Below are 230686 nucleotides of genomic sequence, written 5' to 3'. Positions count from 1 at the left end.
GCACTCCATCGCGGTGAGAGCAACCCCGGAAATGGAATATCTTCATTACTGTATATTCCAGCTCGCTCAGGAAAGCCGGTCCCAGCGGTTATGGATTGAACAGTTGATGGCCGATTTGTTTTTGCTTATACTTTCCTCCGGGCGGGACAGCAATCCGGAGCCAGTGCTCACTGAGAAGCAGAAACGTGTTTACCTCCCTGCTATTGAGTCGGTTAAGTCGTTTATTGCGGAATCCTTTACCGAGAATGTTTCTTTGTCGCAACTGGCGGATGTAGCTAATATCAGCCCGTTTCATTTCAACAGGCTATTCAGGCAGATCACCAGCTTTACTCCTCATAATTATCTGCTGCGGGTGAGGCTTTTGCAGGCAGACCTGCATCTTTGCAATACCGATCTTTCTGTGACGGCCATAGCTTTTTCCTGTGGTTTCAATAGCCTTGAACATTTTTCTGCGGCCTATAAATGTCTTTTTGGCATTGCGCCGTCAATGAGGCGCCTTTGAAAACAGCAATTTTCCTTAAATAACGGAAATTCCGGCCGCCTAATTTTGTTCAATAAAAATTTAAAACGTTGAAAGAAATGGCGTCTATTCCGGAAATCCCACCCTGAAAGAGAGCAGCGCAAATAGGCATTTAGTTTTAAATCAGTTTACTAATCTTTAAAGTCAAGATTCCAATGGCAGTTTATTATATCAATAGCTACGACATTACCGACATGGAGGTGTACAAAAATTACGGCCCGCCGGTTGTTACATTAATGCAAAAATACGGGGCCGAGGTGTTGGTGGCTGATGTGGCGGGAATAGCGATCGAGGGTAATCCCAAAAAAATGAATGCAATCATCAGATTTCCATCAGAGGAAGCTGCACTGAACTGCTACAACGACCCGGAGTATCAACCGCTGAAACAGATCCGGTTAAATTCTACCGCCAACTGCACGATTGTTCTCACAAAGGAAATAGGCTAGCGAAAAGGAGAGGTTTTATTTACAATGGCAATCATAATCCCGGTATTTCGGTTAACAGGAGTGTCGGGATTAAAAGGACTTGCCGAAGGGCTGTGGAAAGCCGACAAAGAGAAGGAATCGTTGAAACGAACAGGTCTGTTTTTGGAATAGGCGAATGTGCCAAATAGGAAGTAATAGAAAATGTTATATATTTGATTTAACTGAAAGTTTAAAATGATGAAGCATTTTTTATTAATCTGTACTTTACTATTTAGCCTGCAAAGTTCAGGGCAGGGATCCCTGGAAGGAGATCGGCTGGCGTTAGTTGCGTTATACAATGCAATGGACGGCCCGAATTGGTTTAATAATTCCGGCTGGACGGTTGCTGGCCCAGTCGGGAGTAGTCCCTGTAGCTGGTATGGAGTTACCTGTGAAAATGGAAGAGTGACGGGGCTGGATCTTTCTCAAGGTGGTTTGGATGGAAATATACCACCGGAGATCGGAAACCTGGATCAGCTGAAATCACTGACGCTCGGATGGACTCGTATTGCGGGTGAAAAACCAGGATATGGACCCATACCAACAGAGATAGGGAATCTTATTAACCTGGAACATTTGGATCTGAGCGGAATAACGGGCAAGGTAGATGAGAGAGGTGGTGCAATGCCTATTAGAGGGCCGTTACCTCCGAGTCTTGGAAATTTGACAAAATTGACATATTTGGATCTGAGCTACGTGCCTGAAGACGCGGGATTTGATCCTTTTGGCTTTATTAGTGGCAGTATTCCGCCCGAATTGGGAAATCTGGTAAACTTAACTTATTTGAACATATCGAACCAAAGTTTGACTGGTAATTTGCCCACAGAACTTGGTAACTTAAAGAAACTTAAAACACTCTTGTTGGGGGCGAATGATTTTGATGGTGAAATTCCCTCTTCATTGAATAATCTGTCAGAACTTCAGCTTCTGCATCTTCATTATCAAAGCCATCAACGGAGCCACGAATTTGGGCTGCTACATGGTGAAATACCTAATTTGTCTGGTTTGCCCTTGTCGGCTAAGCTGCTTCTGTCGGGTAATTCCTTCACGTTTGCAGGCATGGAACAAAATGTAGACCGTCTATCATTCTATGGTCATCAGGCCCAGATCCCGATACAAATCCAAAATGGAAAGTTGAGCGTCGAGGCTGGCGGGACGGTGGCAAATAACACCTACAAATGGTTTAAAAAGACTTCTACCCAAGATGGTGTCCCACCCGTTTTATTAGCAACCATTGTTGGTGATAAATATTATGAACCAACGGAACCAGGGATTTATCTGGTGGAAGTTACCAACAGCGTTGCTACGCAATTGACGTTACGGAGCTCTGTTTATTCACTTACCACAATGCCTGTTACCCTCGCAGCATTTAGGGTTGTTAACAATGATGAAGCAAATTTGCTGATCTGGGAAACCGTCTCAGAAACCAACAATTTAGGATTTGAGATAGAAAGGAGCGCAGATACGAAGAATTTCGAAAAAATAGGTTTTGTAGATGGAATTGGAGATAGCAAAAAGAATAAAGTTTACCGATTTACTGACCATACTCCTTTGCAAACCAGCTACTACCGCCTTAGGCAAATCGATTATGATGGCAAATTTGAATATTCGCGGATTGTATCGGTTAAATTTGATAAGGTTGTGTTTAGTGTTTATCCTAACCCGGGATACGGACAGATTTTCCTAAACGGACTTGATAAAAAAGAAGAAATGACCATTCGAAATTCAGAAGGATTGGTAATGTTGCGGGAAAATGTGCTTTCCAAACAACCGATTAATGTAAATAGTTTGTCAAACGGAGTATATACCGTTACGGTGGGAAATGGTACGAAGAAGATTGTGATCCGAGATTAAATTCTAAGGCCGACTTTCTGATCGTTGTATTCGGTAAACAGGCAAACGACTCACATCATAAAACTCAGGTAGACAATCTTTGACAATATGTCCATTCGTTAAACATTCAGCGTATCGAAATTAGCGGTCTCAATTTGAAGCAGTTAATCTCTTTCCGAAAAAGTGATCGAAAACCGGGTGCCTGCCATCGCATCTGCCTTGATTTCGACTTTCAGTATTTCGGCAAGTTCTTTGACGATGATTAATCCAATGCCATGAATTCCCGGTTCACCGTCCGGTGATTCAGGATGGACCGCATCGCTCTCGTTAAACCAGTTCAGGATTTCCCCGGACAGCCCTGGCCCCGTGTCTGACACGACCAGTGTGATTGCCTCACGCCTCATACCCGCACTTACGGCTACCTTCCCTGCTGAGGTAAATTTGTTGGCATTGTCGATCAGATTATGCAGGATGATTTTCAGTAATTGCCGGTTAGATCTGAGTTGAAGCGTTTCCGGGACATGGTTTTCAAACTGATTCTGCTGACCGGCGAAGGCTTGTTTAAAGATGAAGGCAACTTCGTCGACCAGGCTCCGCGCCGCAAATGTCTCGTAAACTACCGAGCTGTCCGAAAACTGCGATCTTACATAGGAAAGCATATTTTCCAGGAGTGTAAGAATTCTCTTCGAAGACTCGTTCACGCTTGTCCCCACCGTTTCTGCAAGGGTATATTCGCCATTTTGAATGAGATTTGATAGTTTTCCGGAGGTGAATTCGATCGATCTCAGCGGGCTGCGGATGTCGTGGCTGATGGACGCGATCAGGTGCATTTGCAGGCGGGTCTGCCTCAGGAGTTCCTGTTCGGAGGTTTTCAGCACGCCCAATGTATCCTGCAAATTAAGCGTCCTTTCCTGGACGCGCGATTCCAGGATCTTGTTCAGGTTGTCGGCTTTCTTCAGACGGTTTTTGAAATAGAGGTAAGTCGCAGCCAGTACCAGGATGACCACGAATGCTTTGAATGGCCAGGTTTCGTACCAAGGGTTAGGAATGACTATCGTGAGCGTTGCCAATCGTTCGGAGTTGGGGCCAAATCCTGCATTCTTACGGACCTTCAGGGTATAGGTGCCCGATTCAAGGTTATTGAGATGAATGGACTGCTGATCGTTTTCGATGGGATGCCAAATTTGCGTGGTTTCGTCCCGTCTGTCACTAGAGACGTTGTAGTAGAGCTGCTGATTCTCCCGCGGGCCCAGGTAGGGGGATGAAACAAACACCTGTATGTCGCTAATGTCGGCAAGCTCGATTTTTGAACCGCTTACAGGAATTTCTTTCGAATTAGCTTCGATGCGGTCGATGAAGATTTTTGAATCCGGTACATCCACCGGGATCTGTTCAGGTTTGAAAAACACCAACCCGTCGAGCGAAGGCAGCGATATGTAACCGCTTTGCAAGCGCAGGGCGCATGGCTGACAGCCCCCATTGAATTCGTTGATGCGAAAACCGTGTTGTTTCGAATACCGATGATAATAAAGCCGGGTACTATCGCCGTGCACGGTGAAATCGAGCAAATCCTTGTGATAGATGCGGAACAATCCGTGATTCGTCGGCAGCCAGAAAAAGCCGTTCGCGTCTTCCACAAGACAATGCCCATTGGCCAGGTAACGGCTTCCGTCAACAGGAAATCGGGTTAGTTTGTCATTTTGAAGCAGAAAAAAGCCGTTTTCAAAAGTCGTGAACCAAAGTTCTCCATGTTTGGATAAGAAAATATTTTTGACATAAAACTTTTCGGTATGCGGCACAAGGGATATTGTTTTTCGGGTGAGATTTACCTTGACCAACCCTGCCGCGGTAGCTACCCAAAACAGATCTTTCCCCTGCTGAAGCATGTAGGAAATGTCGGTTATTTCCCGCGTAAAGGTGCGCAGTTGAGCCGTGTTTTCACGAGGATCGAAGTATTTCAATCCTTCTGATTTCATTCCCAGCCAGATACGCCCCAGGGGATCTTCATATAACTGTGAGATTTCACCACCTGCGTCCCATTGTCCCTTCAAATTTCGGGCATTCCCGTCAAGGCGGTATAGCCAACCGTTCTCAAAGAACCACAGGTCGCCAGAGCGCGCTTTGAGCATACTATACCGGTTCATGGCCATTTTTGTCGGCAAAGGCAGCTGTTGCGCGATGATCTGACCGTTCCTGTCTTTACCGAGTACCTTGAAGGATGGCGTGATGACGGTAGTGTCCGAGAATGCGGCCTGGGAATAATAGACGTTCGCCTGGCTTTCGTTGCTATTGATGGTAAGCGTTTCGAATACCTGAAAATCAAGGATAAAAAGTCCATTGCTCAAGGTTCCAAGAAAAAGCCGTTGTTGGGACTGATCGAAAAATACTGTGGAAACATTGTTCCGTTCGAAGTCAAAATCGTCGAGTAATAGCATCGTCCGGATGTCTCCCGGAGTCCCTTCTGAAAGTAGATAGAGTTTTTTGTTTTGGTAGATAAACGCTTGTCCCGACAGGTCGTGGGAATAAACCAGGTAGTTTTCGGAAAGATCGGGTACAGGGCCTTTTCCGGGACCCAGTCTGATCTTCCCCGGTGCAGTTCCCTGCTTCGCAACCAAAAGCTCTATGTTGCCGGCCTCGTCGTCATGGTAGAGGTTTCTTCCGAGCCTGAAAAAGCCACGCGGCGAAGTGATCCGGGTCTTGTAGCTTTTCCTTTTTTTCCAGGTTGAATAAAGGTCTATTTTTCCATCTTTCTGCCACATCAAGAAGCTCCCATTTCCTTCGGGGAGCCAAAACGGCTGGTGGGTGGGTGCCCAGTCACCCTGAAAGCGGTTGGGAAGCCCCATGGAAAAAAGCAGGCCATTTTTGCTTTCCGGTGTTCTGAACATTTTTCTGAGGCGGGCTGCTCCCTGAGGTTTTTCGTTGGTAGCTCTGCCGGAAGCGATCTTTATATATTCAAATCCATCTGTTAGTGCATAAAAACGATCCTTTCGTCCCTCCATGTCGGGAAGGAAGGACATGAACATGGTGGTCTGCAACCGCAGATCGCTTTTGCCGAAAGTCAGGAAAGTTTGACCATCAAACCTCACCAGCCCGACCTCTGTGGCAAGCCAAACGAAACCATCGGCATCCTGCGTGATAGCGCGCACGGAGTTCTGCGGCAGACCGTTTTCGCTGGTGAAGTGCCGGATGCTGTATTTGGGGGCTTTCGCATTGGTTTGCGAAGCAGCTGATATTGTGAGTATTTGAAATAAAATACAGAAATACAATCTCACCGGTATTGCGAATTGCAGGCACAAATGAATATAGAGGTAAAATAAGCGAAATACTTCTATTGAGTATATATGAAAGAAGGAGTATTGTTCGATTATACCGACCGTAAATAATAGAAATGTTTCTATATACTATTTGCGATTGAACGGTTGTAACAAAAACCATTGATCTATAATTTTACCACCATCACCCGCATATTCCCTTTTTGAATTCTTCCGCCAATGGTTTCCCGGAAGGGCAGCTGGTACCCTATTGACTGGGCATTAGCCTTACTATCATGAACATTCTGATTATCGACGACCAAACGCTGCTGCGCACCGGATTCGGTGTTTTTCTGGCAGGTATTTCCGGCAGCTACCGGCTTTTCGAAGCTGCCGACCTGGTTACGGCCGCCGCCACCATCCAAGGGGAACGCGCTATCGACCTGGTTATCAGTGAAATCAAGGTGGACGGCGTGGCATCGCCCAACATTGTAAAACTGCTTAAATCCCTCAAAACGGATATCTCTATACTGTTCTATTCCAGCATGGCCGAACGGCTCTTCGCGCTGCCGGCACTAAGGGCTGGTGCCGATGGGTTCATCATGAAAAGTGCAAAGCTAAATGAGCTGGCCAGAGCCATTGCGATGGTGAGTTGCGGTGGTAAATATATGAGCGTGGAATTACAGGCTTCGCTGTTACCGATGCTCGACTCGGGACATCAGACGAAGGAGCTGGAATCACTTGAGTTGCTCTCGCGCCGTGAAAGGATTGTGATGAATCAGGTAGTGCAGGGTAAATCCACGAAAGAGATCGCTTTCCTGCTCAATGTAAAATGTAATACCGTTAGTACCTATAAAAAGCGTATTTACAGGAAAATGAATGTAGTCGACACATTTGAATTGTCGCAAAAAGCCGCTGTATTTTAAAAATAATAGAAATGTTTCTATGGTTTACTTTTAATGGTTTCGAGCTAATACGACATATTTATAATTAGTTTTGGTGCCGAGATGCGAGCAAGGCACTGCATGACAAAAATGGTCAGGCCGATAAATTGCGTATATGTATAACCGTTTTGGTAAATCAACGGTAAATTTCAGTGCCGCTGTCAATCACCTAGGCTTGCGATAAAACTGTTCACACTATACACACACGCCTACCCACGTAAATAACAAGCTTATTTATGAATAGCCACTAGAAATTACCTCTGAAATCAGTTCAAAACCTCAACTTCCATGCAAGGAAGACTATTACTTTCGCAATCAGCGGCTGGACTTGCTTTGCCATTTGCGTCCAGAAACTGGTCTAGTCGGAAACCGAACGCGCCGGTGTTGCAAGCCTTTCGGTGATGCCAAAACGCTTTCAACCTCTGTTAATGCGTACTGCGAGGGCTTTGTCGAAAACAAAGGCCGGCTCGTCGACCAGCACGACAAGCTTAACAGCCGGGTGAGATACTTGTTGCGAAGCGGCCCCCCTTCATTATTCTGGCAGTGTCGATTACAACTCCCACACGGGCCCGTTCCTTGCGGGCAACCGTCTTTTTACACCCATTTACACCATTAGCCACCATTTCAACCTATGAAAGTGCTCGTCATTGAAGACCATCCCCTAATGCGATCGGCCATTAAACGGGAAATAAAAGATCATAAACCCCAGGCCCGCGTTACGCTCGCAGCGCGTCTGGAAGAAGGGATGGAGCTGATTAGAAACCAATATTTTGACTTGATTATCGTCGAAATTGGTACCCCCGGCGGGAGCATGCAAGCGGTCAGGGAGATGCGCGCGGCTGGCAAGGGGACTAAAATCCTGGTGTATTCCTCCATGAATGAGTCCACTTACGCGCTGCCGGCGGTTTCATCCGGCGCCCATGGGTTCTTATCCAAAGACAGTTCGGGCGATGAACTGAGGATAGCCATCGACATGGTGCTGGATTCGAAAACTTATTTCAGTAAAAAAATACAGGAAACACTGCTCTCGCAGGTCATATCGAATGTGGATTCTTCGGACCATAACCCGTTACAGACGCTGACATCCCGGGAGCGGCTGGTTGTGCATTTGCTGCTGCAAGGGAATAAGATAAGGGCCATCGCCGAAATGCTGAATCTGAAGGAAAGCACGGTGAGCACATTTAAAGCGAATGTCTTCAAAAAGCTGCAAGTAGGTAATCTGGTGGCTTTGTCCGAGAAAATGGAAATGTTGCGGTAGCCTGCCGGGGGAGGCTACCCCGAATATCAACAACCTAGTAGCCGGAAGCAGCGGCGACATCAATGATTTTTGAGAGCTCGATTGCGCTTGTGACGCCGCATTTGCGGAAAATTTTCTTTTTGAAAGTACTGACAGTACTCAATTTCAACTGCAACTGGGTGGCAATCTCCTTCGTCCACATACCTTTGATCAGCAACCTGCTGATTTCCAATTCCCTGTCTGTTAGCCCAATCCATTTCCGGCGCTTGATTTTGGTGTAATTCTGCGGCAATTGCGTAACCAGCTGTTCGCGGACTACCTCGCTGAGGTATTTCTTGTCGTTCACCACAGCCGAAATTGCTTCTCCATACATTTCCGGGGCCGACCGTTTCGATAAATAGCCGTCTGCCCCAGCCTGTACATATTTCAGTGCATATTTATCTTCGGGCAATCCGCTGAAAATCAATATTTTTGCATTGCGCCGTGTGGCCCTGATCATATCGATCATCTTTACATCCTGGCCTCCGGGCAAATGAATATCAAGAATGACGAGGTCGATCGGTTTGTCGCGGAGGATCCGGAGCCCATCGTTAAAATCTTCGGACTCAAAAATCGAGGAATTCTCAAATACCTCAAGGATCACAAGGCGCATGCCCATTCTGACAACGGCATGATCCTCAATGAGTAATGCATTCATCTTGAACGATAATTTAGTTTATGGTAGGAACAGGTGAGCTTCGTAGTACCAAAGCTAAGTATAGTATCTTGTGGTTACAATCTAGATATTGATAGCGAGATGTAAACATTATACTACACTTTTTACCAGAATTTCAGGGAGTTTTTGTTAATTCATGCCGCGAGCCGCCGCAATCCTGGTAACACACCCATGACATAGAGGTCCAGTGCAGTCCTTACTTACCCGAATCTTACTTGTAGAAGACCATGACATTGTCCGCATTGCCACAAGCATGCTCGTCAAAGAGATGCTCGATAACGTGGTTGTGGATGTAGCGGTGAATTTCAAAGAGGCTGTGCGGGCGGTTTCCGAGGGTAGTTTTCAGTTGATAATCCTTGACTTGAATATTCCCGGCGCCGATCATTTGCTGGCCATCGAGAAGTTGCGTTCGCTGCAACCCGGTATTCCGGTGCTCGTTTTCTCGGGACAAAAAGAAGAGCTGTACGGTGTCCACTGCATTCGCGCTGGCGCGGCCGGGTTCGTTTCCAAGGAATCGAATGCTTCGGAGTTACAAGATGCCATCCGGGTCGTGCTGGACGGGCAGAAATACCTTAGTCCCGTTGTCCGTGCGCAGCTTTTGGGTACCATGCTGCAATACGGCGTTTCCGATCCGGCAGAACGTTTGTCGGCAAGGGAGCTCGTGGTTATGGAGATGCTGCTGGAAGGAAAATGGACGAAGGATATTGCCGGTCAGTTAAATTTAAAAAGCACTACTGTCAGCACTTTTAAGACCCGTATTTTTAAGAAGCTTGGCGTTAATAATTTGCTGGATCTTGCTAAGCGGGTCGAAATGTACCATTTGTCCGATGGGGACACATTTTCAGATGACAAATAGTAGCCTCTCCCATAAAACCAGTTCCCGAAGTAAAAATACCTCCATTCTTGCTCCATATTTTGCGAAGTAAAAGTATAGAAATGTTACTATGCTTTGTAGAAAATATTTTTTGCAACTAGTTGAAAAACAGCTTTTTGCAAATATCTGAGGTTGGCTATCCGCGCCTCGCCCATCAAATTGCATACATTTTCCCCGCTACTTTGTAGATATAGTTTGCATCGCAGGCATCTGTACAGGGACTGTCATAAAACTGTCATTTGTATTGCAAACAAAGCCATGATCCTCGCGGATCAATGAGCTGATTTAAGCCCCATTCATATATAAAGCAGATCATAGTATCCATTCGGAAACAAGGTCGAAAGGCCGTGTTTTTGAGCGGAAACGGTGCACCCTTTTTGATCTAAAAAATTAACCAACTGCCTGTTTTATACTGTTTTTCAATGATTTATTAATTAAAACCAAATTACAAACGATGAAAATGAAACAACTACTAACATGCACTGCCGGTGCACTTGGAGTCACCGCCGGATTGCTTTTTGTAGGCTTGCCTTTGATGGCACAGGTCAAGATCGGGGATAATCCTAATTCGATCAGCGGGAACTCCATCCTGGAACTGGAAAGTGCCACGAAAGGTCTTTTGATCCCTCGAGTTGCACTGGTGGCCACCAACAACCCGGCCCCGCTCAGCGCGCCCATTATTGCTGGTACGCGTGTGTACAATACCGCATCTACGTCCGGTGATAACGGTGTTTCGCCAGGCGAATATTACTACGACGGTACGGCTTGGGTAAAATTGGTTACCGAAGCCCCTGCCGGCCAGGAGGTTTTCCGGGAAGGACCGGCACCCGTGGGCGCTTCCTGCGGGGCGGATCCGGAAGGAACAATCTGGAATGATATCCTGGAAGACAGTCCTACCGAGGGCCAGCAATGGATATGCCGAAGCGGCGTGTGGGCAGTTTACAATGCTCCAAGCAGCAGAACGCCGTTTTTATTGGGACTGACAGGCGGAAAGGATGCCGGCGGCACCAAAGGCGGCCCTATTCGTCGCTATGGAAACATTTTATTGAAACGTCCTAACGACAACCAGGGTTCTACGACGCTAACTCAGGGTGGTGGTATCAGGCTATACCGTAACGTAGCGATCGCACCGAACAACGGAGCGTTCATTGATTTCGCCCGTAACCCTGCCAATCCTGACCTGTTCCGTATCGGGCTTCGGAATGATATAAATGATGGTAACGGAGCATTGACTTTCCAAACCAGCCTCATTTCCGGGACTTATGATGCCCGCATGGTTATAGGTTTGAATGGCCAGGTCGGTATCAACACAACTAATCCGCGTCGTGTTTTCCATGTCAATGGAAAGGCATTGTTTTCTAACAATAATAATGATGGGGCATTGTATTTTAATGGTACAGCGGACCAGGATGGAATTTTGCTGGACTGGGATGACAATTCCAACGAAGCCCAGATCGCCGTCCAGACAGATGGCCCAAATCTTGCCTTGACTAAAAAGACGAACGGTGCCGCTGGTGACGTCTTCGTAGTCTTCCGGGGGAACGGAAACGATCTCGGACAGATCAGATATAACGGAACGCAAATGGTGTATGCCGTCACTTCTGACCGTCGTCTCAAAGAAAACATCAGAAATACGCATTATTCGATCGAGGATTTGATGAAGATAGACGTGGTTGATTATAACTACAAAAATAATGCTGCTAAAACACGGACTACGGGTATGATTGCCCAGGATCTCTTCAAAATATTCCCGGATGCCGTTTCAGAAGGTGGCGAGAATGTTAAAGCCAATCCGTGGTTGGTGGATTACGGCAAACTGACCCCACTGTTGGTAAAAGCCGTTCAGGATCAGCAGAAAGAAATCGCCGCTTTGAAAGCGCAACTGAACGAAATGAACGCGCTCAAAGCTGAGGTAGCGAGCATCAAAGCGATGCTTGGCAATGCTGCTCAACAGAAGTCGGAGGCTATCATTTCAAAATGAGTGAACTATGCACAAAATCATTTATAAGAAGCTCGTTGGCCTGAGCGTGGCATTGTGCCTGTCGCTCACGCTGATGGTCGATCCGGCGCTTGCCCAGCAGGGCAGCCAGGGAAACACGACCATTTTTGAAGGCACGCAGATGACGGTGTTCGGAACGCATACCTTCGTTACAGGAGGGGCGGGCATACAGCCCGGCATCATCAGAACAATCCGCGCGGCATCACCCGGCATCCTGGGTTTTGGGCCTGGAACCAGTTATACCGGCCAGGACGACGCTAACCATGTTGACGGCTATGTATCCAAAGCAGGCAACAGCGCGTTTATTTTCCCTGTCGGCGATGGCACCAAATTGCGCCCGATCGGAATTTCCGCACCTGCGACATCCGGCGTTTTCAAGGCGGCATATTGGTCTGAAAACCCGGGGACGGCCACATTGCCGACCGGTGCGCCATTCCCGACAGCCAACATGGAGACCGATGTCACCGGTGTGAGCCAGGTGGAATACTGGGATCTGGACGGTTCGTCGCCGGTTAATGTCACCCTTACATGGGATGCTGCGAGTAATCTGAATACGCTAGCCAGTTCAACTATGGTTAATCTGCTGGTGGTGGGATACAACCCGCTTACCAACGAATGGGAGAACCTGGGCAGTGCGGGAGGTACGACGGGTTCGCTGACCGGTATCGGTAGCATTACAGCCATCGGCGTAACGCCCGACAAATATTCGGCATTCACTTTTGGTGCAAATAGTGCATTACCTGTAACATTGGTCGCTTTTGATGCCAGGAAGGAAAGTGCGACCACATTGCTAAGTTGGTCGACCACGGCCGAAACCAACAGTGACCGCTTTGAGATCGAACGCAGTACAACCGGAAAAGTCTGGAACAAGATCGGGACAGTGGCATCGTCCGGGGAGAGCAATGTGCTGCGCAAATACTCATTTGCTGATGCTGCTCCGCTGGCTGGCGAAAGTCTTTATCGCCTGAAAATGGTTGACAAGGATGAGACATTCGCATATAGCAGCATAAAAAGTGTAGTGTTCGACCACGGTTCGGTACAGTCTGTTTATCCTAATCCGGCGCGTGACGTGGTTTACATTCAGGATGCGCAACTGGTGGAGAGGGTATCGATCGTTGATCTGAGCGGTAAAACCGTCAGGGATTCCGGTGTTTCGGCAAGCGGGATGGTCAAACTCGACGGGCTGAATGCCGGGATGTACATTGTAAAGGTCGTTCGCAGCAATGGCCTGGTGACTTCGCAGAAGATCGTCGTGGCCAAATAACACTCCATACGGATGGATACATGTAGCCTCGGAAGTATTCCGGGGCTACTTTTTTAAGGTTTTGACTGCCAGGTACTTTCTTGGTTAATCGAGGCTTTGGATTAACCAAAAAGAAGCGTCAATTCGATGTAAGTAAATTTTTTACAAAGTTAATTTCATTGCCAATATCAACGATGTGATCAGGCTCTATTCCCTTTTGCTCCCAACTTTCCGTTGTTCCCGGCCAGGTAGGTGCTCCGGTAGATACAGAAATAAACAAGTGCTCATTTATCGGATACCATGAATTCATGTGGGCTCCACCGGCCGACTTCTGACCAACTACCTTTGCCCGATTATGCTTCTGCAGTCCGTAGGTAAAGGCCTCCGCAGCGGACGCTGTTCCTTTGTTGATGATGATGAACAAGGGGTTGTCGTACTTTTTTTCCAATAACCAGCTTACCGTTTTAGCGCTCTCGACAATTCCGGTCCGGGTTCTAAATTCAAGTAACGGGGTGTCTTTTGGCAGGAAAAAACTTTCAAAGACATTTCCGATTGCACTGCCGCCGCCGCCATTGTCACGCAGATCGATAATTAAAGCCTTTGTGCCGGATACAAAGCGCATGGCGGCAAAGAGAATGGGTAAACTCTTTTCGCTGATATTAATCTCTGAAACCTTCAGGTAACCAATATTGCCTTCCATTACCATTACTTCCCTCAAACCAAAGTTTTTGGTTGCGGCATCCTTTCCGTAGAAAAACGGGTTGTCGGATTTCCCAACCGTGTCGGCTTCACCGGCAGGTGACTTTCTTTCAATAGCTGACAGTTCCTTTACTGTCTTGGGGTCATATCGAACGTACATGTGGCCGTCGTTGCTGAGCAACTTCAAACTATGGGTGGCTAACGAGTCAACCTCCTTCCAGTTTCCAGCGCCGTCGAACTTTCCCTTTTTATAGTCTTGCAATAGCTGCAATGCTATTTGACGGCCTTTTTCGGGAAACACATACGTTGAGTCTATGAGGCTGGACATCTTTGTGAAGGCAGATTCCAGTTCTTTTCTGGACAAGGTTTGCGGGAAGCCGATTTTCGGGAAAAGGACCGAAAAAAGGACACAAAAAATTAGCGTTGGGTGTCTGAGGACTTTCATGGCTCTTTGTCATTAGTGTTATTATGCAAAGGACCGTAATCACAACTGCTTAAAATAGTATCAGATTAGCCATCTATAGTTTCCTGTATTCCTTTGGCAACAAACCAGTCAGTTGTTTAAAACTTCGGCCAAAATGGGTCTGATCCACAAACCCACATTCATATGCAATACTCGTCAGCGAAGCATTGGCGTCTTTCATTAGGATCAGCGCATGTTTCAGTTTCAGCTTGCGCATATACTCGCCAAAAGTGCAGCCAAAGTACCGGGCAAACTGTTTGGAAATAGTGACCGGATGAATACCGGTTACCGTTGAAAGTTCCTGCAGCGAAATTTGCTCGTTCCAGCGGTCCTGCATTAGTTCATTAATTTGTTTGACCCAGTCGGGGCGACCAGCATCAGCTCTGTGTTGATAATTGGCCAGGCTAAGTACTGCCATGGCAATCGAAGTGGCCGCAGCGTTGCCCGTCATCAGCTGTTCCTGATAGGCCTTAAGCAACACGAACGTTGTATTGGGGTTGTTACAGACGGCGTTATTTAGATCGGTCTCATCTAAATCAAATATTTTAAAAAATTCCGGGGTAAACTCCAGATTGAAATTTTTAGAGCCGGGAAGTGTGTTGCTGTTTTGATGTGGCTGCTCCGCGCTAAAAAAAACGGTTTGACCAGCAACCCGAACGTACTCTCCGTCCTGGCGCTTTTCCAGCGTCCCGCCTGCCAAAAAGAGTGTTAGATGCGGGTTTACATGGGCATGTAAAGAGTGATTGCATACATGCTCACCAGCGTATTGGGTGACACTGGTCCAGATACCGTTTCCGCAGAAGCTGTTCACGTTGGTACCCAGGTAAATGGCAGTATCGAGAATTTGCATGGTGTGGACGGTGGGCTGGTGGAACTGCACTCACTCACTTACTAGTTACAAAGTTTAAGCAAATAAAGGCATTTTCTGTCTATGTATTTTATCGTCGTGCTGCCACCATGTCGTCCTCTGGCGTGGGCAAGCTTGCAGGCCGTTTTGGCAACTATTTCATAACTTTTTTAGGTCGTAAAAAATTGAAAATGAGTTGATTGGTGCTAGATAGCATGAAGGCGCGGCTTGTGATGAATGATGGATTTCTATCGGAAACGCATCATTCATGCTGCAAACTCTTCACCGGATTCAGGAGCGCGGCCTTCACTGCCTGGAAACTGACAGTGATTAGGGTTATAATAAGTGCACCTGCGATAGCCACAGCGAAAATCCACCATGAAAGTGCAGTTCGATAAGTGTAATGCTGCAGCCAGTCATGCATCAGGTAGTATGCAATGGGCGTGGCTACCAGGCAGGAAATCATAACCAGGATCAAGAAATCTTTGGAAAGCATTTGCCACAGGTTAGTCACCGAAGCACCCAGTACTTTGCGAATGCCTATCTCTTTTTGACGCTGCTCGGCAAAAAACGAAGCCAAACCGAAAAGCCCCAGGCAGCTAATGAAAATCGCCAAAGATGAAAAGGTCGTGGAAAGCTGCCCGATCCGCTCTTCTGCATGAAACTTCCGGTCATAATCCTCACTGGCAAATTTGTATTCAAAAGGGCTTCCGGGGTTATATTTCTTAAAAACCGGTTCGAGCTTTAAAAGCGCTTCTTGGGTTGCAAGGGCAGGATTAAGCCTGATATGGATGAAGGAAGCCCAATCTTCCCGCAGCATGAAAACGGTTGGCTGGATGGGCATAAAAGGTGATCCGGTAACCACATCATTGATGACCCCAATAATGGTATAATGATCGCCATTCCATTGGACGCGCGTCCCGACGGCTTCTTTGAGTCCCATGAATTTTGCGGCACTTTCGTTAATGACCATTCCGAGGCTATCCGTCGAAAAATCGCGGGAGAAGTCGCGCCCTTGCTTGATTTCCCAGCTAATAGTTTTGCCATACTCGTGGGTAAGGCCCACAGTCCCAAGATCGCCCAGCTGATCAGGGTCTTTGCCAGGCCAGCTGAAACTTGCATCGCTGCTCCAGACTTCGGAAGTCGGACTGGAAGACAGGGCCATATTTACGGCAGCGCCTGTTTGTAGCAAATCCTGGCGAAGGGCCTGCGCATGTTCCCGAAGATCGGGCGTGTTCATCGCAACAGACAGCAATCCGGAACGATCAAATCCCACCGGCCTGTTTTTAGCATGCTGAATTTGGCGAAGCACAACCAGCGTACCAATGACCAGGGTAACAGATACTGTGAACTGAAGCACGACGAGCGTCTGGCGCGGTACCGCTGCGAACCGGCCGCCGGTAACACGTAGAGACGAACCAGCGCCTGTAAGGACTTTGACCGGTCGAAAGCCAGACAAGTAGATCGCCGGATAACTTCCGGCCAGAAGACCTGTCATCAGCGTAAAACCCAGACCAATAAGCCAGGTTTTCTCATTTTCCCAGGGAAAATAAATTTGCTTGTCGGCAATCTGGTTAAACCAGGGTAGTAACAATTGTACCAGTAACAAGGCAAGTACAAATGAAAAGATTGCGACCATTATGGATTCACTAAAGAACTGGGCGATCAGCTGGCTGCGCAGTGAACCGACTGCCTTACGAACGCCAACTTCTTTGGCCCGTTTCTGTGCCCGTGCCGTAGAGAGATTCATAAAGTTGATACACGCCAGAACAAGCACAAATGCGCCAATAATGCTAAACAGCCAAACAAACTGGATCCGTCCGCGCACCGGTACCCCATTTTCCCACTCGGAATATAAATGCCACCTGCTCATGGGGTGGAGAAATGCTTTGGGATTAAACCTTGCTTCTTCTTTGGCATGCCGGGCCTTGATATTCTGTATTTTTGAGCTCACCTGATCGAAGTTTGTATTCGGCGCAATTTGCACCAACAACAGAAAAGAGTTGTTGCCCCAGTTCGTTTCCGAGCGTTTTACCCAAGGTGTCTCCTGCAAAAAGAAGCTCCATGGCAGCAAAAATGATACATCGTGGAATTCGGTGTTGTACGGCAGATCTTCATATATGCCCGTTACTTTAAAGTAATTTTTGTTGTCAACCTTAATTGTTTTATTGATCGGGTCTGAATTGCCAAATAATGCCCTGGCGACCGATTCCGAGAGCAGGGTAGAAGTAGGGTTATCAAGGCCGCCAGCTGTGCCTTTGATGATTCGCAGCGACATCATTGCGGGGAAGTCCGGCTCGACGCAGTTGCCCTTCCTTGAAATTTTCTTTTCTCCGACGGCTATGATATAATCCTCTGTCCAGGACGAGGAAGCAATGTGGCTGAATTCGCCGGCATGTTCGTTTTGTAAAGCTGCCCGCATCGGAAGAGGCGTGGCAGGGGTGGTACTGGTGGTGCCGCTATAGGTTTGATGCTGCATTACCCGTGCTATGCGGTCGTAGTGCTGATGATATTTATTATAAGAGAGCTCATCCCACATCCAAAGACCGATCAGTATAGCCGTGGTCATTCCAACAGACAGGCCAATAATGTTAATAGCGGAATAAGTGCGGTTTTTAGCAAGGTTGCGAAAGGCGATCTTCACGTAGTTTTGTAGCATATCTGTATGGCTTGGGTCAGGATACTCATTCTGGTTTAGTTTTCATCAGTGAAGGCCGCATGAAACTATACGCTCCCTTCATTTGGATTCATTAGTTATATAAATGTCTGACAAATACCTTACCAAAAATGGAAAAGTGGTCAAAACAAAATGGAAGGGCCATGACGGCATGTGAGCTGTTCAATTGCGCACAGGATCACGTTCAATTTTGGACAACCTATTCAATGCATTTGGACAATATAAATCTTGCTTAAAACAATCGGCCGCTTCGGGGAGCTAACTATTTTGGGGAAAGGGTGAGGCCTTAATCTGCGCAACTGCGATTGAAAAGTCTGTGGAATTAGCAAGAAAGTTCCAACGATTTTCTTATTGGCGGGTCTATATTGAGCGTCACCAAACAACGTTTTGTATGCGTTTCTTTAGCAGGACTCCATTCTACTTCATCTTACCGTTTCTTTTTACATTATCATGCTCAAAAGGTGCTGATGAAGACTGTGGGTGTGATGGTTCAACCCGTCGTATCCTCGAAAACCTGCAAGCCAGATATACGGGCGACGGCGCTTTTGTTGTTCCAGATACGATGGCGGGTTTCATACGCGTATATGCATGCGATGTAGATACCGCTTGGGAAACAAGTAAAGATGAAAGAATCTGGAATTACACCATCTCGGGCGACCTTAAAAAGAACTGTCTGGGCGCTAATCCTGAACTTGCATTGCCATATGAAGGCGGACCGATCCGGATCACATTTATCAAAAAGAACTGACTAAGAAAGGGGAAGCAATGAGTCATTCGCCAACTAATAGACAAAAAAGGTATTTCAACCACCGTGCGCCTTTTATTTTTCAAGCCTCTCAATCTGTTTATCGCTTAAATATTTTCTTGCGGGGAGATCGTAAATGACCATGACCAGGTAGGCCACCCCAACCAGCAGGATCAGGGCGGTTATGATGATGAGAACCAGTTGTATTGTACCTGGTTTGTGATTGATATAATAATTGCCAAACATCCATAACACGGCATTATGCGTCATGTACAAGGGGTAAGAGATCTTTCCCGAAAAGACGGAGACCTTTTTCAAGGCAGGTGATAACGTAGCCCCCGCACCCAAAGCGATCAGCAGAGGAAAGTAAAGGAGTACTACCAAAGAGAGTAACCCCTGACATAAGCTCTTGAAACTTTGTATTAGCTATATACCATACGATGACATAACTATCAGAAATACAAGGATAATCCAAGCCGAAAACGATTGCCTCTGATCATCTCATTGACTCCGGAGTCGACGACGATTGGCAAGTTATATTGCATTTGCAATCCCATATATTTCCCGACTCGCAGGCTTAAACCAAGCGCCCCAAACATGACGTATTTATTGGTATTGATAGAAATTTCCGTACCGAGAAAATCATCGCTTGCTGTAAATTCACCAAAGTTATAACCCGATGACAATTGTAAAAACGGAGTAAACCGAAACGGAAGCACATAATAACGGGCGTAGACCTCTGGTGTAAAAGCGTATTCCCTTACTCCACCACGTTCCAGGTTTACCCAGCTTTTTCTTTGCTTGGAAAATCGATTGGCCACAGACAATTGGAGTCCAACCACCAGGCGGTCAGCGACCAAATAACCAGCCTGGGGAGTGAGAGACCAGCCTGCTTTTTGCTTACTATTATTTGCAGAACCGTTCAATGAAAAAGTAAAAGCTCCTTTCTTTAAGTCCTTATAAGGGGGAATGTCTAATGGTTCATCAATTTTAATGGAATCTTTGCCCTGCTGTGCAAATAAATTACTGGAAAATATCAGGAGAATGGCAAGAAAGAAAATGGATACTCTTTTCATAGACGATGTTAATTACTATTAAGGATACTTTTAAAATTTCAATGTGTAGCCTATATAAGGCAGTATTGGGAAAAATGAAACTTGCTTAACCACGATCCCGGTTGGTACGAAATCCCGGTTCCGTTCAGTCTTCATATCCAGATATAAAGGATTGTTTCTGTTATAAGCGTTGTACAGGCCCAATCGTAATTCAGCATTCCGCTTGCGAGGAGTTATCAGCGATTTGCTTGCGCCAATGTCCAGCCGGTGAAATGCAGGCATTCGTCCGTTGTTTCTTTTATCATATATAAACCTGGGGCCGCCACTGTTTTCAGTAATAAAAGCAGCTTCCGGCAAAGTAACAGCATGTCCTGTCTGGTAAATAAAGCCGGCACTTAATTTCCATTTTTTCCCAATGGCATAGTTTGTCGTTATCGCTAGATTATGCCGTCTGTCATATTTCATTGGGTACCAGGCTGCATCGTTGATTTCGGAAAACTTCCTTTCTGACTTCGACAAGGAATAAGAAATCCACCCATTAAAGCGACCTGCTTTTTTACTCAACATCAGTTCAACTCCTTTCACACGCCCTATGCCGTTTTTTATAACAATATCATCCCAGGAACCGGCTAATAATCCGGCAAAATTGGTGCCATCAGGATAATCTATCAGGTTTTTCATCCTTTTTGTATAACCTTCCAGTGATAGATCCAGACCTAGCTGAGGAAAAGTCTTATAAAGTCCGATGGATAATTGCGAGCTTCGCGAAGGTGTTACTTTGTTCGTTGAGGGAAGCCATGCATCATAACCGAAGCCAAAACCATTGTTGGTGAGTAAGTGAACGTATTGATTCATAATAGCGTACCCACCCTTGATAGTCCAGTTTGCGGGAAGCGACCAGTTCAATCCCAGGCGCGGTTCAGGATTCAGAAAAGTCCGATTACTGACATTGTACAAGCTATACCGGAGGCCGGGATTAAAGTGTATTTCAGGAGTAAGGCTTATGTAAGCATCTGCGTGAAAATCCAGCTGTGTTGCTGGGAACTTTCCTGTTCCGGTATCATTCTGTGAGCCACTATAATTGCTTTTTGTAACAAAGGGACTAAATGAATGTCTGGTGGCGTCCAAACCAAATTTCAGATTTACTTGATTAGAAAGAAAATAATCGAACTTAACTTTGCCGCCTAAATCGGCTATCCCTGCATTGGTGTCTCGATAAAGTCTGACAGGTTCGGTGTTCAGGTTAATATCTTCAAAGTTATTGGTCAATTCGCTGGTGTACCTGGAATAGAGCAAAATGAATCTGGCAAAAAGCTTTTCTGAGAAAACCTTGCTGTACCGAAGGGTTGCGGTCGTGTTTCCCCAATTATTACCCACAGAGGTTTCTGTCTCCCTTCCGTCATTAGCACTCCATTCGCTGTACGTAAAGCGGTCAAAACCATTATAAAGGCTCAAATAAATCTGATCCGTTTTATTAATCTGATAGTTGAGTTTTGCATTGAGGTCGTAAAAACGATACTTTCGGGTTTCACCATATCCGCTTGCTTTCTTGGGCTGCAACAAGGAAGAAAGTCCCAGTGTAGAGACCCTTCCCGACACAATAAATGAAGCTTTATTTTTAACGATCGGCCCTTCCAATGTCAGATTTTGATTGAGAATCCCAATACCCACTTCCCCGCCAAATTTCTGGTTGTTGCCGTCTTTCATGGTTAGGTCTATCACCGAGGCGAGTCTGCCACCATACCGGGCAGGGAATGCTCCTTTGTATAAATCAACTGATTTTAAAGAACTTGGGTTGAAAACCGAAAAGAATCCGCCCAGGTGCGTAACGTTGTAAACAGGGACTTCATCCAGCAGAATTAAGTTTTGATCGGGTGTTCCTCCCCGGACATACAAGCCGGCGCTGCCTTCCGTCCCTGTGGAAACACCTGGTGTAAAACTTAATGCTTTCAAAACATCCACCTCACCCAATAAGGCGGGCATTAATTTTAGTTTGCTCATCGGAATAGATAAACTGCCAATAAGCGCATCCGTATTTTTTATTTCTTTCACCGTCACTTCTTTTAGAAGATTGGCCTGCATTAGTTTGATTTCCAGAGGGAATTTATGTTTGTCAAAATTGTTGACATAAATAGGCGTATAGCCAACAAAGCTGATTTTAAGTGAGGAGCTACTCGTGGGGACTTCCAGACTGAAAAAGCCATAGGCATTTGTTTGTACTCCCGTTTGAGAAAGACTGTCTCGGACGGTGGCACCTACCAGGAGCTCTCCGTTCGCGGCATCCCGCACGGTTCCACTGATAGTCAACTTCTGAGAAAAGGCGATGTGTGCACTGGCGACCAGGAAAAAGACCGTTATTAAATATTTCGTCATGGTATTTCGATCACTTTTTCATTGGAAGCGAAAATTAGCCCGTAACCATTTTTGATATTGGTCAAAGCTCTTTGCGGAGGAAGCACGAGATGATCGACGCCCTCGGGTTGGTCGTATTCTATTTTGGCATAATCAAATGCCTCTTTTGTAATGACTTCAACTCTCATGGTAACCTTAGGCGCCCATTGCGGATTATTGAGAGTTCCTTTGCCCGTTTGGATGTAGAATTTGATTGGGGTCTTAGGATCAGGTAAGCATGTACTTCTCATCAAAAAAACAGAAGCGAAACGATCAAAAGTAATTCCCGCAACTTCACTGTGATAGGTTGATATCTTTTCATTGGCCCAAGTGTGGCAATCCTCTTCCTTGGCAGGTATATTGTCGGTGGCGCCATACGGATTGGCCGATACGGTATCCTTCTCATAATAAGATAGAAACGTAAGTGTGAAATATTTTTCTGGCTGAGATTGCTGCGCTGTAAAATATATACTTGCCAAATCCTGAGGCGTCTGGTGGTTGATTTCCCCGGGGACATTCCGGGTTCTTACTACTGTGATGTCGGGCAGATCCAATGGAATCGGTACTGGGGCTGATTCGGCGGTTGGTAGCATCGGAGCCGATGCTTTTACAATGTAGGTGGCTCCCGCTTCTACCACACGATCAGATACATAAAAACTCTTTTCGTTGGCTACTGGAGACAGTTCAATATATTCTTTGCCATTCATTAATAATCCCACCTTTGCATCCGCAACACCGACATCCTCCAGAATAGCACCAACGGGATTAAAGGTTTTGGTTACTTGAATTCTTATGGGGGACCCCGCCTTAAGGTTCCCCCATAAAACCAGCTTGTCGCCTGAGTAAGGAATATCAAGATGAAGGTTAGTCTCTTTGCAACCAGTAACAATTAGTAATAGTAAAAAATATATAAACTTCATACGTCGGAATAGAATTGTTCTGTCAGTAGTTGGAGATAAGCTTACGAGTTAAGGATATATGTCCATTAAAGAAGCTAGACAACCAAAATTACACAATTAGGGAATTGCCTAACTTTAATCACTTCTATTAAAAATATGGAATAGGATTGCCAGCGGAATATATTGCGGCTGGATAAACTTTTTCACCGGCCAGCTTATCAATAATCTCTGGCTGGATGTCAACGGAGGTGCAAGACTAAATTGAGTGGTGAATGCACTGCCCATAAATTGACTTAACATAAGCCAAACTTATACTTTCCGGCGGGAATTGCCCTAAAACTACTGATGTCAATTGTGGACGCGGGAAAGCTAAGAAATCGCAAAATTGGAAGTGTTTGGTATGGTCAAAAAAACAAAAACTCAACCATAACGAACAAAAATATTCGACCTAACGAAAAAGCCACTCACAACATGAAGTCGTAAGTGGCTGATTTTCAATGTCGGGATGACAAGATTCGAACTTGCGACCCCTAGCACCCCATGCTAGTGCGCTACCGGGCTGCGCTACATCCCGAACTTTTGTGAAATGCCCTAAGGCATTCTTTGGGGTTGCAAATCTATGAATGTTTTGGATTATTGTCTATTTCTGGCGTAAAAAATTTCAGATACCCCAAAACAGACAATAATCCATACATTCGGTTAGATCGTTTCGTTCTGCCAGTTCGGGTTTACCACCTCGGTTTTGCCCTTTCTGAACCACTTCTCGCGTATACGCTCGTTCACATAATACATACAAGGTACCATGACGAGGGTCAGGATGGTTGAGAATGTAAGACCGAAAATGATGGTCCACGCCAGAATGTTCCAAAACACCGAGCTTGGACCGCCCACGATCAAATGGGGTTCCAGATCGCGGAACAAGCCCACGAAGTCGACCGTAATACCCAATGCCAACGGCACCAGACCGAGCACTGCTGCCGACGCAGTCAGCAATACCGGTGTGAGACGGATAGCTCCTCCTTCAATAATGGCCTCGCGCATAGGGTAACCGCGCCCCCGCAGTTCCTCGATGAACTCGATGAGGAGAATACCGTTTTTCACCACAATACCAGCCAATGCAATGATACCTACACCGGACATGATGATTGAGAAGTCTTTCTGGAAGATCACAAAACCGAGCAATACCCCGATCAGCGAAAGTATAATGGTAAAGAAGATAATGAAAGGCTTTATCACTGAGTTGAACTGAGTCGCAAGGATCAGGTAGATCAGCAGGATCGCAGCGCCAAATGCGGTTCCGAGGAATGACATCGATTCATTTTGTTCTTCCTGCTCTCCACCCATTTTGATAATATAGCCGTTCGGCACCTCTATGTCGGCGATCAGGGTTTGGATCTGCGCCACAATCTCGTTGGCGTTATAACCCGGCAATACATCCGATCCAAGCGTTACGATGCGTCGCTGATCCTGGCGGTTGATCTGGCTGAAAGTGGTCGAGTAATGAATATTAGCCACGGATGTGATGGGAACCTGGCGTAATGCTCCGCCCATATTCATATCGCGATACACGACATTCAGGCTCAGGAGCTTTTCAATCTGTTCACGGTCGTCTTTTTCTAACCTAACCATGATCGGATATTCGTCCTTATCATCGCGGAACTTGGACACTTCCAGACCAAACAATGCGGTACGGACGGCTAGCGCTATTTGCTGTGAACTAATCCCTTCCCGTTGTGCCTTTTCACGGTCAATGTCGATTACAATCTCAGGCTTGTTGGTCACAAGGTCAGAGCGAAGCTGGTCAATACCTTCGATGCCGGATTGCTGAACACGGTTCAATACGTTTTTTTCGAGTTTTCGAAGTACGTCAAAATCGTCTCCCGAAATCTCAATGGAGATCGGTTTACCGGTTGGAGGTCCTACGGCTTCCCGTTCCACCGATATTTCGGCTCCCGGGATCCCTGAAACTGCATCACGTATTTTACGCAGGATCATTTCCGACGACCGTCCGCCACGTTCAGTGCCGTAGACAAATGCGACCGTTACTTTGGATTTGTGAGGCGTAGCGGAACGGTCTGGGTTATACGGGTCACCCGCGTTTTTACCGACGTTAGCAATCACGGAATTGACCATGTCCATGGCCTTTTCTTTTTCCAAAACATCAAAAACCCGTTTCTCGATGATCTTAGTCACAGAGTCGGTCACACGTGCGTCGGTGCCGATCGGCAGTTTATTATACACATACACATAATCCGGATCACCACTTGGGAAGAACAAGACTTTGGGTTGTACAATACCGGTCAGTACGAATGTGAAGATCAATAAACCGAATACCAGCACAATGGCCACAACCGGTCTCCATCCTCGCAAAAGCCAGTCGATAAGTTTGCGGTACCCGTTTTTCAAGCCTGGCAACAAGGTGTCCTGGAATGGTACGAGGACTCTTGGTGTCAGAATATAATGGTTGAAAACCCAGAGGATCAATATGAAAACAAAGAAGTTCCCGATTCCACGGTCGATTACATAGCCAAGCATCGATGCGACAACGAGAATGATCAACGGTCTGCGGATCGCTTTAAAGCTGGTATCGTGCGCCTCTTTTTCATCCTCATGTCGGCCCATGAATGAAACTGCGAATACCGGGTTCATGACATATGCTACGAAAAGGGACGCTCCGAGCGTGATAATCAGCGTTAGCGGCATGAACTTCATAAACTCCCCTACTATACCCGTCCAGAACAGCAACGGAAAGAATGGAGCAATGGTAGTGAGTGTTCCGGAAAGTACCGGAATGAATACTTCACCTGCGGCTGCTTTTACCGCCTGCTGGATCGTCCAGTCCTTATGCTGGTTGAAGAGCCGGTGCGTATTTTCGATTACCACAATGGCGTCATCCACCACGAGACCGATCCCGAGCAGGAATGCAAAGAGTACAATGGTGTTCAATGTAAATTCGGTTCCCACCATGGGCCCGATGATCGGCATCATCACAAATGCCACCAATGCGGATAGCGGTACCGATAAACCTACGAAGATCGCGTCACGCACGCCCATGAAGAACATCAATACCATTACTACAAAGATGAAACCGAGTACAACCGTGTTGATCAGGTCATGCAGGTCGGCTCTGGTTTGAATAGACTGGTCGGCTGTGATTTTGATATCGAGACCTGCCGGAAAGCGGTTTTCTCTGTAATCGGCAATAACGTTCTCGATTTTATCCGCGGCGTCAACCAGGTTTTCTCCGGAGCGCTTGATGACGTTCAGGGTAATAACCGATTTGTTGGCCAGGCGGGCAAAATCTTGTTGCTCCTCAAAGCTGTCGGCTACTTCGGCGATGTCTCCCAGGCGTATGGTGGCGCCCGTGGCCGTACGGATGCGGATGTTAGCCATGTCGGCTACATTGGTATATTCTCCTTTTACACGCAACGTACGGCGAACGCCCTCTACATTCAGTTCTCCACCGGAAATGTTGATGTTTTCACCCTGGATGGCCGTTTGTACGTCATAAAATGTCAAACCGGTCGATTTCATGCGGTCCAGGTTTACATTGATCTGGATTTCGCGGTTCAATGCACCGAGAATATCCACGCGGGTTATTTCGGGCAATGCTTCGATTCCATCCTGCAAGTCCTCCGCATACTGTTTCAATTGTTTCAGAGAATAATTGCCGGCAATGTTGACGTTCATGATCGGGAATTCCGAAAAGTTAACGTCCTGCGCGGTAGGGCCAGAGTCGAGGTTTTGCGGCAAGTCGGTTTTCGCCTTGTCGACCGCATCCCTTACCCGCTGCAGCGCGACTTCCACCGCAACGTCGGGCGTAAATTCAACCAGGATCACTGAAACGTCCTGCAACGCATTGGATTTGATCTTTTTCACCCCGTTCAGCGATTTGAGCTGCTTTTCAATGGGTTTGTTGATCGTGTTCTCGATATCGGCCGGGGCCGTTCCGAAGTAAACTGTATTGATGTAGATCTGTGGGATCTTAATATCCGGAAACTGCTCTTTGGGCAGGTTGTTGTATACCATGAACCCTGCCAACGTGATGATGAACGTAAAGATGTAGATCGTCGTCCGATTCTCTACGCACCAGTTGGTGAAGCCTAAGGTTTTATATTCACTAAATTTCATAGAGCTAATGTTAATGAGTGAATGAATCGTGATTTTTTATCACAACTCCTGACTATAAATGACCTGGTGGCCATCACTCTTAGATTACTAGTAGCTGATCGGCTGACCGTCGGAAACTTCCTGATAGCCTAGCGTGATCAGTTGATCACCTGCCGACAGTCCTGACAGAATCTCGACTTTGCCATTGTAGCTCAGACCCGTTTTCACTTCGCGGGCTTTGGCGATTTTTTTATTACCTTCATTCACAGCCACGTAAACAACATTGCCTTTTTCAGTGCTTTGCACATAATTCTGATCTATTGCCAGTGCACCTTTGCTGGTGGCGTCGTTAATCTGTACCTGCGCCATCATATTAGGTTTGATATCGCGGTCCGAAGGTAAATTCGCTTCAATGGTGAAGGTCCGTGACAGGGGGTCAACCGCCGTGCTTACGAAAGTAACGCGGGCTTTGTATTCCTTTTTGAGGTCAGGAAATTTCACGATTACTTCGTCGCCTCTTTTTACGCTGGCCGCATAGGTGTCTGAAACTTTGGCAGTCACTTTAAGATTGGCAAGATTCACAACACGAACCACGCCGACGCCCGGAGAAGCCATTTCACCTACTTTTACATTTACCAAATCTACCACTCCGGCCATTGGGGACACGATGTTAGTCTGGGAAAGTTGCGTATTCAACGTGCTGAGCTTTCTTTCAAGGGATTCCTTGTTGTTCTTGGCTTGCAGATACTGCAGCTCTGTTCCAATCTTCTGGTCCCAAAGGTTCTTTTGCTTTTCATAAAGCGTGTTGGCCAGGCTCATGGAGGTTTTCAGCTCTTCTATCGACTCGGTCAGGATGCTGTTGTCGATCTTGCCGATCACGCTGCCCGCCTTTACAGCATCGCCTTCTTTGACATACATTGCCACGATGACGCCGCCGGTTTTTGGCGTAACGAGCACGTTATTTTTAGCATCGACCGTGCCCTGCAGTTCCACGTAATGCTTGAAAGTTTCGGCAGTCAGTGTATCGATCGATACAGGCTTCACTTTGGCTTCCGTGGTTTTTTTGGGATCGAGTTTGCCGATCTCGATTTCGAGTGCCTTGATTTTCTTTTCGTTCTCGACCTGCTGTGCTTTCAGCTGAACGAGCTCTTCTTTTTTGCCTTCCAGGCCCTCTTTTTTTGCAGAGCAGGAAGCCAGGATGGTGGCAACGGCGGTTATAATCAGAATATGTCTTTTCATGATATTGGTAAGTAGCTGTTTCAAATTCTGTTAAGTGTTAATGGTATTATTCGGAATAGAGCTCGCCTTTGGCCTTGCTGAGATCCACTTTCGCGATCATCAGATCGTACAATGCCGTGAAGTAGTTGGTTTGCGCTTCTTTCAGGGATGATTCTGCATTGATTACTTCAATGTTTGAGCCTACACCTTCCTTATACTTGATTTTTGAAACGCGGACAATCTCTTCGGCCAGCGTCAGGTTTCTTTTTTGGGTTTCCAATGTGGCAAATGCATTCTTGATGTTAATGGCCGCCTGATTGGTTTCCAGGTCGATCGACTGTTTCAGCAGCGTCTGATTGTTTTTGACTTTGTCGAGCGCGATCTTTTTCTGGTCTATCTGATACTTTTTAGAGAAGCCATCGAAGATCGGGACATTGAGAGAAAGGGTCAGGGCAGAATTGTTGAACCATTTCGAAGTGAACAGATCACCCAAATTGCTACGACCATTGTTATGCCCGTAACCAAGGGAGGCCGAGAGGCTGGGTAAATAGCCTGCTTTGATATTTCTTAAATCAAGATAGGCCAGTTTTTCCTGGGTATTCAGTAAGGAGAATTCGATCCTGCTCTCATAAGCGGGTTGAGCATTCGCCAGGCTGGTTCTCAACGAATCGATACTGACGGCGTTGATATCATCTGTGAGTTTGATAGATTCATTGGCAGGCATACCCATCTGATATCTTAGCAAAGCATAACTCAGTTCGATCAGATTCTGAACTTTCTGACGTTCGGTTTGCAGGTTGTTAACCTGCACTTCCAATCTGTTTACGTCCAATAGTTCCACAAAACCGCTGGCATTCATCGCTTTGGTTTCCCGCATGGATGAGTCGACGCGTGCGATGTTCAAGTCCAATAGTTTAGCACGTTCTTCTGCTACCTGTGCCGAATAGTAGGCTTTTGTAACCCCTTCGGCGACAGTTACTTTAGACTGCGTAATGCCCTTTTGTGCCAGTTCACGATAAGTCGCTGCAGCTTTCAGGCCAATGAAATAAGAGCCGTTAAAAATGAGCTGATTTAAGGTTGCCGAGGCTGAACCTGAATAGCGAATACCGAACGGGACCGCAGAAGGAGGTGCATCCTTAGGAATCGAAGGATCAAAAATGTTGCCCGGGAGAAATACTTTCTGGATGATGAGATTATCAATGACACTGGCGTTCGCGCTTACCTGTGGCAACCCCGCCGAACGTATCTCACCGATGCGCGCTTCCGCAGAAACCGCGTCGAGCTGTGCATTCTTTACATTCAGGTTGTGCTTGATCGCATAGTCGACCGCCTCTTTCAGCGAATAACCGCCTGTTTGTGCGTACAACGGAATAAAACTTATCAGTACCGTCAGCGCGGTGATCGAGCTACGGATTGTTTTGGCATTTTTCATGGGTATTGAGTTCAATTGCTGTTTTATCTTTGATGGTGTTGTAGTATTCAAATCCTTTTTCCGAAAGTATCCCATTTAAAAAATGCTTAAGGAACTGCATTTGGACATGCATCATGTTATATTTTTTCGCTGGGTAGATCGTCGGATCGAATGCGAGCACGATTTGTTCCACGCGCAGGAGCGAAAGCACGTCTACATCGATGTCGGTACGGTAAACGCCCAGTTCGATGCCCTTGACCAGATTGTCGCGGATGCCTTTGATGATGTACTCCTGCTTATAGTTCTGAAAAAGCTCCCAGGCATTGGGGTAGTACTTTTTCAGGTCATATAATAAGGTCGGATTCATGTCCGAAAGCGTATCCTGCATCTGAATCGTAGCATACATCATTTCCTCGATCGGACTTTGCGCGAGTTCTTCCACTTTTTGCATTTCGCATTTCTGCGTCCGGATCTCTTCCTGGATCACCAGTGCCAGAATGGCTTCCTTGTCGGAGTAATGCTGGTAAATTGTCCGTTTCGAAATTCCCAGGTCACGGGCAATGTCATCCATCGTGACACTTCGGATGCCGTAGCGCCAGAACAGGTGCAATGCTGATTTTATAATTCGCTCTTTCACAGGGCAAATTTGAAATTTTCGAATGATAAAAACTAAGAAAACTTTGTAAATGTTTAAAGTTTTCTCGGCATTAGTATTCGTTTCTTGGTTTTTGGTGACAAATGGGGCGGTGATGCGCTCTGATATTGTGTTTATCAGATCATTAGGTGGCTTTTTGGCCGGTTGGTGGGTATTGTCGGTTCGAGAAGCTTCATAGAAATGGTTTTTAGCTGTTGAGAAATGTATAATTCTTAAATAGGATTATATTGAGAATATTTAGATTCCAAATCAGGGGCGTGGAGGTGTCTCATCAGTGATCAGGTACCGTGCCGGTTCTCACTTTGCGGCCTAAAACTAGGTACCCGCATAGAGGTTAGTCAATTAAAAAATTATTAAGCGGGTGTTTTTAGGTATGAACTTGGCAAATAGAGAGATAAATTGCTTCCGGATGGGAATGATTTGCCATTGATCCGTGTTTGGAAATGACACATATTCTGCCCAATTTTCGGGTCATTTTCGTTCCTATTTTTTAACACCCAATTCACTAATTGCCATAGCGACAAACAAATCAATGAAAAGCTACATTGACCTGATTCAGCAGACGTTCGAGTTTCCTACTATGGAGTTTAACGTCGATAATAATAAATTGCTGTTCAACAATGTACCACTGATGGATATCATCGAGGAACATGGTACACCATTAAAGATCAACTATCTGCCCAAGATCGGAGAACATATTGAGAATGCCAACATGTTTTTCCGGAATGCCTTTAAGAGACATAATTATAAAGGCACCTATACCTACTGTTACTGCACCAAATCATCGCATTTCAGTTTTGTGCTGGAAGAAGCTTTAAAGCACAATATTCATATCGAGACCTCTTCGGCCTTTGATATACCCATTATCCGGGAGCTTTATCGCCGTGGCAAGGTCAACAAAAGTACTTACATACTGGCGAATGGCTACAAACTGCCCCGCTATACGCAGTACCTGAGTGAGCTGATCAACGAGGGCTTCAATGTAGTGCCGATTCTCGATAATCTGAAGGAGATCGAATCATACGAGCAGCAGGTGACAGCCGATTCTGTGCATTTCGGGATGCGTATCGCGACGGACGAAGAGCCGAATTTTGCATTTTATACCTCACGCCTGGGTATCCGTTACAATGATGTTCAGCAGCTTTACAAAGAGAAGATCGAGCCTAATCCTCGCTTCAAACTTAAAATGCTGCACTTTTTCATTAACACAGGTATTAAGGATAGTGCATATTACTGGAGTGAGCTCACCCGCTTCATGTTCAAGTACTGCGAAATGAAGAAACTCTGCCCTGATCTCGATTCGATCGACATCGGCGGTGGGCTTCCGATCCAGACTTCTCTGCAGGCGGGCTACGACTACCAGCAGATGATCGATGAGATTATTGAGAACATCCAGTGGATCTGCAACAAGAACAACGTCCCTGTTCCCCATATTTTTACCGAGTTCGGAAGTTATACCGTCGGAGAAAGCGGTGCGGTGATTTACGAGATCATCGACAAGAAACTTCAGAACGACAAGGAGCTGTGGTATATGATCAACGGATCTTTTATCACGCAGTTGCCTGACTCGTGGGGTATGAACCAGAAATACATCATGCTGCCGATCAACAACTGGGATAATCCTTACCAAAAGGTGAACCTCGGCGGGCTGACGTGCGATTCGCAGGATTTCTATAATAGCGAAATGCACAGTGCCGATTTGTACATGCCCATTTTCGAGGATAACGAGTCACAATACATCGGTTTCTTCCACACCGGCGCATACCAAGAATCGCTCGGAGGTTACGGAGGGATTCAGCATTGTCTGATCCCCGCACCGAAACATGTACTGGTGGATCGCGACGAGGAAGGTCGCATTACCACCAGGGTATTTGCGGAAGAACAGAACAGCGATTCTATGTTACGGATACTGGGTTTTAAAGAAGAGCCGTTCGGTGCTCAGGACGTGAAGCCGGGGGAGGAAAAGGCTCAGACCGAGCCGGAGGAGGAATTGGCTGAAACAAAAATCTGATGCCGTATATAAAGTTCTTTGAATGAGTTCGTTATTAGTCTGGCTAAAACGCTCATTCAAAGAACTTATTTTTATATTTTTGTAGTGACAAAATTTTATACGAACTGGAAAATGAAAAAGATCTTACTTCTTTTGGCTGTTTGCGGAACATTGGCAGTTGCTTCCTGCACCAAACATGCCTGCCCTGCTTACGGCTCCGCGCAGAAAACGCAGCCGGCACCGGTAGTTAAGGCTTAATTTCCTTTCTCTAATATCAGTTTTGCCGCCGCAAGCAGATCGGCCGCGGCATAGTCTCCCGTCGAATGTTCATTGTGCGGGATAATGTGGATGGTTTTCAATCCCACATGTTTTCCTGCTTCCATATCCCGGTCCCTGTCACCGATCATCCAGGATTGGTCGCGGTCGATATCATATTTAGCCATCGCTTTCTCGATCAGTAACGAACCCGGCTTCCGGGACAATGAATTGCCCGAATAGGCTGGGTGGTAAGGGGAAAAATACAGATCATCCAGCGCATGATCCGAGGCGAGCTGCATGGCTTCATGAATGGCATAGACGTTTTCAGCGCTGTAAAGCCCTTTGGCAATGCCTGCCTGGTTGGTAATGACGATCAGCAAGTAACCCGCTTTTTTCAGCATTCGTAATGCTTCGGGGACGCCTTCGGGAATCACGAGTGCTTCCAGTTGGTACAGGTAATCCGGGCAATCTTCATTCAGTACCCCGTCGCGGTCGAGGAATACACATTTGTTCCGGGCCATATCAGCGTGAAGAGTATTCTTTGACTGATTCGATGAAACAGCGGACCTTGTCCGGATCTGTATCGGGGTAAACTCCATGGCCGAGATTGGCAATGTATCGCTGTGTGCCAAACTGGTCGAGCATATTCTTAACCTCCGCACGGATCTGGTCGTAGGATGCATACAGCACGCAGGGGTCCAGGTTGCCTTGCAGGGTCTTTTCAGGAATCAGTTCGCGCGACTCCGTAATGTCCATGTTCCAGTCGAGTCCCACCACCGAACAGTTCAGTTTCCCGATTTCTTTTCTTGCGAAGAATGCGCCTTTGGCAAAAACGGTTACCGGTACTTCGGTAATGGCGTCGCAAATCTGTTTGATATAGGGAAGCGAAAAAGCACGGTACTGTTCAGGAGACAAAATGCCTGCCCAGGAATCGAATAATTGCACAATATCAGCACCGGCGACGATTTGCGCTTTCAGATACGCGATCGTGCTGTCGGTGATTTGTTGCAACAAGGTATGTGAGAACTCAGGATCTGCATATAAATGCTTCTTTGCCACAGAGAAGGTTTTGGAGCCCTTTCCTTCCGTCATGTAGCAGAAGATCGTAAATGGCGCGCCGGCAAAGCCGATCAGCGGTACCCTTCCGGCGAGACCGTCTTTAGTAAGCTTAATGGCGTCCAATACATATTTCAAATCCGTTTCCGGTTCTGCGACATGCAGTTTTGAAAGATCTTCCAGGCTATGAACCGTCGAAGGGAACACAGGCCCGCGCTGCTCGGCCATTTCATAGGGCAATCCCATTGCCTCGGGGATGACGAGGATATCCGAAAATATAATGGCAGCGTCCACGCCCAGCAAATCGACAGGTTGTAGGGTCACTTCGGCTGCCATTTCAGGTGTAGTGGCAAGTTTGATAAAACTTCCGGCCTTCTCCCGGACGGCCCGGTATTCTGCCAGGATCCTTCCGGCCTGGCGCATCATCCATACGGGCGTACGTTCGGTTTTCTCCCCCCGTGCCGCCCGAAGCAAAAGGTCATTTTTCAATTTCATGCGGCAAAGGTAGGGAGAAAGTGGTTATCAAAACCTAAAATTAACCCCTACCAAAAAATTCCGGCCCGCCTGCGGGAAGTAGAAATTCTCCTGCGTGAGGGCCCCCCCGGCGAAGTAGCCGTAGGTGTAGCCGTTGGATTCGTAGTGCTCATCCAGGACATTGTTGACCAGTAGGTTGAAGGATATTTCATTCGCCCATGCCGGTTTGATCGTCCAGGAGAGACGGGCGTCGTTGGTGAAGTAAGCGTCTAGCTTACGGGTTTTGGTTGAAGTGTTATCCAGATATTGTTTGCCGACATATTTGGTAAGTAACGCAAGTTCGAGGTTCTTTCTAATGGTATACGTAAACTGGCTGCCGATAATCACATTGGGCGAAAAGGAGATGTCAGATTTGCCATGATTAACTGTATTGTACTCGCTGGTGTCATAGTTAATGATGTATTCTGTGAAATTCTTGATTTTGTTCTGACTGAATGTCGCATTGGCATTCCATTTCAGGAAGCGGTTGAATGCGACGGCGCCCTCCAATTCGATCCCGGTGCGGTAGCTTTTGGGGACATTCACACGCACCGAGCCACCGACGTCATTGATCTGCCCGGTGAGTACCAACTGATTTTTGTAGCTCATCAGATAGTAATTGGCCGAAAATGCCCACTTACCCTGTTGCGTCCTGAACCCGGCTTCCACGTTTTGCAAACGCTCACTTTTGGGGAACAGATTGGCCGTAGACGAAGTAAAATCATCGCGGTTGGGTTCGCGGTTACCAATACTGTACGACGCGTAAACCGAACTCTGGTCGGCGAGCTGGTACGTAAGCCCTGCTTTTGGATTAAAGAACGAATAGGATTGATCAAATGCAAGTTGCACCAGGTCGTTGTCTGTTCCGTGAATGGCGTGGCTTACGCGACGGTATTGAAGGTCGGCGAATGCATTCAGTTTATCGGTGAATTGATAATACAGTTTTCCATACAGGTTGAAATCCTTTTTCTTGCCCGTGCTGAAATAGTATTGATGCTCATTCTCGATGTTCCCGGCATTGCGCACCCAAATGATCTGACCATAGTGGTCACCGTCATACTGGTTCCAGCCACCGCCAAAGCTTACCGTCAGCTTTTTGAAGCTGTTATAATCGAATGAAAATGTGGTTCCGTAAAAGTAATTGTCCAGCCAGCGGCGACGGATGAGATCGGTGCTGGTAAGGGTGTCTTTGCCGACAATCACATTTGGAAGGTTGTATTTGCTGTAATCGTCACCGGCGCGGTATTGTTCGTAATAGCCAAGGCCTCGGACGAGAAACGCGTTCAGGTTGAAGGTTAGTTTGTTGCTTAGGCTATGCGAGGAAACGATCTGGTAGTGGTCCTGGCGATAGTTGTCGACCTCGTTTTTATAGGTGTAAGAGTTGTAAGTGCGATCGTCGGCATTGAGCAGGTTCTCGGAATCCTTGCCGCTCAGTCCATTCCGGTCGATGTAGGCAAGGATGCCTTCGCGATCGCCCCGCAATTTAGCTTCGGGTACCCCGTTCCACGACTGGTAAGTGCGTTCCTTACCCGAAAATACATTGACCCGCACAAAACTCTTCTTACCAAAATACCCGCCTGATAAGTAGTAGGAATGCAGTTCCGAAGAGGCGCGATCCACAAAGCCATCCGATGAAACCCGGGATAGTCGCGCATCGAATGTGAATTTGTCTTTGATTAATCCCGAGCCAACTTTCAACGTATTTTTAAATGTATTGAAAGAGCCGTATGAGTTATTCAACTCCGCATAAGCCGTTTCGCGAAACGCATTGGTATTGATATTCACCGAAGCCCCGAATGCACCAGCACCATTCGTTGAGGTACCAACTCCGCGCTGTATCTGAATGCTGCTCACCGACGATGCAAAGTCAGGCATATTTACCCAGAAAACGCCCTGACTTTCGGCGTCATTATAGGGAATCCCATTCACGGTCACATTAATCCGCGTCGCGTCGGAGCCTCGTATGCGTATGCCCGTGTAGCCCACGCCCCCGCCTGCGTCGCTCGTGCTCACGAGCGACGGGGAGAAGTTGAGGAGCACAGGCAGGTCCTGTCCCAGATTTTGTTTGTCGATGGCTGCCGCGGTCACGTTCGTATACGCCATGCCGGTTTTGTCGTTCACGCGGGTAGCGTTAATGATCACTTCGTCGGCCTGATAGGTGCTTTTATTAAGTTTGATCTCGATCTGGTGGGAGTTGCCCAATGCCACTTTGGATGTCTGGTAGCCGATATAGGAAATGTCCAGGGCCTCGATATTTTCGGAGATGTTTTTCAAAACAAAATTCCCATCCTTGTCCGTGCTCGCGCCGCGGATTTCACCGGCCCTGATGGTCGCGCCAGGCAGCGGTTTGCCGTCTTCGGCGTCGGTAACACGCCCTGAAATGGTCAGTTGGGCCTTTTGTGCCAAAGAGGAAAGTGCAAAAGCACTGAATAACAGCGCCAGCAAATAAGTAGTAATTTTTCGCATTGCGATCAATAATTACAACAGGCAGGGGCCACCTATCAGGAAGTTCGATAAAATGTATTAGAAACCAGCCGTTCGGCTTTCTCTCCCTACGCCGGCATTACCCGGATCAGGTTAAATGGGTATGATCTCAGCCCGTTCGGTAGGGCACCCCTTGAGATTATGCTGCAAAATTACTAAGCTTTTCGTTAATTTTACATAACTCAAAACGAACTTCTTAACTGATTGGATATCAAAATGACCAGCTATACAGACACGATGAACCTCAACACTTCCCGGTATGCGATGGAACTGGAGTACAGGTATGGCGCGCATAACTATAAGCCAATGCCCGTCGTTCTCGAGAAAGGTTTGGGCGTGCATGTGTGGGACGTGGAAGGGAAGCGGTATTTTGATTTTCTTTCTGCATACAGTGCGGTAAGTCAGGGGCATTGCCACCCAAGGATTGTCAATGCGATGATCGAGCAGGCACACAAACTGACACTTACTTCCAGAGCATTTTACAACGATCGTTTGGGTGAATGTGAGAAGTTTCTTTGTGAATACTTCGGTTATAACAAGGTCCTGATGATGAACTCTGGCGTGGAAGGAGGGGAAACCGCATTAAAACTGACCCGCAAATGGGCCTATAAGGTCAAGGGCGTTGCGGCCAGCAAGGCCAAGACCGTTTATGCATCCGGTAACTTCTGGGGACGGACACTGGCTGCTATATCGGCATCGACCGATCCTTCGTCTACCAATGATTACGGCCCGTTTTTGCCTGGCTACGAGATTATTCCCTATGACGACCTGAATGCTTTGGAAGACTTGTTCAAGAAAGACAAAGATATCGCCGGTTTTATGATAGAGCCCATTCAGGGCGAAGCAGGCGTGGTGGTACCGGAGGAAGGATACCTGAGAGGGGTTCGTGAGTTATGCACCCGCTACAACGTTCTGCTGATCGCAGATGAGGTTCAAACAGGTATTGGGCGAACAGGCAAACGGCTGGCTTGCGATTGGGAAGATGTAAAGCCGGATATTCTGGTTCTGGGAAAGGCGCTTTCCGGGGGAACTATGCCGGTGTCCGCCGCCCTGGCAGACGATGAAATCATGCTGACGATCGCTCCCGGGGAGCATGGATCGACCTATGGCGGTAACCCATTGGCCTGCGCTGTGACAATTGCTGCATTGCAGGTTGTAAATGATGAAAAACTCGCCGAAAATGCGGAAGCAATGGGCCGGATCTTCAGGGCCAGGATGAATGCGCTGCAAAAGCAATGTTCTCTGATCGAAATCGTTAGAGGGAAGGGATTGCTGAACGCGGTCGTGATCCAGGGTGGCGAAGATAGCGCAGTGGCCTCAGAGCTTTGCTATAATATGATGGATCGCGGATTGTTGTGCAAACCTACTCATGGCAATAAGATCCGCTTTGCCCCGCCACTCGTGATCGATGAGGCGCAAATGAACGAGGCTTGTGATATAATCGAAGAGGTATTTTTAGAAATGAATGGAAATTTATGAGACTGAGACTTTTCCTGCCCGTAATTTTGCTGGCTGCCTTTGTTCTTTCCTGTAAAGATAAGAATGTCGATCCGGCCAATGACAGTGAGACCAATCACTGGATTTATGACCAGATGAAGTACTGGTACTACTGGACAGACCACATTACCGCTACTCCGGATTACAGTAAGTCGCCCGGTGATTTTTTTCAGTCTTTACTTTATAAATATGATGCCACAGCACGGCCCGACGGGGACCGCTTTTCCTGGATGCAGGAAAGCGCTAAAGAACTCGAGGCGTCGCTGGGTGGAGAGTCCAAAACCAGTGGAATGGAATATAAGCTGGTGTACTTCCCGGCCAATACAAGTAATGTGATAGGGGTAGTGTTGTTTGTAATTCCGGATTCCCCTGCAGCGAAGGCGGGATTTGTCCGGGGCGACATTTTCAGCAGTGTGAACGGGCAGAAGCTAACCGATTCCAATTACAGTAAATTACTTAACACAGAAGACAAGACAACTTATACGTTAGCGACGATCAAAGACGGTGCACTTGAAGAAACTGCCACGAAGAGGGATGTGACGCCCATCGTGCTACAAGAGGATCCTGTCTTTTTCGATTCGTTATATACTATCGGTAGCAGTAAAATCGGATATGTGGTTTATCATCAGTTCATCCCGGAGCCTTACCAGGCGAACAATAAAGCATACGATAAAAAGCTGGATGCCCTTTTTTCCGACTTCAAGAACAGTAATGTCAATGCACTGGTGCTCGATCTGCGATATAACCCGGGAGGTTATGTCAGTTCGGCCATCAACCTGGCCAGTCTGATCACCAAAGCCACTGCGAACGACATTTTCTACTACAAGGAGTATAACAAGCAGGTGACGGAAACAAACCTGAAGAAATATGGAGAAGCCTATTTTTACGACAAATTTGTAGCCAAGAGCCAGAATATAGGTGCGGGTCTCAAACAATTGGTTGTACTGGTGTCGTCGCGTACGGCATCGGCCAGCGAACTACTGATCAATGGGCTGAAGCCATTTATGACCGTCACAATTGTGGGAGGTAAGACGGTCGGTAAGAATGTCGGGTCGGTTACATTAAGCGACGAGAATAACGGCATCAAAGTAGGTTTGCAGCCGATTGTCTCCAAATCTTTTAACAAAGATCACAAATCAGATTATCAAACCGGTTTCGACCCGGATGTGAAGGTCAGCGAGGGAAATATTCTTTATCCTTATGGAGACCCGAGAGACCCTTTGCTGGGCGAAGCGTTGTTTCAGATCACCGGTACGCACGTTATGCGCGAGGGGCGTAATGCACGTGTGTTACAGGAAGAAGCAAGCAACGAGTTTTCTTCCACAATCAGCAGAAAGGCGGGAGGCAGCAATATGTTCTTCGACAAATAACGATTTCCTGTCATGTTTCGCGAATGGTGAGAGAACACCCATGGACTGTTCTCTCACCATTTTTTATTGCTATTTTTACAAAAACGCAATGGCAGATTTCTAACTAATTGACATTCTATGAAGCTGGTAAATGATATGACTGTCTGGTTTTTGAAGCGTCGCTTCGAACGGATCGAACAGTTTATGAAGTACCCTGTCGAAACCCAGCAGCGCATATTTTCGGAGTTGATAGAAACTGCCCGTTATACCGAATGGGGCGGCAAATATAATTACGGGCAAATCAGGTCTGTGAAAGAGTTTCAGGAGCAGGTGCCGGTGTCGACCTATGAGGACTTGTATCCCTACATCGAGCGGGTTTTGAAAGGAGAACCCAATGTGCTCTGGCCGTCACAGATCGAATGGTTCTCCAAATCGTCCGGTACGACCAACGCTCGCAGCAAATTTTTACCGGTATCGCCGGAAGCATTGGAGGAATGCCATTATGAGGGCGGGAAGGATATGATGACCCTCCTCATCAACAACAGGCCCGACACCCGCGTTTTCGATGGGAAAGGCTTGTCGATCGGAGGTACTTTACACGCCAATCCGTTCGATGATTATACCCAGATCGGCGATGTGTCGGCGGTAATCATGCAAAACCTTCCGTCTTGGGCCGAATTCATGCGGACACCACCATTGGAAGTCGCATTGATGGACCATTGGGAAAGTAAGCTGGACAAGATGGCGTCGATCTGTTCGCAGGAAAATGTGACCAGCATTCTAGGGGTTCCTACCTGGACGATCGTTTTGCTCGATCAGATCCTGGAACGGACAGGCAAGAAGAATATGCTCGAAGTATGGCCTGATTTCGAGGTGTTTGTACACGGAGCAGTTTCTTTTGAGCCGTACAGGGACTTGTTTATGACAAAATATTTTCCGTCGGATCAGGTTTTGTATCTAGAAACATACAGTGCATCGGAGGGCTTTTTTGCCATTCAGGACGACATTAACCGTGTCGGAGAAATGTTGCTGATGCTGGATTATGGCATATTTTATGAATTTGTTCCCATTGAAGAGCTTGGCAAACCTCATCCGAGGGCGTTGCTGCTGGACGAGGTAGAAGTAGGGAAAAACTATGCTATGGTTATTTCCACCAATGCCGGATTGTGGCGTTACCTGATCGGGGATACGGTCAAATTCACATCGGTGTATCCTTTTAGGGTGAAAGTCAGTGGGCGTACCAAGCATTTTATCAATGCATTCGGGGAAGAAGTCATTGTCGAGAATGCCGATCACGCCATCAAAGTTGCTGCGCAGAAAACCGATGCACTTGTTGCGAACTACACTGCAGGTCCGGTTTATATGGGTGATGGCGCCCGTGGGTGTCATGAATGGGTCATAGAGTTTACCAGAGAGCCCGAAAACCGCGAAGAGTTCATCAATGCGCTGGACGAAGCTTTGCGGGAAGTCAATTCGGATTACGATGCCAAACGCTACAAAGACATGGCACTGACACGGCCATCGATCCATTTTGCTCCGGCGGGCACTTTTTATGCCTGGATGGGTAAAAAACACAAGCTGGGCGGACAAAATAAAGTCCCTCGTTTGAGCAACACCCGCGAGTACCTGGATGACCTGCTGGCAAATTTATGATATTTCGACAGCCGGTTTTCGGCTGCCGGTATTTTTAGGTAATTAACTAATAGAAATCACTTTAAGGCGAGGGCCGACTGCCAATAGCCGACTGCCGCGATGATTCCCAAGCGTTTAAAAATCAAAGGCCTGTACTCTTACCAGACCGAGCAGGAAATCGATTTCGATCCATTGACGGACGCATCACTGTTCGGAATTTTCGGAGCCGTCGGAAGCGGAAAATCCTCCGTTCTGGAAGCAATTACATTTGCATTGTATGGTGATACCGAGCGGCTTAACAAGTCGGGCGACGATCGTACGTACAATATGATGAACCTCCGGTCCGATGACCTGCTGATCGATTTCGAATGCATCGCGGGGAAAAAGGGGGATCGTTACCGGTTTACCGTCCGCGGAAAGCGAAACAGTAAGAACTTCAAGGATGTAAAAACATTTGAAAGGAAGGGCTATATCCTGAACGGTGAGGAATGGGTGCCGCTTTCGGAAAATGAATCGACCGAAAGCATAATCGGGCTGAGCTACGATAATTTCCGGCGAACGATCATTATCCCGCAGGGACGTTTTCAGGAATTCATAGAGCTGAGAGACGCGGATCGGACGCGGATGATGAAGGAACTCTTCCAGCTGGAAAAATACGACCTGAGCCGTAATGTAGGTTCGCTGAGCAAGCAGAACGACCTGGCAATGTCCAATGTGGACGGACAACTGCTTGGCCTGGGCGAGGTAACACAGGAAATGCGGGAGGAAAGTGAGCGAAAACTGGAAGAACTACGTCAGCAGATCCAGCAGACCGATGCCGCACTACTGATTCAAACCGAGATTGAAAGCGGCTTTCAGAAATTGAAATTGGCGGGCGAAAAAATTCAGGCACTCCGCAACCGCCTGGAAGTGCTGGAATCGCAGCGCACCGGTATGGGGGAGCGCGAAGCCGCCTTGAAAACATTTGAAATTTGCTCCCTGCATTTTAAGTCACTATTCGATCAGAAGAATAATCTGCTGACGGCCATCGCGCGCGATCAGCGCCTGTCCGGCGAACACCAGAACAGGCTGGCTACATTGGCCGGTTTACTGGAAAAACAGCAGGAAACATTGCTGTTGCTCAAATCACGCTATGAAAAACGGGAGGAGTTGCTCGCCACGGCTGATGAACTGGAGAAAGTGATGCGGATAATAGAGCATTCGCAGGCCGCATTGAAAAGAAAGGAGGCGTTACAGCGCGGCGAGGAACAGTTGAAAGAACGGGAAAATGCCATTGCGCTTCAAAGGCAGCAGAAGCAGGAATTGGAGGTAATCAACGAACAACGAAAGGCCGGCTTGGGTGACATCCTGGAAATGGGGCTGGTCAAATCATGGTTCAGTATGGCAGATAGTCTGACGGAAAGCAGGCAGGCCATCAAAACCGAAGCAGAAACGCTCGCCCAGGAAATCAAAGCACTGAATGAAGGACTTGCAATACGGTTAAAAGATATTGCGAAAGATTTCTCCATTGAAATTGATACAGAAACTTCTCTGGAAGCATTTCAGAAAGGCGTAAATGATTACCTGGAAACAGGGGACGCTGAGCGCAGGAAGTTGAACCACGCATTGCTGAAAATCAATACCAGGGTAGCATTACACCAGTATGCAGGCGACCTCGAGGACGGTGAGCCGTGCCCGCTATGCGGTTCTTTGCACCACCCGGCCATGCTCGTAGCCGACGGAACTCTGGCAGAGGACGTTGCGCGAATTGAAAAGCAGATTGCAATATTGGATGAAAAGGAGCGGTTGCTGAGGAAACTGCAGTCTCCGGTCGAGCGGGTATTTAGCCAGATCGAAAACCTTGAAAAGCAGAAGGAGTCGATCAGGCAGCGTTATACCGAGGCACAGGCAAAATTGAAAACGCATGATGCTGCATTTGTATGGCCGGCATTCAGCAAAGCCGACCGCGAAGGTTTCGAAAAGCGGTTTGCGGAAAGCAGCCGGATACAGTCGGAAATCAGGGAAGGAGAGGTTGCTTTAAAGACTTTGACGCAGCAAGTGGAAGCCGCATTGACAGACAAGGCCGAACGGATCGAGAAGCCGTTGCAGGTGATGAAGGACGAAATACTGAGATTCGAGAATACGGTGCTTACGCTTTCCGAGCAGTTATCGAAAGTAAAACTGGATGATTTTGCAGGTGCGGAAAAGACGGAGATCTCTGAAAAGATAGGGACATTGAAATCGGATTATCAACAGCTTTCGGTAGCCTATGCAGAAGCTGAAAAGCAGGTCGATGTGCTCGAAAAAGAACGAAATACGCTGTCGGGCAGCCATGCTACCCTGCTGGCGGCGTTGGAAAATAGCCATAAGGACCTCTCCTCGGTACAGGGAAATATTAACAACCAGTTGATCAGCTATACTTTCGATTCGGAGGCGCTGGTGGTGGAAATCCTCCAAAGGCCAATTCAGATCGAAACGGAGCGAAAGGCGATCGACGAATTCAGGCTGGCATTAGAAACCACCGGAGCCGAACTAAAAAACCTGTTGATAGAGCACACCGGAGAGCAATATGACATTGAAAAGCACAACGAAGCGATCAGGCTGAAAAACGGTCTTGCCGAGAGCCTCAATGCGCAGCGGAAAGAAGAGGGTAATATTGGCGGGAGGCTAAAACAGTTGTCGGAGGACCTGGCTAAAAAGGTATTGCTTTTGAAAGAAAAAGGGCACCTGCAACTCAGAAAGGAATACCTGGACGATCTGGCGAGGCTTTTCCGGTCCAGTGGTTTTGTGGATTATGCTTCGAGCATTTATCTGCAAAACCTGATACAGGCCGCCAATCACCGTTTTCACCGGATGACCCATCAGCAGCTGCATCTCGAACTGGGGGAAGGAAACAGCTTCTGGGTACGTGATCTGCTGAATGGCGGACATTTGCGATTGCTGAAAACCCTGTCGGGCGGACAGAAATTTCAAGCGGCACTTTCCCTCGCGCTCGCACTCGCAGACCATATTCACATCAGAAATGAATCGCAGCATAACTTCTTTTTTCTGGACGAAGGTTTTGGTTCGCTGGACAAAAACGCGTTGCAGACGGTTTTTGAAACACTAAAATCGCTTCGGAAAGAAAATAGGATCGTGGGTATCATCAGCCACGTTGAAGATCTGCAACAGGAAATTCAGACCTACCTGCGGATCACTGAAAGCGAGGAAGGAAGCAGGATTGAGGCGAGTTGGAAATAAGTATCACACATTAACCTGTATATTCGGGTCAATTTGCCCAAACCATCCTATGTTGCTGGAAAACTTTTACGGGTCGTTTCTACTTTGGATTGAAGCGCAGTTGTCAAACAAGAACTGGCTTTGGAAACTGACCTTTTTTGCCGTTGCTCTTTCACTGTTCCTTGCATTTCCACCTTATTCGCTGCTGGTCGACCACCTGAAAAACAATGGCGTTAGCCTGGATGCGTGGGTATTTATCAGAAATCAGGCTGAGGACTTGTTTCATCCGAAGGACATGGATTACGACATCCGGCGGGAAAACATGATCTTCCGGTGGACATTGCCGTTATTATCCTTCCTGACCGGGCACAATATTCTCCTGATCCTGATCATTCAGGCGATATTAGGGGTTTTGTTTCTTTATAAGATCGGTGCATATATTTTTTCTGTCTCAGGAGACAAAGTGACAACGGCCTTATTCGTGACCGGTATAGCCAATATTTTTGTCAGTGTGTGGGCGTTTGCAGACGTTCACGGTTACGGAGATGAATTTGCCTTTTTTTTCCTCTTGCTGGCGCTGTTAAGCAAGAACCCCCTGGTGATCTTCCTGTCATTACAGATTGCATTCTTCACGGATGAGCGGGCTGTCGTGGCAGGTGGATATCTGTTGTTATGGTGGATGGGAACGAAGGCTTATGAGCGGGACGATTTTAGCCTTCCTGGTTTGTTAAAGCGGTTATTTACGAACGAGAGCCTGGTGGTGTGGGTAGCCTGGGCGTTTTATTTCGGGATACGGGAGTATGTTCAGGTCACATATTTTTCTCAGCACAGCTATTCGACGATCGGAACGCCGGTGTTGTTTGCAAACGCCCATCGTAACGGACTTGGGAGTAGCCTCTGGGGCGCATGGGAAGGTACCTGGCTTATACTGATCGCCGCAGCACTGGTTTTGTCGCTGACCAAAAGATATTGGTTGTTACTGGCGTTGATGGTTGGTTTTGTCGTTCTGGTTGCGACCGGTATTTATGTTCATGACATCGACCGCGCTCTTTCCTATGGATATCCCTTCATTCTGCTGGCAGCATTCATTCTGTTGCAGACAGCCTCATTGCAGTCGACGCGGCTTATTTTCTTTTTCACTATGATTATTTGCGTAAGCCACCCGCAAGTATTCTATATGGGGTATAATAAGATTCTCTGGCTGGAACCACTTCCCGTAAAAATACTGATGCTGATGGATCACCGGCTAGGTTGGGGCATGTTCCATTAAGGGTCTGAGTCTATTATTTTTCGTCTTCTCCCAACCAAACGAGAATGGCATTGGTCACTACCCCGGGTGTTCGATCACGCCGGGGTATCCGTTAAATGATTATTAAGGTATTCCGTTCATTCAACAGTTTTTTTATCTGTTAGCTATTTTTGTATTTTCAAGAAAAAATATCTGACTTTTACTAAACGGTTACTTTTGAGGAAAATCTCCGGTACTTTGGAAGTTTGCTTTTATCCCTAACAATTAGAATTTTTATATGCCGCTGCTAGTAGAGCTGAATACATTCAATACCGGTGCAGGTAACCTCACAGTCTTCGAAAAAATTATTCCCGGGACGATTAAGCGTGTTTTTTACATTTATGGAGCAGGCGAGACGCAAAGAGGAGGCCATAGGCATCACAAAGCCTGGAATGCCCTGATCTGCATTCACGGAAGCTGTCGTATATACTCCAACGATGGCGAAAAAGAGGAATATTTCGTGCTCGACAATCCCGTTTCCTGCCTTATCCTCGAACCCAAAGACTGGCATATTATGGACTCATTTTCGGAAGATGCTATTTTGCTGGTGCTTTCGAATGAATACTATGATAAGGCCGACTATATCGACGAGGCTTACCAGATGAATCAGACTGTATCTCAATGATTCCTTTTCTGGATTTAAATCAGGTTAATGCCCCCTATATTCAAGCGATCGAAGAAGCGGCTACCCGTGTGGTCAGGTCGGGGTGGTATATTCTGGGGAACGAACTGAAATCTTTCGAAAAATCATTCGGGGATTACTGTGGAGCGGAACATTGTGTAGGTACTGCCAATGGTTTGGATGCCATTATGCTGATCCTGATGGCATTTGATTTGCCGGAAGGCAGCGAAGTGATTGTTCCGGCCAATACTTATATAGCCTCCGTGCTGCCGGTCAGCTATCTTCAGCTGACCCCTGTTTTCGTAGAGCCGGATCCCCGGACGATGCTGATCGACCCTGCGCGCATCGAAGAACGCATTACCAGCCGGACCAGGGCGATTGTAACAGTAGATCTTTACGGACGAAGCTGCGAGATGGAACCGATCCTCAACATTGCCCGGAGACACAATCTCAAGGTCGTGACGGATGCAGCTCAGGCGCATGGCGCTATTTATGGGAAACATAAAGTTGGAAGCATCGCTGACGCAACTGCATTCAGTTTTTATCCTACCAAGAATTTGGGTGCTTTGGGAGATGCCGGAGCCATTACCACGAACGACAACGGGCTCGCTGAAAAGATTCGTTGCTTGCGGAACTACGGTTCTGTGATCCGCTATCGGAATGAATACAAAGGAGTTAACAGCCGTCTCGATGAAATGCAGGCGGCCATTCTGAATGTTAAGCTTCCTTATCTCGATGGGGAAAACCAAAGGCGCAGGGACATTGCCAGGCGATATTTAAGTGAATTGAAGTGTGAAGACCTGATCCTGCCGCCTACTGATCATATCGAGGAGGACGCATGGCACCTTTTCGTGGTCCGTCATCCGAAACGGGCCGAACTGATTGCTTTCCTGGAAGCAAATGGTGTGCAAACTAACGTGCATTATCCCCAACCTATTCATAAACAGCACGCATACAAAGAATTTAAAGATTTACATTTGCCACTGACGGAGCAGATTCACGAAGAAGTAATCAGTATTCCGCTCAATCCGGTCCTGACGGACGAAGAAGTCGCATACATTATAAAGACTGTTAATCAATTCAGTTGTCAATGAAGTTATCGGTGATCATTCCTGTTTACAACAGTGAAAAAACCATCAGACCGCTCGTTGAGAAGTTGCAGGCGACATTATCTGCGATTTCTTTCGAGGTAGTCATGGTCAATGATGGGAGCCGGGATCGTTCCGAGGCCGTTTGCAGGCAATTGTGTGAGACTTACTCCAATGTCCGTTTTATTTCACTGCGCAGGAATTACGGGGAGTTCAACGCAGTCATGTGTGGTCTGAACTGGGCTTATGGCCACTATTGCGTGATGATCGACGACGACTTCCAGAACCCCCCGGAGGAAATATTAAAGTTGGTGGAAATGGCTGAATCAGGCGATTACGACGTGGTTTACACGTATTATGCCAGAAAGCAGCATTCATTGAGCAGAAACCTGGGTAGCCGGCTTGTGAACTGGCTTACAAGCTATCTGCTCAATAAGCCCAAAGATCTTTATCTTTCGAGCTTCAAGTTGATCCGCCAGGAGGTGGTCCAGGAGATCATCAAATATCACGGACCCTATCCTTATATCGACGGCCTGATATTTAGGATCACCCGCAACATCGGAACGGTGCAGGTGGCGCACCAGAAAAGGGAAGAGGGAGCGTCTAACTACACGTTTAACAAGCTGGTATCGCTGTTTCTTAATATTCTCTTTTGTTATTCTTCGCTCCCGATCCGCCTGTTTGTGCCGATCGGAGTAGGGCTATTTTCTTTGGGTTTTTTGCTTTTACTATTTCTCTCAATTCAATGGATCATAGGGCCCGACCCAAAAGGCTGGCAGGTGGTGACGGCTACCATCATTTTCATTGGTGGCATTCAGTGTATGCTTCTCAGCGTGCTTGGCGAATATATTGGTAAAAGCTTCATGGCGCAAAGCGGGCAGCCGCAATATGTGATCAAATACAACAGCGCAGAAAATGTATGATCGATAACCGCCTAGAGTATCAGCGCATGTATGAAACGGAGCGGAAGCTCTGGTGGTATCAGATATTGCATTGTAAAGTCCTGAATCAGATCCGCAAACATTTCAGGGCTCTTGATCCTGATCTCAACATCCTTGACGCGGCCTGTGGGACCGGTGGATTATTATCATTTCTGAAAGAAAAAGGCTATGGGCAGCTCTCCGGTTTCGACTATTCCCGCCATGCCATTGATTTTTCCAACGAAAGGGGAATGAATGTGAGTTTTGGCGATCTGCGTCACGTCGATGTTTTCCGGCCCGGCAAGACTTTTGATATCATTATCTGCAACGATGCGCTTTACTTCCTGACCGACGAGGAGATTGTCGGGGCACTGACGGCATTTAAAAACCGCCTGAACAGGCACGGGCTGATCATTATCAATATCCATGCCTTCGAAGCTTTTTCGGGGACACACGATTTGGCCGTAGGAAGTTCGAGGCGTTTTAAACTGGAACAGTTCGAAGATTTTTGTAAAGCGGCCGGACTCCGGATCAGTTACAGTACCTATTGGCCTTTTGCGCTGTCATTGCCGATACTTTTGGTGAGACAGTGGCAGAATTACAGGATCCGCAAAAAGAAGGTAAATGTGGATGACCTGGATTCCGACGTGGAGTATCCGGGCGACACCGTGAATGCGGTTCTGAAAACTGTTACAACGATTGAATCTGCGTTGCTCAGAAAAGCACCTTTCGGGAGTTCGCTGTTTATGACGATCCAGCCGGTCTGACCTTCATTCCTCTATTTTTTAGAGAATCCCGATGAATTGACATTATCAAAAAGTGCTTTGGTTTTGCCGACACCCTCCTCGCCATTGATCGAAAAATACCAGAACACCTCCAGATCGCCACGGTGCATGGCTTGGTTCATATCTCCGCTTTGAGATTTGTGGGCTGCCTTCACCCAATCGGCTACGATCATGTAGCTATGTTTTTTATCCTCGCCGAAACTGTAAGACCGGTCCAATTCGAATACCGGAGCACTTTTAAGAATATTGGTTTCCGGATAACCAGCCAGGCCGGAGAATTGAAATGTATATCCTTTGCTTTGCGATTGCGCACCCAGTACCAATGGTTTTTTTATTCCTTTGAAACGTTGCGCGGCCCTGATGGCACTGATCGACGCCGTTTTATGATGCGCGTGCTGACCTTCGTGCGGGACAAGGCAAAGGATGAAATCATAGTTTCCATTATGGAGAATCTGGTCGAGCTTTTTATTAATATAGGATATATCCCAGTTCTGGCCTTGCAGATAAGGCTTTTCATCGCGGTTATAGTAATCGTCGAGCTGATCCAGGAAGAAAAAGTTGCCGATTCCCAGTATTTCCCCGGAGGCCATAAGTTCTTTTTTCCGGATCAGCGGCAGATGTTTCCTGCCGGTTGCAGAATCCACCAGGTTCATCGCGTAATAGCTGGATGCAACCAACCCGTTATAGCCACCCGACGCATCCGTGATCAGCGCCAGATCGGCGGAGCCTTTCAGTTCACGGGTTATTTTGAAGACAGTCACCGGAAACATCGTTTCATCGTCAGGATGTGCCGTAACGATCAGGATACGTGGCCCTTGTGCCTGCGCGAAGGTTGAAAACAACAGCAGGAATGAAAGATAAATGTTTTTCATGTGATAATTTCTTTCGGTGTTGTGTTATAAAATTATGGATTCCCCGGACCAATCCAAGACCGGGACCTGCTCCTGTTACTTCATTATCAAATCAATATCAGGTATGGATTTACAACTTAAGGGAAAAACTGCATTTATTAGTGGCTCTACACAAGGCATTGGTTTTGCCATCGCGCAAAGTCTGCTGAAAGAGGGAGCAAATGTGATTATCAATGGTAGGTCGGAAGGGAAGGTAGCCGAAGCCGTTCAAAAATTAAGTCAGTTATCAGCCGCGGCCGAGGTCTCAGGTTTTGCCGCAGACTTTTCGAAAGTCGATGAGGTCAATGCGCTACTCGCCCGCTTGCCGGACGTCGATATATTGGTTAACAACGCCGGGATTTTCGAGCCTAAGGCATTTACGGACATTTCCGATGATGAGTGGTTCCGGTTTTTCGAGGTGAACGTATTGAGTGGTGTCAGGCTAGCCAGATATTTCTTTCCCAAGATGATCGAAAAAAACTGGGGCAGGATCATTTTCATATCCAGCGAGTCAGGGGTCAACATTCCGGAAGAAATGATCCACTATGGCACCACGAAAACCGCACAGTTGGCAGTGAGTAGAGGATTGGCCGAACTTACCAAGGGCACGAATGTGACAGTGAATACCGTGATGCCCGGCCCGACCAAATCGGAAGGTGTGGCGGATTTTGTGAAACAGCTTGGTGAGGCTAACGGCATGTCTGCAGAACAGGCAGAGAAGGATTTCTTCAAAAATGCCCGCCCGACATCGCTGCTTCAACGCTTCGCTTCGGTGGAGGAAATCGCTAATCTCGTGACCTATGTTGCAAGTCCTTTGTCGTCAGGCACAAACGGATCTGCACTGAAAGTCGATGGCGGGGTAGCGAAGTTCATCATTTAGCACTTCCAAATAGATGCTTTTTACACTCTGATATGAAAATATAGTGCGATTTTGGAACAATCATTCTGAAATAATTGTCTGATAATCATGGCGCGAAGCAAAGCATTTGAACCGGAAGAACGGCTGGAAAAGGCGAAATGCCTTTTCTGGCAAAAGGGGTACAATGCGACCTCGATGCAGGACCTGGTAGACACCATGGGGCTGAACCGGGGAAGTATTTATGACACCTACGGGGACAAACACAGTTTGTTCCTGCAATGCCTCCGGAGTTACACGGAGAGCACTTTTGAAAATTATCAGCGAACAGCCACGGAGACAAAGTCGCCGATGAAGGCCATTGAGAAAATCATCAAAAGAGCCGCACTTCGTACCGTTGCAGAAGGCATGACCTGCATGGGTGTTAAATCGACCTTTGAGTTGGCTTCGGTGGATGAGGAAGTGCATGCTATACTGCGGGAGAACACCACGAATATGATATCGGTATTGAAAGAACTGCTAAAAAAGGCGCAGAAAGCGGGTGAGATTAGTGCAAAACGCGATCCTGAAGTACTGGCAGGCTTTATAGTATCCAATTTTACCGGTTTCTGGCAGTTTTATCTGGTGTATGGCGACGGTGAGCTGGTTCAGCAGCAAGCTGAATTCTTAATAAAATCTATAAAAAAATAATTTTTTTTGTCCAATTATGGAATAGCCATTCCATACTAGTTAAAGTTCACGGACATGTCGGGTTTAGTAACAGAAATAGCAAATAAATCAGGTATAGTAAAAATCTACAAGCAAGGAGCGCCTTCGGTACTGGGTTATGAAAGAGATTCGATCACTGAGCCGGGGCCGGGACAAGTCAGAATCCGGCAGGAAGCCATCGGGCTCAACTTTGTAGACACCTATTACCGCGACGGCAAATTCCCCGTCAAATCGTTCCCTTACGTGCCGGGTGTAGAGGCGGCAGGCGTCATAGAAGCTATTGGTCCCTGGGTAACCGGCTTCCAGATCGGCGACCATGTGGGGTATCACTTCATACCCGGAGCATATGCGGAAAGTCGGGTGATTTCTACCCAGCAGCTGATCCATATCCCGGACGGCGTAACGTCGGATGAAGCCGCGGCGATGATGGTCAAGGGTTTCACTGCACGCATGCTGGTCAAATCGATTCACAGCGTGTCACCGGGAGATGTAGTGCTTGTACACGCGGCCGCGGGAGGTGTGGGTACCCTTGTGACGAAATGGGCGAAGGCTTTGGGCGCGACGGTGATCGGCACCACGGGTTCTGAAGAAAAGAAAGAAATAGTACTTGCCAATGGTGCGGATTATGTATTTCTCGCCGAATGCATGGGTTTTGAACGCTCGGTGAAGGAAATTACGGCAGGAAGTGGTGTGGATGTGGTATACGACGGCGTAGGCAGGGATACATTTGAGCAGTCAGTCAACTTGATCCGGAAAGGTGGTAAGATCGTGTTGTATGGTTCGTCATCCGGCCAACCGGAGCATATTGATCACATGTTGCTGCGGGAAAAATCCATTACCATGGTCACCCCGACGCTGAGTGCCTATATACCTGATCACGATACCCTGGAAGAATATGCAACGGATACTTTCGGGGCATTGCAAGCCGGTATTTTTGGAAAATTGTCGATCACTCGCTATCCATTGTCGGGAGCAAGGCAGGCACAGTCAGATTTAGAAGCGAGAAAAACCACCGGTTCCGTAATTTTGATCCCGTAACAGTTTCGAGTTCAATTTTACGATATGTCCAAGGTTCTTATCCAGTTCGCCCATCCTACGCTCAGCAAATCCAATGTTCAGAAAACGCTGGAAAGCTATGCACGGAAAGTGAAAGGCGTCACATTTAACGATTTATACGAACGCTACCCGGATCTGTTTATCGATATCAAAAGGGAACAGCAGCTACTGAGCCAGCATGATATCGTCATCTTCCAGCATCCTTTTTACTGGTACAGCAGCCCCCCGATTCTGAAACAATGGCAAGATCTGGTTTTGGAATACAACTGGGCTTACGGACCGGAAGGATACGCACTGGCAGGAAAGAAGATGTTCAATGCGGTATCCTGCGGTGGAGGGAGAAGTGCTTATTCCGAGTCAGGTTACAACCGGTTTTCTGTTCCGCAGTATCTGCTTCCCTTCAATCAAACGGCCTATTTGTGCAGAATGGAATATTTGCCGCCATTCGTCGTGCATGAGACATACGCGATGCAGGACGACACGCTCAAAATTTATGGAGAGCAGTACGCTGAACTTTTGAATGCACTGGCAAACGACCGCATCGCCCCCGACGCCCTTAATGGGATCGAATATCTCAACGAACTTTTCCCGAATTAAAACCGAGTACGCATCATGCAACAGACTATATTTTTTCAGGCGATGATTTACCTGGCGGCCGCAGTAGTCATGGTGCCTATCGCTAAGCGACTGGGGCTGGGTTCGGTACTGGGTTATCTGGTGGCAGGGGTTGCCATCGGCCCTGCTGCATTGGGATTCATTGGGATGGAAGGTCAGGATATCATGCATTTCGCTGAATTTGGGGTCGTCATGATGCTTTTTGTGATTGGTCTCGAATTGGAACCTTCACGTTTATGGCGCATGCGGAAAAGCATAGCCGGGTTGGGCGGATTGCAGGTCGGTGTGACGACGGTTCTCGTGGCGGGCGTCGCGATGTTGTTTCAAGTGGGCTGGAAAGAGGCATTGGCGCTGGGGATGATCACGGCGATGTCTTCGACGGCTATTGTAATGCAAACATTGAATGAAAAGGGCTGGCTGAAAACAGTTGCAGGGCAGAGCTCTTTTGCAGTCCTGCTCTTTCAGGACCTGGCGATTATTCCAATGCTTGCATTGTTTCCGCTCCTTGCGGATCATGCGGCCGCGCAGGATGGACATAGCGGCGGCTCTCTGGTGAGCGCACTTCCGGCATGGCAGCAGACCATCATCGTGCTTTTGTCCGTTTCGGGTATCGTGCTTACGGGGAAGTATTTATTGAGGCCGGTTTTTCATATGATGGCGCGTACAGGGCTTCGGGAGATGTTCACGGCTACCGCATTACTTTTGGTGGTTGGGATTGCCGTGTTGATGACCTCCGTAGGCCTCAGTCCTGCATTAGGTGCCTTTGTCGCCGGCGTGGTGCTAGCGAACAGTGAATACCGCCACGAGTTGGAAAGCTCCATTGATCCGTTCAAAGGGTTGCTCCTGGGATTGTTTTTTATCTCTGTCGGTTCATCTATTGACTTTGGATTGATCGTTTCAAAGCCGTGGGTGATCGTAGGGCTGGTCGCCGGACTGATGATCCTGAAAATGGTTATTCTGTTTGTGCTCGGAAAGATTTTTGAAGTTCGCAATGCGCAGAACTTTATTTTCAGCATTGGATTAAGCCAGATAGGCGAGTTTGCTTTTGTCCTCTTGAGCTTTTCTGTTCAGCAGGGTGTTTTGGGCAAAGACGTTACCGACACGATGATGGCCGTCGTGGCGATCAGCATGGCGATGACGCCTCTGGCCATGCTGGTCAACGAGAAATGGATCCTTACCCGGTTTTGTCTGGTGAGCGCAGGGCTGCAGGTGCAGCGGCCCAGCGATGTGGAAGAGCAGGATAATCCGGTAATTATTGCTGGTTACGGGCATTTCGGTAATACGATAGGGCGCTTTCTTCGGGCCAATAACGTAGCAGCAACCGTTCTTGATAATGATAGCGACAATGTGGATTTTCTACGGAGAATGGGCCACAAAGTGTACTATGGTGATGCTACCCGCTATGAGCTGCTGGATATTGCAGGAGCGGGGCGGGCGCAGGTGATCATCATTGCGATCAACGACGAAGAAAAGCGGCTGGAATTAATCGGAACAGTCAAAAAGCATTTTCCCAATCTGCACATGCTGGTGCGTTCGACGAACCGGAATGACGCCTATGATCTGATGAATGCGGGGATGATGCATATTTACCGGGAGACCTTTGATACCAGCCTGAGATTGGGAGTCGACGCACTCAAACTGTTGGGACATCGCGCACATGAAGCGACCCGGTCTGCCAAGACGTTTTTTCTCCATGATGAGCGCACATTGAAACATCTGTCCAGTATCAGAAATGACGAAGAGTATATTCATGCGGCCCGGCAGCACATGGAAGAGCTTGAAATAATTATGAAGGCCGACCGGGAAGCCGTGCATTTGAATGCACTGGCAGGATGGGACCGGGAATCGGAATCTGCCTGAGCGTGTTAAGAACTCGGGTACTGCCGGGTTGGTTTTTTCCAAAATAACCCGGCAGCCATACCCAGGAAGCTTGCCAGTAACCCGTAAACGAGGGCAGGATATTCGGTTTCGATGTAAACACACACCAGCCATACGAGCAAGCCGACGGTCATGGACAGCACACACCCCAAAGTGTTAGTCGCCTTCCAGTACAATCCGGCTGCAAGCGGTACGAACAGCGAAACCAGACTGAATGCGGATGACTCAGCGACAAGGTCAAATATACTTTCCCGCGTAGCTGCCATGAAAATGCACACGGCGGTAATGGCGACAATCCCGATCCTGATGATCTTCAGCAGTTGCCGGTCATCGAGATGAGGATTGAAAAACTTGAAAATATTCTCGCCTAAAACAACAGCCGGGGCCATAATGGCGCTACTGGTAGTGCTTAGAATGGCCGAAACCAGCGCTCCGAAAAACACGATCTGCAGCGGTAGATTCATATGCTTCAGGACCATATTAGGAATAATCATCTGGCCGTCCTTTTCTTCCGCGGGATATAAATGATGCCCACAGAGCCCAATGAAGAGTGGCAGTAGCGCTACCGTGAGGTACATGAACGACGATAGCAATGTGGACCGTACGGATACCGTGGCGGATTTGGCGGACATTACCCTCTGAAATACATCCTGCTGGGGTATGGATCCGAGTCCGATCGTGATCCAGGCCGCGAAGTATTCGACGTATGCTTTGAATGAGTTTTCGGGATGAAACCGGAAAAACCCTTCCGGCGCTTCATTGATTAATGGTTTGAACCCTCCAACCTTATCATACAATACCACGGCAACGATGATCAGTCCGACAATGATCATGATGGTCTGAATAAAATCAGTAATGGAGATAGACCACATTCCGCCCCATATCGTATAGAGGATCACAACGCAGGAACTCGCCAGGATACAGGTCAGTAACGACCAGCCCAGCACGACCTTCAGAACGATCCCCATGGCGAGAAGCTGAGCGGCTATCCAGCTAAAATACGACGGTATAATGAGGATGGCAGAGAGCAGCTCCGCATATCGGCCGTACCTGAGGCGGAAAAAATCACAAAACGTGATGATGTTCATTTCGTAAAACCTCCTGGCGAAAAACAAGCCGACGAGCAAAAGGCATAAGGATGCACCGAATGGGTCTTCGATGACGCCGATGACGCCATGTTCCACAAACTCTGTCGGCGCACCCATTATCGTCTCGGATCCAAACCAGGTTGCAAACGTTGCAGAGGCGGCGAGGACGAGCGGCAGACGACGGCCGGCCAATACAAAATCCTGGGTGGATGAAATTCTTCGGGATGCCCAGAGGCCTATGCCGAGATTGGCCAGCAAGTAGGCGAGGATGGAAAACGCCAGCATTTTTTCAGGCTTCCAGGTTTTCTGCTATCCATTGAGTAGTTGCAATGATGGTTCCCTTTTCCCGGAAAATGGAAGGACTGAGCTCAATTCGGAGCCATTCGTGCAATTCGGTGTCGGTATCAGCCACGAGAAAAGAATCCAGCCGATATTCTTTGGTCTGTGCATCCGGATCTACTTCGGAGGGAGCTATTTCCGCGTCGTAAGCGATTCGCTCTACTATCCAGCTGGAAGTTTCGGTAAATGTTTTATTCATCTAGTTGACGATTGGTGCTAGTGCTATGGCGAAAATAGTATTTTTACCGGATTCTCAAAAGTAGCGACATTATTTGGTAACCATTAACAGTATTAATGGATTTAAAGGCCAGACAAAGTCAGTAGAGCGACTTTACCTGGCCTTTTTTATCAAAAGACACAATCAAGTTATCGTCTGGGACCTCGGGCTCGGCCGTTGTTTCCATAGTGGTCATGGCGGCGATACTGTTTTCTATAAACCCGGTCGTGATGCCTGCTGCGTCCATGCCGTTCCGCATAGATGACCCTCCGGGGAGCAGGTTTTACCACCACAACATGCGGTGGAGGTGGCGGGCCATGATAATACCGGTATCCAGGTCGGTAGCCGTAATCATAACCCGGTGAATAGGACCGGTACGTACAGGATGAAATGGTTATCGCTGAGATCATCGCAATGACGATCGATAGCAAGATTCGGTTCATTTTCACGGTTTCAGTTCGTTTTGTACTGCCTATAGAACGAACCGGATTCCCGAATAGTGCCGTGGAGCGGGAAGGCAAACGGGTTAAGTATACCCTCCTGGGTAGTTATCCACAATTTGTGTTAGTTGTAAATAGTCTTTAATTGACTGAAATTGTGATAGTTATATATTTATTAACAAGTTATGCACATTTTAGGTGTGGATAACTTGTTAATAAATATACGCCTTACGCTTCTACGTCGTAAATCAGTACGCGTTCCCACAGATGGGCGCAGTCCTCTATAAATTTTTTATGTAAAGGGTGTACCTGATATACGTCGTGAGCTGCCTCATCTTTAAAAATCAGGATTTCGGCGAAGTCGTAAGTGGCGTCGATAACCGGTCTGCGGGTAGCAGCAGGAGGGCCAATATATGCCGATTCGACCGATTCAATTGCCTCCAGTGTTTTGATGCCGGCCAGCAGGGCTTGTTTTGCTTCTTCGTTGTCCTTCTCTTTTAGCCAGAAGAATACGTTGTGGATAAACATGGATAATGGTTTATGGTGTAAAAATGAATTATGGATTCAATTGATTGACGACATCTTCCGGCTTGTTCTCTGACGTAATATTTGGATATGCCTTTTCGAGTTTGAATGAAAAAGTAGTACCCTTGTCAGGTTTCGACATAACGGCAATTTTCGTGTCGTGAGCATTCAATATATGTTTTACAATGGCAAGTCCCAAACCGGTTCCTCCGATTTCTTTACTCCGGCTCTTGTCAATACGGTAGAAGCGCTCGAAAATGCGGTTCAAATGTTCATGGGGAATACCCGGACCGTTATCTCTCACGGCTACTTCCACATATTTTTTGCCTTCGTTGAAATGGACGATCACCTTTCCCCCTTCGTTCCCATATTTAATAGCGTTCTCGATCAGATTGAGCATTACCTGTTCCATCCGGTCTGCGTCGCCTTTGATCCAGACTTCCGGCATTTCCTCCGGCTTTACTCTTAGCGTGACGTTCCGGCTTTTCGCGATGTTTTCGAGCCTGCTGAAAATGCTGATGGTAAGTAAACGGATGTCCATCGGTACGATATTCATCTTGATGTCCCCGGTTTCCATCTGGGATAGCACGAGCAGGTCCTTGACGAGTACGTCGAGGCTGTCAAGATTATTCGCGGCTTTTCTTAGAAACCGTTCACGTACCTTTTCATCATCCATGGCACCATCCAGGAGTGTATGGATAAATCCCTGAGCGGCGAAAATGGGTGTTTTGAATTCGTGAGAGACATCAGCCAGAAACTCGCGACGGAACAATTCCAATTTTTTGAGTTCGTCGATTTCCTTTTGCTTTTTTGTGACGTACACAAAAATCTCATCGTTGATGGTTTTAAGCGGATTCGATTCCCGGATGAGTTTTTTCCGGGGCGCCATATTAAAATCCCGCATTTTCAACTTGTGAATGGTCCGGTACATTTTGTTCACCTCGCGAAACACGAGAATGTCGACAGTGTACAGAACCAGGAAGAAGGAAGAAATGAAGGAGGATATGGCGGAAACAAACAGCATCCCTTTTGAAGCACCATCCACAAACGCGAGGAAAGTGGTCGTGATCAGCGATATGAGGAATGCCAGGATTACGGCAATGAAGCGGGGACTTAATGACATGATACTTTAAAGCTTGCTGCATACGGGAGCTTGCCCTACCGCGTGCAGCGAATCTGTTGAAATTTTAGCCTTAAAGGTAATACTTTGAAACCGGTTTAGATTCGGTTTGCGCCCGGAACTGACTTGTTAAGAAATTGTTAAGTCAGGGATTGTCAGGTGTTGTTTAAACTTCATAGCAACCCTGACAATCCCTGACATTTAGAATCCCCCGCGGTACTTATAGGTGCTGGCGACCTTGTCGATGGCCACAATATAGGCAGCGATGCGGAGCGACACCTTGTATTTCAGAGATGTTTCGTACACTTTGTCGAACGCGTCTTTCATGATGCGATCCGTCCGCCGGTTGATGCGTTCCAGTGTCCATTTATAACCGATGCGATTTTGCACCCATTCGAAATAGGATACCGTCACTCCTCCTGCATTCGCGAGGATGTCGGGCACGACCATAATGCCTTTTTCATTAATGATATCGTCGGCTTTGGCAGAAGTAGGACCGTTCGCGCCTTCGACAATCATTCGTGCCTGAATGCTGGATACGTTTTTGCGGGTAATTACGTCTTCTTTCGCTGCGGGTACCAGCACGTCTACCGGCAAGGTGAAAAGGTCGTCGCCGGAAATCAGTTCAGCTTTGGCATAACCTTCCAGTGAACCTTTGTTTGAATCCCGGTAAGCGATGGCATCTGCCACATCAATGCCCTTATCATTATAATATGCCCCGGAAATGTCGCTGATCGCATGTATGGCCGTACCGCGCTCGCGCAGGAGCAAGGCCGCGTGCGAGCCTACATTTCCAAAGCCCTGGACTGCTGCCGTAGCGCGGTAAGGATTGATGCGCAACTTTTCCATGCCCGCCAATGCGGATACCATTACGCCACGTCCGGTCGCTTCCGTACGGCCTAACGAGCCGCCGAGGACCAATGGCTTACCGGTTACCACAGCGGGGATCGTCATACCTTTTGATTTGGAATACTCGTCCATCAGCCACGCCATTTCGCGTGGGCCTGTGCCCATATCCGGGGCGGGAATATCCTGGTCGGGTCCGAAGACGTCGAGCAAAGCCGTCGTGTACGCGCGCATGAGGCGTTCGATCTCGCCGGCCGACATTTCGCGCGGGTTGCAGGCAACACCACCTTTGGCACCGCCATAAGGAATATCGACCACGGCGCATTTCCAGGTCATCCATGCGGCCAATGCACGCACCTCGTCGAGGTTTACGTCGGGATCGAAACGGATGCCGCCCTTGCTGGGGCCAAGAATGGTGGAGTGGATTACCCGATAGCCTTCAAAAGTCCGGATTTGCCCGGAATCCATCATCACGGGTAGCCCGACTGTTACTTGTTTGCGGGGTACTTTGAGGATATAATACATTTCTTCTGATATTCCGAGGAGGTCGACGGCCTTATCAAATCGCTGCATCATTGACTCCAACGGATTGTCTTTATCCTTAATCGGAGCCGGTTCTATGTAAGACATCATTTGATATTTAAATTGTTGATATTGAAATGGTTAACTCAAACAGATTGAGTCGGTTATACAAACTACGTTATTTGTTGTTATAAAAACAAAAAACTAATTTTTCTTGAAATAGTAATAAAATAACAATAGCATATAATGTTCCAGGTGAGTGACAAACACTAAAATTATACCACTGTTTTTGCGCGTTATTCCAAATTTTTCAACAGGATCGCGCAGAATGTTGAAATGTACAAAAAACAAAAAAGGAGGCAAAAAATTGCCTCCTTTTCGGGTCTGGAATGTCCGGCTTGTGTATTAAGCCATTTCCATTTTGGATGCGTAGCGCTTGCGCTCGTTCTCATCCAGGTATATTTTCCGCATCCTCATGCTGTTCGGAGTTACTTCCAGGTATTCGTCTTTCTGGATGTATTCCATAGATTCTTCCAGAGAGAAATTGATTTTCGGAGCGATTCTCAGTCCGTCATCCGTACCGGAAGCACGCATGTTGGTCAATTTTTTCGCTTCCTGCAAGTTTACAACGATATCGTTCGGGCGGTTGTGCTCTCCGATAACCTGTCCACCGTAAATCTCATCACCCGGCTCTACGAAGAAGCGACCGCGATCCTGCAATTTATCAATGGTATAACCTGTGGCAGGTCCTGTATTTTTTGAAATGATAGAACCACTGATACGTCCCGGGATTGGTCCGCGGAATGTACCGAATTCTTTGAAGCGGTGCGTCATAACGGCTTCACCTTGTGTCGAAGTCAACACGTTCGAGCGAAGTCCGATCAAACCTCTTGAAGGAATGAGGAATTCAAGGTGCTGCAAATCTCCTTTCGGTTCCATTACGAGCAATTCGCCTTTACGCTGCGTAGCCAGTTCAATTACCTTACCAGCAGTTGATTCCGGTACATCTACGACCAACGTTTCGATTGGTTCAAGGCGTTCGCCGTTTTCGTCTTCTTTGAAAAGCACTTGTGGCTGACCTAATTGCAATTCGTAACCTTCACGACGCATTGTTTCGATCAATACCGACAAGTGAAGAATACCACGACCGAAAACAAGGAATTTGTCTTCTGTATCCGTAGGCTCCACGCGAAGCGCAAGGTTCTTTTCAGTTTCTTTCATCAAACGGTCACGAAGGTGGCGTGATGTAACAAACTTGCCTTCTTTACCGAAGAATGGTGAGTTGTTGATCGTGAAAAGCATGTTCATCGTAGGCTCATCCACGGCAATACGAGCGATCGGCTCGGGATTTTCGAGGTCAGCGATGGTATCACCGATTTCGAAATCTTCGATACCCGTTACTGCGCAGATATCTCCCGCAGTAACTTCTGCAACTTTCACGCGGCCAAGTCCTTCAAACGTCTGAACTTCTTTTACTTTCACTTTTTTGATTACACCGTCTGCCTTGCAAAGAGACAATGTAGATCCTTCTTTGATGGTTCCTCTTTTCACACGACCGATGGCGATACGGCCAACGAATGCATTGTAATCAAGAGAAGTGATTTGCATTTGCAGAGTACCTTCGTCGATAACCGGCGCAGGGATGGATTCGATGATCGTATCCAGCAAATAGGTAATGTTATCAGTTGGTGTCTGCCAATCCGGGCCCATCCATCCTTGTTTTGACGAACCATAAACGGTTACGAAATCCAATTGGTCTTCGGTAGCGCCGAGGTTGAACATCAAATCAAAAACGTTTTCCTGAACTTCTTCCGGGCGGCAGTTTTCTTTATCTACTTTATTTACAACAACGATAGGTTTTAAACCCAGGTCAATGGCTTTGCCCAATACGAAACGGGTTTGTGGCATCGGTCCTTCGAATGCATCGACCAGCAACAACACGCCATCAGCCATTTTAAGAACACGCTCCACCTCACCACCGAAGTCTGCGTGACCTGGTGTATCAATTACGTTGATTTTGACGTCTTTGTAACGCACCGATACGTTCTTGGAAACAATTGTAATCCCACGCTCACGTTCCAGATCGTTGTTGTCGAGGATCAGGTCGTCGAACTCCTGATTGTCGCGAAACAGCTTTGACGCGTGGATGATTTTGTCAACCAAAGTGGTTTTACCGTGGTCAACGTGCGCAATAATTGCGATGTTACGAATGGCTTGCATTGTTTTATAGATCAGTTGTTTACGACATTGCCACGAAATGGTGAAAGATACGTGGTAAGGCCGTTTGGCTTTTGTCTGGATGGAATTTGGCCAAACAGGGTGCAAATGTACGCACTTTTTCCCTGAATAACAGTATTTTACAATTAAATAATTGTTACGCAGTGAAAAACAGCTTTTAAACTGAGAGAAGTGCAAAAAGTGCAGCAAAACATCAAAAGGTTGCAATTTTGTTTTGTGACATGCTGTAAAGATTGTCTGGGTCGAAATCGACGCCATTATCCCAGGTAAGAGTTCCGTAAGAATTTAGTCCTACTGTCCTGAAATAGTCCGGGTCCGACAACTTGCTATTGGAGTGGATCGATTTTGTTGTAGCGGGCTGATCTCACGCATGATATAATGTGTTGTAAACTGAATATAAGAACTTTCTCGCTAAGCCGCTCATTTTGCATTGGCCCGCGGCTTTCGTTAATTTGTAAAGATTGAATGACCATTAAACTCGATTATGAACAAGAACATTCTGGCTGGATTATTTCTGTCTATCAACACATTGGCATTGGCACAGGATCGCCTGCCGCAGGATGATGCATCCAAATATGCAACAAGTATTACACCCTCCGACCTCAAAAAGCATCTCGTAATTATCGCTTCCGACAGTCTGGAAGGTCGCGATACCGGTTCGCCGGGCCAGAAAAAGGCTGCCGAATACGTCTCGAAATATTACAAGCAATATGGTTTGCAACCTATCGCTACCGACGCAGACGGTTCCAAAAGCTATTTGCAGAAATACAAGCTTTACAAACGCAGCTGGGGAGATGTGTATGTAAAGGCCGATGGAAAAAAATATGAATTCAATAAGGATTTTTACCTGAATGGGCTGCTGGATATTCCGGAAGAGGTCGGTACCAGTCTTGTGACGGCTGGCTATGGCATCGAAGAGGGCGGTTACAATGACTATGCCAATCTGGATGTAAGGGATAAATCCGTGATACTCTTCGAAGGCGAGCCCAAAGCTCCGGGAGGGACGTATTTGCTCAGCGGTAACAGTGAAAAAAGCAAATGGAGCGGATCGGTTTCATGGCAGGTCAAAGCGAAATTGGCGCGGGAGAAAGGAGCGAAATATGTATTCATTATCACGGATAAAACCGGGGAAGATCTTGATAAGGAAATCCGGCAGCGCGCGGTAATGGCCCGCAGGTTCAGCGCTCCGACGTTGAAGCCGGTGCAGGAAAATCCGTCGGGAATAGCCGCATTCGTGGTTTCAGTGGACGTAGCTGCTGATATGCTGGGTACTTCGGCTTCCAAATTAAATAAGCTGAAATCCGAGACCGACAAGGCGGGCAAACCTGTTTCCAAGAGCTTTACAGGTAAGGTGGCATTGAAAGTAGGCCGTGTGAGCGAAACCATCGACACCGAAAATGTGGCGGCTTTTATGGAAGGTTCGGATAAAAGGGACGAAGTGCTGATCATCAGCGCACATTTGGACCATATTGGTATCTCCGCGAATGGCGAAATCAATAATGGCGCCGACGACGATGGCTCGGGGACTGTGTCCATGCTGGAACTCGCGGAAGCATTCAGTAAAGCCAAAGCCGAGGGGAAGGGGCCAAGGAGGAGTATCCTGTTTTTGAATGTAACAGGGGAAGAAAAGGGCCTGTTCGGTTCGGAATACTACTCTGAAAACCCGTTGCTTCCGCTCAAAAATACCATTGCTGACCTGAATATCGACATGATCGGGCGGGTGGACGAGGCCCATAAGAATGATCATAAATATGTCTATCTGATAGGTTCAGATAAACTTTCTTCAAAACTGCACGAGATCAGCGAGGAAGCGAACAAGAAGCACGTCAATTTCAATCTCGACTACACTTTCAACGACCCCAAGGACCCCAATCGTTTCTACTACCGGTCGGACCATTATAACTTCGCCAAAATGGGCGTTCCGGTCATTTTCTATTTCACCGGCGTTCATGAAGACTACCACCGGCCGGGCGATGATGTAGAGAAAATCTTGTTTGATAAACAATCTGAGATCGTGAAGCTGGTTTTTTACACGGCCTGGGAGCTCGTAAACCGCGATGAGCGCATTGTGGTGGATAGTCATAAGGAGTAGTGTTTGGGGAGAATGGAGGAAGGGAGAAAAGGTCATTAAAACTAATGTTTGGAATATGAAAAGGATTTTGTTGTTGCTGATGTTCTTTGTTTCAAGCATGGTTTTGCGGGCGCAGGTGCCGGTTGAGAATTCGCTGCTTTGGGAAATCAGTGGTCGTGGACTGGCTAGGCCTTCCTATTTATTCGGTACTATTCACCTCATTTGCCCGACCGATTTCTCATTAAGTGATTCCTTAAAAAGTACGCTCTCGCGCACAAGCCAGGTAGCGCTCGAAATGGACATGGACGACCCGGGTATGATGGCCGGAATGATGAAAACAATGAATATGAGTGCGGGTAATGAGTTGAAAAAGCTCGTAACCACGCAGGAGTACGACCGGCTGAATCACTTTTTTCAGGATTCTGTCCACGTAGGGCTGGCTATGTTCGAGCGGGCGAAACCTTTTGTTTTGATGGGGCCGCTGTTCACTACGGTATTGGACTGTCAGCCGCAATCTTATGAGATGGCGCTCGTCGAGCTGGCGGGAAAGCAGCAATCCGAAGTGATCGGCATCGAGACTTTGGAAGAACAAATGGCCATTTTCGATACGATTCCCTATAAAGACCAGGCCAAAATGCTCCTCAACCTGATTGACAGCCTACCCGCGGCGAAAAAAGAATTCAAAAGTCTCGTTGCATTATATAAGGCGCAGAATATCAATGAACTGTACCGAATGACCATGAAAAGTGAGTTTGGCATGGAGGGTAATGAAGAAGTAATGCTATTCGCCCGCAACCAGAAATGGATCCCTCGCATACGCAGGATCGCCAGCGCCAAGCCGACCTTTTTCGCGGTGGGTGCCGCGCATTTGGGCGGTGAGCGGGGGGTCATTGCTTTGTTGAGGAAGGAGGGGTTTCAGGTGAGGGCAGTGAAGTGATTTTTTATAATAAAGATTTATACACACACCACTATGGATTTACACACCTGAACAAAACTTACACGCTATGGAAACAAGAGGAAAAAAACTACTCGATAATGTCGTCGAAATTCCAATTGATGACTCTATTCCTGATGTAAGCAATCACCCTTTTTTTGAAAAAAAGCGGCTAGATGCGATTGAATTCATCAAAAAACATCCGATTCCCAAGGAGTTTCTGGCACGCCATAGGAAGGCGGAAGATTAGGCTAGCTCAAAAAGCCGAAATCCACCGCGTCAGCCACTCAGGACTGAAAAACAGCATTAGCAAAGCCACCAGAAAAAGTCCGGCGATCAGTTTGCCGGATGTGCTGTTGTTGGTGGAAACCGCCCCGGCACTTACTGTTTTGAAAAACAGTAAATAGGGCAGCCTCATATAGTAGGCAAGAGAAATGGCTGCATTGAGTATTCCGCCGACGAGCAACCACAGCATCCAGGTCAGTTCCTGATCATGATAACTATCCCAAAGCGCCGAAAAAACAAGCAACTTGGAAGTAAATCCGGCGGTAGGTGGCAATCCTGCCAATGCGATCATCACGACCGTTAAAATGCCTGAAATCCAGACGTAGTTGCGGCCGAGGCCTTCGTAATTTTTGAGTTCGGATTCCTGCCGGGGTTGTAGCAGATCAACCAGAAAGAATGCAGCAAGGTTAATGACAAGATAAGCCGCGGTGTAAAATACGGCCGCTTCAAAACCGAAACGGCTGTAAGCGGCAATACCGACCAACAGATAGCCAGCCTGCGCAATGGAAGAATAGGCGAGCAAACGGCGTGCGTTGCTTTGCCAGAGGGCTGCTACGTTCCCGATCGTCATGCTGATTAATGCGATTCCACCCAAAACAGGGAAGTATTGTGCGGGTAAAATACCGGCGAGGCGCATGAGTACTAATATCACGGCCGCTTTGGGCGCTACCGAAAGAAACGACACCAAGGGCGTGGGTGCTGCTTCGTAAACGTCCGGCGTCCAGATGTGGAATGGTACCAGCGAGAGCTTGAACAGCAGACCGGCGAGGGTCAGTACAATGGTGACCGTTACTACAAGGTCGGAATTGCTGCTCAGGGCAACGGTCATGGCGTCGTTAGTGATGTCGAGCGTACCGGCGAGTCCGTAGATCAGGGAAATACCGTAAAGCATCACCGCAGAACTTGCCGTGCCGAAAAGGAGGTATTTGATGCCTCCCTCCGCAGCTTTTCTGTAAGGTGACAGCGCTACCAGCAGGTAGGAACTAATGGAAATCAATTCCAGCGACAGGTATATCGACAGCATGTGGGTGGACATCGTCAGGAGGTTCATGCCCAACACCGCGGCGATCAGCAACGCATGGTATTCCGCAGGGAAATCGTATTTTAGTATCCGTACATGCAGTAATGTGAAGATCCAGGCCAGCGTGATGAGTATTTTGAAAAAGACAGCTTGCCGGTCGAGGAACAACATGGGCTGGAACCGGAAAGAAGGTTCGGCATTCCATTGTCCCAGGATCAGTAAGAGGGTTATTAATGCGCCAGCTAATGCGATGTTCTGAAGGTAGGACGAAGTTTGCTCTTTGCCAACACGTTTCACGAGGATGATTTCGGCAAGCAGGAACAGACAAAAGAATACGGCCAGAAATATTTCAGGGATGATTCCGCCCAGGCTCTGGCGTATATGTATGAGCTGATCGTTGATGTCCAAGAGAGCAGGTACAATTTTTGTGCAAAAGTACGGAAAGATGGGAGGGAATCCAGCCCTTCGGTTTCCAAACCTCGAACTTATCAAATTAACCAACTTAAATCATGAAATATCTGCTAAGAATTTTCCCGCTGGCATTCTGCATCATGAGCATTCAGGCAATCGCGCAGGATTCTACGGGACTGGCGGGAACGCCTTATCAGGAAACACAACTGGCGGCGGGAGAGAAGTCTCCTTATCTGTTAAAGGAATGGTATTCCGGAACGGTAAGGACCAGCGACGACCGCGTGCACGATGGCGTCCAGCTGCGGTACGACTTTGTAAAAGATGAAGTTGAATACAAAACAGGGTCTGGCGTTTATCGGGTATCGTCGGGCGTCACCGAGTTTACCATCCCCAGCGGGGTGGAGCTTTATACATTCAAAAGCGGTTATCCGGCCGTTGGAAACCAGACCGATAAGAGCTTTTACCGGTTGCTCTACGACGGAAATACCAAGCTGGTGAAAAAATATACCAATCCCATTAAAGTGGAAAAAGCCAGCGCCACAAGGGAAATGGACGCTGGCGCAAAATTGTATTTGCTGAAAGACGGCAAGATGAACCCCGTGCAGCTGGAAAACCGCAACAGCTTTCTTAAACTGCTTACCGACGAACGGAACAAGCTAAACTACGTCATTAAAGAGCAGCAACTGGATTTTGCCGGTGAGGATGATCTGATCCGCCTTTTGGAGGAGTATGACTCCTATAAAGCAGGGCGTGGAGGCAACTAGGCCTATTTTTCCACGATCCAGCGGTTCACACTGTTGTATTTCCCTTCAAGAACAATCTTGTAAAAGCCGGATGGATATTTTGAAATATCTATTTCGGCTTTTTCATTGGCAACCTCCACTTCCTCCATCAGAAAATACAGATCGCGTCCTCCTTTTTCGAATTGATTGGTCGTAGTTAGCCAGATCTTCGCTTTACCTTCCTTTTCAACCGCTTTCCAGGAGATACTTACCTTGCCGGCCGATTTCTGCATGACCGGCGATACCACCGAAAGTTTGCCGGTAAATGCTACTCCGTCCACTTCAAATGCCTGTTCTTTGGGAATATTAATGTCCATATGCCGAGCCACAGTTGGGAAAATATCAACGACGCCGGGTGTGGATTTGAAATTGGTATTCAAACCTTTGGCATTCGTTACGATCCAGGTGCTGCGCTCGCGGTCGCTTTGCCCGCCGTGGCCCTTACCGGTTTTTGCATCGCGTCCGTGATCGGTCGTGACCACGATCAGCCAGTCTTCGTTGAAGTTCTTTTCACGGTGGCTGATGGATTTCCAGAGACGTCCCATCTGGTCGTCCATCATTTGAATGGCCTTGTGGAACTGCTCGCTGTCGCCGTATTTGTGCCCCATGTCGTCGGTGTATTCCAGATAGACCCATGACATATCGGGGCCATTGTCACGAATGTAGGCAGCGGCTTCATCCACTACTTTTTCATCGATTTTATGAATGTACTCGCTCTGTTTGTCATGCTTGAAATGTACGGTGTCAAGTTCAAAGCCATCGAATGAGTAGTCCAATTGCAGTTTGTTGGTCTGCGGCAAGTTCGTGCCTACGAGTTTGGTCCGGTTGTCGAGCCAGGTCGAGAAAACGGCTGTTCGTTTGTGCGGATATTGTTCTTCCAAAAAGCGAAAAAGCGTCCAATAGTTGTAATTCGGGTCTTTAATATCGTTATCCCAAACATTGTGTTTGTTGACCCACGTGCCCGTCAGCAGACTGTTATATCCAACCGCGGAGATGGTTGGGGTTTGCGAGTAGGTGCCCTTGCCTCCACCTACGTATGCACGCGTATAGCCGCCGACCTTCGCGATCGCGTCCAGGTGTGGCGTGGCGATTTTTTCTTTACTATCACTGGCAATGCCGTCCACAATTACAAAGACAACTTTTTTGGTTTTGACGGGCTGAGAAAAGGCATTGGGAAGGACGCTCGCGGCAAGTAAGACCCAGGAAAACAGATAAAATCGCTTTTTCATAGATTGAATGACTGTTTAATAAAAAATCCCTCAAATAAACGGTAAATTCACCGAATTTGAGGGATTTTTAAAACAAAGAAATTATTATCAAATCATAATTTCTTCCCTTTCGTACTATGGATTCGCCGGTTGCTCCGGCGCTGCATCCGCTTTTTTCTTCTTGCCAAACGCATACACAATGCCGAAGTGGCTTTTCAATACGCCACTGTCAAACTTATCCTTCACGTACGGGTTCAGTTCCAAAGCAAGCATAATGCGGCGATTCATCGGAAGCGGCGAAATACGCACGCCTACATTAATGGAATATCCGTCGATCGTGATCAGGTCAGCGTCAGCATCGGCAATGCGGTAAAGCGGGTTCAGTCGCAGGCCGCCGCCAATGTACCATTGCAGCACCTCTCCCCGTTTGAGGTTGATCATCGGAAGCAGGTCAATGCTCAGGCTGCTGAACAGCGAGTTGGTTTGCATGCGCGTATCGAGCCAGATCGCTTTTTTTGCATTTGTGCTGACGGTCAGTAAGCTGCTCCACGGATAATAGCCCACTGACGCCTGCGCCCGTAGTTTTTCCTGGCCTAGCAGGAGCATTAGCATCAGTACAAAAAGAACACGTTTCATCGAGGGGTGTTGATTAGCGGCGAACGGCTTTGCCCAGCTTGCCTGCTGCTTGCATGGTATTCATTTTCTTCATCATTTTCCGCATTTCATCAAACTGCTTGATGAGGTTATTGACTTGCAGAATGGTGGTGCCACTACCCGTTGCAATACGTTTCTTGCGGCTGCTGTCGATAATATCCGGGTTTTCGCGTTCTTTTTTGGTCATCGACTGGATGATCGCCTCGATCGGTTTGAAGGATTCATTGTCGATATCGAGGTTTTTGATGGCGCTGCCCATTCCCGGGATCATGCCGATGAGGTCTTTGACGTTACCCATCTTCTTGATCTGCTGCAACTGGCCCAGGAAGTCGTCAAAATCGAATTTGTTCTGACGCATTTTGGCATTGATACGCTTCGCCTCGTCTTCGTCGAATGCCTGTTGTGCACGTTCCACGAGGGAGATCACGTCACCCATGCCCAGGATCCGGCTTGCCATACGATCGGGGTAGAAGGAATCAAGTGCCTCCATTTTCTCCCCGGTACTGATGTATTTGATCGGTTTCTCAACCACCTGACGGATCGAAAGCGCCGCACCACCGCGAGCATCGCCGTCGAGTTTCGTCAGAACGACACCGTCGAAATCAAGTCTTTCATTAAATGTTTTGGCCGTGTTTACCGCATCCTGACCGGTCATCGAGTCGACCACGAAGAGGATTTCAGAAGGTTTTACAGAAGATTTGATGTCTTCCACCTCTTTCATCATCACCTCGTCCACCGCCAAACGGCCCGCCGTATCGACGATCACGATCTTTTTCCCTGACTTTCTTGCGTGTGCAACGGCATTCTGTGCGATGCTGACCGCATTTTTGTTCTCAGGCTCCGAGTAAACTTCCACGCCGATCTGCTCGCCGAGCACTTTCAGCTGCTCGATCGCCGCGGGGCGGTACACGTCGCAGGCGGTGAGAAGCACCTGGCGGCCCTGTTTTTTCAATAATGCAGCCAATTTCCCGGAGAAAGTCGTCTTACCGGAACCTTGCAAACCTGCGATCAGGATCACTGCGGGGTCACCTTTGATGTTGATTCCTTCTGCATTACCGCCCATCAGTTCGGTGAGCTCTTCCTGCACGATTTTGACGAACATCTGTCCGGGTTCAACAGAAATCAGGATTTTTCTGTCGAGGGCCTTTTCACGGATGCGGTCGGTAATTTCTTTGGCTACTTTGAAGTTAACATCGGCGTCAACCAATGCTTTACGGACTTCCTTGGTAGTAGCGGCAACATTTATATCGGATATCCTGTCCTTTCCTTTTAGTGTGCGAAAGGCGTTGTTAAGCTTGTCCTGTAAGTTTTCAAACATGGAATAATATCTATGATTCTGAACCTGAATTTGAAATAAAACACAAAGGTATAAATAAAATGAGGAGTACAGGAAGGTTAGCTTCCGTACTCCTCATTTTATTGGGCCTGCTACGGCTTGCTTATTGCTTCAATGCGACGCTCACTTCCGCTGGTTTTGGAGCCTGTATCCCGTCCTGTGCAAACTGCCGGCTGATGCCTTCATGTACGTTGTAATAGGTTTCCCAGTAAGTCACGCTGGGTGTCCATACGCGTACGTCGAAGAAAATAGCGTTTTCGGTGAGTTTGGTGACCAGGATATCGTGCTGAATATCTTTTAGCGCCGTCGGACAGGCATCCACCACTTTCTGGACCGAGGCTCTGATCTTGTCGACACCATTCTGACTTCCTGCTGCAAAAACCATATCGACCCGGATCTTGCCTTTGCCCGAAATGTTGGTGATCGGCGAAGTGGAAAGCGATCCGTTAGGCAGGATAATGGTTTTGTTGTCGGGTGTCACGAGGATCGTATTGAAGATCTGAACACCTTCCACCGTGCCGGTAAAGCCTTGTGCATTAATGAGATCTCCCACCCGGTAAGGTTTGAAAATGAGGATGAGTACACCGCCCGCAAAGTTGGCGAGGCTTCCCTGCAACGCCAGACCGACTGCCAGACCAGCCGCACCAAGTACTGCCACGAAAGAGGAAGTTTCGATGCCGATAATGCCCGCGATACTTAGAAGGAGCATTACATTCAGCAGCACGACGATCAGCGAGCTCAGAAAAGGCTGTACGTCACGGTCGACTTTCCGTTTCTCCATGACATTGCTCAGCATCGAACTGATTTTGCCTACAATGAAACGGCCGATGATAAAAGCCACGAGTGCAAGCAGGATCTTGCCGCCATAGAGTGTCGCCAGCGTCCAAAGCTGCGCTTTGATAATGTCAAAATTCATGCGTGTAGAGGTTTTGTGAATAATGGACGTGTGAAAGCGTGGAAGCAGTTTAGTTACTTTCGGATGCAAAGTGTGTGATTCCGGTGACATTAGCAATGCCTTGTAGGATCAATTGGTGTCATAATTATTCAATTTTGAACAGAATGACAGAAAAAAAGGGTAAGCAATGCCCGATTGGCATCTGCTCACCCTTTGGTGTATACTTTTTTGTAGAGGTTATTTTTTGAATTTACCTGCGATCCAGCGGAACATTTTCTTCTCTTTTTCCCAGAAAAATGAGAACTGGCCGAGGAGGAAACCGTATAGAAGCAGTAGCGTCTGGTAGGTCGGGAAAATAAAAAGAATATAAGTAATGGTTTTGAGCCAAAGTGGTGTCGTATCGTCATATCCCAGAAGATGGAAGAGCCCTTTACGGAGCCACACTACCGATGAACCTGACAAACTGAAAACGGCAAGTACCAATAAAACCTGTCTGGTGGTCTCTAATCCCCATTTTTCCTGCATTTTCCCCAACCAGGGCTGCGCATTCTTTTCTCCGCTTTGCATATAGTAACTTATTGACTGCTTCTGAATTTCCTGCAAAGAAACAACTCGGATCGCAATTTTCCTTGGTTTTAATCGAGGTTTAATGGTCTAGTTCGTGAAAGGAGCCCAAGGAAGCTCCCTTGCTGGCGAAAGCCTGTATCTGCTGTCCGGGAACTTATTCACTTCACCTTCAAAAACACGAGCAGCCCCAGAAGGCTTACTACCAATACACTCGCTGCCGCGGCCGTCATTACGCCGTCGCGCGCGTTCTTGCCCAGGAAATCCAATCCGCTGTATTTGTGCAGGAATGCGAAACTGAAACCCTCGCGGCGATTATGATCTTCCACTTTGGTCGAAAGGCGGCTGGTCGTGGTTTCAATGTAATATGTCGTATGATCGGGCGTATCGTACGCGAGTTTGACGACCGGAAGCCTTTTGTTGACGAATCCATATTCACCTGCAAAACTTGTTACCAGCGATGCTTTCTCAACCTCCGCATCTGAAATGGGCGACGAAATTTGTGCTTCCATCAGATCGCAGCAGCTTTCGGCATTACGCTCTTCCTGCGCGGCGAACTTGCGCGCGAGGTATTTGGCAAAGCGAATGTTGCCGTCTTCCAGCTTTTTGCCGTCGCGGATGTTGGTGTAATCCACCACCGTTTTGTCGGTTTCCCAGTCCTTGCGCACGGTTTGCCAGAAAATATTCTCACCCCACTTGATCAGGCCGATGTTTGATACACCTTTAAGGTCGATCATGGAGGCCAGGGCTATATCTCCGGTTTTGATCACAGGGTCATAAACATACTTTTGCCGTTCGTCGGGATCGAGCTTCTGGACGGCATGATAAGCGCCAGAAAAGGCAAAAGTGAAGGTGAAAATGCTGCACCAGATGCCGATAGAGCGATGGTATTTGCGAAGAACGCCCCGCTGATTGCCCGATCGGCCCGATTTGAATTTTTTCCACATCAATCCATAAACCAATACCCCGGCAACGGCGGAAAGAATAATGAGGCTCAGGAAGGTCACCATCACCGCAATGCGAATCGTATTATTGGTGATCATATCCATAAAACCCCAGTTATGGAATGTGCCGAAGACCCAGATGAATGCCTTGCGTCCTTTGTCATTGAAGGTTGCGAACCTGCTTTGGCCGGTTTCTACGTACACATCTGTTTGCCGCGCATCGTCGAAGCTGACTTTCCAGACTGGCAGAAAGCGGTTTACATATTTGTACTGATCCGTGAATGTCGTCAGTATTGTGCTGGAAATGATCTTTGACTGCTGATCGCCGAGCATATAGCGAGCCATATGTTCAGCATATTTGCGGTCACCGTCGATCATTTCGGTGCCGGAAACGCTATTGAAATAGCGCAATTTGTCATTCACATGTTTGACCTGGTAGTAGGTATTCCCCTCAAACCTGACCAGTCTGAAATTTTTAAATTCCGCCACTTTGTTTTGAGAAAGTACTTGTCCCAGCGACAGCGTTACATCGCTTTGCACGATGGGTTCGGCCTTGTAAAAATCATGTGGAATGGTGGTTTTGAACCAATGCGACATAAAAGGATGCATTACCCCGGATGCAGTCCAGAAAATGGTTGGAATAATGGCCAGAAGTCCCAGTATGCGGTGCCAGCGGTAAATATTTCTGCGGATTGTTTTTTCGGCCTTCTTTTTGAAGGATTCCTTTGATTGAATGGCAATATCGTCGATCATAATCTTCTATTTTTTGCCGGTGAATGTGTATTGAACCCCGAATACAAATGTCCTTGGAGCAGCCGCATTGTAAGTAGTGCGGTCAGTGGCATTGTTTCCGCGTGTCGCGTTGGTAGCGTACAGCACGTCGGTCAGGTTGAGGATATTGGAAAACAATTCGATGCCTTTCCAAGTGTAGCCGAGCCTGAAATTGAGGACGTCGTAACCTTCGTACCGGACCGTGTTGATCTGGTTCTGGTAATAGGATGCGACATGCTGCCACTCGACTGACGAGCGAAAGTTTTTCAGCCATTTCGGATAGTAGCTGAATTCGGTATTCCAAAGCCAGCGTGGCGACGACGGCATATCCTTCCCATTTACATTTTTGATAGCGTCGGATTCCCGGTTGCTGAGGGTAAATTCTTCATACCGGTGCATGGCCGTTGTTCCGCCGAAACGAAAGAAGAGTTCTTTAGTCGGTTTGTACGTCAGGCCGAATTCGATCCCGCGGTGGAGGGTCTTGCCCGCCGATTGGTAGTCGTAGGAATTGTCGGGCAGGCGTACGTTCAGCAGCTCATTCCGGCCATTCATCTGGTAAAATGCAACATCGACATAAACCTTGTTCCTGAACAGCGATGCCCATCCGCCGATTTCCGCATTGTTGAACTGAGCCGGTTGCAGGTTATAGTAAAACAAATCACCATTCGGCAGCGGTGTGGTACGTTTCCGGAATACGGATGCCAGGCCTGGTGGAGAGAAACCTCTTGAATAATTGGCATAAATGCCTTTCCCTTTACCCAGATCATACGTTGCACCGATTTTTGGGGTAACCTTACTATACGATTTGCTTCCCGAGGTGCGATCCAGAAAATTGGTGTAAATAAATGACATCCGATCGTAACGCAACCCGGCAGAAACACGGAGTTTGGGCAGTAACTCGAAATCATATTGCGCGTAGGCAGCCGTGTTCTTAATATCGGCGTCATAATCGGCATTACGGACATCCGGTCGCTCTTTTACAATGCTATATTTTTCGACCGATTTCTTGTCGGGTCTCAGTTCCGCAGCCAGATCGACCTGGTAAGACCAGTAATTGGATGGTGAAAAGTCAAAAACACCGCCCGTAATCAATTTGGAGTTCAGGAAATTGAAGCGCTGGCTGTGCTGGGCAATGAGTCCGAGGCTCTTAAAATCGCTGGAATTGATCTCACCCTTTGCGGTCGTTTGGCCGGTCACCCAGCGGATACCGTAGTTAGGATTCTGGCCGTGCTCATTTTTTCGTGCAAATGCTGTTAAGAATGTCTGCGAGCCATCTTTCCAGTCCTTTTCAAAGGTAAGCCTGCTGCGGAGCGCGTTGGATTTTCGGTAGGTGAAGTCTGTCGTGCTCACATACTGGCGTGAGTAGAATGCGACGCTATCCACACTGCCGCTGGTTTGAGAATCATACTTGCTGTAAGCAAAAGTGTAAATCAGGCGAGAGGAGGGAGTAAAATGGTATTCCAACCGTGCGTTCACCGAATTTTTGTCGTAATCCGAGTTCTTCATCCAGCTGTCCCGCTGACGTGCCACGAATCCGCCCACGTATACACCAAATTTACCAGTCATTCCGCCCGCGCCGTATTGAAGCCGCTGGTAACCCCACTGATCAGCCTGTATCCCGATTTTGGCCGTCGGGAGGATCGTTGGGCGCTGGGTGATGAAGTTGATGGCGCCACCTACGGCTTCGGGACCATAAATAGAAGAGACAGGGCCTTTTACCACCTCCACAGAGCTGATCGCAAACTGGTTAAATTCGAGGATCGAGTTATGGTTGAAAACTCCCATGGGTCGGATTGGGACACCGTCTTCCATGTACAGAAAATAGGCATTGGTTGTAAATGGCTGGCGGATGGCCATCGAGTGCTGCTCATTGCCGAGGTTGACCATCATCACGCCAGGGACTTTGTTTACGATTTCGTACATCGCTGTCGGTTTCGCTTCGTCGATCATCCGGGGTGTGAGCTTCGAAATGGCGATTGGGCTCTCGGTCCGCAATGTAGCCTCGCGATTACCGGTGACGACTACTGATTGCAAATTCTCCGCAGCAGCATCCAGCCCGATGGTAATGCGCTTTGTTTCGCCGACCTGGATTTCCCGGACGGTAAATCCGACGCTGGAAATGCGAAGTTTGGCATCCGAAACATCTTGCTTGAATGCAAAATGCCCATTGTTATCGGTAGTAGTCCCGAGCGATGAGGACAGTATCTGAATCGAAGCGCCGGGGATCGGCTCTTTGGTTTGGGAGTCGAATACGCTGCCTTCGATTCCCTGCGCGATGGATGCATGCGCGCATACATACAGGAACAGTGCCCGTAAAAATATTTTCAGGTTCATTATAGGTGATATAGGAGATTAAAATTCAGTTAGGTAACCTTTGAATTTTATCTCTTCGGGGGACGCAGCAGCTCGGCCACGGGGGCAGTGTAGAACAGGAGTTGGTGGTAGAAACGGACAGGTTCGAGGAAGGTGACTACCGCGGATTCAAATGAGTAAGTGTAGCTGGCAGGCGTAAAAAGCTGGATTACGGGTGTGTTATGAACTTTTTCCGACGTCTCCTTGTCCTGTTTTTCCTGTTGTTGTTTCAGTTTTTTGGCAAGATAGCATTTGCCATTGCAGTGTATCTGGGGCCGGTTCCGGTTTTCACACAGGACTTTTGCGATATATTTCCGGTTCAGTTTGAAATACGCAATCGTTCCCCACGGACTGAGCGTGGGCAGCATAATAGCAAGGAGCAATATGTATGCCAGGATTGAGCGCATATTTTACTTCGGCAATCGGCTGTCGGCTTAGGTAATGGCTAGCTGATTGCAGATAGCCGACTGCCGAAAGTCATTAAAAAGATGTCCCTATTCCGGGATCGGAGAAACGTTTGTCTTTGATAAAATCGTCGTCATTTAAGGTATTCAGAAAGGCAATGATCGATTGTTTTTCTGAGCCGGTAAGGTTGATTCCCTTTTTTTGCCCGGCTATGTTCAGCAACGGGTCCAATGTAGGGGAGTCGTAAATGGTGTTTTTACCAGATTGGTCGTTGGCATAATGGTCAAGTACCTGCTGTAAAGTAGTAAAGCGGCCATCGTGCATGTAGGGGGCCGTGAGGCCTGCATTGCGCAAACTCGGAACTTTGAATTTCAACCGGTCATTTTCGTTCAGAGTGATGTTATACCGCCCCTGGTCATTGATTTTATTCGTGGGCAGACCATTGTTCCGGAATTTCTGATCCGAGAACAATTCACCGCTGTGACAGGTCGCGCACTTCTGTTTGAAAATGGCCAAACCGTCCTTTTCCTGGGCAGTGAGCGCAGAGGCGTCTCCGCGAACGAAATAGTCATAACGGGAGGTGGCCGATACCATCGACATCATGAACTGGGACAACGCCTGCATCATGCGGTCCGCATTGATCTCGTCGGTCCCAAAAGCCGCTTTGAACATTTTGGGGTAATTAACCTGCTTGGCAGCACCTGTAACGGGTGTTTTTTTCAACTTCTCGATCACATTCGGGACCCGCTCGTCCATTTCCACTTTGTTCTGAATGGGTACAGGCGGCACCATGTCCATATCATGCACACCCCCGTCCCAGAAGAATGAAGTATTCCAGGCCATGTTTTGTACCGAGGGAGCATTACGTGTGCCAATCAGGTCGTCGACGCCGTGACTCAGATCGTGGCCATGATGGGTGAATGCAGCCTGTTGCTGGTGACAAGTGCCGCATCCTATCTTGTCGGTTCGCGACAAAATGCCGTCATAAAACAGAAATCTTCCCAGTTCAACGCCTTCGACGGTCATTGGATTTTTGGACAGATCGTAAACCGGATCGGGGAAATAGGAGGGCTTGGTCCATTGCAAGGGAGTCGGCTTGCCGGTTGGCGGCGCGGGCTCAGGATTTTCGGAGCTCTTATTGCAGGAGACCGCCAATCCTAAAAAGGCTGCTATTAAACCGCAAATGCCGATAATCTGCTTCATTACTGGGAACTAGTTGAGATCGATCCGGTCAAAACTGAACATCGTGGCATAGTTCTCAGCTATTGTTGCCGAAAACGGTGTAAACATGACTCCCGAATTTTCCTTGATACTGAATGGCGTGGGACCGTTGAATATTTTCAGGACATCGGCTTTGAGATAAACATCGGAAATCAGTGTAGTGGTCACAATCGCTTTCTGGCCGGTGAAATTGACTTTTACTGTTTTGATATTGTTCAGCGTCCGTTCGGTAAGACCGCCGAAGCCACCGATATGATAATAGTAGTTGCCATTAGGAGTACTGGCTGAATCGGCACTCCCTTCCATTTTTAGGAAAATATAGCCCGGATTCCAATCCCAGTACATCGCCTCTTCATTGGTGGGCCCCATATCTTTATCCAGAATGCCCTTCCGTTTAGAAACGTCGGAGACACTCCGAAGACTGTCGACACCGATCGTAAATTCCATACCGATATACTCACCCGTTAAAACCTGGTTGATCTTTATCTTTCGGGAAGAAGTATCCGTTTCGCGGACCAGGAAATAGCTTGAATCCTGCGGAACGGTGAAGGTAGAACCGTCTATTTTAATCAGTTTGATGTTGGAAATGAAATAGTTGAGCTTGCTTACCGTGAATTCCTCACCCGCCGCATTGGTATATTTTGTGCTATCCAGTTGTAAATCCCGGTCACCGACTACATTGTCCAGGTTAATGCGAATAGAACCCGTCTCGATCGGGTCGGTATCATCGTCTTCGTCAGGGAACGAGCATGATACCGCAAAAATCCCCAACGTTAACGCAAGCGTAGAAAGGGATAGAAATGAAAATGCGCTTTTCATAGGCTATGTGTTATGAAATAATGACTCAAGTACACGAAGTCGTGCCGCGAGCTCGCAAAGTTGCAAAGAGATTTGTTCTAACTAATGTCAGAACTCGGAATGGGGCCGTTTTATGCGAAAATTAAGCCAGCGGAGGATGAAAAATATCGTCCGGGGCAATGCGGGGTGTGAACAGAGAAATAGAGGCAAAATTCGTTGCTGAGGTGATATTCAACATGACAGCACTGGTTTTGAAACCGAACCCGGCACTCTGGTCCATTACCTGATCGAGGAGCTTAAACATGTAACTTTTTTCAGCCTGACGTTTTTCCTGCTCATTCAGTGCAGCAATGCGTTTGGCCAGGTAACATTTGCCGTCGCAATGCATCTGGGGGCGTGTCCGGTTTTCGCACAGGTTAGCGACGATATAGTCCCTTCTGATCTCAAAATCCAGGTACAACAAAGGAATCACCCACACTTTGATCAGCATGAGGCTCAGCAGGCTAAGCGATATCCATTGTTTAGAAGAATTTCTCACAGTAACAGAAACGAAGGAAACAGAGAAAATGGTGTTTCGGAGGCAAAGGTAATCATCAATACGTAGAAAGTCGATGAAACGTTGAAACGGGGGCGAATTCATTAACGGATCTTATAATGGATCTGCAGGGACATACCGCCAGAATAAAGCAGACGATTGTTGAATCCGGGTGGCGTATATCCGAAGCCGGGAAAGTACTGAACATAAGAAGAAGCCGCACCACGCAGGCCCACTACATTCCGCAGCGTTAGCCGGAGCAGCCAATCTTTATGCAATGTGAAGTCGTACGCAAAATAGCCGTCGATACCGAGGGCTACATTGTTGGTTTCTTTGAAATGCCCTTTATAATCGCCAAATGTGGGGCCTTCGAACGAAAATTTTCCATGGTAGCCGGCCAAGGAGAGGATTGGACCGTAGCCTAAGCGCAGCGCATGCAAAGGCTTGTGCGCTTTCTTTACCTCGTAGGCAATCCTGAAATAGGTCCCTCTGAATCGTTGCGGAGGGTCAAAAGCGTTATACTGATGAGTGGTACCGCTGGCGAAACCTGCGCCTGTGTGCAAGCGGCGAGTTGGGCGCGCAAGGTCGAGCAGATAGTAGGGTTCGACTATTATGGTGTTCCGGATATAATAGTGGTCTGGGAAAATAAAGGAAGGGATACTGTTGATTACATCAATCCCCAGGTATTGTCCTCTGCGAAGGCTGTCCTGCGAAATGGCTGGAAAAGCCGATAATGCGAGCATTATCATGAAGATGAACTGCTTCATAATGTGACGCTGATTGAAATGCCGCCTTTTGTTCCAACGAATGGATTTACTTTACCGTCGGGCACGTAAGGTTCATAGTACATTTCCACCTGACTGAAAGTAGCCTTGTACCGGGGACCTTTTTGTGGTTCGCGTGCATCTGCGATAAATCCGCAACCACCTTTGTACCTGAACACCCGGTCGTAGTAAATAGATAGGGTGTCGGTGCGGTCCTTGAAGAGGAATACATAAGTTGCGGTGTCGGAAAGAAGAGAAATAGGAAGAGTCACCTGTGTGAAGGTTGGGTGAAATAGAGGTATCTGGCTTCGAACGGCCTCCTGATTGACCGCTTTTAATGCAGATAGTGAATCGAGCTGCAACGAATCCCCTCTAAACGTTATCAAGGCTGTCAACTCTGCCTGAGGACCGCAATCGATACAGCTTTGGAATAGTGTGCCCGCAAGGAGGAGAAAAACAGATAGGAAGCGTTTCATCGAATGGACGATCGGTTTTAGACAAATTCTGAGACACAAAATTCATCTTAATCGTTGCCCTATGGTTTTGATAGCCAGTCTATTCAAAGTGCTTTCAGAGTTTCCGAAATTACTTTATATTTGAAAAAACACACTATTGTTATGGCACTTGCATTCCAGATCATGTACTCAGAACAGGAATATCTCCGGCTCGAAAACGACGCATTGGAAAAAAGTGAATATTTCCAGGGGAAGATCGTCATGATGGCCGGGGTGAGAAATTCAGATTATACCGCGACATCGAAACTTTGCAGGAATACATTACCATCCATTCCCTGCACGTTGAGGCCGAAGTTTACCGCCGGACTCCCGATAACCAGTGGCTTTTAGCCGACGATGCTTTTCAGCTCAGCGACTCTATTATCATTCAATCCATTGGCGCTGCATTTCATTTATCGGATTTGTACGATGGTACGGAGAATGTAAGCAGTCTCTTCCGGCTCCCAAAGAGTAATTTTCCTATATTTGCCCTTTGAACAATAAGGGCTCTTTCGCTCCGTTTATTTTCAAAATTGTTTTTTCGTAGAATCGACCTCTGTTTCATTCGCTTAACCATTCACTTTTTACTTCTCATATGATGCTTCTGCAAGCACTTACTGACTCTACTGCGGCTGCACCCGTCGCTGAGCAGGGCCTTTCTGTAATCGATCTTCTTGCCAAAGGGGGCTGGGTGATGTTACCACTCGGGCTGTTGTTTCTGGCCACATTATTTCTCATTATCGAGCGTTTCCTGGGAATTGGAGCTAACGGAAAGATCGAGCTTCAGTTTGTGGACAATGTTAAAGATTTTATTCAGCAGGGAAACCTGAAATCGGCCGAATCGCTTTGCAGGAATCAACGTAATGCAGCAGGACGAATCCTGGAAAGGGCAATCGGGCGCATTGGTTATCCGATCAAGGATATCGAAACGACGATCGAAAATGCAAGCCAGATCGAGATTCAGCGAATGGAAGGTAATTTGCCATATCTGGGGGTTATTGCCGGTATCGCGCCTATGCTGGGGTTTGTGGGAACGATCTCCGGTATCATTCGAATTTTTTATGATATTTCAATTTCCAATGACTTTAATATCAGTACCATTGCGGGTGGTATGTATGAAAAAATGATCACATCCGGATCCGGTCTGATCATCGGTTTGATCGCCTACGCCGGATACCACTTGCTGAACATGAAGATCGACCGGTTTGCGTTGCGTTTGCAAATGGCCGCTTCCGATTTCCTGGATGTGCTTCAAAAGCCGGTCGCTGCAAAATAGCTATTTTAAGGCCCTGGAACGTTTATATAAAGCCTGCCAGGTTTCAACCCAATATTTTTCCTCAAATATGAAAATACGTCGGAAGAGCCGGTTTGCACCGGAAGTGTTTACACACTCGCTCAACGATATCATGTTCTTCCTGCTATTGTTCTTTTTGATCATCTCGACGATGTCCAATCCGAACGTGATCAAGCTGATGCTGCCCAAGGCGTCGGCGACGCAGCAGATGTACAAAAAGCAAATTACATTGTCGGTAGATGATAAAAAGGCCTATTTTATCGATAAGGAACCCATTCCGTTTGACAGGCTGGAAGCGGAACTGCAGAATATCTTCGCAAATGTAGAGGAACGTACGATCGTGTTGCGCGTAGATAAGAACCTCGCAGTGCAGGACCTGGTAGACGTACTCGAAATCGGTGCCAAGAACGATATCAAAATGGTGATGGCTACGGCCAAATAGCTTTTAGAGAGTAAGGAGAAAGGGAGGGTTTGAAGATTTTGGTCTTCAAACCCTTTTCTATTGTTAGCTGTTTGCAGCGCTCTGGTAGATTTGCTCCACAATGGATTGTAGGATGGCGCCTTGCTCTCCGTCGCAGATGTTGGCCTGTTTACCGTCGCAAAGATCCATGAATGCAGTTGTATTTTGCAACTGAACGTCGATGTCGCTCAAGTGCGGGAAGCGGATGTCTGCCAGCTCGCCCGCGATTTCGGTGTGTACCGAGAGCGGGAATAATTTGGCTCCGCCTTTTGTGCCGAAGACTTCCAGATTGATCATCTCCTCTTGCTCCATATTCAGCGCAAATGATGTGGATAATGCAATGCTCAAATTGCCAGCGAATGACAGATGTGCAAAACATGCATCCTCCACTTCGAAAGTAGCGGGGTCCCAAGCCCCTTTCAAACCCTTCCCGCCGGTCTTACCAATAAAATCATAGGTATTAGCCACAATGCGACCGGGATTCTGGTAGCCGGTCAGACCTAATGCAAGGTCGAGAATATGTACGCCAAGGTCAATCAGCGCTCCGCCTCCCTGAATGGTTTTGTTCGTAAAATTGCCCCAACCCGGAATACCGCGACGGCGCAGGTAATTGGCTTTGATGTGATAAATGTCGCCCAGATTGCCAAGCGCATGGTAGTTTTTCAGCGTCGTATATTCCGCGGCATGGCGCCGTTGAAAGTTATAAGCCAGCGTTAAGCCTTTCTTTTTGGCCAGGTCGGCCATTTCGCGTGCCTCACGGGCATTCATCGCAGGTGGTTTTTCGCAAAAAACGTGACACCCGTTTTCGAGGGCCTGCATGGTGAATGGGTAATGCAGGTTGTTGGCCGTACAATTGATCACAATATCCGGCTTGCCTTCGCTCCGGTACATTTCATCGGGACTGTCGTACGCAAACGGCACGCCATGCTTGTCGGCCAGCGCCTGGGCTTTCTGAATATCGCGGCTGCATATCGAAATGACCTTGACGCGATCGGATAATTGGGCTAATGCCGGAAGATGGTTCTGGTCGGCAATGTGCCCGCCGCCGATGATGGCAGCTTTCAGTACTGACATGAATGGGAAGAATAGGTTAATTATACTTCCAAATATCAGCAATTATTTGTTTTTACCTTCCATCGACCGGTGGGCTCTGATTCAGGTAAATGCCGCCGTAATTGATAAACCTGGCCTTGCCGGATTTTTCATCGACATATCCCTTGTTCGTGGTTCTTGGAATGAGACTCCACTTTCCCCCGGGCGCAACGTCAGTGAATTTTCCTGCAGCCGAGGGGTTTAGCGTCCCATTGAGGAAGGCGCCAATCTCGTCCATTTTGGGAAGAGTAGATGTGCCTTTTGTATTGAAATCCAGAAAGCCCTGACGTTTGTCCTGATTATCCTTCTCAATTTTAAAGTCAATTTCAAGGGTATACTCCATTTCAACCGTCTTGCCGTTCTGCACCGCCGGATTCCATTTCGGCATCTCATTTACCACGCGCAATGCTTCCTTGTCGATACCGTAGCCAATCTCCTTAAGGCTTTTGGCGTTACGGATATCGCCGTTTTTATCCACAGTGAAAGACACCAGCGCGATCGCTTCCACATTTGTTTTGCGCGCAGTTTCCGGGTATTGCAGGTTTTGAAGCAAATATTGCATCAATGCCTCCCTGCCGCCTGGAAATGAGGGCAGTTGCTCGGCAACCTTCATATCATCGCTGGCCGGGGAGAAATTTGGCACAGGGGTAACGGTATGGTCGCCGGTTATTGGCTGGCCGACGATTACTGGCCCTGTGATTTGGTTTACGGTTTTTTTGATGATCAGTCCAAGCTCCTGATTATTGTCGGTGAGCTTAAATTCCTGCGTTTCATAGGCAACGTGCGTGATCACTAGCCTGGAATTGGCTGGTACATTATGTAGTTCAAAACGACCGTTACGATCCGTGGTTGTGCCGCGGGTAGTCCCTGCAATGATGATGGTAGCATCCTCAACCGGCCCGTCGACTTCGTCGGCAATGAGTCCTCTTACGCGAATGGTCTGTTCAGCTTCCGCTCTCAACTGACCGATGGCCCGCAATGGCGAACGTGAAGCCGAGATGGCAACCGAACACACCGCTACTGGTAAAATCAGCAAATACTTGGTCAGTAACCACCGCGAACTACGTTTTTTGTAAATCATCTGAATCCTGCGTTTTAGCAATGAAGAGTTGAAAAAATGATTGGCAATCGAAATATCGGGGCTGCGCATGGCATATGCGACCAGAAATGAGGCATAATCGTTTCGGTCCGGAACGGGCTGATCGGCCAGGTATTCGTGTACGGTTTCCATGGAGCGCTTGTACAGCCATACAACCGGGTTAAACCAGAAGCCTATTTTCAGTAGCTCAATCAGGAGAACATCAGCAGTGTGCCATTGCCGGATATGTTCGTACTCGTGCCGGATGATCGCGTCGGGATTATGTCGGTAGTCATGAGGGCTTAGAAACAGCCAGCGAAAGAAAGAAAACGAGCTTCCGCCCTGGCTACCGGCGTATTCCGGCAACATAAGTAATGTGTAATGACCCATATCGATCCTTTCGCTCCGGCGGGCCATTTTACCAAGGCTGAGAATGTCCGAAGCGAATTTCCAGGTTAACGCCAGCGCGACGGCCGCATACAGCCCGGCAATCCAGGACCATATATGAACGCCCGTTTCTGGTGCTTTGTCTGCAATTACAGCCACTGAGATGGTGGCTTTCCGGTATACAGTTTCCGGCACGTAGATGGTCGTAACCGGTTCTGCAAAGTGGATCGCAGGTAATGCAAATGCAATCAGTAACGTGCCCAGCAGGTAAAAGCGGTTCCATTGAAAGAAAGTGTGCCTTCGAAGCAAAAGCCAATAGCAGGCATAAAACAATAACCAGTATGCATTGACTTTTGCCAGATAGAGGAGCGTTTCCATGCAGGGATGCGTTTCGGGTTGTTATTTGTCTTTGGTGTTGATGGAGATGACGCCTTTCGCACCTTTTGAACCGTAGACTGCAGTGGCTTCTGTACCTTTAAAGACGCTAACGCTCTTGATGGTGTTAGGGTCTATTGTATTAAGTAACAGACCATCCATTACCTCACCGTTCAAAATATAAAGTGGCTGATTTTCTGCCGTGAACGGTCCAGACGTTCCCCGAATTTGTATTTTGGCATCCGATCCTTCTCCCACGGTGAGGTCGGTTCTGTCGTCGAAAGTTTCAGCGAGCAGTGGTACTTCGGTATTGCTCTGTTGCACAACTGGCTGCGCTTCAAATGTCTGAGCAGCTGATTTTTTGAAACCGACAACTGTGGATTCTTTGCCGGTAGTCGTGTCTTCGCCTTCTTCCGCCAGCAGGAAATTGATAGGGACCGTGTATTTTACGCTGACGGCTTTTCCATCCTGCTTACCCGGAGTCCATTTAGGGAATTTGGAGATTACGCGGAGTGCTTCTTCATCGCACCCAAAGCCAATGCCTTTCAGAATTTTGACGTCCTGGATGTCGCCCGTAGAAGTTACCACAAAGTTGACGAAGACTTTGCCTTGTACATTAGCTTTGGAAGCACGTGTGGGGTATTTGATATTCCGGCCGAGGAATTTGAACATTTCCGCATTGCCACCGGGATATTCCGGTGTGACTTCGACGGCCTCTAAAACAGGGCTGGCTTCCAAACGTTCCCCCGATCTTATTGCCTCATTTTCTTTGGAAACCTGGCTTTCACAGCCAGCCACAAGCAGTGCGCTGGTTCCGATCATTGTTGCAGCAGCCACGTAGGTGCCCAGCATCCATTTGGATGTGCGATTCTTATAGATCATCTGGATACGGTTTTTTAACTGAGATGGTTTGAAAAAGTGGTTAGTCAGCGACGCGACAGGCGCATTGAGCGCATATGCGACGAGGAATTGGGCATAATACTCACGGTTCGGGGCTTGCGCATCGGCCAGGTACTCGTGAATTTCTTGCAACGACCGCTTGTACAACAGCAGTATCGGGTGGAACCAGAAGATGGTCCGCATGATTTCAATCAGAAGAATGTCGACACTATGGCGCTGTTGGGTGTGCACCATTTCGTGACGTAAAATAGCATCAAAATGGTTTTCATAATCGTTTCGGTTGATCACGATCCATTTCAGGAATGAAAAAGAACCCACCTGATTGGAGTCGATCAGAACCACAGTGCAGTCTTCCAGCTCGACTACCTCGCCTGACCGCAGATATCTCACTAGCTGAGCAATATTTCGGGCGAGCTGGGTGGCAGCCATAGCGAGTCCTGCGGCATAAATCACCGCCAGGATTTGCATCCAAGTCCAGGTTTTGGGCTCTTCCGGTGTCTTCCTGATCACCGCCAATGCGGAGGCATTTACCTCATATATGACGGACAGCTCGGGGGCCGACGCAGGATAAATGATTTCCGGCAGTGCAAAAGCGATGAGCAGAGAGCCGATCAGGTACCATCGATTCCATTGAAAGAAGGTGTGCCTGCGAAGCATCAACCAATAGCAGCCGTAAAGCAATGTCCAGTAAAGACTCACCTTGCCGATGTATAGTAAAATTTCCATGGCTAACAGACCGTTTACTGTTCGTTTTTATGTTGATTGATCAGCTTCATGATCTCATCGAGCTCCTTGGTATTGAGATCGTTGTCCTTAACAAAAAAGGAGACCAGGTTGGGAAGGGAATTGCCGAAGTAGTTGACCATGAGCTGTTTCATCTCGTGGCGCTTGTATTCTTCCTCCGTAATGAGCGGAAAGTACTCGTGTGTTTTTCCGTAGGCGGTGTATCCGACGACTTCCTTCTTTTCAAGGATGCGTATAATCGTTGATACCGTATTATATGCCGGCTTAGGTTCGGGCATTTCGGCCAGGATGTCTTTTACAAATGCCTTTTTCAGCTGCCAGAGGATCCTCATGACCTCTTCTTCTGCCCGTGTCAGGTTACGGATTTCCATAGTGTTATTTCTTTAAAATGGGTTACGAGTAATGGGTAATGTAAAGATATGACTATTTAATTAGTTTCAAAACTATTTTATTAGTTATTATGTAAAATAAAAAGAGGGTGCCTCATTTTGCTCTGAGACACCCTCTTTAATTTATATCATTTGCGATTACTCCACCACGCTCAATTTCACAGTATTCGTCTTGCGTTGTCTTGAAACCGGTATGCTCAAGGTATTGATGAACACGTCGCCCTTCTGCAACTCGCCTTTTTCTACAAGGAAAGTTTTGATGTCCTCGATGAGGTCGTCGGTCGAAACACCCTGGTCGCGGTCATAGTAGAATACCTTGGTTCCCCAGTATAACGCGAGCTGGTTCATCAGCATCCTATTCGAAGTGAAGATCAGCAGGTTGGCTTTCGGGCGGTGGTGCGAAAGGCGGAAAGATGTGTAACCCGAGCGCGTGATGCCGATGATTGCTGCGGCTTGCGTGTCGCGCGCCAGACGGCATGCGCTCATAACCACATTGTCATTCAGTTTATAAGTGCCAGGGGTGTCGTTCACAGCCGCGTGGTGCTTGAAATAAATGCTTTTGCTGTTGGCTTCTACCTTTTCGATTGTTCTGGTCATGCTTTCAACGGCCAGAAGCGGGTATTTACCGGATGCAGTTTCAGCCGAAAGCATGACGGCGTCGGCGCCATCGAGTACTGAGTTGGCTACGTCGTTCAGCTCGGCGCGGGTTGCGCGTGGGCTTTCGATCATGCTTTCCAGCATTTGAGTAGCAACGATCACAGGTTTGCCTGCACGGTTGCACTTCTCTACGATCATTTTCTGGATCATCGGAACTTCTTCCGCAGGGAGCTCCACTCCAAGGTCACCGCGGGCCACCATGATACCGTCCGTGGCTTCGATGATCTCATCGATGTTCACAATCGCCTCCGGCTTCTCGATTTTCGCCACAACGCGGGCGCTTTTGCCTTTGCTGGTAATATATTCCTTCACTTTGGTGATCTCATCCGCTGTGCGGACGAACGACAATGCGATCCATTCCACATTGTTTTCCAGCCCAAAGTCGAGGTCTTCCCAGTCTTTCTGCGTTACAGAAGGCATTGAAACACGCGTATTCGGCAGGTTCACGCCTTTTTTGGATTTAAGTAAGCCACCGTAGATAACCTCCGTGATTACATCCGTCCCATCAATTCCAGTTACCAGTACTTCCAGTTTCCCATCGTCCATCAACACGCGGTCGCCGATTTTTACGTCATTGTACATTCCGTCGTAAGGTGTACTTACTTTCTCTGCGGTACCCAAAACTTCTGTGTTTGAAAGGATCAGTTTCTTACCTGATTCGATCAGAACGCCATCTTTCTCAGCCACGAGGCCGATCCGGATCTTCGGTCCCTGCAAATCCTGGAGAATAGCCAGGTTCAGGCCGTGTTCTTCGTTGATCTCGCGGATGTTGTTGAGTCTTTGCAAGTGGTCAGCGTGGGATCCGTGAGAGAAGTTCAAACGGAATACGTTCACTCCCGCTTTGGCCAATGCGTATAATGTTTCTTTGGATTCCGAGGTAGGACCTACGGTTGCAACAATTCTGGTTTTTTTGGAAGACATAAAGTTAATGTGCAGTAAATGATGTTTTATAAACAATCCACGTCGATGACAACCTGGATGCTTTTTAGCGTCTTGTCAGTCAGAATGTCAATTACTTTTTCCTGTATAAATGACTTTGCCGCCTTAAAATTAATCTTTTCTCGCTCAAGTTTTACGAGAATGTCGAACAAAAACTGATTTCTTACTCTTTCCACAAGCGGAGGTTGCGGTCCCAAAACCCTGCTTGCCCCCAAATGGGCCGTCAGCTTTTCCGCCAATGCTTTTGCGGCCCGGTTGGCTGTTGACTCGTCGACATGCTTTACGGTTACCTTGATCAATCGCGTGAAGGGCGGATAGCTAAACTTCTCACGCTCTGCGATTTCTCCTTCATACATGCCCTCGTAATCATTATTGATGATCTTTTCGAGCAATGGCTGGCCCGGATTAGCGGTTTGTATCAGCACCTTGCCCGGCTTATCCGCCCGCCGGCCCGCCCGCCCGCTTACTTGTGTAAGCATTTGAAATGCCCGTTCCGATGCCCGGAATTCCGGGAAGTGAATGATCCTATCAGCGTCGAAAATACCAACGATGCTTACGTTGTCGAAGTCGAGGCCTTTGCTGACCATCTGGGTTCCTACCAGGATGTCGATACCCCCTTCTTCAAAATCCTGGATAATCTGCTGATAGGCGTTCTTAGCCCGTGTTGTATCGAGATCCATCCGCTGTACCCGCGCTTCGGGATACATCACATTGATTTCCTCCTCGATCTTTTCAGTGCCGTACCCCATGGTTTTCACCTTGGGCGATCCGCAATGAGGACAGGTGCGGGGGACTTCTTCCTTATGCCCGCAGTAATGGCAGCGTAGTTCGCGTGCTTTCATGTGGTACGTAAGGCTTACGTCACAGTTACCGCATTGCGAAATCCAGTTGCATTCTTCACATTGCAGGTAAGGCGAATAGCCTCTGCGGTTCTGGAAGAGGATGGTTTGCTCTTTATGTTTGAGGTTATATTCAAGATGGCTCAGTAAAACAGATGAAAATTCATTTTTCATCTGTTTCTGTCTTTTTTCTTTCTTCGTATCGATCAGCTCGAAACGGGGCAATGCGGCATTACCAAAGCGTTGTTTCATCTCCACGAGTCCGTAACGGCCGCTTTTCGCATGGAAATAGCTTTCCAGTGACGGCGTTGCAGAGCCGAGAAGTGTCTTCCCTCTGTGCATATAGGACATAATTACCGCCACATCACGCGCATTGTAGCGAGGTGCCGGATCGTGTTGTTTGTAAGATGTTTCGTGCTCCTCGTCCACGATGATCAAGCCAAGGCTGTCGAAGGGCAGGAAAATGGCCGACCGGACGCCCACCACAAACTGAAATTTGCCATCCAGGATGCCTTTCCATACTTCCACGCGTTCGTTGTCCGAAAACTTGGAGTGGTAAATACCCATGGCGTCCCCAAATACTTTTCGCAGCCTGACCACGATTTGTGTGGTCAGTGCGATTTCCGGGAGTAGAAAAAGCACTTGCGAGCCGCTTTCCAGGGCCTGCTTGATCAGCTCGATGTAAACTTCCGTTTTTCCGCTGCCGGTAATGCCATGCAGCAGTACGACTTCCTTTTCCTGGAAGAGTGCATGAATCTGTTGGGTCGCTTCCTGTTGCGAATCAGTCAGGGTAATGTTACCCAAAGTACCGGTTGGAATGTCGTCGAACCGGGATACGAACACTTCAAATTGCTCGAATATGCCTTTTTTGATCAGCGTGTTCAGTGAGGCATCGGAAATGCTGTCATCCTGTGTGAATATTGATTTATCGAGCCCCTTGTGATTTAGTTCGGGGTTATTGTAAACAGGAATAAAGCTGAGATATTTCAACAGGATCTCCTGTTGCTTGGGGGGTTTGTCAAGATCATTGGCCAGCTTGGAGAGCACCTCGCCGGTTGTATAGGGGGATGTCAGCCTTATTTTTTTAGCAACTTTGGGTTTATACCGCTCTTTTACTTCCTCATACAGTATTACCGCCCGTTTCCCGACCAGCGATTTGATGATCGACGTGATATTAGATTTTTGCAGCAATCTTTCCACTTCTTCATAGGAAAGGGTTTGATGCTTCCGGATCTCTTCGAGGACAATGCGCTCCTGGTCGGTCAGCAGGTCGTCATATTCAAACTCCGGATTGAGCTGTATTCTCGATTGACTGGTAATTTTAAGTCCGGCGGGCAGCGCTACATTCATCACCTCACCAATATTGCAGAGGTAATAGTCTGCAATCCAGTTGAACAATTCCAACTGGTGGGACGTCACGATCGGCTGCTCATCCAGTAATTCCAAGATGTACTTGGCCTGGTATTTCACTGGCGGATTGGAATGCAACTGTGCAACGACAGCCGTGATGACTCTCTTTTGCCCGAACTGCACGATAACCCTCGCGCCAATTTTGATCAGCGCAGCCATTTCCCTGGGAACCCTGTAGGTAAACAAGGAGGGAATGGGGACCGGGAGGATCAGGTCGGCAAAAAGGGTGGTTTCTTCCTCAAAAAGGGAGGTCATTGTATAAAATCTTTAAATCTGCGGCAAGTACGTAATTTGTGTTCAAGCAATCAACGAAACTTCGAGGGTAACGGCGTGCTCCCAATCCATCATGGCGTTGAATAGCCGGATGTGGCTGAATGCAGGAATGTCTTTCTCCCTGATTTCAGCAGCTTCGATCATCCGGTTATCTAAAAGGAATGCGCGTTGCGTACCGGGCAGCAGCGGCGCATGCGGGGTCAGCCATCTTGTCCTGTCTAAGAAAGCCACATTGCAATAATTGGAGTCGGTTACCAGGCCTTTTTTGATGATCAGGATTTCATCCGCATCCCCGCGCTCGGCAAAAAGCGTGTCGAGCGTGTCCCGGTTATCGTATTTGTAGGAGTAATCAATCTCATCATGATAAACCCGGCGTATTTTACGGATGGAACGCCGTGAATAGGGTTCCCATTTTATAACATCCACCCCATCGCTGTATGAAACCCTGCATTTGTGCATGCCCGAATCAACACTTTCCGGTATTACCAGGAGTTCCGAAAGATTCCAGAAATCAGTATAACCATACAGCCCGTGACGGGTTTTGTTCAGGCGTGCTTCGTGGTACGACAGGTTTTTAAAAAGTCTGTTCTCGACACAAATCGTTTCAAAGCACAGCATGCGGGACGTAGCTAAATGGGAGATAAACCTTATCAATAACTTCCTGATATTCGCTCAATGCATTGCTGAGCGCGGTAATGCCGCCGCCACTTTTGAATATCATACCTCGCTCGTTTTGTTCAATAAAGCGGATCATGACGGCGCTTTCGAAGGTCTTGCCATCGAAATAACCCATGACGCCGGTGTAGTAACCCCTGTCGTAAGCTTCTGCTTGTTGAATAATTTGCAATGTGCTGGGTTTTGGCGCCCCGGTTATGGAACCGGCCGGTAAGAGTTTCAGCAGCAGATCGCCGTATTGTCCATCGAAGGAGTCGGGCAGGAGGCCTGCAATTTCAGAGCTTACCTGCAAAAGTGTTTTGTCATGGGTATGGATGCGATCGATATACCGGTATCTCTCAACCCATACTTTTTCAGCAACCATGCTGATATCGTTACGGATCAGATCCACAATCGTCGCATGTTCGGCAGTTTCCTTATGGTCGGAGAGAATTACATCTTCGGCGTCAGGAACGGAAGCATCGATGGTACCTTTCATCGGAAACGAAGCAATACGATTGCCCTGGATACGGACAAACACCTCGGGCGAAAAGCAGGCAAATTTGTTTTTATAGAATAGCCGGTAAGGCGCCTCGCTGTGCTGAAAGATCTGTTTGAGTGTCAGGTTGGTCCTGATACTGGTAGGGACCGAAAGATTGACGAGGAATGAGTTGCCGGCTTTTAGATTCGCCAGTACATAATCGAATCTGGCCTGATATGCTTCAAATGCGACCGGTTCTTTGTCGAAATATACATGTCCGGGAATTTCACCCCTTTGCGCGTCGTCATAATTTGCAAAGCCGTTCAGGTTGAAGAGCATTTCGGAAGGATCGACTTCGTCAAGTTTCAATGCGACCGGTTTCTGAAATAGGTAATCCACCAGAAAAACGAAAGGGGTTTTCGCCCTGCCCCATTCATTCAGTTTTTCGGTAAAGTCGCTGACCGCGTTTTTCAAGCTAAAAAATTGGTATTATCAGACATTCTGAACAGATAGCTAATTTACAAAGTTCAGAAACCAATATCTAAATTAGGGGGTTAAAAGAGAGGTGGTCGCTGAAACCAGCCGGCCGATAGCTGAACTAAAATGCACATTTACGACGCAATTATCATCGGTGGCGGCCCATGCGGGCTGGCAATGGGTATTGAGCTGGCCAAGAGTGGCCTCGACTACCTGATTCTGGAAAAAGGAAACCTGACGGAATCTATCCGGCGCTATCCGCGGCGGATGAAGTTTTTCTCGACAGCCGAGAATATCGAGATCGGAGGTATTCCTTTCGCCATTTCGGATGTGAAGGCTAACCGCAATGAAGCATTGCAGTATTATCGCAAGGTAGCAGGCTACTATCACTTGAATTTCAGGTTATTTATTGATGTGGACCGGAGCGAAAAGCAAGCCGATGGTACATTTCTGACTTATTCCAATGATGGCCAGGTGTTTCAATCTAAAAATGTAATCCTGGCAACCGGCTATTTCGATGTACCCCGCATGTTGAATGTGCCCGGAGAAACCCTGCCTCATGTTTCGCATTACTACGATGAGCCGTTTCGGTATTCTTATACCCATGTAGTGCTGGTCGGAGGTTCGAATTCGTCTGTGGAAGCTGCATTGGAACTGTACCGGCACGATGCACACGTCACAATCGTGCACAAGGAGGCCGACTTTCGCACTAAGGTAAAATACTGGCTGATCCCGGATGTTAAAAACAGGGTGAAGGAGGGAAAGATCCATACACGGTTTAATTCCATCACAAAGGCCATTGAACCAGGCAGAATGCTGATCGCAAACACCGAAACCGGTGAAGAGGAATGGTTGCATGCCGATTTCGTATTCTTGTTGGTCGGTTATCTGCCCGACGAACATTTGCTCGCTCGTTGTGGTGTTACACTCGATCCGGTCACCAAAGTACCGGAATACGATAGGGAGACTTTCGAAACCAATGTGCCGGGGCTTTACCTCTGCGGCACCGTGCTCGCCGGCGTATTTACTGAAAAAGTGTTCATTGAAAATGGACGTGATCACGCAGCTGCGATTGCGGATCATCTGGCAGGACGTGAAGTACGAAAGGTGAAGGAGCTGATCGATCGGATTTAAATGTCGGGAGGGCGTCGCGGCCGTCGCCACGCATGTATACCGAGATTATTCTTCGACAAATACGAGCTTACGTTTCTTCTTTTTAGTAGAAATCTTCTCGATTTTTCCAATTAATCCATTTGCTCCGACGCCGTAACCGACGTTACCGGCGAAGCTGAGCGAATGAAAACCTTCTTTTCCCAGTACCCCCCAGGTTTTGCCGCGATCGAGAGACACGCTGCTGCCCGACGGACCGGATGCGACCAATGCGTAGTTATCCGAACGGATCTGAGTGTCGCCATTCCAGGTCGCATTGGTTTTATGGTAGATTGTCACCGATTCCTTTAATCCTGTTGGTTTGGTCATACCCGCCAATGTCCAGTTGATACCGCCATCAGTGGTCAGGAGCACATTTTGTGTAGAATCTGTGGTCTTCTTATAGTCACCTCCAACTGCAATTCCATTTTTTTTAGACCAGAAATGCAAACCGAAAATGCCGCTGGTCGGTCCGGCGGGTAGCGGCGTCGCAGAAACCTGCCAGGTCCGGCCGTAATCTCCCGATCTGAAAACGCGAGCCATTTTGCTGCCACCGGTGCCTATGAACGCCACGCCATTTCCGTTAGTCACAATAGAAGTGCCGCTGGCGGCAAAGCAGGCCTCGCCGGGTTCGGCTGCGGGACGTTTGTCGAGCGGAAGTTCCTGCCAGCTTTTTCCGCCGTCATCCGTGGTGAGAATGAACAGTTTGTTCTGAACAGGATCGCCCAGACAAATGCCTTTATTTTTATCCCAAAAGTCGATTCCATCCAGAAAAACCCCATTTTGTGTAGTTTGGTACACAAGCTTCCAGCTTTCGCCGCCATCTTCTGTTCTGTAAATACGGGCTTTGTCCTTCTCGGATTCCCCGGCACTCATGGCAACAGCCACCTGTTTATCGAATGCATGTATATCACGGAAATCGAGGGAATCCGCTCCGGATACCTTGTAGGTGATCCAGGTATGGCCGCCGTTCGTTGTTTTCAGAACGGTGCCTTTCGTCCCGCCTATCCAGCAGATAGTGGGAGCGACCGCGTGTACTGCGCGCATATGGATCTTCGTTTTGATATCGATGACATTCCATTGAGCGTGGGCGTAGCTTATTGTCAGGAAGAAAACGAGTAGCAGGACAACTGCATGAAGGCCGTTCAATGGAAATTGGGACGCTGATTTGCGAAGTGGCACAGTATTTTGTTATTTTTCAGTTCTAATGATTATCAACACAAAATAGGAAATTCATATGAACAAGAACCAAAAATTTTTGATCGGCTCAATCGGAGCATTGTTGACGGGTATAGCGATTGGTCTTCTGGTGGCTCCTAAAAATGGTAAGGATACCCGAAAGTTGCTTAAAAATAAGGCGAATGATCTGGGTGGAACCGCCAAAGACAAGTATGAAAAAAGCCTTGAAGAACTTTCTCATCTGGCCGATAAGCTCAAAGAAGGATTCGTTAAGAACGTAGGTACTGCAAAAGATAAGGCAACTGCTGTGGCTGACAATGTGAACGAAAGGGTTCGCAGTGTGGTCAACAACAATGCATAATAACAACTCCGATATTCACGACATTGAAAGGGCTGCTCCCGCAAAGAGTGGCCCTTTTTTCGTGATCATGATCAGGGGATTTTCGCTACTACCTCACTGATCGCCTGGTTGATGTCTTCCTTGAAATTCTTTGTTTTCTCCGGAATGATCCCGCTGGCACCTCCCTGCCACACCATGCGGTTGTTTGCTGCATCTACCAGATCCACGACGATCGTTCCTTCACGGTATTTGCCCGTTACCACCTCCTCGCTTTTCCACGAATAGCGACGCTGACCCATGTAGCGGGGAAGCCCGTCGGTACGAAAGTCGGTTTGCCGCGTCTGCACCTGCTCTTTCACATTCAGTGCGATATTGATTTTCAGGCTCGCGTCACGGGCTTCGTCGAGGCCGCGGGCCTGAAGATTTTTAGCAATGGCTTCTTTGATAATACCCACATTTTGCTCGTAGTTCCTGGACAAGGTATCCCCGGTCGCTTCAACGTCAAAAAAACCATATGTGGGATAATCCGAAAGTTTGAACGAATCGGCCTTCCTGGTTTTCAAAATTTTGTAAGACGATCCGCAGGCACTGAGCAAGACAGAGAAGCTGAGAAGAGTTAAAAACAGCCCGTTTTTCATATGAAGCGTATATTTAGGTTAATTATCCGATAACACTTCCCAACTCTTTCGCCGCAGCCATGCTAATGCCCTTGTAGAACATGAATTCGGTCATGACGGCGAGCTGCTCCTCTTCCGTGCGCGCCTGAGTTGCCTGTTGGAGGCATACCTTCATTTTTTCTTCAATAAAGGCCTTTTTCAATCTGAGAATATTATTGAATGCCGTTTTATCCAGCACGTCCGTCTCGAAAGGGACGTAAATCTCATACTTGTCCTTCCACAATTCACTGAGCTCATGCTTCTGGGTTAGCCATTCGATGGTGAGATTCCTGATATCCGCCTCATGATGTTGCAGGAAATAATTGGTTGGCAATACCTGCTTGCGATTAAAATTTTCGCGGAAAAGCGTCAGTAAATGGTGGAATACAGGATCCTTCAAGTCAATCCCCTCTATTTGCTCCAGCACATATTGACATACGGTAATGCTGGGCTCCAGCTCCCGCGTGCCATGCACGACGAGCAATTTCACGAATGCTTCTTCCTGGTAATGCAGTTTTGTCCTTTGAAACGCTTCGGGCGCAGCTTCTTCGGGAACAAAAGGATTGACCGTAGGTTCACCCGCTCCCGGGCCGAACCCGTCGCTGAACAATGCATCCAGATCATCCGGTTCGGAGTTGGATTGACGGGGTTGCCTTTCCGTCGGTTTAGCCGCATGCTGTTTGCGAAGCAACTTGTTTCCTTCCGTAATCAGCATTTGCTCGTCTACCCGCATCATTTCCGAAGTACGATGGAAGAACACCTGCCTCTTGATCGCGTCCGGGATTTTAACGATGCTGTTAACAACCTCCTGAATCACAGCCGCGAGTCGGAAAGGATCGTTCCCCGCATCCTGCAAAAGGATTTCTGTTTTGAAGGTAATGAAGTCTTTCGAGGCTTTTTTGAGGTGTGATTTAAATTCCTCTGCTCCTACTCTCCTGACATAGCTGTCGGGATCTTCCCCGTCCGGGAAAAGAACGACGCTGACATTCAGGCCCTCTTCCAATACAAGGTCCAGCCCGCGTAATGCAGCCTTGATCCCTGCCATATCACCGTCATACAGAATCGTAATATTGGGGGTAAAGCGACCAATCAGCCGGATTTGCTCGACCGTCAACGACGTACCTGATGAAGCGACGACATTTTCGATTCCGGCCTGATGCAGGGAAATGACGTCGGTGTAACCCTCCACCAGATAACAATGCTCGAGGTGCCGGATTGCATTCTTGGCCTGAAAAATGCCGTAAAGTACTTCGCTCTTGTGATAGACCTCGGTTTCGGGGGAGTTGAGATATTTAGGTTGATTTTTGTCAGACTTTAATATCCTCGCACCAAATGCGATCGTTTTTCCCGCGATGTTGTGAATCGGGAAAATTACCCGGCCTCTGAAACGGTCGTAGCCGGCGGTTTGACTGCCCTCTTTATGGATAAGAAGGCCCGCTTTTTCCAGGACTTCGGCGGAATAGCCTTTTTCTAATGCTTCTTTGGAGAAGGAATCCCAGTTATCCAGACTGTATCCGAGCTCGAATTTCTTACGGATTTCGTTCGTAAACCCTCGTTCCCGGAAATAGCTCAAACCGATTGACTGGCCTTCATCGCTGTTATGTAGCTGATGCTGATAATAGTTCTTCGCGTAATTGAGGATGATGTACAGACTTTCCCGCGCATTCTGGCGGACGGTTTCCTCGTCTGTAAGTTCTTCCTCCTCAATCTCTATATTGTATTTGCCGGCCAGGTACCGCAACGCTTCGCCATAGCCGATGCCATCCACGTCCATCACAAACTTGATAGAATCGCCTGCCGCGCCGCAACCGAAGCATTTGTAGATCTGTCGTGAAGGATTGACGTTGAAGGATGGCGTTTTCTCGTTATGAAACGGGCAGCACGCGGAATAATTGGCCCCTTTTTTCTTTAAGGAAACAAAATCCCCGACAACCTCCACAATATCTGCGGCGTGCTTGATTCTCTCTACGGTTTCGGGATTAATGCGCATAATTTCAGGTGGCTCAGTTGACGTGGTCGCGCAACTTCACCGGATTCTTTGTTTTTTTATCCAGCTTCATGTTCAGCAGTTCTACAAAAAACGAGAAGGCCATCGCGAAATAGGCGTAACCTTTGGGGATTTCATAGTGGAATGCCTCTGCTACGAGGAGCGTACCAATCATCAACAAAAATGAGAGCGCCAAAATTTTAATAGAGGGGTGATTATTTACAAAATCACCGATTTTGGCCGCAAAAGCGATCATAATAAAAGTCGAGGCGACGACGGCAACGATCATAATGGGCACTTCCTTCACTAATCCGACGGCCGTCAGTACAGAGTCGAAGGAAAAGATGATGTTAAGCAATGCGATCTGAACCAGGGCGCTACCGAAGGTCATCGACTTTTTCCCGGAAATATCACCGGATGGCAGATCCTCAGGCTCACCTTCCAGCTTATGGTGAATTTCCTTGGTGGTGCTGTAAAGCAGAAACAAACCGCCTCCGAGCAAGATGAGGTCACGGCCACTGAACCCATGTCCGAAAAGGTTGAGCAGATCTTGTTTTAGGCCAATAACCCAGGAAATCGCAAAAAGTAATGCTATTCTCAGTACTAAGGCAATGAGCAGGCCATTGTTTTGAGCCTTCTTCCTTTGGTCAGCCGGAAGCTTACCTGAAACAATTGTGATGAAAATGACGTTATCTATTCCCAGAACGACTTCGAGTAGGGTAAGCGTGAGGAGGCTGATGAGTGCGTCTGTGGTCAAAAGTGATTCCATGCAATGAGTTTGGTGAGTGTTGGTTTCGCGAAAGTAATCAGGCAGAGTAGTTTGAACAATAATTACGCCATTTTTCCGTAATTTTGACGTATAGGGAATCCGATAGAGAAAATTTTTACGGAAATGTCCATTATTTTCTCATTAGAATTTTGAAATTCGCAGCCTAAAGTTTTTTTCTGATTACTTTAGTTTGTTATTTTGCGGTATTGAAATGTAACAGGAAATTTATCAAAACGATATATAGATATTAAAAATATAGTGTGTGTATAGTGTGAAACAGGGCATGGAAATTTTTCTATGCCTTTGTTTTTTTATGTTGATTGTCAATTATTTATGGCAGCTTTCTTGCAAAAGTCTGTATATATCGGTCAGCGCACTGATCGGGTCTTTATACTTGGCTGGCGCAGTACAGCGCTTTCTTGCTTCGGCAAGACTCTCTTCCAAATCGATCTTTGAGAATGCTTCGAAAACACTGCAAAATGCGGGCCGATTTACGGCGTTTGAGGCTAAGACAGGTACATTCAGTTCTCTTGCTTCGTGAACAGACAGCGACACCCCGTCCGTAGTCGTGTTGCGGATCAGAGCATCTGATAATTTCAGGATTTGCCTGAAGTCGTGCTGTTCGCTGATGAACAGCACATTGTTAGGTATTCGATTGAATTTTCTTCCAATGAATTTTCGGTAGGTTTCCGATGGATCGGACATTAGGAGCAGGTATTCCGGATGATCTGAAAACCAGTGGACCATTTCAGAAATGCCATATATTTCCCTACCAGTTTTGTCAAATGTAACGTTCCAGGCGTTAGTGCAGAAAGTGTGCCTATAATTCTTCTTTTTGTCAACGATTTCCCTGGCTAGCATGGGGGAGATTGGGGCGGTGTCAGGGGAAGAAATAAAGGTGGAGATATGCCTTGCGCGCTTATTCCGTAACCTCGCCACGCAAAGGCTCGTATGATCCTGCACGATAGGAACCGATGCCAGCATCGACGAAAGGGTCACTGCATAATTTTCAAAAGTATTATATCGTCCCCATTGTCCATGATAGGTGATGATTAACTTTTTGCCAGTTACGCGACAAAAAATGGCGAACGCCAGTTGAAGCCATGGCCTTGAAAAATGAATATGGACGATCCGGTGCCTGACGATTTTGTTGAAGATGCTTATTGCTGAGTCATTCCCCGGATCACAGAAAGCGAAGCCAAAACCTCGTTGCCGCAAACTTTCCGTTAGTCTCTTTACATGAACTGTCACTCCGCCAATCGGTGGTGGCATTTTGCCGATGATCAGAATTTTACGCATCGGCATGACACATTAACCGGATGTGTTTTCCGTAAAAATGAATCGACATTAGCAGGATCGGAGCGATGCAGTTGATGGTGATGCTTTTGGCCGGGATAATCACAAATACGCTGCCTACCGAATGAACAAAAACCAGATATGCGATTAATGCCAGCAAGAGCAACGAATGCTTTTTGTCCAGCATCGTAAGTCGCAGCAGACTGTTACCAAGACCTGCTAAAATAGAATAATTGTAGACCGTGCCAACCAGGCCCTGTTCGGCGAGGAGGGTGAAGAACATGGAATGTGCCTCCCGGTAGCCTGGCCCGAGCACTTCGAAGCTACCTATTCCATGACCACAGACGGGATTTTCCAGAAAGAGCCTGTAAGCCATCGAACGGATCTCAGTGCGACCGCTGGCTTCCTGTAATTGTTGCAACGCAGGAATGAAGGATTGAAAATCCGCGAAACGCAATTGCCACGAATATGCAAGTTCTTCATTGATGATGGCGGAGAGTTTTGCAACATATGGCATTAGCAAAACTCCGGTCAGCGCGAGTCCTGCAAAACGCCAAAACCCTCTGGCAAACAACAGGGAGCAGGCGAGGTAAGGGGCGACGATGAATACCGCACCACGGGAAAATGAAAGGAGCACCACGGCGGCGAAAATCAGCGTCATCGCCGAAACCCAAAACGACCCATTACCGAAACGTTGGACAAAACACAGTACAAATGGCCATAATAGTATAAAGTAAGCCATTGTGACATTGGTATCCGAAATATTCCTGGTTACCAGTAGATTATCCGAACCTTTGTATTGGGCGCCAGCGAATACCAGGCCAAACGTTCCGACAGAGAGAATCAGGAAAATAAGGCAAAGAGAGCCTTCGAGTTCTGAATTGAAGCCGGGAATTCTGGATAGCGCATTCAGATATAAATAATACATTGGAAGCGTTCCAAGAAAAAGGATAAATGCTCCCGTTATGATATCTGGCAGGTTAGGAGAAATAATAAGCAAGATAAAGTGGAGCAGGAGCCATGAAACTATCAGCAATTTGTTGGAGCGATTGAGCCGGGGTTTATTCCTGAGTATAAAATCGGACAAGTAGATATTCAAAAGCAGAAATGGCAAGAGGCGCCAGAGAGAGTTGGCGCCCGCAGGGAAGTCGTATTTCTGAAATAAATGCAGGAATTGTGTCAGAACCGGAATGCTGAGGATGTGAAATAGTCTATGCGCAGAACTGAAAAATAGCACAAAGAAGCAGTACAGGTAGAATGCCAGGACGATTGTCGCTTGACTATTACTCCCGCCAAGGGCTGCTATGGCATCAAACATGGTTGTGCAAAACCATGCAATAAGAAGAGCCAGCAGTGCTTTGAGAAATGCTTCGCCAATTATCTCAACCATTTGTAAATGTATTTTTTAGTGAGTTCGGTTGATATCGGTTTGGAGTGATGGATAAGCGGAATGATCGCACTTTTGTAATTCAGTTTTCCGCTGGGCGTATTCAGAATTTCATCCAGTTTTTCGAATAACTCCTGCTTGCTGTGAATCCGGTGATCTATGCCGAGACGATTCAACGGGATTTGGTGTGTGTAGTCGTAAAGCCTGCCGACAGATCGCAGGTAACGAGTTTCGCATTCGTCGTAAGCGATGCTGACAACCGGTTTGTCGCATGCTGCTGCGTCCAAACGCACGGTGGATGCGACTTGTACACAGACATGACATACCCGCAGTTGTGCGTGAAGGGTGTGGAGGAAATCCAAGGGCGGGATCCGGGCGTTGAATAGGGAATCCCGGAAAGGTGAAATGAGACGTATATGAGGGATATCTGCAAAATGCTGATAACTCGCCAGATCATCGCCCGGATGGCAGCGTACCCATATCACAACGTCGGGTTTTGTCTCTGAATATTCGACGAGGTGTTCAAGGATATAGCGTTGGCAGGTGATGTGCCTGGTAGCACTGGTCGCAAATAGAATCACTTTTTCTTCCGATCTGATTGGTAACTGAGGCTGGATTTCGCATAATGCTTCGTGTAAACTCTTTTCCCGGAAGTATAAGTCAAACCGGGGAATGCCGGTAATCTCAATTTGCCCGCTCACCCCGAAAATCGAGTGAAACCGGCGATACTCGTCGGCCATAAAGCGGTTCCAAACGATGATGAGGTCATGGTCTGCGTTCATCAGCCCCTTGGAAGTAAGATTGTCCCAACTGATGACTATCGCCGCTTTCTTAATTTTCAGGGAATTCGCAATCTCGTTTTCCCGGATATCCAGCGGGGACGTGGAAACAACTCCGACGAAGCGATATCGACTCAAACTCAAATATCGTTGCCGTCGGGTTATTAACCTGATCAGTATTTTTCGGATAAGTATGAGCAGTAGTTTTGACAGGCATTGCATTGCGGGACTTTCCGCAGTTGTCCGAATGATCTGTCGTAACACTCCGGAGCGCTGCATAATCTTGATATCCAGTGTCTCAATTTTAAAAAGGTGGTAGAATAGGAATTTCTGCGAAATGCGTAACCACTGCACCGGCCTGCTTACTTTCGGAATGGTCACAGGCAGTAGTTGCATGGATGTTTGGAAATGCCCGTTTAAATGCTCAATATCTCTATGGGTGATTAGATCGGACATGATCGATAGGATGTACTCTTCTTCCAGTTTTTTTGCCAGACCGGAATGGATGACATTCATCGCAGCGAAAATGTTTGTGATGATTATCAGGATATTACCGTTTGTTCGTCTTTCCATTTTTGTATGATGGCTTCTGCCTGGATCCAGTCTGCGTGGGTATCGAGATTTATGCTGAATATATCGTCATTGATCAAGGCGGATATCTTGGCTCCTGCCATGTTGCCTTCCTGAATGAGCGAGGTTTGCGTGATATAGATCTGGCCGTCCCGATAGTACGCAGGGGGTAAATCCTGCCTTCTTGTGATGATAGACTCCTGCAAGATTTTTTCAAGAAAACTTCCCTTTTCCTGATATGCCCAGTGCGGGTTAAACTGCTCCGGTATTCTTCGGATTGTCACCAGGCTATTTGCACTCCGGTCGACGATCTGACGGATAGCCTGGTCAATTAAGCCGGGTTTACGGAATGGAGATGTCGGTTGGAGGAGCATGACAAAGTCAAAGTAATGCCCGGCATTGCCATAGTAGCTAATAGTATGTCGGACAACATCTATCATTGGTGCATGGTCTGTTGCTAATTCGGCGGGGCGAAGGAAGGGGACAGAGATACGATGAAATTGTTGCGCAAAACGGATCGTTTCCGGGCTGTCGGTGGAGATCGTTAAAGTATGCAGTAAGTCGGATTGCTGCGCAGATTCTATGGTATATTGAATGAGTGGTTTTTCCCCCAACACTTTCATATTCTTACCTGGAATCCCTTTTGAACCCATTCTGGCCGGTATTAATCCAAGGACTTTGGGTTTCATTGGGTAGGATGAATATGTTTTTCAACAATAATGGATGTAGTAGCCAGCAGATGGGCGATTTTTTTACCGGCCTCTCCGTTTCCATAGAGATGTACAGGCTCATAGGGTCCGTGGGCGAGCTGATGTTGGATCGCAGATACGATGGACCTGGTCTCCGGTTTGCAGTCTATCACATTGGCGCCTCTCTCCCGTCCGCATTGCCGGTTCCCGATATTTACCACCGGAATTCCCATGGAGCTGCCTTCCCGGATTCCCACGCTGGAATTGCCAATCAGGCAGACACATTTTTTGAGTAATTCTATAAAATGCCCTGACTCCATGTGCTTGAAGAAATGGATGGGAGCTTTTGTGTGCCGTTCTCTGAATGCCCGGATTCCCTGTGAGATACCAGTGCTTCCCGGATCAGCGTTTGGCCAGAACCAGATGGTAGGGATGTTCAGTATTACGATCGCGTCCAATGTACGGTCGATTTGCCATCTTGAATGTTCGGCCTCGGTGGTGACGGGGTGCTGAAGAACAACGAGGTAAGGAGAATTCAGATCAGGCCTGGATCCCACGCCACCGTAAATGTCGTAAGGGTCGAATTGGAGCGGATTATGGCTATGGATGAGATCAATGGAAGGGCATCCTGTGCAATGGATACGGCCAGGGGGAATGCCCTTGTCGATCAGGAGTTTTCTCGATTGTTCGGTTGCAACGAAATGGAGATCTGCAAGCTGGGTAACTCCATTCCTGATTTTGTCATCAATGCTGCCTGTCACCTCACCACCCTGAATATGAACAAGCGGAATGTTCATGTTAATCGCAGCAATGGCAGTGGCAATGGTTTCGAATCTGTCTGCTATTGTGATCACCATATCCGGTTGATGATTTGCAAAGAAAGTAGCCAGTTCGATAACGGCGAGGCCGGTCGTCTTGGCGGAGGAAGTCAGGTTCTCGACTTCCAGCAGATTGGCAATGGTGCCTGCAATTTCGAGACCTTCTGCTCGGATATGTGGAATAATATTGCCGAACCTACCTAGTAGGGCACTACCAGTCACTACAATTTGATGTTCGAGAGAAGGGTGGGCTTTGATCGCTGTCAATACTGATTTTATGCGGCTGTAACTTGCCCTGGCGGTAATGACGATGCAGATTTTACGCATTGCCAAGATGGATTTCAGCCAGGAATTCCCATTGCTGCATATCCCGGGTCAGGATTTTCTGCAGTACTTCGTTATAATGCCTCGGGGGAATTCCGTAGCCAGCCGGCTTTTTGGATTCCAAATCCTCCTGCCGTACCTGAGATCCTTTTGGCAACTGTTTGTTTACTGATAGCGATTTACCGAAAAGTGTTTTTAATCGGGTAAACTCCTCATTGTTGCTTTTGTCAATCGGAGAGTTCAGCGCAATCTCGATGTGCCTTATGCCGGTGACCATCGTTTTTGCCTGATCGATGGTAATGGATGATGATGTATCGGGACTTTCGATCCTTTTGTCGAATATGACATGAAATTCCAGAATTTTAGCTCCGAGGGCGGCAGCGGCAAGGCAGGCAAATATGTCTCCCGAATGGTCCGAAAGTCCCACAGGTACCTGATAGCGGTTTTGTAGTTCGCTTATTACATTCAAACCCCATTGGTGAGGTTGTGTAGGATAGGATGTCGTGCATTGAAGAATTGAAAAACGGGCATTTCGTGCCCGCAGGAAAGCTACGGTATCGTCGAGTTCGATCCATGAACTCATACCGGATGATAAGACCAGTTCTTTACCAGTGGATGCAATTCTGTCCAGCATCAGATAGTTATCGATTTCACCTGAGCCGATTTTGAATTTAGACACGCCGGTTTCCCGTAAGATGTCTACCGCAGCCACTGAAAATGGGCTGACTATGAAATCCAGCCCGACGTTGTCACAATGCACCTTCAGCCCACTCCAGTCATTTATTGTGAATTCCATTGTTTTCCAATAATCGGTACGGGTGCCGATGTGATAGGGAATGGTGGTCCTAAAATCCTCGTGGATACTGCTCTCGGCATCCGCGATGTGCATTTGGAATTTGATTGCGTCGACTCCGGCCTGAGCCAATGCATCAATGTACGAATGAGCCATCGTAATGCTTCCGGCGTGAGCCTGGCCAACTTCAGCAATTATGTAAATTTCTTTTTTCATGCGTGTCGGTGTGATGTTGATATACTTAGTTATTTGAGTAGTAGCGGTATTGATAGGAATGCAGATGTTTCATGCCATTGATAACCAGGTGAATATCTGGGAGCTGTGATTCAGCCACAAGCTTTTGAATACTTGCCAACTGGTGCCGGAACGTGAAATCCTGGCGAATGATGTAAAGGGTCATGTCGGCCTGCCGTCCGAGGATGCGGGCGTCGGAAACCAGGCCGATGGGCGGACTGTCAAGCAGGACATAATCATACCGGTCCCGGAATGTGCCGATCATTTCACCGATTTTGGATGAAAGGAGTAATTCAGCCGGATCAGGATGCTGGCCGCCCGAGGCCAGAAAGTCAAAAGGGAAAGCGGGCTGGCTTCGCTGAACGATGAGTTCTTTCTCCCCGGTGAGGAAATCGGTCAGTCCGGTACTATCAAGTTGCAGATTACGCGCCAACGTAGGTTTTCGAAGGTCAAAATCGATGAGCAATATCTTTTTTCCCGCAAGTGCGAGCGAGCGGCTCAGGTGCGTACCGACAAACGACTTCCCTTCTCCCGCCATCGCGGAGGTTAGCAGGATAACCTTATGTTGTCGGGACTCGGCCAAAAACTGGATATTGGTTCGTAATGTCCTGAATTGTTCGGCGATGAAACTTCTGCTTTCGGAACGAAACAGATTGTCTGAGATTCGTTGTTGCTGGTTGAGTTCTCCGATAATGAGGGCATTACATTCTTCCTGGACTTCATCCCTGGAAGTCACCCGGTCGTTGAAGATTTGTTTGCAGTAAAGCATAACAAGCGGACAAGTAATTCCGATAAGAAACGAGATTAGCAGGGTGAGTGGTTTATCAGGTGTTATCGGTATTTGCCCGGCTTCGGGGCGATCGACGATTCGTGCGTTGGGAATATTTGAAGAGCGGGAAATGGCTGTTTCCATGCGCTTTTTTAGCAGGAACAGATATAATTCCTGTTGGATATTCTGCTCACGCGATTGACTAAGAAAAAGCTTTTCCTGGCGGGGAATCCGGTTGATTTCTTCGTTGAATTCTTTCCGGTAATCGCGGATCGACGCAATGCTGATCCCAAGTTCTTTCCTTTGATATTGCAGGCCGGTCATCAGACTGTTCCGGATCGTTTCGAGCTGACTGCTAATCGCTATGACGTCCGGATGCCGGCTGGGTAGCGAGACCAGCTTTTGAGTTTTCTGCAATTGCATTTCATTGTATTTTACCGCCAGGTCGACAAAGCCACTTGCTTGTTGGTACAATGAGGATGGGATAATGCTTCCCGAGTGTTGAGAGAGATGATCCTCCAATGCAGCCATAATTTTAAGCCTTACCGTCAGTTCCTTTTCTTCAGCGGCATAGCGGGAGAAATTTTGTAATGTTTGCCGGCCGTCTTCTGTGATGTCTATGATCCGGTTTTTTCGGCGAAAGGTTTCAATCCCGGTTTCAACTTTGGCCAGTTCGGCTGAAATTTTCCCGAGGTTCTTGTTGATAAATGCGATGGTGTTATCGGCAATTTTGTTTTTTTCGTCGATGCTTGCTTTTTGATAATCAGCGACCAGTTGTTGAAGGATTGCTTCTCCTTTTGCCGGCAGGACATTTCTGATCGATAGGTTGACCAGGCTTGCCGTTTTATTAGGTGCCGTAACGGTCAGGGCTTTATCGTATTCGTCGAGCATGTCAGCCTTCCGGGATGTGGTAAAAAAATAGTCACAGTCCGTCGCCGGTTTAAAACGGGTACCGTTGATTATGGCAAGGCCGTTAGCCAGGCTCAACGTATCGCCGATGATGCCTGTGGTGCTGCTTTTTGCTGTTTCAACGATGAAGGTGTTGTTGCTTTCAAACTTCAACCAATAGGTGTCCGGGGTACCCGAAATTTTTTTGACAAATCTTACTGTGAAAGGCGTTTTCTCGTAGAGCTCAGTGGTTTTCAATCTGCCCTTTGCGAAGTATCGGATCGTCAGCTGCAAATCGTCGATTACCTGTGCCAGCAGGGTACGGCTTTTCAGAATCTCGATTTCATTTTCAACGCTGCTGGCTGAGGCTGGGATGCCGAAACTTTCGAGCAGCGCAGCTTCCTGAAAATCGCTGCCTCTTGAATCGTCCCTGACAAGGAGCGAGGCGGTGATCAGGTAGTGAGGCGTTTTGTATCGCAGATAGAGAAGCCCGAAGCATACAGAGGCGAGAGATGAGCATACAAACCAGTATTTGTGGATTTTTACACGCTTCCAGAATAGACTGTTGGGCCAGTCGTGCATTTTCCTGCTCTCAGGTATATCGAACTTTTGTGCGTGCATGAGCCGTACGGGACTAATCATCGTACGGTTTAGACGCGGGATTGTAATTAAAGTAACGGAGTTTTAAAGTTTTTTTCTTGCAAAAAGCAAAAGAAGCCCGTTTCAAGGCTGAAACGGGCTTCTTTTGCTTTTGATTCACTATGAGTCGAAGTGGACTTTCACTTTTTTGAGAGCCGACGCTACAACCTGGTGCATGTCATAATAACGATACTCGGCTAATCTTCCTCCGAAGATCACATTTTTTTCGTCGGAAGCCAATGCCTTATAATGGTTAAAAACGGCGGTATTCTTGTCATCGTTGACGGGATAATAAGGTTCGGCACCTTTTACCCATTCCTGCGGATACTCGTGTGTGATGACGGTTTTGGGTTGCGTCCCGAATTCGAAATGCTTGTGTTCTATGATCCGGGTGAAAGCGGTTTCACCATCGGTGTAGTTAACCACCGCGTTACCCTGATAATTTTCCGTATCCAGCAGTTGATTTTCAAACCGGAGGCTCCGGTATTCCAGCTGTCCGAAGCGGAAATCAAAATATTCATCAATGGGCCCGGTATAAACGGTAGTCTCGGCCAATGCAGTCAATGCTTCTCTTTCCTGGAAGAAATCGACGCCCAATCTCACCTCCACATCTTTTAAAAGTCCTTCGGTGAGCTTGTTGTATCCACCGATCGGGATACCCTGGTAGCGGTCGTTAAAATAGTTGTTATCAAATGTAAACCGGACTGGGAGCCGTTTGATAATGAACGCGGGAAGCTCGGAGGCCTTTCGCCCCCATTGTTTCTCCGTGTAGGCTTTGATCAGCTTTTCATAAATGTCGGTTCCGACCAGTGAAATAGCTTGCTCTTCCAGGTTTTGGGGATCTTTGATTCCGGCCTCTTCGACCTGCTGACGGATTTTTTCCTTGGCTTCTTCCGGTGTGCGTACTTTCCACAACTGATAGAAAGTATTCATGTTGAACGGGAGGTTGTACAGTTCTCCATTGAAGTTGGCAACAGGAGAGTTGGTATAACGGTTGAATTCAACGAATGAATTGACATAGTCCCAGATGTCCTTGTCATTGGTGTGAAATATATGCGCACCATATTTATGCACATTGATCCCTTCTACAGTCTCGCAATATACATTGCCGCCAATATGATCCCGGCGATCGATAACCAGGCATTTTTTTCCTCGTTTGGTTGCTTCATGAGCAAAGACCGAACCCCATAAACCGGCACCTACTATCAGATAATCGTATTGTTTCATTAATCCTCTGCTTGCTTTATGTTATGATGTGGCTAACTGGCTCCTTCAAATGAGCGTGTGAATATATTAAAAAGAGAAAGGCTCCCGACGGGAGCCTTTCTCTTTTAGTCGTTTCTTAAACTATTAAGGAAGAAGTTTAAGTTCTACACGACGGTTTTTCTGTAAACCTGCGCGGGTTGCGCTGTCTGCGATAGGCTTGAACGATCCGAAGTAATCTACGATCACTTTACTTGGGTCAGACAGACCAGCTTCGTTGATCAGGAAGTTTTTCACTGCATCTACGCGGCGGCGTGACAATGCTACATTGTAGCGGTCAGATGCACGACGGTCTGTATGACCAGCCAGTTGCAAACGGCATCCGTTTTTGTTCATCAGGGCAGCTACGTTTTTCAACATTTCCTGATACTCAGGCTTGATCACGTTTTTGTCTGTATCGAATGCAACGTTCGCGAAGATTTCGCTGCAAGCTGCACCGGTTGCCAATGCATTTTTTACGTAAGAGTCGAAGTCAAGAACACGACCGCTACCGTCAACAATACTTCCGGCAGGTGAGTTAGGCTCTTTATCGAAGAAGTCAGAAACACCGTCACCATCTGTATCAAGCAGCAAACGTGGGTCGATATCTTTAGGACGGTTTGCTTTTGCAACAGAGTCCATTTCTTCGAGTGTCAGGATCTTTGGAGGTTTAACCAACACACGTGGGTCTGTGTAGCGCAGGTGGTAATATCCGCCTTCTTCTGGTTTGTAATCCCATTTGCCGTCCACTTTAGCAACTTTAAGTGGTTTCTTGCCCAGTTTGTAAGTTACCTGGATTGCTCCGTATCCATAGCTGTCCAGTTCAGAGTTTCCTTTGTGGGAAGTTTTGTACTGATCTTTGATTTCAACGTTGCTTGGCGTTCTGTCGTAATCACCGCCGTAAGTAGCGTCCAGGAAGTCAGAGTTGGTGTGGGTCAAACGGAAGTCGAGACCGATATCGATTCTTGGAGTTACTTCGTAGTTGATATTCAAACCGGTTGGGACGATCCAGTCGTTCATTTTGCCTGTTTCACGAAGGTTAACACCACCAGTCAGGTCGTATGCAGTCGCATCATAAAACACCTGTCCGATACCTGCATACGCGTCGATCTTCCAGCGCTTCATTTTGTTAGGACCCATCAGGAGGCCTTTCAGGTTAACGGTTCCCGAAAGCGAAACATCAAAGTAATTACCTTCGAAATAACGGCTATAGTTACGACGTTTCATACCTCTCAGGCTACCCAGAGACGCGTCCAGACGAGCTCCGAACAGATATGAAAGTTGTTTGTTTAAAGTGAGGCCTCCTTGAAAAGTTCCGGATTCCTTGTGGCTGTCAGAGTTTGTTTTGGTAACAGGCCAGAAGTCATATTCTCTTAAATCGCCAAAAAAGAGCGTCGGGCCGAAGTGTGCTGAAATTGACCAGGTGTTCAATTTGTAGGGGCCATCGTACGTCGCTTTTGGATTGTAATCCGGAGAATTCGGTTGCACCAGCGGTTGTGCAAATGAAGGCAGCGCCATCATTGCTCCCAAGGCAAACGAACCAATCAACTGGGATACTTTTTTCATACTATTCAAGTTAGCGTTATTAAGATTAACTAGGATTGAGCTATAGTCAATTTATGAGTAAAGTTATATTATTTATTTCACGGCTAATCGCAACATTAACCAAATGCCTAGTGCGCACAAAAATAGGTTATCAATATCACTTAATCAACCGAAGTTGATACAAATGGGAAAGTTTCTGATTTTTAATTCAAATTTTACCCGAAAGAAACCTCCTTTTATGAACTTTCAAAGCCGTTGAATTAATTTTTTTTCCATTTCCCGCTTCCAGGACGCGAAATTTCCCTCTATTATTTTCTCTCTCGCGCTGTTTACCAGCCACAAATAGAAGGTAAGGTTATGGATGCTGGCGATCTGAGATCCGAGCATTTCCCCGGATTTTACAAGATGCCTGAGATACGCCTTACTATAAAATGTACTAACGTATCCACCCAGGGCTGCGTCAATCGGCGACAAATCGTCCTTCCATTTCTCATTGCGGATATTGATAATTCCCTCTGTTGTAAAAATCATGCCATTACGTGCATTACGTGTGGGCATTACGCAATCGAACATATCCACTCCCAGGGAAATGCATTCCAGTATATTGGCTGGTGTACCCACGCCCATCAGGTAGCGTGGCTTATTTTTCGGCAGGATGTCGCAAACCACCTCGGTAAGTTCGTACATGATTTCGGCAGGTTCGCCAACAGACAAACCACCGATTGCATTACCTTCCCTGTCGCATGATGCGATAAATTCGGCGGATTGCTTTCTGAGATCTTTATAGACACTTCCCTGAACGATAGGGAATAACGTTTGGCTGTGACCGTACAAAGCGGAGGTATTGTCAAATCTTGCGCAGCAGCGGAGTAACCAGCGATGGGTCATTTCCATGGATTTTCGCGCGTAGGTGAAATCGCATGGGTAGGGTGTACATTCATCAAACGCCATCATGATGTCTGCGCCGATCGTCCGCTGTATGTCCATGACGTTCTCCGGCGTGAATGTGTGTACGCCACCGTCAATGTGTGACTTAAATACCACACCTTCTTCGTTGATCTTTCTGCCGGTACCAGCCAGGGAATACACCTGATATCCACCGCTGTCGGTCAGGATAGGCCTGTCCCAGCCGTTGAAAGCATGTAGCCCGCCCGCCTTTTCCATGATATCGAGACCGGGTCGGAGATATAAATGATAGGTATTTCCTAAAATGATCTGAGCCTTAACATCCTCTTTCAGCTCTCGCTGATGTACTGCCTTAACTGTTCCCGCGGTTCCCACAGGCATGAAGATGGGAGTCTGGATTACCCCATGATCCGTCTCGATCAATCCGGCCCTTGCTTTCGAATGGGGATCCTCAACTTGTAATGTAAACTTCATTAAAAGGTTTTAAATTGCTGATGTGCAAAAATAGGGGTATCGTCTCGAACATTCCTGACAATGACAGTATATTTGCATGAATATGGAAAAATTTTACATCTCTCTTCTGTTGTGGCCGATTTTTTACTCTATGCGCTAGGGGCGTTTGTAGCTGTTCAGTTATTCTATTATCTCTTCTTCTTTACACGGCTGGCATTTTATGGTAAGGGCGCTAATTACGGCAACGCGATGCCGGGCGTCACAGTGCTGGTTTGTGCGTGGAATGAAAGGGAGAATCTGACGGAGCTGATCCCTTTGCTTGATGCACAGGAATATCCGGAATTTGAGGTGATTCTGCTGGACGACCGTTCCGACGACGGCAGCGAGGAGTACATCCGGGAAAATATCAATAGCTGGAAACACATCCGCTATATTCGAATCAATGATCAGTTCGATCATGTGACTCCTAAAAAATATGCGCTGACGGTTGGAATGAAACAGGCGAAGTATCCCATTGCACTTATGACTGACGCCGATTGCAGGCCTTCATCCGGGCACTGGATTACTGCAATGACGTCGCGTGTGGCCGAGGATAAAGACATCGTCCTGGGATTCTCGCCTTATTTCAAACAAAAGGGTTTACTGAATTGGTTTATTCGCTGTGAAACCTTCTATACAGCCGTTCAGTATTTGTCATTTGCGCTGGCCGGACTTACCTATATGGGTGTCGGGCGTAACATATTATATAAGCGCTCTGTTTTTTTTGCCAATAAAGGCTTTTATACCCATAAGCATGTGTTTGGTGGGGACGACGATATTTTTCTCAATGAGGTCGCGACGAGTTCGAATACAACGATCTCGGTCGAAGAGGATTCGTTTGTATATTCTCTACCCAAGACAAACTGGAAAGACTGGTTCCGCCAGAAGCGGCGGCACATTTCGGTGAGCCGCTACTATAAGGTGCGTAATAAAATTTTGCTGGGAATCCTTTCCGGTTCACACATGGCGGTGTGGCTGCTGGGGGCGATCACGTTGGCGTTTGCATTGATAACGAAAGATGTTTGGTTGCTTCAATGTCTTGGAATTGTTTTCGGCGTCAGATGGATCATTCAGTGGTTCTTATTGATCATCATTAATATCAAGCTGGATAAAACCGTAGAGTGGTTCAGCTTTTTATTGATGGATTTTGCGCTTTTTGTTTATTATCTCGTTTTCGGGTTTTTGACCATGACGAGCAGAAAACCCCGTAAATCATGGAATTAATTGATAAATATTTCCCGGAACTCACAGTCGATCAGCGTGACAAGTTCGGGCAGATGAGTGAGCTATATGAATATTGGAATGCCCGTGTCAATGTGATTTCCCGCCAGGATATCGATACGTTGTACGAGCGGCACATCCTGCATTCGCTCGGGATCGCCAAAGTTCAGGCATTTCGCCCGAATACGAACATTCTGGATGTCGGAACAGGCGGAGGGTTTCCGGGCATACCTCTGGCGATCATGTTCCCGGAGGCCAAGTTTCACCTGGTCGACAGCATCGGCAAAAAAATCCGCGTTGTGCAGGAGATCGCGCAGGCGCTGAAACTCGACAATGTAGTGGCGGAGCAGGTGCGTGCCGAGAAGCTAGAAGAAAGCTATGAATTTGTGGTAAGCAGGGCTGTTACACGCATGGCCCCATTTGTAGGGTGGGTGAGGAAGAATATCAGCCGCAATTCCTTCCATGAACTTAGGAACGGAATTTTATATCTAAAAGGTGGTGACCTGACGGAAGAGCTTTCTGAAATCCCGCAAAAAGCCAGAACCTACGAGCTTTCAGGTTTCTTTGCAGAAGAATTCTTTGAAACCAAGAAAGTCGTATATGTACCTTTGTAACTCATTATTAAAATAACCTATCCATATGAACGAACGATTCAGCGCCAGTGGGCTCATGAACCCGTTTTTCCCTGATGAAGTCACATTCGGAGAGAAAGGCGTAACCTTTAAGGTCAGGAAACTATTCAAGAGCACGGATAACTTTGTTTTTTATTCTGACATCTCAGGGGTGGAAATCGAAAGCGGCGTGTTCTTTTCGACGATCCGCATCATTCCCCGGATGCGTCCGGAAATTATTATCAATAATTTTACAAAGGGGGATGCGAAGAGAGTCAAGGAGTTAATACTGGCCAAAGTGCAGGCGTAAGATTTTTTTCAAAGTTATACTTGCGCTATATAATTTGAATTCTTAGATTTGCACCACAATTCGAGTACAACAACCGGATAATGATTCCCGAATAGCTCAGCCGGTTAGAGCATCTGACTGTTAATCAGAGGGTCGCTGGTTCGAGCCCAGCTTCGGGAGCTTGAAAATGAAGCACTTAGCAAGAAATTGCTAAGTGCTTTTTTCTTTTGTTGCAATAAAAGTTGCAATACTTGGCTACCCTTAGAATTAGCATGAAGCGCCTTTCCACGTTGATAGTTATTACGGCCGATTTAATTTTCGGTATCCACCTTGTCCTGAAGGGGGCGCTTGGAGCAGGAGACGTGATGGTTTTTGTGTCTTCGGCGGTTGGTTTGTATTGGATTAGAAATGGCTTCTTCAACCGCGATCTCAAATTCGACGAGGAATTTTTTTACTATAATAGGAAAACCAAAATTCCTCTTTCCTCCATTACTGCGATTAAGCTCGACCTGAGCTCCGACCTCCAACATGATCGTTATTGGAGAATCCAATATAAGATAAGTGACAGCAATGAAAAGTCCATCACGATCTTGCCGTCGGTGACCAACGATAATTTTGTAAAATTTCTCAGGGCAGTTGAAGTTAGAAACCCGTCAGTGGAGTCAGATATGTTCGAATTCGAGCTGTTATGGGGTTTTATACCTAAAACAACATGGAGGGTGAGGGGTATAGGATTCAAAGACGGAATGCCTTGTAAACCGGATCTCATGTCAGTAAACGTTTAATATGGATCCGCGTTTGTAGAACGTTGGAAACGGGTAGCGCCGGGAGATCCGAACTTTATTCTTTACTACTCGATCAACAACTCCCCCACGGTAAATATCGAGGTCGAGCGCGGAGAAGCCATCAAGAAAACGGTCGAGCACTTTCTGCGGTCGGCGACCTCGGATCTCGCCAGGAAGTGGCGGGAAAAGGACATCGCTAAAATGCCGTGGAGCTCGCTGGCTACTGGCAGCAACTGTTCAGCCAGGGGCTGAAAAAGGGATGAATATGAGTATGTAAGTCCGTCAATAACTTTGATATTTTACATCAAAGACTCCACCGGTAAAGTTTTTTATGGTCTGATTCTTAATCTCTTTGAGCTGGATTTTAAAAATACCTGCTACTATCTTGCTGATAGTGTCCAATTTGGTAATGTTAACTTCATTGATTCCCCCTGGGTATTATCGATAGTCGTCATCAACTTCATTTCCTCGGAATTTTGCCCTGGTGTGGTGCTTTAGCTGGAATCGCTATTGAAAGCGGAGCTCCCATGCTTACTCACATCAACAATGGTGGGTTATTTCATTATTACCATCTCTGGTAGCTGTAACTGTCACTATAACGCCCTCTTTGCGATACTCGCCTGAGAGCTTGTCCGGCATTAGCAGCCCTAGTTTTTGATTGGGGAGCCATTTATTGCCATTAATATTAACCCCAAAAGTGTTAAGGCCTTGTTGGGTTTCGGGTGGATACGCCTCTTTTTTCTTACAACTGAACGCGCAGATAAATACGACTGCGGTTACGACTAATCTATGAATGTTCATGTATTAGAAATAGAACTCGATCATTTGCAACTATGTACCACCTTTGGACACAAAACGCAAATTTTAGGTTGGGAGGTCTATGCGATCAACATTTAAATAGACCTCCCCCGGACTAATGACGCCCCGAAAAATCCAATCCTTTTCTTCACCGTCGGCCGGTGAAAGAGTATTAAATTCAAAAAAGCCGACCGGTAGAAATATAAATTCGGTTGTCGCGAATATGGCAGATAAGATTTGGAAGATGACGGCGGGACGGATAGTGTGTGGTATTAATTTTAGGAAAACCTAGGTATATCTGTGTGTACTTTGATACATTTGGCATGACTCAAAATGTATCAAAGTACTAATGCGCCTCTATCGATCAACATTTGCCTTTCTTGCCTTTTTGGCATTATCTATTTCCTGTAACAAAAAAGACGAAGAAGTTAGACCCGTCGAAAACTGCCGGTTTGTAGGTAAATCGGTTAGCTGGGAGCAAAAATCCATTTCTGGGTCATCGGTTGAGACAACCGAATCGAATTTCAAGCAGGATGACCAAGGCAGGCTGACGCTTGCAACGTTCTCGCGAACAGAATCCAGGAAAGATTCAACGGGTGTTTATGCCAGTAGCACAGACGAAGAAACCTACGAATTTGTATACGATACAGAAGGTTTTTTGACAGAGCTGAATCGACACGACTTGCGATTGCAACAAGGGTCAGCAAATTTTAAATTCGGCTATGCTACCCTTCGATATCGAACGGGGAGAATGGAAACAACCAGCGTTACATCCTTTGTTTACAGTGAAGGCCGGTTGCAATCTTCAAGATATGTCAGCAACCTTGTTGTTCAAGGTGATAATCTGCCGGCAGCAACCTTTCCTGAAAGTTACACAATCAATTATAAATATGATTCAAAAGGCATTGTCCAAACAGCAACGAGCGGCGGCTGGGCAGTAAATTATACAAATGGAATCCGTGCATCCAGCGTCTCAGCTGATGGCAAAACTGTATGGAAATATGATGACCAGGGGAGAATCATTAGTTATTCGTCTCCATATGACCAAAGAACTTTCAAATATGACCAGAGAGGAAATCAGATTTTTCAAGATTCCTATGATAACGGGGAGTTTGTTTTTTCAACCGAAACCAAATTTGATGAACATACGAACCCAGACAATATGATTTCCTCTCGCTATAAGGGAATTCCGGACCCCATTAAAGTTACTTACGCTGATGACAACCCAAACAACATGATCGAAAGTACAGTTCTTCATCGGAATGACGCGCCTCTCATCACGTCAAATGTTTGGACCTATCCTCCTAACGGCTTGCCATTAACCTCCACTATGAAAACTGGAACGGATTTCTATAAGGAAACCCGAATCATAAAATTTAAGTACGAAAACTGTAATTAGCATTCACCCCAAAAAAATTGAACGAAGGGAAGGCCAAGTAGATAAAGTTCTTAGGAACCTACAAGGGGACGGGGCCTATTCGGAAGACAACTAAATTGAATTTGTTAGTGTCATAATTGCAAAATAGCAGGTAGTCTAAATTTGATAAAACCACGCAATTATGAATCTGGCACGTTTTATCTTGATATTGCTCGTGTTAGGATGTGAGAAGGGTGAGAGCCCTAACCTGGAATGCTCGGAAAGAGCACGAGACACTTCAGGCTGCTATACTATTTATAAGCCGGTCTGTGGTTGCAATGGGAAAACGTATAGCAACGATTGTGAGGCCCGAGCTTGTGGTATTACGTCTTTCACTGATGGCGAGTGTGCAAAATGACGTGCCTTGGAGTCCAGATTTCAACACGAGATTCGCTGGCCCTTCGATTTTTTCTTTCCTTTTTTCCTTAGGTGTTTTGGAACAATGTTGGCAGCGGTTGTGTAGGATGGCTCCTGCATTATTTTCAGAAAATCCTCTGTTGATTGTCTGTTTCGGCCAGCATATCGGCCGTAGTCAAAAATGACCTTTTACGTGTTTAATGATAGACCTGTTGCTGCCAGGGAACGGGCTGATTTTAACATCACAAAAACATCAGGCTACTAATAGCGAACACCAACTTTAAAATTACAGGAATACAATGTTGATTGACCGGTTTCGAAACTGGTAGGCGACTTTAAGAGAGCTTGGGCTGCAAACGACCATAAGTGAAAGACCCGCCACACATGTACGAGCCTTATTTACAAAATGCATGGTAATGTAAACGAACAGAGATTGTCCGAAATCGTACAGTTCATCTCTTAAAATCGGCTCAGACTTATTACAATTTGAGATTTTGGTTCTTGGTACGGTAATTGACTCGGAAGGTGATAACGGACTTAGCCGCCCAAACCGGAGGAACACTACTCAAAAACATGCTACAAAACTACATCAAGATTGCCTGGCGTAACTTGCGTAAAAATCAAACTTACGCGTTCATCAACATATCGGGACTTGCCCTCGGCATGGGTTGTGCTTTGCTGATTTTTGCGCTCGTCCGCTTCCATTACCAAACCGACCGTCACCACCGGAATTACGACCGGATATATCAATTGACGTCCCGGTTCTCATCGGCCACCGGTGACTTCAATATTCAAGGAGTGCCGTATCCGCTCGGTCAGGCGATACGCAACGAGCATGCGGAAATCAAACGCGTTGCCATGCTGGACGAATGGTATAGCCCGCTGATTGCAGTGCCTGTTCCGGGGCGGGAGGATAAGAAAATCAAGGACAAAAGCCACGAGGGCGCGTTTGTAGAGCCGGCTTTTTTTCAGATATTCGACTACACCTGGATTGCAGGTGGTCCCGACGACCTCGCCCAGCCTGGGACTGTGGTCATGAGCGCGGAGATGTCCCGCAAATGCTTCGGTACCACCAACGCGATAGGCAGGACTGTTCGCCTGGAAGCCCGTATTCCGGCCCGTGTAGTGGGTGTGTTTGCTGACAACCGGGACGATACCGATCTGGATTATTCGATTATGGCTTCGTGGGGATCGCTCAGGGAACAGCTTAACGCCCGTCCCGAGAACGAACCGTTCGACAATACCAATGGAAGTACCCATTGTTTCGCGCTTTTCAGCGACCAATTTACGGCAGCCGACTGGAATCGCCAGCAGCTTGCCTTCGTCCGGAAATACAACCCCAAAAAGATCAGGGAAACGTCTTATCCGGCTATTGCATTCAGCAAAATGCATTTGTTGCCCGAATATGGAGGTGTAAGCAAGGGATTGTTGCTCTCGCTGACACTGATCGGCCTGTTGCTCATCGGCACTGCGAGTATCAATTTTGTCAACCTTGCCACAGCACAGGCACTTAACCGGACGCGCGAAGTTGGCGTCCGCAAAGTATTGGGCAGTACAAAAGCACAGTTGTTCTGGCAATTCATGGGCGAAACGGCGCTCATCGTACTGGCCGCGTTGGCCCTGGGAATTGGTATATTTCAATATGGTCATACGCTTGCGCATGAGTACCTGCATGGCCCCTTTCGGTTTACATTCTATTTTTCTCCGTCGATATTGGGCTGGCTGACCCTTCTCGCGGTGACTGTCACGCTTATTGCAGGTCTCTACCCGGCTTTGATCGTTGCGGGTTTCCGCCCGGTGACGGCGTTGGCGGGACGGGTCACTACGGGCAAGACGGGTGGCTTTTCCATTAGGCGCGGGCTCGTCGTCACACAGTTCGCGATTTCGCAAATGCTCATTATCGGGCTTATTGTGGTGGCCAATCAGCTCAGCTACGTTCAGACGAAGGATTTGGGGTTCCGGAAGGATGCAATCCTAACGGTTGGTTTGCCCAACCTTCCGGCGCAGGATATCGTTAAAATGAGCGCATTCCGTAACCTGGCCACTGCCTTGCCGGATGTGAGTAATTTCAGTTACTCCATGTCCGGGCCGCCTCAGTCGGGCTCGACCAGCCAGACGGTCGTGCGATTCGATTCCCGCCCCGAGGAAGAGCCTTATACGCCGCAGCAGGCCTGGGTGGATGCCGACTATGTGGGGCTATATGGCCTGAAACTGGTGGCGGGGCGCAACCTGAAACCCTCGGAGGCGATCCGTGAAGCGCTCGTCAACGAGACATTCATGCGGCGGCTCGGGTTCAACAGGCCAGCCGATATATTAGGTAAGTCCCTGCATAGGAGCTCAGTATCGCTAGAAATTGTCGGCGTTTTAAAGGATTATAATCAATCAGACCTTAGGCAGCAGATCAGGCCCATTTTTCTTACCACTATGGCTACGGGCTACTATTCGGCCAACATCCAGCTACGTTCGAATAACTACGCACGGGCGTTGAAACAATTGGAGAAGGCCTACAACCAGATCTATGCGGATAATTTCTTCGATCCGGAGTTTGTAGACGACCAAATCCAGATGGCTTACCAGCAAGAACAGACGATGGGGCGATTGATTAACTTCTTTGCCGGAATTGCCCTGCTTATCGGGTGTATGGGCTTGTACGGGCTGGTGTTGTTCATGGTAACTCAACGAATGAAGGAAGTGGGCGTCCGAAAAGTCCTGGGCGCGAGCGCTGAAAGCATTCTGTGGCTGTTCAGCCGGGAATTTATACAGTTGATCGGTATTTCCTTTGTCCTGGCTGCACCTACGGCCTGGTGGGCGATGAATGGCTGGCTGAAAAATTTTGAGTACAAGATTTCGCTAACGCCTGTAACCTTTATACTGGCACTATTGGTGACGGTAGTTGTTGCTTTGCTGACAGTGAGCTTTCAAAGTGTAAAAGCAGCGCTGACAAATCCTATCAATTCACTTCGAAACGAATAATGGACCAGCGTCACTTGCGTACAAACTACAAATCTGCTGCACGATGAGACCGCTTGCCGCCTGTTCAAGTTTTAGTTCAGTAAACCAAACTCCTGGCGAGCAATAGAACCATTGATCTGCACTAAATTGTAAGGTGGAGTGGGCGGAATTCAAAAATTCAGGCACTCCTGAACATGCTCAAAAAAATGAATTGACATTGTCATGCCCGTAATTGAATCGGGAAGTCCTAGCTGTCGATCCATCGGCTTTTGTGGTAATCTTGTCCAGTAAATATTTACTTCCAATATGTGTGTCATTTTCAGGCCATAGAAAAGGTAGGATTGTCCCGATCTGCAATCCTACCCTTTTTATGACCTTTCTTACTGCCTACGCCGGTTCGGTAGCTCCCAAATAAGCTTTGCCGTGTGGAACCAGTGCCGATTGCGGAATCACTGCACCGAAATACTCCGACCTGTCATTAGGTATCAAAGTTTTTGAATCGCCGGACGTCTTGATATAGGATGCAATAAAGTCACTCAGTGGTCCTCGTTTTGGACCGGCAATCTCCACGACGCCCTGGGCTGGCTCGGAAAGCGCGAACTGAGCTACGAAAGTAGCGACGTCTTCGGCTGCAATGGGTTGAAAATCTACCCTGGAAATGTGGACTTCATTGCCTTGTGTCCCTGCGCCTGCGATGGCAGGCACAAATTCCTGGAACTGGGTGCTGCGGATAACCGTGTAAGGCACACCGGAAGACTTAATCAGATCTTCCTGAATCTTTTTGGCGAGCATGTATCCCATCGTGCCCATTTGATCTACCCCAACAATGGAGAGCGCCAGGTGGTGCTTTACGCCGGCATTGATTTCCGCGCCAAGCAGGTTGCGCCCTGCCGTTTCGAAAAAGCTGATGGCCGGACCTTCTTCGAAGGAAGGAGAGTTGGCCAGATCGATAACGACATCGGTGTTTTTCAATGCATCGGCGAGTCCTTCACCCGTTAATGTATTGATGCCTGTCGATGGTGCTCCTGCTACGACGGTGTGGCCAAGCTGGCTAAGTTTCCTGGCTACATTTGAACCGATCAATCCTGTACCGCCTATGATTACAATTTTCATGCATATTGAAGTTTAATGTGAAAAATCATGTTGACGGTACTGTACATGCTATAATAATGCCAAAGATCAATGGATTGATATAGAGCGATGTAGGTCTTGTGCGTTAATTGGATTTCCACGATATTTAGTGAAATCACCAGATCTGTCGCGATATAAAGCGGCGGTTTGGCGATCACGGGACGTTCTACGTATTGGCTTTGAAACTCCGTTAGCGCCTTTATTTAGAGTATAAGAAATTGCCGGTGCGGCTTTCTGATAAAGACCATTGCTGGCATCGACCTCGATTCCTTTTTCTCCAAAAACAAACCTAATCCAATCATGAGCCAGATCAGAAAGGAAGACATTAAACAGGAGGTATTCGATCTCTATGACGACTATGCCCACGATCGCATCGACCGGCGTAACTTTGTACAAAGTTTATCCGCTTACGCTGTGGGAGGCATTACGGTAGCTTCGCTGATGAGCTTCCTGATGCCCGACTATTACGGGGGCATTCAAGTGTCGGCTAGTGATCCCAGGTTGCAGTCGGATTACGTGAATTATGATTCTCCAAAGGGAGGAAAGACTATTAAGGCGCTGCTTTCAAAACCGGTGGAAGCTACCGGAAAATTAGGCGGGATTGTAGTAGTGCATGAAAACAGGGGGCTGAATCCACATATTGAGGATGTGGCGAGGCGTGCTGCGCTGGCAGGGTTTATTTCCATTGCGCCGGATGCATTGTCTCCGCTGGGTGGATATCCGGGAAATGACGACAAGGGAAGGGAACTCCAGAGCAAGCGAGACCGTAACGAAATGCAGGAAGATTTTATAGCTGCCTATGAATATTTGAAAAATCACAAAGACTGTAATGGAAAGGTCGGGGTAGTAGGATTCTGTTTTGGTGGCGGAATTGCAAATATGATGGCTGTACGAATAGCGGACCTGTCGGCTTCGGTGCCTTTCTATGGCGGGCAGCCGGCGACGGAGGACGTTCCTAAAATAAAGGCTCCGTTATTGCTGCATTACGCGGGCCTGGATACCCGTGTGAACGAAGGCTGGCCGGCTTACGAAAAAGCATTGAAGGAAAACAGCAAAGAGTATACTGCATACATTTACCCTGAGGTCAATCACGGCTTCAATAACGACACGACGCCCCGTTACGACAAGGCGGCAGCCGAACTTGCCTGGAAGCGTACGATCGATTTCTTCAAACAAAAATTAGGGTAGGTAGGTCCTGTGTATTTCCCGGGAGAGATTGATTTCGGGGAATGCACAGGACGATCACCGTTAAGGTCGTTGTCTGTTGAGATAATCAACATGATATTGGCGCAGCTTCTGGTCGAGCTGGTAGCCGGTGCGATAGCGCTCGCCGATCCGGAACCCGCGGGTGTAACTGTATTCCCAGCGGAACTCATCCGTCGTGCGGAATCTGAATTTTTTGCCCTGGACGATTTTTCCAGGCGGGATTGGTACCGCAAAATTGAACCCGGCAGTAGTCCCGTTATTCGTTTTCATGACGTAGAGGCCTGCTTCCACATTGGTGAACTGGCGGATCAGGTCGAATCGTGCGCCTTCATCACCGGCGAGATACCTGCCACCGGACAGTTTGAACGTAATGTCGGGGCGTGACAGCCGGTATGCGGCGTCTGCGATGAGCAATAGCCTGTCCATGTTTTCGTAGTAAATGCCTTTGCTTGCATAGTAATACAATCCGGTAAGGCCTCCTTCGAGGCCAAATGACCAGGGCCCGTTCAGATCATGATGGCGGTACTGGACATTCACACCATATTGGTCGTTGTGAAAATAACCCGCCGAAGCGCTGATGAAATGTTTGCCGAAGGCCAGGAACTGGTTCAGGAAAATAGGTGCCGGCCGGATTTTTTTGGGTCGGTTATCCATGTCGTTGGTGATCGGGAAAAGCACGCCTGCGTTTAGTGCCAATCCTTTCCAGAGATAGAACTGGGTTTGAAGCAGAATGCTCGTATTACTCTGCAATGTCTTTTCGCGGTAGCCAAAATTAGCCGCGAACACGGGTTGAAGCCAGAAATCCAGCTTGTATTTATTAAGCAGAAAGCCGGGAGCGCGCATTTCATTTTTCATCAGCGGACGGTAGCTGACTTTCTTACCCATCCGGTAAGACCCTACCGGAACGCCCTGAAAAAGTGGAACATATTCCCGAACGCCCGAATCTGCCAGCGCGCGGCTCATTTCCAGCATACCCAGGTATGGATTGCGATAAAGACGCTGCTCATAGGTTATTGTATGTTCGGCCGTATCGGCAGATACATTCTCAAAATTTTGAAGGAGCCTTGAGCGTTCCGAATCAATGGATGAGGGTTGCTGCAAATGGTCTTTGCGAGTCGCTTGCTGGTATGCACGAAACTTTCGCGGCAAGGGCAGCATATTGACTGCATAGGATGTTCCAAAGGTGATCTGATCAAAGTTCAGGATTGCGGCCTGAATAGTCCATCTCCTGAAAAGGGTTCCATAGAATCCCATGTTCAGATGCTGGCTGTCCCATTCGGCCATGATGCCTGCCTTTTTGTCGAGCCTTAAATTGAAACCTCCGAATGGTCCCGACAGATAACGGTAGGCCAGGTTCTTTTTCTTGATAATTTCAAGACTATAGAAAATATCGTAATTACTTTTTTCCGATTCGTCCCGTTGAATGTACCACGGACTTCCGAACCCTGCTGTTATGTCTGTGTATAGTCTCGTCCCCAGACGGAAAGTTTTGCTGGCGACCAGCGCATTCGTGGATAATGCATTATTGATCCCGAATGGTGCTGAAATGATCAATGCAAGGGAAGGCCGTTTCGGCGTTTCCTTTAAAATAAGATATTTGAGGTCGAGCTGCCGGTCGCCGATCCCTTTCTGGCCCCGTTTTTGTTCGTTGTTGATCCGAAGGAGATTGATATTGACTTCCAGCCTTGGCAGTATCGTCAGATTCGCAAAATAAATGCCTTCTGAATTCCTGCGGTTAGACCTGAATCCGTAGCGGATCGGGTTGTAGTGGTACCCGAACTGGAAAGTTCCGTCATCGGTTTGCTGGGCCGACGGAATGTATATAAGCCCCGGTTTACCTGAAATGTTCGTTTGCCCATGCGCTGGTAAAACCAGCCAAAGGGCAAACAAAAGGGGAAACAATACATTTCCCCTTTTGTTTTTTAGAAATAGCGTCATTTTCTAACGATTAGATGCCGCTGCCCTGGTTATGGCAGTTCTCGATCATTTTGTTTCTCAGTTCGATCGCTTTGGCCAATGCATCATTATAATTAGCCTCTACTTTCGCAGTATTTGCGTTTTTTACCTCTGTGGCGCGTGCTTTTGCCAGTTCCGCGATTTCGGTGCAGGTTCCTACTTTAGCGGCTTCCAGTTGGTTAACCTTATCCAGGTAATCCAGCAATTGGACGTTGATCAATGCTTTCAGCAGTTCATACTGTCCTGGCTTAAGAAATGGCTTGGATTTTTCCAGTGCTGCCAAAGCCTCGTTAGCTATTTTGATACCGGCCTGGCGTAATGCTTCAAAATGTGCTGCACTGTTTTCACCAGTACATTTTTCCAGATTTTTCTGAATTCTCTCCAGGTCTTTCGCATAAGCATCATTGATTCTGTCCAGATCTCTGGCTTTGCTTTCATCAAGACGTTCTTTAGTCTTGTCGAATTTTTCATTGGCGCGGGCAATACAATCATCTGTATTGCCGGCTTCAACGGCATTGCCGACAGTTGTGCCCTCGGTTACGGCTCCGGTTCTTCCTCCGTCGGGAAGGCCGTCGACTTTAGTGGGCGTCAGCAGGGAAAGATAGCTTTGCAGCTTTGTGTCTGCCGAAGCCTTGGTCAGAATGGCGCGAACCTGCTCAGAATTAAGCGTGTTTTTGGACGATGTTTGCGACGGTGTGAACTGGTTCAACGTCTTGATTTCAGCATCGGTAAGCGAAGCGGAAACTTCCTGGGCCGCAGTTGAAACGCTTGCAGGGACATTTCCTGACGTAACGGTGCTCAGGGAGTTGTTCAGCTCCTGTGTCTTAACGGACGGCTCCACTTTTCCTGGTACGAGCTTGATGTCCGGAGTTTCTTGCAGTGTCGTAGGCGCCAATTCCAGTTTGTCCAGCTGGTTAGACAGCTCCGTGTTGGCAGGTTCCAGGGAGCCGGCTTCTTTGTCCTTACAATCATAGAGGAAGAAGGTAAGGAACATCAGAAGGGTAAGCAGTTTCAGTGTACTTGTTTTCATACAAACTTAGATTTAGTTAAAAAAGATATTTGGCGGATTAAATGGATTCAAACAAAGACAATACTTGCCCGGGTCAGATGCCTTTGAGGGCCTGACAGAATATGGGCTGATTACCGGATGTAAACAGTCTGCTGTACCTTTTTGCGCAACATAACCTCCGCATTGCCCGTTGGATAAGGCAAGCTGCATGCGCGAACGGATACGGCTATATGATCCCTGTTAAATCATTGAAACAACGATGGTTGCCAGTATGAATAATCAGAGCCGCACGTTTCAATCCCGCAAGAAATTCTGCAATTATCAGTAAGAGGAAGATGGTAGGGCATCCCGGAAATGGGACTGGGTAAAACGGTATTGTTAACAGGTAGGGTCGGATCCTTCATGCGTCCCGGGCCGGGTGGCAGGTTGCCTCTTTGCAAAAGCCATAGATAACGATTTTCCATCATGTGTTAACGTTGAGTGAGTTAGTGCGCCTGGTTTCTGTACATTCAGCATTTCCTTGCGGCTAGTGTAGATGTTATTTTACTATAATTCTCACAGGTGTAAAATAAAATCTACAACAAGTTTAAGCGATTGGATTTCAATTTCCTAATAAAAATATCTCTACAAAATCATAAACTACTGATAATTAGTGATTTAATTTTACTCAAAATTAAATAATAACACTTCTTCTTTAAAAATTACAGCGTCGGAATTGAGTGAAAACAGGTCTGGGCTGTCGTCAGTTTGTAGTATAACTCCCGGCACGGTGCCGTTTGGGATTGTGTTTTAATATTCTTTGGTGGAAATTAGAAAATGCGCTATTAAAATTGGCTTGGTCGGGTCTTTTCAAAATGATCGGCACGCGGAACCCCGTTTGCACGATGATTAGTTGTCCTAAATCCTAAATTTCTGCTGCATGACCTTTTTGAAACACCTGATCCGTAAACCGCGATGTCTGCGGTTTGCGGTTGCATCGTTACTCATTCCATTACTTTCGGTTTCCGCGTACTGCCAATCCATTGACCTGCTTATCAAGGGAGGTCACGTAATTGATCCCAAAAACCGCATCGATCGTAATATGGACGTCGCTGTTGCCGGCGGCAAGATTGTGCGCGTGGCCAGCGACATTCCTGCTTCGGATGCCAAAAAAGTCGTGGATGCCAAGGGCATGTACCTGTCGCCCGGTTTTATCGATATGCACGTCCATGTTTTTAACGGCATTACACCGGATGCTTACATTGCCAATGGTTTCACAAGTTTGCCGCCCGATGGTTTTACTTTCAGGACCGGGGTTACCACGGTAGTTGATGCCGGTTCGTCGGGCTGGCGGAACTTTAAAGCTTTTAAAGCGCAGACGATCGACCGGGCGCAGACGCGCGTACTGGTGTTTCTCAATATCGTCGGGACAGGTATGGCAAGCCGGTACGAAGAGCAGGACCTGAGCGATATGAACCCGGTTATGACAGCCAATATGATTAAAAAATTATATCCGAACATCATAGTGGGGATCAAATCCGCCCATTACTGGGGAGATTACAGCCAGGTGCAGCGCGCGGTTGAGGCAGGCAGGATGGCCGACGTACCCGTAATGGTCGACTTTGGTGAACACAGGCCTCCATTATCCATTGAAAAGCTGTTCAGGGAATATCTCCGCCCGGGTGACATTTTTACGCATACCTACGCCCACGGGCCCAACGACCGGGAAACTGTTGTCGATGAGCAGGGTAAAGTCAAACCGTTCGTGCTCGAAATGCAGAAAAAGGGGCTGGTGTTCGATGTGGGCCATGGCGGGGGCGCATTTGCATGGCGACAAGCAATACCGGCGATAAAACAGGGTTTTCTGGCAAATGTCATCAGTACCGATCTCCATACCGATAGTATGAACGGCGGTATGAAGGGCCTGGACAATGTGATTTCGAAGTTTTTGAACATGGGGATGTCGCTGGCGGATGCGATCCTGCGCGTGACTTGGAATCCGGCACAGGTGATCAAACGTCCTGATCTGGGGAGTCTCACAGTAGGTTCGGAGGCGGATATTTCGGTGTTCAGCATTCGGACGGGCGAGTTTGGTTTCCTGGATGCCCGCCGACTTAAATTGAAGGGTGATAAAAAACTGGAAGCGGAGCTGACGATCAGGGCAGGTAAGGTTGTCTGGGACCTGAACGGGATCAGCGCCGCACCATGGGAGTCGGAACTGCAAGGTAAATAGGCTATGAAAACGATATTAGCTTGCAACGCCAATCTTAAAACAGGGGCACTGTGTGTGTTGCTGATGTTGCTGGTCGGCCGATATGTGGCCGCGCAGCCTTACGAACTCCTCATCCGGGGCGGGCATGTGATCGATCCTGCCCACGCATTGAACGGCGTGATGGACGTCGCGATCAGTCAGGGGCGCATTGTCAAAGTAGCTTCGAAAATCGACGAAGCTGCGGAAAAAGTGATCCGTGCCGATGGATTATATGTTTCGCCCGGTTTTATCGACATCCATACACACGTATTTGTCGGCCCGCAGGCAGGGCTTTTCGCCAATGGTGTCAATAGTGTTTCTCCGGATGATTTCACGTTCCGCTCGGGCGTTACGACCGTCGTGGATGCGGGTACTTCCGGCTGGCGCAGCTTTCCGTTATTCAAGAAACAGGTCATCGATCAGTCCAAAACCCGAATTTTGGCTTTTATCAACATTTCGGCAGACGGCATGACCGGCGCAGACCACGAGCAAAATTTGCAGGACATGAATGCGGATTCGACTGCTGAGGTGATCCGCAGATATCCGGATATCATAGCCGGTGTGAAAATCGGACATTATAGCAGAAAGGATTGGGAACCTTTCGATCGGGCGATCAAAGCTGCGGAACAAACCGGCAAGCTGCTTTTCGTGGAGTGCCATTTGCCGGAATACACATTAGAGGACCAGCTCGGCCGCATGCGCTCAGGCGATATCATCACCCATGCATTCGAAAACATCAGGGAACGGATGCCCATCATCGGAGACGATGGCCAGGTACGGCCGTTTGTATGGACTGCCCGGCAGAAGGGCGTGCTCTTTGATCTGGGACATGGCGGGGCGGGATTCTGGTTGGATCAGGCGGTGCCGGCAGTGAAACAAGGCTTTTTGCCCAACACATTCGGAACAGATCTTCACCGGTTCAGCATGAACTCGGCGATGAAAGACATGAGCAATGTCATGTCCAAGTTTATGGCAATGGGGCTTACGCTGGAACAGGTCGTTGCCATTGCGACGACTGGTGCTGCCAAAGCCATCAGGCACCCCGAGCTCGGTAACCTGAAAGAAGGTAATCCCGCTGATATTACGCTGTTCCGTATCAGGGAAGGGAATTTTGGCTTTATGGACTCTGCGGGTAACGGAATTGAAGGAACCCGCAAGCTGGAAGTCGAAATGACCATCAGGCAGGGAAAGATCGTCTGGGACCTGAATGGCTTATCTGCAAAAACCAGGAATTCTAACTAACGTTCACCATGATTGTTCATACATCAAAAAGAAAAAGGGGAATGGCTTATCTAAGCCTTTTGGCGATCATTTTCTTTTTTGCCGGCACAAGACTGAGACAGAGCCCAAAGTTGCCCCGGGGCGATGCAGATAACGGCGGGCTAACTATTCCGGAAGGTTTTGAAGCGCTTGTTGTAGCGGATAGTACCGGGCTTGCGAGGCACATTGCGGTGAGCGACAACGGTGATATCTACATCAAGCTCCGCTATTTCGGAAAGGGGCAGGGGGGCGGTACGGTAGCAATGAGGGATACGAATGGCGATGGGAAGGCGGATATTATCCGCAATTTCGGAAATTATCAGGATCATAGCAGCCTTGCCAATGGCATCACGATCCGGAATGGTTATTTGTATTACAGCTCGTCACTCGCAGTATACCGAAGCAAACTGGTTCCCGGGCAATTGCTTCCGGAAGAGAAAGTAGAGCTGATCCTCAGGGATGATCACGAGCACGGAGCGCATTGGCATATTACGAAACCGATGGCTTTCGATAACCAGGGCAATATGTATGTGCCGTTTGGGGCTCCTTCCGATGCTTGCCAGGATATGGTCAATTCTCCCGGTGGAAAGCCTGGCAGCCCGGGTGTCAATCCGTGTCCCGATCTGGAAAAGCATGGCGGGATCTGGAAGTTCAGCGCTGACAAGCTAAATCAGACACAGGCCGACGGAGCATTGTACGCAACCGGGCTTCGAAGCATTGTCGGCATGCGATGGAATCCCGCCGATCAGAGTCTTTATGCGGTCGTACACGGAAGGGACAATCTGCACCGGTTATTTCCGGAGCTATTCTCGTCGTGGCAAAGTGCCGTGCTGCCAGCAGAGGAGTTTGTAAAAGTAAGCCAGGGTACTAATGTGGGATGGCCCTACTACTATTACGATCAGATGAAAGGAAAGAAAATGCTTAACCCAGAGTATGGTGGTGACGGAAAGAAAGAGGGCGAGGGGGCGAAGTATCAAAAGCCACTGTTCGGTTTTCCCGGCCATTGGGCGCCGAATGATGTGCTTTTTTATAATGGAAGCCAGTTTCCGGATCACTACAAAAATGGTGCGTTCATCGCATTTCATGGCTCAACTAACCGCGCGCCTTATCCGCAGGCAGGGTACTTCGTTTGTTTTGTGCCGTTCAAGGGCGGGAAGCCGTCCGGTGACTGGGAGGTATTCGCGGACGGATTTGCCGGCGTAGATCCGATCATCAATGTGAGCGACGCCAAATTCAGGCCGATGGGACTCGCCGAAGGGCCCGACGGATCGCTCTACATCACCGACTCGCGCAAAGGGAAAGTCTGGCGCATCATGTTTAAGGGTAACAAGAAAACCTTTGGTCCTCCCCAGCTCGCGGAAATGGCGAGGCACAAGCAGCTTTCGCATATAAGGACACCGGATGAGGTGGCGGACAATCTCGATACAAAGACTAAGGAGGTTGGTCAGCGGATTTACAATACCTATTGCACACCGTGCCATCAGCGCAACGGGCTTGGCGACGGTAGCCGTTTTCCTCCATTGGCGGGGTCCGAATGGGTCACCGGTAGCAAACGGAGACTGGTCGAAGTAGTAGCCAAAGGACTTGAAGGGCCGATCCAGGTTGCGGGAAAGCCTTATAACGACCTGATGCCAAAGCATGATTTTCTGAAGCCGGAAGAATTGGCTCAGGTACTGACGTTCATTAGAAAGAATTTCGGAAATGATGCCGACGCAATTTCAGTAAGTGATATCGAGCGGGTGTTGGGGAAATAAAAAAAGCCGCCGGGGGATTACCCGGCGGCTTTTTTATCTGAAGTGGATTAAGGGACCATCACCTTTTTCGTCAAAATATCTCCTTTATCCCGCTGTAAAGAAAGCAGGTAAAGGCCTGACGCCAGGTTGCCTTTTGCCCTCAGTATAAATTCATTGCCCAATTGGCTCATTGTGAAAGGTACAGCCTTGCCCGAAAGGTCGAAAAGGCGAATGTTCGCAGGAGCCTCGTTCTTCAGCAGAAATCTGATTTCGCGGTTAGCTGTAGGGTTGCCTAGCAGTTCAAATGCAACGCTTCCGGCCTGATTGTCGACCGCAATAATCCGGGAATGTTCAAAGCTTCCGTCCGCATCCACCATTCGCAACCGGTAATAGTTGATTCCTGTCAGCGGGTTTGTATCCTTAAAGTTGTATTGCTGTGTAACCGACGAATTGTTTTTTGCCTGAACACGGCCCAACCGGATAAATTCCCTGGAATCCAGGCTTCGCTCGATATCAAAGTAGCCGCTACCGGACTCCTCGGTAGTTGACCATGAAAGGCTAACGGAGTTGTCAAGCAGGCTTCCGCTGAATTTTGCAAGTGTAACAGGAAGCGTGATCAGGCAATTGTTTTTCAGTTCAGCCACAATCATGTTAGGCAAGCTTGGGCCTGACAACTCGACCCAGATGGCGCGTTTGTCTTCCAGAAAATCGTATGGATAGGACTGGTCGTGACTCTGGATAGGTTCCATGGTTGACAAGTTAAGGGGAGCGCTTGTATAGAAAAGCTCGTCACCAGCGCTGAAAGCTGTTTGGCCGTCAACGAGAACTCCGTCGTCCAGATAAAGTTTGTAAGTAACCTGGAAAGGAGAAGGGTTTGTGGTGATGATGTTCAGATCGTATGTCCGAGGGCCGAGTGGTTCATTACAATTGATGTCACCTGATATTACCGGATCGTTGATCTGGAGATTGAAACCTTCATTGTAGCAATGTATGTTGGGATTGGCACTTGCTGCCTGCGTCGACCACACATCTCCTTTCAGAATAGGCAGCACATTACACGCACCTGGAACGGGGAATTGAATGTTGTCGATGGTAATCCTGTACAAATCACCGCCCAGGCTTTCCTCATTAATGTTGAGACCCGTAAAGAGTGGAAAGACATGGTCTTCGTCGGCACTGTAGGTGGAAAGCAATGAAACCGCGCCGTCGGTATCGATGGCGAGCGTAGCGAGGACTTTGTTAGTTAAGTCGCCGGCATCCGGAGCTTTGCTGATGTAGGAGATGTCGGGGTATTCGTTCGGCTTCCATAAGTGTACGTAGGTAAACTTATTGCCATTGTTTTTGTCGATAGTAAAAGACAAGTTGATGTTTACGGTGCAAGTTCCACCATTGTCTAAAACACTGTTTAATTCAATTGCCGGATCGACCAGTGAACATTGAGCTATGGACTGAAAATGAATGGAGATTGTCACCAGAGCGATCCATGCCGCGAGGTAGAAAGTTTTCATGATAGAGGACGTTTAGTATTTTAAAAATCATAGATTAATATACATCCAATATCATGAAATAGTTAAAAAATTGCTACTTTAAAATAAGTATTTTAGTCAATGGTTGTCTAGTAGGCGGCGACGTAAAAATACATTTATAGCAACGAAAAATTGTACTATATAGGCATAGAAATAGTGGTGATTGAGTATATAAAAGTACATTTATATTGCTGATTATAAATACTTTGTAATTTAGTAGACTTAATTTTTTCGATATTTTATTTCTAATAAGACTGTTTTTAAATAAATATCGAACATCTTTTTGTTATTTTGGTTTGAATAGGGGGTGTGTTGTAAAAGTCCAATTTTATTACCGATTCGATTCTTAGGATATTTCAATATTTAACAAAACAGCATTTCCGCGTTTTGTGTGTGTGATCTCTATCAATTAAAAGTAGATTGATCGCTATCCTTTTAAAGTAAGGGATACATCTTCGCGGCAGTAGCCATACCGATTGAGAGTTAATGTGAAGCCGCTTGATTATTGCTTTTGCGGGACGAACTATTATGGGAGCATTTTGGGTGTAATTCTTCACCAAATGTCTCCTTCAATGAAAATACCTTGCATCGTTGCAATTATTGTTTGTGGCGCGCTTTCGGCGCATGCCCAAGCTCCGCAGAAATTTAGTTTTCAGGGTGTCGCGCGTAACGCGGATGGAAAGATTACGGGAAATACTGCTGTGGGAATCCGGATTTCCATTCATTCTGAAAGTACAGGAGGTCCGGTTGTTTACAGAGAAACCCACTCAACACAGACCAACGACCAGGGTATCTTCAATATTTCCATCGGATCAGGTACGGTTGTTTCCGGCGAATTTTCGGAAATCTCCTGGAGAACGTTTCCACACTTTCTTCAGTTGGAGATGGATGTTGAAGGAGGTACTGATTATTCTGATCTGGGAACGACGCAACTTTTAAGTGTACCGTATTCAATTCACGCGATGGAAGCTGCTCGCTGGGCAGATGGTTACCCGGTAGTTCAAAAGTTTGCTTACGGTCCAGACGTGGATCCGAGTGATCCCGGCATAATTAACGACCCTGATTTTCAGAAGTATCTGCTTCCCGGTGTCGGTTCAGGAGGAAGACTTATTTGGTATCCCTGGAAAGCCGCTTTTCGGGCTGGGTTAGCCCTCAATGGAAAATGGGAGAATGACCAGATCGGGAACAATTCCGTTGCCTTTGGAGCTGACAACCTAGCCAGTGGAATAGGCAGCGCAGCTTTTGGAACCAATTCGCAGGTTACGGGGATCAATGCATTCGGCACCGGAAACGGGGTCAATGCCCATGGCGGAGCAAGTGCTGCGTTTGGTAATAGTACATTTGCAAAGGCCAATGGATCCTTTGCAGCCGGCTTTTTTAATGATAACTCGGACGATCCTCATGTTGGACTAACAGATCCAATGGATCGCATCTTCCAGATTGGGAATGGCGATGAAAATATGAGGAAGAATGCCGTAACCGTTTTGCGAAATGGGAATGTCGGGATCGGAAGCAACGTGTTGTCTCCATCCTATCTGCTTGATATCGGGGGCAGGCCACGTATAAGGCATAACGGCGCAACTGCCGGGATCCATTTCAATAATTCGGCAAACAGCACGGCGGGGTTTGTCGGGATGATTAATGACAATAAAGTAGGCTTTTATGTCGGAAATCAGTGGCTGTTCCAGATTGCAGATAACGGGGCGATAGCCGGGGGCAGTGTTGTCAATACCCAGGGTGTTGCTTCGGTATCTTTAGGAACTTTGACCGCGTCCATCGGAGATGGCTCCGTTGCCCTGGGAACCGGTACCGTAGCCAAGGGTTTTGGAGCAACAGCGATTGGCGCTTACAATAATGTACAGGATAATAACACAGTTGGCAGTCTCGGCGGAGCAAAAGCCTCGGACCGAATTTTTCAAATTGGGAACGGTCTGGGCCCACAGTCTCTTTCCAACGCTATGACGGTTCTTAGAAACGGGAATGTCGGCATCGGAAATAATGCTTTGTTTCCTCAATACATACTGGAGGTAGATGGTCGCCCTCGCATTCATCACAATGGCAACACTGCGGGAATCCATTTTGATAACTCGCAGCATGCTGTGGACGGTTTTGTCGGCATGAAAACAGATGATCAGGTCGGCCTTTATCTGGGAAATTCATGGAAATTTTGGGTAGATAATGGCGGAAGCGGCTACATTAACGGCGTTGTAGTCCAGACTTCCGACCGCCGTCTCAAACGCGATTTCTCTCCGCTTTCGGCTAGCCTCAAAAAGATATCAGACCTCGAAGGTTACCACTATTACTGGAAGGACAAGGAAAAGGATCAAAGTCTTCAAACCGGGCTGATCGCGCAGGAAGTAGAAGCACTTTTTCCCGAGCTGGTAAAGACGGATGACAAGGGTTTCAAATCGCTAAATTACACCGGTCTTATCCCGCACCTGATTGAGTGCGTGAAACAGCTTGCGAAGGAGAATGAACAACTGAAAGCTGAAAACCACTATTTCCAAAGCCAAAGTGAAGCAGTGATGGAAAGGATCGGAAGACTGGAAGCGAAAATCAGTCAGTGGATCACGCCGGCGTCAACGATGAGAGGCAAGTAGAGGGCTATGTTTTGTCAGGAACCGGAGGTAATTCAAAGAGAATGCCGCCCTTTTTATTTATACGGACCGATGCAAAACAACGACGTCTTCGTCCCGGAAATTCGTCGTTGTTTTATCCTGGTCTTTAAAATTGAAGACATGCCCGTCTCTGCGAACGTCGTCGATGAGCGAAAAATTAAGCTCCTGCATCAGCCAACCTTCTTCCTGAGCCGCCATGCGGGCAATAATGCCTTCTTCCGGCATATCCTTGTCCGGCGTGGTGTAGCATGCGGCATATCCATAATTGACATCCACAGCGGGTGACCAAAGTGCATTGCCCACGGTTTGGGAAACGACTGTGTATGCCTGGTTTTCGAGCGCTCTCGCACGTGCGCCTATGTGTACCCGTGTGGCGCCGCGTATCGTCTCCGTACAGCTAGGCGCGAGTATCAGTGAAGCGCCTGCCTCGCAGAGCTTTTGTGAGCCCAATGGAAATTCGACATCATAGCAGATCTGGATGCCGAACTTACCCCAGGACGCTTCGAACACGGTCAATTGCTTGGGTGCGCTTTCAATGCCCCATTGTTCATTCTCGAAGCGGGTCATGAAAAACTTGTCCTGGTAACCCGCCATGCCGCCAGTAGAAAAGACATAGGCCCGGTTCAGGCGCAGGCCGTTTTCGACAACGGGTAGGCTCGGGGCAACAATGACCACCCCGTATTTTTTTGCCAGTAATTCAAAAGTGGCGCAAAAATCGCTTTTGATCGCATCCAGCTCTATAACCTGCTTCCGGATATCCTGCCGAACAATGTCCGTAAAAATACTGACGATTTCCATCGAACCGTACTCGGGGAACAGCAGCAGCTGTGCGCCTCGTATGGCCGCGTCGGCTACCCAGCGCTCGGTATGCTCCTGCCAGGCAGCAAAGCTGGCATGCTCGGTAATGGGATATTGGGCGGTGGCAACGACGACGCGCATAGGGCGGTATTTTTAATAGCTAAGAGTTTTGGTCCAGAAAATCATGCGTTTGGGAGTGGATACCGTCTCGCCGATATCCGGCCATTCCATCGCACTTTGCAGGGCAGCTTCTCTCGTATAACCACGTTTGGTCCAGAATATATCATTCGGACGATAGTTTCCAGGTTTTAGCGGATGGTTGTCACCCCGGTCTACCGAACAGAAACAGGTAAGCCGGAATGTACTGAAAGTCCGGGCATGCGCCTCGCGCTCGTCAAAAAAGCGGTGGCCGATGCCCAAGCCGCGATACGCGGGAAGCAAGATACTTTCCCCGAAATAAAAGACGGTCGAAATATCGAAACCCGCATCTTCGAATGGTTTGCGCACTTCGGGCGTTTCGTGTTCGAGCGGAATGCATGTAGTGGCACCAACCATTTGTGCTCCATCATAAACCGCAAAAAGAAATGCACGATCTGCCCGGGTGTAGGTTTCGAGATAACCTTTTTCATAATCGGTATTACCGGCATATAAATAGGGATAATCGCGGAAAACGGCGATTCGCAGCTGTGCGAGGTCGTCGAACACCGATGTAATGGCAGCACCCGTCAGGGTTATGAAGGTGAGCTGGTTGGTCATGCTACGGGCCTGGAAACCAGTTCGATCCACAGCGGAAGATTATAGTAGGTGGTTACCCGGCTAATCTTCCCGTCGGTGAGTTCGAGAAACGCCGCAGCGGGTAGCACATAGGTCTGCCCATATGCCTCCGGAAGACCTTCTTCGCCTTTTTTATAAATACCGTTCACGACAAATTCCGTCGCGATGCGTTTTCCGGATGGTTCGGTAAAGAAAACCATGTCTGTCAGGGTTTCTTCGTAGGAATCATCCATTTTTTGGAGAAACTCCTTGAACTTCTCCAGTCCGACGCGTACATCACCCTGGTTGGCTTCGTGCCGGACTTCGTCGTGCAGAAGAGCCAGCATGCCATTCCAGTTTTTATTGTTGAAGCTTTGGTAATATTGCTTGACGGTTTCGAGTGCAGTCATTTTATCAATAATTTCAAATGGTCAATAGGTAAAGATAGCAGGAACGCCTTAAAATGGCCTCGGACGGAGGGATACCTGTCCATTGGCGTCCTTGGTGTAAAAAGCAAGACAATGTGCTGCAAATTTTGCGTCAAAATGCGGCTCTCCGGCGGTCAGTTCTTTGGGGAACGGTTGCCGCGCATCGAAGAAGTAGACGGTCGTTGTGCCGTACTTGGTGTAGGGCATCAGTTCGCCATACTTTGTCATTTCCTCGTCTAAGGGTTTTTCAACCGTGACTGCATAAATGCGAACGATCGGGCCGGTATTATTCTGGTTCCGGTATAATGCCACCTCCCGGAATCCTCCCTTCAGATCATTAACGGTCGGTTGCGAGGTAGAATCATAAATGATGTAACCTACCAGGGCAGCCAGTAACAACAATAGCAGGCTTTTTTTGTTTTTGAAAATCATCGTTTCAGTAATGGTTTTTAATCAGTTCAACGGCATGTAGATCCGCTTGTCGCCGCCTTCCCACTGCAGCCGGTATATTTTGCCATGGTAATCAAAATCTTGCCCCTCATCTTTTTCAGAGATGATGAGGTCTGGCTGGAAAGTGGCATCTTCGAGCACCTTCGATGGATTATGGACTAACACATGTCCGAATGTCCTCCCAGGCTTCCGGAACATAAACTGATAGGCGTAGTCCAGGCTCGCCTCTGTAAAGTCAAAACCAATTTGCTGTGGATTCAGTGCGTTTACCCGATTCTGAAAATCCTGCATTTCCGGCCAGTGGTCGCCCCACAGTATCCTTCCCGGCGTGGCCGACAGGATACTGGGCTGTTTGAGGTTGAGATTGGATGAATCGATGCGGATGTTCAGATTCAACGCCGCATTGATAGGCGGAAATACCTTTTCGAAGAACCACTGGGTAGAAAGCAGCGGATGAGCTGAGCTAAGCAGGGCAAAAGGCAATGCACTCAGCCATAGCAATATGATTAACGCATTCGCGAGAAATTTCGGTGCCACTGAGCCATACGTCAACCCAAGGACGGGTGCCATCAGCAGGAAAAAAGGGATATGGAGCCGGGAGCCGTAAATCTGGTAGCTTATGAAGAAGCAAAATACCAGGAAGCTGGAAAACGTGAGTGCAGAATACCACTTCGCAGCTTTGGATAGCCGCGCAAAAAACAACAGGGGAATGCTGAACAGTGCGAGCCAGATCGCGAAAAAGTTGTGTGCGAAATCCTCATTGAAGTTCAGCTTGTTCATTTTGAAGGTCATGCCGGTACCGGGTGCATTGAGCGCAATACCCAGGGACGTGTGAAGGTTTTTCAGCTTGTTTTCCAGAAAATCGTTGTAGCGGTTGCCGGGTGAAACAAATCCAAGATGCAGGAAAACGTGTTTCGAGACAGAAGAAATATAATCGGCCGGACCGTGAAAATTGTTTTTATTTCCATTGCTGATCGTGCCAATCGGCGAGTCGAAAACCCGGTAAGTACGGTGCCAGAATGGCGTGTTAAGCGCAAGGGTAACCAATGCGGCACCGCAAACGAGCACGACGAGTGGCTTGCGAAGCGCCGGCTTCCGGATCATGCAAAAGAATAGGTAGACGCCGAAAGGCAGGGCATAAAAGGCGAACGTGCCTTTGGCCATCATACCCAGTCCGCAACATAAGGCGACGAGATACAGGTTTGAGGTATGTTTGGAATACAGATAATCAAAAATAAAGAATACGGTACCCAGGATGAAAAATGCTGCTACGAGGTCGTTTTGTGTCGTCATCGATTCGAGAACAACGATGGGGAGCGTTGCGGCGAAGCAAAGCGCCACACGGAGTACCAGTCGATCGGAAGAAAATGTCTCCGCCAGTAATGAAACCGAAATGAGGATGCCCGCCAGACAAAGCCATTGCAAAAGCTGACAGTATCGTTCGGAGCCCGAAAGCAGAAAGGTGTGAAGATGGACGTATTCCGAGAACGGACTGAAAGAGATTGACCGCTCGATATGCGATGCGTAATGCGCGACGTTACCCTGCTGGATCCAGTATCCAAGCCGGCTGAGGTGATAACTCAGGGAGTCGAGGTTGTTGGGCGTGGCAACAATCGCAACTATCAGGGTTATGCATAGCAGTATCGTGATCATCCAGATCGTAGTGTATCCCAATTTTCCGCAAAACGAACGGGTATTTGAAAACCATTCCCCGGCTACAGATGCCAAGCTTACGCCATGCAGGTTTCGCAAGCGGATCCAGGCCGCTGCAAGTACGATATCGAGCGCCGACCAGCTTGTTATAATTGAAAAGGAGTTGATCAGATTGAATCCGCCAAGTATTTCCGTCGAAACAGCTATAAAAAGGAAAAGGAAGATAGCGGCGGCAAGCAGCGAGCGGCGCAGTGGCTGATCTGAATCTTTATAAAATGCCAGGTAGCAATTAGCTGTGGCCAGCACCATCGCTAACGGAATGAGGAAAATCATGTATAAAGAAAAGTCGCGTTTGGCTAGTATGATGCTCAAAACTAACCATTCCGTTGGAAACAACCACGTTGATGAGGCACTCAGTTGCGAGTATCCGGGGCGAAAATCTGCCGCATATTGTCAATAAGTACCTGGACGGAAGACACTTTGATCAGTCGGCTACCAGCCCGGATTTCCCCTTCAAACCCGCCTTTATTTTCCTGGCAGGAGATATGGCAGGGAGCATCGCGGTACCGGCTGATTCCTATGCCTTCGCGTTGCAATGCCCTCCGTACCCAGAACACAGGCCTTTCAGCGCCTTCGAGATAAACCTGTGCCTTATCCTCGGGTTGGTGGATGATAAATGCACCCGTCGACCGGTCGAATGCAAAAGTGTTTCTTGCAAAGGCTGCTTCAAAAGAGCCGTTCAGAACGAGATCTTCCGGTACGCCCGGACACAGAGAACCGTCGGCGTGCATCAGCCAGAGTTCGTCGGCAGTTTGTAATGCCAGGTCCAGTTCATGGGTGCTCAGGAGAATCGCCTTCCGGGTTTCCCGCGCGAGTGTGTGCAGGAGGCGCATCATTTCGACGCGGTTCGGAAGATCGAGGTGCGCAGTAGGTTCGTCGAGCAGGATCAGCGGCGTGTCCTGGGCAAGTGCGCGGGCGAGCATGACTTTCTGTTTTTCGCCGTCGCTCAACTGGTGCAAATGCCTGTCGAGCAAGGAAGAAATACCGGCCGCATCGATGCTTTCGGCTATTTTCCGATGGTCGTCCGCCGAAAGCGAACCCAGCCAGCCGGTATAAGGCGTGCGGCCGAGTGTAACTACTTCCCGGGCGGTTAGGTTGCCGGTATCGACCCGGTCGGTAAGCACGAGACTAAGTTTTTGAGCGAGTTCGCTGGGTTTGAGGTCTGCCAACAGCTGCCCGTTGATCAGAATTTCGCCTGCCAACGCAGGCTGAAGACCTGCAAGAGTCCGCATCAGTGTCGACTTTCCGGCCCCATTCGAGCCGAGCAGACAAACGAGCCGGCCGGGTTCGAGGCGTAGCCCCAGCAACGATGCCACGGTACGAACCGATCGGGAGGACCGGTAACCGATCGTCAGCGCGCGGGTTTCGAGGATGGCCAGTGAGTTTGTCATGAGAATGTGGAACGTAGGTTGTTACGCCTGATGATGATCCAGATCACGACCGGCGCACCTAGCAGGGACGTCACGACATTGATCGGGATGACGGTCTGTGAACCGGGCAGTTGCGCGATGGTATCGCAAATCAGCATTAGTAGACTCCCTGTAAGACATGTTGCCGGGATGAGAATACGATGATTGGAAGTGCCGAGCAGCGAACGTGTAATATGTGGAATGGCAATCCCGACAAAACCGATGGGACCACAAAAAGCCGTTATACTGCCAGTCAGCAGACTGGTACTGGCCATGATGACAAGCCTGCTGCGGCCTACCGTAAGTCCCATGCTTCTGGCATAATTCTCCCCCAGTAGTAATGCATTGAGTGATTTGGAAGAGGCGAATGCGAGGAGCAATCCCACAACAATCACAGCGGAAAGAACATATAAATGATAGCCCGTAACGCCTCCCAGCGAACCGAATGTCCACATAATATATTCTTGCAGTTGCTCGGGCTGGCTGAAATACTGCCAGATACTGATAATCGAAAGGGTAATGGTGCCGATCATGACACCGACGATCAGCAGGATCACATTGTCACGGATCCGGCCGGCGATCAGGAGAATAAGGGCAAGGACGAGCGCAGAGCCTGATGACGCCATGCCGATGATCAGCCAGCTGCCTGAAATGCCGAGTTGACTGATAGCGTACATGCTGGCGCTGCTTCCGCCTGCGAGCATGACAGCCGCTACACCCAATCCCGCACCGGCGGTAATGCCCAGTTCCGATGGCCCGGCCAGCGGGTTCCGGAACAACGTCTGCATCTGCAGACCGCTCACCGAGAGGCCGCATCCTACCAGTATGGCGGTGATGGCCTTAGGCAGCCGTATTTTTTCTATAATGAACAACCACGCCCTGTTTTCAGATTCGCCTGTCATAACAATGCGGAATACTTCCCGAAAAGGGATCGAAACAGAGCCCAGCATGATATCCAGGCAAAAAAATGATATTGCCAGCAAGCCAAGCCCGATCATTATCCACTTTCTGCTTTGATCCGGCCGTATCATTGAGGAAGTTGTTTGTAATAAACCAATTGATGGTCAGGCAGAAGTTCGGGGTGGAAAATCCGGATCATATCCGCCAGAACGGTATGAGGGTTAACATTTCCCGATTCGAAGAAGTCGTTGGATCCCTGTTCGTTGACACGTTGGTTGTAACTATACACATGGCCGGTCCGTATTGCCTTGAAATCGGCGTACCGAGCATCTTGCTCTACAATGCGTTTCCGGGTATCGCGGGTGTCAAATCCGACATTCAGCCAATAATCCGCTTTCAATGCAAAAGGGTACACGGCTTCAAAACTGAGCGGAAGGCTCCCTGTTGCCTGGTCGTCGCGCCAGTGATAGTCGCTTCCGGCATCGAGGAAAAACCGGGCCATATAGCTATCACCCCCAGGTATAAACCAGGCGTCTTTAGTATTGAGTCCCGACAGAACGGATGGTTTTGCTGCCGCGCGTGCTGCCAACGCTGCCAGTCGGTTATATTCCGATTCGACGTGTGCGAATTTTTCGTTCACCATTTGTTCCTTGTCCAGGAGGGCGGCCATTAATTTCACCCACTCGGCACGGGCGAGCGGCGTTCGCTCCACCCATTCTGAATTGATCAATACCGGAATGCCGGCTTCTCTCAACACGCGGTAATGGTCGGTTTTTCCGCCCGGATTGCCGATCGTCATGACGAGCCCTGGCTGTATTTCGACCAGTTTTTCGTCGTTCAGCCCCTGATCGCGGCCCACTTCCACGATGTGTCTGGTTTTGATGAGGCCGATGACCTTGGGAGAATACACGTATTGAAGACTTCCGAGGCCAATCAAAACTTTTTCCGCATCCAGGAAGCCGAGCAGGCCCACGTGCATGGACGACATGGCAGCCATGCTTTTTACGGGTATTTCAATGCGCTGGGCATCCGGATAGTCCTTGGGGGCGGTTTCTCCTTTCCTTTGGAGCACATATCTCAGCGTGTCGCCGTTGCCGCCGAACGGATTGATGATGCTGACGAGTTTGTAACCTTTAAAATACTCGATCCTGAACCCCTTCGCGTGACGGATAACGGTCTTTTCGACGCTGGTTTCGGCACCAGCCTGGACTTTTGCCTCATTCGTAGCTTGCTTTTCCCGGTTACAACCCTGGATGGTTATTACAAAAAGAACAATCAGATATCGGAGTTTGAGCATGGGGTAGCCTTTCATATGGAACGACCGGGCTGTACTTTCAGGAAAAGAAAGGAGGTGCTCCGGTCGTCCAAAAATAGTCAAAAAGCCGGCGCTATTCCCGAATCGTCGTGCGATCTTCCATGGCCAGGGCGGCTATTTCGTCTTTCCTTTTGAAAACAACACCCTTTTGCCGGACTGCAAAGTCGAAGAATTGCCGGGCAGCCCGGACGATCTGTGGGCTGCCTCCAATGCGATCGTGAAAGCTGATCGACATTTGGCGACGTTTGATGGCGGATTCCCTGTACAGTTGGTCGAATTCCATTCTAAGTTGTAGAAGAAACTGGTCTGCCGAGAAATTTTTCCCTTCGATCAGTACAATGTCATTGCAGCGCAACGTGTAAGGAATCACCACGAAATCCTTTTTTTCGACCTGGATAATGAAAGGTTCGTCACGGCTGAGGTCATCAATGTGGTATCTGAATCCCAGTTCCTGCAAAATTTTCAGCGTATTCTCACCGCGCCGGAGCCAGTTGGCATTATATCCCACCGGTGTGAAACCAGTGGCCTTCTTCACAGCATCCACCCCGTCGGCGATGAATTTTTTCTCTTCCTCATACGACATCGTGTATTGCGATGACCAGTTCATACCGTGTGCGGCCGCTTCATGTCCGCGTTCCACAATCTCTTTGGCCAATACTGGGTTTCGCTGAACTGCGGAGCCCACCATATGAGAGGTAACGTTGATGTGATAGTCGTCCCAGAGATCCAGCATGCGCGGGATACCTTCTTTGTATCCGTACTGGTACCAGGTTTCGGCTGGCAGGTCTTTATAGCCTTTTTGAATGTTCTGCGGAAACGGGCTTTCCGCATTGACGGGTTCTCCACCTGCCTCAAATTGCATTGACACGGATATGACAAGGCGCGAGCCATCCGCCCATTGTGATTTTTCCGGAGTGATGTGATAGGCGTCAGCAGCCGGTTTGGCCAGCGAAAAATGGCCTGCACTTCCGAGTGCGATCAGGCTGGTATGCTTCAAAAAATCTTTTCGGGTAAGCATGGAGGGTTATGGGTTCAGCATGTGATCGAGTGCGTAGCTGTTCTGATGAATATTCGAGATCAGTATAGCGAAAATAGCGGCATGCATGAGCTGGGAGGGGACTGCTTCCCAGTTTTCGATCATACCTGTGCCCAGCAGGAGCAGGAACATGACGATCCCGCCGGCGAATAAACTTTGTTTGGTGAATAGCCCCAAAAGAAGCAGCAGACCGATTATGAATTCGATAACAGGCAGCGCATAACTAAATGGCAACACCAGCATCTTGGGAATCATGGATTTCTCAAAATTTCCAACCATCCAGACGCTGAATTTGGCCAGTTTGGGAAGTCTGACAAGACCATGGGTAAACATACTGGCCGCAATAGCCAGACGGAGAAGCAGAAATCCTGTGGGAGTGAACAGCATGGTTTTAAATGATTTGGTTTGAATGCAAAATTCGTGTGTACTAACTTTGTTTTCTGGTAAAATCATTGGAATGTCCGGTAAATAAAGAGGTATGAGAATTGAAAACCTGTATGAACCATTTGAAATCGAACTGGCGGAAGTGAATGACTGCCCAATGCCGCACAGGCATAATTTTTTCGAATTGGTGTACGTTGTGGAGGGGACGGGGGTTCAGTGTATTAACGAAAATAAGCTGTCGTATCAGCCGGAAAAGCTGTTTTTACTGATGCCTCAGGATTGTCATTCTTTTGAAATAAAGACAACCACCAAGTTTTTCTTTATCCGTTTCAACGACATTTACCTTCAGAGCCAGGATAAAGAGTGGATCGGCAAACTGGAATTTATTTTCCAGAACTATAATCACATGCCGGGGTGCATCCTGAAAAATAAGACGGACAAACCATTCGTGAAGTCGCTCGTGGAAGCGTTGATCCGGGAACACGTCAACCGCCAGCAATACCACCTCGACCTGGTGAAGCAGATCGTGAACACAATGATCACGATCGTGGCGAGGAATGTATCATTCGCGGCGGCAGGCCCCAAACCTGCCGGTAGACCTAATGAGGCCGCAGCGGAAATGCTGAACTATATTCACCGGCACATTTATTCACCGGAGCAGCTGAGGGCCGAACTGATCGCGGCTCATTTCAATATCTCGCCCACTTACATTAGTGAGTATTTCAAGAAGGCAGTTGGGGAAGGGTTACAACAATACATTACCAGTTACAAGATGAAGCTGGTTGAAACCCGCCTCCGGTTCAGTGAGCTCCGGATGAATGAAATCGCCTATGAGCTGGGTTTTACGGACGAAAGCCATCTGACGAAGGCTTTCAGAAAGCATAGAGGGATGAATCCGACAACTTTCAGAAAGAACGCCAGAATGTAACCCTAAATATAGGCTAACATCTGTGTGACATTATTCAAACCGGTTTGAATGGTGTTGACGGACTTGGTCCCATGATAATAACCGGCGAGATGGAGCTCGTCATAAACGTCTGCTAATAAAGCCAGTAACTTTTTGTTATGCTTTCGTATGCGACTGGTGTAGTCCTCAATGCTCTTTGGTTTTGTGAAATGAACTCCTTCCTTTTGGCGCAGATACTCGTCCAAAATCAGCAATGCAGCTGAATAGGCTGTTCCGGCAGCCATTTTCACGTATTTAATGTCGGCATAGAGGCCATCTTTTTTACCCGCCTTATTAGTCAGGATCTGACGAGCGTTTTCCAGGTAACGTTGTGCCTCCTGCGCAGGAGAGCGGAGCGGTTCGATATTTTTCTCAGACATAGCCAATGCATTATGGTGATGCTGTTTAGACGTAACAAGTCCAAAAAAGTAATCCGAATTTAGCGAATAAATTTCAGAGTGCCGGACCGCATTTGTACACTGGCATACTTTTGATAATTTCCCGATCATGCCGAAACAACCTTTGCTACAATTTACGGGAAAAAGTATATACTGTACCGTTGCCGATGTCCATATCGACCCCTGGATACCCGTAGACCGGGCGATCATCACGCATGCGCATAGCGACCACGCACGTTGGGGAAGCAGGCATTACCTCGCGCATAAGGACAGCGAGCCGATTCTGCGGCTCAGATTGGGGGATATTAACCTGCAAACTATGGCTTACGGACAGAAGTTTGTCATCAATGGTGTACAGTTTTCGCTGCATCCGGCCGGACACATCATTGGTTCGGCGCAGGTTCGGGTGGAGTATAAAGGTGAAATATGGGTCGCGAGCGGGGACTACAAGTTAGAGGACGATCATTTCGCCAAACCTTTCGAACCCGTTAAATGTCATACCTTCATTACCGAGTCGACATTCGGATTGCCGATATACAAATGGCAACCCCAGCAGCAAGTGATGACGGAAATCGACAACTGGTGGACCCAAAACAGGACCGAAGGGAAAGCCAGTGTGCTGATGGGTTATTCATTAGGTAAAATGCAGCGTATTTTGAAAAATATACAATTGCAGGACGATCCATTGTATGCTCACGGGGCCATTTACACGGTGAATGAACGGTTGCGCGAAGCTGGCTTCGACTTGCCGGAGCTGACGTTCGTTACCAAAGACACGGACCGCAAGCTTTTTCGTGGTGCACTGATATTAGCTCCTCCTTCTGCTGACAATAGCACATGGATCAAGAAGTTCGCACCCTATTCGCTGGGATACTGTTCAGGCTGGATGGCATTGAGAGGAGCCAAGAATCGCCGTGCGGTGGATCAGGGTTTTGTGCTGAGTGACCACGTCGACTGGCCCGATCTGAACCGGGCGATTCGGGAAACAGAAGCCGAAAAGGTATATGTGACCCATGGCTATACAAGTATTTTTGCAAGATGGCTGAATGAAAACGGGATCGAAGCGGGTGAAGTAACCACGATGTACGGGAACGAGGACGAGAACGAGGAAGAGGAGATGGTACTCGACACTGCCGCTGGAAAGGATGCCTATCAGGAGCATAAAGAGGCATTGGATGGCAATGCCTCAGGGCCGGAACAAACTGGCGATAAACTATGAAACAGTTTGCTGACCTATTCATGAACCTCGACCGGACGAACAAGACCAATTCCAAAGTCGATCTGATGAAAAACTATTTTCTGGCCGCGCCGGACGAGGATAAACTGTGGGCATTGACGCTTTTTACAGGCCGGAGGCCATCATTCAAAGTCAATCGGACGCAGGTGAAAGAATGGGCAGCAGCGGAGGCGGGCATTCCGATGTGGCTGTTTCAGGAAAGCTATCACAGTGTCGGTGACTTGGGTGAAACGATTTCCCTGCTCTTGCCCAGGACAGCTTCCGGCGGTTCGGAAAAATCGCTTTCTGAATGGTTTCAATATCTTGGCCTGCTGCCCGGAATGACCGACGAAGAAAAGCATGGGCATATTACGAAGGCATGGCGGCAGCTTTCGCAACACGAGACTTTTGTTTTCAATAAACTGCTTATGGGCAGCTTTCGCATCGGTATTTCGCAAACGCTCGTCGTGAGGGCGCTGGCAGAAGCGACGGAAACTGACCCGAATGTGATCGCGCACCGTGTGATGGGACAATGGGATCCGCTCGATACCACTTTCGAAAGATTGATCCTTGATAAAGGCGAAAATGATAATGCGTCCCGGCCTTACCCGTTTTTCCTGGCCTATCCCATTGAAGGAGAAGTATCGGGTCTGGGGGAACCCGGGGACTGGTTTGCCGAATGGAAATGGGACGGCATTCGTTCACAGGTCATCTACCGGAACAAAGAGCTGTTTATCTGGACCCGCGGTGAGGAACTTTCTACCGATAAATTCCCCGAACTGCATTTTTTGAGTGAGGTGTTGCCGGATGGCACCGTGCTTGATGGCGAAATCGTGACCTATTCCGGCGGCAGGCCGATGCCCTTCAATGTACTGCAAACCCGCATTGGGCGTAAAAATCTTTCGAAAAAAGCACTTGAAGAAGCTCCGGTAGCGCTCCTGGCTTACGACATTCTGGAAGCCAACGGTGTTGATATCCGCGGATTGACTCAGGAACAGCGACGGGCACAATTGGAAGCCATTCACGCAGGCATACCTGGACAATCTTATTTCAACTTGTCGCCATTGATCGATTTTCATAATTGGCAGGAGCTGCAAGATCTCCATCCCCGGTCGCGTGAAAATATCGCGGAAGGCTTTATGATCAAACGGAAGGCCAGTACGTACCAGGTTGGCCGGAAGAAAGGGGATTGGTGGAAATGGAAAATAGACCCTTTGAGTGTGGACGCTGTACTCATTTATGCTCAGAAAGGTTCTGGTCGGCGGGCCGAACTTTTTACCGACTATACCTTCGCGGTGTGGGGCGATGACGGCAAGCTGGTTCCGTTTGCCAAAGCCTATTCCGGCCTGACCGACGCCGAAATCGGGCAGGTCGATTATTTTATCAAGCGCAATATCCTGGAAAAATTCGGACCGGTGCGGACAGTTAAGCCTGAGCTGGTTTTTGAAATAGGTTTTGAAGGGATCAATGAATCTTCGCGGCACAAATCCGGCATTGCGGTTCGTTTTCCACGGATTTTGAGATGGCGGAAGGATAAGAAAGCGGAGGAGGCGGATACTTTAGAGAGCCTGCGAAAGATCTTACTCGGTTATAAATAAACAATACTTGGTGGTGTTTATCCTATATCGTTCATCAAAAGGACTCCAGATCGCCTGTGAAGACATTAAACCCGAACGGAAATTTGCCGTCTATTTGGGTGGGATACATTCCTGATGGGAGTGGTTATCGCAGCTATTTCGCTGTCGGGTGTGATGAACGAAGTGATGCCGGTGCAAAGAAGTTTTCCACTACTGACTTCTTTCGTAGATTGGTACAGAAATTGAACACTCCATCCCATATCAATCATTATAACCACCCTTGACCAAATCCCGCGGACATAGCATTGTTGAGCAATGGTTCAAAGACAAAAATTGGAAATGGGCTGCTTTTCAGAAGGAAGCGGCCGCCTCTTATCTGGCGGGAAAAAGCGGGCTGGTGAACGCGCCTACGGGTAGCGGCAAAACTTATTCGCTCTGGCTGCCGATCCTGATCCGCCACATCAATTCACTTCCTAAAAAGCCGCTTAAAACCAAAAAGGGTTTGCAGGTCCTGTGGATAACACCGTTGCGGGCACTTTCAAAAGATCTCTTCCGGAATATGGAAATGGCGGCGCTCGAGATGAATCTGACATGGCGTGTAGGCATACGTACGGGCGACACGGGTACGCGAGAGCGCAACGAGCAGAAGAAGCAAATGCCCGATGCTCTCATTATCACGCCAGAAAGTTTGCATATGCTGTTTACCCAAAAAAACAGCTCCGAATTTTTTAAAAACCTGCATACCGTCGTAATCGATGAATGGCATGAGCTGATGGGCAGCAAACGCGGCACACAAACCGAGCTTGCACTCGCCAGGCTCCGCACCCTCAACCCAACTCTTCAGACCTGGGGCATCTCCGCAACGATAGGAAACCTGGATGAGGCCAGACGTGTGCTGCTGGGCATTCGCTTCCCCGAGGAGAACTCAGCGACCATCAAAGCAAATACCGATAAGCGTATCCTGGTAGAAAGTATCATCCCCGACCGTGTAGAGACTCTACCTTGGTCGGGTTATATGGGGATCCGGCTGGTGGATAAGGTGGTGGAGGTTGTAAATAAGAGCCGCACGACACTGCTTTTTACGAACACGCGATCGGGAACAGAGATCTGGTACCGGACCATTATTGAAAAGTACCCCGAATTTGCGGGCATTATGGCCTTGCATCATGCTTCTCTGGACCGCGAGATCCGCGACTGGGTGGAAGAAGCATTGCACGATGAGCGGCTGAAACTCGTGATCTGTACCGCCAGCCTCGATTTGGGCGTCGATTTCCGTCCGGTGGACACAGTGATCCAGGTAGGAAGTCCCAAAAGCATTGCGCGGTTTATCCAGCGGGCCGGGCGGAGCGGGCATCAGCCGGGCGTAGACAGTAAAATTTATTTTTGTCCTACCAATGCACTGGAACTGATCGAGGCGGTTTCATTGCGGGAAGGAGTGGTTAAAAATATGCTTGAAGATCGGCCACCCGTTGCGCATGCATTCGATGTGCTGGCTCAATGGATGATCACACTGGCAGTGGGCGAAGGTTTCGACGAGGCCCAACTTTTTGAAGAAGTGACAAGCGCCTATGGTTATCAATACCTCAATCGCAATGAATGGGAATGGCTGCTGGGCTACATTACCACAGGCAGCGCTTCACTGACGGTTTATGATGAATACAAAAAAGTGGAGCGGGTGAATGGCCGCTACGTGGTGGCAAGTCGCCGGATTGCACACCGGCACCTGCTGAGCATGGGAACGATAGTATCGGAAGTGTCGATGAAAGTGAAGCTGCAAAGCGGAAAATACCTGGGCTCGGTAGAGGAATCGTTTGTGACCTGGATGAAAGCGGGCGACGTATTTTTCTTTGCAGGCATGAGCGTCGAGTTCGTCCGCATCCATGAGCTCACTGTCACAGTGAAGAAAGCCGAGGGCAAAAAAGGTTACGTCGTGCGATGGGCCGGTGGACGCATGCCGTTGTCGTCGCAGCTGTCGGCATTCATACGGGAGCGTCTGGCGGATGCGATCGAGAACCCGTATAAGGAAGTGGAGCTTGCAAAAATGCAGCCGCTGCTGCATTTACAGGAAAAGCGATCAATCATTCCAAAAACCGATGAGTTGCTGATCGAACAATGCGAAACCCGGGAGGGACATCATATCTTTATATTTCCATTCGAAGGGCGGCTGGTGCACGAGGGGATGTCGATTATCCTCGCCTACCGGATCAGTCAGCTGCGGCCGATCACGTTTTCTGTGGCTATGAACGATTATGGGTTTGAGTTGTTAAGTGATCAGTATGTCGACCTGGCCGAAATGATGGCTCAGACGGATCTGTTCTCGACCAAACACCTGGTCGACGACATTTACCAGAGCGTGAATGCGACGGAAATGGCGAAGCGCAAATTCCGGGAGATCGCGGCGATTGCTGGGCTGATGTTTCAGGGGTATCCGGGCAAATATGTCAAAACCAGGCACTTACAGGCTTCTAGTTCGTTGTTGTTTACGGTCATGAGTAAGTATGAAGACAATAATCTGCTCGTGAAGCAGGCCTATCAGGAAGTACTCACCTATCAATTGGAAGAAGTCCGGATGCGGCAGGCACTGGAACGCATTGCAGGCCAGAAAATTATCGTTAAAACCACCGACAGACCCACACCATTCTCGTTTCCGATCATGGTGGACAGGCTACGGGAGCAACTGACATCGGAAAAGCTGGACGACAGGATCCAGAAAATGATCAAACAATACAGTAATGCAGATTGAGATTAGGGGAAATCATTTTTTACTATTGGCACAAAGGGCCATTTTTTGGGAGGAAACGCAAACATTACTGATAGGGGACCTGCATTTGGGCAAAGTGACGCATTTTAGGAAGGAAGGCATCGCTATCCCGAACAATGCGGTTGCCAATAATTTCCAGCGTCTGAACGAAATTGTTCAAAACACCGGCGCCATCCGCATTATCTTCCTCGGCGATCTTTTCCACAGCGAGTATAATTCCGAATGGGAGCTTTTTCGTCAATGGCGCGACGAGCACCAATACATCGAGATGATCATCGTCATCGGTAACCACGATATTCTGCCCGTAAGCCTGTTGCTCGAATGCGACCTGCAAGTGCATGCCGACGATTTCGAAGAAGGCGAATTCACATTCACTCACCACCCCAAAGTGGAGCCAGATCCGACCCGTTTCGTCTTTGCAGGCCACGTTCACCCTGTTTTTACATCCTACGGAAAAGGGCGCCAGAGCCTGCGCTTGCCATGTTTTGTGGTAGATAAAAGCCAGGCAATCCTGCCAAGCTTTGGCGTTTTCACAGGCGGTTATCAAATGGGGCTGGCCGATGACCGAAAGATTTACATTACTACTGAAACGCGGGTTTTTTCTGTTTGTTAATCTCAGTTAATCAGTTTTGCCTATTTTGATGCATGATACAAAGGATAGCAGCATCAAAAATTACGCAACTTGCCGGCGTATTCAAGTCTGTGGCAATAACAGAGCCCCGGCAGTCCGGGAAAACAATGCTTGTTAAGGCGCTTTTTCCGGACAAAAGCTATCTGTCCCTTGAAAATCCCGATGTCCGGCGTTTTGCATTGGAAGATCCGCGTGGTTTTTTGAGCAGGTATCAATCCGGGCTATTTTTGATGAAGTACCAAGGGCACCCGAGCTATTTTCTTATCTGCAGGAAGTTCTGGATGAATCGCCCGAACCCGGCCGGTTTATATTAACCGGATCGAATAACTTTTTGTTACAACAAAATATCTCGCAGACGCTTGCAGGACGTGTTGCTATCCTGAATTTGCTGCCTTTCAGCACCGAAGAGCTGTATGCTGAGGCCGCTAATGTGCCCGAGGAAAATCAGATTATTCTAAAAGGGCTTTATCCTCCCATTTACGAACCGGGAATACCGCCGGAAGACTGGTTTCCGAATTACTTACGGACCTACATTGACAGGGACGTCAGGCAGATCAAAAACATTACGGATCTGATCGTATTCGAACGGTTTATCCGACTGCTGGCCGGGCGTACAGGCCAAGAACTGAACCTGACTTCGCTTGCTGTCGACACCGGTGTGGATACAAAAACAGTACAATCCTGGATCGGTATTCTGGAAAGCAGTTTTATCATTTATTTGCTTCGCCCGCATTACAAGAACTACAACAAAATCCTCGTTAAGCGGCCGAAAATCTATTTTTACGACACAGGGCTTGTATGCTCCCTGCTGGGCATTACAAGGACGGAGCAACTGCAACTGCATCCCCTGCGCGGTTCAATCTTTGAATGTATGGTCGTAATGGAACTTGTGAAACAACGGACGAATGCGGGCAGGCCAGTGAATCTCTATTATTGGCGAGACAAAACCGGACATGAAGTGGATGTCATTGTTGACAATGGAATTTCCCTGATTCCAATTGAAATCAAGGTAGGCAAGACCCTTAATAATGAGTTTTTTGGTAACATTTTATACTGGAAGAAACTAAGCAGTGCCCCAAAAGGTTACATCGTTTACGCCGGGAACCGGACCGAGGACCGGTCTAACGGGATTAGCGTCGTGAACTGGTTTGAGTTGTTACGGAGAGAAGTTTGATTTACCCAAGACTAAGAGGAAGCTCCGGATGGAGCCTCCTGGTCAATGTACACGATCATACTATCGCATTTAGATTTGTCGGTATCCTTCACCTAGTTTAGCAATCAAACCCAGCCACCCGAAGCTGATTCGCCATATGAATCCGCATTTCCGGACTTACATTTTTTCAAGATTCTTATTGAACAGGAAGTTTTCGACCATTATATAAAGGGATTCGATCATCTCACCGGTGCTGTCGGCTTGAAAGAAGGATTTCACGATATCAAATTGGCCAGCCAGCGTTTGCTCGCTGGAAGTAATATCGGTGATAGTACTTAGGTGTGGTTATAATTCACTGTTAAAATATACTATTTGTCGGATTCTTGATCAGTCCGGGTGAAATAAAAAGCCTTAGTCGTAGATAATTGCTGGTTATACCTGTTCACTGATATCGATTGAATGCGTGAACATCCATCTAATCTCAACAACGGGAGTTCGTTATTATCAATGTGTTGTACATCAGGTAGTAAGTTTATTTGTGCAGCGCCATTAGACTTTCCCGCTGGCTTGGTTTTAATAGTCTGTACACCACCAACCGGACACAAATGCCATGGCTGAAATCATCGATATCAAGGTTAATGGAAAACGGCATCGGGTTCAGGCAGATCCGGAAATGCCGTTGCTCTACCTGCTCAGAAATAGCCTCCAACTTAACGGACCCAAATACGGCTGTGGCATCGAGCGGTGCGGGAGCTGTATGGTGTTACTGGATGGAAAAGCGATGCCCTCGTGCGTGATCCCGGGTGCTGCGGCCGCGGTCTACGAGGTGACGACGTTAGACGGTTTATCCCAGGCTGATAAACCGGATATCGTGCAAGAGGCATTCATCGAGGAGCAGGCTGCACAATGCGGTTATTGCATGAATGGCATGATCATGTCGGCAAAGGCACTTTTGACGGAGAATCCTAAACCTTCTGATGCTGAAATACGCGCAGCGCTCAATCGGGTACTGTGCCGGTGTGGGACGCATACAAGTATCATCCGTGCGGTCAAAAAAGCGGCTGTTAAAATGAGTGAAGCCAAATGAAAAGAACGAACTACTTCATGACCAATCGCCGGGATTTCATCAAACATTCCGGAAGTCTGGTAATCGGGTTTCAAATGCTTCCAATGCTGGAACCCGTTTTGGCTGATGGTCCTTCAAATCCGCATTCTGTTGCCGGTAACGGCCGGACAATCGATTCCTGGCTGCAATTTGACTCGGAGGGAATGCTTACAGTCATTACCGGCAAGATGGAACTGGGGCAAGGCATCCGTACGGCATTGATGCAGATGGCTGCGGAAGAGCTGGATGTGCCGATGGATAAGGTTCGCATTATCATCGCCGACACGGCGCAGACTCAGGATGAGCGCTACACGGCAGGCAGCGGGTCGATCGAGGGGAGCGGAGATGCGATCAGGCAGGCGGCTGCGGAAGCGCGGCGGTATCTCCTGAAGCTGGCCGGGGATAAGCTTGGCACAGACACGACCAAGCTTACGGTGGTGAACGGATTGGTCATCGCCGGGGCGAAATCCATTTCCTACCATAAACTTGTTGCCGGTAAGCAACTCGAAGCAGAGGTTTCAGGCAATGCCCCATTGAAAAAGCCTTCAGAATATAAACTGATTGGTAAAGCAATACCCCGAGCCGATATCTCACAAATGGCGGTTGCCAAACCTTACTATGTGCAGGATTTGCGATTCCCGGGTATGGTGCATGCGCGGGTGTTACGCCCGCCTGTGTACAACGCGAAGCTCATTTCTATCCCGAAAGAGGCGGTTTTAAAGCTGCCTGGCGTTAGTCGGGTTGTGGTAAACGGAAGCTTTGTAGCAGTGGTAGCGCATGATGAGTTTCAATGTATTAAGGCACTGGGGGTGTTGCGGGAGAAAACACAATGGGACATTCCGGAATTGTCGCCGCTGCCTGCCGTGCTTTACGATGATATTTTGAAAACGAGCAGCGGTAGCGAAACGGTGGAAGAGAAAGCAGATGTGGAAAAGGGTCTTGCGGCCGCGTCTTTTACAATGGAGGCTGTTTACAAAAGACCGTATCAAATGCATGGTTCGATCGGCCCTTCCTGCGCGATTGCCGAGTGGAAAGACGGCCAGCTCACCATATGGTCGCATAGCCAGGGCGTGTACCCGCTGCGAAAGACGATCTCCAACCTTTTGGGGCTGGAAGAAAACAAGATCCGGATCATTGGCACCCCTGGTTCGGGTTGCTATGGCCATAATGGGGCTGACGATGTGGCCGGTGATGCCGCGCTGATCGCCATGCAAACGCTAGGTAAGCCGGTGCGCGTACAATGGATGCGGGAGGACGAGCACCAATGGGAACCCTATGGTTCGGCGATGATCCTGCGTCTGAAGGGTGGGGTCGATAAAAGCGCGCGGATCAGTGCGTGGAAAACGGAAATCTGGTCGGATACGCATAGCACGCGGCCGGGCGGTAATGCAGGGCACCTCATTGCGGCGCGCGACCTGGAAAAGCCATTCAGTTTTAAAACTGGCGGGTTTTCGGGCGGTAGTCACCGCAACTCAGTGCCATTGTATGATTTTGAATCGAAGAAGATCATCCTGCATGATTTTAAAGGCCCGTTACGGACTTCAGCTTTGCGGAGTCTGGGAGCGTATGCTAACATTTTTGCATTGGAATCTTTTATGGACGAGCTCGCATTCAGGGCTGGGAAAGATCCGGTGGCATTCAGGCTGGCCCATTTGAAAGATCCTCGCGCCCGGGCGGTGATCGAACTATTGGTGGAAAAGGGGGGATGGAGAAATCGGAAAAAGAAGCATGTGGGAGAAGGTTTTGCATTTGCTCAGTATAAAAACAATGCAGCTTACTGTGCTGTAAAGGCGGAAATTATTATTAATCCAGCCAGGAGAAGTTATCGTGTCGCCAGGCTGAGCAGTGCGATAGATGCCGGGCAGACAATCAACAGTGCCGGGGTTATTAACCAGACATCCGGGGGAATGATACAGGCGGCGAGCTGGACGATGTTGGAGGAGGTTCTCTATGATCAGAATGGCATTGTCAGTACATCCTGGGATAATTACCCGATCCTGCGCTTTGAAGACGTGCCGGACACCGAAGTGTTTTTGATCGACCGGCCGGAACGGGAACCTATGGGCGCCGGAGAAGCGGCCCAGGGACCTACGGGCGCTGCGATCGCGAATGCTATTTTTCATGCGACCGGAAGCCGTCTGCGGGAAATTCCTTTGTCGGCAAACAAGATCGACTGGAAGAAAATCAGTTAACGGTAATGGGGTTTGCGGCATTACCAACGGCCAGGTGTTGGCCGATGACCCGGATGAGCTCTTCGGCTTTGAATGGTTTTGTTACAAATCCGCTGAAATGGCAAGCGGCGATTTCCGGGGTTTTTTCAGCAAATGTATCGGCGGTCAACGCGATCACGGGCACGTGACGATGCCTGGGGAGTGAGCTCTGTATCTTCTTCATGGCGGTGACGCCATCCATTACCGGCATTTGAATGTCCATGAGAATGAGGTCGAAATCTTCGACTTCCAGGGCTTGCAGTACTTCCTTCCCATTGTTGCAGATCACAAAATGGGCTTCCCATTTTTTGAGCAGGTGTTTGAGCAGGATCTGATTGGCCAGAATGTCCTCAGCAGCCAGGATACGGTAGCCTTTGAGCGAAAGGCTGGCCGGCGCATTGGACTTTTCTTCCTCATAAGATGTGCTCCCCTTGCCGAAATTCAGGATGACACTGAATGTCGTTCCTTCACCTAGCTTGCTTTTGGCTGATATCGAGCCATTCATCAGTTCGGTAATCTTTCGGGTAATGCTCAGGCCTAAACCTGTTCCGCCGAAATTGCGCGTCGCATTATTATTATGGGCTTGTGAAAAGCTGTCAAATATGATGTTCAGCTTGTCCTCTGAAATGCCGATACCGGAGTCGGCCACGTCGATCCGGAGATCGAACCTATCCTCGCGTTCCTGTTCCAGATGTACCGAAACCTTTACGAATCCCCCCTCCTCCGTGAATTTAAGGGCATTGCCAATCAGATTTACCATGATCTGGTTGAGCCGGTGGGCATCGCCCATAACGATTTGGGGAACGTCGCTTGCGCATTCAAAAGTAAAATCGAGCGACTTTTCGCGGGCTCTGATCTCGAAGGTCTTCATCAGATAGCCCAGTTTTTCACGCAGGTCGAACTCGAAATTTTCCAGCCCGAATTTTCCGGCTTCGATCTTGGAGAAGTCCAGGATGTCGTTCAGAATCACGAGCAGGTTGTCGGCAGAGTATTTAATGGTATTGAGATACTGTTGTTCCTGGCCTGTAAATCCGCTCGAGAGGAGCAGATCGGTAAACCCGATAATCGCATTCATAGGTGTCCGGATCTCGTGGCTCATCGTCGAGAGAAAATCGGATTTGATCCGGGTGGCTTCTTCGGCGTCTTTTTTGGCCTGGATCAGTTCCCTTTCCACGATTTTTCGACTTGTAATGTCGATGGCCGTACCCAGTACTTCCTGCACGCGCCCCTTCTCATTTCGTTTGAAAGGCACTTCACGCGTGATAATCCAGATTTCGGAGCCGTCTTTGTGTTTCAACCTGAATTCCTTTTCGATCACCTCCGTATCCTCCACATGATTGCGCATATGGTGGTAATGCCGCCGAAAGGACAGCTGATCCTGGTCATTGATGATGCGGGCCAACCCGTTTTTCGTGCCGGTGATCGTTTCATCTTCCGAATAGCCCAGGATTTTCCATATCTGCCGGTTGTGGAAGATATTCGTCCACTTCTCGATGTCTATTACGTAAATGATATTGGGAGAAAGCAGTGCGATCTTGTTGATGAACTCTTCCTTCTCCGCAAGCTCATGCTTGGCCTCGTCCCGGCCTTTTTCCATTTCGAGCATTTGGCTCATAGTGTGGAAAGCCTTCGTGAGCTTTTCAGAGTTGATCTCCGATTTCGGGAAGTAGTCCAGGGCACCTGCCTTCATCATTTCCACAGCGATACGTTCATCGCCGTGGGAGGTGAGCACGATAACAGGCAGGTGGGGTGCTGTTTCCTTGACTTTTTTTAACAATTCGAGACCGTTGGTTTTAGGCAGCTGGTAATCCAGGAATATGCAACCTGGCGTCCAGGAGTCCAGCATTTGCAATGCCTCCTCTGCATATTTGCATATACGGATTTCCCCTATGTCTGCCTGCGCTCTGCCGATTGCACGGCTCAGCTTCATAGCGTCGATTTCATCGTCTTCAACAAGCAGGATGGATAAAGGGGGCATAGACAAGTCAGGATATAGTGGTGAATGATGTCATTGCGGGTATTCACAAAGGGTCCAGTAGCTGTTGAGGGTTGATACGGCTGCTATGAACCGGTCCATAGATAATGGTTTAAGGATATAGCCGGCTACATTGAGATTGAAAGCATCGATTTTATCGCTGTCTTCATTCGATGTGGTCATAACAAACACGGAGAGCGAACTGAGCTCAGGATCCTGGCGAATCTCTTTCAAAAACTCGATACCCCCCATTTTAGGCATATTCAGGTCCAGCAGCACTATTTTAGGCCTTGGATATTCCAGTTCGGAGGAGCGGAGCAAGGCCAACGCGTCGATGCCGTTAGATGCGACAACGAGCTGATTTGAAATATTGTTTTTCTTGAATGCCCGTTTGACATTCATCACATCTACTTCATCATCTTCTACCAGGAGTATGGTCATCGGGATAGGGTTGGAGAGGGACATTGTGGTAATTGATATCGAATATTAGTAAACTGGGTTAGTGGGCATGCTAGATGTCTTTGGCTTCATTTTTCGGCCAGTTAAAAAAGAAGGTTGTGCCCTCTCCCAATGCCGATTCAATGCGGATGGTACTATGTTTTTCATCAAGGATTTTCTTTACGATCGCCAGCCCGACCCCAGTGCTCTCCAATTCGTCTCTGGCCTGGAGTGTCTGGAAAATGACAAAAATGCGTTCATGGAACTCCGGACTGATGCCCGGGCCGTTATCACCGACCGAAAACTCAAATTGAGAACCCATATCTTTCCAGCCGACAGTGATTTCAATTTCAGCTTTATCATTGTATTTGATCCCGTTGGAAATCAGGTTTTGGAGGATTTGGGTCAATGCGATTTTCTCGGCCACTATTTCTACGCCCGCATCTCCCTGCACTTTAAATATGAGTGGTTTTTTGGTGCTGAATGATTCACATATTTCATCGGTAAGGCTTTTGATCAGAAACCGCTCTTTCACTGTTTTGATCCTGCCCGCCCGGGAATAGGAGAGAATACCGTTGATCAGGTTCTCCATGCGATGCACGCGCCCCCGCAGGAGCCTGAACTGATCTTTGGTTTCACCTTCCAGCATATCGCTGATATCTTCCTCAATCCATTCCGAAAGGTTATTGATGGCCCGAAGCGGTGCTTTCAGGTCGTGGCTGACGACATATGCAAACTGGTCAAGCTCTGCATTGATACGTTCCAGATCACGCGTGTAGGCTTTCAACTTGGTTTCGGCCGTAACACGTGCGGTAACGTCCGACAGCGTTCCGGTGAATCCGATATGCTGTCCGTTGGCATAATAGGGGCTTAGCGAGATACCCAGCCATTTTTCTGAACCGTCGGCGGTAATCAGTTTTACGGTTTCTTCCATCCCCTGGATGTCCGACGACAGCAACTCCGCCAGCTCCTCGCGGGACTCTGGGGTTGCGAAGAAACCTGTAAAGCTTTGCCCAAGACTGGCAGCTACCGGGTAACCGGTAATGCTTTCCCAGGCCTGATTAAGGTAAGTAAAATAGCCCTCACGGTCCAGCTGCACCAGTACTTCCGAAATACTTCCTACTACTTCTTCCAGTTTTTTGCTGGTAACTGCAGCCTCTTCCGTCTTTTCCTGCGCAATGCGGCTCAGTTCACGGTTAGCCTTGAAAAGCTCTCCGGAACTCTGTTCCAGTATAAGCTCCATGCGTGTCAGGTCGTCCTGGAACTCTGTATAGGCTTGGTTTACAGATAGCAGAAAGTCTTGTATGTCGGGATGCTCGGCGAGGTCAGGCGGTAATGATTTCCTGATCTGTCGTTTTAAAAGTCGGTGATAGTTCGTTTCGGTTAGTTCAAGGGTTTGCATAGGTGCTATTCACTGAATGTGGTAATGGTCATCGTCTGGTTATGAAGCTCGCAATGAGAATCCTTGTTGAATGGTGCCAGCTCACCGTAAGAGTAGAAGCCCGTCATAACAGGCCCGTCCAATACTTCCGATACACATTCCACTTCTTCTTCCACCATTTGTTTCAGAACCAGTTTTCGCCCGACACAGCTTACCAAGATGGCAAACTCCGGGTTGTTTTTCAATGCCTTTGACGCTTCTTGAGCCGCTTCTTCCGCACCGGTGATTAAACGGTCGTTATTCGCTTTCATAAGTCTCACAAATGATCCTTCGGGAATGTCCCCCGCGAACGTCAGGCTCTTTTCTGCTTCGTTAATTCCCAGGATAGTCCTTACCACAGGGGCGCGGTCCTCATTGTCACGCATGCTGAGCGGGAACAACAGGCCGGATGCAGGGAGGTCTTTGGCCTTGTCGCCAAGAAACGATTTGTAAAGATCCAATGCGGGTTCGCCATCGATTTCATACAATACATTGTCTTTCGAGCGCGTAACCAGGCGGTCGAGCCCGAAGCTGTCCCAACCTCCGCGCGAACCAAAGCCTACCGACAGTTTGTCTCCATAAAAGCCGATGGCTGCCACGCTTTCCGTACTGACCTTGCCATCGGGTTCGATGATGACTGTCTGGGAGAAAAGAGAACCGTCACCAGCCAGGCCGCCGGTAATGGTCACGTCTGCGGATAGTCCTTCGGTCATCCCTTTAACGAGGTCTGTCCCATTTACTTTCAGGCCATCCGAGACAACGAATACATGTTTGAGCCCCTCGGGCGGAAGCATGGAAACGAGCTGCATGCCCGCCGCAGAGCTGTCAAATGCGATACTGTCGAGACTGATCCTCGAACTTTTGATTAAAACATCGTCAAACGAGATACCGGTTACGACCACCGTATGATCACGGACCGATTCATTGGCGATCTCCCCGGCCGTAGAGCAGCCGGAAAACACAGCCGCAGGGTATTTTGCTGCCAATTCTTCCGTCACCTCCCCGCTTTCTACCAGTTCTCGGTCTCCAAAAACGAAGATTAACTGCGGCGTAAAAGAAAATGGGAATGTGGACGAGCTATCCGTGTAGACGAATTGTTCGATTTGCATATGGATCGGATCGTTGCAGCTTTTTTTAATTCGATGTACAATTTACAGAAAACTTTTCATGAACGAATTAATTTTACGCCTAACGCTGTGTGTTTCCGATAAATACGATTTTGCTACGAAATAGATGGAAATGAAATACCCTTGATTTTTCTGAATAGTTCTACGGCATAAAGGTCCGTCATCCCGGATACAAAATCCAGCACGGTCTGGATTTTGGAGTAGGAGTCCGCCCGGGTAGTGATAAACTGTTTGGGGATCAGGTCGACCAGTTTCCGGGTGTAATGCGAGTTATTGTTGAGATAAGCAGGTATAAATTCTTCCAGAAGTCCGCCCATTACCTTGTAGCCGGCGACTTCTATCTGTACGACCGAAGCATAGTTATAGATTTTCCGCACCGAGATCCGTGCGATCTCTTTCATGGCCGCCCGGTAGGGTTCTTCGATCCCGTCTATCAAACTGTGATTGAGGTCTCCCTTCAAAATGGTTTCCCGCTCGTTGTAGAACAGTTCGGAGCACGTCCCGATGAGCGTGCTGATGGATTTGGCCCTCAAAAGACTGATTTTAGCATCATCATCGTCGATCTCCGTAAGCCTGGCCGACATTTTAGGGTCATTGCAGAGTTGGAGCAGCAACGTTTCCACTTCGCTGTAAGACAAAATTTTCAGGCGGTGAGCATCTTCCAGATCGATGATATTGTAACAGATATCGTCGGCCGCTTCTACCAGATACACGAGCGGATGGCGTTTGTAGACCAGCGGAGATTTGGATACCGTGCTCATTTCCAGCTCCGAAGCAATCTTTTGGAAGCCATTCTGTTCGGACTGGAAGAAACCGTATTTCTTGGTATATATATTGGACTTATCGTGTCCTGCCTTCGACTCACAGGGGTATTTGGCGATAGCCGCCAGTGTGGAATAAGTTAATGCAAAGCTCCCGTAACCCTTACCCGCATACGGATGCGTGAGTATGCGAAAGGCATTGGCATTACCTTCGAAATTTTTGAGGTCCGCCCATTGCGCCTCGTTCACCTGATTTCTGTATTGCAAGCCATCGCCGTCCGTAAAATAATGCGAAATGGCCGCTTCTCCCGAATGCCCAAAGGCCGGGTTACCCAGATCGTGAGCCAGGCAGGCGGCCGACACAATGTTGCCGACCTCGCTGATAAGCGGCAAATGATCATCGATGCGCGGATCGTCGTTTCTAAGTTTGTTGTAAAAAATGCGCCCCAGGGATTTACCTACACTCGCTACTTCCAGGCTGTGGGTGAGCCGGTTGTGTACAAAAACACTGCCAGGGAGGGGGAAGACCTGTGTTTTGTTCTGAAGTCGCCGGAAAGGTGATGAAAAGATCAAACGGTCGTAATCACGTTGAAACTCAGACCGTGCTTCGGCCGGATCGGCATTGTACTTGTCTTCGCTTCCCCAGCGCTTGGCGGAAAGCAATTTTTCCCACTGCATCATATCGATATTAAATAAAGGGCAAAACTAATCGCTTTCGGGGATATTGCGTGTCGTGCCGGGGCGAATCGGGATTTCAGGTAGAATCCGGGGGATGACGCCCTTTTGTTTTGACGAGAAACAATGGTGTGAATCCTAAATGGGAGCTTTATGAAAAAGACAATCCTAAGTGCGTGTTTTTTAGCGGGTGTGGCCGTCTCTGGCGGTTTTTCCGCATCTGGGAAGCCATTATCCCATGATTTTTTGCAAGACAGAAATGAAGAACTGGCCAGGCAAATGAACGTGGTGGTATCTGCCTTTCTGAAAACCCTGTCGGCAGATCAAAAAAAAGAGGTGGTGCTCCCATATGCTGACCTCGCACGTTTCGACTGGAATTTCACGCCGCGCGCCAGGAAAGGGTTGACATTCAAGAATATGAATGAAGGGCAGCGCAAAGCCGCCATGGCGATGATTAAACTGGTGCTGAGCCAGGAAGGGTACAGCAAGGCGGAACAGATCATCGACCTGGAAAATGTGCTTCGCGTGGTGGAAACGCGGCCGGCCAACGACACCTATCGCGATCCCGAAAATTATGCATTCCTGGTTTTCGGCACGCCGGGCAATGACCCATGGGGATGGCGGGTGGAAGGACATCATTTATCATTGCATTTTTCTTCGGTTGATAACCAGGTCACTTACACACCAAGCTTTATGGGCAGTAACCCGGGGCAGGTCATGGCGGATGTTCCCCAGAAGGGTAAGCGCATTCTGAAAGCCGAGCAGGATATGGCGTTTGAGCTGTTGCACAGCCTGGATGCGACACAGTTGGCGAAAGCGAATCTGGGAGAAAAGGCGCCCAATGAGATATTTACTTCCAATTCCAGGAAGGCCTCTCTTTCAAAAATGGAGGGTATATCAATGGGAGATTTGAATGCGTTGCAAAAAACGAAGTTTAAGAATCTGATCATGGCCTACCTGCAGCGCTACCATGTCACACTCAAAAACCAGCAATGGGCAGAGCTGGAAAAAAATGGTCTGGACAAAATTCATTTTGCGTGGCTCGGCGATCAGCAACCCGAAATCGGGACGGGTCACGGGCATTATTACCGTATCCACGGCCCGACCTTCCTGATCGAATTCGACAATACCCAGAATGGCGGAAATCATATCCATTCCGTCGTACGCGACCTGACCAGTGATTTCGGCGAAGATCTCTTGCAGGCGCATTATGAGAAAGGGCACGCCCCCTAAATCCTCCTTTTTGCAGGCGGGACTTTAAAATGAGAAGCCACGTTCACCACCACTTCCGGGGCAGGGGAAAAACCACACTAGTAACATGATGCATGAAGGAACGGCGCCTATACTCTTCCAGAGAGCCAGATATTTAAGGAAAAATCAGACCGAAGCAGAGAAAATACTGTGGGAAAAACTTTGTAGTAAACAACTTGGAGTTAAGTTCAGGAGGCAACACCCTCTGTATCATTTTATCGTGGATTTTTACTGCTACGAGTTTACGACTGGTGATTGAAGTGGACGGTTCAATTCACGATCTTTTGGAGCAGGCGGAGTATGATCAATTCCGTTCTGCGTTGATCAACCAGCATAATATCAAAGTGATCAGATTTAGCAATAATGAGATTCTCTTCGAATTGGACAAAGTAATCGAGACGATCCGGCAACATATCCTGACAAGGCCGTAGATTTGCACATGACTCCGACACCGCACCGCTATTTCATTATCAATAAACCGACCAATATGGTCTCACAATTCGTGAGCTCCGATGACGTACGGTTGCTGGGAGCCCTGGATTTTGACTTTCCGGAAGGAACGCATGCCGTGGGCAGGCTCGACAGCCATTCAGAAGGATTGCTGATCCTGACTACCAATAAGAAAGTAACCAATCTCCTGTTTCTGGGCGAAGTGCCTCACAAGCGAAGATACTGGGTGAATGTGGGGCATATCGTCCCGGTGGAGACGCTCGATCTGCTGCGCAACGGCATTCCTATCCGTATAAAAGGGGGCGGTTATTACACGACGGCCCCATGCGAGGTTGAGGTCATCGATCGGCCTTCAATTTTATCCGGACATAGAAACGAAATCCGGCCTGATGTTCCCAACACCTGGCTCAGCATTACCCTCACAGAAGGGAAATACCACCAGGTCCGAAAAATGGTCCGGGAGGCAAATCATCGCTGCAGACGGCTTATCCGCGCCAGTATCGAGGATCTGGAGCTGGGTGATCTCCCCCCCGGCGAAGTCCGCGAAATCGAAGAAGGAGAGTTTTTCAGATTGTTGAAAATACAGAACTGGAAGTCCGTGATTTCATCCGATTGTTTGGGAATGCAGCCGTCTGTCGAAAATCCGGCATAGTAATTATTCGCAGGATTAGTTTTATCACGCAAGTTACTCCGGAACTCTAAAACAGAACGCTCCATGAACCTTATCGGAAACATCATCTGGCTTATTTTTGGCGGATTCATCGTCTTTCTTGAATACATGCTGTGCGGCCTTGCGCTTTGCGTGACCATCATAGGGATCCCCTTCGGCATCCAATGTTTCAAGATTGGTCTGATGACGCTGTTCCCGTTTGGGCAGCATGTGCGGGAAGTGCCCGGTAACACAGGTTGCTTATCCACCATTTTCAACATCATCTGGATCGTGATGGGCGGCATCTGGATCGCACTCACTCATTTGATTTTCGGGATCCTTCTGGCCATTACCATTATTGGCTTACCCTTTGCCAAACAGCATTTCAAGCTGATGAGCCTTTCCTTTACTCCTTTCGGCAAGGAAATCTATTCATAAACGATCAATTTTCATGAAAGCCATCGTGATCACCCAGCCGGGCGCACCGGACGTGTTGCAACCGACAGATCGTGAAATGCCGGAGCCCGCCGGCACGGAAGTATTGATCAAAGTGTATGCCGCAGGGGTCAACCGCCCCGACGTGTTCCAGCGTAAAGGTAATTATCCGCCTCCGGCTGGTGCGCCACAGGATATTCCGGGCCTGGAAGTTGCCGGGATCATCAGGCAGGTTGGGTCACAGGTGACGACATGGAAACCTGGAGATCGGGTATGCGCCTTGCTCGCAGGCGGCGGATACGCGGAATACGCACTCGCACACGAGGGACATTGCCTGCCATTACCCCAGGGTTTCGACTTTGTTCAGGCCGCCTCGTTGCCGGAGACTGTATTCACAGTCTGGCATAATGTGTTTCAAAGAGGCCGGCTTCAGGCCGGAGAGCACTTCCTGGTGCATGGTGGCAGCAGCGGGATCGGTATCACTGCGATACAATTGGCAAAAGCATTTGGCGCGAGGGTTTTTACAACGGCTGGTTCGGATGCAAAATGTGCTGCGTGCGATGCGTTAGGAGCTGACATTAGTATTAATTATCAAATCTCGGATTTCGAAGATCGGCTAAGGGAGCTTGGCGCTGATGTGATTCTCGACATGATCGGCGGGGACTATATCCCGAAAAACCTGCGTCTGCTTCGTGAGGAAGGCCGACTCGTTTTCATCAACACCATGAGGGGAGGGAAAGTTAAAGGCCCGGACGAGGCGGATTTCGGGCTGATTATGCGCAAGCGGCTGACGGTTACGGGCAGTACGCTGCGAAACCGCGACCATACATTCAAGACAGCGCTCGCCACCGAAATTCGGGAGTTTGTGTGGCCGGTCCTGGAAAATGGAAGTTTCAAACCCGTGATCGCTGCGGTCTTTCCCTTGACAGAAGCGGGCCGGGCGCACGCGTTAATGGAGAGCAGTGACCATATCGGCAAGATCATTCTGCAGAATGAATGGCCGTAAGCCGGTGGTTGAGAATTTTGGATATCTGGTCGGCCTGAGCATAGACCATCAGATGCCCGCCACCTTCGATAATGATATCCGGCTTTACAATCACGATCGGTATGAGTCTGTCGGCAGTGCCGTGAATGTGGAATACGTTTTCGATCCGCTCCTTCCGGTCCCAGCCACTCATGCGGATCAGGGCCCATTTTAAAAACTTGCTGTCGGTATCGTGCAGGATTTTTTTGAGCAGCTTTTTCAGCTCCGGCGTATCGGCTCCGAAATAACCATAGGTAATGCGGTTGGCCGATTTCAGCAGCGGTGCCGAAAGTGGCGACATCAGCAGAAACCTGATCATTAATTGATAAAACTTTGAAAGCGGGACGCCCGTTGACATGCTCGAAATGAGCGTAACCTGTTGCGGACAGGCAATATCGGCGATTTCCGAGGCAATTACCCCTCCAAATGAAAGACCTACCAGCTGAAAGGGCCGGGAGGTGTCTATCTGCTTACTCAAACGGGCGGCATAGTGCTGTAACGACTCTTTCTTCAACGGCCTGACCCATTTAATGTGCTTGACATTTAACCTGGGATCTAATTTCAATTTGGAGAAAACACGTTCGTCGGCGCCGAGCCCGCTGATAAAGTAGACGTTCATCGTTTTGGGTGGAGGATTCAAAGCGGTCGGCTGCGTCCCGGCTGCGGCCGGCTCACCGGCTATTGCAAAGCGTATTAGCAATAAAAAACAGGAGTTACGGATATCCGAAAGCATAACATGTATTGTTCACTCCTAATATACGAACTCCTGTAAAATAAGATGGGCGCTATTTTGTAAAGTTGAACCGCAATCCGCCCATAAGCCAGCGTCCCGGCATGACCGAGCCCAGGATATCGCTGTACTGCTTGTCGAACGCGTTGTCGGCTTGCACGAATACGGCCAGTTGGCGATTCAGGAACGCATATTCAGCCCTGGCATTGAGGATAAAGTAATTTTTCGAGATCGAAGCTTCAATGGCCGATGCTTCCCTTTCTGCTCTCTCTTTGTACAACCCGTTCAAACTCACTGAGAAACCTGAAACCTGGTAAATGGCGGAGAAATTGGCCAGGAATTTGGCATGTGACGACAAATAGAACGACTGGATCTGGCTCTTGTTATCGCTGTCGAGCCAGGTAAGGCCTGCATTGAGAAGCAACTTTTGCTTGTCGCTGATCTTGCTCGCCGACTGGATATCCAGCTCGAACCCGGTCGTGTTCACATCGGCGATATTCAATGCAAGGCCGAAAGTGCCGGTTGGAGAAAGGTTATCCTTGCGCGGCATTTGTGCGTAGGGCGTGGTAACGTAGTCGATCAGGTTGTTCTGACGGCGCTGGAAAAAGGTACCCGAGACTTTTAGTTGCGAGGAGCTGCTGCCCGTGAGGAACCAGTCGGCACCGGCTTCATAACTGAACGATTTTTCGGCTTTCAGATCGGGGTTCCCCACACTTCCGCCGGTTACCAGTTTCTTGGCGTAGTTGTTGAAGCGTTCCGTGAAATCAGCGTCGCGGATCGTTTTTCCGGCACTTGCCCGCAATTGCCAGCCAGCCTTTTTATAGGAAAGGTTGATCTGCGGTGAAGCCTCGGTCCCGATGCTTTCGCGCCAGTCGATGCGAACCGACGGTGTTACTGTGAAATGTTCACCCATGTTTTGCACGACCGACACGAACGGTGCCAGCTGGTTCAGCGAATGGTTACCGCGGTCATTGGAAGCAATGTATCGCTGCTGGAAATTCAAACCGGCGATCAGGCTGGTGCTGGCGGTTATTCCCTGCTGCAAGGTAACCAGCCCCTGCCAGAGCCGAGATTTGCTGCTGTTGGCAATGGAATGCGGATTAAACAGGTAATTGTCCTGTACTGATTTATAACCCGCATCAATAGAGAGGGCCGTATGGTTCTTTTGATAGCTGAGTTTGGCCTGGTTCCACGATGTCTTAACCTTTTCGCTCGCTGTATCAGATTTCAGCACGGTATAAAAGTTCTGCGCGGCAAAATCCCGGTGGTCGTACGAACTGCGTACCGCCAAGTTCCAATGAGGCGAAAAGGCGTAATTCAGCGATAATGAAGCTGTATTGTTGTGAAAATAGCCTTTAATACCCCGCTGCTGTACTCCCGACGCATTGTTGGACAGATAACCACCCGAAATCGCCAGTTTGTTCCGCTGCACAAATGCCCCTACATTGGCATTGAACAATCCGTATTCACCTGCTGTAATACCTCCATTGACCTGGGTTTTCTGCATCGGGGCGGCTCCGTCGGCATTACCGGCTAGCTGGCGGGCCGCAAATGTTCTGGAAATCACATGAATGACCCCACCCACGGCGTCGGAACCATAAATAGCAGAGGACGCACCTTTCAACACTTCAATGCGATCGATCTCTGCCGGTGAAATGGGGATGTAGCTGTTAAAGTGTCCGGTGTTGGGGTCGTTGAGTCTCAAACCGTCGAGGATCACGAGTACCTGCTGGAAGGTGCCGCCGCGCAACACGATATCGCTTTGTGAACCCTGGGGGCCGCGGGCCTGTATTTCTACGCCCGGAACATAGCGCAGCAGGTCGTCGATGCTGTGAACCGGTAATTCCTGAAAATATTCCCCTTTGATAACTGCAATGTTCCTGCCTGTTTGTGAGGCCCTTTTTTCAACGAGGGATGAGGTTATGGTAACCGGGTCCAGGGATATGTCCTGCGCCCATGCGATTGTGCCGGTGAAAAGCAGTAGAAGAGTAATGCCAAAGTAATGTAATCTCATAATAGGGAGTTCAAATCCTTAAAAAAATATGACAACCCGTTTTACCGGGAGCCGATAGCTATTTACGCTACAAAAATACTATCTTGCCGGCCCGTTAATATGCTCCGGTTTGAATATAATGAGTAGTCCGGTTGAAATACCTTTAAAAAATGTGATCCTCCTGGACCGTATGTCCGGCACGCCTGTGTACCTGCAAATTGCGTATCAGATGATCAATGCGATTCAGCGCGGCGTGCTCGTGGCGGGTGTGCAACTGCCTGGTACACGCTCACTTGCGGATACGCTCGGTGTACACAGGAAGACTGTCGTGGCTGCTTACCATGAACTCGATGCCCAGGGCTGGATCGAGATGCTGCCCAATAAGGGAACATTCGTGACGAAGAAGAGTCCGGTAGTCCTGGGCAATGCATTACCTGCCAATGTGAGCGATCTGAAACAATACCCGCGGGAAACGGGATTTGCATTCGAAGAAAGCATGCTGCTCGACCGTCCGGTGTCGGTTTCGCGTGTAGACCTGGAATTTACGGACGGCCTGCCCGACGTGCGCCTTGCACCCATGGACAAGCTTGCCAAGGCTTATTCAAGTGTTTTGAGACGAAACAATAACCGGAAGTATCTCAGCTATTCGCATGTGGAAGGCAACGTGTGGTTCCGGGAGCGGCTGGCGGCCTATCTGAATAACACGCGGGGGCTGCACATCGGAACAGAGAACATCATGACTACGCGGGGCATTCAGATGGGGATCTACCTCGCTTCTATATTGCTTCTGAAAAAGGGGGATAATGTCGTGGTGGGTGACCTGAGCTATTATGTTGCCAATATGATTTTCCAGCAGGCGGGAGCTAACATCCTTTCGGTACCTGTGGATGAGCAGGGTATTTCGGTAGAGGCGGTGAGGCAGCTCTGTGAGCGCAAGCCGATCCGGATGCTTTACATTACCCCGCATCACCACTACCCTACAACCGTCACGCTGAGCGCGGAGCGGCGGATGGAATTGCTGAATCTCTCCGTCAGATACGGCTTTATTATCCTGGAAGACGATCATGATTATGATTTTCATTACAACAGTAGTCCGGTACTGCCGCTTGCAAGTGCGGACGGGGCCGGGATGGTGGTGTATGTGGGATCATTTTGCAAGGCGCTGGCACCCGGATTACGGTCAGGATATTTAGTCGCACCTGAAAACCTGATCCGAGAACTGGGTAAAATGCGGAGGATCATCGACCGGCAGGGTGACCTGATGATGGAACAGGCGCTGGCAGAACTTTTAGACGAGGGAGAGATCCAGCGGCACATAAAAAAGGCACGGAAAGTATACCACCAACGGAGGGATCTCTTCACGGAATTGCTGGAAACCGATTTCAGCCCGTACCTTTCCTTTAAGGCACCCCCGGGGGGGCTGGCGATCTGGACAGAATGGCGTCGTGACATTAACCTCATGCGTGTGAGCAAGGAATGCCTGCGGGACAACCTGCATTTACCCCAGACCCTGCTTTTCCAGACCGGACGGCTCAGTGCGATGCGGCTCGGTTTCGGGAACCTGGATGAAAAGGAATTGCGGGAGGCGGCACATATTCTGAAAACGGCGTTGGAAAAAACAGCCTGACACCTGGTGGGGATTGGAATGCTGATTTATTCAATTAATTTGGGATAAATTCCTATTCGTGCATTTCAACCTGGCTACCGCATGAACAAACGAACTTTTATCAAACTTTCATCCGCATTAATGACGGCTCCCCTACTTTCCCCGCTGGCCGGCTGGGCTCATGGCGACAAGCTCAAAAACTGGGCAGGCAATCTGGAATATAGTACCGACCGCCTGGATCAGGCCAACAACCTGCAAGATGTTCAGGGGCTGGTCCGGAAGTACGGAAAAGTGAAGGTGCTGGGGACACGGCATTGTTTCAACGACATAGCCGATACGAAAGACCAGTTTATTTCCGTGGTAGGTGCCGAGGAGGTGATGTCCATCGACGCAAAAAATAAGACGGTTACGGTGAACGGTGGGCTGAAATATGGTCAGCTGAGTCCATATCTGCATCAAAAAGGCTTTGCACTGCATAACCTCGCTTCACTGCCGCATATATCGGTAGCGGGTGCCTGTGCCACCGCGACGCATGGGTCGGGTGATAAAAATGGTAATCTGGCTGCGGCGGTAACAGCCATGGAACTGGTCGTCGCAGACGGCTCAGTGATGAAACTGAGCAAAGAAAAGGACGAAGAAAAATTCAATGCGGCCGTAGTTCACCTCGGGGCGCTGGGTGTCGTGACCAGGGTGACATTGCGTATACAGCCAACATTCATGATGGGGCAGTATGTATATGAGAACCTGCCATTGAGCCAGTTGAAAGATCATTTTGAAGAGATCGAATCGAGCGGGTATAGTGTAAGCCTTTTTACCAACTGGGCCAGCGACGACATTACCGAGGTTTGGGTGAAATTCAAGACTAATAGCAATAAGCCGTTGAAAGCGTTGCCGGAGAAGGAATTCTTCGGGGCGAAGCTGGCTACCAAAAACATGCACCCGATCCCGGAGCTCTCCGCTGAAAACTGTACGGAGCAAATGGGCGTACCGGGTCCGTGGTATGAGCGCATGCCGCACTTCAAAATGGGTTTCACGCCGAGCAGCGGTAAGGAACTGCAATCGGAGTATTTCGTGCCACGCAGGAATGCGGTGGATGCAATTCTGGCTATCTCAAAAATGGGAAGCCAAATCAGCCCGCATTTGTTTACCTCCGAAATCCGCACGATTGCGGCGGATAATCTCTGGCTGAGCCCGTGCTATAAACAGGATTCGGTGGCGATCCATTTTACCTGGAAGCAGGACTGGCCGGCAGTAAGCAAACTGTTGCCGGTGATCGAAAAAGAGCTGGCGCCGTTCAACGTGAGGCCACACTGGGGCAAGCTCTTTACCGTAGCGCCTGGTTTGCTGGAAAAGCGTTATGAAAAGCTGCCGGAATTCAGAGAACTGGCGCGTGAACTGGATCCGACTGGTAAGTTCCGGAATGCGTTTCTGAATTTAAACGTATTTAAAGCGTAAACTCAGCACGGTTATTGGGGTAACACCAACAACTCCGTCTCCTACACAGGCAATGGCCGAAAAATAAGCGCTCTGAATGAATGATTCAGGGCGCTTATTTTGTTGTGAAATGGTAAGATCATCTTCCATCGTTAACCCAATATTGCTGATGGCTGCCAAAACAAAAGAGATTCCCGCTCCCGCACGTGAGCTGACGGCTGACAAGATCACGGAGCTTTATATGCATTACTGCCTCGAAAACCACAAAAAACCCGAGTCGGTGTACCTGTTCTGCAAACAGAACGGAATGGTTGAAAAGGACTTCTATCAGTTTTTTACCTCTATCGATTCGCTGGAAAAGCAGGTTTTTGTGAGCTTTCATCAGTTCGCTGTCGCTCTCATTGCGCAAAGCGGCGACACAGGAGATCTCGGTTTCCGCGACAAGTTGCTGACTTACTATTACACTTATTTCGAGATTCTTACAGCAAATCGCAGCTATGTGGTTTTTGCACTGAAAGAAGAAAAAAACAGGCTGAACGGTATCCTGAAATTGAAGGAATTCAGATCGGCATTCAAGAGTTTTATCAAAAGCATCAGCGAAGGTTACCTCAAAGCGAAAAGCGAACGTATCCGGCAGGCGCAGCAGGAAGCGTTGGAAGAGGGGGCCTGGATTCAATTGATGGTTACTTTGAAATTCTGGCTTGACGATGAGTCGGTCGGTTTTGAAAAAACAGATCTGTTTATCGAAAAATCGATCCGCGCCACGTTCGACCTCATCGATACCACGCCATTGGAAAGCGTGATCGATTTCGGCAAGTTTCTCATTAAAGAAAAATTGAAGTAGAGAATGGAGACCATCGATAGCATACCTACTTCGAAAATACAGCGTGCAACGCGGTTGATCTCGACCGGCGTTAAGATCGGGGGTAATTACCTGAAGTACTATGGCGAGAAAATCACGAACCCGGAAAGTGCTCGCGACAACCTCAATAACAATAATGCGGAGGATATTTATGACGGGCTCAAAAACCTGAAAGGCAGCGCGTTGAAGCTGGCGCAGATGCTAAGTATGGAGAAAAACTTCCTCCCGCAAGCTTACGTGGAGAAATTCTCCCTGTCGCAGTTTTCAGTACCGCCACTTTCCGCTCCGTTGGTGGTCAAGACTTTCAGGAGATACTTCGGCAAATCGCCATTGGAGCTTTTTGATACGTTTAACCCGAATGCGATCAATGCGGCCAGTATCGGACAAGTGCACCAGGCTACGGCCAATGGTAAGGACCTGGCGGTCAAGATCCAGTACCCGGGTGTTGCCGAAAGCATTTCGTCCGACCTCGCGCTGGTGAAGCCTATCGCCATGAAAATGTTCAATATCCAGGCCAGGGATTCGGATAAGTACTTCAAGGAGGTGGAAACCAAGCTGACGGAAGAGACAAACTATATTCTCGAAATCGCTCAGAGTACGGAAATTGCGGAAGCCTGCGCGCACATTCCGAATCTGCGTTTTCCCAAATATTATCCTGAATTTTCAAGCGAACGCGTGATTACGATGGACTGGATGACGGGCAAACATCTTTCCGAATTTTGCAAGGCCAATCCCGACCAGGAAACGGCGAACAAGATCGGTCAGGCGTTGTGGGATTTCTATATGTTTCAGGTACATCAGCTTCGTAAGGTACATGCGGATCCGCACCCAGGCAATTTTCTGATTGATAGCTGCGATAACCTGATTGCCATCGATTTTGGCTGTATCAAGGAGATTCCGGAGGATTTTTACATTCCGTATTTCGAGCTGGCAGAACCTGAAAACCTAAACAATCCGGCTGTTTTTCATGCCAAACTCATAGAGCTGGAAATCCTGACGAGCAAAGATACACGGGAGGAGACTGTGTATTTTTCAAACTTATTCAAGGAAATACTCACATTGCTCACGCAGCCATTTCAGGCCGAGACATTCGATTTTTCCGATGAGGGATTTTTCTTAAAACTGGCTGCACTAGGTGAAAAATACGCCAATGACAAAGAACTCCGGAAAATGAATATGAACCGTGGTTCCAAGCATTTCATCTACATCAATCGCACTTTCTTCGGACTATTCAGCCTATTGCATGACTTGAAAGCGGTGGTGGATACTAAACAATTTGTAAACTAAACCCTGAACGCGTAGGGGGAGCCATTAGCCCCTACGCTTATTCTTCTGCATCCGGTTTCTTCAAATTGACAAACCTGAAAAGCTTGTTGTTGGCTTGCTCGGGTGTCTGATCACCCAGCAGGATTCCCCAGGGCTTCAGGCCGTCGATGCGATCGAAGACGACTTTCATCATGGCAATGGCGGGGATAGAGAGAAACATGCCCGACAAGCCGGCCAATGCGCCGCCTACCAACACCCCCACAATCGACACCAGCGCGTTGATTTTGACCTTCGAGCCGACAATGAACGGTACGAGGAAATTGTTATCGATTACCTGCACCGCAATAAAAACCCCCACCACACCCAGGATCACATCCAGTTCGGGATGGCTAATGAATGTGACCATCACAGCCAGGGCGGTCGCGACGAGCCCGCCGATGTAAGGAACCAGGTTCAGGATCGCGGCCATAATGCCCAGCAGCAGCGCGTACTGTACGTTCAATATCAGCAGACCAGTGCAATTGAGAACGGCCACAGCCGTGGTTTCCAGCAGCAGCCCCACCATATAGCTTTGGATGATCGATTTGATTTCACCCATCACTTCAAGCACCTTTTCCTTGTATTCTTCGGCGAAGAGTACCACCGTGAAATGCAGCAACATGGCGCGATAATACAGCAGCAGGAAGGCGTAGATCGGGATGAGAATTAATGTACCGAGCGGCCCTGTTACGACCCCTAAAGTTTCCGGTCCCTGAAAGGTTTCGAGCGTCTTGGTCTGGGCATTTTTCAGGTACTCGGCCTGCTGCCGGTAGCTGACGCTGTATTCACGGCGTATCCATCTGCGGGCGTCCCGGTAAAACTGATCGATGTTTCGCTTAAGTCTGGGCCATTCATCCGAAAAGTCGGCCAGCTGCATGGATAGGATAACGGCGACCGCCGACACCAGGAAAACCGCAAGGGTTACAGCAATGCTGATAGCGATAAGTTTAGGTACGCCGAGCCGTATCAGCCAGCCCTCCAGTGGTCTGAGCAGTACGGCAATCAATCCTGCCAACGCCAGCGGAACAATAATATCCTGGCCCAGGTAGATCGTCAGCATGACGAGGCCGATGGCGAGGAGTGTTAATGAGAGTTTTTGATAGAAGGGTGGGGTGACGGTATTCATATTGACGTTTGAAGACTTTACAACTCTAATGGTTAATTACTTTTCCCAAACAAATACTCCGCGATTCCTCCGGAAACTCCCCGAAATGAGGAATATCCGAGTAACCCAGCTTCCGGTACATGGCGATGGCCTCCGGTTGCCCGTTGCCGGTTTCCAGAATGGCCGACTGGTATCCCAATTCTTTTCCCCATTGTTCCAATTCCCCGGCAATAGCCAATGCAAAGCCATTACCACGAAATGCGGGCTGTACGAACATCCTTTTCAGCTCGATGGTTTGCGCGTCGTGGGCTTTGAAACAACCACATGCGACGGCAGCGCCGTTTTCATAAGCTATCAAAACCGTCGGTAAACCGGTAATATGGTTGTATTCTTCGTAGTCTTCTTTGCGGGTATTGTAAATGCGGCAGAGTTCGGTATCCAGTTCATCGGCGAGGCGCTGGAAATCGGAGTTTTCACTGTGGGTGCGGATGATATGGGGCATTTCCAATGTATTTAAATTGCGAATGTACTGCCTGATAACCTGTATTGCACCAATATTAATGAGGAGTACCTTTTAGCTTATTGGGCTTAATATCAGAATGTAGGCCGAGGCAAATTAGCTGTAACGAATAGTTTGAGAGTAGAGATGAGATTCCCGGAGCGGGGTGCAGCGGGTTGGTCTGAGTAAGCCCGGGAACCTTAAAACGAAGGCGAGCATTGCGGCCCGCCTTCTGAGTTATTTAAACAAGGGCGTCTGCCCGTTTGCTGTTCTTGGGTCATAGGGGACCTGTAAACCCATATTCAGTTCGCTGTTGAATCTCTGGATCAGGTATGACGAGAGTAGCGGTGATGCTTCCTCGTGGTTCTGGTGCACGAAAAAGTAGATCTTTTGGATACCTTCTTCCACCCATAATTTCATACGATCGAACCAATCGTCCAGCCTGGTATAATCCGAATCCACATTGGCGCCATTATAGCGTATGAATGCGACGGGCGTGGTGAGCCGCATATGCAGCAGATCGCGGCGGCCAGCCGAATCGGTGACAATGTGCGTGATGTTTTTCTTTTCCAGAACCGAGTAAAGCTCTTCGGTATTCCAGCTGCCGTCGTACCACCCGGTGTGCCGGAGCTCCAATGCCAGCGGGAAGCCAGATGGCCACTCTTCGAGATAGTTTTTCAGTATTTCCCAGTTCTTGGGGCCGAAGTTGTCGGGCATTTGCAGGAACAACATACCGAGTTTGTCCTGTAAGTGGGCGATGCCGTCGAGGTAAATGTCTGTTGGTTCCTTGGCATCTTTCAGACGTTTCCAGTGGCTGATCCCCTGGTGAAGTTTCGGAAAAAATTTGAAACCTGCCGGCGTCTTAGCATACCAGCTTTCAATGGTTTCAACCGGGAAGTTATTGTAAAAAGTGGCATTCAGCTCTATACTGTTGAACTGGGTTGCATAGTAAGCCAGTTCGTCTTTGGTACCTTTTGGATAAAACCCTTTAAGATCGGTCTTGTTCCACTTTGCACATCCAATGTAGATCTCAGGCTTTCCGGCTGATTTGGCGTCGTTCAGAAGCTTTTTGTTGGAATTGGCGTCCGCGGGTAGTTTGAAATCTACATCCTCAGGGTTATCAACTTTTCCGAATTTCATAACTGGCTAATTTAGAATGGATGATGCTATTGCAAAAACCCGGCAGTCCTGTTTGTCCGCCGGATTTGTAAGGGATTATCTCCCGAAATCGTCTTGAACCCGTACGATATCGTCCTCGTCGGATGGGTTGGAAGGGTCGGTATGCTGCCATATTTCAGCCACAAAGCCCCATTCATCGACTCCCACGAGACGGTGTCTTTCGCCCTTTTTGAGATTGACAACCGTTCCGATGGGCAACTGTTGCAATGCTGTTTCTTCGTCGGTATCGCTGATCACAATGCCTGCATTGCCTCCGATTACTTTCCATATTTCCGCACGGCGGTGGTGGTACTGCCAGGATAGGCGCTTGTTAGGTGCCACAACCAGGATTTTAGGGCTCAGCTTTTCGTAGCCCGCGAAATCGGCCAGAGAGAGGTGAGGGAAAAAAGTCGAGATAAATTGAGGGGCCTGGCTTTCATCCAATACAAAAAAACCACCCCACGGACGGGACTGATCTTTACTTACGACCGTGAATCCTTGCTCATCGATAAACTCTTGTACTTTCTCAAAAACGACGCTTTTATCTGCCGTGGCGGCGAACGATTGTATCATAATCCGGAATTATTAGTGAATCAGGTGAATTTCAAAATTAGGATAAAAAACAAAAAGATGCCCCAAAATATTCAGGACACCTTTTGAATTATATCTACTAATTTATACTATTTATCCCACCATACTTTGGTGGTGAAATCGTCGGGCAATGTCGCACCTGTCTGATAGTTCGGATTGCCTGCCACTTCATTGGTCGGATAGCGGAGTCTTACGGGAATGGTTCCGTTAGTTACATTTCCAGGGTAATTGGTTGCTGTTAGTTTAGGGAAGCCGGTCCTGCGCCAATCGCTCCAGGCCTCCCACCAGTTGAAGAATTTGTTTACCCACATCTGTTCGCCGATCATTTCCAGGGCTGGCTTGGCGGTGCCGTAAGGATAGGTGGCCAGGTATGCGGTTACGGCTGCATCGGACACGGTCAGCGAGGCGTCGTAAGGCGTGTACATTTGCATGGAAGCCTTCACGCCCGCGTCATAATGCGACTTGGCTGTTCCGGAAATACCGCTTCCGATTTTCCTTTCAATTGCTTCTGCCAGCAGCAATTCTACTTCGCCGTAGTTCATGATCATATAAGGATCGGAATCCTGTAACATTTTTACGTTGATGCGGGAATAGGTTTTGGGCAATATCACAGCCTGGCCTTCCAGCTTGTCCAGCATGGGCTGGTCGTATCCGTTCGGCATACCTTTCTGTTTCAGGGGATCGGTGGTAATCGGTGTGTAGCCGGCGGCAGTCCAATCGCCGATACCTCCGCTGATGATCATCAGTCGGGGGTCATCGTCGGCCACACTGCTTGTATTCTTACCCTTCAGAAAGTTGACCAGCGTAGCGCTCAGGTAGGCAGGCTGTCCGCCGTCGCCCGGATCGAATGCGCGGGAGATTCCATTCTGGTTGGTCCACTCGCCCGGGCCGTCGGCCATTGCCACCCAGACGTTATCCGCATTGCTGGCAAATACACCGCCTGCCGCTGCCTTAGTGACGTAAGTTGCCGCTTTGGCAGCATCCACATTGGAAATACGCATGGCAAGGCGGAGCATCAGCGAATAACCGAATTTCTTCCACTTCGCGATATCGCCTTTGTAAATGAAGTCAGCAGCGGCAAAGCCCTCGTCCGCATTGGATGTGCTCAGCGTTGAGGAAGCTTCGTCCAGTTCTTTCAGCAAATCGGCATATACGGCATCCTGCGAATCGTATTTGGGAAAGAAAATGCCCTCTGTGCCTTTGTTGGCCTCGGAATAAGGAATGTTGCCGTAGAAGTCGGTGAGGCGGGCAAAGCTGAATGCACGAAGAATGCGGGCAGCCTGGCGCATATTCAGGTATTTACCTTCCCCGAATCCACCCGGTCCCGATTGTTTCAGGATTTCGGCGAGGTTTTTCAGCTGGTCATTGTAGGTAAAATCAAAAGGTGCTGCATTGGTTTCGGCATTCACCGTGTATTTGTCGCCGGGAGCGATACCACCACCCGCATTGGCGAGTTGCTGGATTGCGTAGGCGCACATGCCTATGTTGGTGCGCCAGTCGATATAGCGATTGTCGCCGGATGTACCGTTGGAGGCGATACCCAGTTCGGCCGAGGTGAATATCAGATTCAGATTTACCTGGTTCAGTGCCTGCGGGTTGATGTTCAGGTCGTGAAGCTCCTGCGTGTCGCAACCCGTCGCCAACATTATCGCCAAACTATATTTTAAGTATTTAGTCAAATTTTTCATGTCAGGATAATTAGAATGTTGCTCTCAAGTTGAAACCGTAACTGCGTGTAGAAGGGAAACCAAAGTAGTCGAAGCCCTGTGAGTTTCCGTTTGAGTAGGTGGATTCCGGATCTACGTTATCGATGTTTTTAAACAGGATAGCCAGGTTTCGTCCGACGAATGAAACGCTCAGGCTTTGCAACGGAGTTTTTTCAAGCAGTTTTCTCGGAACTGAGTACCCTAATGTTAACTGCCTCAACTTGATGAACGAAGCATCATAAAGGAACATGGGCGTTACAGCGTCAGCTTCACCGCCAACGGATTGCCAGTAGTCATAAGCCTCACGCGGTGACAGGGTTTTGGTGAAAGGTTTGTATTCGGTGCCCTCCTGTGTTACCCCTGTTACGGTCAAAGGTGCTTCGCCTTCTCTTCCTTGCAGCGATTGTTTGCTCACACCCCATTGGGTCAGGCGCATGTTGGTACCCGAGAGGATATCGCCGCCCCATTTGAAGTCGACCAGGAAAGAAAGATCAATGCCTTTGTAATTGAATGCGTTGGTCAGACCGCCGGTAAGCTTGGCGATACCATTACCAATGATTTCATACCCGCTTGATCCGACAGGGCGGCCGTCGTTGTAAAACACGGGCTGGCCATCCGGGGACATTTTCTGCACCCGACCGGTGATCATGCCAAAGGGTTGGCCTACAATGTTTTTGACGTAAGAGTTACGTGTACGCGGTTCATCCATTACAAGCTCATTGTTGCCTTCGATCAGCGCTTTTACTTTATTGTTGTTTTTGGCAAGGTTCAAACTGACATCCCAGTTAAGTGTGCTGCTTTTGACGGGAGTTACTGTAAGCAACAATTCGATGCCCCTGTTTTGCAGTTTACCAAGGTTTACATACGTTTTCTCGAAGCCCGTCGCTTTGGAGATGGTCGCGCTAAGGATGTCGTCTGTAGTCTGCTGATCGTAGTAAGTGAAATCCACGGCGACTTTGTTATTAAAGAGACGGAAGTCGATCCCGAACTCTTTTTCGGTTACCGTGAACGGTTTCAGGTTCGGATTCGGAATGGTCCCCCCATTACCCATCGCTTGTGAGAATGACGCCATCGGATAACCCAGGTGCGGATTGCCATTGAGCGAGTAGGTCAGATTGGTTGAATATTCGTCGTTGGAGGCATTACCAACCTGCGCCCAGGAAGCGCGCACTTTACCATAGGATAGCCAGGAAGGGAGGCCTTTAAAAGCATCGGAGAATACGAAACTGGTTCCGATTGACGGATATAGTGTACTGTTACTTTCGGGATTCAAAACAGAGAACCAGTCATTGCGGGCGGTTGCGTTAAGATAGAGAAAACCGTCGTAAGAAATCTCCGCGGACCCCAGCAATGAGTTAATCCCTTTCTCTTTGAAATCGTAATCCCACGATTTACCTTTTACGTTGTTTAAAGCAGGGAAGAATTGAACGTTGAAGCCATTACCATAAGCGTTCACGTAGTCGTATTTCCGTCTCATGCGGTTACCGCCGGCAAACGCATTAATACCGATTTTTCCGAAATCTTTGTTAACTCCTATCATATATTCGGCATTGATTTCCTGGACGTTCCAGGTTCCCATGCTCCGCGCACCACCACGCTGATAACCTGTTCCTTCAGGAGTGAGCCCTTCAGCGCGACGTTGGTATTTGTCGAGGCCAACACGTCCTGAGATGTACAGCCAGTCGGTAAGCTGGTATTTCAATGCGCCGGAAGTGATAAACCGGTTCTTTTTGTCGGTTTTAATGAACTGATGCGTTACCCAGTAAGGGTTCTGGCCCCAGTTGTTGCTGGCTTGCTGGTATTCTTCCCCTACCTGCTTGCCGAAAATACTCAGGCTGTTCGCGTCGGTTCCTGTTGGAATCGCACCTGGTTTGTTGGGGTCACCATAATAGTCAAGCACATTATAGCTGCCGGGAGTGCGCCACAGCGACTGGATCGCGTTACCGGGGGAATCGGACACGTTCGGACGGTTTTTAGCTTTTTCTTCTGAATAGAGGACTTTCGCATCCAATGTCAGCCTTTTGCCGAATTTGGCATTGGTCGATAGCGAAAGGTTGATCCTGTCATAACCCGAATTAGGGATAATGGTTGTGCTGTTCAGATTGGTAACCGATGCCCGGAAGTTTTGGGTTTCGTTGCCGCCCGACAATGCAAGGTTGTTGGTAAATGCGTGACCTGTTTTATAAAAGCGGGAGAAATTGTCGCCCTGATACGCATAAGGACGCATTTTGCCGTCGAAGCCTACATATTGGCTGTTATCGTATTTCGGCCCCCATGAGTCGTCGCCCCATTCGTAGGCTTGTGTTTGATTGGCGGGTTTAGAAGCTACGCCATTCACATAAGAACCACTGCCGTACGAATGTTGGAGGTCCGAGAGGTCGTTGAATTTCTCAAGAACATAGTTCGAACCGAATTCGATACCAATGCCTTTTCTTTTGGTTCCGCGCTTGGTAGTGACGTTGATAACGCCGTAGGCAGCGCGTGAACCATAAAGTGCTGCTGCATTAGCACCTTTCAGTACCGTCACCGACTCGATGTCATCCGGGTTGATACTCGAAAGACCATCCCCTTCGTCGGAACCGCCCCAGAGGCCGGCCTGGCCGAAGTTGTTGTTATCCATCGGTATACCGTCGATTACGTACAGCGGTTGGTTTCCTCCCTGAAGAGATTTGTTACCTCGGATGATCACACGGGACGAACCTGCCGGCCCGGAAGCAATTTTGCTCACATTAACCCCCGCTACACGTCCGGCGAGCGCATTCCCGAGGTTGGCCTCGCGGGCGGCTGTCATGTTTGTACCGGATACTTCCGTGATAGAATATGCCAGCGACCGTTTTTCACGGCTGATACCCAATGCAGTTACGACCACTTCATTCAGTGCGGTGGCTTCTGCGGCCAGTGAAATGTTGATGGTGGTAGCATTAGCCACAACCACTTCTTTTGTTACATAACCGATATAGCTGAACGTTAGAGTCTTACCCTTATCTGCTGTAATACTATATTCACCCTTGTCGTTGGTGGTTGTACCTCTGGTGGTACCTTTTACGACGACGTTCACACCGGCAATCTCACCGCCGGTGGCATCGCTCACTTTCCCGGATACCGTCATCTCCTGCGCATACCCCTTAAAGGAGAGTACAGTGAACAGTATCAGCATTTTAACTAGTAGATTTTTTTTCATACAGTTACGTACTTCTGATAGGTTAAATGGAATACTTACATCAAGAATGTATATGCTAAAATTGGGTCAAATATACCGCCGTAGACTCCATACTTATATAGTGCTTTTTTATCTAAAAATAACACATTTTTAACACTTTTTTAACAATGGAATTAAAGTTATTTCACTATTGGATAGGATTATTTACTTCAATAGTTTCATTTTGAATACGCGGCTGCAATGCATCGGTTTAATCTCAATTACTCTGAGGGCCAGGAGTGCGAAACGATGCCGATGATGTGTATACGCATGGGCGAGACTGCTACTATCGGAGCAGGGATTCCTCCTTGGGAAGGTTGGGAGCAATAAATGCCAGATTCTGATCGATGAGCCGGGTCAAGGTACTTCTGGATGCAGCCGAAGTAAAGCCGTCCGGAGCGGTATTGACAACGTAATCCAGAAGGCGTTCTACCGAAGAGGTTGCCACGTGCAGGCGGGTGTCGGAGGAGCCATAATAGATAAAAACAGTGCCGTCATCGTCGAGTATCCATCCATTCGAGAAAAGCACGTTCGCAACGTCGCCAGTTCGTTCTCCGCCTTGCGGTGCGAGCAGGTAACCCGCCGGTTTATGCGTGACGGTACCGGGACGATCGGGGTCGGTGAGAAACAGATAGAGTACATAGCGAAGACCTGCGGCTGTATGCCTGACCCCATGTGCGAGATGGAGCCATCCCAGCCGGGTTCTGATCGGCGCCGGCCCCTGTCCGTTCTTTGATTCGTAGACTGTATGATACTTTTTGGGGTCTATGATCACTTCCTCCGTCAATTCCGCATTCTCGATACAAGCCGAAAGGCCTAATCCGATGCCTCCACCCAACCCGGCTTCGATGAATGAGTCTTGCGGGCGGGTATAAAATGCGTATTGATTATCGATAAACTCAGGATGCAATACCACATTCCGCTGTTGGGGTGATTTCGTTTTCAGGTCGGAAAGGCGGTGCCAGGTCACGAGGTCCCGCGTGCGGGCGATTCCGCATTGCGCTATCGCCTGAGATTCATTACTGATTCCGGCAGAAAGATCCTGGCGTTCGGTGCAGAAAAGTCCGTAGATCCACCCATCCTCATGCCTGGTGAGCCTCATGTCGTAGATATTGGTATCCGGCTCGGAGGTTTCGGGCATCACCAGCGGATAGTCCCAGAACCGGAATTGGTCTGTGCCTGTGGGGCTCTCGGCGACTGCAAAAAAGGATTTACGGTCGTACCCCTCAACCCGCGCCACCAGCAGATACTTACCATCCAGCTTCATGGCACCGGCATTGAAAACCGCGTTGATACCAAATCTTTTCATCAAAAACGGATTGCTGCGGGGATTCAGGTCATATTCCCAGAAGAGAGGAATATGGGCAGCTGTGAGAACCGGAGACCGGTAGCGGTCACAAATGCCGTCGCCGGTTCTCAGCTTCTCGTTGGGCGTTTCAAATAGCCTCTGCTTTTTACTTTTGATTTGCTGAAAGCGCTCTTCAAAGATGGTCATGCCTTGTTATTCAGGTTTGTTGATATGCTTATTCTCCCGGCAGGTTTTTATACCAGGTCTTCCAAAGAACCGCTGTTGATACCACAAATACCGCGGAGGCTGCCCATGTTTGGCCGGACATTTTCAGAACAAGAAAAACCGGGATCAAGGTAATGGCAGTCTGGGCTACGATTCCGACGCCAACATTGGCAAGGTCTCTGTGAAAATGCCGGTTTGGGATAAACAGAGGCTCTTCTCTCTGCACTTCCCGCCTCACAGGAGCCCAGAATCCCCAGGGATTGACGTTTTTATAAAATACTTTTAGCACAGCCATATCGGTAGGGGGTGTAGCCAGCGAACCGATCACCGCACCGAGCAATGAAATCATGAGTATGAGTGGGAAATAATACAGCGGGAGGGTGCCCTGGAAGAGGTAAGGGCATAATAATGCACAAATGATGCCGGATAACATTCCCCAGAAGAAACCTGAACTATTGAAACGCCACCAGTACCATTTGAGTACATTAGAAGCAATATAGCCGCCATATAAAGCTGACACGATCCATTGGAGGGTGCTGTTTACATCCCTGGCAAATAAGCCCATCAAAATACTAACGAAGACGATAATGAGGCCGGTTGTATAACTCACCTGGCTGATCTGCCTGCTGCTGGCCTGAGGGCGGATGGATTTGAGATAAATGTCATTGACAAAATATGCCTGTGCCGCATTGAAAGTGCCGGCGAAAGTACCCATGAAGGCGCCCATCAGGCTTACTAATACCAAACCCAGTAAACCGGACGGGATGTAGGTATTCAGGACTGCCGGAAGGAGTCGTTCAAAGTCGGTTCCTGATGGCGTAGCTATATCCAGATTTTGAAAGTATAACAAACCGAGCACTGTAATGCCGGTAATGAACAAGTACCGGGTCGGCAACAGGACGATATTGACGATCATACTCATCAGAGCGGCTTCCCGTGGAGATCGGGCGGATAGTATTTTCTGCATGTCATAATTGGGAGCTGGCCCGGCGAGGCTTGCAAGGATTCCTTTGGCGGCCATTAGCACAAAAAAATAGCTGAATGGGGAAAAACGATCTTCACGCAATTTGGCAGCAGCGGCAGGCAGGCGTTCATTCCAGTCGAGATCAAGATCTTTGCCGAAAAACAGGTCCGTCCAACCCGCAGGTACGGGTAAATAACCCGTGCCCGGAAGAGCTGTATAGGCCATTGCCGCAACCGATATGCAAACGATCGTCATAATGAAGTAATGCAGCATGTCAGCCCAGACGATACTCTTCATTCCTCCCAGTAGTGCATAGCAGGCGGTAAATAACGTAAAAATCACTCCATAGAAATGGGCGATATGGCCTGCGGGCAATGTAAAAGGTACGAATGGACTGATGAGCTTCCAGGGGATGAAGATTTCGATAAACTTGCCTAATCCGGTGAAACCATAAACCATAAAGCTCAGGCAGCTCAGCAACGCAAAAATGATGATGATCTTATGGGCAAGCCCCGCGTCATTACGCTCTCCGAAGCGGAACAACATCCACTCCGCCCCGGTGGCGGCATTGGATCTTCGCAGCCATAACGATAGGTAGATCATCATAAATACCTGGTTGAAAACCGGCCACAGCCAGGGTAGCCAAACGCTTTTTACACCATAGACAAACATAATGGCGACCATCCATGCCGTACCCGAAAGGTCGAACATCCCCGATGCATTGGAAATGCCCAGCATCCAGAACGGCATAGACTTGCCGCCCAGGAGATAGTCGTTTTTACTTCTGGCGGCTTGTTTTTTCAGGTATATCCCAATAAACATGACCGCCGCCAGATAGAGCAGTATGACGAGGAGGTCGATCGCCTTGATCTTCATGGGCGAACCTGCAAGTTCAGTTTACACATGTCCGAGGCGGATGGCAGCTGGCAGGCTCGGTACAAACTTATTGACAAAACCGGGGCAGGATATAATACTTTTTTATCCATGATTAGACCAATACTAACAAGTTATAGGGTTGCAGAGGGTTAATAGTCAGGAGAATGGTGTGTTTTCAGAGAGGATAACTTACCACATGCAAGCTGGCATTAGTAACAATTTATCTTTAAATTGTTACCTCAATATAGTAACCACGCACTAACCTGTTATTCCATTCTAAATTTAATTTAAAAATACCATTTAGCCTATGAGTGAAATTTACCGCGAGATTACCCCATTGACCCAATACGACTGTTTTACTGTTTTTGACCGGAGAAAAACCACTTTCGATTTCCCTCTCCATAGCCATGAGGAATTCGAACTGAACCTGATCCTGTCCGGCAAAGGTGTGAAACGGGTCGTCGGAGATCATACAGAAGTGATCGATGATGCTGAACTGGTGTTGGTGGGTAACAATTTGCCACACGGGTGGCTCACCCATTCTTATAGGTGGGAAGAAGGAATGCCTGAAATCAAGGAGGTGACTGTGCAATTTCACCGGGATCTGTTCGACGACAAATTCCTGAAGAGAAACCAGTTGTTCTTTGTAAGATCGTTACTCGAAAAGTCGGCCAAGGGAATTTCGTTTTCAAGAGAGACGATAGAAAGGATCAAGCCGAGGCTTACGACGCTGGCGGAGAAAAGCGGCTTCGATTCCATGCTGGAATTGATGTCTATCCTGCATGACTTGTCAGTTTCCCGCAATATGCGCACGTTGTCGAACAGCACTTTTACCGAAGAAAATGTCAACTTCAACAGCCGCAGGATCGAAAAGGTATTTGCCTACATGCGCGATAGGTACGACAAGGATGTGAATCTGGCGGAAGTAGCGAAGCTGGCGGGAATGTCGGAAGTATCGTTCAGCAGGTTTATTAAAAAACGAACGGGAAAGACCTTTGTCGAAAGTCTTAATGAGATTCGGCTGGGGCATGCTTCGAGATCGCTGATCAATACAACCAATACGATTTCCGAGATCGCCTACAAATGCGGGTTCAACAACCTTTCGTATTTCAACCGGATTTTCAAAAGCAGGAATGGCTGTACGCCGAAGGAGTTCCGGGACAACTATTCAGGGAGGAGGACTTTTGTTTAGGAGGTGTGGAAGCCGAGAAGTTTAGAGTTGATGAGTTTAATGTGAGCAGAGGAGCCATTGAATCGGGACATCCATAAAGAATAAAGAGTTCAAAGCTGCGGAACAATCCCGAACTTTGAACTCTTTACTTATAAAATTCTGAATCTTATCCCCTAGACTTTGAGCATCCAGCCGAAGACATCTTCTTCTTTGCCGGTGCGGAGATCCGTGAGGAAAGTCTTCACTTTGTTCACAAATGAATCTTCCTTGATTTCAGGTAACGGGTAATCGACACCTTCGTAAGCAATAGTTGCGAATGGGGAAATTACCACGGCTGTTCCTGCCCCGAATGCTGCTTCCAGTCGGCCTTCTTTCAATGCGTCGATGATTTCTTTCACGCTGATGCGGCGTTCTTCCACGGGAATGCCCCAGTGCTGAGCCACAGCGACAATGCTTTTCCGCGTGATACCGTCCAACGTTGTTTCAGAAACGTGCGGAGTCAGCAGTTTGCCATCCAATACGAACATGATGTTCATCGTACCCGATTCTTCAATGTAAGCATGATCACGGGCGTCGGTCCAGATCAGCTGATCGTAGCCTTCCTGCTGGGCCAGTTTGGCGGGATACAGCGAACCTGCGTAGTTACCTGCGCATTTGGTCGCACCCACACCGCCTTCGGCAGCACGGATGAAATGCGTTTCCACTTTCACCCGGGGAGGTTTGGCATAATAAGTGCCTACGGGGCTGGTGAAAATGATGAAATAGTATGAATCTGACGCCTTGACACCAATGTAAGGGTCAGTAGCAAACATGTAAGGACGAATGTACAGCGAGCAGCCGGGCTGGGAGGGTACCCAACCTGCATCGAGACGAAGCAGCTCGGTGAGGCCGTTCATGAAAATCTCTTCGGGAATCGTCGGCATGCAAAGGCGCTCGGCCGATTTGTTGAGCCGTTTCCAGTTGTCGATGGCGCGGAAAAGAAGGACTTCGCCTGCGTCATTTTTATAGGCTTTCATTCCCTCAAAAATAGCTTGTCCGTAATGCAGTGCGGCGGTTGCGGGGCTAAGTGAGAGATCACCGTAAGGGACAATACGAAGGTCTTGCCATTGGCCTCCTCGGTATTCGGCGATAAACATGTGGTCGGAGATGTTCCGTCCAAAAACGAGGTTGTTGAAGTCAACCTCCTGCAAACGGGATTGGGTGGTTTGCTGAACTTCTATTTGTACTGTGTCGGCTGTCATGATGCCAAAAATTTAATTTTTCAAACGCTTTCCGAAGCTTACAATCAGAAAAAAGGCAGGATTTGGAGACCCCGGCGCATTCTTTCTTAAGTCCCGCAATTTAAAAAATTAAATCTGTAAATAATTGATATTTAGTATAACAATTATTTTTGGCGAATAACCCGAGGTTGCCACGTAACTTCTTCAATGCCTAACTCGTACGTCATAGCCCGGCACAGCATGAAAAGGTAGTCGGACAGGCGGTTGAGATATCGGATTACGATGGGCTCTATTTCCTCGCCCTGCTGCAAATGGATCACGCTTCGCTCTGCACGGCGGCAGACGGTTCGGGCAATGTGTCCGTACGAAACCGAAGGGTGTCCGCCTGGCAGGATGAACGATCGGAGCGGTGGCACATTCGCGTCGATCCTGTCCATTTCTTTTTCGAGCAACGTTATGTCCTCATCGTAAAGGTCGGGCAGGATTTTCTTTTTCTGATCGGATTCGGATGCCAGGTGGGAGCCGATCGTGAACAGGCGGTCCTGAATTTCTTTGAGCACGTCTTTCCGGTTTTCGTTGACAGGCTGGTCGCGCAGCATACCTATGTAGCTGTTGAGTTCGTCGATTGTGCCGTATGCGTCTATCCGCACATGTGCTTTGCTGAGGCGTGTGCCACCGATGAGAGAGGTTGTCCCTTTGTCACCGGTTTTGGTGTAGATTTTCATTTGTAGTGAGATCAAAAAGAGTTCTGGGGCAGTTTTGATAAGTACGTTTGTATCAATGACGGCCTTACATTTACTCATCAAAGTGTGGAGGTTTTGTTCTGAAATGGGCGGATTCAAGTTGCTTGTAATTGGCTTTCGTAACTCCTTTTTCAGCAGCTGCGGCATCTGCCTCGTCAAACAACCTTTGACTCAGGTGATTAACTAGCACCCGTCTGATTTCCACCAATTCTTCATCCGGGATGTTCCGGTTAAACATCCTGAGGAGAGCTATCTGAACCTCATTTAGGCCTGAAAATTGTGGTTTTGGTTTCATGTCCAGGTTGATGTCAAATTTCAAATTTAAACCTGAGGGTTGAATAGATCGCCTTCAATTAGGTTTTGGAAGCTTCCCAACCTAATTTTGCACCCTGATTTACTATGGCGAAAAAACCTCTCTAAAAGGTTACTAATTCATGAAAGTTACAACATTTGCAATAAAGATCTGGCGTTGGGCATCTTTATTATTCGTTATCGGCGCCCTTGTCTGGACATACTCTCTTTTTCCCGAAATGGTGGCGGTCGACTTCTCGGACAGCGGCCTGGCAGAGCGGTATGTGGATAAGGAACACGTTTTTTACATTGTAATGGGCCTTTTTCTGCTGAACAATGTCGTGATAACAGGGATCGCGCGTCACATACCCAATGTGGATCCCATGTACCTGCCGATCCTGAAACGAAAAGAGTGGGCTGCCCACCGTGCCGAATTGAGCGAACACCTCACCAATTGGCTGTTTTGTCTGGTAGCGGTGATCAATACGATCATCGGGTTTAGCCTCATGGCCCTGGCAACGATTAACAGCACGAGCTATAAGCTGGATGTGTTTGATTTTTCCTGGCTGTATTACGCCAGCCTCGTGCTGGTGCTGTTTGTATTCCTGCTTCCGTTGCGGTTGTTGTGGCCCCCGGTTCCGGAAGATAAACTTTAATGAACCTGCTGATGGAAGAAGCCAAAAGGATCGGATCGGATGTAGACGCATTGTGGTGGCGCGAGGCGGAAGCGATAGACCTGCAAAGCTATGTATATGATCTCCCCGATGCGCGGATTGCCAAATATCCCATGGAGGTAAGGGACCAGTCAAAACTGATGGTCTACGAGCAGGGGAATATATCGCATTGGCGATTTTCGGATCTGCCTTCCCGGTTGCCGGCAGATACGCTGCTCGTTTTCAACGATACCAAGGTAATACCAGCCCGGGCGCATTTCAGAAAACCGACCGGTGCCGTTATCGAGCTGTTGCTGCTCCATCCCGAACTTCCCACCCGCATTATCAACGATGCGATGCTGGTGAAGCAGTCCTGTGTGTGGGAATGCATGATCGGAAATAAAAAGCGTTGGAAGCAGGGTGATGAGCTCGTGAGTCAGATCGAAGTCAATGGCAACCCGGTGAGGCTGACTGCCGTTTACCACGATTACGAGCATAATCTGGTGAGGCTGACCTGGGATTGCGACCTGAGCTTTCTTGAAATCATCAAGGCATTAGGCCAGATACCACTACCGCCCTATCTGAACCGCGACACCGAGGAGCCTGATCTTGAAACCTATCAAACGGTTTACGCGCATTATGACGGCGCGGTAGCCGCGCCTACGGCCGGCCTGCATTTTACACCTGAGGTATTCGATGCGCTGGACAAAAAAGGCATACGGCGGTCTTTTCTTACACTACACGTCGGAGCGGGCACATTTCAGCCGATCAAGGTAGAAAAGGTGACCGAGCACCGGATGCATTCGGAGCAGGTTGTTTTTACAAGAGCGCTGATCGATGATCTGCTACGGTCTGTTGACCACATTGTACCCGTGGGTACAACGTCACTGCGTTCACTCGAAAGCCTTTACTGGTATGGCGTCAAACTGTTCCGGAAGGAGACCAGGGAGTTCAGCATTGACAAGCTTTATCCCTATCCATTTAATGAGGATGAGTTGCCGACTGCCCGGCAGTCTCTGCAGGCAATAGCAGGATATATGGATGCCGAAGGGTTGAGTGAGGTTGTAGGAGAAACGGAAATTTTTATCTTTCCCGGTTACCGGTTCAGGTTATGCCGCGGGCTTGTCACCAATTATCACCAACCCGGCTCAACGCTGATCCTGCTCGTAGCGGCATTTGTTGGGGCAGACTGGAAGCAGGTTTACTCAGAAGCTTTGGAGAAAGACTACCGGTTTTTGAGTTATGGGGATTCTTCCCTGCTTTGGCGCAATGAAGGCCATCCTTAATTTTACCTGAAATACTTTTCCTGTAATTTATTTCCTGATGACGACCGCAATAAGAGATACGCATCGTTGGCTGAAAGGAAATACAAGGTCGAAGAATACTTCGAAATGGAGTAGGAAAGTGAAATCCATCATGAATTTTATGACGGGGATGTATTTGCCATCGCAGGTAAAGCCCTGAATCATAATAGGATAGTGGCGAGAGTCCGAATGCCTTTGAGTAACCCATTTCAGGCTGGCGGCTGTAATGTTTTTTCAGAAAATGTCAAAGTGAAAATCTTGGATTTAATCCCTGCTCATTTTACAGAGATAACTTTACTGACTGCGGAGACCCCATTTTCATTAAATGCTTCAATAGCAAAATAGTAAGGTACTCCCACATTCAAGGCCCGTAGCTCGAACGTGTTGGGTTCGTCATGCCAGAACTGATAGGTTTGATAAAGTTTGTCGGGAGCGATACCCCAAAGCACATTATAACCGGTTGCCCCTGGTACTTTTTCCCATTTCAGATCTGCATTGCGTGCATCTTTCTGGCGGACTGCCGAAAAGTGGTCGGGAGTTGACGGTGCTTTCCCTAAGCCATTTCCAAAAATCCTGAATTCGCTGATTGCGAGAATGGGCGAGCCTACATATATATGCTCGTACCGCACGTAGCGGGCACGGACCGGAGCTGACAACTCGATATAGGCGCAGGGGCGGTCGCGTTTCTGCTCGTGCGTAAGGTCGCTGGCCAGGTCCCATTTTTTACCGTCTTTCGATGTCCATATCTTGAATTGGGTGTAAACCTTTTCAGCTTTGTTGTCAAAAATGTCGGATTCGTGGTCGGTGTAATTAATCTGCACAGCCTTAACGTCCTGTTCGCCCAGCAAATCGATGGTCAGGGTTTCTCCTTGCTTGTTTTGCTTCGCTGCCCAAAATGTCCGTGGATTTTCGTCGGTAATTTTTTGTGCGGCCATTGTATCGAGTGTGGACGACGCTACGGCTGGTTTCTTATAAGAGAGCAGCATCCAGCCCGTAAAAAGTTCATCCCCTTTTCCCTGCCAGGTCTTGTCGGGTATTCGGTGCGGAAAATCCCCGAAACGGGTATTTGCAAACATTTGTCCGTCCTTGTCAAACCCAGCAGGGTACCGGACGATCCGTCGCTCCATGGCCCAGTTCAGACCGATCCACGATGTTCCGGTGTTCCAGTAGTTGCCAAAATTGTCTTGAAAAGTATTCCCATGTCCTGCACCGGTGGCAAATCCCCCTGGCTTATAGGAGACCGGGTTATAGGGAGCATAAGTGAATGGTCCCAGCGGCGCGTCGCTGACGTACGTGCCATTGGCATACACATTATACTCCGTCCCCGGAGCGCCGTATTGCAGATAGTATTTCCCTTTATGTTTGGTCATCCACGCACCTTCAGTAAATGGTTTGAAAGGATCGGAGTGGTTGGGTCCAAATCTTTCCCAGCCGTGCTCGTACGGATTTAGCCAGAACATGGATTGGTATTGTCCCTTGAATGCAAGCCGCTTGGAATAGTCGAGTTCCGAACCGAAAATGGGGTAAACGTTGGAAGAACCCCAATACATGTACCATTTGTCGGTATCGGGGTCGTGGAACAATGCAGGGTCCCAGGGACCAATGTCCTTGGGCAGGCGCGGCGTCCAGCGATTGTAAAATTCCCAAATGCCTTTCTCAGGTGCCACTGAATACAATATGGGACGGGATTCGAATGTAGATTGAAACAAAAACAAAGTATCCCGGACCGAAACGGCAGCAGGTGCACACATATCCTCAAAAGGCCAGCGGTTGGCGGTCAGGTATTGCCAGTGCAGCATGTCTTTGGAGTGCCAGTACCCGCCCGAAATGGTTACAAACAGGAAGTACTCGCCCTTGTGATTGATGATCACCGGGTCTGCGCCGGAGCGGTAGCTGATGTTATCGTTGAGCTGTTCAAAATTGTATTTGTAATCGATATCCATCGGGTTACAATAGGTCGTTTGACCAAAACCGGCCAAGGGACCCCAAAACAGCAGCAAAACACGAAATAGCAAAGACGACCGTGACGACATGATTTTGTTGATGACAGGGTGCATGAAAATCTTTCAATCATGCAAAATTATACGTTTTTGGATCAATAATTCCTTCAATGCTCAAAAGCATCCGGTCATTGGAAGTTTTGAAACCGATAACCTTTACCTTTGCGGTTCGATTTTGAAATAAGCAACAGTTTTTAGAATGGCGATTGATTTTATAGAAGAATTGCGCTGGCGGGGCATGCTGCATGACATGATGCCGGGAACCCATGAACAACTTCAACAGGAGATGACGTGCGGCTATATCGGTTTCGATCCAACGGCACCTTCATTGCACATTGGTAATCTCGCTACGATTATGCTCCTGGTGCATTTCCAGCGGGCAGGGCATAAGCCTATTGCATTGATAGGAGGTGCCACAGGCATGATCGGCGACCCGTCATTTAAGGCGGCGGAGCGTTCTTTCCTGGATGAGGATACATTGAGGATCAATCAGGAGGGTATCCGCAGGCAGCTGGAACAATTCCTCGATTTTGACAGCGGGGAAAACTCAGCCGAAATGGTCAATAATTACGACTGGTTCAAGGATATCGGCTTTTTGCAATTCCTGCGCGATGCCGGCAAGTTTTTGAGTGTCAATTATATGATGTCCAAAGATTCGGTCCGGAAACGGCTTGAAACGGGTATTTCGTTTACCGAATTTTCATACCAGCTTTTGCAAGGCTACGATTTTTATCATTTATATAAAAATAAGAACGTCCGGCTGCAAATGGGTGGCTCAGACCAGTGGGGCAACATTACGACCGGCACGGAAATCATCCGCAGAAAGGAAGGCGACGAGGAAGGATATTTCAAAGCCTACGCATTGACGACTCCGCTCGTGACCAAATCGGATGGGTCCAAATTCGGGAAAAGCGAGGGCGGTAATATCTGGCTGGATGCCTCGAAAACGTCGCCATACCAGTTTTACCAGTTCTGGTTGAATCAGAGCGATGACGATATGCCGCGTTACCTGCGTGTATTTTCGCTGAAAGGCCGCGAGGAAATAGAAGCACTGGAAGCGAGCCATGCCGGCGAGCCGCATTTGCGCATTATGCAAAAAGCACTGGCTTCTGAGCTGACGATCCGCATCCATTCTCAAAAAGCTTATGACCTGGTATTGAAAGCTTCGGAAGTACTCTTTGGCAAAGCAACATTGGAAACTTTGCAAAGCATTGCCGAAGATGAGTTCGATGCGGTTTTTGAGGGCGTTCCCCAAACGGAGATTACACGTTTGGAATGGGATGAGTGCATAAATCTTACCGATCTCATTTCGACCGTGACGAGATCCGAGATTTACACATCCAAAGGAGAAGCACGGCGTGCGATACAGCAGAATGCGGTTAGTATCAATAAAGTTAAGGTCACTTCCGCTGAACAGCCGACAACGGACTTTGCATTGTTACAAAACAAGTTTCTCCTGGTTTCGAAAGGAAAGAAGAATCACCTCATCAAAGTGATTTAAAGCGTTCACGGGCTTGGCCGGTTGCGATGACTAGCCAAGCCTGTCGAAGCTGAAAATAGCAGCATCCTTGTTTTTCTTACCAGCAACCAGATCGGTAATGAGCTCCGCGGCAATGATGCTGAACAAAATACCATTACCGCCGAAACCCAATGCGAACCAGGTATTCGGGTGTTCTTTCACACTGCCGATAAATGGCAGTCCGTCTTCGGTTTCGGCAAAAGTTCCGCACCAGGCATAATCGGTCACGAAGGGCAGCAAGGGGAACATTTTTCGTGCGTTCTGCTCCAGTTCTTTCGCTTTGCGGTGAAGCAACTTATCTCTTTTGACCGCGCTCTGGAACATTTCATCTTTTCCGCCAATGAGCACCCTGTTGTCTTCCGTTGTCCGGAGATATAAGTAAGGACGGGCACTTTCCCACAGCAATGCGTTTTTATACCACAGTTCTTTTTCCTGCATGATTGGCTTGCTGACGATCGCATAAGATGAATGCAGTCTCACAAAGTTGCGGGAGATGAGTTTTTGAGATTCATAGCCTGCAGCCACGATGAGTTTTTGGGTTTTGACAGCCACACCATTGTCGAGGATGAGCGAGACTCCGTTTCGTTCGTGGCTGATGTCCATGATCTCTACGGTGTCATACACACGCGCGCCCTTCCCGATACAGTCCTGAAACAGTGCGTGAGCAAGTGCGTAGGCATCCACCTGTGCGCCTTCGTGGGAAAGAATAGCGCCGCTTTTCCGGATACCGGGGAAATGGGACCTTAATGTGGCCTGGTCCCACCAATCTACGTCGATGCCGATCTTTTTACGGACTGCGTATTCTTTTTCCAATGCAGGCAGGTCGTCCTTTTTGGAAGCATAGTACACGCTTTTTTTAAGAGAGAACCCGGTTTTGACCGGCAACGAGTCAACAATTTTGCGGGCTTTGTGAATGGCTTCGACGCAAAGGAGGTAGCTGCGTACGGCTTTTTTTTCTCCGATGAGATTGATCAGGTCCGTTAGCATGGTATCGATTTCATATTGCAGTAATGCCGTCGAACCCGAGGTACTGCCCATGCCGATGTGCCGTTTTTCGAGTACTACTACGGGGAAGCCAGCCTGGGTCAGATGCCAGGCGAGTAAAGCGCCTGTAATGCCGCCTCCCATGATCACGATTTCCGAAGTGATGTTTTCCGATAGCGCGGGGTACGACTGCAAGGCCCCATTCTTGTAAAACCAATGAGGCTGTCCACTGAGTAGATCCATTGAGAAGTTGATTGTCTGAATGAATCTAACAGTTAAAAATCTGTACCAGTGTGGTAATGCCGCCTCAGGAACGGGAAAACGTTGCAGGCAAGATCTACGCTGCCCGGAAATCGGCTGGACTGATCAGCTTTTACCTGAAAACGTATTCAATACCGGCGCTGCAGTAGGGTTATACTGGTACGACTGCCAGGTGTGGTCTTCATAAATCTCGACGATGCGGTACCCTTTGTAGGCCGTTCCCCAGTTGCCGCCGAAGTGGCCATCGAAGAAATAGGGTTTTTTACCGTACATTTTGGTACTGTCCTGGTCGTGGTCGTGACCATTGAAGATAGCCTTTACATTGGGCGTACTTTCAAACAGCTCGATCACCTCCTTACATTCGATCCCATTGACAGTCCATTTGGCCGGGGTGATGTGCAGGAATACAAAAATACCTTTCTTGTCCTTGTACTTTGCCAGTTCATTACGCAGCCAGGTCGCATCCGGGCACACATATTCTCCTTTTTCATTGGATGTATCGCCTACAACGAACGCATATTCTCCCTTGGCAAAACTGTGGTTGGTCGGGTAGCCCCAGGTGCTTTGCCATACGTCCAGGCCTACTTTATCATGGTTTCCACGGCTGACGTAATAGGGTACGCTGAGGTTCGAAACCGTGCTTTTGAAGTCGTACAACAAGGTAGGATCGTCGTGGATAAGGTCACCGTTGAAAAACAGGAAATCCACTCCTTTCTGTAACTTTTCGCGGTTTACCCAACTTATCAGATCCGAATGGAAAGTCTTGAACTCGGTATTAGGCTGTCCGAAGTGGCCGTCCGAAGCGACTATGAAACGGAGGGAGATTTTTGCAGCAGGCTGGGCAATGGCCTGGTTCGACAGATATGGAATTCCTGATAATGCGGGTAGGAGCTTCAAAAAAGTCCGTCTCTGAAAAGTCATGGGTAGAGGTTTTTGCTGTTTGTACAGGGGTATTTATAAACTCAAAAATAGTTATTCATCCGTGATATTTTCTTTATTCTTGCACGTTGTTAAGATTATTTAATATAAAAAGGAAGACATGGATCGGCTGATATTGCAAAAAGCGGCGTCCTACTGTGCCTACCAGGAACGGACGCAGGAGGAGGTCCGGCAGCGGCTCAGGAAATGGAATGTGTGGGGAGATGAGGCCGATGAACTGATTGCCGAACTGATTTTGATGAACTACCTGAGCGAGGAGCGTTTTGCCAAAACCTACGCAGGTGGGAAGTTCCGCATGAAGAATTGGGGAAAGATGAAGATCCGGCAGGAACTCAACCGGCGTGGACTAAGTACCTATAGCATTGAAAAAGGAATGAACGAGATTGGGGACGAAGATTACGTAGCGGGATTGAAAGAGCTCCTGACCAAAAAGAAAGACCTGCTATCGAAAACAGAAACCGACCCCTTCAAGCTAAAACAGAAACTGGCAAGATTCGCGCTCGGAAAAGGTTATGAAGGGGAGCTGGTGTGGAAGGAGCTAGGCGAGCTATAAGTCGTATTCATTCAAAACGATGTCAGTCTGATTTCTATCATAAAACCGGGCAACCTGTCAAAATCACTTGGTTTTGTCATAGCAATCAGACTGACAATGCGCTCAGACCGACAGCAGTAACCGGAGCAAAGCTATTTTTTGATTCATTAGAAATCAGAATCGAAAGAAATCTTGTGAGCAGAATCCTTATCCTTCACACCGCTCATAACGCCCGCTTTCTGATATTCTCCCACCCGTTTTTCAAAGAAGTTGGTTTTGCCCGGAAGTGAGATCAATTCCATGAAGTCGAACGGATTCGCAGAATTGAATTGTTTGGGGCATCCCAGTCTTTCGAGCCAGAAATCGGCGATGTACTCAATATACTGTTTCATCAGTTCCGCATTCATGCCGATCAGCGATACAGGCAGCGACTCGGTCACGAATTCCTTTTCGATCTCAACGGCATCCAGCATAATCTCGATCACGCGTTCTTGCGGCAGCTGATTTACGATGTGTTTGGTATAAAGCAGACACGCGAATTCACAATGCAAACCTTCATCGCGTGAGATCAGTTCGTTGGAGAACGACAGTCCCGGCATCAGGCCGCGTTTTTTCAGCCAGAATATGGAGCAGAAAGATCCCGAGAAGAAAATCCCTTCAACCGCGGCGAAAGCGATAATGCGTTCTGCAAATACCGGGCTGTTGATCCATTTCAATGCCCATTCGGCTTTTTTCTGAACACAGGGGATGGTCTCGATAGCACGCAGGAGACGGTCCTTCTCCACAGAGTCCTTAATGTAAGTGTCGATCAGCAATGAGTAGGTTTCGGAGTGGATGTTTTCCATCGCGATCTGGAAACCATAGAAGCACTTAGCTTCCGCATATTGTACTTCACTCAAAAAGTTGACAGCGAGGTTCTCATTGACGATTCCGTCGGAGGCCGCAAAAAATGCCAGTACGTGAGAGATGAAATGCCTTTCACCATCAGAAAGATTCTCCCAATCCTTCATATCCTGAGACAAATCTATTTCCTCGGCTGTCCAGAAAGACGCCTCGTGACGTTTGTACATTTCCCATATATCGGAATGTTTGATAGGGAACAAAACAAACCGCAAGGGGTCTTCGATCAACAGGGGCTCCTGTCTGGTAAGTTCTTGTGACATAGTTAATTTGAGTATTTTACGGAGATCAGAATTATATAACGTTAGTACTTGCCGTTGGCTAAGAAGGCCGGGCCGGAAGAAAACAAAGCTACGCGCTTTGGGCTAAAATTCAAACAACCATCACGAGATGAGGCCCGGGAAATAATGCTCTCTGTCCATTTTATAAATAATGCCGGTGAGTGTCTCCCGAATCCGAGTATAACTGTCAGGCAAGCTAGTTTGGTTGTCTGCCCCTGGAAATATTTCCACTACTCTTAATATCTTGATTTATGCCCGTTACTGGCCTGAGCAGGTACCTCAACCTGTTCCACAACATCGGTAATCCCTTTGAGTATCTTCTCGATAAATTCCGTGACCGGGGCAGAACGCTACACTTTGTCTCGAAACCCAACAGATTGACGTTTCCGGTACCCGCAAGCCTCTATCTGGTGTTTAAAGAAATTTTCATGTCCGACGTATATAATATCAGAACCCTGACTGCGATATTGCCGGACAATCCGCTTATCATCGATGTTGGCGCAAATGCCGGTTTTTTTGACGTACTGCTTTTATCTAAAATAAAGAATGCCCAAATTTATGCGTATGAGCCTTTGAGCAGTAATGTTGAGCTGATGCGCTCACTTGCTGCATCCAATCAGCGTTTTGATATGAGCGTGGCCATTAGCCCTTTTGCAGTCACGGGAACCTCCTGTGAAATGTTGCGCATATACGCGCAGGATACGGAGGAAAATCAGGTAGTGGCCTCTTCGGTAAAAGATTTTAATATCCATAATGTCAAAGAGATATGGGTGCCGGCAATTTCTTTTTCAGAAATTATGGCGGATATGCCGAAAGCGAAAGTGGATTTATTGAAGATGGATTGCGAAGGAAGCGAATATGATATTATTTTTAACACCCCGCCGGAGATCATTTGCCGGATCGAAACAATGCTGATAGAGGTCCATGATATTGATAACCAGAGCAATGTAGTTATGGTTAGTCAATATCTTCATCACCTGGGATATGATGTAAATTATATTCCTATAAATGGTTTTTGCTACGCATTAGAGGCGTACAAAAGAAAATGATTGAGATAAGCATGTTAAAGAATGTTCTGATTGACTGTGAAAGAATGCGGCATCCCCATACCGGACTTTATCATTATTGTCTCCAGTTGGGTAATTCGATTCTGAAACAGATTGGTGATGAGAAGGAAAGGGTAGCATTTTATTTGCCTACTTCCGCAGAACATGCATTTGGTGAAGATGCCAATTATGTATCCCAGCATTTCATTCACAAGTTGTTTTTTCCGGACACCAAATCGGTTGACATTTGGCATTGTACATATCAGGGATCGAGATATTTTCCCTTTGGTAAAAACGTAGCTATTGTTTTGACGATCCATGACTTGAACTTCCTTTATGATGAGAGCAAGACGGAGAAAAGAGTTAAAAAATACCTGTCCCGGCTACAAACCAAAATTGACCGGGCCGATCACATCGTAGCGATTTCATTTTTCGTTCTTGAAGATTTGAAAAGGCACCTGAATTTAGGCAATAAACCCACGTCGGTAATTTACAACGGGTGTAATATTGATGATACAGGTTTAATCAGAAGACCCGAGAATGCAATTGATAAACCATTTTTGTTTACGATCGGGACTATTGCCAGCAAGAAGAACTTTCATGTATTACCGGCACTTTTGAAGGACAATGAACTACGGCTGGTTATCGCCGGTATCGATAGTAGCAGGGATTATAAAAAGACGATCATTCGGGAAGCACAAAAGCTCAATGTACTGGATCGCCTGATATTTACAGGGCCGGTGTCTGAAAATGACAAGAAATGGTATTTAAGCAATTGTACAGCATTCGTTTTCCCATCCATCGCAGAGGGATTTGGCTTGCCGGTCATCGAAGCAATGTACTATGGGAAGCCGGTGATCTTGTCGCGCTGCACTTCATTGCCTGAGATTGGGGGAGATTGTGCGTACTATTTCGATAGCTTTGAGCCCGAACATATGCGTAATGTATTGAAAAGCAGTCTGGAACATTACAAAAAAGTAAAACCCAGGGAAAAAATTCGCGAGAGGGCGAAATTTTTTTCCTGGGACAGGGCAGCTTCGGAATACCTTGATTTATATCGCAGCCTAACTTAATTCAGTTTGATAACCTGCTGATATTTCAACATGAGGCGGAAATTGTTGATCACATCGATAATACCAATATCCGACTGATGCTTTTTCATCTGTCTGTTAAAGGCTACTTTCTTAGCTTGCAGATTTCTACGATTCTTGAAGAAGTCCCAATAAGCCTCGACCTTGAAGAACTGAAGTGTGATCAAACCGAACATCACGTCGCAGAGCAGGATCTGAAGGTGCCATAGTTTCAGATCCATACCTTGTAAATGAAGGTAGTGTACGTAATACCTGTTTCTGAAATGAATTCTCTTAATTGCCTTTTTGTGGTTGTGATTTTTGGTACTGGCCGATACCTCATGGCGGCATACCGCATCATGTTCGTAATAACATTTCCAGCCAAGACGCCATGCACGGATTGAAAGCTCCTGATCTTCTCCATAATACGGATTGAACATTTCATTGAACCCGTTAATGGCTTTCAATTTTTGCGTATCCATCAATGCAATTGCACCGGACAAATAAAATGTTGGGGTGAATGTATTGATATTTTCTAAGTGGAAGAAGTCGGATGATTTAATTTTTCTTCCGGAGATTTTGGGTTCTCTCGCAGCTTCACGAATAAAATCGTCATTCATGCCAATTACTCTTCCCATTACTCCAAATGTATCTTCCAGTTCAAAATACTTATAGAGCTTTTCCATATAACCGGGCTCTAATGTTACATCCGTGTTCAAAAGGAAGATCAATTCATTGGTGGCATTTTTGATGCCGATATTGCAGGTGTCCGAAAATCCTGAATTGGCTTCTTTCCGGATTAAAGTAATTTTATCTTGATAATTTTCTTGTAAATATGCAACAGAATCGTCCGTGGATGCATCGTCAATTACGATAATCTGAACATTGGTTTCAAGATTTTGCAGAACCTTGTAATTATGCTCAAAATATTTTTGGAATAAGTGTTTCCCGTTATAATTGGGAATAACTACTGATATACTTTTCATAGACAATCGGTTATCAAGTTAGATGAAAAGTTTTTTAATACCCGATTCTTTCATACTTCCTTTTAACAGGATGGCGTTCATGATCTTCTCCATTTGTGAATTTATATAGCTCATTTCCATATCCTTACGGATATTCTTCATGCAAATATCAGACCAGCGCCGTTGGAGCTGCGTGGCTAGGAACAATGACTCTATTGTTAGGGAAATGGTTGGAAGAGGGTTGAGATGACCGGAAATTGGATCCGATCGCTTAAATATAGCCTATATACTAACAATATGGTGAAGTTTTTATTGTACTTCCTCGCAACATTGTGAACATATTAAAGTTATACCGTTGTTTCCGGAAGACGAAAAAAATAACTGGAATCTGATAAAATTCATCACTAAATCCATTTTTTTCTCCTGAAAAACCAAAGGACTACCAGCGAAGAAAAGACCATGAGAAACAGCGACAGCCAGAATCCCCAGGGCTCACCGGTTGAGGGTATGTGCTGATAATTCATCCCGAAAATACCTGCGATCAGCGTAGGCGGCATAAAGATGATCGTCACAACGGTGAAAATCTTGATCACCTGGCTCTGTTCGAGATTGATCAGACCCATAAATGTATTCTGAAGGTATTCCAGCCTTTCAAAATTGAAAGTCGTGTATTCGAGCAGAGAATTGATGTCTTTAAGTATGATCCGGAGATGCTCCTTGCGGTCTTCGGGAAAATACTGACTGCGGAGGATGCCGGAGAGAACGCGCTGTTTGTCGATGCTCGTTTCCCTGAGCATCATAGTGATTTCCTGTAAGCCGCTGATCCGGATCAGCACTTCCTGTCGTGTTTTTTGTTCATGCGTCAGGTCTTTGCTGATGGATGAAACGTCTCTTGAAATTCCTTCCAATGCATCCGCATCGGCCTCGATGCGCGTTTCGAGCAGCAGCAGCATAAAATCAACCCCACCCTGAATTCCTTCCGGGCTGACCTTCATTTTTTTTACCGTGTCTGCAAATGTCTTAGAATCGCCGCGCCGGTAGGTAAACAGCACATTCTGATGGAGGATGAATGAAACCGGGTAAGTTTCATAGCCTTCATGCTCAATTTTGAGAAAGTTGGAGTTCGCGTTGATCGTTTCGTTCTGCTCGAAGAAACGCGAGCTGCTTTCGATTTCTACAATTTCCTGGGGAGTTTGGAAGCTGATATTACATTTGTTCTCGACCCATTCCTCCTCCTCGGCTGATGGCGATTGCAAGTCGACCCAGATCAGATTCCTGACCTTGCCCAGTTCGCGGATATCGTTTTCCCGCTTGATGACTTTACCCTCCTTATAGAATATGCGTACCATGCGTTAAAGTTGGGGAAAAAAGCGTACGTAGAAAACCGATGGCAAGGTTTTTCTGCTTTTGATGGAAGTTAGTCGTAATTTTGTGCGATGCAAAATACAGCTTCTCCCGGAATATTTACGACGCAGTTCTGGTTGCTGGGCCTCAGCTCGTTTTTATTCTCTTCGAGTTTCAATATGCTCATTCCCGAGCTTCCGGGATACCTTTCTGCGATGGGAGGCGCGGAATATAAAGGTGCAATTATCGGGCTTTTTACACTTACAGCGGGTCTGTCCAGGCCATTCAGCGGCAGACTTACCGACCGGATAGGGCGTGTTCCTGTAATGGCGTTTGGTTCTCTGGTCTGCTTTGTTTGCGGATTTCTGTATCCCGTTTTCACAACAGTAATGCCGTTTCTGCTACTAAGGCTCGTCCATGGATTTTCAACCGGTTTCAAGCCGACAGGGACTGCTGCTTACGTCGCTGATATTGTACCGGCCACGCGCAGGGGGGAAGCAATGGGCATTCATGGCATGTGTATGGGGGTGGGCTCTGCCTTTGGTCCGGCCATCGGAAGTATGATCGGTCAGATGTTTTCGTTGAATGCATTGTTTTATACCTCGTCATTGCTGGCTTTTCTCTCTATTGCCATCCTTTTGAACATGAAGGAAACATTGCAGGAAAAACAGCGGCTTTCCGTCAAATCCTTTCAGATCACCTGGCGGGATATTTTTGAGCCTGATGTGTTCAGTCCCGCGCTTATAACATTTTTATGCTATTTTGGTTTTGGGGCAGTTTCTACGGTAACACCTGATTTTAGTGGGTATCTGGGACTGCAGAATCGGGGCCTGTATTTTATGATGTTTACGGTATCGTCCATTATGGTTCGGCTTTTTGCAGGCAAAATTTCGGACAGGCACGGCAGAATGCCGGTAACGATCGTCGGTTGTATCGTTCTGATCATAGCGATGATCATCACCGGTTTCGCAGATTCCGTAGCATTGTTCCTGGTTGGTGCATCCTTTTTTGGAGTTGCGATGGGCATTCTTTCGCCGGTTCTTTCCGCCTGGACGGTCGATCTGAGTGGCGATCATAACCGGGGGCGCGCTATTGCCACGATGTTCATTTCATTGGAAGCCGGTATTGGGCTGGGCGCATTCCTTTCAGCAGCATTGTTTGAAAACCAGCGACAGAATCTTCCATTAGTGTTTTTCTGCATGGCCGGCTTCGCGTTTGCGGCACTCTCCTATGTCGTAACTATTTATCAGTTCAAAAAGCGTCGTGCCCGTGTTATTTGACGACACCTATCAATGTATAGCCGGGCCGGCAGAGGGTTTCTTCAAGGACAAGGGCAGCAAATTCCTGGCCTACGCCTTTCCGGTGGAGAACGATCTGCAGGCCAGGTCTCACCTGAACGACCTGTATGAACTGCATCCGAAAGCTGTACATCATTGCTATGCTTACCGGTTGGGTGCCGACAGGATGAGCTACCGCATGAGCGACGACGGAGAGCCCTCGGGGACGGCTGGCCGGCCTATTCTCAATATGCTATATTCAAAGAATGTCACTAATATATTGGTAGTAGTGGTGCGTTACTTCGGAGGAACACTGCTCGGCGTGCCGGGATTGATCAATGCGTATAAAGCCGCCACCGAAGCTGCGCTGGACGCATCCCAAATTGTTACCAGATATTATTTCAGCGTCTATAAGCTGTCATTCCAGTATCACCAGATGAATGATGTTATGCGGATCGTGAAAGATATGGAGTTGTCTGTACGTGATCAGGCGTTTGAAATCGAGTGCACTATGGAAGTGGAAGTACGTGCAACACTTGTCGAACGTTTTATGGCACGTTCTGAAAAGGTGGAAGGACTTACTGTGAAACTGTTGTGTTAGTTGTTTTCCCGTAACATCCTTACAAAATCATCCTCGTACTCTTTGATCGCTTTCAGCAACTCCTGTAATTCTTTTTCTTCAGGGCTACCTTTCTTGGCATCGAAAATTTCATCAGCCCGTTCCGAGGCTTTCTCATAATCGCTCTCATTCTTGATTTTCATAATTCCCGACAGTTGAAAAGTTTTTCAAAAATATTCAACTGTTTTCCAATGCGCAAAAAAACCGGCACGAAGGCCGGCTTTTTTGCGGGTGCATAAATGAATTCGCCGGTTTAATATCCCGGGTTTTGTGTCAGGGTGGGTTGACCGTCTTTTTGGCTGTTCAGGATTTCATCCTGTGGTAAAGGAAAGTACAGGTTTTTCTGCGTGAATGCTTTTCCAGCCATATAACCCCGCTTGTTGAACGTGCGTCCCGACGGCTCTTTACCGGGAACTGCTTCTTCCGTTGCGTATTTGTTCAATACTTTTTCGGCAATGCCCCAGCGTACGAGGTCGAAGAAACGGTGGCCTTCCATCGCGAATTCGAGGCGTTGCTCCATCCGTACCGCGTTTCTTGCATAATCAGCGCCTTTTGCAGCGAATGCTCCTGCCGGATAGGGTTCTACCTTGTAAGTTACGGTTTCATCCTGCACCGAGCCGGTTTTAGCGCGGACGCGGATTTGGTTTACCAAATCCTGCGCCACTGCCAGGTTACCCAGTTCAACTTCACATTCAGCCAACCACAGCAGTACGTGCGACAGTTTGATGAGGCGGTAGTTGTTGTTGACATTCCGCTTGCTGGTCGAGTGGGTGGTGCTGTTTTCTTCTGCCAGGTAATACATCCATTTTTTACCTGTAAACGGACCTGCATAAGCCTGGTCGCGAATCCAGGTCGAGCCTGGCATAGGACCCCAGTCGAGGAAGTTCACACCGCGGCGGCCAACAGTCCAGTCCAGGCGGGGATCTACAGGGACGGTTTTGTCCAAAGTAAATGCAGTTGAAGCAACGATTCCCTGATCGTTTGGCAAATCCACTTTATTGTAAGTATCCAATGTGCCGTCAGCAGCAGCCCCGATCATCGGAAGCCCGTTTTCTGTTTTGAATGCATTCACAAGGTTGTGGGATGGCTGGTAAAAACCGCAGCATCCACGTCCGGGAGCCGTCGCCGAGTAAGGCCAGTTCAGGTTATCGCCCGCGTTACCGTTGTTGCCGTTCGTACCGTCGTTTATGGAGAATTGTACTTCCATAATCGACTCGGTATTGTTGTTTCCGGTTGTGCGGTAGTTATCGTGGTAGTTGGCTACCAGTTTTTTACCTGAGTTTTTAACGACATCATCCAGCAATTCTTTGGCTTTGGCCCATTTTTTCTGGAAAAGAAGCGCCTTGGCGAGATATGACTTGGCTGCCCATTTTGTAGCACGGCCTTTCTGTGCTTGTGTTGCAGGAAGGTTGTCGGCTGCAAACTGGAAATCGGCTTCGATTTTACCCCAGATGTCTTCGGTATTAGGGACTTTTGTCGAATTAGGATCGCCTGCATTGTATATCTTCTCGTCAATGTAAGGCACGTTGTTCCACATTTTTTTGGCCTCAAAATGATAATGGCCGCGCAGGAAACGTGCTTCTGCAACTACCTGGGTCTTTTCGGCGTCGGTCATATCCTTCACGTTCGGATTTCCCGCGATCTGGATTACTTCGTTTGCTCTTGCAACTCCGTCGTATGAATGCCACCATTTACCGAGGAAGTAGGTGTTGTCCGAAAGCCAGTTGTATTGTTCGATGAACGATTGCTCTGGCTGGTCACCGGCGTCGGTACCTTTTACAGCATCGTCGCTGCTGATACCACCGAAAACGTAGTTCGAGATCGTCGACTGACGACCCGTGTTACCAGCACCCACACCGTCAAGCAGCGAGTAAGCTCCGATGAGCAGTGCATTCACACCGTTTTTGTTGCTGAGCTGTTCCAGCGACGCACGCCCCTGGGGTTTCAGATCGAAGAAATCGTCGGAGCAGGAGAAGCTCAGGCCGACCAACACGCATATTAATAGTGTCTTTTTCATTGTATGGTTCTATATAATGAAGATCAATGGATAAACTAGAAATTGAAACGCAAGCCACCGAGGAACGATTTGGCCACAGGGTAGGAGCCTTCGTCAACACCCATATGGGTATCCTGGTTGTTTTCGCCCGATCTTCTCAGGTTGATATCCGGGTCAAGTCCTGTGTATTTGGTAAAGGTGAACAGGTTTTGTCCCTGAACGTAGACCTGTGCTGATCCCAGTTTCAAGCTTTTTAGCCATGACGAAGGCAAATTGAATGTCAGCTGGATGTTTTTCAGGCGGAAGTAAGAGCCGTCTTCCAGGAAGTAGGATGAAACCTGCTGGCTGGTGGCGTCACCCGAGTTCAGGCGGGGCAGTTTCGCATTGTCGCCCGGTTTCTTCCAGGAGTCGTAAAGCATCGCTTTGGAACGGTTTCCCTGGAATACGTTGAAATCCGTCCAGTACTTCACATAATTGAAGATCTGATTACCTTGCACGCCCTGTCCAAACAATGTAAGGTCGAACCATTTGTAGCCAACACCTACGTTGATACCGTAGTTGAAATCTGGGTGCGGGCTGCCGATAATGGTACGGTCAGCAGCGGTAATGACACCGTCGCCATTGACATCGCGGAATTTGAATGTGCCTTCTCTGGTATACGATCCGAATTTAGGCGCCGTAGCTGCCTCTGCCTCATCTTTGATCACACCATCCACAAAATAACCGTAGTAGCTCGCGATAGGAAGCCCGGCTTTGGTGGCCGACATCGCGGGAAGGCGTGTAGTGAAACCAAAAATAGTTGCGTTCGGGTCATTGTTCAGTTTCAGCACCTCATTTTTGTAGTGGCCGAAGTTCACGCCGACCATATAGTTGAAGTCACCTTTCTTATCCCGGAAGGTCAGACCAAGGTCAACACCACGGTTACGTACTTCTCCGATGTTGGTGTAAGGGATTGTACCGGTGCCGGCCGTTCTTGGAATGGCGACTTGCGTCAGCATGTCGGAAGTAATGCGGTTGTAAAGGTCGAGTACCACTTCCAGTTTGCTATTGAATAAGGTCGCGTCGATACCAATGTTGGTAGAAGTATTGGTTTCCCACTTACCATTGGAGTTTCCGAACTGAACAAGGTCAAAACCACCAACGATAGATGTTCCTGTACCGCCAATGTCGTAGGCATTGTTTTGCGGATCGGCCGCGTAAAGCGTGTAAGCATTATAAACGTTAGGGATGAGCTGGTTACCGGTTTTACCCCAGCCAAAGCGGACTTTCAAATCGTCAACGAATTTAGCCGACTTCATGAATCCCAGCTCGGTCATACGCAAACCCAGTGAGAATGCGGGGAAGATACCGTAGCGGTTGGCTTGCGAGAAGCGGGAAGATCCGTCGCGCCGTATGGTAACGTCGGCCAGGAGGAGTTCTTTAAATGAATAGTTGACCTTTCCGAATTGGGAGAAGAGCGCACTTTCTGTCGGCCCAGGGCCTGCATTGCTCAAACCGGCTGCCGAACCTGCATCGAGGAAGCGGTAGTCGAGATCGTCGAATGCAAATCCGCTCCGGCCGGCGCGGAATTCACCTGCATAAGTTTTCACAGCTTCCGTACCTGCCAGAATGTTGAAGCTGTGCACGCCGAATGATTTGGCATAGTTCAGGGTATTGAACCAGGTGAATGAGCGGTCGACGTTGTTGATCACGTTCAAGCTGTTGGCATTTCTTGCTTCCGCTGCTTCGATATCGCGGTGGAAGTATTCCGAGCGGTTGAACTGGTTGTATTCAATACCAAGGCTGGTACGTGCGTACAGGCCTGGAAGGATGTCGACCTGCGCGTACACGTTACCGAATGCGTGCGTACCTTTTGTGAGGTTATCTTTCTCGCGGTACAAACGGGCCAGCGGGTTGGGGGCGTTACCGAGGTTGCTACCGCGGCTTCCTGCAAATCCGTTGTAATCGGAAGTGTTGTTACCGCCAAGTGCTTTCGGGCCGCCCGTAATATCGAATACAGGGATGATCGGGTGCACACGGATCGCGAACATGATCGGGTTACTCTCGTCGTTGTTGGTGATCCCCTGTCTTTGGTCATAGGAGAATGTAAAGTTCTCACCCACAGTAACAGCCCCTTTTTTGAATTCAGTATTGGCACGTATCGAGTACCTTTTGTATTTCGTGTATCTCAAAATACCATCCTGTTTAAAATAGTTGGCCGACAGTGCATATTTCGCTACGTCCGAGCCGCCGGATGCACCGATCTGGAAGTTGGCAATGGAGGCCGGATCGAAGATCTCATTCTGCCAGTCGGTACCCTGCTTGTTCGCTTTGGTGATGTTGAATGCAGTTTTACCAAGGTTGGGATCGGCGATGTCGTTGGTGTAAGTGTAATTGCTGGGGAGTTCGCCAAACACATTCGGATAAATGTAGTCGGCGACAGTCTGGTTGCCGTTTTCATCGAACTTGTATTGTGCGGAAGGCGATGTTACCGACGGGTTTTTGCCCGCGCCGAGGTCAGCTTCGTACAGGTACTGACCCAGCTCTTTGGTATTCAGCAGGTCGAGCATCTTGCCGGGACGCTGTGAGCCGGCGTAAAAATCGAATGTGATGTTCGGAGCACCGGTTTTGCCTTTTTTGGTCGTAATGATTACTACCCCGTTCGCTGCGCGTGCACCATAAATGGATGCTGCGGAAGCATCTTTCAACACCTGCATCGATTCGATGTCGTTGGGGTTGATCTGGTTCAATGTACCTTGTGTAGGCACCCCGTCGATCACATAAAGCGGACTGTTGTTGTTGATCGAACCGAAACCGCGGATACGGACCATCGTGCCGCCACCGGGAGAATTATCATTTCCGACAGTCACCCCGGAAGCCCGGCCTTGCAGCATTTGCGTTACGCTCGCACTGGGAACGGATGTCAGTTCCTTGGGATTAATAACCGTTACAGCACCGGTAATGTCCTTTTTACGCTGCGCCGCGTAGCCTGTTACAACCACTTCGGTCAGGTTCTTGATATCATCTTCCATCGCCACGTCAATGGTGGTCTGGTTTCCGACAGGGACTTCTTTTTTGATCAAACCGATCGACGAGAAGACCAGGATAGCACCAGAGCCTTTCACATCGACCGAGTAAGTGCCATTGGCGTCGGTGACAGTACCGACAGCCGTTCCTTTCAGTTGCACGTTCACACCGGGAATGCCGGTTCCATCAGAAGAGGAGGATACTTTACCCTTGACCTGATGATCCTGGGCGTAGGATAGATGAGCTGCTATTGCGAACAGCATAATCATGACACCCCGGAAAAGCGGGACTAGTAAATGTTTGTTCATAAATTAGGTTGGGATGATGTTAAAAATGTATTACTAAATGTCAATATACTGTTAAAGGTAAAGATTTGAGGATTCTTTTTGGTAATATTTTTATAATTAATGTAAATCAATAAGTGGTTACAAAATATTTATTCTTTGAAAAATCTTATTATGCAATCGTTTGCATTCTACCACGCAGTCTTGGAAAAAATCAATCCCTTGACCGTATACGCGGCACATTGAACGTGACAAAATTTGCAACTCAAAGTGTATTTTTGTGGTTATCAGAATTACACTTTCATTTCACGAACTAACTCACAAACTACCACCAGGATTTTGGAATATTTAAATGGCCTCGACGTGGCGGAACAGGACCTCATCGAGGTACAGGGAGCCCGGGAACACAACCTCAAAAACATTGATGTAGCCATCCCCCGCAACAAGCTCGTGGTGGTGACAGGGATCAGCGGAAGCGGCAAATCGTCGCTTGCGTTCGATACGATCTATGCCGAAGGGCAGCGCAGGTATATGGAAAGTTTTTCATCTTATGCGCGTGGCTTTATCGGTGAAATGGAGCGGCCCGATGTGGATAAGATCAGTGGCTTATCCCCTGTTATCAGCATTGAACAAAAAACCACATCCCGCAACCCACGTTCCACAGTAGGAACGGTTACCGAAATTTATGATTTCCTGCGCTTGCTCTACGCGCGGGCCGGTGAGGCGTATTCTTATGTGACAGGCAGGCGAATGGTCAAGCAGTCGCAGGATCAGATCGTGAATCAACTGATGACCCAGTTTTTGGGGCAGAAGATCGTGCTGCTGGCACCCGCGGTCAAAGGGCGCAAGGGGCATTATCGTGAGCTTTTTGTGCAGATTGCGCGCCTGGGTTACACCAAAGTGCGGGTAGACGGCGAGGTGCTGGATATCACTCCGAAAATGCAGCTCGATCGTTATAAGGTCCATGACATCGAGATCGTAATCGATCGGGTCATTCCCAAGAAAGAGGAAGATGATTCGCAGTCACGGTACCGGTTGAGTCAATCCGTAGCCACGGCTATCAAGCAGGGGAAAGGAGCCTTAATGGTACTGGATGCCAAAGGGGAAACCTATTATTTTTCTCAAAATCTGATGGACCCGGAGTCGGGCATCAGCTATGATGATCCCGCGCCGAATGCATTCTCATTCAACTCGCCATATGGCTGGTGTCCAACCTGTCAGGGACTGGGCGTCATCGAAGAGATTACGGAAGATTCGATTATTCCGGATAAATCGCTCAGTATCACTCGGGGAGGTATAGCGCCGATGGGGGAGTACCGCGAGGCATGGATTTTCAAGCAATTGGAAGTGCTGCTTAAAAAATTCAAAATTACCTTGACGACACCGCTTGAAAAGTTTCCGGAGGAAGCTCTTAAGCTGGTTCTTTACGGAAGCGAAGAAGCCGTGCCGGTCCCATCCAAAAAATATCCGGGAACGGAATGGGAAACCAAGTTCGACGGCATTATCAACTTTCTGAAAAGACAACAGGAGTCCGGCAACGAAAAGATCCAGGACTGGTTGAAGGATTTCATGGTTACGCAAACCTGCCCTGAATGTAAAGGAAAGAGGCTGCGCAAGGAATCGCTGCATTTCAAAATCGATAAGAAAGATATTGCCGACCTGGCCGACAGCGACATCCGGGAACTGGCGGAATGGCTGGTGAACCTGGAAGACCGGCTGGAAGAAAAGCAGCGGGTGATCGGTCATGAAGTGCTGAAAGAGATCCGGAAACGTGTTGGTTTTATGCTCGATGTCGGTTTGGATTACCTCACCCTCAACCGCTCGTTACGGACGCTTTCCGGCGGTGAAGCGCAGCGGATCCGGTTGGCGACGCAGATCGGGACGCAGCTTACAGGCGTATTGTACATCATGGATGAGCCAAGCATAGGCCTGCATCAACGGGACAATGTCCGGCTCATCAAATCATTGAAAAGCCTGCGTGACCTGGGTAACACCGTTCTGGTGGTGGAGCACGACAAGGACATGATGCTCGCTTCCGATTACATTCTCGACATCGGTCCCGGTGCGGGACGGCATGGGGGAAGCGTGGTAGGAGCGGGTACTCCCGAATTATTTTTGAAAAATGGGTCACTTACGGCGGAATATCTTAGTGGCCGCGCGTCGATTGAAGTACCCAAGAAGCGCAGGAAGGGCAGAGGCGAGTCAATCGCGCTGAAAGGATGCACCGGACATAATCTCAAAAATGTTTCGATTTCCATTCCGCTGGGAACCATGATCTGCGTAACAGGCGTGAGCGGAAGCGGTAAATCGTCTTTGATCCATGAAACGCTATTCCCGCTGCTAAACCAGCATTTTTACCGATCCAGAAGAGAGCCATTGCCGTATAAATCGGTGGAAGGCCTCGAACATATCGATAAGGTGATCGAAGTGGATCAGTCGCCGATCGGACGGACGCCGCGATCCAACCCGGCGACTTATACCAATCTGTTTACTGATATCCGGACGTTATTCGCAGAGTTGCCCGAGTCAAAAATCCGGGGTTATAAACCCGGTCGATTTTCATTCAACGTTAAAGGTGGTCGTTGCGAGGACTGTGAGGGTGCCGGGATGAAAAAGATTGAAATGGATTTTCTGCCGGATGTGCATGTGAATTGTGAAACCTGTAAAGGAAAGCGATTCAACCGCGAGACACTGGAAGTGCGGTTCAAAGGAAAGTCAATTGCCGATATATTGGACATGACGGTAGAGTCCGCATTGGAGTTTTTTGAAAACCAGCCCCGCTTGCTAAGGAAAGTACAGACTTTGAATGATGTGGGGCTAGGATACATTACCCTGGGGCAGCACGCCACGACATTATCGGGAGGTGAAGCGCAGCGGGTCAAACTTTCAGAGGAGCTTTCCAAACGTGATACCGGGAAGACGCTCTACATTCTCGATGAGCCCACGACGGGACTGCATTTTCAGGATATCCGCCACTTGCTGAATGTTTTGAATAAGCTGGTCGAGAAAGGGAATACGGTACTCATTATCGAGCATAATCTCGACGTGATCAAAGTAGCTGACTATATTATTGACGTAGGCCCTGAAGGAGGTGCCCAGGGAGGACGGATCGTCGCCGAAGGAACCCCGGAAAAAGTGGCCAAAGTGAAAGGCAGCTTTACAGGTTATTTTTTACAGGAGGAACTGAAATAAGAGTCAGCTGGATATTGTGAATGCCTGCCGGATCAATGCAAACGATCAGGCAGGCATTTCTGTTTACATCCACTTGCTCAAAAACTGGTTAAAGCTATCCTTGTATTGGTCGCTGACAGGGATAGTAATGGAGCCGATTTGAATAGTGTTTCGCGTAATGGCGCTGATTTTATCGAGGTTCACAATGAACGAACGGTGTACGCGCATGAATTTCGAAGCGGGGAGCTTCTCTTCCAGTGCTTTCAGACTGGTTAGTGATAAAATGGGTTTAGGATCAGATTTGAGGTGGACTTTGACATAATCTTTAAGTCCCTCCGTGTACAGAATGTCATCGTAGGCAATGCGCACGAGCTGATACTCGACTTTCAGGAACAGATATTCGCCTTTGGGGTCGGGACTGCCGGCGGAAGAGGCTTTCTGTAAAAGCTCTACGTAAGTCTGCGCTCTCGATGCGGCACGGAGGAACTCTTCATAGTTAAAGGGTTTTAGGAGATAGTCTATGGCGTCTACACGGAAACCGTCCAGCGCATATTGATTAAATGCTGTTGTAAAAATGACTCTCGGGGCCTTCGGGCCAGCTTTTTCAATTACACGCGCCAGTTCAATGCCGGTCAGGTCGGGCATCTGGATGTCGAGAAAAACCACGTCGATGGACTGGTTGTGAATAACCTGTAAAGCCTCAACCGCACTGGAATATCTGCCGGCAAGTTTTAAAAACGGCGTTTTTTCAATGAACGCGCACACGAGCCCGAGAGCAAGCGGTTCGTCATCTACTGCTATACATTCCAGGGGAGTCATGCTGTTTCCAATTCCAGGTGCACTTCAAATTCCTTTTCTTCCTTGTTTTCTGTCACTTCCAGTTGGTATTTGCCAGGATACAGCAGATCCAGACGACGCTGTGTGTTGGCGAGACCGATTCCGTTGCTCTCATCGAGAATCGCCCGCTTGTCCGTAAACAATGTATTTCTCACTTCTACGAATATTTTGTGACCTTCCTGGCGGATCTGAATATCGATCCGGCTGGGCTGTACGGCACTTACACCATGTTTGAATGCATTTTCAATAAAGGGTAGGAATAGCATCGGCGCGATCGAAACATCATGCAGCGGATTGGGCGGATCGAGATGAACTGTTACTTTATCCGTCAGCCGCAATTGCATGAGTTGGATATAATCCTGCGCGAACGCAATTTCCTGGCTCAGCAACACGGTTCCGTGCTGTGTTTCATAGAGTACGTAACGCATCATACGCGAAAGCTTGTGCAATGCTTCCCGTGCGGCCTCAACGTCGATGACCGTCAGTGCGTAAATATTATTGAGTGTATTAAAAAAGAAATGCGGGTTGATTTGTGCTTTCAGAAATGACAGCTCTGAATTGATTTTCTCCTTTTCCAGGTTCTGCCGGTATTGTTTGTCGAGCTGCGCTGTACGAACGGCCGCGACACTGGTACTAAGGCCGATGATCATCAGCGCGGTAAGCAATGCAAAATAGTCGAGCCTGTCGTGACGCTTTTTCTCTCCATTGGCTTCCCGTGCCATTTTGAATGCGCGGTCCATTTGCTCTCCGTGGTTAATCGCGATTTTTACCTGTTCGATTACGACAGCCAGCATTACCACTGAAACGATATTAAAGAAAATAAACCGGACATAACGGTTTTTGGCCAGGAAGCGGGGGAACCAAAAATAATAGTTAAGATAAAATATGGTGATCAGCAGTGAAAAAAGCACTGCCTGCTTGATCCAGAAACTCACCGGGAATTCGATCTGCCAGCTGAGTGGTTGCCACATTAAGAACAAAGCCAGAAAACTCCATCCAAGTAAATGGAGGAATAACGGTGGGTATTTCCGGGCAGCGCGCGTATCCATTTAGCAATTAGTTAGTTTCCATGTGTTTTGAACGCAACACATCACTGCAATCTTACAGGGAAATTACGAAAACACCTATTTCAATCGATCAAAGCACGCCGAATGCCGACCGAATCCCCACGGTAATCTATCAATGATCTGGCTGCGGGCCCTATCGCCGGATTGTCCGTCATTTTCAGGGTTGTATCGTTCGAAAACACCCTTTGATCGGTACATCCGTCCTATCTATCTATTCCTCTTTTTTCACAGGTATATAGGTTGTTATTTTGACATTCGAAAAGTACATCATTTAAAACCCAAACCATGAAACTTGTTTTACACCTAACATTCCTGGCTGTGTTCTCAGGTCTTACATCAGCGGCATTTGCCCAGTTTCCGGGCGGCGGCGGTGGAGGCCGTGGCGGTGGCGGCGGAGATTTCCGTGGAGGCGACAGGCAGCGCCAGACGGTTATTCCGGGAACAGCGGAAGACACTCCTAAGGGTAGTGGAAAGATTACGGGCGTGCTCGTAGATTCAACCAGCAAAAAACCGGTGGAATTTGCGGCATTGTCTTTGGTTGATATCAAAACGAACAACCCTATTGACGGTACCACCACGGATGAAAAAGGGGCATTTACGCTCACCAAAGTCGCATCCGGTAACTTCAAAATTCTGATTTCCTTTATCGGCTATAAAACCAAGACGATCGCTAATGTCAAGATCGACCGCAAAACGGAATTGAACCTGGGAACAGTTATCCTGGTACCGGATGTGGTACAATTGAATGAGGTGGAAGTGGTGGGTATGGCGCAGATGATCGAAGAGAAGGTCGACAGGCTGGTCTACAACGCGGAGAAGGACATTACCAGCAAAGGGGGCGATGCCTCAGACGTGATGAAAAAAGTACCGATGCTGACCGTCGATCTCGACGGTAACGTGTCGCTTCGCGGTAGCTCCAATGTACGCGTTCTGATCAATAATAAGCCCTCGACCATTATTGCTACCAGCGTGGCTGATGCATTGAAGCAGATTCCGGCGGATATGATCAAGTCGGTGGAGGTGATCACGTCTCCTTCTGCACGTTACGATGCGGAAGGCTCTGCGGGTATCATCAATATCATCACCAAGAAAAGCACCATTCAGGGCGGTACGCTCAACCTCGACACCGGTATCGGTAACCGTGGTTCGAACCTGGGCTTGCGCGGTAATTATCGTGTAGGTAAAATGGGTTTCAGCCTCGGAGGCTTCGGCCGGTTTAACTATAATATGCCGGGTAAATCGGAGAACACTCAGATCGGTAAAACAAGTCCTTTCTCGGTGCTCCAGACGAGCGATTCCAAGAATAAGATGGCATTCGGCTCTTATAATTTCGGCTGGGACTGGGAGATCGATTCCAAAACCTCGCTATCGGCCGGGTTGCGTTACGGAATGCGGAATGCCAAAGTCGATCAGGAGCTTTATACTTATAACACTGTAAACGATACCACCCGCGCCAGCTATCGCGATGTGAACAGCAAGGACCTTTCCGGTACCTGGGATGTGAATGTGGATTATATGAAAACGCTGGGTAAAGCAGGGCAGGAACTAAGCATTTCGACCCAGTACAGCCGTAACAACCGCACCAATGATTACGATGCGAACGTGTACTCCCTGAGCAATGCGCAATTGAAAGAATTACTGGGTGCGCAGGGTAACAACAATAGCAGCCACAACCAGGAAAGTACCGTTCAGATCGATTACCAGACGCCTATCAAGGAAAATCAGATGCTGGAATTCGGAGGTAAGGGAATTTTCCGTCAGGTAGTGAGCAATTATGATTATTACAGCGAGATCGGACAAGCACAACCAGCCAGCAACCTGAATTATGATCAGAATGTGGCTGCCGGATATTTATCCTATACTTACACTACCAAAAGCAGATTTACCGTGAAAGCCGGTACGCGTTACGAATACACGAGCATCGACGCACAACAAGGCGAGGCAGGGGATCTTAAACTGCCTGCGTACGGCAACCTGGTGCCGAGCATCAATCTCTCGCAGACATTCGGAAAAGGGCAGACTGTTAAGCTGGCCTATAACCGTCGTCTGCAACGCCCGGGTATCCAGTTCCTGAACCCTAACCTGAACGCTGCCAATCCACAGAACGTAACAGTGGGTAACCCGAACCTGAAACCGGAACTCACCGACCAGGTGGAATTGGGTACGAGCTTTTTCAAAAACTCATTGTACATCAACGTTTCTACGTTTGCCCGTTTCACCAATAGCTCGATCGAAAGTATTCGTACTACCAGCGATCAGGGGGTGATCACGACGACCTACGGCAACATCGGTTCTAAAAAGAACTACGGTGCAAACATTTTTGGTAATGTCACATTCTTCAAAAGATGGCAGTTGGGTGGTGGTTTCGACTTCTATTATGCTGATTTGTCGAACAACAGCCCCGATCCTGCATTGCAGAACTCCAACAGCGGTTTTGTGTTGAGCGGTCGTATGCGTACAAGCCTTACCATCAAAAACGGTTGGGGCTTGCAGGCGGGCGGGTTCATGCGTGGCCGTGACGTGCAGTTGCAGGGTACCCAGGCTGGTTTCAGAATGTATGATTTCGGTGTCCGCAAAGATTTCAAAAACAAACGCGGAAGCATCGGTTTTGCCATGGAGAACTTCCTGGCGCCGTCTTTCAAAATGAAGACGAGCCTGGAATCGAAGACATTTACACAGAATAATACTAACTACCTGTATAACCGCGGCTTCCGGGTGAACTTCTCATATCGCTTTGGTAAAATGACGTTCGTGGAGCAGAAGACACGCAGAAGGAAATCGGTGAATAACGACGACCAGAAAAGCGATGGCGGTGGTAATATGGACACCGGTGGTGGTGCTCAAACACCGGCGATTACACCAGCAGCAGGCGGACGTGGTAATGGAGCAGGCGCTCCCGGGATGACTCGCCCGCAAGGTGCACGACCTGCTGCCGACAGCACAGGCCGTCCGGCTCGGCAAGGCAATTTCCCTGGACAGGGACAGCCAGGCACACGCCCGGATTCGACCATGAAGCGAGATTCGACATTCAGACCGGATTCAACAAAAGTGAGACCTGATTCCTCAACGGTGAAACCAGACAGCACTACGCCACCGCCTGCGCCCGTGAAGCAGGATTCCACTGCATTGCCGGTGAAACCTGCAACGCCGGCAGATTCGGTGCCGAAGAAGGATTAATATCTGATTTAGGGTTGTATGAAATGCAAAATGCCGGGTAGTGACCCCGGCATTTTGCATTTGCATCTAGATTTTCTTTAAGGCATACTCCCCGTAAGGTACCAGGCTTCTGGTTTTTATGTCTTGAATGAAAATGCGGGCAAATAAATGATTTGGCTCGGCCGAATCAAGAACTGCGTATCCCAGCAAAACTTGTTGGTTCGGAGTGTCAATTGTACAGTGCTCAAATTCGAGACGATAGGTGTCTGATTCTTTCTTTATGGCAACATCCTGATAGGTCCGTTTGAAGTATTTTTCTTTTTCATTCAGATCTTCGACAGTTTCCTCTATTCTTACCTTGTTAACACCGGTTCTTTCAATGGTCCAATGTCTTTTGACATTAAAAACCGAATCATCTATGGATTGGTAACTCGACAGAAAGTTAGACGCCAGGGAAAAATCCGGTTCGTCGTTACTTTCGTTGCGCTTGCAGCAAAGAAGAAATAAGCAAATGACTACGTAAGCGACGTGTTTTGTTTTCATTACTGATATCGTTTAATGTTAATACCAGTAATTATAACTTATGAATCAGGTAGGAGAATTTCCTGATTATCTCGCGGCAATCTCCAATGAGCAAACGAATTCAAATCTGATTCTTGATTTCCCTTAAAATTCGTTCTGCTCCCGCTTTCAGTAGCTCCTCCGCCAGTGAAATGCCCAGTTCTTCCGGAAAAGCCTGCGCACCGCTTTCGGTGCGGCGGATCAATTCGCTACCGTCGAGGCTGATAATGCCACCGGTCATGGTGATTTCTTCAACCTGCAGGGTCGCCAAGCCGAATACCGGAATGCTACATCCTCCTTGAAGACGTTTCAGGAAAGCTCTTTCCGCACGTAGACAGGTTTCGGTGGGGGTGTGATTCAGTAGCTCGTGCAGTTTGGCCTTTTTATCCGCATTTAACGTCACGGCGCATTCGATTGCCACGCTACCCTGCCCAACTGCCGGCGTGAATTCGTCGAGCAGCAGATGCTCGGCAATTTTATCATCGTATTCCATGCGGTGCACGCCCGCGTATGCGAGCAGCAATGCGTCACATTGGCCTTCTTCCAGCTTGCGGAGGCGTGTTTGGAGGTTCCCACGCATGTCTACGGTCTTGATGTGCGGGTAATAGTGTTTCAAAACGGCCACCCGGCGTGTGGATGACGTTCCTACCGTAAATGACTCACCGCTTTTCAACGACAATGTCGTATCGTGGCTTACCAGCACATCGTTGGCATGTTCGCGCTCGGTGAATGCGATGATCTCGAATGCGTCATCGAGCTGTGACTGAAGATCTTTGGCGCTATGCACGGCAATATCGATATCACCGCTCCTGAGCTGGTCTTCCAACTCTTCCGTAAAAACACCCTTGCTGCCGATCTTGGAAAGTGACCGGTCGAGAATTTTATCGCCTTTGGTCTCAATAATGACAATTTCCGTCTCTACGCCGCCTTGCTGCAAAAGTGCCTCGACATAATACGCCTGCCAAAGCGCCAGCTTGCTCCCGCGGGTTCCTATTTTTATATGCATGATAAATAATGGTCCTGAAAATACTTTTTCGAAGAGCGAAGTTAGGTCATAAGTCGGAAACCAGCCAGTGAAATCTTACAGTTCCTGTGTTCATCACTTGCATTTCGCTTTTAATGCATTGACTGAAAAAATACCCGTAAATTCAGCCAGCCAACATCAGTACCATGGAAAACAAAGGTTTGATATTTATTCCTGATATAAGCGGTTTTACGAGGTTTATGCATGAAACCGAGATAGGTCACAGCCGGCAGATCATTCAGGAACTGCTGGAAATCCTGGTTAATGCGAATCAAATCGGCCTGGAAATTTCAGAGATTGAAGGCGATGCTATTCTCTTTTTCAAATTTGGCGAAGCGCCGCAGCTGGATATTCTGTACAGGCAGGTTGAAAAGATGTTTTGTGATTTTCACCAATATCTGATCGCCTATGATAACCGCCGGTTTTGTCAGTGTAAGGCTTGCATTTCGGCTGTTAATCTCACTTTAAAAGTCGTGACGCATTATGGGGAATTCACGACTTATAAGGTTAAGAATTTTAGCAAATTGATCGGCAAAGACATTATCGTTGCACATCAGCTACTTAAAAATGATATCGATCAGCATGAATACTGGCTGGTGACCCAAAATCTGCTGAACGGACAAGATCCGGATGGTTTTGCCGAATGGATGAAGTGGTCTCCCGGCTTTAAGACGACGGAAAATGAGCGGATACCGTTTCAATATACCCACATCGGGGCGTTGAAAGAAAGTATCCCGCCGTATTCTCCTCCGGTTTTGGAGCCTGCCGAAAAAGTAAAAATGGTATCCGTTTCCAAGGAATATGAAACGGACATCAAAAAACTCTTTTTTACAACAGGTCACCTCGAACTGCGGCACCGGTGGCAGGACGGTGTGAAGTCCATTGAGGAGCTCGATCATTTCCTTCCGGGCCTGGGCTCACGTCACCGATGTGTACGTGAAGACGGAGAGGTGGTCATTTACTCCAGTGGTTTTTCATACAACCCTGACTCGACAATCGTTTTCAGTGAATCAGACGAAAAACTGAACGGGACGCTCTATTTTGTGCTCGAAAAATTAAGCGAAGGGCTTAGCCTTCTCAGTTTAGAATACCATCTTAAGAAAGATCCTTTCAGGCAGCTTGTATTTAATTTGTTTAAAAAAGAAAAGATGGAAGCGAGTTTCCGAAGGTCACTCACCAATCTCGAAGGCTTGTTGACGGAAATTAAGGTGCCGGTCGATTTTTGAAATATTGGGTCAAACCCCCACGGTGTCCCCTTCGTCGGTCACAATTTTGTCTTCGATATAAGAAACAATCAATGAGGCGATATCCATTCCGCTGACCTCTTCGATACCCCGCAATCCCGGTGACGAGTTAACTTCCATCACCAGTGGTCCGCGTGCCGATTGCAGCATGTCCACGCCGGCGATTTTGACACCCAACGCCTTCGCAGCTGAAATGGCCGTATGCTCTTCTTCCGGCGAAAGTTCTATCATGCAACCTGAACCACCGCGGTGCAGGTTGGAGCGGAAATCGCCTTCGGCGCCCTGACGTTTCATAGCTGCAACAACCTTATTCCCAATAACAAATGCTCTTATATCGGCCCCCCTGGATTCGGCTATGTACTCTTGGATCAGGAAGTTGGCTTTCAATCCATAGAATGCTTCGATGGTAGATTTAGCTGCCTTAATCGTTTCGGCCAGTACGACGCCCACTCCTTGTGTTCCTTCGAGCAACTTGATCACCACAGGAGGCCCTCCTACCACGTGAATCAGCTCATTTACCTGAGCCGGGTTTTTCGCAATAACGGTTTTAGGGATGTCAATGCCCGCCTTAGCTAGCACCTGCATACTACGGAGCTTGTCACGGGATCGCAGAATGGCTTGTGACTTCACGGTTGTGAATATCTTCATGAGTTCCAGCTGGCGCACCACCGCGCAGCCAAATGCGTTCACGGAAGTGCCGATCCTCGGAATAATGGCGTCAATGCCTGTGATCGGCTTACCTTTATATATGATCGAAGGTTTACCCCCTTCGATCATGACAAAGCATTTGACGTGATCAATTACAACCGCTTCGTGTCCCTTTTGTTTGATTGCCTCCACCAGGCGCCTGGTCGAATACAGGTCCGGATTAGTGGATAATACGGCGATTTTCATAAAAAAATGTTTTTGAAAAGTGGAGGTGAGGCCCCGGGTTTAGTCTGTGGTTATTTTTTGGGAACGAGTTGGTGTCGTGGAGTGCTTTGCTGCCGAGAGGTTCTTTTTCGAAACGTCGACAACGAACCGGTTTTTTAGCAATTTCCTTCCTAGTAGTATCGGGTAGCTCATTTTCTGCCGGTTGGCCAGCGAAAATTCGGTACGTATTTTTCTGCCGAACAGCTTGATTGGCGTCTTGATCACAAACCGTTTCTCCTCTTTTCCGAAGGAATTACGGACGACGGTTTCCTTGAATTCAGTGACGATAAAGAAATGTTGAGGTGCTCCTTTTTTGGTGTCGAGATAAACGTGAAGTTCCTTATGTCCTTCCTTGTTGACCAGCTGGACCCGTGAACAATGAATGGCGGACGTCGCCGCACCGGAGTCAATGCGGACTGGCACGCGGTACCAATCCAACTCAGGTAAATCGACGATATCCGTTGCGCCGATGATTTCCAATGGGCGTTTCATCTGCGCTGAAAAAACTGGGCAACCGTCAAGGACAGGTCCAGAAAAACCATTTTCGCCCTTACATTCCGCTCAATGTGATAATAGGCTGTATTTACCTCCTCGATCATTCTTTCCAGGGATTCAAAATTGACGGTCTTCGAAAAATTCTGCACGAAAGTAAGCTCTTCCTGCGGAACCCGCAAAAGTTCACCTGCGCCATGGCTCCATACAAGCATATCCCTGAAGAGCCGCAATGCATATTCGAGCAAACCTTTTTGCTTTTCCTTGCTCATGACGTCGTAATTGTCGGCGAGTTTTACCAATTGCGCTACATCAAATTTATAGGACGAGCGCATCCAGTCGGCGAACCACGCCGAGCGGTCATCCTGCTCTTCCTGAACGAGTTTCAGCGCTTCTGCCATATTGCCGTCACACAGGTAGGCCACCTGATTCGCCACTACGTCGGTCACTTCGTTCTGTTTGAGGTGCGATTTAATTTCCGCATCGGAGAATGCCGGAATGGTAATCCGCTGGGTTCGCGAGATAATAGTCGTCAGTAGTTTGTCCGATTGATCACTTACCAAAAGGAACAACGTTTTTTCAGGCGGTTCTTCGAGAATTTTCAAAATCGCATTCGAGGAAGCCGCATTCATAATGTCGGGTTTCCAGATCAGCAGTATCTTGTACTCGCCTTCGTAGGCTTTGACAGACAATTTTCGCAGAATCCCGCGTGCTTCTTCCACGGAAATGTTACCCTGCTTGTTATCCGCACCGATGTGGTCGAGCCAGTCGGGGAGGACGCGATAGGGGTTTTCGAGCAAAAATAACCGCCAGAGCGGCAGAAAAGCTTCACTGGTTTTACCGTCGACCTTTTTGGAGGTGGCGATCGGGAATATAAAATGGAAGTCGGGGTGGATGAGCTTGCCCATCTTCACGCAGGACGCGCATACGCCGCAAGCGTCTTCTTCATGCCTGTTTTCACAGTTAATGTAGGTAGAGAAGGCCAGTGCCATGGCAAGCCCGGCGCCTCCTGCGGGATAATCAAAGAGCTGGGCGTGAGCCAAATGGCTATTCCGGACCGAGCGCTTCAATGTCGCTTTGATACTTTCAAGTCCCGGAATATCTCTGAAAAGCACGTTTCTGGTAAATTAATGAATTGGGTAAAATGCCTATTGGCCGCGCTGGGTTTGGGTATTTTCAAAAACAGCACGCATGATATTCTCTTCCGTTTCGCCGAATGCGACGCCTCGGCGGCTTACCGTATCTTGCGCTACCGCCATGGCCTTGTCAAAACGGTATTCGCAATGTCCCTCAGCGGCTCCGCCCCATGAGAACGACGGCACATGTTTGGCCTGGAATCCAGCACCGAATACATTCACACTTACGCCAACGACCGTCCCGGTGTTGAACATCGTCGAAATTCCCGCTTTGGAATAATCGCCCATCATCAGTCCGCAGAACAGCAAGCCGGTGTCATTCAGTGTATTAGAGGCATAGCTATGCAGTTTGACGTTCGAATGGTCGTTCTTTAAATTGGAATTATTGGTATTGGCCCCGAGGTTGCACCATTCTCCCAAAACCGAGTTGCCCAGGTAGCCGTCGTGACCTTTGTTGCTATACCCGAAAACGACACAATTGCTCACTTCGCCACCGACTTTCGACGATGGCCCTACAGTAGTATTCGGACGAATCTTCGTTCCTTGTGCGAGAACGCCGTTTTCCCCGATCGCAAATGGCCCCTGGATCATCGAGCCCTCCTGGATCAGTGCATTTTTTCCAATGTAAATAGGGCCGTTCTCTGCATTCAGAATGGACGCCTTGATCACTGCGCCTTCTTCCACAAATATGTTCTCGTGCTTATAACAATGCGTGAAAGGATCGGCAATGCCCACTGACTTGCGCACGGAAACGATCCGTTCATAGTCTGCCTTGATCTGTGCACCATTCTGGCCGAAAATATCCCACACATTGCGGATCATCGTAAATGGCTCGGCATAAGTCACCACCGAAAGGCCGTTTGTGCCTTCCGAAACCTTCCACGCGGAATGCGTCCTTACCGCCAGGATTTCTCCGTCACCGGATATGAGCGCATTGCCGTGAGGCAAACCTTTCACAATGCCGGCCAGGTGTTCGTCCGGGCACAATGCGCCGTTGATAAACAGGTTGTCGTCGGAAGTATGTTGTGGAAATTTGGCTGCGAGATAATCTTCCGTCTGGAATGAAACGGTAGTGTGGCATCTGTCGGCCCATTTTTCGGCCAGTGTGTGAATGCCGCACCGGATGCCGGCGACTGGTCTTGTGTATGTAAAAGGTAAAAGCTGGATTCTAATCTCTGGATCGTCGAACAGAATGGTATTGGGCATATATTAAAAAGTATGTGCCCGCCAAAGTTCGGGCATTTTATTGGTTACGGCAAAAAAAGAAGCAGTCTCCCGAACATATTTGTCAGGAGACTGCCGCTGTATTTTTTCTGGTGTCCGACGTGTTCGACCACGCAGGTTAGAGCCGCAACGGAGATTATTTTCCGTAACGCTTTCTGAACTTGTCAACGCGACCAGCTGTGTCAACCAGTACGTTCTTACCAGTGTAGAAAGGGTGTGACTGAGAAGAAACCTCGACTTTGTACACTGGGTACGTTTTGCCGTCTTCCATCGTAACGTTTTCAGAAGTTTCTATGGTAGAGCGCGTAATGAATTTAAAGTCGCTTGATAGATCCCAGAAAACTACTTCTCTGTAATTGGGATGAATATCTTTTTTCATTGGTATATGGTATTATGTTTTTCGATACGGTTTTCAAAAGGATTGCAAAAGTAAAAAATCCTGATTTGTAAATCAAGTATTGAAACCGTATCTTTTTTAATATTAATGCAATACAGCGAAAATTAACGCCCTATACTTCACTGAGTTGTTGTTTGAGCACTTCCACGCCACGTTTTGCTTCTTGCTCAAAATCAGTGTACACGAAGCATTCGATCGATAGCCCGCCCTTGTAGCCGATTTTCTTCAATGCGCCCAGGTATGCCCTGAAATCGTCACCCTTTACGCCCGGTGGGGTGCGTTTTTCCTTCTCCGCAATGTGGCAATGGACGATATGCTTGCCGTATTTGACGATCTCCGAAGCAGGCTCGTCCTCCTTCAACATATGGTAAATGTCGCAAAGCAGCTTCACGCGCGGACTTTTTACGGCATCCACGATCTCCACGCCCTCGGCCAGGCTGTTGATGAAATTGGTTTCTCCCCGGTTAAGCGGCTCTACTGCGATGGTTACCCCATATTTTTCCGCCAGCGGAGCCATTTTTTGGGTTAATTCAATGTGTTGGGCCTTCGCTTTCGCGCGATCGAAGCCTTCCGGTATGATTCTTGAACCACCGCTGCCGAATACGACAAACTGTGATCCGCACTCCTTGGCGCGTTTCAGAACCGTCTCAGTTCTTTGGAGGATCGCCTCGTGATTCGCGTCCGGGCCTAGCGTTTTCAGGCTTGCGGGCAGGAGGATCACGTAGGATTTGATGGGAAAGTGCTCGCTTTTGAGTTGCTGGAGGTTTTTTTCATAACCTGCATCGCCGCCTTCCGGGATCAGGAAGCCCGCAACCGACTCCTCTATATATGCGCAACCGGATTTTCGCAGAAACTCGGCTTTGTCATATGCCGCATACACGCCCAGGGGGATACTGTACGCCGCATTTCCGGTGGCTTTGGCCATGGCCTCGGTCAATGATCCGCCTAATGCAAGGCCTGCTACCATTCCGGAGGTCGTTTTGAGGAATGTCCGCCTGTCGGCCTGTTCGATAATTGTGCTCATAATTATATTGTTTAGCGTCTGTCAGTTGAAAATTTATGTATGATTGATAAGTTTTGAACTTTGCAAAGTTTACAATCTTAGATTTATTCTAAATAATGTACAATATTTAAGTTATTGATTTTCAGTTGAAAAATAGGAATTGTTGAAATTTGACAGAAAAAAACTTGAAAAAAAGTTTGCAAATTTTTGATTCTCATTTTCGTCAAAAAATTTTCTCAGAATCAAATTTCTGTAAATATCTAGTTATTAGTTTCTTAACAATTTAGTAATTTGGATTATGTCGCTAATCCCGTTTTCAGGTTTAAATATCCGTTGCGTTTCTGATTAATTTAATGTTATTTCAAGAGATTTTTAGAGTGCATCTCCGATTGCAATCCCAGCAATATACATCACTAACGTTCTATTAAACACCACATTACTATGTCTATGTATGTCATAAAGCGTGACGGCCGCCGCGAATCCGTGAAATTCGATAAGGTGACTGCCCGCATAGAGAAATTGAGCTACGGCCTGGACTCCGCCTATGTTCAGCCCGTCGAAGTCGCCAAGAAGGTCGTTTCCGGTATTTACGATGGCGTTACTACCGCCGAGCTGGATAATTTGGCTGCCGAAACCGCAGCTTCCATGACCACCAAGCACCCGGATTATGCGATCCTGGCTGCCCGCGTCGCTATCTCAAATCTCCATAAGAACACATTGAAGTCGTTTTCGGCCACAATGAAGCGTCTTTATACATATGTAGATTCTAAAACAGGCGAAAACGCATCGTTGATCTCCAAGGAGGTTTACGAGGTGATCCGCCAGCACGCGTCGCTGTTTGACTCTACGATTATATATGACCGCGACTATTCCTACGACTATTTCGGCTATAAAACCCTTGAAAAATCTTATTTACTGAAAGTTGAGGGAAAAATTGTCGAGCGTCCGCAGCATATGCTCATGCGCGTAGCCGTGGGTATCCATCAGGACGACGTACAGGCGGCTATCGAAACCTACCATTTGCTTTCTGAAAAGTGGTTTACCCATGCCACGCCTACCCTGTTCAATGCAGGTACGCCGAAGCCACAAATGTCGTCGTGCTTCCTGCTCACCATGAAGGAGGACAGTATCAATGGTATTTATGATACCCTTAAAAACTGCGCATTGATTTCGCAGTCGGCAGGCGGTATCGGTTTGAGCATTCATGACGTGCGTGCGACGGGTACTTATATTAAAGGAACCAATGGACAATCCAACGGTATCGTTCCAATGCTCCGTGTGTTCAATGACACGGCCCGTTACGTCGATCAGGGCGGCGGTAAGCGCAAAGGTTCTTTTGCCATATATATAGAACCATGGCATTCGGATATCTTCGATTTCTTGGACTTGAAAAAGAACCACGGGAAAGAAGAGCAGCGTGCGCGCGACCTTTTCTATGCGTTGTGGATTCCGGATCTGTTCATGAAGCGCGTGGAAGCGAACGACACCTGGTCGTTGTTCTGCCCGCACGAATGCCCGGGACTGGCGGATACGCATAGCGAAGAATTCGAAAAGCTGTACGAACAATACGAGCGCGAAGGCAAAGCACGCAAGACGATCAAGGCGCAAGACCTGTGGTTCGCGATCATGGAATCGCAGATCGAGACAGGTACTCCTTATATGTTGTACAAGGACCACGCGAATAGCAAATCCAACCAACAGAATTTGGGTACCATCAAATCGTCGAACCTTTGTACGGAGATTATCGAGTATACGGCTCCCGACGAAGTGGCGGTTTGTAACCTTGCTTCCATTGCATTGCCGAAATTCGTGGAGCAGGGCGCAGATGGTTTCCTGCGTTTCGATCACCAGAAATTGTATGAGATCACGAAAGTGGTAACGCGCAACCTGAACAAGATCATCGACCTGAACTTCTATCCGGTTCCCGAAGCGGAAAAGAGCAACAAACGCCACCGTCCGATCGGTATCGGGGTGCAAGGTCTGGCTGATGCATTCTGTATGATGCGCATGCCCTTCGACTCCGACGAGGCACGCCAGTTGAACAAAGATATTTTCGAAACGATCTATTACGGATCCATGGAAGCTTCGATGGAGCTGGCCATCCAGAACGGTCCATACGAAACCTGGGCAGGCAGCCCGATATCGCAGGGGAAATTCCAGTTCGATATGTGGAATGTGACTCCTGACAGTAAGCGCTGGAATTGGGAGAAGCTTCGTAAGGAAGTAGTACAGCACGGTGTCCGCAATTCATTGTTGCTCGCGCCCATGCCAACGGCTTCGACAAGCCAGATCCTTGGTAACAACGAATGCTTCGAGCCATTCACTTCTAATATATATGTAAGAAGGGTATTGTCGGGAGAATTCGTGGTCGTAAACAAATACCTGTTGAAAGACCTCGTGAGACTAGGGCTTTGGAGTGAGGAAATGAAGAACAACCTTGTTCGCGCCAGCGGATCGGTCCAGGCGATTCCGAATATTCCGGAAAATATCAAAGAACTTTATAAAACAGCATGGGAGATCAAGCAGCGTAGCTTGCTCGACATGTCTGCCGACAGGGGTGCATTTATCTGTCAGTCGCAATCGCTGAATATCTTCATGGAAGAGGCGAACTTCGGCAAGCTGACGTCCATGCACTTCTACGCCTGGAAAAAGGGCCTCAAAACCGGTATGTACTACCTGCGTACCCGTGCGGCTTCCGATCCGGTGCAGTTCACTGTCAGCAAGCAGGCAGAACCGCAGCTGGAACCCGCGATCGCCGTGGTGGCCGAGAAGGAGCTCAATTACGCGCAATATGCGGAGGAGCACGCTAAGCCCGCAGCGCCGCGTGATAACCGCTCCGATATGCAATGCTCGCTGGATGATCCGGAGGGGTGCGAGGCTTGTGGATCGTAATTAGGGTTAAAATCACAATAGCGAAGAGGTGTCTGATCATGGATCGGGTACCTCTTCTGCTTTCTGATGTATATGCTGTTAGGCGATGCAGGATTTGTTTTGTACTAATAAATGGAAAAATTGGACGTGCTGGAACCGGTTTTACATTGCTTGAAATGGAGTAAGAAATGAATGTGAAAAATCTTTAAAAATTTCTTTGTTGTAGCAATTTGTTTGTCAATTGGTTAGGGTATTTATTGAAAAAAGTTGGAAAAATATTTGTGGCGGGCGCTTGCATGTTAAAAATAACCCTGCCACTTTTGCACTCCCAATCGGGAACAACGGTAGCGCAGACGGCGCAACCACGAGTTCTGAAAGATTCAGAGCAACGTTCTTTGACATGATGAAGAGAGCAAGAAGATAGGTTCGTTAGAAACATTGATGAGCTTCTTCGGAGGTTACATCGCAACAAAATTTACAATGGAGAGTTTGATCCTGGCTCAGGATGAACGCTAGCGGCAGGCTTAATACATGCAAGGCGAGGG

At 48.1% G+C, this 230686-nt stretch carries 189 protein-coding genes, 2 tRNA genes, 1 rRNA gene and 1 riboswitch (1 of these 193 cut by a window edge); of the genes, 79 read left to right on the top strand and 113 right to left on the bottom strand.

Going from position 1 to position 230686, the window contains the following annotated elements; translation table 11 throughout:
* The 3 genes from BP71_RS25790 to BP71_RS25780 all read left to right on the top strand — a co-directional run.
* On the top strand, positions 1–502 hold the 3' portion of the coding sequence (locus tag BP71_RS25790) for a helix-turn-helix transcriptional regulator (protein WP_496384461.1). The gene continues 338 nt to the left of window position 1, outside the view; only the last 502 of its 840 coding nucleotides appear in the window; its start codon lies beyond the left edge, outside the window; the stop codon is at positions 500–502.
* 173 nt (positions 503–675) lie between these two features.
* Positions 676–966: a DUF1330 domain-containing protein gene (locus BP71_RS25785; protein ID WP_496384460.1), complete on the top strand. Its 291-nt coding sequence runs from the start codon at positions 676–678 to the stop codon at positions 964–966.
* Between the two features lie 213 nt (positions 967–1179).
* Positions 1180–2838 carry a T9SS type A sorting domain-containing protein gene (locus BP71_RS25780; protein WP_496384459.1) on the top strand — a complete coding sequence of 553 codons (1659 nt, stop codon included), beginning with the start codon at positions 1180–1182 and terminating at the stop codon, positions 2836–2838.
* A gap of 143 nt (positions 2839–2981) precedes the next feature.
* On the opposite strand, the gene BP71_RS25775 is transcribed toward BP71_RS25780, so the two are convergent.
* Positions 2982–6083 carry a ligand-binding sensor domain-containing protein gene (locus BP71_RS25775; RefSeq protein ID WP_496384458.1) on the bottom strand — a complete coding sequence of 1034 codons (3102 nt, stop codon included), beginning with the start codon at positions 6081–6083 and terminating at the stop codon, positions 2982–2984.
* Positions 6084–6364: 281 nt separating this feature from the next.
* On the opposite strand from BP71_RS25775, the gene BP71_RS25770 reads away from it, so the two are divergent.
* The gene (locus BP71_RS25770; protein WP_496384457.1) at positions 6365–6994 is read left to right on the top strand and encodes a LuxR C-terminal-related transcriptional regulator; all 630 of its coding nucleotides are present in this window, start codon (positions 6365–6367) and stop codon (positions 6992–6994) included.
* Positions 6995–7643: 649 nt separating this feature from the next.
* Positions 7644–8270: a response regulator transcription factor gene (locus BP71_RS25765; RefSeq protein ID WP_496384456.1), complete on the top strand. Its 627-nt coding sequence runs from the start codon at positions 7644–7646 to the stop codon at positions 8268–8270.
* A gap of 34 nt (positions 8271–8304) precedes the next feature.
* On the opposite strand, the gene BP71_RS25760 is transcribed toward BP71_RS25765, so the two are convergent.
* Positions 8305–8946, bottom strand: coding sequence for a response regulator (locus BP71_RS25760; RefSeq protein ID WP_496384455.1), 642 nt, complete (start codon positions 8944–8946; stop codon positions 8305–8307).
* 205 nt (positions 8947–9151) lie between these two features.
* On the opposite strand from BP71_RS25760, the gene BP71_RS25755 reads away from it, so the two are divergent.
* From BP71_RS25755 to BP71_RS25745, 3 genes are all read left to right on the top strand, one after another.
* The gene (locus BP71_RS25755) at positions 9152–9820 is read left to right on the top strand and encodes a response regulator (RefSeq protein ID WP_496384454.1); all 669 of its coding nucleotides are present in this window, start codon (positions 9152–9154) and stop codon (positions 9818–9820) included.
* A gap of 478 nt (positions 9821–10298) precedes the next feature.
* Positions 10299–11819: a tail fiber domain-containing protein gene (locus BP71_RS25750; RefSeq protein WP_496384453.1), complete on the top strand. Its 1521-nt coding sequence runs from the start codon at positions 10299–10301 to the stop codon at positions 11817–11819.
* A gap of 7 nt (positions 11820–11826) precedes the next feature.
* The gene (locus tag BP71_RS25745; RefSeq protein ID WP_496384452.1) at positions 11827–13101 is read left to right on the top strand and encodes a T9SS type A sorting domain-containing protein; all 1275 of its coding nucleotides are present in this window, start codon (positions 11827–11829) and stop codon (positions 13099–13101) included.
* Between the two features lie 118 nt (positions 13102–13219).
* Here BP71_RS25745 and BP71_RS25740 read toward each other — a convergent pair whose 3' ends face one another.
* The 3 genes from BP71_RS25740 to BP71_RS25730 all read right to left on the bottom strand — a co-directional run bounded on the left by BP71_RS25740 (position 13220) and on the right by BP71_RS25730 (position 17748).
* The gene (locus BP71_RS25740) at positions 13220–14143 is read right to left on the bottom strand and encodes a S41 family peptidase (RefSeq protein ID WP_496384451.1); all 924 of its coding nucleotides are present in this window, start codon (positions 14141–14143) and stop codon (positions 13220–13222) included.
* A gap of 154 nt (positions 14144–14297) precedes the next feature.
* The gene (locus BP71_RS25735) at positions 14298–15053 is read right to left on the bottom strand and encodes a helix-turn-helix domain-containing protein (protein WP_496384450.1); all 756 of its coding nucleotides are present in this window, start codon (positions 15051–15053) and stop codon (positions 14298–14300) included.
* 298 nt (positions 15054–15351) lie between these two features.
* Complete coding sequence (locus BP71_RS25730; RefSeq protein WP_496384449.1) at positions 15352–17748, bottom strand: ABC transporter permease; 2397 nt, start codon at positions 17746–17748, stop codon at positions 15352–15354.
* 409 nt (positions 17749–18157) lie between these two features.
* Between BP71_RS25730 and BP71_RS25725 the strand changes: the two genes are divergently transcribed.
* A complete protein-coding gene (locus BP71_RS25725; RefSeq protein WP_496384448.1) occupies positions 18158–18514 on the top strand; it encodes a hypothetical protein in 357 nt (118 codons plus the stop codon).
* A gap of 72 nt (positions 18515–18586) precedes the next feature.
* Here the strand turns inward: BP71_RS25725 and BP71_RS25720 are convergent, their stop codons facing one another.
* From BP71_RS25720 to BP71_RS25680, 9 genes are all read right to left on the bottom strand, one after another.
* Entirely contained in the window at positions 18587–18895 is a 309-nt protein-coding gene (locus BP71_RS25720) for a hypothetical protein (protein ID WP_496384447.1), read from the bottom strand.
* 68 nt (positions 18896–18963) lie between these two features.
* Complete coding sequence (locus BP71_RS25715) at positions 18964–19587, bottom strand: hypothetical protein (RefSeq protein ID WP_496384446.1); 624 nt, start codon at positions 19585–19587, stop codon at positions 18964–18966.
* Positions 19588–19617: 30 nt separating this feature from the next.
* Complete coding sequence (locus tag BP71_RS25710) at positions 19618–21939, bottom strand: TonB-dependent receptor (protein ID WP_496384445.1); 2322 nt, start codon at positions 21937–21939, stop codon at positions 19618–19620.
* Positions 21936–22877 (bottom strand): DUF4249 domain-containing protein, encoded by a 942-nt coding sequence (locus BP71_RS25705; RefSeq protein WP_496384444.1) that lies wholly within the window; start codon positions 22875–22877, stop codon positions 21936–21938. The genes BP71_RS25710 and BP71_RS25705 overlap by 4 nt, the downstream gene beginning before the upstream one ends.
* Before the next feature lie 479 nt (positions 22878–23356).
* Positions 23357–23430, bottom strand: a tRNA-Pro gene (locus BP71_RS25700).
* A gap of 125 nt (positions 23431–23555) precedes the next feature.
* On the bottom strand, positions 23556–26987 hold the full coding sequence (locus BP71_RS25695) for an efflux RND transporter permease subunit (RefSeq protein WP_496384443.1): 3432 nt from the start codon (positions 26985–26987) through the stop codon (positions 23556–23558).
* A gap of 87 nt (positions 26988–27074) precedes the next feature.
* Positions 27075–28205, bottom strand: coding sequence for an efflux RND transporter periplasmic adaptor subunit (locus BP71_RS25690; protein ID WP_496384442.1), 1131 nt, complete (start codon positions 28203–28205; stop codon positions 27075–27077).
* A 46-nt stretch (positions 28206–28251) separates the two neighbouring features.
* Complete coding sequence (locus BP71_RS25685; protein WP_496384441.1) at positions 28252–29616, bottom strand: TolC family protein; 1365 nt, start codon at positions 29614–29616, stop codon at positions 28252–28254.
* On the bottom strand, positions 29591–30232 hold the full coding sequence (locus BP71_RS25680; RefSeq protein WP_496384440.1) for a TetR/AcrR family transcriptional regulator: 642 nt from the start codon (positions 30230–30232) through the stop codon (positions 29591–29593). The genes BP71_RS25685 and BP71_RS25680 overlap by 26 nt, the downstream gene beginning before the upstream one ends.
* A 550-nt stretch (positions 30233–30782) precedes the next feature.
* Between BP71_RS25680 and BP71_RS25675 the strand changes: the two genes are divergently transcribed.
* On the top strand, positions 30783–32261 hold the full coding sequence (locus BP71_RS25675; RefSeq protein ID WP_496384439.1) for a type III PLP-dependent enzyme domain-containing protein: 1479 nt from the start codon (positions 30783–30785) through the stop codon (positions 32259–32261).
* A 111-nt stretch (positions 32262–32372) separates the two neighbouring features.
* A complete protein-coding gene (locus BP71_RS25670) occupies positions 32373–32498 on the top strand; it encodes a hypothetical protein (protein WP_496384438.1) in 126 nt (41 codons plus the stop codon).
* Here the strand turns inward: BP71_RS25670 and BP71_RS25665 are convergent.
* From BP71_RS25665 to BP71_RS25655, 3 genes are read right to left on the bottom strand one after another with little or no spacing between them, the layout of a single operon-like run.
* Positions 32495–33019, bottom strand: a complete 525-nt coding sequence (locus BP71_RS25665) for a D-glycero-alpha-D-manno-heptose-1,7-bisphosphate 7-phosphatase (RefSeq protein WP_496384437.1) — start codon at positions 33017–33019, stop codon at positions 32495–32497. The two genes, BP71_RS25670 and BP71_RS25665, sit on opposite strands and share 4 nt — an antisense overlap.
* A 1-nt stretch (position 33020) precedes the next feature.
* Entirely contained in the window at positions 33021–34049 is a 1029-nt protein-coding gene (gene hemE / locus BP71_RS25660; protein ID WP_496384436.1) for a uroporphyrinogen decarboxylase, read from the bottom strand.
* 27 nt (positions 34050–34076) lie between these two features.
* A complete protein-coding gene (locus BP71_RS25655) occupies positions 34077–36533 on the bottom strand; it encodes a TonB-dependent receptor (RefSeq protein WP_496384435.1) in 2457 nt (818 codons plus the stop codon).
* Between the two features lie 65 nt (positions 36534–36598).
* Positions 36599–36695: riboswitch (TPP riboswitch) on the bottom strand.
* Positions 36696–36767: 72 nt separating this feature from the next.
* Here BP71_RS25655 and rocD point away from each other — a divergent pair.
* The 9 genes from rocD (at position 36768) to BP71_RS25610 (ending at position 48912) form a co-directional block, all read left to right on the top strand.
* The gene (gene rocD, locus BP71_RS25650; protein WP_496384434.1) at positions 36768–38030 is read left to right on the top strand and encodes an ornithine--oxo-acid transaminase; all 1263 of its coding nucleotides are present in this window, start codon (positions 36768–36770) and stop codon (positions 38028–38030) included.
* Positions 38027–39418 (top strand): S41 family peptidase, encoded by a 1392-nt coding sequence (locus tag BP71_RS25645; protein WP_496384433.1) that lies wholly within the window; start codon positions 38027–38029, stop codon positions 39416–39418. Before rocD ends, BP71_RS25645 begins: the two co-directional genes overlap by 4 nt.
* Before the next feature lie 117 nt (positions 39419–39535).
* Positions 39536–41050: a GH3 auxin-responsive promoter family protein gene (locus BP71_RS25640; protein ID WP_496384432.1), complete on the top strand. Its 1515-nt coding sequence runs from the start codon at positions 39536–39538 to the stop codon at positions 41048–41050.
* A 99-nt stretch (positions 41051–41149) separates the two neighbouring features.
* The gene (locus BP71_RS25635; RefSeq protein WP_496384431.1) at positions 41150–44248 is read left to right on the top strand and encodes an AAA family ATPase; all 3099 of its coding nucleotides are present in this window, start codon (positions 41150–41152) and stop codon (positions 44246–44248) included.
* 49 nt (positions 44249–44297) lie between these two features.
* Positions 44298–45497, top strand: coding sequence for a hypothetical protein (locus tag BP71_RS25630; protein ID WP_496384430.1), 1200 nt, complete (start codon positions 44298–44300; stop codon positions 45495–45497).
* A gap of 256 nt (positions 45498–45753) precedes the next feature.
* Complete coding sequence (locus tag BP71_RS25625) at positions 45754–46140, top strand: sugar 3,4-ketoisomerase (RefSeq protein WP_496384429.1); 387 nt, start codon at positions 45754–45756, stop codon at positions 46138–46140.
* The gene (locus BP71_RS25620) at positions 46137–47231 is read left to right on the top strand and encodes a DegT/DnrJ/EryC1/StrS family aminotransferase (RefSeq protein ID WP_496384428.1); all 1095 of its coding nucleotides are present in this window, start codon (positions 46137–46139) and stop codon (positions 47229–47231) included. Before BP71_RS25625 ends, BP71_RS25620 begins: the two co-directional genes overlap by 4 nt.
* Positions 47228–48148 carry a glycosyltransferase family 2 protein gene (locus tag BP71_RS25615; RefSeq protein WP_496384427.1) on the top strand — a complete coding sequence of 307 codons (921 nt, stop codon included), beginning with the start codon at positions 47228–47230 and terminating at the stop codon, positions 48146–48148. The genes BP71_RS25620 and BP71_RS25615 overlap by 4 nt, the downstream gene beginning before the upstream one ends.
* Positions 48145–48912, top strand: coding sequence for a class I SAM-dependent methyltransferase (locus tag BP71_RS25610; protein WP_496384426.1), 768 nt, complete (start codon positions 48145–48147; stop codon positions 48910–48912). Before BP71_RS25615 ends, BP71_RS25610 begins: the two co-directional genes overlap by 4 nt.
* Positions 48913–48923: 11 nt before the next feature.
* Here BP71_RS25610 and BP71_RS25605 read toward each other — a convergent pair whose 3' ends face one another.
* Complete coding sequence (locus BP71_RS25605; protein ID WP_496384425.1) at positions 48924–49802, bottom strand: PIG-L family deacetylase; 879 nt, start codon at positions 49800–49802, stop codon at positions 48924–48926.
* Between the two features lie 103 nt (positions 49803–49905).
* On the opposite strand from BP71_RS25605, the gene BP71_RS25600 reads away from it, so the two are divergent.
* The 5 genes from BP71_RS25600 (at position 49906) to BP71_RS25580 (ending at position 54915) form a co-directional block, all read left to right on the top strand.
* The gene (locus BP71_RS25600; protein ID WP_496384424.1) at positions 49906–50700 is read left to right on the top strand and encodes an SDR family NAD(P)-dependent oxidoreductase; all 795 of its coding nucleotides are present in this window, start codon (positions 49906–49908) and stop codon (positions 50698–50700) included.
* A gap of 87 nt (positions 50701–50787) precedes the next feature.
* Positions 50788–51366: a TetR/AcrR family transcriptional regulator gene (locus BP71_RS25595; protein WP_496384423.1), complete on the top strand. Its 579-nt coding sequence runs from the start codon at positions 50788–50790 to the stop codon at positions 51364–51366.
* A 54-nt stretch (positions 51367–51420) separates the two neighbouring features.
* A complete protein-coding gene (locus BP71_RS25590; protein WP_496384422.1) occupies positions 51421–52422 on the top strand; it encodes a quinone oxidoreductase family protein in 1002 nt (333 codons plus the stop codon).
* 24 nt (positions 52423–52446) lie between these two features.
* Positions 52447–53037 carry an NAD(P)H-dependent oxidoreductase gene (locus BP71_RS25585; protein ID WP_496384421.1) on the top strand — a complete coding sequence of 197 codons (591 nt, stop codon included), beginning with the start codon at positions 52447–52449 and terminating at the stop codon, positions 53035–53037.
* Between the two features lie 15 nt (positions 53038–53052).
* Entirely contained in the window at positions 53053–54915 is a 1863-nt protein-coding gene (locus tag BP71_RS25580) for a monovalent cation:proton antiporter-2 (CPA2) family protein (protein ID WP_496384420.1), read from the top strand.
* Between the two features lie 5 nt (positions 54916–54920).
* On the opposite strand, the gene BP71_RS25575 is transcribed toward BP71_RS25580, so the two are convergent.
* From BP71_RS25575 to typA, 7 genes are all read right to left on the bottom strand, one after another.
* Positions 54921–56306: a high affinity choline transporter 1 gene (locus BP71_RS25575; RefSeq protein WP_496384419.1), complete on the bottom strand. Its 1386-nt coding sequence runs from the start codon at positions 56304–56306 to the stop codon at positions 54921–54923.
* Positions 56307–56310: 4 nt separating this feature from the next.
* Positions 56311–56559, bottom strand: coding sequence for a phosphopantetheine-binding protein (locus BP71_RS25570; protein WP_496384418.1), 249 nt, complete (start codon positions 56557–56559; stop codon positions 56311–56313).
* Between the two features lie 118 nt (positions 56560–56677).
* Complete coding sequence (locus tag BP71_RS25565; RefSeq protein WP_496384417.1) at positions 56678–56836, bottom strand: hypothetical protein; 159 nt, start codon at positions 56834–56836, stop codon at positions 56678–56680.
* Positions 56837–57245: 409 nt separating this feature from the next.
* Entirely contained in the window at positions 57246–57545 is a 300-nt protein-coding gene (locus tag BP71_RS25560) for a Dabb family protein (RefSeq protein ID WP_496384416.1), read from the bottom strand.
* A 28-nt stretch (positions 57546–57573) separates the two neighbouring features.
* Positions 57574–58665, bottom strand: a complete 1092-nt coding sequence (locus BP71_RS25555) for a sensor histidine kinase (RefSeq protein ID WP_496384415.1) — start codon at positions 58663–58665, stop codon at positions 57574–57576.
* Positions 58666–58863: 198 nt separating this feature from the next.
* Positions 58864–60138, bottom strand: coding sequence for a Glu/Leu/Phe/Val family dehydrogenase (locus BP71_RS25550; RefSeq protein WP_496384803.1), 1275 nt, complete (start codon positions 60136–60138; stop codon positions 58864–58866).
* Between the two features lie 297 nt (positions 60139–60435).
* Positions 60436–62250, bottom strand: a complete 1815-nt coding sequence (typA, locus tag BP71_RS25545; protein ID WP_496384414.1) for a translational GTPase TypA — start codon at positions 62248–62250, stop codon at positions 60436–60438.
* A 502-nt stretch (positions 62251–62752) separates the two neighbouring features.
* Between typA and BP71_RS25540 the strand changes: the two genes are divergently transcribed.
* The 3 genes from BP71_RS25540 to BP71_RS25530 all read left to right on the top strand — a co-directional run bounded on the left by BP71_RS25540 (position 62753) and on the right by BP71_RS25530 (position 65523).
* The gene (locus tag BP71_RS25540) at positions 62753–64360 is read left to right on the top strand and encodes a M28 family peptidase (RefSeq protein ID WP_496384413.1); all 1608 of its coding nucleotides are present in this window, start codon (positions 62753–62755) and stop codon (positions 64358–64360) included.
* 55 nt (positions 64361–64415) lie between these two features.
* Positions 64416–65276 (top strand): TraB/GumN family protein, encoded by an 861-nt coding sequence (locus BP71_RS25535; protein WP_496384412.1) that lies wholly within the window; start codon positions 64416–64418, stop codon positions 65274–65276.
* Between the two features lie 67 nt (positions 65277–65343).
* Positions 65344–65523 (top strand): hypothetical protein, encoded by a 180-nt coding sequence (locus tag BP71_RS25530; RefSeq protein WP_496384411.1) that lies wholly within the window; start codon positions 65344–65346, stop codon positions 65521–65523.
* Between the two features lie 6 nt (positions 65524–65529).
* On the opposite strand, the gene BP71_RS25525 is transcribed toward BP71_RS25530, so the two are convergent.
* Positions 65530–66987: an NADH-quinone oxidoreductase subunit N gene (locus BP71_RS25525; protein WP_496384410.1), complete on the bottom strand. Its 1458-nt coding sequence runs from the start codon at positions 66985–66987 to the stop codon at positions 65530–65532.
* A 101-nt stretch (positions 66988–67088) separates the two neighbouring features.
* Between BP71_RS25525 and BP71_RS25520 the strand changes: the two genes are divergently transcribed.
* On the top strand, positions 67089–67754 hold the full coding sequence (locus BP71_RS25520) for a hypothetical protein (protein WP_496384409.1): 666 nt from the start codon (positions 67089–67091) through the stop codon (positions 67752–67754).
* Between the two features lie 2 nt (positions 67755–67756).
* Here BP71_RS25520 and BP71_RS25515 read toward each other — a convergent pair whose 3' ends face one another.
* From BP71_RS25515 to BP71_RS25455, 13 genes are all read right to left on the bottom strand, one after another.
* Complete coding sequence (locus tag BP71_RS25515) at positions 67757–69001, bottom strand: alkaline phosphatase family protein (protein ID WP_496384408.1); 1245 nt, start codon at positions 68999–69001, stop codon at positions 67757–67759.
* A gap of 114 nt (positions 69002–69115) precedes the next feature.
* Positions 69116–69616 (bottom strand): hypothetical protein, encoded by a 501-nt coding sequence (locus BP71_RS25510; RefSeq protein ID WP_496384407.1) that lies wholly within the window; start codon positions 69614–69616, stop codon positions 69116–69118.
* 13 nt (positions 69617–69629) lie between these two features.
* Complete coding sequence (gene ffh, locus BP71_RS25505) at positions 69630–70952, bottom strand: signal recognition particle protein (protein WP_496384406.1); 1323 nt, start codon at positions 70950–70952, stop codon at positions 69630–69632.
* A 121-nt stretch (positions 70953–71073) separates the two neighbouring features.
* Positions 71074–71886 carry a mechanosensitive ion channel family protein gene (locus tag BP71_RS25500; protein ID WP_496384405.1) on the bottom strand — a complete coding sequence of 271 codons (813 nt, stop codon included), beginning with the start codon at positions 71884–71886 and terminating at the stop codon, positions 71074–71076.
* 216 nt (positions 71887–72102) lie between these two features.
* The gene (locus BP71_RS25495; protein ID WP_295926116.1) at positions 72103–72432 is read right to left on the bottom strand and encodes a DUF6787 family protein; all 330 of its coding nucleotides are present in this window, start codon (positions 72430–72432) and stop codon (positions 72103–72105) included.
* Positions 72433–72590: 158 nt separating this feature from the next.
* Entirely contained in the window at positions 72591–74126 is a 1536-nt protein-coding gene (locus tag BP71_RS25490; RefSeq protein ID WP_496384404.1) for a PepSY-associated TM helix domain-containing protein, read from the bottom strand.
* Positions 74127–74132: 6 nt separating this feature from the next.
* Positions 74133–76478, bottom strand: a complete 2346-nt coding sequence (locus tag BP71_RS25485) for a TonB-dependent receptor (RefSeq protein ID WP_496384403.1) — start codon at positions 76476–76478, stop codon at positions 74133–74135.
* 47 nt (positions 76479–76525) lie between these two features.
* Positions 76526–76903 carry a hypothetical protein gene (locus BP71_RS25480; RefSeq protein ID WP_496384402.1) on the bottom strand — a complete coding sequence of 126 codons (378 nt, stop codon included), beginning with the start codon at positions 76901–76903 and terminating at the stop codon, positions 76526–76528.
* A 73-nt stretch (positions 76904–76976) separates the two neighbouring features.
* Positions 76977–78104, bottom strand: coding sequence for a cytochrome-c peroxidase (locus tag BP71_RS25475; protein ID WP_496384401.1), 1128 nt, complete (start codon positions 78102–78104; stop codon positions 76977–76979).
* Positions 78105–78113: 9 nt separating this feature from the next.
* Complete coding sequence (locus tag BP71_RS25470) at positions 78114–78941, bottom strand: MbnP family protein (protein ID WP_496384400.1); 828 nt, start codon at positions 78939–78941, stop codon at positions 78114–78116.
* A gap of 121 nt (positions 78942–79062) precedes the next feature.
* On the bottom strand, positions 79063–79560 hold the full coding sequence (locus BP71_RS25465; RefSeq protein ID WP_496384399.1) for a hypothetical protein: 498 nt from the start codon (positions 79558–79560) through the stop codon (positions 79063–79065).
* Positions 79560–80222: a hypothetical protein gene (locus BP71_RS25460; RefSeq protein WP_496384398.1), complete on the bottom strand. Its 663-nt coding sequence runs from the start codon at positions 80220–80222 to the stop codon at positions 79560–79562. Before BP71_RS25460 ends, BP71_RS25465 begins: the two co-directional genes overlap by 1 nt.
* Positions 80219–80695 carry a hypothetical protein gene (locus BP71_RS25455; protein WP_496384397.1) on the bottom strand — a complete coding sequence of 159 codons (477 nt, stop codon included), beginning with the start codon at positions 80693–80695 and terminating at the stop codon, positions 80219–80221. Before BP71_RS25455 ends, BP71_RS25460 begins: the two co-directional genes overlap by 4 nt.
* A gap of 141 nt (positions 80696–80836) precedes the next feature.
* Between BP71_RS25455 and BP71_RS25450 the strand changes: the two genes are divergently transcribed.
* The 3 genes from BP71_RS25450 to BP71_RS25440 all read left to right on the top strand — a co-directional run bounded on the left by BP71_RS25450 (position 80837) and on the right by BP71_RS25440 (position 82449).
* Positions 80837–81064, top strand: coding sequence for a hypothetical protein (locus tag BP71_RS25450; RefSeq protein ID WP_496384396.1), 228 nt, complete (start codon positions 80837–80839; stop codon positions 81062–81064).
* A 244-nt stretch (positions 81065–81308) separates the two neighbouring features.
* Positions 81309–81989 carry a MotA/TolQ/ExbB proton channel family protein gene (locus BP71_RS25445; protein WP_295926138.1) on the top strand — a complete coding sequence of 227 codons (681 nt, stop codon included), beginning with the start codon at positions 81309–81311 and terminating at the stop codon, positions 81987–81989.
* A 67-nt stretch (positions 81990–82056) separates the two neighbouring features.
* Complete coding sequence (locus tag BP71_RS25440; RefSeq protein WP_496384395.1) at positions 82057–82449, top strand: ExbD/TolR family protein; 393 nt, start codon at positions 82057–82059, stop codon at positions 82447–82449.
* A 63-nt stretch (positions 82450–82512) separates the two neighbouring features.
* Here BP71_RS25440 and BP71_RS25435 read toward each other — a convergent pair whose 3' ends face one another.
* From BP71_RS25435 to BP71_RS25400, 8 genes are all read right to left on the bottom strand, one after another.
* The gene (locus BP71_RS25435; RefSeq protein WP_496384394.1) at positions 82513–83541 is read right to left on the bottom strand and encodes a Gfo/Idh/MocA family protein; all 1029 of its coding nucleotides are present in this window, start codon (positions 83539–83541) and stop codon (positions 82513–82515) included.
* 52 nt (positions 83542–83593) lie between these two features.
* Positions 83594–85402, bottom strand: coding sequence for a TonB family protein (locus BP71_RS25430; protein ID WP_496384393.1), 1809 nt, complete (start codon positions 85400–85402; stop codon positions 83594–83596).
* 21 nt (positions 85403–85423) lie between these two features.
* Positions 85424–87025: a TonB family protein gene (locus BP71_RS25425; RefSeq protein ID WP_496384392.1), complete on the bottom strand. Its 1602-nt coding sequence runs from the start codon at positions 87023–87025 to the stop codon at positions 85424–85426.
* Positions 87026–87039: 14 nt separating this feature from the next.
* Positions 87040–87414, bottom strand: a complete 375-nt coding sequence (locus BP71_RS25420; RefSeq protein WP_496384391.1) for a BlaI/MecI/CopY family transcriptional regulator — start codon at positions 87412–87414, stop codon at positions 87040–87042.
* A gap of 156 nt (positions 87415–87570) precedes the next feature.
* Entirely contained in the window at positions 87571–89010 is a 1440-nt protein-coding gene (pyk, locus tag BP71_RS25415) for a pyruvate kinase (protein ID WP_496384390.1), read from the bottom strand.
* 26 nt (positions 89011–89036) lie between these two features.
* Entirely contained in the window at positions 89037–91532 is a 2496-nt protein-coding gene (priA, locus tag BP71_RS25410) for a replication restart helicase PriA (protein WP_496384389.1), read from the bottom strand.
* Positions 91533–91574: 42 nt separating this feature from the next.
* A complete protein-coding gene (locus tag BP71_RS25405) occupies positions 91575–92168 on the bottom strand; it encodes an aminotransferase class IV (RefSeq protein WP_496384388.1) in 594 nt (197 codons plus the stop codon).
* Positions 92155–93159 (bottom strand): aminodeoxychorismate synthase component I, encoded by a 1005-nt coding sequence (locus BP71_RS25400; protein ID WP_496384387.1) that lies wholly within the window; start codon positions 93157–93159, stop codon positions 92155–92157. The genes BP71_RS25405 and BP71_RS25400 overlap by 14 nt, the downstream gene beginning before the upstream one ends.
* A gap of 129 nt (positions 93160–93288) precedes the next feature.
* On the opposite strand from BP71_RS25400, the gene BP71_RS25395 reads away from it, so the two are divergent.
* Positions 93289–94296, top strand: a complete 1008-nt coding sequence (locus BP71_RS25395) for a YpdA family putative bacillithiol disulfide reductase (RefSeq protein WP_496384386.1) — start codon at positions 93289–93291, stop codon at positions 94294–94296.
* Positions 94297–94341: 45 nt separating this feature from the next.
* Here the strand turns inward: BP71_RS25395 and BP71_RS25390 are convergent, their stop codons facing one another.
* Positions 94342–95493: a WD40/YVTN/BNR-like repeat-containing protein gene (locus tag BP71_RS25390; RefSeq protein WP_496384385.1), complete on the bottom strand. Its 1152-nt coding sequence runs from the start codon at positions 95491–95493 to the stop codon at positions 94342–94344.
* 55 nt (positions 95494–95548) lie between these two features.
* On the opposite strand from BP71_RS25390, the gene BP71_RS25385 reads away from it, so the two are divergent.
* Positions 95549–95851, top strand: coding sequence for a YtxH domain-containing protein (locus BP71_RS25385; RefSeq protein WP_496384384.1), 303 nt, complete (start codon positions 95549–95551; stop codon positions 95849–95851).
* Positions 95852–95922: 71 nt separating this feature from the next.
* On the opposite strand, the gene BP71_RS25380 is transcribed toward BP71_RS25385, so the two are convergent.
* From BP71_RS25380 to tgt, 13 genes are all read right to left on the bottom strand, one after another.
* A complete protein-coding gene (locus BP71_RS25380; RefSeq protein WP_496384383.1) occupies positions 95923–96468 on the bottom strand; it encodes a DUF4136 domain-containing protein in 546 nt (181 codons plus the stop codon).
* Positions 96469–96490: 22 nt separating this feature from the next.
* Complete coding sequence (dnaG, locus tag BP71_RS25375) at positions 96491–98476, bottom strand: DNA primase (RefSeq protein WP_496384382.1); 1986 nt, start codon at positions 98474–98476, stop codon at positions 96491–96493.
* Between the two features lie 13 nt (positions 98477–98489).
* A complete protein-coding gene (locus tag BP71_RS25370) occupies positions 98490–99242 on the bottom strand; it encodes a TerC family protein (RefSeq protein ID WP_496384381.1) in 753 nt (250 codons plus the stop codon).
* 327 nt (positions 99243–99569) lie between these two features.
* The gene (locus tag BP71_RS25365) at positions 99570–100541 is read right to left on the bottom strand and encodes a glycosyltransferase family protein (protein ID WP_496384380.1); all 972 of its coding nucleotides are present in this window, start codon (positions 100539–100541) and stop codon (positions 99570–99572) included.
* Positions 100534–101928 carry an O-antigen ligase family protein gene (locus tag BP71_RS25360; RefSeq protein ID WP_496384379.1) on the bottom strand — a complete coding sequence of 465 codons (1395 nt, stop codon included), beginning with the start codon at positions 101926–101928 and terminating at the stop codon, positions 100534–100536. The genes BP71_RS25365 and BP71_RS25360 overlap by 8 nt, the downstream gene beginning before the upstream one ends.
* Positions 101916–103277, bottom strand: coding sequence for a CDP-glycerol glycerophosphotransferase family protein (locus BP71_RS25355; protein WP_496384378.1), 1362 nt, complete (start codon positions 103275–103277; stop codon positions 101916–101918). The genes BP71_RS25360 and BP71_RS25355 overlap by 13 nt, the downstream gene beginning before the upstream one ends.
* Positions 103247–103963 (bottom strand): acylneuraminate cytidylyltransferase family protein, encoded by a 717-nt coding sequence (locus tag BP71_RS25350; RefSeq protein WP_496384377.1) that lies wholly within the window; start codon positions 103961–103963, stop codon positions 103247–103249. Before BP71_RS25350 ends, BP71_RS25355 begins: the two co-directional genes overlap by 31 nt.
* Positions 103960–105108 (bottom strand): UDP-N-acetylglucosamine 2-epimerase, encoded by a 1149-nt coding sequence (neuC, locus tag BP71_RS25345; RefSeq protein WP_496384376.1) that lies wholly within the window; start codon positions 105106–105108, stop codon positions 103960–103962. Before neuC ends, BP71_RS25350 begins: the two co-directional genes overlap by 4 nt.
* Positions 105101–106114, bottom strand: coding sequence for an N-acetylneuraminate synthase family protein (locus BP71_RS25340; protein ID WP_496384375.1), 1014 nt, complete (start codon positions 106112–106114; stop codon positions 105101–105103). Before BP71_RS25340 ends, neuC begins: the two co-directional genes overlap by 8 nt.
* A 25-nt stretch (positions 106115–106139) precedes the next feature.
* Entirely contained in the window at positions 106140–108431 is a 2292-nt protein-coding gene (locus BP71_RS25335; protein ID WP_496384374.1) for a GumC family protein, read from the bottom strand.
* 117 nt (positions 108432–108548) lie between these two features.
* Positions 108549–109655 carry a UDP-galactopyranose mutase gene (gene glf / locus BP71_RS25330; RefSeq protein WP_496384373.1) on the bottom strand — a complete coding sequence of 369 codons (1107 nt, stop codon included), beginning with the start codon at positions 109653–109655 and terminating at the stop codon, positions 108549–108551.
* 123 nt (positions 109656–109778) lie between these two features.
* Complete coding sequence (locus tag BP71_RS25325) at positions 109779–111236, bottom strand: OmpA family protein (RefSeq protein WP_496384372.1); 1458 nt, start codon at positions 111234–111236, stop codon at positions 109779–109781.
* Positions 111237–111461: 225 nt separating this feature from the next.
* A complete protein-coding gene (gene tgt / locus BP71_RS25320; RefSeq protein ID WP_496384371.1) occupies positions 111462–112595 on the bottom strand; it encodes a tRNA guanosine(34) transglycosylase Tgt in 1134 nt (377 codons plus the stop codon).
* Positions 112596–112655: 60 nt separating this feature from the next.
* On the opposite strand from tgt, the gene BP71_RS25315 reads away from it, so the two are divergent.
* The 8 genes from BP71_RS25315 (at position 112656) to BP71_RS25280 (ending at position 121064) form a co-directional block, all read left to right on the top strand.
* Entirely contained in the window at positions 112656–113837 is a 1182-nt protein-coding gene (locus BP71_RS25315; RefSeq protein ID WP_496384370.1) for a glycosyltransferase, read from the top strand.
* Positions 113828–114448, top strand: coding sequence for a 16S rRNA (guanine(527)-N(7))-methyltransferase RsmG (gene rsmG, locus BP71_RS25310; RefSeq protein WP_496384369.1), 621 nt, complete (start codon positions 113828–113830; stop codon positions 114446–114448). The genes BP71_RS25315 and rsmG overlap by 10 nt, the downstream gene beginning before the upstream one ends.
* A gap of 25 nt (positions 114449–114473) precedes the next feature.
* Positions 114474–114755: a hypothetical protein gene (locus BP71_RS25305; RefSeq protein ID WP_496384368.1), complete on the top strand. Its 282-nt coding sequence runs from the start codon at positions 114474–114476 to the stop codon at positions 114753–114755.
* An 85-nt stretch (positions 114756–114840) separates the two neighbouring features.
* Positions 114841–114914, top strand: a tRNA-Asn gene (locus BP71_RS25300).
* A gap of 71 nt (positions 114915–114985) precedes the next feature.
* Positions 114986–115519 (top strand): hypothetical protein, encoded by a 534-nt coding sequence (locus BP71_RS25295; protein WP_496384367.1) that lies wholly within the window; start codon positions 114986–114988, stop codon positions 115517–115519.
* Positions 115520–116666: 1147 nt separating this feature from the next.
* On the top strand, positions 116667–117716 hold the full coding sequence (locus BP71_RS25290) for a hypothetical protein (protein ID WP_496384366.1): 1050 nt from the start codon (positions 116667–116669) through the stop codon (positions 117714–117716).
* A 160-nt stretch (positions 117717–117876) separates the two neighbouring features.
* Positions 117877–118092, top strand: coding sequence for a Kazal-type serine protease inhibitor family protein (locus tag BP71_RS25285; RefSeq protein WP_496384365.1), 216 nt, complete (start codon positions 117877–117879; stop codon positions 118090–118092).
* Positions 118093–118664: 572 nt separating this feature from the next.
* Positions 118665–121064, top strand: coding sequence for an ABC transporter permease (locus tag BP71_RS25280; protein ID WP_496384364.1), 2400 nt, complete (start codon positions 118665–118667; stop codon positions 121062–121064).
* A gap of 366 nt (positions 121065–121430) precedes the next feature.
* On the opposite strand, the gene BP71_RS25275 is transcribed toward BP71_RS25280, so the two are convergent.
* On the bottom strand, positions 121431–122156 hold the full coding sequence (locus BP71_RS25275; RefSeq protein ID WP_496384363.1) for an SDR family oxidoreductase: 726 nt from the start codon (positions 122154–122156) through the stop codon (positions 121431–121433).
* A 318-nt stretch (positions 122157–122474) separates the two neighbouring features.
* Here BP71_RS25275 and BP71_RS25270 point away from each other — a divergent pair, with 318 nt between their 5' ends.
* On the top strand, positions 122475–123362 hold the full coding sequence (locus tag BP71_RS25270; protein WP_496384362.1) for a dienelactone hydrolase family protein: 888 nt from the start codon (positions 122475–122477) through the stop codon (positions 123360–123362).
* Between the two features lie 60 nt (positions 123363–123422).
* Here BP71_RS25270 and BP71_RS25265 read toward each other — a convergent pair whose 3' ends face one another.
* Both BP71_RS25265 and BP71_RS25260 read right to left on the bottom strand, forming a co-directional pair.
* Complete coding sequence (locus BP71_RS25265) at positions 123423–125318, bottom strand: YjbH domain-containing protein (RefSeq protein WP_496384361.1); 1896 nt, start codon at positions 125316–125318, stop codon at positions 123423–123425.
* Between the two features lie 10 nt (positions 125319–125328).
* Positions 125329–126366 (bottom strand): hypothetical protein, encoded by a 1038-nt coding sequence (locus BP71_RS25260; RefSeq protein ID WP_496384360.1) that lies wholly within the window; start codon positions 126364–126366, stop codon positions 125329–125331.
* Positions 126367–127264: 898 nt separating this feature from the next.
* On the opposite strand from BP71_RS25260, the gene BP71_RS25255 reads away from it, so the two are divergent.
* The 3 genes from BP71_RS25255 to BP71_RS25245 are packed head-to-tail and all read left to right on the top strand — an operon-like array spanning position 127265 to position 131589.
* Positions 127265–128557: an amidohydrolase/deacetylase family metallohydrolase gene (locus BP71_RS25255; protein WP_496384359.1), complete on the top strand. Its 1293-nt coding sequence runs from the start codon at positions 127265–127267 to the stop codon at positions 128555–128557.
* 3 nt (positions 128558–128560) lie between these two features.
* Positions 128561–129817, top strand: coding sequence for an amidohydrolase/deacetylase family metallohydrolase (locus BP71_RS25250; RefSeq protein ID WP_496384358.1), 1257 nt, complete (start codon positions 128561–128563; stop codon positions 129815–129817).
* Positions 129818–129858: 41 nt separating this feature from the next.
* Positions 129859–131589 carry a PQQ-dependent sugar dehydrogenase gene (locus BP71_RS25245; protein WP_496384357.1) on the top strand — a complete coding sequence of 577 codons (1731 nt, stop codon included), beginning with the start codon at positions 129859–129861 and terminating at the stop codon, positions 131587–131589.
* A 47-nt stretch (positions 131590–131636) separates the two neighbouring features.
* Here BP71_RS25245 and BP71_RS25240 read toward each other — a convergent pair whose 3' ends face one another.
* Positions 131637–133076 (bottom strand): T9SS type A sorting domain-containing protein, encoded by a 1440-nt coding sequence (locus BP71_RS25240; RefSeq protein WP_496384356.1) that lies wholly within the window; start codon positions 133074–133076, stop codon positions 131637–131639.
* A 590-nt stretch (positions 133077–133666) separates the two neighbouring features.
* Here BP71_RS25240 and BP71_RS25235 point away from each other — a divergent pair.
* Positions 133667–135694, top strand: a complete 2028-nt coding sequence (locus BP71_RS25235) for a tail fiber domain-containing protein (RefSeq protein WP_496384355.1) — start codon at positions 133667–133669, stop codon at positions 135692–135694.
* A gap of 57 nt (positions 135695–135751) precedes the next feature.
* On the opposite strand, the gene BP71_RS25230 is transcribed toward BP71_RS25235, so the two are convergent.
* The 10 genes from BP71_RS25230 to BP71_RS25185 all read right to left on the bottom strand — a co-directional run bounded on the left by BP71_RS25230 (position 135752) and on the right by BP71_RS25185 (position 144901).
* Positions 135752–136651, bottom strand: a complete 900-nt coding sequence (locus BP71_RS25230) for a carbon-nitrogen hydrolase family protein (RefSeq protein ID WP_496384354.1) — start codon at positions 136649–136651, stop codon at positions 135752–135754.
* A gap of 12 nt (positions 136652–136663) precedes the next feature.
* Complete coding sequence (locus BP71_RS25225; RefSeq protein ID WP_496384802.1) at positions 136664–137266, bottom strand: GNAT family N-acetyltransferase; 603 nt, start codon at positions 137264–137266, stop codon at positions 136664–136666.
* A complete protein-coding gene (locus BP71_RS25220; RefSeq protein ID WP_496384353.1) occupies positions 137263–137673 on the bottom strand; it encodes a nuclear transport factor 2 family protein in 411 nt (136 codons plus the stop codon). The genes BP71_RS25225 and BP71_RS25220 overlap by 4 nt, the downstream gene beginning before the upstream one ends.
* A 48-nt stretch (positions 137674–137721) precedes the next feature.
* Positions 137722–138123: a hypothetical protein gene (locus tag BP71_RS25215; RefSeq protein WP_496384352.1), complete on the bottom strand. Its 402-nt coding sequence runs from the start codon at positions 138121–138123 to the stop codon at positions 137722–137724.
* A 21-nt stretch (positions 138124–138144) separates the two neighbouring features.
* On the bottom strand, positions 138145–140166 hold the full coding sequence (locus BP71_RS25210) for an ArnT family glycosyltransferase (protein WP_496384351.1): 2022 nt from the start codon (positions 140164–140166) through the stop codon (positions 138145–138147).
* A gap of 41 nt (positions 140167–140207) precedes the next feature.
* Positions 140208–141245, bottom strand: coding sequence for an ABC transporter ATP-binding protein (locus tag BP71_RS25205; RefSeq protein ID WP_496384350.1), 1038 nt, complete (start codon positions 141243–141245; stop codon positions 140208–140210).
* Complete coding sequence (locus BP71_RS25200; RefSeq protein WP_496384349.1) at positions 141242–142294, bottom strand: FecCD family ABC transporter permease; 1053 nt, start codon at positions 142292–142294, stop codon at positions 141242–141244. The genes BP71_RS25205 and BP71_RS25200 overlap by 4 nt, the downstream gene beginning before the upstream one ends.
* Positions 142291–143460 carry an ABC transporter substrate-binding protein gene (locus tag BP71_RS25195; protein ID WP_496384348.1) on the bottom strand — a complete coding sequence of 390 codons (1170 nt, stop codon included), beginning with the start codon at positions 143458–143460 and terminating at the stop codon, positions 142291–142293. Before BP71_RS25195 ends, BP71_RS25200 begins: the two co-directional genes overlap by 4 nt.
* 91 nt (positions 143461–143551) lie before the next feature.
* Complete coding sequence (locus BP71_RS25190; protein ID WP_496384347.1) at positions 143552–144496, bottom strand: polysaccharide deacetylase family protein; 945 nt, start codon at positions 144494–144496, stop codon at positions 143552–143554.
* A gap of 6 nt (positions 144497–144502) precedes the next feature.
* Positions 144503–144901, bottom strand: a complete 399-nt coding sequence (locus tag BP71_RS25185; RefSeq protein WP_496384346.1) for a DoxX family membrane protein — start codon at positions 144899–144901, stop codon at positions 144503–144505.
* 91 nt (positions 144902–144992) lie between these two features.
* Here BP71_RS25185 and BP71_RS25180 point away from each other — a divergent pair, with 91 nt between their 5' ends.
* Positions 144993–145826, top strand: coding sequence for an AraC family transcriptional regulator (locus BP71_RS25180; protein WP_496384345.1), 834 nt, complete (start codon positions 144993–144995; stop codon positions 145824–145826).
* A gap of 2 nt (positions 145827–145828) precedes the next feature.
* Here the strand turns inward: BP71_RS25180 and BP71_RS25175 are convergent, their stop codons facing one another.
* The gene (locus BP71_RS25175; RefSeq protein WP_496384344.1) at positions 145829–146224 is read right to left on the bottom strand and encodes a DUF5618 family protein; all 396 of its coding nucleotides are present in this window, start codon (positions 146222–146224) and stop codon (positions 145829–145831) included.
* Between the two features lie 127 nt (positions 146225–146351).
* Between BP71_RS25175 and BP71_RS25170 the strand changes: the two genes are divergently transcribed.
* The 7 genes from BP71_RS25170 (at position 146352) to BP71_RS25140 (ending at position 156877) form a co-directional block, all read left to right on the top strand.
* The gene (locus BP71_RS25170; RefSeq protein ID WP_496384343.1) at positions 146352–147461 is read left to right on the top strand and encodes a ligase-associated DNA damage response exonuclease; all 1110 of its coding nucleotides are present in this window, start codon (positions 146352–146354) and stop codon (positions 147459–147461) included.
* The gene (locus tag BP71_RS25165) at positions 147458–149056 is read left to right on the top strand and encodes an ATP-dependent DNA ligase (RefSeq protein ID WP_496384342.1); all 1599 of its coding nucleotides are present in this window, start codon (positions 147458–147460) and stop codon (positions 149054–149056) included. The genes BP71_RS25170 and BP71_RS25165 overlap by 4 nt, the downstream gene beginning before the upstream one ends.
* A 259-nt stretch (positions 149057–149315) precedes the next feature.
* Positions 149316–151778, top strand: coding sequence for a ligase-associated DNA damage response DEXH box helicase (locus BP71_RS25160; protein ID WP_496384341.1), 2463 nt, complete (start codon positions 149316–149318; stop codon positions 151776–151778).
* Positions 151768–152409 (top strand): ligase-associated DNA damage response endonuclease PdeM, encoded by a 642-nt coding sequence (gene pdeM / locus BP71_RS25155; protein WP_496384340.1) that lies wholly within the window; start codon positions 151768–151770, stop codon positions 152407–152409. Before BP71_RS25160 ends, pdeM begins: the two co-directional genes overlap by 11 nt.
* A 196-nt stretch (positions 152410–152605) precedes the next feature.
* A complete protein-coding gene (locus BP71_RS25150) occupies positions 152606–153601 on the top strand; it encodes an ATP-binding protein (RefSeq protein ID WP_496384801.1) in 996 nt (331 codons plus the stop codon).
* A gap of 589 nt (positions 153602–154190) precedes the next feature.
* Positions 154191–154667: a (2Fe-2S)-binding protein gene (locus tag BP71_RS25145; protein WP_496384339.1), complete on the top strand. Its 477-nt coding sequence runs from the start codon at positions 154191–154193 to the stop codon at positions 154665–154667.
* Complete coding sequence (locus tag BP71_RS25140) at positions 154664–156877, top strand: xanthine dehydrogenase family protein molybdopterin-binding subunit (protein ID WP_496384338.1); 2214 nt, start codon at positions 154664–154666, stop codon at positions 156875–156877. The genes BP71_RS25145 and BP71_RS25140 overlap by 4 nt, the downstream gene beginning before the upstream one ends.
* Here the strand turns inward: BP71_RS25140 and BP71_RS25135 are convergent.
* The 5 genes from BP71_RS25135 to BP71_RS25115 all read right to left on the bottom strand — a co-directional run bounded on the left by BP71_RS25135 (position 156870) and on the right by BP71_RS25115 (position 163297).
* Positions 156870–158873 (bottom strand): PAS domain-containing hybrid sensor histidine kinase/response regulator, encoded by a 2004-nt coding sequence (locus tag BP71_RS25135; RefSeq protein WP_496384337.1) that lies wholly within the window; start codon positions 158871–158873, stop codon positions 156870–156872. The two genes, BP71_RS25140 and BP71_RS25135, sit on opposite strands and share 8 nt — an antisense overlap.
* A 30-nt stretch (positions 158874–158903) precedes the next feature.
* The gene (locus tag BP71_RS25130; RefSeq protein WP_496384336.1) at positions 158904–159311 is read right to left on the bottom strand and encodes a response regulator; all 408 of its coding nucleotides are present in this window, start codon (positions 159309–159311) and stop codon (positions 158904–158906) included.
* A 70-nt stretch (positions 159312–159381) separates the two neighbouring features.
* Positions 159382–160710, bottom strand: coding sequence for a sensor histidine kinase (locus BP71_RS25125; RefSeq protein WP_496384335.1), 1329 nt, complete (start codon positions 160708–160710; stop codon positions 159382–159384).
* 5 nt (positions 160711–160715) lie between these two features.
* Positions 160716–161837 carry an FIST signal transduction protein gene (locus BP71_RS25120; RefSeq protein WP_496384334.1) on the bottom strand — a complete coding sequence of 374 codons (1122 nt, stop codon included), beginning with the start codon at positions 161835–161837 and terminating at the stop codon, positions 160716–160718.
* Between the two features lie 113 nt (positions 161838–161950).
* A complete protein-coding gene (locus tag BP71_RS25115) occupies positions 161951–163297 on the bottom strand; it encodes a deoxyguanosinetriphosphate triphosphohydrolase (protein WP_496384333.1) in 1347 nt (448 codons plus the stop codon).
* A gap of 147 nt (positions 163298–163444) precedes the next feature.
* Between BP71_RS25115 and BP71_RS25110 the strand changes: the two genes are divergently transcribed.
* From BP71_RS25110 to BP71_RS25085, 6 genes are all read left to right on the top strand, one after another.
* The gene (locus BP71_RS25110) at positions 163445–164524 is read left to right on the top strand and encodes a DUF3500 domain-containing protein (protein WP_496384332.1); all 1080 of its coding nucleotides are present in this window, start codon (positions 163445–163447) and stop codon (positions 164522–164524) included.
* 85 nt (positions 164525–164609) lie between these two features.
* Positions 164610–164801 carry an endonuclease domain-containing protein gene (locus BP71_RS25105; RefSeq protein WP_496384331.1) on the top strand — a complete coding sequence of 64 codons (192 nt, stop codon included), beginning with the start codon at positions 164610–164612 and terminating at the stop codon, positions 164799–164801.
* The gene (locus BP71_RS25100) at positions 164719–164973 is read left to right on the top strand and encodes an endonuclease domain-containing protein (protein WP_496384330.1); all 255 of its coding nucleotides are present in this window, start codon (positions 164719–164721) and stop codon (positions 164971–164973) included. The genes BP71_RS25105 and BP71_RS25100 overlap by 83 nt, the downstream gene beginning before the upstream one ends.
* Before the next feature lie 8 nt (positions 164974–164981).
* Positions 164982–165644, top strand: coding sequence for a pseudouridine synthase (locus BP71_RS25095; protein WP_496384329.1), 663 nt, complete (start codon positions 164982–164984; stop codon positions 165642–165644).
* Positions 165645–165707: 63 nt separating this feature from the next.
* Positions 165708–166079 carry a YccF domain-containing protein gene (locus tag BP71_RS25090; RefSeq protein WP_496384328.1) on the top strand — a complete coding sequence of 124 codons (372 nt, stop codon included), beginning with the start codon at positions 165708–165710 and terminating at the stop codon, positions 166077–166079.
* Between the two features lie 13 nt (positions 166080–166092).
* On the top strand, positions 166093–167082 hold the full coding sequence (locus tag BP71_RS25085; RefSeq protein ID WP_496384327.1) for an NAD(P)H-quinone oxidoreductase: 990 nt from the start codon (positions 166093–166095) through the stop codon (positions 167080–167082).
* Here the strand turns inward: BP71_RS25085 and BP71_RS25080 are convergent.
* Positions 167057–167719 (bottom strand): alpha/beta fold hydrolase, encoded by a 663-nt coding sequence (locus tag BP71_RS25080; protein ID WP_496384326.1) that lies wholly within the window; start codon positions 167717–167719, stop codon positions 167057–167059. The genes BP71_RS25085 and BP71_RS25080 overlap by 26 nt on opposite strands.
* A gap of 166 nt (positions 167720–167885) precedes the next feature.
* Complete coding sequence (locus BP71_RS25075) at positions 167886–169844, bottom strand: TonB-dependent receptor plug domain-containing protein (RefSeq protein ID WP_496384325.1); 1959 nt, start codon at positions 169842–169844, stop codon at positions 167886–167888.
* Between the two features lie 118 nt (positions 169845–169962).
* Here BP71_RS25075 and pdxR point away from each other — a divergent pair, with 118 nt between their 5' ends.
* The 4 genes from pdxR to BP71_RS25055 all read left to right on the top strand — a co-directional run bounded on the left by pdxR (position 169963) and on the right by BP71_RS25055 (position 175012).
* Positions 169963–171450: a MocR-like pyridoxine biosynthesis transcription factor PdxR gene (pdxR, locus tag BP71_RS25070; protein WP_496384800.1), complete on the top strand. Its 1488-nt coding sequence runs from the start codon at positions 169963–169965 to the stop codon at positions 171448–171450.
* A gap of 81 nt (positions 171451–171531) precedes the next feature.
* Positions 171532–172884 carry a D-arabinono-1,4-lactone oxidase gene (locus BP71_RS25065; RefSeq protein ID WP_496384324.1) on the top strand — a complete coding sequence of 451 codons (1353 nt, stop codon included), beginning with the start codon at positions 171532–171534 and terminating at the stop codon, positions 172882–172884.
* A 148-nt stretch (positions 172885–173032) separates the two neighbouring features.
* On the top strand, positions 173033–173707 hold the full coding sequence (locus BP71_RS25060; protein WP_496384323.1) for a TetR family transcriptional regulator C-terminal domain-containing protein: 675 nt from the start codon (positions 173033–173035) through the stop codon (positions 173705–173707).
* Positions 173708–173710: 3 nt separating this feature from the next.
* Entirely contained in the window at positions 173711–175012 is a 1302-nt protein-coding gene (locus BP71_RS25055; protein WP_496384322.1) for an ABC1 kinase family protein, read from the top strand.
* 37 nt (positions 175013–175049) lie between these two features.
* Here BP71_RS25055 and BP71_RS25050 read toward each other — a convergent pair whose 3' ends face one another.
* The 8 genes from BP71_RS25050 to BP71_RS25015 form a co-directional block, all read right to left on the bottom strand.
* Positions 175050–176156, bottom strand: coding sequence for an AI-2E family transporter (locus BP71_RS25050; RefSeq protein WP_496384321.1), 1107 nt, complete (start codon positions 176154–176156; stop codon positions 175050–175052).
* A gap of 25 nt (positions 176157–176181) precedes the next feature.
* Positions 176182–176637 (bottom strand): GNAT family N-acetyltransferase, encoded by a 456-nt coding sequence (locus tag BP71_RS25045; protein ID WP_496384320.1) that lies wholly within the window; start codon positions 176635–176637, stop codon positions 176182–176184.
* 234 nt (positions 176638–176871) lie between these two features.
* Positions 176872–177774 carry a DUF72 domain-containing protein gene (locus BP71_RS25040; protein WP_496384319.1) on the bottom strand — a complete coding sequence of 301 codons (903 nt, stop codon included), beginning with the start codon at positions 177772–177774 and terminating at the stop codon, positions 176872–176874.
* 75 nt (positions 177775–177849) lie between these two features.
* On the bottom strand, positions 177850–178365 hold the full coding sequence (locus tag BP71_RS25035; RefSeq protein WP_496384318.1) for a cupin domain-containing protein: 516 nt from the start codon (positions 178363–178365) through the stop codon (positions 177850–177852).
* Positions 178366–178472: 107 nt separating this feature from the next.
* Complete coding sequence (locus BP71_RS25030) at positions 178473–180071, bottom strand: SusD/RagB family nutrient-binding outer membrane lipoprotein (protein ID WP_496384317.1); 1599 nt, start codon at positions 180069–180071, stop codon at positions 178473–178475.
* Positions 180072–180081: 10 nt separating this feature from the next.
* Positions 180082–183246: a SusC/RagA family TonB-linked outer membrane protein gene (locus tag BP71_RS25025; protein ID WP_496384316.1), complete on the bottom strand. Its 3165-nt coding sequence runs from the start codon at positions 183244–183246 to the stop codon at positions 180082–180084.
* A gap of 328 nt (positions 183247–183574) precedes the next feature.
* Positions 183575–184783 carry a glycoside hydrolase family 130 protein gene (locus tag BP71_RS25020; RefSeq protein WP_496384315.1) on the bottom strand — a complete coding sequence of 403 codons (1209 nt, stop codon included), beginning with the start codon at positions 184781–184783 and terminating at the stop codon, positions 183575–183577.
* A 28-nt stretch (positions 184784–184811) separates the two neighbouring features.
* Positions 184812–186641 carry a sodium:solute symporter family protein gene (locus BP71_RS25015; protein ID WP_496384314.1) on the bottom strand — a complete coding sequence of 610 codons (1830 nt, stop codon included), beginning with the start codon at positions 186639–186641 and terminating at the stop codon, positions 184812–184814.
* 307 nt (positions 186642–186948) lie between these two features.
* On the opposite strand from BP71_RS25015, the gene BP71_RS25010 reads away from it, so the two are divergent.
* Positions 186949–187833, top strand: coding sequence for an AraC family transcriptional regulator (locus BP71_RS25010; protein WP_496384313.1), 885 nt, complete (start codon positions 186949–186951; stop codon positions 187831–187833).
* A 152-nt stretch (positions 187834–187985) separates the two neighbouring features.
* On the opposite strand, the gene BP71_RS25005 is transcribed toward BP71_RS25010, so the two are convergent.
* The 3 genes from BP71_RS25005 to BP71_RS24995 all read right to left on the bottom strand — a co-directional run bounded on the left by BP71_RS25005 (position 187986) and on the right by BP71_RS24995 (position 190094).
* Entirely contained in the window at positions 187986–189053 is a 1068-nt protein-coding gene (locus BP71_RS25005; RefSeq protein ID WP_496384312.1) for a branched-chain amino acid aminotransferase, read from the bottom strand.
* A gap of 143 nt (positions 189054–189196) precedes the next feature.
* Positions 189197–189757, bottom strand: coding sequence for a cob(I)yrinic acid a,c-diamide adenosyltransferase (locus BP71_RS25000; protein ID WP_496384311.1), 561 nt, complete (start codon positions 189755–189757; stop codon positions 189197–189199).
* Between the two features lie 70 nt (positions 189758–189827).
* Entirely contained in the window at positions 189828–190094 is a 267-nt protein-coding gene (locus BP71_RS24995; protein WP_496384310.1) for a DUF8507 family protein, read from the bottom strand.
* 115 nt (positions 190095–190209) lie between these two features.
* Here BP71_RS24995 and BP71_RS24990 point away from each other — a divergent pair, with 115 nt between their 5' ends.
* Positions 190210–190722: a hypothetical protein gene (locus BP71_RS24990; protein WP_496384309.1), complete on the top strand. Its 513-nt coding sequence runs from the start codon at positions 190210–190212 to the stop codon at positions 190720–190722.
* 11 nt (positions 190723–190733) lie between these two features.
* Positions 190734–192005, top strand: coding sequence for an S-adenosylmethionine:tRNA ribosyltransferase-isomerase (locus BP71_RS24985; protein WP_496384308.1), 1272 nt, complete (start codon positions 190734–190736; stop codon positions 192003–192005).
* A 293-nt stretch (positions 192006–192298) separates the two neighbouring features.
* Here BP71_RS24985 and BP71_RS24980 read toward each other — a convergent pair whose 3' ends face one another.
* The gene (locus BP71_RS24980) at positions 192299–194080 is read right to left on the bottom strand and encodes a discoidin domain-containing protein (RefSeq protein WP_496384307.1); all 1782 of its coding nucleotides are present in this window, start codon (positions 194078–194080) and stop codon (positions 192299–192301) included.
* Between the two features lie 148 nt (positions 194081–194228).
* On the opposite strand from BP71_RS24980, the gene tyrS reads away from it, so the two are divergent.
* Positions 194229–195524: a tyrosine--tRNA ligase gene (gene tyrS, locus BP71_RS24975; protein ID WP_496384799.1), complete on the top strand. Its 1296-nt coding sequence runs from the start codon at positions 194229–194231 to the stop codon at positions 195522–195524.
* Positions 195525–195554: 30 nt separating this feature from the next.
* Here the strand turns inward: tyrS and BP71_RS24970 are convergent, their stop codons facing one another.
* Together BP71_RS24970 and BP71_RS24965 are read right to left on the bottom strand one after the other, a co-directional pair.
* On the bottom strand, positions 195555–196769 hold the full coding sequence (locus BP71_RS24970) for an NAD(P)/FAD-dependent oxidoreductase (RefSeq protein WP_496384306.1): 1215 nt from the start codon (positions 196767–196769) through the stop codon (positions 195555–195557).
* 123 nt (positions 196770–196892) lie between these two features.
* Complete coding sequence (locus BP71_RS24965; protein WP_496384305.1) at positions 196893–197708, bottom strand: metallophosphoesterase family protein; 816 nt, start codon at positions 197706–197708, stop codon at positions 196893–196895.
* Positions 197709–197826: 118 nt separating this feature from the next.
* On the opposite strand from BP71_RS24965, the gene BP71_RS24960 reads away from it, so the two are divergent.
* Positions 197827–198279 carry a regulatory protein RecX gene (locus BP71_RS24960; RefSeq protein ID WP_496384304.1) on the top strand — a complete coding sequence of 151 codons (453 nt, stop codon included), beginning with the start codon at positions 197827–197829 and terminating at the stop codon, positions 198277–198279.
* A gap of 146 nt (positions 198280–198425) precedes the next feature.
* Here the strand turns inward: BP71_RS24960 and BP71_RS24955 are convergent, their stop codons facing one another.
* Entirely contained in the window at positions 198426–199421 is a 996-nt protein-coding gene (locus tag BP71_RS24955; RefSeq protein ID WP_496384303.1) for a ribonucleoside-diphosphate reductase small subunit, read from the bottom strand.
* Between the two features lie 446 nt (positions 199422–199867).
* On the opposite strand from BP71_RS24955, the gene BP71_RS24950 reads away from it, so the two are divergent.
* Both BP71_RS24950 and BP71_RS24945 read left to right on the top strand, forming a co-directional pair.
* Complete coding sequence (locus BP71_RS24950; protein ID WP_496384302.1) at positions 199868–200488, top strand: FkbM family methyltransferase; 621 nt, start codon at positions 199868–199870, stop codon at positions 200486–200488.
* An 11-nt stretch (positions 200489–200499) separates the two neighbouring features.
* Positions 200500–201558, top strand: a complete 1059-nt coding sequence (locus BP71_RS24945) for a glycosyltransferase family 4 protein (RefSeq protein WP_496384301.1) — start codon at positions 200500–200502, stop codon at positions 201556–201558.
* Here BP71_RS24945 and BP71_RS24940 read toward each other — a convergent pair.
* Complete coding sequence (locus tag BP71_RS24940) at positions 201555–202541, bottom strand: glycosyltransferase family 2 protein (RefSeq protein WP_496384300.1); 987 nt, start codon at positions 202539–202541, stop codon at positions 201555–201557. The genes BP71_RS24945 and BP71_RS24940 overlap by 4 nt on opposite strands.
* Positions 202542–202924: 383 nt before the next feature.
* On the bottom strand, positions 202925–203869 hold the full coding sequence (gene corA, locus BP71_RS24935) for a magnesium/cobalt transporter CorA (RefSeq protein WP_496384299.1): 945 nt from the start codon (positions 203867–203869) through the stop codon (positions 202925–202927).
* Positions 203870–203956: 87 nt separating this feature from the next.
* On the opposite strand from corA, the gene BP71_RS24930 reads away from it, so the two are divergent.
* Together BP71_RS24930 and BP71_RS24925 are read left to right on the top strand one after the other, a co-directional pair.
* Complete coding sequence (locus BP71_RS24930; RefSeq protein ID WP_496384298.1) at positions 203957–205144, top strand: MFS transporter; 1188 nt, start codon at positions 203957–203959, stop codon at positions 205142–205144.
* Complete coding sequence (locus BP71_RS24925) at positions 205128–205742, top strand: IMPACT family protein (protein ID WP_496384297.1); 615 nt, start codon at positions 205128–205130, stop codon at positions 205740–205742. Before BP71_RS24930 ends, BP71_RS24925 begins: the two co-directional genes overlap by 17 nt.
* On the opposite strand, the gene BP71_RS24920 is transcribed toward BP71_RS24925, so the two are convergent.
* The 3 genes from BP71_RS24920 to BP71_RS24910 all read right to left on the bottom strand — a co-directional run bounded on the left by BP71_RS24920 (position 205739) and on the right by BP71_RS24910 (position 211070).
* Entirely contained in the window at positions 205739–205903 is a 165-nt protein-coding gene (locus tag BP71_RS24920) for a hypothetical protein (protein WP_496384296.1), read from the bottom strand. The two genes, BP71_RS24925 and BP71_RS24920, sit on opposite strands and share 4 nt — an antisense overlap.
* 110 nt (positions 205904–206013) lie before the next feature.
* The gene (locus BP71_RS24915; protein ID WP_496384295.1) at positions 206014–207777 is read right to left on the bottom strand and encodes a RagB/SusD family nutrient uptake outer membrane protein; all 1764 of its coding nucleotides are present in this window, start codon (positions 207775–207777) and stop codon (positions 206014–206016) included.
* A 35-nt stretch (positions 207778–207812) separates the two neighbouring features.
* Positions 207813–211070, bottom strand: a complete 3258-nt coding sequence (locus tag BP71_RS24910; RefSeq protein ID WP_496384294.1) for a SusC/RagA family TonB-linked outer membrane protein — start codon at positions 211068–211070, stop codon at positions 207813–207815.
* A 315-nt stretch (positions 211071–211385) separates the two neighbouring features.
* Here BP71_RS24910 and uvrA point away from each other — a divergent pair, with 315 nt between their 5' ends.
* Positions 211386–214238, top strand: coding sequence for an excinuclease ABC subunit UvrA (uvrA, locus tag BP71_RS24905; RefSeq protein ID WP_496384293.1), 2853 nt, complete (start codon positions 211386–211388; stop codon positions 214236–214238).
* A 63-nt stretch (positions 214239–214301) separates the two neighbouring features.
* On the opposite strand, the gene BP71_RS24900 is transcribed toward uvrA, so the two are convergent.
* Together BP71_RS24900 and BP71_RS24895 are read right to left on the bottom strand one after the other, a co-directional pair.
* Positions 214302–215036: a LytR/AlgR family response regulator transcription factor gene (locus BP71_RS24900; protein WP_496384292.1), complete on the bottom strand. Its 735-nt coding sequence runs from the start codon at positions 215034–215036 to the stop codon at positions 214302–214304.
* On the bottom strand, positions 215033–216103 hold the full coding sequence (locus BP71_RS24895) for a sensor histidine kinase (RefSeq protein WP_496384291.1): 1071 nt from the start codon (positions 216101–216103) through the stop codon (positions 215033–215035). Before BP71_RS24895 ends, BP71_RS24900 begins: the two co-directional genes overlap by 4 nt.
* A gap of 303 nt (positions 216104–216406) precedes the next feature.
* Here BP71_RS24895 and BP71_RS24890 point away from each other — a divergent pair, with 303 nt between their 5' ends.
* A complete protein-coding gene (locus BP71_RS24890; protein WP_496384290.1) occupies positions 216407–219298 on the top strand; it encodes a TonB-dependent receptor in 2892 nt (963 codons plus the stop codon).
* 66 nt (positions 219299–219364) lie between these two features.
* Here BP71_RS24890 and BP71_RS24885 read toward each other — a convergent pair whose 3' ends face one another.
* Together BP71_RS24885 and hemC are read right to left on the bottom strand one after the other, a co-directional pair.
* Entirely contained in the window at positions 219365–219820 is a 456-nt protein-coding gene (locus tag BP71_RS24885; protein ID WP_496384289.1) for a hypothetical protein, read from the bottom strand.
* A 100-nt stretch (positions 219821–219920) separates the two neighbouring features.
* Positions 219921–220844 carry a hydroxymethylbilane synthase gene (gene hemC / locus BP71_RS24880; RefSeq protein ID WP_496384288.1) on the bottom strand — a complete coding sequence of 308 codons (924 nt, stop codon included), beginning with the start codon at positions 220842–220844 and terminating at the stop codon, positions 219921–219923.
* A gap of 164 nt (positions 220845–221008) precedes the next feature.
* On the opposite strand from hemC, the gene BP71_RS24875 reads away from it, so the two are divergent.
* Positions 221009–222088, top strand: coding sequence for a DUF2652 domain-containing protein (locus tag BP71_RS24875; protein ID WP_496384287.1), 1080 nt, complete (start codon positions 221009–221011; stop codon positions 222086–222088).
* A 9-nt stretch (positions 222089–222097) separates the two neighbouring features.
* Here BP71_RS24875 and rimK read toward each other — a convergent pair whose 3' ends face one another.
* The 6 genes from rimK to BP71_RS24845 form a co-directional block, all read right to left on the bottom strand.
* Positions 222098–223000, bottom strand: a complete 903-nt coding sequence (rimK, locus tag BP71_RS24870) for a 30S ribosomal protein S6--L-glutamate ligase (RefSeq protein WP_496384286.1) — start codon at positions 222998–223000, stop codon at positions 222098–222100.
* 39 nt (positions 223001–223039) lie between these two features.
* Positions 223040–223510 carry an ATP-dependent zinc protease family protein gene (locus BP71_RS24865; RefSeq protein WP_496384285.1) on the bottom strand — a complete coding sequence of 157 codons (471 nt, stop codon included), beginning with the start codon at positions 223508–223510 and terminating at the stop codon, positions 223040–223042.
* On the bottom strand, positions 223507–224625 hold the full coding sequence (locus BP71_RS24860) for a DNA polymerase III subunit (protein ID WP_496384284.1): 1119 nt from the start codon (positions 224623–224625) through the stop codon (positions 223507–223509). The genes BP71_RS24865 and BP71_RS24860 overlap by 4 nt, the downstream gene beginning before the upstream one ends.
* A 33-nt stretch (positions 224626–224658) precedes the next feature.
* Positions 224659–225852 (bottom strand): putative sugar nucleotidyl transferase, encoded by a 1194-nt coding sequence (locus tag BP71_RS24855; protein WP_496384283.1) that lies wholly within the window; start codon positions 225850–225852, stop codon positions 224659–224661.
* 154 nt (positions 225853–226006) lie between these two features.
* On the bottom strand, positions 226007–226249 hold the full coding sequence (locus tag BP71_RS24850; RefSeq protein WP_090157191.1) for a type B 50S ribosomal protein L31: 243 nt from the start codon (positions 226247–226249) through the stop codon (positions 226007–226009).
* Between the two features lie 130 nt (positions 226250–226379).
* Entirely contained in the window at positions 226380–227291 is a 912-nt protein-coding gene (locus tag BP71_RS24845) for a sugar phosphate isomerase/epimerase family protein (protein ID WP_496384282.1), read from the bottom strand.
* Positions 227292–227717: 426 nt separating this feature from the next.
* Between BP71_RS24845 and BP71_RS24840 the strand changes: the two genes are divergently transcribed.
* Positions 227718–230162: a ribonucleoside-diphosphate reductase subunit alpha gene (locus BP71_RS24840; RefSeq protein ID WP_496384281.1), complete on the top strand. Its 2445-nt coding sequence runs from the start codon at positions 227718–227720 to the stop codon at positions 230160–230162.
* Between the two features lie 456 nt (positions 230163–230618).
* Positions 230619–230686: ribosomal RNA gene (locus BP71_RS24835) — 16S ribosomal RNA — on the top strand; the annotation flags it as partial.

The sequence above is a fragment of the Dyadobacter ginsengisoli DSM 21015 genome, from assembly GCF_059568735.1.
This window is presented reverse-complemented; position numbering and strand designations above follow the sequence as displayed.

Bases quoted from the DNA above. Each gene is read 5' to 3' on its own strand.
- BP71_RS25785 (WP_496384460.1), top strand. From the start codon at position 676: ATGGCAGTTTATTATATCAATAGCTACGACATTACCGACATGGAGGTG.
- BP71_RS25780 (WP_496384459.1), top strand. From the start codon at position 1,180: ATGATGAAGCATTTTTTATTAATCTGTACTTTACTATTTAGCCTGCAA.
- BP71_RS25770 (WP_496384457.1), top strand. From the start codon at position 6,365: ATGAACATTCTGATTATCGACGACCAAACGCTGCTGCGCACCGGATTC.
- BP71_RS25765 (WP_496384456.1), top strand. From the start codon at position 7,644: ATGAAAGTGCTCGTCATTGAAGACCATCCCCTAATGCGATCGGCCATT.
- BP71_RS25760 (WP_496384455.1), bottom strand. From the start codon at position 8,946: ATGAATGCATTACTCATTGAGGATCATGCCGTTGTCAGAATGGGCATG.
- BP71_RS25750 (WP_496384453.1), top strand. From the start codon at position 10,299: ATGAAACAACTACTAACATGCACTGCCGGTGCACTTGGAGTCACCGCC.
- BP71_RS25745 (WP_496384452.1), top strand. From the start codon at position 11,827: ATGCACAAAATCATTTATAAGAAGCTCGTTGGCCTGAGCGTGGCATTG.
- BP71_RS25730 (WP_496384449.1), bottom strand. From the start codon at position 17,748: ATGCTACAAAACTACGTGAAGATCGCCTTTCGCAACCTTGCTAAAAAC.
- BP71_RS25725 (WP_496384448.1), top strand. From the start codon at position 18,158: ATGCGTTTCTTTAGCAGGACTCCATTCTACTTCATCTTACCGTTTCTT.
- BP71_RS25715 (WP_496384446.1), bottom strand. From the start codon at position 19,587: ATGAAAAGAGTATCCATTTTCTTTCTTGCCATTCTCCTGATATTTTCC.
- BP71_RS25710 (WP_496384445.1), bottom strand. From the start codon at position 21,939: ATGACGAAATATTTAATAACGGTCTTTTTCCTGGTCGCCAGTGCACAC.
- BP71_RS25705 (WP_496384444.1), bottom strand. From the start codon at position 22,877: ATGAAGTTTATATATTTTTTACTATTACTAATTGTTACTGGTTGCAAA.
- BP71_RS25695 (WP_496384443.1), bottom strand. From the start codon at position 26,987: ATGAAATTTAGTGAATATAAAACCTTAGGCTTCACCAACTGGTGCGTA.
- BP71_RS25690 (WP_496384442.1), bottom strand. From the start codon at position 28,205: ATGAAAAGACATATTCTGATTATAACCGCCGTTGCCACCATCCTGGCT.
- BP71_RS25685 (WP_496384441.1), bottom strand. From the start codon at position 29,616: ATGAAAAATGCCAAAACAATCCGTAGCTCGATCACCGCGCTGACGGTA.
- BP71_RS25675 (WP_496384439.1), top strand. From the start codon at position 30,783: ATGAAAAGCTACATTGACCTGATTCAGCAGACGTTCGAGTTTCCTACT.
- BP71_RS25670 (WP_496384438.1), top strand. From the start codon at position 32,373: ATGAAAAAGATCTTACTTCTTTTGGCTGTTTGCGGAACATTGGCAGTT.
- BP71_RS25665 (WP_496384437.1), bottom strand. From the start codon at position 33,019: ATGGCCCGGAACAAATGTGTATTCCTCGACCGCGACGGGGTACTGAAT.
- hemE (WP_496384436.1), bottom strand. From the start codon at position 34,049: ATGAAATTGAAAAATGACCTTTTGCTTCGGGCGGCACGGGGGGAGAAA.
- BP71_RS25655 (WP_496384435.1), bottom strand. From the start codon at position 36,533: ATGCGAAAAATTACTACTTATTTGCTGGCGCTGTTATTCAGTGCTTTT.
- rocD (WP_496384434.1), top strand. From the start codon at position 36,768: ATGACCAGCTATACAGACACGATGAACCTCAACACTTCCCGGTATGCG.
- BP71_RS25645 (WP_496384433.1), top strand. From the start codon at position 38,027: ATGAGACTGAGACTTTTCCTGCCCGTAATTTTGCTGGCTGCCTTTGTT.
- BP71_RS25640 (WP_496384432.1), top strand. From the start codon at position 39,536: ATGAAGCTGGTAAATGATATGACTGTCTGGTTTTTGAAGCGTCGCTTC.
- BP71_RS25635 (WP_496384431.1), top strand. From the start codon at position 41,150: ATGATTCCCAAGCGTTTAAAAATCAAAGGCCTGTACTCTTACCAGACC.
- BP71_RS25630 (WP_496384430.1), top strand. From the start codon at position 44,298: ATGTTGCTGGAAAACTTTTACGGGTCGTTTCTACTTTGGATTGAAGCG.
- BP71_RS25625 (WP_496384429.1), top strand. From the start codon at position 45,754: ATGCCGCTGCTAGTAGAGCTGAATACATTCAATACCGGTGCAGGTAAC.
- BP71_RS25620 (WP_496384428.1), top strand. From the start codon at position 46,137: ATGATTCCTTTTCTGGATTTAAATCAGGTTAATGCCCCCTATATTCAA.
- BP71_RS25615 (WP_496384427.1), top strand. From the start codon at position 47,228: ATGAAGTTATCGGTGATCATTCCTGTTTACAACAGTGAAAAAACCATC.
- BP71_RS25610 (WP_496384426.1), top strand. From the start codon at position 48,145: ATGATCGATAACCGCCTAGAGTATCAGCGCATGTATGAAACGGAGCGG.
- BP71_RS25605 (WP_496384425.1), bottom strand. From the start codon at position 49,802: ATGAAAAACATTTATCTTTCATTCCTGCTGTTGTTTTCAACCTTCGCG.
- BP71_RS25600 (WP_496384424.1), top strand. From the start codon at position 49,906: ATGGATTTACAACTTAAGGGAAAAACTGCATTTATTAGTGGCTCTACA.
- BP71_RS25595 (WP_496384423.1), top strand. From the start codon at position 50,788: ATGGCGCGAAGCAAAGCATTTGAACCGGAAGAACGGCTGGAAAAGGCG.
- BP71_RS25590 (WP_496384422.1), top strand. From the start codon at position 51,421: ATGTCGGGTTTAGTAACAGAAATAGCAAATAAATCAGGTATAGTAAAA.
- BP71_RS25585 (WP_496384421.1), top strand. From the start codon at position 52,447: ATGTCCAAGGTTCTTATCCAGTTCGCCCATCCTACGCTCAGCAAATCC.
- BP71_RS25580 (WP_496384420.1), top strand. From the start codon at position 53,053: ATGCAACAGACTATATTTTTTCAGGCGATGATTTACCTGGCGGCCGCA.
- BP71_RS25575 (WP_496384419.1), bottom strand. From the start codon at position 56,306: ATGCTGGCGTTTTCCATCCTCGCCTACTTGCTGGCCAATCTCGGCATA.
- BP71_RS25570 (WP_496384418.1), bottom strand. From the start codon at position 56,559: ATGAATAAAACATTTACCGAAACTTCCAGCTGGATAGTAGAGCGAATC.
- BP71_RS25565 (WP_496384417.1), bottom strand. From the start codon at position 56,836: ATGCGGAACGGCATGGACGCAGCAGGCATCACGACCGGGTTTATAGAA.
- BP71_RS25560 (WP_496384416.1), bottom strand. From the start codon at position 57,545: ATGTTTATCCACAACGTATTCTTCTGGCTAAAAGAGAAGGACAACGAA.
- BP71_RS25555 (WP_496384415.1), bottom strand. From the start codon at position 58,665: ATGTCATTAAGTCCCCGCTTCATTGCCGTAATCCTGGCATTCCTCATA.
- BP71_RS25550 (WP_496384803.1), bottom strand. From the start codon at position 60,138: ATGTCTTACATAGAACCGGCTCCGATTAAGGATAAAGACAATCCGTTG.
- typA (WP_496384414.1), bottom strand. From the start codon at position 62,250: ATGCAAGCCATTCGTAACATCGCAATTATTGCGCACGTTGACCACGGT.
- BP71_RS25540 (WP_496384413.1), top strand. From the start codon at position 62,753: ATGAACAAGAACATTCTGGCTGGATTATTTCTGTCTATCAACACATTG.
- BP71_RS25535 (WP_496384412.1), top strand. From the start codon at position 64,416: ATGAAAAGGATTTTGTTGTTGCTGATGTTCTTTGTTTCAAGCATGGTT.
- BP71_RS25530 (WP_496384411.1), top strand. From the start codon at position 65,344: ATGGAAACAAGAGGAAAAAAACTACTCGATAATGTCGTCGAAATTCCA.
- BP71_RS25520 (WP_496384409.1), top strand. From the start codon at position 67,089: ATGAAATATCTGCTAAGAATTTTCCCGCTGGCATTCTGCATCATGAGC.
- BP71_RS25515 (WP_496384408.1), bottom strand. From the start codon at position 69,001: ATGAAAAAGCGATTTTATCTGTTTTCCTGGGTCTTACTTGCCGCGAGC.
- BP71_RS25510 (WP_496384407.1), bottom strand. From the start codon at position 69,616: ATGAAACGTGTTCTTTTTGTACTGATGCTAATGCTCCTGCTAGGCCAG.
- ffh (WP_496384406.1), bottom strand. From the start codon at position 70,952: ATGTTTGAAAACTTACAGGACAAGCTTAACAACGCCTTTCGCACACTA.
- BP71_RS25500 (WP_496384405.1), bottom strand. From the start codon at position 71,886: ATGAATTTTGACATTATCAAAGCGCAGCTTTGGACGCTGGCGACACTC.
- BP71_RS25495 (WP_295926116.1), bottom strand. From the start codon at position 72,432: ATGCAAAGCGGAGAAAAGAATGCGCAGCCCTGGTTGGGGAAAATGCAG.
- BP71_RS25490 (WP_496384404.1), bottom strand. From the start codon at position 74,126: ATGATCGACGATATTGCCATTCAATCAAAGGAATCCTTCAAAAAGAAG.
- BP71_RS25485 (WP_496384403.1), bottom strand. From the start codon at position 76,478: ATGAACCTGAAAATATTTTTACGGGCACTGTTCCTGTATGTATGCGCG.
- BP71_RS25480 (WP_496384402.1), bottom strand. From the start codon at position 76,903: ATGCGCTCAATCCTGGCATACATATTGCTCCTTGCTATTATGCTGCCC.
- BP71_RS25475 (WP_496384401.1), bottom strand. From the start codon at position 78,104: ATGAAGCAGATTATCGGCATTTGCGGTTTAATAGCAGCCTTTTTAGGA.
- BP71_RS25470 (WP_496384400.1), bottom strand. From the start codon at position 78,941: ATGAAAAGCGCATTTTCATTTCTATCCCTTTCTACGCTTGCGTTAACG.
- BP71_RS25465 (WP_496384399.1), bottom strand. From the start codon at position 79,560: ATGAATTCGCCCCCGTTTCAACGTTTCATCGACTTTCTACGTATTGAT.
- BP71_RS25460 (WP_496384398.1), bottom strand. From the start codon at position 80,222: ATGAAGCAGTTCATCTTCATGATAATGCTCGCATTATCGGCTTTTCCA.
- BP71_RS25455 (WP_496384397.1), bottom strand. From the start codon at position 80,695: ATGAAACGCTTCCTATCTGTTTTTCTCCTCCTTGCGGGCACACTATTC.
- BP71_RS25450 (WP_496384396.1), top strand. From the start codon at position 80,837: ATGGCACTTGCATTCCAGATCATGTACTCAGAACAGGAATATCTCCGG.
- BP71_RS25445 (WP_295926138.1), top strand. From the start codon at position 81,309: ATGATGCTTCTGCAAGCACTTACTGACTCTACTGCGGCTGCACCCGTC.
- BP71_RS25440 (WP_496384395.1), top strand. From the start codon at position 82,057: ATGAAAATACGTCGGAAGAGCCGGTTTGCACCGGAAGTGTTTACACAC.
- BP71_RS25435 (WP_496384394.1), bottom strand. From the start codon at position 83,541: ATGTCAGTACTGAAAGCTGCCATCATCGGCGGCGGGCACATTGCCGAC.
- BP71_RS25430 (WP_496384393.1), bottom strand. From the start codon at position 85,402: ATGGAAACGCTCCTCTATCTGGCAAAAGTCAATGCATACTGGTTATTG.
- BP71_RS25425 (WP_496384392.1), bottom strand. From the start codon at position 87,025: ATGGAAATTTTACTATACATCGGCAAGGTGAGTCTTTACTGGACATTG.
- BP71_RS25420 (WP_496384391.1), bottom strand. From the start codon at position 87,414: ATGGAAATCCGTAACCTGACACGGGCAGAAGAAGAGGTCATGAGGATC.
- pyk (WP_496384390.1), bottom strand. From the start codon at position 89,010: ATGTCTTCCAAAAAAACCAGAATTGTTGCAACCGTAGGTCCTACCTCG.
- priA (WP_496384389.1), bottom strand. From the start codon at position 91,532: ATGACCTCCCTTTTTGAGGAAGAAACCACCCTTTTTGCCGACCTGATC.
- BP71_RS25405 (WP_496384388.1), bottom strand. From the start codon at position 92,168: ATGCTGTGCTTTGAAACGATTTGTGTCGAGAACAGACTTTTTAAAAAC.
- BP71_RS25395 (WP_496384386.1), top strand. From the start codon at position 93,289: ATGCACATTTACGACGCAATTATCATCGGTGGCGGCCCATGCGGGCTG.
- BP71_RS25385 (WP_496384384.1), top strand. From the start codon at position 95,549: ATGAACAAGAACCAAAAATTTTTGATCGGCTCAATCGGAGCATTGTTG.
- BP71_RS25380 (WP_496384383.1), bottom strand. From the start codon at position 96,468: ATGAAAAACGGGCTGTTTTTAACTCTTCTCAGCTTCTCTGTCTTGCTC.
- dnaG (WP_496384382.1), bottom strand. From the start codon at position 98,476: ATGCGCATTAATCCCGAAACCGTAGAGAGAATCAAGCACGCCGCAGAT.
- BP71_RS25370 (WP_496384381.1), bottom strand. From the start codon at position 99,242: ATGGAATCACTTTTGACCACAGACGCACTCATCAGCCTCCTCACGCTT.
- BP71_RS25365 (WP_496384380.1), bottom strand. From the start codon at position 100,541: ATGCGTAAAATTCTGATCATCGGCAAAATGCCACCACCGATTGGCGGA.
- BP71_RS25360 (WP_496384379.1), bottom strand. From the start codon at position 101,928: ATGGTTGAGATAATTGGCGAAGCATTTCTCAAAGCACTGCTGGCTCTT.
- BP71_RS25355 (WP_496384378.1), bottom strand. From the start codon at position 103,277: ATGGAAAGACGAACAAACGGTAATATCCTGATAATCATCACAAACATT.
- BP71_RS25350 (WP_496384377.1), bottom strand. From the start codon at position 103,963: ATGAAACCCAAAGTCCTTGGATTAATACCGGCCAGAATGGGTTCAAAA.
- neuC (WP_496384376.1), bottom strand. From the start codon at position 105,108: ATGCGTAAAATCTGCATCGTCATTACCGCCAGGGCAAGTTACAGCCGC.
- BP71_RS25340 (WP_496384375.1), bottom strand. From the start codon at position 106,114: ATGAAAAAAGAAATTTACATAATTGCTGAAGTTGGCCAGGCTCACGCC.
- BP71_RS25335 (WP_496384374.1), bottom strand. From the start codon at position 108,431: ATGATTAGTCCCGTACGGCTCATGCACGCACAAAAGTTCGATATACCT.
- glf (WP_496384373.1), bottom strand. From the start codon at position 109,655: ATGAAACAATACGATTATCTGATAGTAGGTGCCGGTTTATGGGGTTCG.
- BP71_RS25325 (WP_496384372.1), bottom strand. From the start codon at position 111,236: ATGAAAAAAGTATCCCAGTTGATTGGTTCGTTTGCCTTGGGAGCAATG.
- tgt (WP_496384371.1), bottom strand. From the start codon at position 112,595: ATGAAGTTTACATTACAAGTTGAGGATCCCCATTCGAAAGCAAGGGCC.
- BP71_RS25315 (WP_496384370.1), top strand. From the start codon at position 112,656: ATGACAGTATATTTGCATGAATATGGAAAAATTTTACATCTCTCTTCT.
- rsmG (WP_496384369.1), top strand. From the start codon at position 113,828: ATGGAATTAATTGATAAATATTTCCCGGAACTCACAGTCGATCAGCGT.
- BP71_RS25305 (WP_496384368.1), top strand. From the start codon at position 114,474: ATGAACGAACGATTCAGCGCCAGTGGGCTCATGAACCCGTTTTTCCCT.
- BP71_RS25290 (WP_496384366.1), top strand. From the start codon at position 116,667: ATGCGCCTCTATCGATCAACATTTGCCTTTCTTGCCTTTTTGGCATTA.
- BP71_RS25285 (WP_496384365.1), top strand. From the start codon at position 117,877: ATGAATCTGGCACGTTTTATCTTGATATTGCTCGTGTTAGGATGTGAG.
- BP71_RS25280 (WP_496384364.1), top strand. From the start codon at position 118,665: ATGCTACAAAACTACATCAAGATTGCCTGGCGTAACTTGCGTAAAAAT.
- BP71_RS25275 (WP_496384363.1), bottom strand. From the start codon at position 122,156: ATGAAAATTGTAATCATAGGCGGTACAGGATTGATCGGTTCAAATGTA.
- BP71_RS25270 (WP_496384362.1), top strand. From the start codon at position 122,475: ATGAGCCAGATCAGAAAGGAAGACATTAAACAGGAGGTATTCGATCTC.
- BP71_RS25265 (WP_496384361.1), bottom strand. From the start codon at position 125,318: ATGACGCTATTTCTAAAAAACAAAAGGGGAAATGTATTGTTTCCCCTT.
- BP71_RS25260 (WP_496384360.1), bottom strand. From the start codon at position 126,366: ATGAAAACAAGTACACTGAAACTGCTTACCCTTCTGATGTTCCTTACC.
- BP71_RS25255 (WP_496384359.1), top strand. From the start codon at position 127,265: ATGACCTTTTTGAAACACCTGATCCGTAAACCGCGATGTCTGCGGTTT.
- BP71_RS25250 (WP_496384358.1), top strand. From the start codon at position 128,561: ATGAAAACGATATTAGCTTGCAACGCCAATCTTAAAACAGGGGCACTG.
- BP71_RS25245 (WP_496384357.1), top strand. From the start codon at position 129,859: ATGGCTTATCTAAGCCTTTTGGCGATCATTTTCTTTTTTGCCGGCACA.
- BP71_RS25240 (WP_496384356.1), bottom strand. From the start codon at position 133,076: ATGAAAACTTTCTACCTCGCGGCATGGATCGCTCTGGTGACAATCTCC.
- BP71_RS25235 (WP_496384355.1), top strand. From the start codon at position 133,667: ATGAAAATACCTTGCATCGTTGCAATTATTGTTTGTGGCGCGCTTTCG.
- BP71_RS25230 (WP_496384354.1), bottom strand. From the start codon at position 136,651: ATGCGCGTCGTCGTTGCCACCGCCCAATATCCCATTACCGAGCATGCC.
- BP71_RS25225 (WP_496384802.1), bottom strand. From the start codon at position 137,266: ATGACCAACCAGCTCACCTTCATAACCCTGACGGGTGCTGCCATTACA.
- BP71_RS25220 (WP_496384353.1), bottom strand. From the start codon at position 137,673: ATGACTGCACTCGAAACCGTCAAGCAATATTACCAAAGCTTCAACAAT.
- BP71_RS25215 (WP_496384352.1), bottom strand. From the start codon at position 138,123: ATGATTTTCAAAAACAAAAAAAGCCTGCTATTGTTGTTACTGGCTGCC.
- BP71_RS25205 (WP_496384350.1), bottom strand. From the start codon at position 141,245: ATGACAAACTCACTGGCCATCCTCGAAACCCGCGCGCTGACGATCGGT.
- BP71_RS25200 (WP_496384349.1), bottom strand. From the start codon at position 142,294: ATGATACGGCCGGATCAAAGCAGAAAGTGGATAATGATCGGGCTTGGC.
- BP71_RS25195 (WP_496384348.1), bottom strand. From the start codon at position 143,460: ATGCTCAAACTCCGATATCTGATTGTTCTTTTTGTAATAACCATCCAG.
- BP71_RS25190 (WP_496384347.1), bottom strand. From the start codon at position 144,496: ATGCTTACCCGAAAAGATTTTTTGAAGCATACCAGCCTGATCGCACTC.
- BP71_RS25185 (WP_496384346.1), bottom strand. From the start codon at position 144,901: ATGCTGTTCACTCCCACAGGATTTCTGCTTCTCCGTCTGGCTATTGCG.
- BP71_RS25180 (WP_496384345.1), top strand. From the start codon at position 144,993: ATGAGAATTGAAAACCTGTATGAACCATTTGAAATCGAACTGGCGGAA.
- BP71_RS25175 (WP_496384344.1), bottom strand. From the start codon at position 146,224: ATGTCTGAGAAAAATATCGAACCGCTCCGCTCTCCTGCGCAGGAGGCA.
- BP71_RS25170 (WP_496384343.1), top strand. From the start codon at position 146,352: ATGCCGAAACAACCTTTGCTACAATTTACGGGAAAAAGTATATACTGT.
- BP71_RS25165 (WP_496384342.1), top strand. From the start codon at position 147,458: ATGAAACAGTTTGCTGACCTATTCATGAACCTCGACCGGACGAACAAG.
- pdeM (WP_496384340.1), top strand. From the start codon at position 151,768: ATGCAGATTGAGATTAGGGGAAATCATTTTTTACTATTGGCACAAAGG.
- BP71_RS25145 (WP_496384339.1), top strand. From the start codon at position 154,191: ATGGCTGAAATCATCGATATCAAGGTTAATGGAAAACGGCATCGGGTT.
- BP71_RS25140 (WP_496384338.1), top strand. From the start codon at position 154,664: ATGAAAAGAACGAACTACTTCATGACCAATCGCCGGGATTTCATCAAA.
- BP71_RS25135 (WP_496384337.1), bottom strand. From the start codon at position 158,873: ATGCCCCCTTTATCCATCCTGCTTGTTGAAGACGATGAAATCGACGCT.
- BP71_RS25130 (WP_496384336.1), bottom strand. From the start codon at position 159,311: ATGACCATACTCCTGGTAGAAGATGATGAAGTAGATGTGATGAATGTC.
- BP71_RS25125 (WP_496384335.1), bottom strand. From the start codon at position 160,710: ATGCAAACCCTTGAACTAACCGAAACGAACTATCACCGACTTTTAAAA.
- BP71_RS25120 (WP_496384334.1), bottom strand. From the start codon at position 161,837: ATGCAAATCGAACAATTCGTCTACACGGATAGCTCGTCCACATTCCCA.
- BP71_RS25115 (WP_496384333.1), bottom strand. From the start codon at position 163,297: ATGATGCAGTGGGAAAAATTGCTTTCCGCCAAGCGCTGGGGAAGCGAA.
- BP71_RS25110 (WP_496384332.1), top strand. From the start codon at position 163,445: ATGAAAAAGACAATCCTAAGTGCGTGTTTTTTAGCGGGTGTGGCCGTC.
- BP71_RS25105 (WP_496384331.1), top strand. From the start codon at position 164,610: ATGATGCATGAAGGAACGGCGCCTATACTCTTCCAGAGAGCCAGATAT.
- BP71_RS25095 (WP_496384329.1), top strand. From the start codon at position 164,982: ATGACTCCGACACCGCACCGCTATTTCATTATCAATAAACCGACCAAT.
- BP71_RS25090 (WP_496384328.1), top strand. From the start codon at position 165,708: ATGAACCTTATCGGAAACATCATCTGGCTTATTTTTGGCGGATTCATC.
- BP71_RS25085 (WP_496384327.1), top strand. From the start codon at position 166,093: ATGAAAGCCATCGTGATCACCCAGCCGGGCGCACCGGACGTGTTGCAA.
- BP71_RS25080 (WP_496384326.1), bottom strand. From the start codon at position 167,719: ATGAACGTCTACTTTATCAGCGGGCTCGGCGCCGACGAACGTGTTTTC.
- BP71_RS25075 (WP_496384325.1), bottom strand. From the start codon at position 169,844: ATGAGATTACATTACTTTGGCATTACTCTTCTACTGCTTTTCACCGGC.
- pdxR (WP_496384800.1), top strand. From the start codon at position 169,963: ATGAGTAGTCCGGTTGAAATACCTTTAAAAAATGTGATCCTCCTGGAC.
- BP71_RS25065 (WP_496384324.1), top strand. From the start codon at position 171,532: ATGAACAAACGAACTTTTATCAAACTTTCATCCGCATTAATGACGGCT.
- BP71_RS25060 (WP_496384323.1), top strand. From the start codon at position 173,033: ATGGCTGCCAAAACAAAAGAGATTCCCGCTCCCGCACGTGAGCTGACG.
- BP71_RS25055 (WP_496384322.1), top strand. From the start codon at position 173,711: ATGGAGACCATCGATAGCATACCTACTTCGAAAATACAGCGTGCAACG.
- BP71_RS25050 (WP_496384321.1), bottom strand. From the start codon at position 176,156: ATGAATACCGTCACCCCACCCTTCTATCAAAAACTCTCATTAACACTC.
- BP71_RS25045 (WP_496384320.1), bottom strand. From the start codon at position 176,637: ATGCCCCATATCATCCGCACCCACAGTGAAAACTCCGATTTCCAGCGC.
- BP71_RS25040 (WP_496384319.1), bottom strand. From the start codon at position 177,774: ATGAAATTCGGAAAAGTTGATAACCCTGAGGATGTAGATTTCAAACTA.
- BP71_RS25035 (WP_496384318.1), bottom strand. From the start codon at position 178,365: ATGATACAATCGTTCGCCGCCACGGCAGATAAAAGCGTCGTTTTTGAG.
- BP71_RS25030 (WP_496384317.1), bottom strand. From the start codon at position 180,071: ATGAAAAATTTGACTAAATACTTAAAATATAGTTTGGCGATAATGTTG.
- BP71_RS25025 (WP_496384316.1), bottom strand. From the start codon at position 183,246: ATGCTGATACTGTTCACTGTACTCTCCTTTAAGGGGTATGCGCAGGAG.
- BP71_RS25020 (WP_496384315.1), bottom strand. From the start codon at position 184,783: ATGACCATCTTTGAAGAGCGCTTTCAGCAAATCAAAAGTAAAAAGCAG.
- BP71_RS25015 (WP_496384314.1), bottom strand. From the start codon at position 186,641: ATGAAGATCAAGGCGATCGACCTCCTCGTCATACTGCTCTATCTGGCG.
- BP71_RS25010 (WP_496384313.1), top strand. From the start codon at position 186,949: ATGAGTGAAATTTACCGCGAGATTACCCCATTGACCCAATACGACTGT.
- BP71_RS25005 (WP_496384312.1), bottom strand. From the start codon at position 189,053: ATGACAGCCGACACAGTACAAATAGAAGTTCAGCAAACCACCCAATCC.
- BP71_RS25000 (WP_496384311.1), bottom strand. From the start codon at position 189,757: ATGAAAATCTACACCAAAACCGGTGACAAAGGGACAACCTCTCTCATC.
- BP71_RS24990 (WP_496384309.1), top strand. From the start codon at position 190,210: ATGAAAGTTACAACATTTGCAATAAAGATCTGGCGTTGGGCATCTTTA.
- BP71_RS24985 (WP_496384308.1), top strand. From the start codon at position 190,734: ATGGAAGAAGCCAAAAGGATCGGATCGGATGTAGACGCATTGTGGTGG.
- BP71_RS24980 (WP_496384307.1), bottom strand. From the start codon at position 194,080: ATGCACCCTGTCATCAACAAAATCATGTCGTCACGGTCGTCTTTGCTA.
- BP71_RS24970 (WP_496384306.1), bottom strand. From the start codon at position 196,769: ATGGATCTACTCAGTGGACAGCCTCATTGGTTTTACAAGAATGGGGCC.
- BP71_RS24965 (WP_496384305.1), bottom strand. From the start codon at position 197,708: ATGACTTTTCAGAGACGGACTTTTTTGAAGCTCCTACCCGCATTATCA.
- BP71_RS24960 (WP_496384304.1), top strand. From the start codon at position 197,827: ATGGATCGGCTGATATTGCAAAAAGCGGCGTCCTACTGTGCCTACCAG.
- BP71_RS24955 (WP_496384303.1), bottom strand. From the start codon at position 199,421: ATGTCACAAGAACTTACCAGACAGGAGCCCCTGTTGATCGAAGACCCC.
- BP71_RS24950 (WP_496384302.1), top strand. From the start codon at position 199,868: ATGTCCGACGTATATAATATCAGAACCCTGACTGCGATATTGCCGGAC.
- BP71_RS24945 (WP_496384301.1), top strand. From the start codon at position 200,500: ATGTTAAAGAATGTTCTGATTGACTGTGAAAGAATGCGGCATCCCCAT.
- BP71_RS24940 (WP_496384300.1), bottom strand. From the start codon at position 202,541: ATGAAAAGTATATCAGTAGTTATTCCCAATTATAACGGGAAACACTTA.
- corA (WP_496384299.1), bottom strand. From the start codon at position 203,869: ATGGTACGCATATTCTATAAGGAGGGTAAAGTCATCAAGCGGGAAAAC.
- BP71_RS24930 (WP_496384298.1), top strand. From the start codon at position 203,957: ATGCAAAATACAGCTTCTCCCGGAATATTTACGACGCAGTTCTGGTTG.
- BP71_RS24920 (WP_496384296.1), bottom strand. From the start codon at position 205,903: ATGAAAATCAAGAATGAGAGCGATTATGAGAAAGCCTCGGAACGGGCT.
- BP71_RS24915 (WP_496384295.1), bottom strand. From the start codon at position 207,777: ATGAAAAAGACACTATTAATATGCGTGTTGGTCGGCCTGAGCTTCTCC.
- BP71_RS24910 (WP_496384294.1), bottom strand. From the start codon at position 211,070: ATGAACAAACATTTACTAGTCCCGCTTTTCCGGGGTGTCATGATTATG.
- BP71_RS24900 (WP_496384292.1), bottom strand. From the start codon at position 215,036: ATGACTCCCCTGGAATGTATAGCAGTAGATGACGAACCGCTTGCTCTC.
- BP71_RS24895 (WP_496384291.1), bottom strand. From the start codon at position 216,103: ATGGATACGCGCGCTGCCCGGAAATACCCACCGTTATTCCTCCATTTA.
- BP71_RS24890 (WP_496384290.1), top strand. From the start codon at position 216,407: ATGAAACTTGTTTTACACCTAACATTCCTGGCTGTGTTCTCAGGTCTT.
- BP71_RS24885 (WP_496384289.1), bottom strand. From the start codon at position 219,820: ATGAAAACAAAACACGTCGCTTACGTAGTCATTTGCTTATTTCTTCTT.
- hemC (WP_496384288.1), bottom strand. From the start codon at position 220,844: ATGCATATAAAAATAGGAACCCGCGGGAGCAAGCTGGCGCTTTGGCAG.
- BP71_RS24875 (WP_496384287.1), top strand. From the start codon at position 221,009: ATGGAAAACAAAGGTTTGATATTTATTCCTGATATAAGCGGTTTTACG.
- rimK (WP_496384286.1), bottom strand. From the start codon at position 223,000: ATGAAAATCGCCGTATTATCCACTAATCCGGACCTGTATTCGACCAGG.
- BP71_RS24865 (WP_496384285.1), bottom strand. From the start codon at position 223,510: ATGAAACGCCCATTGGAAATCATCGGCGCAACGGATATCGTCGATTTA.
- BP71_RS24855 (WP_496384283.1), bottom strand. From the start codon at position 225,852: ATGCCCAATACCATTCTGTTCGACGATCCAGAGATTAGAATCCAGCTT.
- BP71_RS24850 (WP_090157191.1), bottom strand. From the start codon at position 226,249: ATGAAAAAAGATATTCATCCCAATTACAGAGAAGTAGTTTTCTGGGAT.
- BP71_RS24845 (WP_496384282.1), bottom strand. From the start codon at position 227,291: ATGAGCACAATTATCGAACAGGCCGACAGGCGGACATTCCTCAAAACG.
- BP71_RS24840 (WP_496384281.1), top strand. From the start codon at position 227,718: ATGTATGTCATAAAGCGTGACGGCCGCCGCGAATCCGTGAAATTCGAT.